This window comes from Sporosarcina sp. BP05 (assembly GCF_014282005.1).
Taxonomy (GTDB): domain Bacteria; phylum Bacillota; class Bacilli; order Bacillales_A; family Planococcaceae; genus Sporosarcina.
The window spans coordinates 1-230,686 of record NZ_JACFTD010000005.1 but is presented as its reverse complement, the minus strand read 5'-3'; the positions used below and the strand labels follow the sequence as shown (position 1 = coordinate 230,686).

The 230,686-nt window shown below is 39.1% G+C and carries 212 protein-coding genes, 6 pseudogenes and 1 riboswitch; of the genes and pseudogenes, 161 read left to right on the top strand and 57 right to left on the bottom strand.

Going from position 1 to position 230,686, the window contains the following annotated elements:
• Positions 1-219 precede the first annotated feature (219 nt).
• Positions 220-1,047: a C40 family peptidase gene (locus H2672_RS08370; protein WP_222439337.1), complete on the bottom strand. Its 828-nt coding sequence runs from the start codon at positions 1,045-1,047 to the stop codon at positions 220-222.
• Between the two features lie 861 nt (positions 1,048-1,908).
• On the opposite strand from H2672_RS08370, the gene H2672_RS08365 reads away from it, so the two are divergent.
• From H2672_RS08365 to H2672_RS08335, 7 genes are all read left to right on the top strand, one after another.
• Positions 1,909-2,997: a metallophosphoesterase gene (locus H2672_RS08365; RefSeq protein WP_186670855.1), complete on the top strand. Its 1,089-nt coding sequence runs from the start codon at positions 1,909-1,911 to the stop codon at positions 2,995-2,997.
• A gap of 433 nt (positions 2,998-3,430) precedes the next feature.
• Complete coding sequence (locus tag H2672_RS08360; protein WP_186670854.1) at positions 3,431-4,618, top strand: branched-chain amino acid ABC transporter substrate-binding protein; 1,188 nt, start codon at positions 3,431-3,433, stop codon at positions 4,616-4,618.
• 196 nt (positions 4,619-4,814) lie between these two features.
• A complete protein-coding gene (locus tag H2672_RS08355) occupies positions 4,815-5,801 on the top strand; it encodes a branched-chain amino acid ABC transporter permease (protein WP_186670853.1) in 987 nt (328 codons plus the stop codon).
• Positions 5,802-5,810: 9 nt separating this feature from the next.
• On the top strand, positions 5,811-7,097 hold the full coding sequence (locus tag H2672_RS08350; RefSeq protein ID WP_186670852.1) for a branched-chain amino acid ABC transporter permease: 1,287 nt from the start codon (positions 5,811-5,813) through the stop codon (positions 7,095-7,097).
• A gap of 18 nt (positions 7,098-7,115) precedes the next feature.
• Positions 7,116-7,892, top strand: coding sequence for an ABC transporter ATP-binding protein (locus tag H2672_RS08345; RefSeq protein WP_186670851.1), 777 nt, complete (start codon positions 7,116-7,118; stop codon positions 7,890-7,892).
• A gap of 11 nt (positions 7,893-7,903) precedes the next feature.
• Complete coding sequence (locus H2672_RS08340) at positions 7,904-8,605, top strand: ABC transporter ATP-binding protein (RefSeq protein WP_186670850.1); 702 nt, start codon at positions 7,904-7,906, stop codon at positions 8,603-8,605.
• Positions 8,606-9,049: 444 nt separating this feature from the next.
• The gene (locus H2672_RS08335) at positions 9,050-10,021 is read left to right on the top strand and encodes an NAD-dependent epimerase/dehydratase family protein (protein WP_186670849.1); all 972 of its coding nucleotides are present in this window, start codon (positions 9,050-9,052) and stop codon (positions 10,019-10,021) included.
• Between the two features lie 263 nt (positions 10,022-10,284).
• Here the strand turns inward: H2672_RS08335 and H2672_RS08330 are convergent, their stop codons facing one another.
• Complete coding sequence (locus H2672_RS08330) at positions 10,285-10,446, bottom strand: hypothetical protein (protein ID WP_186670848.1); 162 nt, start codon at positions 10,444-10,446, stop codon at positions 10,285-10,287.
• A 503-nt stretch (positions 10,447-10,949) separates the two neighbouring features.
• Between H2672_RS08330 and H2672_RS08325 the strand changes: the two genes are divergently transcribed.
• Positions 10,950-11,759 (top strand): alpha/beta hydrolase family protein, encoded by an 810-nt coding sequence (locus tag H2672_RS08325; protein WP_186670847.1) that lies wholly within the window; start codon positions 10,950-10,952, stop codon positions 11,757-11,759.
• Positions 11,760-11,996: 237 nt separating this feature from the next.
• On the opposite strand, the gene H2672_RS08320 is transcribed toward H2672_RS08325, so the two are convergent.
• Entirely contained in the window at positions 11,997-13,223 is a 1,227-nt protein-coding gene (locus H2672_RS08320; protein ID WP_186670846.1) for a dicarboxylate/amino acid:cation symporter, read from the bottom strand.
• Between the two features lie 239 nt (positions 13,224-13,462).
• Entirely contained in the window at positions 13,463-14,296 is an 834-nt protein-coding gene (locus tag H2672_RS08315) for a TetR/AcrR family transcriptional regulator (RefSeq protein WP_186670845.1), read from the bottom strand.
• A 99-nt stretch (positions 14,297-14,395) separates the two neighbouring features.
• Between H2672_RS08315 and H2672_RS08310 the strand changes: the two genes are divergently transcribed.
• Positions 14,396-17,482: an efflux RND transporter permease subunit gene (locus H2672_RS08310; RefSeq protein WP_186670844.1), complete on the top strand. Its 3,087-nt coding sequence runs from the start codon at positions 14,396-14,398 to the stop codon at positions 17,480-17,482.
• A 393-nt stretch (positions 17,483-17,875) separates the two neighbouring features.
• Here H2672_RS08310 and H2672_RS19620 read toward each other — a convergent pair.
• Positions 17,876-18,076 (bottom strand): annotated as a pseudogene (locus tag H2672_RS19620) (squalene--hopene cyclase); the annotation flags it as partial.
• Between the two features lie 107 nt (positions 18,077-18,183).
• On the opposite strand from H2672_RS19620, the gene H2672_RS08305 reads away from it, so the two are divergent.
• From H2672_RS08305 to sspL, 3 genes are all read left to right on the top strand, one after another.
• Positions 18,184-19,638 carry an alanine/glycine:cation symporter family protein gene (locus H2672_RS08305; protein ID WP_186670843.1) on the top strand — a complete coding sequence of 485 codons (1,455 nt, stop codon included), beginning with the start codon at positions 18,184-18,186 and terminating at the stop codon, positions 19,636-19,638.
• 293 nt (positions 19,639-19,931) lie between these two features.
• On the top strand, positions 19,932-20,636 hold the full coding sequence (locus tag H2672_RS08300; protein WP_186670842.1) for a pseudouridine synthase: 705 nt from the start codon (positions 19,932-19,934) through the stop codon (positions 20,634-20,636).
• Between the two features lie 109 nt (positions 20,637-20,745).
• Positions 20,746-20,898, top strand: a complete 153-nt coding sequence (gene sspL / locus H2672_RS08295) for a small, acid-soluble spore protein L (RefSeq protein WP_186670841.1) — start codon at positions 20,746-20,748, stop codon at positions 20,896-20,898.
• 82 nt (positions 20,899-20,980) lie between these two features.
• Here the strand turns inward: sspL and H2672_RS08290 are convergent, their stop codons facing one another.
• Positions 20,981-21,697, bottom strand: coding sequence for a YjjG family noncanonical pyrimidine nucleotidase (locus H2672_RS08290; RefSeq protein WP_186670840.1), 717 nt, complete (start codon positions 21,695-21,697; stop codon positions 20,981-20,983).
• Between the two features lie 141 nt (positions 21,698-21,838).
• Positions 21,839-22,780: an urea transporter gene (locus H2672_RS08285; protein ID WP_186670839.1), complete on the bottom strand. Its 942-nt coding sequence runs from the start codon at positions 22,778-22,780 to the stop codon at positions 21,839-21,841.
• A gap of 187 nt (positions 22,781-22,967) precedes the next feature.
• Between H2672_RS08285 and H2672_RS08280 the strand changes: the two genes are divergently transcribed.
• The 3 genes from H2672_RS08280 (at position 22,968) to H2672_RS08270 (ending at position 28,192) form a co-directional block, all read left to right on the top strand.
• Positions 22,968-23,192: a hypothetical protein gene (locus tag H2672_RS08280; protein ID WP_186670838.1), complete on the top strand. Its 225-nt coding sequence runs from the start codon at positions 22,968-22,970 to the stop codon at positions 23,190-23,192.
• Between the two features lie 361 nt (positions 23,193-23,553).
• Entirely contained in the window at positions 23,554-27,414 is a 3,861-nt protein-coding gene (locus H2672_RS08275; protein WP_186670837.1) for an AAA domain-containing protein, read from the top strand.
• Positions 27,415-27,436: 22 nt separating this feature from the next.
• Positions 27,437-28,192, top strand: a complete 756-nt coding sequence (locus tag H2672_RS08270; RefSeq protein ID WP_186670836.1) for a hypothetical protein — start codon at positions 27,437-27,439, stop codon at positions 28,190-28,192.
• 374 nt (positions 28,193-28,566) lie between these two features.
• Here the strand turns inward: H2672_RS08270 and H2672_RS08265 are convergent, their stop codons facing one another.
• A complete protein-coding gene (locus tag H2672_RS08265; protein WP_186670835.1) occupies positions 28,567-29,220 on the bottom strand; it encodes a TetR/AcrR family transcriptional regulator in 654 nt (217 codons plus the stop codon).
• A 503-nt stretch (positions 29,221-29,723) separates the two neighbouring features.
• On the opposite strand from H2672_RS08265, the gene H2672_RS08260 reads away from it, so the two are divergent.
• The 14 genes from H2672_RS08260 to H2672_RS08195 all read left to right on the top strand — a co-directional run bounded on the left by H2672_RS08260 (position 29,724) and on the right by H2672_RS08195 (position 45,610).
• Positions 29,724-31,226 (top strand): BCCT family transporter, encoded by a 1,503-nt coding sequence (locus H2672_RS08260; RefSeq protein WP_186670834.1) that lies wholly within the window; start codon positions 29,724-29,726, stop codon positions 31,224-31,226.
• A gap of 68 nt (positions 31,227-31,294) precedes the next feature.
• Positions 31,295-33,343, top strand: coding sequence for a CocE/NonD family hydrolase (locus H2672_RS08255; RefSeq protein WP_186670833.1), 2,049 nt, complete (start codon positions 31,295-31,297; stop codon positions 33,341-33,343).
• A 347-nt stretch (positions 33,344-33,690) separates the two neighbouring features.
• On the top strand, positions 33,691-34,215 hold the full coding sequence (locus H2672_RS08250) for a DUF2179 domain-containing protein (protein WP_186670832.1): 525 nt from the start codon (positions 33,691-33,693) through the stop codon (positions 34,213-34,215).
• A gap of 56 nt (positions 34,216-34,271) precedes the next feature.
• A complete protein-coding gene (locus H2672_RS08245; RefSeq protein WP_186670831.1) occupies positions 34,272-35,246 on the top strand; it encodes a proline dehydrogenase family protein in 975 nt (324 codons plus the stop codon).
• Positions 35,247-35,548: 302 nt separating this feature from the next.
• Positions 35,549-36,442, top strand: coding sequence for an ROK family protein (locus H2672_RS08240; RefSeq protein ID WP_186670830.1), 894 nt, complete (start codon positions 35,549-35,551; stop codon positions 36,440-36,442).
• Positions 36,443-36,600: 158 nt separating this feature from the next.
• Entirely contained in the window at positions 36,601-37,299 is a 699-nt protein-coding gene (locus H2672_RS08235) for a YesL family protein (protein WP_186670829.1), read from the top strand.
• Between the two features lie 172 nt (positions 37,300-37,471).
• Positions 37,472-38,773: an ABC transporter substrate-binding protein gene (locus tag H2672_RS08230; protein WP_186670828.1), complete on the top strand. Its 1,302-nt coding sequence runs from the start codon at positions 37,472-37,474 to the stop codon at positions 38,771-38,773.
• Positions 38,774-38,852: 79 nt separating this feature from the next.
• Positions 38,853-39,713 carry a carbohydrate ABC transporter permease gene (locus H2672_RS08225; protein ID WP_186670827.1) on the top strand — a complete coding sequence of 287 codons (861 nt, stop codon included), beginning with the start codon at positions 38,853-38,855 and terminating at the stop codon, positions 39,711-39,713.
• On the top strand, positions 39,713-40,531 hold the full coding sequence (locus H2672_RS08220; protein WP_186670826.1) for a carbohydrate ABC transporter permease: 819 nt from the start codon (positions 39,713-39,715) through the stop codon (positions 40,529-40,531). Before H2672_RS08225 ends, H2672_RS08220 begins: the two co-directional genes overlap by 1 nt.
• A gap of 19 nt (positions 40,532-40,550) precedes the next feature.
• Positions 40,551-41,570, top strand: coding sequence for a LacI family DNA-binding transcriptional regulator (locus tag H2672_RS08215; protein WP_186670825.1), 1,020 nt, complete (start codon positions 40,551-40,553; stop codon positions 41,568-41,570).
• A gap of 84 nt (positions 41,571-41,654) precedes the next feature.
• The gene (locus H2672_RS08210) at positions 41,655-42,380 is read left to right on the top strand and encodes a ThuA domain-containing protein (RefSeq protein ID WP_186670824.1); all 726 of its coding nucleotides are present in this window, start codon (positions 41,655-41,657) and stop codon (positions 42,378-42,380) included.
• A gap of 23 nt (positions 42,381-42,403) precedes the next feature.
• The gene (locus H2672_RS08205; RefSeq protein ID WP_186670823.1) at positions 42,404-43,429 is read left to right on the top strand and encodes a Gfo/Idh/MocA family protein; all 1,026 of its coding nucleotides are present in this window, start codon (positions 42,404-42,406) and stop codon (positions 43,427-43,429) included.
• A 22-nt stretch (positions 43,430-43,451) separates the two neighbouring features.
• Complete coding sequence (locus H2672_RS08200) at positions 43,452-44,420, top strand: sugar phosphate isomerase/epimerase family protein (protein WP_186670822.1); 969 nt, start codon at positions 43,452-43,454, stop codon at positions 44,418-44,420.
• 149 nt (positions 44,421-44,569) lie between these two features.
• On the top strand, positions 44,570-45,610 hold the full coding sequence (locus H2672_RS08195; protein WP_186670821.1) for a Gfo/Idh/MocA family protein: 1,041 nt from the start codon (positions 44,570-44,572) through the stop codon (positions 45,608-45,610).
• Positions 45,611-45,684: 74 nt separating this feature from the next.
• Here the strand turns inward: H2672_RS08195 and H2672_RS08190 are convergent, their stop codons facing one another.
• From H2672_RS08190 to H2672_RS08170, 5 genes are all read right to left on the bottom strand, one after another.
• Positions 45,685-46,626, bottom strand: coding sequence for a Gfo/Idh/MocA family protein (locus H2672_RS08190; RefSeq protein ID WP_186670820.1), 942 nt, complete (start codon positions 46,624-46,626; stop codon positions 45,685-45,687).
• A 213-nt stretch (positions 46,627-46,839) separates the two neighbouring features.
• A complete protein-coding gene (locus H2672_RS08185; protein WP_370569624.1) occupies positions 46,840-47,868 on the bottom strand; it encodes an aldose epimerase family protein in 1,029 nt (342 codons plus the stop codon).
• A gap of 21 nt (positions 47,869-47,889) precedes the next feature.
• Positions 47,890-49,368: a UDP-glucose--hexose-1-phosphate uridylyltransferase gene (galT, locus tag H2672_RS08180; RefSeq protein WP_186670818.1), complete on the bottom strand. Its 1,479-nt coding sequence runs from the start codon at positions 49,366-49,368 to the stop codon at positions 47,890-47,892.
• A complete protein-coding gene (gene galE / locus H2672_RS08175; protein ID WP_186670817.1) occupies positions 49,365-50,369 on the bottom strand; it encodes a UDP-glucose 4-epimerase GalE in 1,005 nt (334 codons plus the stop codon). Before galE ends, galT begins: the two co-directional genes overlap by 4 nt.
• A complete protein-coding gene (locus tag H2672_RS08170; RefSeq protein WP_186670816.1) occupies positions 50,370-51,551 on the bottom strand; it encodes a galactokinase in 1,182 nt (393 codons plus the stop codon).
• A gap of 680 nt (positions 51,552-52,231) precedes the next feature.
• Between H2672_RS08170 and gndA the strand changes: the two genes are divergently transcribed.
• Together gndA and H2672_RS19925 are read left to right on the top strand one after the other, a co-directional pair.
• Complete coding sequence (gene gndA, locus H2672_RS08165; protein ID WP_186670815.1) at positions 52,232-53,641, top strand: NADP-dependent phosphogluconate dehydrogenase; 1,410 nt, start codon at positions 52,232-52,234, stop codon at positions 53,639-53,641.
• A 101-nt stretch (positions 53,642-53,742) separates the two neighbouring features.
• Entirely contained in the window at positions 53,743-54,027 is a 285-nt protein-coding gene (locus H2672_RS19925; protein ID WP_186670814.1) for a hypothetical protein, read from the top strand.
• A 17-nt stretch (positions 54,028-54,044) separates the two neighbouring features.
• Here the strand turns inward: H2672_RS19925 and H2672_RS08155 are convergent, their stop codons facing one another.
• Positions 54,045-54,911 (bottom strand): Cof-type HAD-IIB family hydrolase, encoded by an 867-nt coding sequence (locus tag H2672_RS08155; RefSeq protein ID WP_186670813.1) that lies wholly within the window; start codon positions 54,909-54,911, stop codon positions 54,045-54,047.
• A 175-nt stretch (positions 54,912-55,086) separates the two neighbouring features.
• Here H2672_RS08155 and H2672_RS19920 point away from each other — a divergent pair.
• The 13 genes and pseudogenes from H2672_RS19920 to H2672_RS08085 form a co-directional block, all read left to right on the top strand.
• A pseudogene (locus H2672_RS19920) lies at positions 55,087-55,233 on the top strand (beta-galactosidase small subunit-related protein); the annotation flags it as partial.
• A 457-nt stretch (positions 55,234-55,690) separates the two neighbouring features.
• Positions 55,691-56,851: an ROK family transcriptional regulator gene (locus H2672_RS08145; RefSeq protein ID WP_186670812.1), complete on the top strand. Its 1,161-nt coding sequence runs from the start codon at positions 55,691-55,693 to the stop codon at positions 56,849-56,851.
• 83 nt (positions 56,852-56,934) lie between these two features.
• Complete coding sequence (locus tag H2672_RS08140) at positions 56,935-58,668, top strand: phospho-sugar mutase (protein ID WP_186670811.1); 1,734 nt, start codon at positions 56,935-56,937, stop codon at positions 58,666-58,668.
• A 789-nt stretch (positions 58,669-59,457) separates the two neighbouring features.
• Positions 59,458-60,486 (top strand): LacI family DNA-binding transcriptional regulator, encoded by a 1,029-nt coding sequence (locus tag H2672_RS08135; RefSeq protein ID WP_186670810.1) that lies wholly within the window; start codon positions 59,458-59,460, stop codon positions 60,484-60,486.
• Between the two features lie 31 nt (positions 60,487-60,517).
• Positions 60,518-61,753: an ABC transporter substrate-binding protein gene (locus tag H2672_RS08130; RefSeq protein WP_186670809.1), complete on the top strand. Its 1,236-nt coding sequence runs from the start codon at positions 60,518-60,520 to the stop codon at positions 61,751-61,753.
• A gap of 155 nt (positions 61,754-61,908) precedes the next feature.
• Positions 61,909-62,745, top strand: a complete 837-nt coding sequence (locus tag H2672_RS08125; protein ID WP_255485611.1) for a carbohydrate ABC transporter permease — start codon at positions 61,909-61,911, stop codon at positions 62,743-62,745.
• Positions 62,745-63,563: a carbohydrate ABC transporter permease gene (locus tag H2672_RS08120; RefSeq protein ID WP_186670807.1), complete on the top strand. Its 819-nt coding sequence runs from the start codon at positions 62,745-62,747 to the stop codon at positions 63,561-63,563. Before H2672_RS08125 ends, H2672_RS08120 begins: the two co-directional genes overlap by 1 nt.
• 33 nt (positions 63,564-63,596) lie before the next feature.
• Positions 63,597-65,786: an alpha-galactosidase gene (locus H2672_RS08115; protein WP_186670806.1), complete on the top strand. Its 2,190-nt coding sequence runs from the start codon at positions 63,597-63,599 to the stop codon at positions 65,784-65,786.
• Positions 65,787-65,944: 158 nt separating this feature from the next.
• Positions 65,945-67,444: a glycoside hydrolase family 32 protein gene (locus H2672_RS08110; protein ID WP_370569619.1), complete on the top strand. Its 1,500-nt coding sequence runs from the start codon at positions 65,945-65,947 to the stop codon at positions 67,442-67,444.
• A 298-nt stretch (positions 67,445-67,742) separates the two neighbouring features.
• A pseudogene (locus tag H2672_RS08105) lies at positions 67,743-67,943 on the top strand (sugar phosphate isomerase/epimerase); the annotation flags it as partial.
• Between the two features lie 157 nt (positions 67,944-68,100).
• Positions 68,101-68,985, top strand: a complete 885-nt coding sequence (locus H2672_RS08095; RefSeq protein WP_186670805.1) for a PucR family transcriptional regulator — start codon at positions 68,101-68,103, stop codon at positions 68,983-68,985.
• A 168-nt stretch (positions 68,986-69,153) separates the two neighbouring features.
• Positions 69,154-70,251, top strand: a complete 1,098-nt coding sequence (locus H2672_RS08090; protein ID WP_186670804.1) for an ABC transporter ATP-binding protein — start codon at positions 69,154-69,156, stop codon at positions 70,249-70,251.
• A gap of 134 nt (positions 70,252-70,385) precedes the next feature.
• A complete protein-coding gene (locus H2672_RS08085; protein WP_186670803.1) occupies positions 70,386-70,538 on the top strand; it encodes a YfhE family protein in 153 nt (50 codons plus the stop codon).
• Positions 70,539-70,656: 118 nt separating this feature from the next.
• Here the strand turns inward: H2672_RS08085 and H2672_RS08080 are convergent, their stop codons facing one another.
• On the bottom strand, positions 70,657-71,472 hold the full coding sequence (locus H2672_RS08080; RefSeq protein WP_186670802.1) for a S1C family serine protease: 816 nt from the start codon (positions 71,470-71,472) through the stop codon (positions 70,657-70,659).
• A gap of 205 nt (positions 71,473-71,677) precedes the next feature.
• On the opposite strand from H2672_RS08080, the gene H2672_RS08075 reads away from it, so the two are divergent.
• The 3 genes from H2672_RS08075 (at position 71,678) to H2672_RS08065 (ending at position 74,992) form a co-directional block, all read left to right on the top strand.
• Positions 71,678-72,766 carry a hypothetical protein gene (locus H2672_RS08075; protein WP_186670801.1) on the top strand — a complete coding sequence of 363 codons (1,089 nt, stop codon included), beginning with the start codon at positions 71,678-71,680 and terminating at the stop codon, positions 72,764-72,766.
• Positions 72,767-72,939: 173 nt separating this feature from the next.
• Positions 72,940-74,283 carry an AAA family ATPase gene (locus H2672_RS08070; RefSeq protein ID WP_186670800.1) on the top strand — a complete coding sequence of 448 codons (1,344 nt, stop codon included), beginning with the start codon at positions 72,940-72,942 and terminating at the stop codon, positions 74,281-74,283.
• Positions 74,270-74,992 carry a hypothetical protein gene (locus tag H2672_RS08065; protein WP_186670799.1) on the top strand — a complete coding sequence of 241 codons (723 nt, stop codon included), beginning with the start codon at positions 74,270-74,272 and terminating at the stop codon, positions 74,990-74,992. Before H2672_RS08070 ends, H2672_RS08065 begins: the two co-directional genes overlap by 14 nt.
• Before the next feature lie 152 nt (positions 74,993-75,144).
• Here H2672_RS08065 and H2672_RS08060 read toward each other — a convergent pair whose 3' ends face one another.
• Positions 75,145-76,047: a TIGR01777 family oxidoreductase gene (locus tag H2672_RS08060; protein WP_186670798.1), complete on the bottom strand. Its 903-nt coding sequence runs from the start codon at positions 76,045-76,047 to the stop codon at positions 75,145-75,147.
• A 284-nt stretch (positions 76,048-76,331) separates the two neighbouring features.
• Here H2672_RS08060 and H2672_RS08055 point away from each other — a divergent pair, with 284 nt between their 5' ends.
• From H2672_RS08055 to H2672_RS08025, 7 genes are all read left to right on the top strand, one after another.
• A complete protein-coding gene (locus H2672_RS08055) occupies positions 76,332-76,658 on the top strand; it encodes a hypothetical protein (protein ID WP_186670797.1) in 327 nt (108 codons plus the stop codon).
• A gap of 68 nt (positions 76,659-76,726) precedes the next feature.
• Positions 76,727-76,993: a cysteine-rich CWC family protein gene (locus H2672_RS08050; protein ID WP_370569623.1), complete on the top strand. Its 267-nt coding sequence runs from the start codon at positions 76,727-76,729 to the stop codon at positions 76,991-76,993.
• 21 nt (positions 76,994-77,014) lie between these two features.
• Positions 77,015-77,440, top strand: coding sequence for a DUF1801 domain-containing protein (locus tag H2672_RS08045; protein ID WP_186670795.1), 426 nt, complete (start codon positions 77,015-77,017; stop codon positions 77,438-77,440).
• A gap of 223 nt (positions 77,441-77,663) precedes the next feature.
• Positions 77,664-79,106 carry a PTS mannitol transporter subunit IIBC gene (locus H2672_RS08040; protein WP_186670794.1) on the top strand — a complete coding sequence of 481 codons (1,443 nt, stop codon included), beginning with the start codon at positions 77,664-77,666 and terminating at the stop codon, positions 79,104-79,106.
• Positions 79,107-79,194: 88 nt separating this feature from the next.
• Positions 79,195-81,285: a BglG family transcription antiterminator gene (locus H2672_RS08035; RefSeq protein WP_186670793.1), complete on the top strand. Its 2,091-nt coding sequence runs from the start codon at positions 79,195-79,197 to the stop codon at positions 81,283-81,285.
• 17 nt (positions 81,286-81,302) lie between these two features.
• Positions 81,303-81,740 carry a PTS mannitol transporter subunit IIA gene (locus tag H2672_RS08030; RefSeq protein ID WP_186670792.1) on the top strand — a complete coding sequence of 146 codons (438 nt, stop codon included), beginning with the start codon at positions 81,303-81,305 and terminating at the stop codon, positions 81,738-81,740.
• Position 81,741: 1 nt separating this feature from the next.
• A complete protein-coding gene (locus tag H2672_RS08025) occupies positions 81,742-82,896 on the top strand; it encodes a mannitol-1-phosphate 5-dehydrogenase (protein ID WP_186670791.1) in 1,155 nt (384 codons plus the stop codon).
• A 478-nt stretch (positions 82,897-83,374) separates the two neighbouring features.
• On the opposite strand, the gene fdhD is transcribed toward H2672_RS08025, so the two are convergent.
• Entirely contained in the window at positions 83,375-84,184 is an 810-nt protein-coding gene (gene fdhD, locus H2672_RS08020; protein ID WP_186670790.1) for a formate dehydrogenase accessory sulfurtransferase FdhD, read from the bottom strand.
• Positions 84,185-84,430: 246 nt separating this feature from the next.
• Here fdhD and fdhF point away from each other — a divergent pair, with 246 nt between their 5' ends.
• Both fdhF and H2672_RS08010 read left to right on the top strand, forming a co-directional pair.
• Positions 84,431-87,367, top strand: a complete 2,937-nt coding sequence (gene fdhF / locus H2672_RS08015) for a formate dehydrogenase subunit alpha (protein WP_186670789.1) — start codon at positions 84,431-84,433, stop codon at positions 87,365-87,367.
• Positions 87,368-87,373: 6 nt separating this feature from the next.
• The gene (locus H2672_RS08010) at positions 87,374-87,850 is read left to right on the top strand and encodes a helical membrane plugin domain-containing protein (protein ID WP_186670788.1); all 477 of its coding nucleotides are present in this window, start codon (positions 87,374-87,376) and stop codon (positions 87,848-87,850) included.
• A 119-nt stretch (positions 87,851-87,969) separates the two neighbouring features.
• Here the strand turns inward: H2672_RS08010 and H2672_RS08005 are convergent, their stop codons facing one another.
• Entirely contained in the window at positions 87,970-88,377 is a 408-nt protein-coding gene (locus H2672_RS08005; protein ID WP_186670787.1) for a DUF4395 domain-containing protein, read from the bottom strand.
• 441 nt (positions 88,378-88,818) lie between these two features.
• Complete coding sequence (locus H2672_RS08000; protein ID WP_082786555.1) at positions 88,819-88,974, bottom strand: DUF1540 domain-containing protein; 156 nt, start codon at positions 88,972-88,974, stop codon at positions 88,819-88,821.
• Between the two features lie 188 nt (positions 88,975-89,162).
• Here H2672_RS08000 and purU point away from each other — a divergent pair, with 188 nt between their 5' ends.
• Complete coding sequence (purU, locus tag H2672_RS07995; protein ID WP_255485605.1) at positions 89,163-90,071, top strand: formyltetrahydrofolate deformylase; 909 nt, start codon at positions 89,163-89,165, stop codon at positions 90,069-90,071.
• Positions 90,072-90,249: 178 nt separating this feature from the next.
• On the opposite strand, the gene H2672_RS07990 is transcribed toward purU, so the two are convergent.
• The gene (locus H2672_RS07990; protein WP_186670786.1) at positions 90,250-90,609 is read right to left on the bottom strand and encodes a collagen-like protein; all 360 of its coding nucleotides are present in this window, start codon (positions 90,607-90,609) and stop codon (positions 90,250-90,252) included.
• 124 nt (positions 90,610-90,733) lie between these two features.
• On the opposite strand from H2672_RS07990, the pseudogene H2672_RS19610 reads away from it, so the two are divergent.
• From H2672_RS19610 to H2672_RS19820, 4 genes and pseudogenes are all read left to right on the top strand, one after another.
• Positions 90,734-91,060, top strand: a pseudogene (locus H2672_RS19610) (galactitol-1-phosphate 5-dehydrogenase); the annotation flags it as partial.
• A gap of 46 nt (positions 91,061-91,106) precedes the next feature.
• A complete protein-coding gene (locus H2672_RS07985) occupies positions 91,107-91,373 on the top strand; it encodes a phosphocarrier protein HPr (protein ID WP_186670785.1) in 267 nt (88 codons plus the stop codon).
• Positions 91,373-93,088 carry a phosphoenolpyruvate--protein phosphotransferase gene (gene ptsP / locus H2672_RS07980; protein WP_186670784.1) on the top strand — a complete coding sequence of 572 codons (1,716 nt, stop codon included), beginning with the start codon at positions 91,373-91,375 and terminating at the stop codon, positions 93,086-93,088. Before H2672_RS07985 ends, ptsP begins: the two co-directional genes overlap by 1 nt.
• A 218-nt stretch (positions 93,089-93,306) precedes the next feature.
• Complete coding sequence (locus tag H2672_RS19820; RefSeq protein WP_186670889.1) at positions 93,307-94,074, top strand: 3D domain-containing protein; 768 nt, start codon at positions 93,307-93,309, stop codon at positions 94,072-94,074.
• A gap of 53 nt (positions 94,075-94,127) precedes the next feature.
• Here the strand turns inward: H2672_RS19820 and nspC are convergent, their stop codons facing one another.
• The 7 genes and pseudogenes from nspC to H2672_RS19595 form a co-directional block, all read right to left on the bottom strand.
• On the bottom strand, positions 94,128-95,264 hold the full coding sequence (gene nspC / locus H2672_RS07970) for a carboxynorspermidine decarboxylase (RefSeq protein ID WP_186670783.1): 1,137 nt from the start codon (positions 95,262-95,264) through the stop codon (positions 94,128-94,130).
• A gap of 13 nt (positions 95,265-95,277) precedes the next feature.
• Positions 95,278-96,477 (bottom strand): saccharopine dehydrogenase family protein, encoded by a 1,200-nt coding sequence (locus H2672_RS07965; protein ID WP_186670782.1) that lies wholly within the window; start codon positions 96,475-96,477, stop codon positions 95,278-95,280.
• Positions 96,478-96,691: 214 nt separating this feature from the next.
• Positions 96,692-97,537, bottom strand: coding sequence for an agmatinase (speB, locus tag H2672_RS07960; RefSeq protein WP_186670781.1), 846 nt, complete (start codon positions 97,535-97,537; stop codon positions 96,692-96,694).
• Positions 97,527-98,378 (bottom strand): polyamine aminopropyltransferase, encoded by an 852-nt coding sequence (gene speE / locus H2672_RS07955; protein WP_186670780.1) that lies wholly within the window; start codon positions 98,376-98,378, stop codon positions 97,527-97,529. The genes speB and speE overlap by 11 nt, the downstream gene beginning before the upstream one ends.
• Complete coding sequence (locus H2672_RS07950; RefSeq protein WP_255485610.1) at positions 98,375-99,802, bottom strand: aminotransferase class I/II-fold pyridoxal phosphate-dependent enzyme; 1,428 nt, start codon at positions 99,800-99,802, stop codon at positions 98,375-98,377. The genes speE and H2672_RS07950 overlap by 4 nt, the downstream gene beginning before the upstream one ends.
• A 44-nt stretch (positions 99,803-99,846) precedes the next feature.
• A complete protein-coding gene (gene speD, locus H2672_RS07945) occupies positions 99,847-100,677 on the bottom strand; it encodes an adenosylmethionine decarboxylase (RefSeq protein ID WP_255485604.1) in 831 nt (276 codons plus the stop codon).
• A 295-nt stretch (positions 100,678-100,972) separates the two neighbouring features.
• Positions 100,973-101,164 (bottom strand): annotated as a pseudogene (locus H2672_RS19595) (RNA-guided endonuclease InsQ/TnpB family protein); the annotation flags it as partial.
• Between the two features lie 519 nt (positions 101,165-101,683).
• Here H2672_RS19595 and H2672_RS07940 point away from each other — a divergent pair.
• The 16 genes from H2672_RS07940 to hslO all read left to right on the top strand — a co-directional run bounded on the left by H2672_RS07940 (position 101,684) and on the right by hslO (position 115,554).
• Positions 101,684-101,821: a hypothetical protein gene (locus H2672_RS07940; protein WP_186670778.1), complete on the top strand. Its 138-nt coding sequence runs from the start codon at positions 101,684-101,686 to the stop codon at positions 101,819-101,821.
• 216 nt (positions 101,822-102,037) lie between these two features.
• Positions 102,038-103,027 carry a YecA family protein gene (locus H2672_RS07935; protein ID WP_186670777.1) on the top strand — a complete coding sequence of 330 codons (990 nt, stop codon included), beginning with the start codon at positions 102,038-102,040 and terminating at the stop codon, positions 103,025-103,027.
• A 474-nt stretch (positions 103,028-103,501) separates the two neighbouring features.
• On the top strand, positions 103,502-104,083 hold the full coding sequence (locus H2672_RS07930) for a GNAT family N-acetyltransferase (protein ID WP_370569618.1): 582 nt from the start codon (positions 103,502-103,504) through the stop codon (positions 104,081-104,083).
• 21 nt (positions 104,084-104,104) lie between these two features.
• Positions 104,105-104,800 carry a copper homeostasis protein CutC gene (locus tag H2672_RS07925; RefSeq protein ID WP_186670776.1) on the top strand — a complete coding sequence of 232 codons (696 nt, stop codon included), beginning with the start codon at positions 104,105-104,107 and terminating at the stop codon, positions 104,798-104,800.
• Positions 104,801-104,820: 20 nt separating this feature from the next.
• Entirely contained in the window at positions 104,821-105,321 is a 501-nt protein-coding gene (locus H2672_RS07920; RefSeq protein WP_370569622.1) for a GNAT family N-acetyltransferase, read from the top strand.
• An 82-nt stretch (positions 105,322-105,403) separates the two neighbouring features.
• On the top strand, positions 105,404-105,952 hold the full coding sequence (locus H2672_RS07915) for a TVP38/TMEM64 family protein (RefSeq protein WP_186670775.1): 549 nt from the start codon (positions 105,404-105,406) through the stop codon (positions 105,950-105,952).
• A gap of 563 nt (positions 105,953-106,515) precedes the next feature.
• A complete protein-coding gene (gene glmS, locus H2672_RS07910; protein WP_186670774.1) occupies positions 106,516-108,318 on the top strand; it encodes a glutamine--fructose-6-phosphate transaminase (isomerizing) in 1,803 nt (600 codons plus the stop codon).
• A gap of 312 nt (positions 108,319-108,630) precedes the next feature.
• Positions 108,631-109,263, top strand: coding sequence for an FMN-binding negative transcriptional regulator (locus H2672_RS07905; RefSeq protein ID WP_186670773.1), 633 nt, complete (start codon positions 108,631-108,633; stop codon positions 109,261-109,263).
• A 259-nt stretch (positions 109,264-109,522) separates the two neighbouring features.
• A complete protein-coding gene (locus tag H2672_RS07900; RefSeq protein WP_186670772.1) occupies positions 109,523-109,870 on the top strand; it encodes an ArsR/SmtB family transcription factor in 348 nt (115 codons plus the stop codon).
• Positions 109,871-109,885: 15 nt separating this feature from the next.
• The gene (locus H2672_RS07895; RefSeq protein WP_186670771.1) at positions 109,886-111,184 is read left to right on the top strand and encodes an arsenic transporter; all 1,299 of its coding nucleotides are present in this window, start codon (positions 109,886-109,888) and stop codon (positions 111,182-111,184) included.
• An 18-nt stretch (positions 111,185-111,202) separates the two neighbouring features.
• A complete protein-coding gene (gene arsC / locus H2672_RS07890) occupies positions 111,203-111,622 on the top strand; it encodes an arsenate reductase (thioredoxin) (protein ID WP_186670770.1) in 420 nt (139 codons plus the stop codon).
• Positions 111,623-111,962: 340 nt separating this feature from the next.
• Positions 111,963-112,442, top strand: a complete 480-nt coding sequence (locus H2672_RS07885; protein ID WP_186670769.1) for an RrF2 family transcriptional regulator — start codon at positions 111,963-111,965, stop codon at positions 112,440-112,442.
• 31 nt (positions 112,443-112,473) lie between these two features.
• Positions 112,474-113,421: an LLM class oxidoreductase gene (locus H2672_RS07880; protein WP_186670768.1), complete on the top strand. Its 948-nt coding sequence runs from the start codon at positions 112,474-112,476 to the stop codon at positions 113,419-113,421.
• Between the two features lie 16 nt (positions 113,422-113,437).
• Positions 113,438-113,659 (top strand): DUF896 domain-containing protein, encoded by a 222-nt coding sequence (locus H2672_RS07875; RefSeq protein WP_186670767.1) that lies wholly within the window; start codon positions 113,438-113,440, stop codon positions 113,657-113,659.
• Positions 113,656-114,648, top strand: coding sequence for an MsnO8 family LLM class oxidoreductase (locus tag H2672_RS07870; protein WP_186670766.1), 993 nt, complete (start codon positions 113,656-113,658; stop codon positions 114,646-114,648). Before H2672_RS07875 ends, H2672_RS07870 begins: the two co-directional genes overlap by 4 nt.
• 27 nt (positions 114,649-114,675) lie before the next feature.
• Positions 114,676-115,554, top strand: a complete 879-nt coding sequence (hslO, locus tag H2672_RS07865; protein WP_186670765.1) for an Hsp33 family molecular chaperone HslO — start codon at positions 114,676-114,678, stop codon at positions 115,552-115,554.
• 128 nt (positions 115,555-115,682) lie between these two features.
• On the opposite strand, the gene H2672_RS07860 is transcribed toward hslO, so the two are convergent.
• The 3 genes from H2672_RS07860 to H2672_RS07850 form a co-directional block, all read right to left on the bottom strand.
• On the bottom strand, positions 115,683-116,942 hold the full coding sequence (locus H2672_RS07860; RefSeq protein WP_186670764.1) for a TolB-like translocation protein: 1,260 nt from the start codon (positions 116,940-116,942) through the stop codon (positions 115,683-115,685).
• 111 nt (positions 116,943-117,053) lie between these two features.
• Complete coding sequence (locus tag H2672_RS07855; RefSeq protein ID WP_186670763.1) at positions 117,054-117,326, bottom strand: DUF2277 domain-containing protein; 273 nt, start codon at positions 117,324-117,326, stop codon at positions 117,054-117,056.
• A 317-nt stretch (positions 117,327-117,643) separates the two neighbouring features.
• Complete coding sequence (locus H2672_RS07850; RefSeq protein ID WP_186670762.1) at positions 117,644-118,198, bottom strand: helix-turn-helix domain-containing protein; 555 nt, start codon at positions 118,196-118,198, stop codon at positions 117,644-117,646.
• 114 nt (positions 118,199-118,312) lie between these two features.
• Here H2672_RS07850 and H2672_RS07845 point away from each other — a divergent pair, with 114 nt between their 5' ends.
• Positions 118,313-118,897, top strand: a complete 585-nt coding sequence (locus tag H2672_RS07845) for a LysE family transporter (RefSeq protein WP_186670761.1) — start codon at positions 118,313-118,315, stop codon at positions 118,895-118,897.
• A 256-nt stretch (positions 118,898-119,153) separates the two neighbouring features.
• Here H2672_RS07845 and glnA read toward each other — a convergent pair whose 3' ends face one another.
• A complete protein-coding gene (gene glnA / locus H2672_RS07840; RefSeq protein ID WP_186670760.1) occupies positions 119,154-120,488 on the bottom strand; it encodes a type I glutamate--ammonia ligase in 1,335 nt (444 codons plus the stop codon).
• A 915-nt stretch (positions 120,489-121,403) separates the two neighbouring features.
• On the opposite strand from glnA, the gene H2672_RS07830 reads away from it, so the two are divergent.
• Both H2672_RS07830 and H2672_RS07825 read left to right on the top strand, forming a co-directional pair.
• Complete coding sequence (locus tag H2672_RS07830; RefSeq protein WP_186670759.1) at positions 121,404-121,607, top strand: hypothetical protein; 204 nt, start codon at positions 121,404-121,406, stop codon at positions 121,605-121,607.
• A gap of 287 nt (positions 121,608-121,894) precedes the next feature.
• Positions 121,895-122,998: a nitric oxide synthase oxygenase gene (locus H2672_RS07825; RefSeq protein ID WP_222439333.1), complete on the top strand. Its 1,104-nt coding sequence runs from the start codon at positions 121,895-121,897 to the stop codon at positions 122,996-122,998.
• Positions 122,999-123,187: 189 nt separating this feature from the next.
• On the opposite strand, the gene H2672_RS07820 is transcribed toward H2672_RS07825, so the two are convergent.
• Positions 123,188-123,865 carry an ABC transporter ATP-binding protein gene (locus H2672_RS07820; protein ID WP_186670758.1) on the bottom strand — a complete coding sequence of 226 codons (678 nt, stop codon included), beginning with the start codon at positions 123,863-123,865 and terminating at the stop codon, positions 123,188-123,190.
• A 1-nt stretch (position 123,866) separates the two neighbouring features.
• Entirely contained in the window at positions 123,867-124,901 is a 1,035-nt protein-coding gene (locus tag H2672_RS07815; RefSeq protein ID WP_186670757.1) for an ABC transporter permease, read from the bottom strand.
• A gap of 240 nt (positions 124,902-125,141) precedes the next feature.
• On the opposite strand from H2672_RS07815, the gene H2672_RS07810 reads away from it, so the two are divergent.
• The 26 genes from H2672_RS07810 (at position 125,142) to H2672_RS07685 (ending at position 151,597) form a co-directional block, all read left to right on the top strand.
• Entirely contained in the window at positions 125,142-125,558 is a 417-nt protein-coding gene (locus tag H2672_RS07810) for a HEAT repeat domain-containing protein (protein ID WP_186670883.1), read from the top strand.
• A 129-nt stretch (positions 125,559-125,687) separates the two neighbouring features.
• Entirely contained in the window at positions 125,688-126,344 is a 657-nt protein-coding gene (locus H2672_RS07805) for a GGDEF domain-containing protein (protein ID WP_186670756.1), read from the top strand.
• A gap of 210 nt (positions 126,345-126,554) precedes the next feature.
• Positions 126,555-127,730 carry an acyl-CoA dehydrogenase family protein gene (locus tag H2672_RS07800; protein ID WP_186670755.1) on the top strand — a complete coding sequence of 392 codons (1,176 nt, stop codon included), beginning with the start codon at positions 126,555-126,557 and terminating at the stop codon, positions 127,728-127,730.
• Positions 127,731-127,766: 36 nt separating this feature from the next.
• Positions 127,767-128,621: a transporter substrate-binding domain-containing protein gene (locus tag H2672_RS07795; RefSeq protein WP_186670754.1), complete on the top strand. Its 855-nt coding sequence runs from the start codon at positions 127,767-127,769 to the stop codon at positions 128,619-128,621.
• 94 nt (positions 128,622-128,715) lie between these two features.
• Entirely contained in the window at positions 128,716-129,423 is a 708-nt protein-coding gene (locus tag H2672_RS07790) for an amino acid ABC transporter permease (RefSeq protein ID WP_186670753.1), read from the top strand.
• Positions 129,424-129,435: 12 nt separating this feature from the next.
• Positions 129,436-130,149, top strand: a complete 714-nt coding sequence (locus H2672_RS07785) for an amino acid ABC transporter permease (protein WP_186670752.1) — start codon at positions 129,436-129,438, stop codon at positions 130,147-130,149.
• A 24-nt stretch (positions 130,150-130,173) separates the two neighbouring features.
• Positions 130,174-130,929, top strand: coding sequence for an amino acid ABC transporter ATP-binding protein (locus H2672_RS07780; RefSeq protein ID WP_186670751.1), 756 nt, complete (start codon positions 130,174-130,176; stop codon positions 130,927-130,929).
• 459 nt (positions 130,930-131,388) lie between these two features.
• Positions 131,389-132,414, top strand: coding sequence for a TRAP transporter substrate-binding protein (locus H2672_RS07775; protein WP_370569617.1), 1,026 nt, complete (start codon positions 131,389-131,391; stop codon positions 132,412-132,414).
• 65 nt (positions 132,415-132,479) lie between these two features.
• Positions 132,480-132,956, top strand: a complete 477-nt coding sequence (locus H2672_RS07770; protein WP_186670749.1) for a TRAP transporter small permease — start codon at positions 132,480-132,482, stop codon at positions 132,954-132,956.
• Entirely contained in the window at positions 132,953-134,227 is a 1,275-nt protein-coding gene (locus H2672_RS07765; RefSeq protein WP_186670748.1) for a TRAP transporter large permease, read from the top strand. Before H2672_RS07770 ends, H2672_RS07765 begins: the two co-directional genes overlap by 4 nt.
• A 314-nt stretch (positions 134,228-134,541) precedes the next feature.
• A riboswitch (SAM riboswitch) is annotated at positions 134,542-134,642 on the top strand.
• 226 nt (positions 134,643-134,868) lie between these two features.
• A complete protein-coding gene (cysC, locus tag H2672_RS07760) occupies positions 134,869-135,471 on the top strand; it encodes an adenylyl-sulfate kinase (protein WP_186670747.1) in 603 nt (200 codons plus the stop codon).
• A 351-nt stretch (positions 135,472-135,822) separates the two neighbouring features.
• Entirely contained in the window at positions 135,823-136,548 is a 726-nt protein-coding gene (locus tag H2672_RS07755; RefSeq protein ID WP_186670746.1) for a phosphoadenylyl-sulfate reductase, read from the top strand.
• Positions 136,549-137,697 carry a sulfate adenylyltransferase gene (sat, locus tag H2672_RS07750; RefSeq protein ID WP_186670745.1) on the top strand — a complete coding sequence of 383 codons (1,149 nt, stop codon included), beginning with the start codon at positions 136,549-136,551 and terminating at the stop codon, positions 137,695-137,697.
• Positions 137,698-137,741: 44 nt separating this feature from the next.
• Entirely contained in the window at positions 137,742-138,524 is a 783-nt protein-coding gene (cobA, locus tag H2672_RS07745) for a uroporphyrinogen-III C-methyltransferase (RefSeq protein WP_186670744.1), read from the top strand.
• 20 nt (positions 138,525-138,544) lie between these two features.
• Positions 138,545-139,300, top strand: coding sequence for a sirohydrochlorin chelatase (locus H2672_RS07740; RefSeq protein ID WP_186670743.1), 756 nt, complete (start codon positions 138,545-138,547; stop codon positions 139,298-139,300).
• A 35-nt stretch (positions 139,301-139,335) separates the two neighbouring features.
• Positions 139,336-139,482, top strand: coding sequence for a YezD family protein (locus H2672_RS07735; protein WP_082786557.1), 147 nt, complete (start codon positions 139,336-139,338; stop codon positions 139,480-139,482).
• A 205-nt stretch (positions 139,483-139,687) separates the two neighbouring features.
• Positions 139,688-141,514, top strand: coding sequence for an assimilatory sulfite reductase (NADPH) flavoprotein subunit (locus H2672_RS07730; RefSeq protein ID WP_186670742.1), 1,827 nt, complete (start codon positions 139,688-139,690; stop codon positions 141,512-141,514).
• A 25-nt stretch (positions 141,515-141,539) separates the two neighbouring features.
• A complete protein-coding gene (cysI, locus tag H2672_RS07725) occupies positions 141,540-143,264 on the top strand; it encodes an assimilatory sulfite reductase (NADPH) hemoprotein subunit (protein ID WP_186670741.1) in 1,725 nt (574 codons plus the stop codon).
• Between the two features lie 207 nt (positions 143,265-143,471).
• Positions 143,472-144,095, top strand: coding sequence for an NAD(P)-binding protein (locus H2672_RS07720; protein ID WP_186670740.1), 624 nt, complete (start codon positions 143,472-143,474; stop codon positions 144,093-144,095).
• Between the two features lie 23 nt (positions 144,096-144,118).
• Positions 144,119-145,048, top strand: coding sequence for a cysteine synthase A (cysK, locus tag H2672_RS07715; protein ID WP_186670739.1), 930 nt, complete (start codon positions 144,119-144,121; stop codon positions 145,046-145,048).
• A 98-nt stretch (positions 145,049-145,146) separates the two neighbouring features.
• On the top strand, positions 145,147-145,989 hold the full coding sequence (locus H2672_RS07710) for an ABC transporter ATP-binding protein (protein ID WP_186670738.1): 843 nt from the start codon (positions 145,147-145,149) through the stop codon (positions 145,987-145,989).
• Positions 145,922-146,674, top strand: a complete 753-nt coding sequence (locus H2672_RS07705) for an ABC transporter permease (RefSeq protein ID WP_186670737.1) — start codon at positions 145,922-145,924, stop codon at positions 146,672-146,674. The genes H2672_RS07710 and H2672_RS07705 overlap by 68 nt, the downstream gene beginning before the upstream one ends.
• A gap of 36 nt (positions 146,675-146,710) precedes the next feature.
• Positions 146,711-147,715, top strand: coding sequence for an ABC transporter substrate-binding protein (locus tag H2672_RS07700; RefSeq protein WP_186670736.1), 1,005 nt, complete (start codon positions 146,711-146,713; stop codon positions 147,713-147,715).
• A gap of 112 nt (positions 147,716-147,827) precedes the next feature.
• A complete protein-coding gene (locus tag H2672_RS07695; protein ID WP_186670735.1) occupies positions 147,828-148,832 on the top strand; it encodes an aliphatic sulfonate ABC transporter substrate-binding protein in 1,005 nt (334 codons plus the stop codon).
• Positions 148,833-149,039: 207 nt separating this feature from the next.
• Positions 149,040-149,981: a heme o synthase gene (gene cyoE / locus H2672_RS07690; RefSeq protein WP_255485593.1), complete on the top strand. Its 942-nt coding sequence runs from the start codon at positions 149,040-149,042 to the stop codon at positions 149,979-149,981.
• Positions 149,982-150,187: 206 nt separating this feature from the next.
• Positions 150,188-151,597 (top strand): GGDEF domain-containing protein, encoded by a 1,410-nt coding sequence (locus tag H2672_RS07685; RefSeq protein WP_186670734.1) that lies wholly within the window; start codon positions 150,188-150,190, stop codon positions 151,595-151,597.
• Positions 151,598-151,668: 71 nt separating this feature from the next.
• Here the strand turns inward: H2672_RS07685 and H2672_RS07680 are convergent, their stop codons facing one another.
• From H2672_RS07680 to selD, 4 genes are all read right to left on the bottom strand, one after another.
• Positions 151,669-152,694, bottom strand: a complete 1,026-nt coding sequence (locus H2672_RS07680) for a hypothetical protein (RefSeq protein WP_186670733.1) — start codon at positions 152,692-152,694, stop codon at positions 151,669-151,671.
• Positions 152,695-152,866: 172 nt separating this feature from the next.
• Positions 152,867-154,354 (bottom strand): catalase, encoded by a 1,488-nt coding sequence (locus tag H2672_RS07675; protein WP_186670732.1) that lies wholly within the window; start codon positions 154,352-154,354, stop codon positions 152,867-152,869.
• 407 nt (positions 154,355-154,761) lie between these two features.
• Entirely contained in the window at positions 154,762-155,811 is a 1,050-nt protein-coding gene (mnmH, locus tag H2672_RS07670; protein ID WP_186670731.1) for a tRNA 2-selenouridine(34) synthase MnmH, read from the bottom strand.
• A gap of 33 nt (positions 155,812-155,844) precedes the next feature.
• Positions 155,845-156,894, bottom strand: coding sequence for a selenide, water dikinase SelD (gene selD / locus H2672_RS07665; RefSeq protein ID WP_186670730.1), 1,050 nt, complete (start codon positions 156,892-156,894; stop codon positions 155,845-155,847).
• A 139-nt stretch (positions 156,895-157,033) separates the two neighbouring features.
• Here selD and H2672_RS19590 point away from each other — a divergent pair, with 139 nt between their 5' ends.
• The 3 genes from H2672_RS19590 (at position 157,034) to H2672_RS07655 (ending at position 158,519) form a co-directional block, all read left to right on the top strand.
• The gene (locus tag H2672_RS19590; RefSeq protein WP_255485589.1) at positions 157,034-157,165 is read left to right on the top strand and encodes a hypothetical protein; all 132 of its coding nucleotides are present in this window, start codon (positions 157,034-157,036) and stop codon (positions 157,163-157,165) included.
• Between the two features lie 22 nt (positions 157,166-157,187).
• Positions 157,188-157,460 carry a D-alanyl-D-alanine carboxypeptidase gene (locus H2672_RS07660; RefSeq protein WP_186670729.1) on the top strand — a complete coding sequence of 91 codons (273 nt, stop codon included), beginning with the start codon at positions 157,188-157,190 and terminating at the stop codon, positions 157,458-157,460.
• A 192-nt stretch (positions 157,461-157,652) separates the two neighbouring features.
• Positions 157,653-158,519 (top strand): mechanosensitive ion channel family protein, encoded by an 867-nt coding sequence (locus H2672_RS07655; RefSeq protein ID WP_186670728.1) that lies wholly within the window; start codon positions 157,653-157,655, stop codon positions 158,517-158,519.
• 159 nt (positions 158,520-158,678) lie between these two features.
• Here the strand turns inward: H2672_RS07655 and ilvA are convergent, their stop codons facing one another.
• On the bottom strand, positions 158,679-159,947 hold the full coding sequence (ilvA, locus tag H2672_RS07650; RefSeq protein WP_186670727.1) for a threonine ammonia-lyase IlvA: 1,269 nt from the start codon (positions 159,945-159,947) through the stop codon (positions 158,679-158,681).
• 343 nt (positions 159,948-160,290) lie between these two features.
• Here ilvA and H2672_RS07645 point away from each other — a divergent pair, with 343 nt between their 5' ends.
• Together H2672_RS07645 and H2672_RS07640 are read left to right on the top strand one after the other, a co-directional pair.
• Entirely contained in the window at positions 160,291-161,097 is an 807-nt protein-coding gene (locus H2672_RS07645; protein ID WP_186670726.1) for an SDR family NAD(P)-dependent oxidoreductase, read from the top strand.
• 63 nt (positions 161,098-161,160) lie between these two features.
• On the top strand, positions 161,161-161,916 hold the full coding sequence (locus tag H2672_RS07640; protein ID WP_186670881.1) for an SDR family NAD(P)-dependent oxidoreductase: 756 nt from the start codon (positions 161,161-161,163) through the stop codon (positions 161,914-161,916).
• 54 nt (positions 161,917-161,970) lie between these two features.
• Here the strand turns inward: H2672_RS07640 and H2672_RS07635 are convergent, their stop codons facing one another.
• A complete protein-coding gene (locus tag H2672_RS07635) occupies positions 161,971-162,393 on the bottom strand; it encodes a MarR family winged helix-turn-helix transcriptional regulator (protein ID WP_186670725.1) in 423 nt (140 codons plus the stop codon).
• A 142-nt stretch (positions 162,394-162,535) separates the two neighbouring features.
• On the opposite strand from H2672_RS07635, the gene H2672_RS07630 reads away from it, so the two are divergent.
• The 3 genes from H2672_RS07630 to H2672_RS07620 all read left to right on the top strand — a co-directional run bounded on the left by H2672_RS07630 (position 162,536) and on the right by H2672_RS07620 (position 166,229).
• A complete protein-coding gene (locus tag H2672_RS07630; RefSeq protein WP_186670724.1) occupies positions 162,536-163,306 on the top strand; it encodes a DUF2161 domain-containing phosphodiesterase in 771 nt (256 codons plus the stop codon).
• Between the two features lie 84 nt (positions 163,307-163,390).
• The gene (locus H2672_RS07625; RefSeq protein ID WP_186670723.1) at positions 163,391-164,218 is read left to right on the top strand and encodes a GNAT family N-acetyltransferase; all 828 of its coding nucleotides are present in this window, start codon (positions 163,391-163,393) and stop codon (positions 164,216-164,218) included.
• Between the two features lie 307 nt (positions 164,219-164,525).
• Positions 164,526-166,229 (top strand): methyl-accepting chemotaxis protein, encoded by a 1,704-nt coding sequence (locus tag H2672_RS07620; protein WP_186670722.1) that lies wholly within the window; start codon positions 164,526-164,528, stop codon positions 166,227-166,229.
• Positions 166,230-166,365: 136 nt separating this feature from the next.
• On the opposite strand, the gene H2672_RS07615 is transcribed toward H2672_RS07620, so the two are convergent.
• Complete coding sequence (locus H2672_RS07615; protein WP_255485588.1) at positions 166,366-167,319, bottom strand: urea transporter; 954 nt, start codon at positions 167,317-167,319, stop codon at positions 166,366-166,368.
• A 223-nt stretch (positions 167,320-167,542) separates the two neighbouring features.
• Between H2672_RS07615 and H2672_RS07610 the strand changes: the two genes are divergently transcribed.
• From H2672_RS07610 to H2672_RS07600, 3 genes are all read left to right on the top strand, one after another.
• Positions 167,543-168,403 carry a transporter substrate-binding domain-containing protein gene (locus tag H2672_RS07610; protein WP_186670720.1) on the top strand — a complete coding sequence of 287 codons (861 nt, stop codon included), beginning with the start codon at positions 167,543-167,545 and terminating at the stop codon, positions 168,401-168,403.
• A 21-nt stretch (positions 168,404-168,424) separates the two neighbouring features.
• Positions 168,425-169,099 (top strand): amino acid ABC transporter permease, encoded by a 675-nt coding sequence (locus tag H2672_RS07605; protein ID WP_186670719.1) that lies wholly within the window; start codon positions 168,425-168,427, stop codon positions 169,097-169,099.
• 86 nt (positions 169,100-169,185) lie between these two features.
• Positions 169,186-170,154, top strand: coding sequence for a proline dehydrogenase family protein (locus H2672_RS07600; RefSeq protein ID WP_186670718.1), 969 nt, complete (start codon positions 169,186-169,188; stop codon positions 170,152-170,154).
• A 56-nt stretch (positions 170,155-170,210) separates the two neighbouring features.
• Here H2672_RS07600 and H2672_RS07595 read toward each other — a convergent pair whose 3' ends face one another.
• From H2672_RS07595 to H2672_RS07585, 3 genes are all read right to left on the bottom strand, one after another.
• Positions 170,211-171,227, bottom strand: a complete 1,017-nt coding sequence (locus H2672_RS07595) for a DUF1646 family protein (protein WP_186670717.1) — start codon at positions 171,225-171,227, stop codon at positions 170,211-170,213.
• A gap of 378 nt (positions 171,228-171,605) precedes the next feature.
• Positions 171,606-171,935 (bottom strand): hypothetical protein, encoded by a 330-nt coding sequence (locus tag H2672_RS07590; RefSeq protein WP_186670716.1) that lies wholly within the window; start codon positions 171,933-171,935, stop codon positions 171,606-171,608.
• A gap of 201 nt (positions 171,936-172,136) precedes the next feature.
• Positions 172,137-173,627: a peptide MFS transporter gene (locus H2672_RS07585; protein ID WP_186670715.1), complete on the bottom strand. Its 1,491-nt coding sequence runs from the start codon at positions 173,625-173,627 to the stop codon at positions 172,137-172,139.
• A 268-nt stretch (positions 173,628-173,895) separates the two neighbouring features.
• Here H2672_RS07585 and H2672_RS07580 point away from each other — a divergent pair.
• Both H2672_RS07580 and H2672_RS07575 read left to right on the top strand, forming a co-directional pair.
• Positions 173,896-174,243, top strand: a pseudogene (locus H2672_RS07580) (DUF1259 domain-containing protein).
• A gap of 20 nt (positions 174,244-174,263) precedes the next feature.
• Positions 174,264-174,503 carry a hypothetical protein gene (locus H2672_RS07575; protein WP_186670714.1) on the top strand — a complete coding sequence of 80 codons (240 nt, stop codon included), beginning with the start codon at positions 174,264-174,266 and terminating at the stop codon, positions 174,501-174,503.
• Between the two features lie 65 nt (positions 174,504-174,568).
• On the opposite strand, the gene H2672_RS07570 is transcribed toward H2672_RS07575, so the two are convergent.
• Positions 174,569-175,651 carry a CdaR family transcriptional regulator gene (locus H2672_RS07570; RefSeq protein ID WP_186670713.1) on the bottom strand — a complete coding sequence of 361 codons (1,083 nt, stop codon included), beginning with the start codon at positions 175,649-175,651 and terminating at the stop codon, positions 174,569-174,571.
• A 124-nt stretch (positions 175,652-175,775) separates the two neighbouring features.
• On the opposite strand from H2672_RS07570, the gene H2672_RS07565 reads away from it, so the two are divergent.
• The 3 genes from H2672_RS07565 to H2672_RS07555 all read left to right on the top strand — a co-directional run bounded on the left by H2672_RS07565 (position 175,776) and on the right by H2672_RS07555 (position 180,106).
• Complete coding sequence (locus H2672_RS07565) at positions 175,776-176,921, top strand: glycerate kinase (protein WP_186670712.1); 1,146 nt, start codon at positions 175,776-175,778, stop codon at positions 176,919-176,921.
• A 2-nt stretch (positions 176,922-176,923) separates the two neighbouring features.
• Positions 176,924-178,270, top strand: a complete 1,347-nt coding sequence (locus H2672_RS07560; protein ID WP_186670711.1) for a GntP family permease — start codon at positions 176,924-176,926, stop codon at positions 178,268-178,270.
• Positions 178,271-178,513: 243 nt separating this feature from the next.
• Positions 178,514-180,106 (top strand): long-chain-fatty-acid--CoA ligase, encoded by a 1,593-nt coding sequence (locus H2672_RS07555; protein ID WP_186670710.1) that lies wholly within the window; start codon positions 178,514-178,516, stop codon positions 180,104-180,106.
• 61 nt (positions 180,107-180,167) lie between these two features.
• Here H2672_RS07555 and H2672_RS07550 read toward each other — a convergent pair whose 3' ends face one another.
• Entirely contained in the window at positions 180,168-181,022 is an 855-nt protein-coding gene (locus tag H2672_RS07550) for an ABC transporter permease (protein ID WP_186670709.1), read from the bottom strand.
• Positions 181,006-181,935, bottom strand: a complete 930-nt coding sequence (locus tag H2672_RS07545; RefSeq protein ID WP_186670708.1) for an ABC transporter ATP-binding protein — start codon at positions 181,933-181,935, stop codon at positions 181,006-181,008. The genes H2672_RS07550 and H2672_RS07545 overlap by 17 nt, the downstream gene beginning before the upstream one ends.
• A gap of 343 nt (positions 181,936-182,278) precedes the next feature.
• Here H2672_RS07545 and H2672_RS07540 point away from each other — a divergent pair, with 343 nt between their 5' ends.
• The 13 genes from H2672_RS07540 to H2672_RS07480 all read left to right on the top strand — a co-directional run bounded on the left by H2672_RS07540 (position 182,279) and on the right by H2672_RS07480 (position 193,769).
• Positions 182,279-184,159, top strand: a complete 1,881-nt coding sequence (locus tag H2672_RS07540; RefSeq protein WP_186670707.1) for an ABC-F family ATP-binding cassette domain-containing protein — start codon at positions 182,279-182,281, stop codon at positions 184,157-184,159.
• Positions 184,160-184,177: 18 nt separating this feature from the next.
• Entirely contained in the window at positions 184,178-185,308 is a 1,131-nt protein-coding gene (locus H2672_RS07535; protein WP_186670706.1) for a conserved virulence factor C family protein, read from the top strand.
• A 97-nt stretch (positions 185,309-185,405) separates the two neighbouring features.
• The gene (locus tag H2672_RS07530; RefSeq protein WP_186670705.1) at positions 185,406-185,831 is read left to right on the top strand and encodes a hypothetical protein; all 426 of its coding nucleotides are present in this window, start codon (positions 185,406-185,408) and stop codon (positions 185,829-185,831) included.
• 162 nt (positions 185,832-185,993) lie between these two features.
• Positions 185,994-187,193, top strand: a complete 1,200-nt coding sequence (locus H2672_RS07525) for a Bcr/CflA family multidrug efflux MFS transporter (protein ID WP_186670704.1) — start codon at positions 185,994-185,996, stop codon at positions 187,191-187,193.
• A 127-nt stretch (positions 187,194-187,320) separates the two neighbouring features.
• Positions 187,321-187,761, top strand: a complete 441-nt coding sequence (locus tag H2672_RS07520; protein ID WP_186670703.1) for a hypothetical protein — start codon at positions 187,321-187,323, stop codon at positions 187,759-187,761.
• A 193-nt stretch (positions 187,762-187,954) separates the two neighbouring features.
• Positions 187,955-188,764: an N-acetylmuramoyl-L-alanine amidase family protein gene (locus H2672_RS07515; RefSeq protein WP_186670702.1), complete on the top strand. Its 810-nt coding sequence runs from the start codon at positions 187,955-187,957 to the stop codon at positions 188,762-188,764.
• A gap of 339 nt (positions 188,765-189,103) precedes the next feature.
• Complete coding sequence (locus tag H2672_RS07510) at positions 189,104-189,580, top strand: helix-turn-helix transcriptional regulator (RefSeq protein ID WP_186670701.1); 477 nt, start codon at positions 189,104-189,106, stop codon at positions 189,578-189,580.
• A 19-nt stretch (positions 189,581-189,599) separates the two neighbouring features.
• A complete protein-coding gene (locus H2672_RS07505; protein WP_186670700.1) occupies positions 189,600-189,959 on the top strand; it encodes a hypothetical protein in 360 nt (119 codons plus the stop codon).
• Between the two features lie 281 nt (positions 189,960-190,240).
• Positions 190,241-190,543, top strand: coding sequence for a hypothetical protein (locus tag H2672_RS07500; protein WP_186670699.1), 303 nt, complete (start codon positions 190,241-190,243; stop codon positions 190,541-190,543).
• Between the two features lie 441 nt (positions 190,544-190,984).
• Positions 190,985-191,419 carry a BrxA/BrxB family bacilliredoxin gene (locus tag H2672_RS07495; RefSeq protein ID WP_186670698.1) on the top strand — a complete coding sequence of 145 codons (435 nt, stop codon included), beginning with the start codon at positions 190,985-190,987 and terminating at the stop codon, positions 191,417-191,419.
• Positions 191,419-192,198, top strand: a complete 780-nt coding sequence (locus tag H2672_RS07490; RefSeq protein ID WP_186670697.1) for a class I SAM-dependent methyltransferase — start codon at positions 191,419-191,421, stop codon at positions 192,196-192,198. Before H2672_RS07495 ends, H2672_RS07490 begins: the two co-directional genes overlap by 1 nt.
• A 267-nt stretch (positions 192,199-192,465) precedes the next feature.
• Positions 192,466-193,065: a YpjP family protein gene (locus H2672_RS07485; protein WP_186670696.1), complete on the top strand. Its 600-nt coding sequence runs from the start codon at positions 192,466-192,468 to the stop codon at positions 193,063-193,065.
• A 263-nt stretch (positions 193,066-193,328) separates the two neighbouring features.
• Entirely contained in the window at positions 193,329-193,769 is a 441-nt protein-coding gene (locus H2672_RS07480) for a BrxA/BrxB family bacilliredoxin (RefSeq protein ID WP_186670695.1), read from the top strand.
• A 174-nt stretch (positions 193,770-193,943) separates the two neighbouring features.
• Here H2672_RS07480 and prli42 read toward each other — a convergent pair whose 3' ends face one another.
• Entirely contained in the window at positions 193,944-194,039 is a 96-nt protein-coding gene (gene prli42, locus H2672_RS07475) for a stressosome-associated protein Prli42 (protein WP_186670694.1), read from the bottom strand.
• Between the two features lie 109 nt (positions 194,040-194,148).
• Here prli42 and mce point away from each other — a divergent pair, with 109 nt between their 5' ends.
• From mce to rnz, 6 genes are all read left to right on the top strand, one after another.
• Positions 194,149-194,559, top strand: a complete 411-nt coding sequence (mce, locus tag H2672_RS07470) for a methylmalonyl-CoA epimerase (RefSeq protein WP_186670693.1) — start codon at positions 194,149-194,151, stop codon at positions 194,557-194,559.
• A gap of 4 nt (positions 194,560-194,563) precedes the next feature.
• Positions 194,564-196,111, top strand: coding sequence for an acyl-CoA carboxylase subunit beta (locus H2672_RS07465; RefSeq protein ID WP_186670692.1), 1,548 nt, complete (start codon positions 194,564-194,566; stop codon positions 196,109-196,111).
• Between the two features lie 17 nt (positions 196,112-196,128).
• Positions 196,129-197,250 (top strand): M20/M25/M40 family metallo-hydrolase, encoded by a 1,122-nt coding sequence (locus H2672_RS07460; protein ID WP_186670691.1) that lies wholly within the window; start codon positions 196,129-196,131, stop codon positions 197,248-197,250.
• Positions 197,251-197,265: 15 nt separating this feature from the next.
• Positions 197,266-197,742, top strand: coding sequence for a chemotaxis protein CheW (locus H2672_RS07455; protein WP_186670690.1), 477 nt, complete (start codon positions 197,266-197,268; stop codon positions 197,740-197,742).
• Positions 197,743-197,961: 219 nt separating this feature from the next.
• On the top strand, positions 197,962-199,146 hold the full coding sequence (locus tag H2672_RS07450) for a DNA polymerase IV (protein ID WP_186670689.1): 1,185 nt from the start codon (positions 197,962-197,964) through the stop codon (positions 199,144-199,146).
• A 16-nt stretch (positions 199,147-199,162) separates the two neighbouring features.
• Positions 199,163-200,101: a ribonuclease Z gene (rnz, locus tag H2672_RS07445; protein WP_186670688.1), complete on the top strand. Its 939-nt coding sequence runs from the start codon at positions 199,163-199,165 to the stop codon at positions 200,099-200,101.
• A gap of 139 nt (positions 200,102-200,240) precedes the next feature.
• Here the strand turns inward: rnz and H2672_RS07440 are convergent, their stop codons facing one another.
• Positions 200,241-200,717, bottom strand: a complete 477-nt coding sequence (locus tag H2672_RS07440; protein WP_186670687.1) for a YbaK/EbsC family protein — start codon at positions 200,715-200,717, stop codon at positions 200,241-200,243.
• A gap of 164 nt (positions 200,718-200,881) precedes the next feature.
• On the opposite strand from H2672_RS07440, the gene H2672_RS07435 reads away from it, so the two are divergent.
• Entirely contained in the window at positions 200,882-201,958 is a 1,077-nt protein-coding gene (locus tag H2672_RS07435; RefSeq protein WP_186670686.1) for an alpha/beta fold hydrolase, read from the top strand.
• Positions 201,959-202,138: 180 nt separating this feature from the next.
• On the opposite strand, the gene namA is transcribed toward H2672_RS07435, so the two are convergent.
• Positions 202,139-203,158, bottom strand: a complete 1,020-nt coding sequence (gene namA, locus H2672_RS07430) for an NADPH dehydrogenase NamA (RefSeq protein ID WP_186670685.1) — start codon at positions 203,156-203,158, stop codon at positions 202,139-202,141.
• A 362-nt stretch (positions 203,159-203,520) separates the two neighbouring features.
• Here namA and H2672_RS07425 point away from each other — a divergent pair, with 362 nt between their 5' ends.
• From H2672_RS07425 to H2672_RS07405, 5 genes are all read left to right on the top strand, one after another.
• Positions 203,521-203,967 carry a GatB/YqeY domain-containing protein gene (locus H2672_RS07425; protein ID WP_186670684.1) on the top strand — a complete coding sequence of 149 codons (447 nt, stop codon included), beginning with the start codon at positions 203,521-203,523 and terminating at the stop codon, positions 203,965-203,967.
• A gap of 307 nt (positions 203,968-204,274) precedes the next feature.
• Positions 204,275-204,562 carry a metal-sensitive transcriptional regulator gene (locus H2672_RS07420; protein WP_186670683.1) on the top strand — a complete coding sequence of 96 codons (288 nt, stop codon included), beginning with the start codon at positions 204,275-204,277 and terminating at the stop codon, positions 204,560-204,562.
• 75 nt (positions 204,563-204,637) lie between these two features.
• A complete protein-coding gene (copZ, locus tag H2672_RS07415; protein ID WP_186670682.1) occupies positions 204,638-204,838 on the top strand; it encodes a copper chaperone CopZ in 201 nt (66 codons plus the stop codon).
• Positions 204,839-204,958: 120 nt separating this feature from the next.
• Positions 204,959-207,370 (top strand): heavy metal translocating P-type ATPase, encoded by a 2,412-nt coding sequence (locus tag H2672_RS07410; protein WP_186670681.1) that lies wholly within the window; start codon positions 204,959-204,961, stop codon positions 207,368-207,370.
• A 129-nt stretch (positions 207,371-207,499) separates the two neighbouring features.
• On the top strand, positions 207,500-208,531 hold the full coding sequence (locus H2672_RS07405) for a S66 family peptidase (protein ID WP_186670680.1): 1,032 nt from the start codon (positions 207,500-207,502) through the stop codon (positions 208,529-208,531).
• A gap of 57 nt (positions 208,532-208,588) precedes the next feature.
• Here H2672_RS07405 and H2672_RS07400 read toward each other — a convergent pair whose 3' ends face one another.
• Together H2672_RS07400 and H2672_RS07395 are read right to left on the bottom strand one after the other, a co-directional pair.
• Positions 208,589-209,407 carry an IS3 family transposase gene (locus tag H2672_RS07400; RefSeq protein ID WP_370569616.1) on the bottom strand — a complete coding sequence of 273 codons (819 nt, stop codon included), beginning with the start codon at positions 209,405-209,407 and terminating at the stop codon, positions 208,589-208,591.
• A gap of 47 nt (positions 209,408-209,454) precedes the next feature.
• The gene (locus tag H2672_RS07395; RefSeq protein ID WP_186670678.1) at positions 209,455-209,775 is read right to left on the bottom strand and encodes a transposase; all 321 of its coding nucleotides are present in this window, start codon (positions 209,773-209,775) and stop codon (positions 209,455-209,457) included.
• Between the two features lie 814 nt (positions 209,776-210,589).
• Between H2672_RS07395 and H2672_RS07390 the strand changes: the two genes are divergently transcribed.
• The 5 genes from H2672_RS07390 to H2672_RS07370 all read left to right on the top strand — a co-directional run bounded on the left by H2672_RS07390 (position 210,590) and on the right by H2672_RS07370 (position 214,018).
• Entirely contained in the window at positions 210,590-211,099 is a 510-nt protein-coding gene (locus H2672_RS07390; RefSeq protein ID WP_186670677.1) for a GrpB family protein, read from the top strand.
• A gap of 156 nt (positions 211,100-211,255) precedes the next feature.
• Positions 211,256-211,498 (top strand): hypothetical protein, encoded by a 243-nt coding sequence (locus H2672_RS07385; protein ID WP_186670676.1) that lies wholly within the window; start codon positions 211,256-211,258, stop codon positions 211,496-211,498.
• 251 nt (positions 211,499-211,749) lie between these two features.
• Entirely contained in the window at positions 211,750-212,283 is a 534-nt protein-coding gene (locus H2672_RS07380) for a sigma-70 family RNA polymerase sigma factor (RefSeq protein ID WP_186670675.1), read from the top strand.
• A 3-nt stretch (positions 212,284-212,286) separates the two neighbouring features.
• A complete protein-coding gene (locus H2672_RS07375; protein ID WP_186670674.1) occupies positions 212,287-212,694 on the top strand; it encodes a PadR family transcriptional regulator in 408 nt (135 codons plus the stop codon).
• A 7-nt stretch (positions 212,695-212,701) separates the two neighbouring features.
• Positions 212,702-214,018 carry an FtsW/RodA/SpoVE family cell cycle protein gene (locus tag H2672_RS07370; protein ID WP_186670673.1) on the top strand — a complete coding sequence of 439 codons (1,317 nt, stop codon included), beginning with the start codon at positions 212,702-212,704 and terminating at the stop codon, positions 214,016-214,018.
• 336 nt (positions 214,019-214,354) lie between these two features.
• On the opposite strand, the gene proC is transcribed toward H2672_RS07370, so the two are convergent.
• The 3 genes from proC to H2672_RS07355 form a co-directional block, all read right to left on the bottom strand.
• A complete protein-coding gene (gene proC / locus H2672_RS07365; protein ID WP_186670672.1) occupies positions 214,355-215,164 on the bottom strand; it encodes a pyrroline-5-carboxylate reductase in 810 nt (269 codons plus the stop codon).
• Between the two features lie 366 nt (positions 215,165-215,530).
• Entirely contained in the window at positions 215,531-216,652 is a 1,122-nt protein-coding gene (locus tag H2672_RS07360; protein ID WP_186670671.1) for a Lar family restriction alleviation protein, read from the bottom strand.
• Positions 216,653-216,672: 20 nt separating this feature from the next.
• The gene (locus H2672_RS07355) at positions 216,673-217,821 is read right to left on the bottom strand and encodes an SPFH domain-containing protein (RefSeq protein WP_186670670.1); all 1,149 of its coding nucleotides are present in this window, start codon (positions 217,819-217,821) and stop codon (positions 216,673-216,675) included.
• Positions 217,822-217,994: 173 nt separating this feature from the next.
• Between H2672_RS07355 and H2672_RS07350 the strand changes: the two genes are divergently transcribed.
• The 6 genes from H2672_RS07350 (at position 217,995) to H2672_RS07325 (ending at position 225,231) form a co-directional block, all read left to right on the top strand.
• Complete coding sequence (locus tag H2672_RS07350) at positions 217,995-218,939, top strand: MBL fold metallo-hydrolase (protein ID WP_186670669.1); 945 nt, start codon at positions 217,995-217,997, stop codon at positions 218,937-218,939.
• Positions 218,926-219,678, top strand: coding sequence for an SDR family NAD(P)-dependent oxidoreductase (locus H2672_RS07345; RefSeq protein WP_186670668.1), 753 nt, complete (start codon positions 218,926-218,928; stop codon positions 219,676-219,678). Before H2672_RS07350 ends, H2672_RS07345 begins: the two co-directional genes overlap by 14 nt.
• Positions 219,679-220,031: 353 nt before the next feature.
• On the top strand, positions 220,032-220,763 hold the full coding sequence (locus H2672_RS07340; RefSeq protein WP_186670667.1) for a helix-turn-helix transcriptional regulator: 732 nt from the start codon (positions 220,032-220,034) through the stop codon (positions 220,761-220,763).
• Positions 220,764-220,946: 183 nt separating this feature from the next.
• Positions 220,947-221,273, top strand: a complete 327-nt coding sequence (locus tag H2672_RS07335; RefSeq protein ID WP_186670666.1) for an ArsR/SmtB family transcription factor — start codon at positions 220,947-220,949, stop codon at positions 221,271-221,273.
• Complete coding sequence (locus tag H2672_RS07330; protein ID WP_186670665.1) at positions 221,270-221,686, top strand: SRPBCC family protein; 417 nt, start codon at positions 221,270-221,272, stop codon at positions 221,684-221,686. The genes H2672_RS07335 and H2672_RS07330 overlap by 4 nt, the downstream gene beginning before the upstream one ends.
• 374 nt (positions 221,687-222,060) lie before the next feature.
• On the top strand, positions 222,061-225,231 hold the full coding sequence (locus H2672_RS07325; protein ID WP_186670664.1) for an ATP-binding cassette domain-containing protein: 3,171 nt from the start codon (positions 222,061-222,063) through the stop codon (positions 225,229-225,231).
• A gap of 161 nt (positions 225,232-225,392) precedes the next feature.
• Here the strand turns inward: H2672_RS07325 and H2672_RS07320 are convergent, their stop codons facing one another.
• Complete coding sequence (locus tag H2672_RS07320) at positions 225,393-226,541, bottom strand: tyrosine-type recombinase/integrase (RefSeq protein ID WP_186670663.1); 1,149 nt, start codon at positions 226,539-226,541, stop codon at positions 225,393-225,395.
• A 705-nt stretch (positions 226,542-227,246) separates the two neighbouring features.
• Here H2672_RS07320 and H2672_RS07315 point away from each other — a divergent pair.
• The 3 genes from H2672_RS07315 (at position 227,247) to H2672_RS07305 (ending at position 229,770) form a co-directional block, all read left to right on the top strand.
• A complete protein-coding gene (locus H2672_RS07315) occupies positions 227,247-228,230 on the top strand; it encodes a helix-turn-helix domain-containing protein (protein ID WP_186670662.1) in 984 nt (327 codons plus the stop codon).
• 450 nt (positions 228,231-228,680) lie between these two features.
• Positions 228,681-229,028 carry a GNAT family N-acetyltransferase gene (locus H2672_RS07310; protein ID WP_186670661.1) on the top strand — a complete coding sequence of 116 codons (348 nt, stop codon included), beginning with the start codon at positions 228,681-228,683 and terminating at the stop codon, positions 229,026-229,028.
• Between the two features lie 565 nt (positions 229,029-229,593).
• A complete protein-coding gene (locus H2672_RS07305; protein ID WP_186670660.1) occupies positions 229,594-229,770 on the top strand; it encodes a hypothetical protein in 177 nt (58 codons plus the stop codon).
• A gap of 35 nt (positions 229,771-229,805) precedes the next feature.
• On the opposite strand, the gene H2672_RS07300 is transcribed toward H2672_RS07305, so the two are convergent.
• Both H2672_RS07300 and H2672_RS07295 read right to left on the bottom strand, forming a co-directional pair.
• Positions 229,806-229,991: a hypothetical protein gene (locus H2672_RS07300; RefSeq protein ID WP_186670659.1), complete on the bottom strand. Its 186-nt coding sequence runs from the start codon at positions 229,989-229,991 to the stop codon at positions 229,806-229,808.
• A 67-nt stretch (positions 229,992-230,058) separates the two neighbouring features.
• Positions 230,059-230,686: hypothetical protein (locus H2672_RS07295; RefSeq protein ID WP_186670658.1), on the bottom strand; the 628-nt coding region annotated here is incomplete at its 5' end.

The window sequence follows — 230,686 nt, the reverse complement described above, 5'->3', positions numbered from 1 at the left end:
AGTTAAACAACAGACGTGTTAATAATTATACATATACTAGTGAAAGGTATCTTGCACTAAGGTGACAAGGCACCTTAAATTAGTTTTTAGAACTGCTACAGCCCTTAAAATTGTGGTTTTTTTATTTGTATACAGGTATTCGTTTGCCAGTCGAGTAGACTCTCTTAAATTACCTAAAAAAGAATCCCTTCATTAATTAACTAGATGAAGGGATACTGCTTACAACCGTTTAAAACTATGTAATTTTGATTTCCAATAGCCGTTGTTTAAACTTGTTACTTGTGATTGCTTGCCTCCAGCATGGACGAACTTATTATTGCCAATGTAAATGCCAACGTGCGAAATGCCTTTACGATATGTATTTTGGAAAAAGACTAAATCACCTGGCTTAGGGGAGGTTACTTTCTTCGATTGTGCAAATTGACCAAGCGTGGTGCGCGAAACGTCTTTTCCTGATTGTTTGAAAGCGTATTGAACAAAACCACTACAGTCAAAGCCGTTTTTTGTCGTTCCGCCAAATATGTAGGGTATACTTCTTAGCTTCATCGCCTGATCAACGACGGTTTGAGAAGAAGCGGGTGACTTAGAAGTCGATTCGTTTGTACTTGTCAAAAGAGAACTAAGTATCCAACCCGATGTTTTGTTGACTTTTACATGAAACCATACATCGTTCCCCATCTTTTTTTGCTGTGAAACTGTTAACGTAGCCCCTTTTTTCACCTTAGCAACGATATTATTAGCAGTACCGGCAGCGGAACGCACATTGATATTGGATTTTGCTTTAAAGGAACCCGTCTTTGCCGTTATACTGTTAGACGCTAAATTGCTATTCTTAGCTGACGTTTGTAAGACTTGATTTGGATAGAGTAAGTCTGATTTTAAGTTATTCCATTTTTTAAGATTGGTAATGGACACCTGGTTTAATTTTGAAATGTCCCATAGCGATTCGCCAGTTTGGACTTTATGGGTGCTTGCTTTTACATCACTAGTTGCCATACCAAATGCTAAAGAACCTGCTAAAAGTAGTGAACACGCAATTTTCCTCATTATATATTTCAGCCACCTTTTCTATGAATCATTGAAGTATCAATGACTATATATATATAATAGTAGAGAATTGAGTATGTAAGTACAACAGCAGTTTGATTACAAATTCATTACGTGTTCGTAAATATAACGGGATATCTTGGAGTCTTATACAGTTTCCAGGGGGGGAGTGGGTGATTAGTATTTATAACTTACTAAAGAACAGCAAAACGGTTCATTATATTTCAACGAGAATGAAAGTATCAAAATTCGCTTCGCTACACCAAGGAGATGTATAGAGGGACGACTCTAGTTATAGGAGAACTTATTCTCGTTTTTGAGTGTGTTTATTTTGACAGTGGGATAAAGTATGAAGAAATTGTATTTCAAATTTCGTATTTCTTTAACAAGTGAAATGGACCTTTATTACATATATGTATTCCTTTCATATACCAATGTAGTTGACTCTATTGGGAATGAGCAATTCTTATAGGTTAAGTTGACCAGGTCGCAATAATAAAATGAAGAAAGTAGGTATGGTAGAATGGAAGTATAAAAGGGTTTGGGTTGGTAATTTGAATAGGTATTGTCAAAAATGAGTGTGAAACTCCACTTTTCGAAACGGAGTGAATATTCACTGAACATTGCTTCACTTGATTCTGATAATTATCCTATTCAGTAATCAAAGTTTCGATTGGATAAACAACTACGAACGAATCGTAGTCTTGGAACCACGTTAAAGTACCAAAATTCTCTACATTGATCTGCATGGCTATAAAATAACTGTACAAAGCAGGACGGGGAAATGGAACAAGTTTGACGGTTACCAATCCACTCTATCTTTGTTCGGTAAATAATGTAATAAAGTGAGGGAAACAACAGATGCCATTCACAACTATTTTACTAATATTGCTCGCCTTAGTGATCTATTTACTGTTATGTTTTTATATTGGATACAATGGTTGGGTATGGCTAAAAACGACGCAATTCGCTGCCTACAAGAAAACCTATATCATACTAATGGTCCTACTTAGTTTATCCTTTTTCATCGGACGGTTTTGGTCATGGATACCTATCCAATTCATTGGCGGATTTTGGCTCGTGCTATTTGGTTATAGTTTACTAGTATTACCCTTGATCAATCTCGCCGTCTACCTATTGAAAAAGAAATGGATTTTTCAAATCGGATTAGGGACGATCTTATTCTTCGTTGTTGTGCTTATCTATGGTTCGTACAATGCTTGGAGTCCCGTTGTCACAACGTATGAGGTGGCCATTGAAAAATCAGCTACAGAAGAAGAGTTAAAACTTGTCGTTTTTTCCGATCTTCATCTCGGGGGAATTGTCGGTGAAAAGCACCTTGAACGTTTAGTTGCCGAGGTTGAGGCATTACGCCCCGATCTAATCTTAATTCCTGGTGATATTATCGATGACTACATCGCTCCATACCTGGATAAAGAGATGGGGAAAACATTGGTGAAACTTCATGCACCACTTGGTGTTTACGCTGTACCGGGGAATCATGATTATTATTGCAATGATGTTGATCAATTAGTCGTCGAAATGGAGAAAATCGGCATTAGTGTACTAGCAGACGAAACAGCACTCGTAGCCAATGATTTTTACATAGTTGGTCGAAAAGACCTGGCGGCAAAGAGTAGGAGGACAACAACCGCGTTAGTTGCCGGTTTAGACCAGAACAGACCACTGATTATGATGGACCATCAGCCCGTTGAATTTGACGAGGCAAGTGACAGTGGAATTGATTTGCTGTTATCGGGGCATACGCATAGAGGGCAACTATTCCCCGCTAATCTAATTACTCGATTGATCTTTGAAAATCATTATGGCTATTTAAAAAAAGATCAGCTTCATTCAATCGTAACTTCCGGTTTTGGTACATGGGGACCCCCACTAAGAATCGGTAGCCGTGCTGAAATCGTAGAAATCAATCTTAAATTCCAAAAATGAAACGCAGAATAACAGCAAACCTTGAGACAAAGGGTAGCTAAAATTTGGGGTTCAAATCCAGAAGGAAAAAAGCAAATGTTTTGTCCAAATAGAAATGATAGTTAGAAAAATTGGAACCATTTGTCTATGAAGAAAACCTCGTTAATACTAACCGAATGTCGCACAAGTGCCAGATTATAAAAGCAAAAAACAGCTGAAAGAATAGGAATTCCTTTTCTTTCAGCTGTTTTGCTTATGGTTATTTATTTTCAAAATCACAGACTTACATAGGAATTAATCTGAAACAAAAATTCAAGTGTGAATTACTCACCTGTTTACTTGACTGGAACGAAATTCCCAGAAAATAAAAATGAATAATCTGTCCTAATTCTTGTTTCTGATTAATATATATATACAGAGGCTTGTACTTCAATTAGGGAAAAGGGGGGACAACATGAAGTTTAAAAAATCTTTAGCTTTATTGTTAGCAGGAGGTTTGGTGGCAGGCATGTTAGCGGGCTGCGGTGGTAAGGCCAAAACGGGTGGAGAAAAAGGTTTACCGATTATTAAAATCGCTACTCAGACGCCATTATCAGGAGGTAGTGCTGCAATTGGAGAAGTAATTAAGCTAGGTGCACAGCTTGCATTAGACGACCAAAAGGACAAGTTTAAAGAATTAGGATTTGAGTTACAGCTTGTACCTTATGATGACCAAGCCGATCCCAAAAAAGGAGTGGCCAATGCTCAATTAATAGGTGCAGATAAATCTATATTCGCAGTTGTCGGTCACTTCAACTCTGGCGTTGCTATCCCATCTTCAGAAGTATATGAAAAATACAGTATTGCAATGGTTTCACCAGCCAACTCAGCAACAGAAGTTACGGATAGAGGATTAAAAACAGTAAATCGTATCGTTGCTCGAGATGATTCTCAAGGTCCAGCAGGAGCTAATTATGCGGTTAACACATTAAAAGCAAAGAAAATCTTTATCGTTCAAGATAAAACAGCATACGGTACTGGGCTTGCGAAAGCCTTTGAAAAAGGTGCTGAAGAAGCAGGAGCTGAAATTCTTGGGTTTGAAGGGATCACGCTTGGAGAGAAAGATTTTAATGGAGTTCTAAACCAAATCCTTTCCAAGAAACCAGATCTAGTATACTTCGGGGGAATCTACGCAGAAGGCGGGCTTTTAATAAAACAAGCACGCGAAAAAGGTATTAATATCCCGATAATGGGTGGAGATGGATTAGATTCTTCTACACTTGTTGAAATTGCTGGAGATGCAATTAAAAATACGTACATTACTACTCTAGCAGGAGATCCCGCTGAATCAGAAGCTGGAAAAGAGTTTATGGAAAGGTATAAATCAATAAACAATCGAGATGCAGAAGCATACTCAGTTTACGGCTATGACACAATGGGTGTGGTTTTGAAAGGTATCGAGAACGCAATTACAGCAAATAATAATAAATTGCCGACACGCGAACAAGTAAGAGATGCTGTTCGTAGAATAAAAGATTATCAAGGTGTATTGACAACAGTAAGCTTTGATGACATTGGCGACAATGAGTATGCAAAAGTGTTTATTTTCAACTACAAAGAAGCTAGTTATCCACCGCAATTAGAAGGTGAAGTTGAAAAATAAGTAGGCTGATGGGTATGATTCATTTTGACTGTCTAGCTCCAGGCGCCAGCCGCTCGGGTCATAAGCAATCCAGCTATGTGGCAAAGAGCGCCACGTCTCCGGATCGACTTATGCCTGTCGCGTCTAGCGGGCGCCTTGCGCTTTACTTAGTGAGAGTACCCTTTTCTTCTATACACCTTGGACAAGGAGGTAACTTATGCTGAACGAAGTAATACAAACAATCCCGCAAGTCTTGATTGATGGTCTTGCCTTAGGAACTGTGTATGCTGTAATTGCTTTAGGGTACACAATGGTTTATGGAATACTGGAATTAATTAACTTTGCACACGGTGAGATCTTTATGACAGGTGCTTTTATTGGGACAGCTTTACTAATATTTATGACAGGAACTGGATGGGGGTCGGCGCTTCCTGCCATAGTTATGCTAATTATTGTACTCATAGTAACTGCTTTCCTAACAGGTTTTTTGGGGATGGGTATTGAAAGATTGGCATATAGACCATTACGTAATGCACCTAGATTGATCCCGCTTATTACAGCTATCGGCATTTCATTTTTATTGCAAGATATTGTTAGATTTATCGCAGAATTAACGAAAGGAAACTACATTGTAACGGGACCTAGTCTTTTTACAGAACAAGTTTTGATTAAAACATCATCCATAAGTTCCATTTTTAACGATGCATCAATAAAAACATCATTTATTATTGTGCTGGTTACGGCGGTTGTTATGATGGTTGCTCTAGATATATTTGTGAATAGGACAAGATGGGGAATGGCGATGCGGGCTGTAGCACAAGATAGAGAAACCGCTTCTTTAATGACTGTAAATGTGAATAAAGTTATTTCAATTACCTTTTTTGTAGGATCTGCACTTGGTGGCGCTACGGGGGTATTGTTTGCTGTACAATACGGAACCATTGACCCTTATATTGGGTTTATTCTCGGGTTGAAGGCATTTACCGCGGCAGTATTAGGCGGCATAGGAAATATCCGTGGCGCAATGATTGGCGGTTTACTACTTGGGGTGCTAGAAATGTTTGCCTCCGCAAATTTAACACTTTTAACTGGTGGCGTATTTGGTGCTGAATACAAAGATGTGTTTGCATTTGCGATATTGATCATCGTGTTACTTTTTAAACCGGAGGGCTTATTAGGCAAACCGGTCACTGAGAAAGTGTAGGTGAGAAGATTGAAAACTCTATGGAAAAAATATGAACAAAACAAACTTGCGCATGGAATCTTTCTTCTAATTTACATCGGGGTTACTTCACTAAGTTTATATACGGCACAGAAGTCAGTTACCGCGTTTCTACTTCTATTGACTTCATTATTACTACTATATTTTACAAAGTTTACTAATCTGACAAAGTGGTTGATAGCGGGATTTGTGCTAGTGTTTTTACTTCCGTTCACTGCTAGTAATGGAGATGCTTATCAATCTTATATGGAAGTCTCAACACTTGTGGGCATCTATATTGCTATGGCTTTAGGGTTAAATATTGTAGTTGGAATGGCTGGCCTTCTCGATTTGGGCTTTGTCGCATTTTTCGCAGTTGGAGCATACACATATGGTATTTTTGCTACAGCGCAAGCATCTAATTTTATGCCATTTGGAACTTTCCCTTTATCAGGAGAAAGCTTTTGGCTATTTATAATCATTGGAGGCTTGGTAGCTGCATTGTTTGGAATTCTACTTGGAATACCAGTTCTTCGGGTTAAGGGAGATTATCTAGCTATTGTAACGTTAGGTTTTGGAGAGATTATTAGAATAATATTTAATAATCTAGATCGCCCCATAAATATTACAAACGGTGCAATGGGAATTTCTTCTGTCACGCCACCTAGATTGTTTGGAATCGATTTCCTTTATCCTAGCCAATTTTATTACATTGTACTTGTGCTTTTATTTTTCACGATTTTTACAGTTCGCCGTTTTGAACACTCCAAAATAGGCCGTTCGTGGAAAGCTGTTAGGGAAAATGAAATAGCTGCTCAAGCTATGGGTGTCCCTTTAGTTCGCACAAAACTAATGGCGTTTGCAATTGGTGCTACCTTTTCCGGGATGATGGGGGTCGTCTTTGCTGCTAAACAAGCATTTGTAGATCCTACAAGCTTTACACTACTTGAGTCAATTACGATATTAGTAATGGTAGTTCTCGGGGGTATGGGAAGTGTCCCTGGCGTTATTCTTGGGGCGGCTGTTATGACGATTCTGAATCTCCAGGTATTGACGGAAATGACAAATTGGTTGAACCAACTAAGCTTGTCAGGAATAATCTCGATTCCATACGCATTATCACCAGCTAAAATGCAACGGTTTATATTTGGGGCGCTATTGATCCTGTTTGCTTTATATAGACCAAAAGGACTTTTGCCAGCAAAAAACCGTATATTTATTGAAAAGGACTTACAAGGAGCAAACAGGAAAGCTAAGTTAGTAACCCCGCAGGAACAATCGGAAAATGAGAAGTTGTAGCAGAAGGAGGTACAGTAATTGTCTATTTTGGAAGTTCGAAATTTAACTAAAAAGTTTGGCGGTTTAACAGCAAACCAAGATGTATCAATGACAGTGGAGAAAAATTCAATTACAGCAGTTATTGGACCGAATGGAGCTGGTAAAACAACATTTTTTAATATGATTACCGGTGTGTATCAGCCTACGTCAGGCATAATACTTCTTGAAAATGAAAAGATAAACGGATTACAGCCTCATGACGTATCGAAAAAAGGCATTTCTCGAACATTCCAAAATATCCGCTTGTTTAATGAAATGTCAGTACTTGAAAATGTTCTAGTTGGAATGCATATCAATTTAAAAGCAGGCCTACTGGGGATCTTGTTAAATCTTCCTGCTATTCGTAAGGAAGAGAAGGCTTCAGAGATGAAAGCATACAACTTATTGGAATATGTAGGACTAGCTGATTCTTTAAATGAAAAAGCATGCAATCTAAGCTATGGAGCACAAAGAAGACTGGAAATCGCTAGGGCCCTTGCTGCTAATCCTAAGGTTTTATTATTAGACGAACCTGCGGCAGGCATGAATCCAAAAGAAACAAAAAACCTAACACAGCTCATACAGAGCATGAAACATGAATTCAATCTAACCGTTATCTTAATTGAGCACGATATGAAGCTCGTCATGGAAATCTCTGAACATATCGTTGTATTGGATCACGGCGAAAAAATTGCGGAAGGTAAGCCTGAAAACATCAGAAATAATCCAAAGGTTGTAGAAGCATACCTAGGATCGGGAGCTATTCAAACGGGATAGGGGGACAATATATGCTTCAATTAGTAAATGTTGAATCCTATTATGGTGGAATACACGCCTTAAAGGGTATAGACGTATCAGTGGAAAAGGGAGAAATTGTAACACTTATAGGTAGCAATGGTGCTGGGAAATCAACGACACTAAAGTCCATAAGCGGATTGGTGAAAGTAAAGACTGGAAACATTTTATATAATGGGACTGAAATTTCAAACAAGCCTACCCATGAAACGACTTTACTAGGAATTGCTCATGTTCCCGAAGGTCGAAGGATCTTTTCGAAATTGTCGGTCAAAGAAAATTTACTAATGGGTGCATTCTCAGTAAAGAATAAAAATGTGATTGATGAAAGAATGGAAAAAGTCTTTCACTTTTTTCCTAAATTGAAAGACCGTATCGAGCAAAAGGGTGGGACGATGAGCGGTGGAGAACAACAGATGCTTGCCATCGGGCGAGCACTCATGATGAAACCGGATTTATTAATGCTAGATGAACCTTCAATGGGACTGGCTCCAATCATTGTGGAACAAATTTTTGAAATCATAAAAGAATTAAATCAAGAAGGCATAACCATTTTACTTGTGGAACAAAATGCTTATCAAGCTCTACAAATTGCGCATAGAGGTTATGTTATTCAAACAGGGAAAATTAAACTTCAAGGAAACGGCCATGACTTAATTACGAATGAAGAAGTCCGAGAAGCGTATTTAGCATAGCGGTAAAAATAGGAGTTTTTGGCCAATCTATATATGTTGTAATAAAAAAACATTGAATTAGCTACGGCGCTTCGTGGAGCCCCACCGCGAAAATCCCGGCAGCAAATCACTGCCAGTCTTATCGCGCCGCTACCGGTGTTCAGTTACTGACACGAAATAGCGCCTTCGCTTTATTTATATATGTGTTCATTTGTTCAATTTATTTATTCAACAACGCTTTGATAGTAACTATCCAAGCGTTTTTTTGGAGAGTTGAAACAAATGACATGTAGCATGATTAGTAAATGATCAAGTTTAGGGAAGACAGCTTTTTTGATTGAAGCAATATGATGCTTTGAATTATGAAATTGATGTTTTTTGTCTAATGAAGGAACTATGACCGTAAATAGAGAACAAGTAATTATAAGATGAGAATATTATCAAGAATACATTGGGGGTTATCACATGAAATTATTAGTTATTGGCGGAACATCGTTTGTCGGTCGTCATATCGTAGAGCGGTCACTACAAAACGGACATGAGGTAGTACTATTCAATCGTGGAAAAACAAATCCAGATTTATTTCCGAAATGTCGTCATATTATTGGGGATCGTCGGGCACATATGGATCAGGCGGCTCTAGAACATTGGGACGCTGTCATTGATACGAGCGGCTACACGCCGAATGATGTAAAACCGGTTATTGAAGCATTGAAAGATAAGATCGACCATTATACATTTATTTCAACGATTTCAGTTTATGATGATCACTCAAAAGGCGATGTAAATGAGAATAGCTCGACATTTACACATACTATCACTACAGATGAAGTGACAGGCGAAACGTACGGTCCGTTAAAGGTAATGTGTGAAAAAGAAGTGAATGACGGATTTGGCAGTAAAGCTCTCATTGTTAGACCTTGCATTATCGTAGGTCCGGATGATCCAACAGATAGATTCACATATTGGGCAATGCGTACTGTTGAGGAAGGACCTATTGCCATACCGGGAGGCGACCGGAAAGTACAGTGGATTGATGTGCGTGATTTAGCTAAATGGATTGTAGAAATGATTGAGGAGAAGAAAACAGGGACGTTTAATGCTGCTTCTCAACCAGTTTCATTCGAAACGTTCATCGATGAATTAACTTCTGAACAAGGAACTGAGAAAATCGCCATTCCCGACAATATCGTGGCAAAAGTTGAGATGGATCCAAAGTATCGTTTTCCCTTCTGGATTCCGATTTCTGAACAATATCCACAAGGGTTTTTCATTGTAGATGCATCTAATGCTGCAAAGGCTGGGCTTTCGATTCGTCCTCTACGTGTAACTGCAGATGACACGAGGGAATGGGCGAAGCATCTTGATGTTGAAAAATGCAAAGCTGGTCCAACGAACGAAATCGAGAAATTATTGATTAACAAGGTGATGGCGTAATTAAAAAGCATCAGGTTCCGATTGAATTCCGAATCGATTAGAATCTTATGCCTTTTTTACTCTACTCCCATATTAATTATTTTCCGTAACTACTTAGGTATCTATGTTTATTTGGGAAATTATACCAACAGCGATTGACGCTTGGGGATGCCTCCCATGATAAGGCTGATAGAAATCCACTATCAGTCTTATCACTTCGGCTATCCCAGTTAGGCGCCTTCGCTGGAGAGTAGATAGAATCACTTGTTAAACCTACATAGATCCTATTGCAATGAGAATTCTCCACGGACAACAGAGACGAGCGAGGAAAGAATATCACGATCTTGTTTACGAAGCGTGGAAATAAATCCGCGGATTTGGGCAAATTGTTTAGCCCCTTCATTTGTACGGAAGTGGCCTGATACTATCTGTTTCACTTTCATCATTCGGATGTCCAGTTCTGCCTAACTGCTGTCGAAAGGGACGCTTGTTCCAAATAAACCGCAATAGAACGGTTTTATGGAGCTGTAAGCGTGCAGCTAGATTAGGGGCTTTGCTCTTTTTAATTTTTCCTCGTTTTCAGGGCATCGGGTATAGGGACTGTCGCCCACTCTTTTTCACCGCTCTCAAGAATACGGTCGTAGCGCTTTTCACATTCAAGGGCCTCAGCTTTTACTTGTGGCGACAGGCTTCCTGTAAAAGTCCTTTCATATAGCTTCCTTATGTATTAACTTGCCTTTTTTACTTCAAGGTAAAATTCCGCAGCGGACATAAAAACTTCTGCGTCATTTTTAAATCAAATATTATTAAGGTATTTATAAATGTTACACCCTCAAAAGCTGTACTACTCCACGCCTATTTATTGACTTATACAAATTCAATACGTATAATACCTAGTAAACAGGTAAGGATAGTGTGTGAAAAAAGTATCCTTGGAAGGATGTTTACTATGACAAGTAAAGCGATTTCAATTTATGCAAATCAATTATACCTTTCGGGATCTCTTCATCTCCCAGAAGGAGCGCATCGTAGAAAGGTCCCGCTTATTGTTTTATTGCATGGATTTGTTGGTAGTAAAGTGGGTGAACATCGGTTATTTGTGAAAGCAGCACGGTATTTCACGAAGAAGGGATATGCAGTTTTTCGTTTTGATTTTAGTGGTTGCGGGGAAAGTGACGGGGATTATGCAGATGTTACGGTAACAAAGCAGCTGAGTGAGGTTCAGGCGGTGCTAAATTATGTATCGGTGTTACCTGAAGTAGATGCAAATAATATTATTTTAATTGGACATAGTCTTGGTGGTGCTGTCGCTTCATTAACAGCTGCAAAAGATCGTCGAATACGTAAACTTATTTTATGGTCGCCAGTGGGTAAGCCATATGAAGATATTGCTGAAATTCTAGGCACTAGTGCTATGATAACTGCAGAAACAAATGGGGTAGTTGATTATCATGGGTTTTATGTCAGTCAAATGTTTTTAACAGATTTGAAAAATCATCATCCCCTTGGAGCGATTCGTTCGTATCAAGAGGCGGCGTTGATCATTCATGCAGAACAGGATGAAGATATACCAAAAGAATATGCCGCCCGTTATTTCGCATCATTGCAACAAAGGCCAATTCTTGAACGAGTTAATACGCATTATATTGAAGGGGCAGACCATACGTTTTCAAGCTATGCATTTGAGCATGAATTATTTACGAAATCTGCTGAATGGCTTGGAAAGTGTTATGTGTTTCCCAGGAAAATAGCATTGTAGGGCAAAGATGATTCAAAGAGGTTTATGGGCTTAATAAAAGAGCCTATAAACTTTATTTACTTTCTTTTCAAAAATAGTGTCCCTTATGCATATTCTGCCCTATTAAAGCTTACGTACGAGAACCACCTACCTGAAAAAGGTAAGGGGATATAGATGGAATCCAGCGTGGAAAACAAGGAAAGACCCAGGAATTAGTAGTTCATTCCTGGGCATCACTAAGTTCCAATAGGTAATTTTTTAGGCAGTTTTCTTACGTTCTGTACGATCTACTACGGCGGCACCGACAATGTCTCCTACGACATTGGTCGCAGTTCCACCCATACCGATAATGGCGTCCACCCCAGCAATTAATGCAACAATTTCAAGAGGTAATCCAAACATCGTCAGGACGGCTGATAAAGTGATTAAACCCGCCCCGGGAACACCTGCTGTACCAATTGACAGGAGTGTACCTATTACGATGATCATGAAAAGATCTGAAACGGAAAGATTCAGGTTTGTAATGTTTGCAGCAAAGACAATAGACACACCCATCCGGAGCGCTCCACCGTCAGAGTTGAACACGGCGCCTAAAGGAAGTGCGAAATTTGCTGTCTTGTCTGAAATACCTGCTTTCTTTGCCGCATTGATTGCGATCGGAAGAGAGGCAATACTACTGGATGTAAAAAAGGCGGTCGTGTATGCATCCTTTGTCTGTTTGAAAAAATTGACGATGGGTGTACCGGATAACTTCAAAAAGGCCGTATAGACGAATACCCACAGAATTAGTAGTCCTAAATAGAAAATCGCTGTAAATGTTAGCAGTGCTTTAAAGGTCTCTAAGCCTTGACTGCCGAATGCAGTAGCACTGATGGCGAAAATACCGATGGGTGCATATAACAAGACGCCACTCAAAATTTTGTAAAACATGATGTTAAGTGCAGTAAACATCTTGTCTAGCATCTCTCCATATTCCGTCATTGGTTTATCCGGAGAGAATTTCATCATTGAAATTGCCATCCCGATAATGACTGCTACAAATAAGATGGCCATCAAATCGCCAGTAGTGAAGGCGGCAAAAATATTCTTGGGCACGATTTGTAGTAAAACATCGGAAAAGTGGGGCATTACCGGTTTGTCGACAGTGACATTAGGCAAAGTCATGTTTTTACCAGGAGCAAACCATAACGCCAGTGATAGTCCAATCAAAACAGCAGCAGCTGTAGTTGCTGTATAATAAATGATCAGTTTTCCGCCAATCCGACCCAGCTGTGTAACGTTCATTTGGTTCACAGCTAAGACAACTGTCAGGAAAATGACTGGAAGGGCTACCAAGCTTAATAGATTTAAGAGCAAGGTACCAAATGGACTAAGAAATCCAACGTTTGTTCCGAAAACGATGCCTACAATCGCACCGAGAATAAAACCGGTAGTTATTTTCACGACAAACGGAATTTTTATATATATTTCCCATAATGATTTCATTGTTTCATCACCTTATCTTAAAAGTTTTTTAGCGTACTCTATATGTTAACATACAAAAAGGTACCCGGTACTAACACGATTTGGAATCGTATCAGAACAAGGCACCAAAAGTTAAAAGAGAAATACCTTTTCTCCTCGGAATGCAACCCAGTGTCGACAATCCCACTTCAGTTGGAGGGCTGAGGAAGTGATTATGACGATCCCTTGAATGCTGTACTTGTGAACTTTTTTCCTTACCTCTAAAACCCAAAATAATTACGAAGTAAATAAGCCACCCATTTACAATGAGGGTGAGTTCGAATGTTTTCGAGTAACCCTTTTACAAGAACAGGACTTAAAGTCGGTTCAAGTAGCTGTTGCTTCAGCAGGATTAACGATTCCTTTTCAATAGACTCCGCAATTTCTTCTATACACTGTTCAATGATGTCTAGGATTTGCTCCTTCGTTACTTCCTTCTGCGTTGGTTGTTTAAACAGTTGAACCAACTCAGTTGAAATAAAAGGGATGGTAATATGTTTGGCAAGTAAATTCGTTTTCTCCACTAGCGACTCGGCGAGTAAATTTAAATCTAATGGCAGGTTGTGGAATAAAAATAACTCTGAATAGGTTTTCATGAAACCCTTAATGCAGTAAATTAAATCGTACTTTATCTGTTCAATCTTTTCACCGTATAATCGTTCTACCATCGATAAGATTACTTTTTCCATCAATTGATCATAGGCGAGAATTTTTAAGATGAATTCCTCGTTAAAGGATTGCATTTGTTCTTTAATAAGGATTTTGCCGAAGTCAGAGTGCTTATGAAAAGAATCGAAAATGGTGTAATAAAATTTGTATAACAAATCTCCATCATTTTTTGTGTTTTTGACCTCATAGTCAATGTTGGTGATAAATTGGGTCATGAAATGATCAATCAATGCTAAAATCAATTCGTCCTTTGACTTGAATGATAGGTAGAAGGCGCCTTTAGAAATACCACAATGTGCTGTTATCTGTTGTACAGAGGTAGCTTCGAAGCCCTGTTCCGCAAAAAGTTCTAAGGCCTTATCCATGATTAGTTGTTTTTTTATCATTATGATTTATCGCTCCTAAGGTTTTTCGTTGACAACTGACTAGTTAGTCATTAGTATAAATATTTGAGTTGGTAAAGTCAATTAGGGGATGGTGTAAGAATGAAAGGTTTAGTCAATTTTGTCTTGAAGAATAAATTAGCAGTATGGTTGCTAACTATTATCATTGTTGTATCTGGTATATATTCAAGTACACAAATGAAAACGGAGACGCTGCCAGATATTTCAATTCCTTACTTAATGGTAATGGGCGTCTATCCGGGAGCTACTCCAGAGCAAGTGATGAAAGATGTTTCCATTCCATTAGAGAAAGCGGTAGACAATCTTGAACATGTGAAAGCCGTTTTTTCAAATTCCTATTCTAATATGTCAAGTATTCAAGTGGAATACGAATATGGCATAGACATGGATGAGGCGAAGCGTGCATTAACATCCGCACTAGATACAGTGGCTTTACCAGAAGGAGCACAAGCCCCAACGATTACAGCAATTAGCATGAACATGATGCCGGTTGTCGCACTAAGTGTTAGTAGTCAGACAGAGGATATTGTTGAATTAACGTCAACGGTAGAGGAAATACTACTTCCTAAAATCGAGAAAATCAATGGCATTGCATCTGCAGCGATTACAGGTCAGCATATTGAAGAAGTACAACTGACGTATAACGATAAAAAAATGGCTGAACTGGGCATTACGCCAGATACAGTTAAGCAAATGATCCAAGCAAGTGATCTAGCTGTGTCACTGGGTCTTTACGAGTTTGAAGAAGGCGAGCAAGCTGTTTCAGTAGATGGAAAGTTCATGACAGCTGATGAATTAAAGGGAATGCTTATTCCTGTAACACCATCTGCAACAAACTCAACACCATTTGTGAAGCTTAGCGATATTGCTACAATTGAGTTCGTAGGTAGAGTGCAGTCGGTTTCACGTACAAACGGTGAAAATGCCATTGCCATTCAAATTATTAAAGGTCAACAAGCAAACACGGTTGATGTTGTTAACGCTGTGAAGAAGTTAATTAAAGAAGAACAGAAAACAATTGACGGTCTAGTCATTGATGTATCACTTGACCAAGGTGCGCCAATTGAAGCATCAGTTTCAACGATGATTGAAAAAGCGTTATTTGGTGGTATGATCGCTATATTAATCATTCTTCTCTTCCTGCGTGATTTTAAATCAACAATTATTTCAATCATTTCTATTCCAGTTTCGATTTTCATGGCTTTACTGTTACTGAACTGGATGGGGATTACGTTAAATATCATGACGCTTGGTGCGATTACGGTTGCCATCGGACGTGTAATCGATGACTCGATTGTCGTCGTTGAAAATATTTATCGTCGTCTACATTTAAAAACAGAAAAATTATCAGGTCGGGCGCTTGTACGTGAAGCGACAATTGAAATGTTCAAACCAATCATGTCTTCAACATTAGTGACAGTTGCAGTATTTGCGCCACTTATTTTCGTGGGTGGTATGGTCGGTGAGCTATTCATGCCATTTGCATTAACAATGACGTTTGCGCTTGTTGCTTCGTTACTAGTAGCGATTACAATTGTGCCTGCATTATCTCACTTCTTATTTAAGAAGAAGTTATACAGTGAGAAGACAGAAAGCCGCCATAAAGAGGTTGGTAAATTAGCTTTATGGTACAAAGGTGTTCTGGGCTGGACATTAAACCATAAAGTCATTACTTCACTTATCGCTGTTTTACTATTAGCGGGTAGTGTGGCATTAACGCCATTAATTGGTTTTAGCTTTATGGGTAGTGAAGAAGAAAAAGTAATGTACTTAACGTACACGCCGGAAACAGGCGAGCTATTGGAAGATACGTTAGAAAATATTGAAGTTGTAGAACAAGAGCTATTAAAACATGATGATATTGATATTGTTCAATTATCTGTTACTGAGACCGGGGATGCAATGTCTGCGATGATGGGCGGAGGATCAGGTGGCGCTTTGATGTACCTAATCTTTGACCCGAATATGAAGAACTTTGCGGAAGCTCGCACAGAAATTGAAGACTATGTGTTCAACATTGGTCAAACAGGCGAATGGAAGAGCCAAAACTTCACTTCAATGTCAATGTCTACGGATGGAGTTAGCTACACATTCTACAGTGAAAATCTAGATAAACTAAATGAAGCTGTAAAAATGGTAGAAGGCGTTATGAATGAAAACAATCGCTTAGAAGATGTTTCTTCAAGTGCAAAAGATGCTTACGTTGAATACAAATTCAAGGTAGAGCAAGATGAATTACTGCAGTATGGGTTAACAACGGGGCAAATCGTCATGATGCTAAACCCGATGCGAACAAACGATGTATTAACAACGGTTGAAAAAGATAAAAATACATTAGAAGTGATTGTGCAGCAAGAAGAAGCTGTACAACCAAAATCAATCGAGGATCTTTTAGCAACAGAAGTACCGACAGCACTCGGTACGACAATGAAACTTTCTGAGCTTGTAACAGTTGAGAAGGGGACAACGCTAAATGCACTTGCTCGAAGCCAAGGTGAATATTTCGCAACGGTATCAGGCACAATCATTGATACGGATATTTCAAAAGCAACATCAGAAGTAGATAAAGCAATTGATAAATTAGATTTACCTAAAGGTGTTACGGTGGGCACTGCGGGTGTAGCTGCAGATATGACGGAAACATTTACACAACTAATTGTGGCAATGCTTGCGGCAATCGCAATCGTCTACTTCATCCTGGTTGTAACGTTCCGTGAGGGTGTCGCACCATTTGCGATTCTTGTCTCGTTACCATTTGCAGTCATTGGTTCATTTGTTGGTTTATTAATCGCGGGTGAAACAATCTCTGTGTCTGTTATGATGGGTCTATTAATGTTAATCGGTATCGTTGTCACGAACGCGATTGTACTTGTTGACCGTATTATTCGAATGGAACGCGCAGGTTTGAACATGCGTGAAGCGGTTCTTGAAGCAGGTATAACGCGTTTACGTCCAATCCTCATGACTGCGATTGCTACAATCGGAGCGCTAATTCCATTAGCAATTGGATCAGGCGGCGGTGGCGGTTTGATCTCCAAAGGTCTTGGTATTACCGTAATCGGTGGATTAATCAGTTCAACGTTGTTGACATTGATTGTCGTACCAATCGCTTATGAACTATTATCCAAGCTTTTCAAGAAAAATCGTAAAGAAATAGAAGAAGACTAATTATCTATCTAACAAAAACGACCTCATCGATTTATAGATGAGGTCGTTTTTGTTAATGGATGCAACTCATATTATGCAAAAACAAAATAAGTACAATGAAAGTAAGCTAAGTTTATGAAGTGATCACTGAAAAGTCTATGCCTAATCAAAATGGCACCGGAGTTTCCGTTTACAATCATATATGACTCACTTCATGATATAGGTAGCGATGATCCCAAAGATAATGCCGGTTATAATAGTCGCACCAAATACTAGTACTCGCTTCAATTCTCCATCCCTTCAATTAGTTAGTACTTCAAGTTTATTGATGAGGTATGAAACATATTCAGTGAAAAAATAGACAAGCAACAATTTTTTGAGATGAGGCGGTAATTTGCGCATGCGGTTTTACAGTTATCCTTGATACTTCCTTTTATAATGGGCTAGCGCAAGCAAAGGAAAGATATATTGATAGCTATGGTAATGAATGTAGAAACCGCCACCCATTGCCTGCCCAACCGGATAATACTTGGAAGCGATATCACTTTTATAAGGTTTTCCCCAGCCGCCGTCAGGATTTTGAATTTCAAGTAACCATTTCACGTCTTTTTGGATAATTACTTATTCAAAATCGAATAGAACTCGTCTACAAATTGAAATTCTATCATATAATCAAAAAACGTTATGTGTCTGAAGATTCTAAAAAGATGGAGGCGAGTTTAGTGGAGGCTTTTGTAAATGGTCTAAATGGTATTTTATGGAGTGCGCCAGTCATCTATATTTTACTTGCAGTTGGTTTGTTTTTTTCTATATTGACACGCTTTTTGCAGGTGAGACACATTAAAGAGATGGTCAGATTGATGTTTAAGGGGAAAAGCTCAAAAGCAGGTATTTCTTCTTTCCAGGCGTTATCTATTGCACTTTCCGGACGGGTTGGGACTGGAAATATCGCGGGTGTGGCAACGGCAATTTATTACGGAGGACCAGGTGCTGTATTTTGGATGTGGGCAATTGCTTTTATTGGTGCCTCAAGTGCATTTGTTGAATCAACACTAGCACAAATTTATAAAGTTAAACAAGATGGACAATATCGAGGTGGTCCAGCTTATTTTATTGAGAAAGGGATTGGTTGGAAGTGGTTTGGAACTCTATTTGCAATTGCAGCTCTGATTGCAATGGCGGTCCTCATGCCGGGTGTCCAATCCAATTCGATTGCGGTTGGGATGAATAACGCATTTAGTATTCCTCAATGGGGAACAGGGCTGTTAATTGTAGCTATATTAGGTTTCATCATTTTAGGTGGAGTCAAGCGAATTGCGAACGTTGCACAAATTATCGTTCCGTTCATGGCGATAGGATACATGTTGGTTGCACTCGTAATCATCGCAATGAATATCACCCTCTTACCTGAAGTCTTTACGTTGATTTTTAAAAGTGCATTTGCAATGGATTCGGCTTTTGGCGGTATTATTGGTATGGCGATTATGTGGGGCGTGAAGAGGGGAATATTTTCGAACGAAGCAGGGCAGGGAACTGGAGCTCATGCGGCCGCGGCGGCAGAAGTATCCCATCCTGTCAAACAAGGTTTGGTTCAGTCATTTTCCGTCTACATTGACACATTGTTCGTCTGTTCAGCGACAGCATTTATGATCCTGTTTACGGGGATGTATAACACACAAGCAGAGGATGGAACTTATATCGTCAATAACATCCCTGGTGTAGAACAGGGTCCAGGATTTACACAGGCAGCAGTTGACAGTGCCCTTCCTGGTTTTGGAGCAGGCTTTGTAGCCATAGCACTCTTTTTCTTCGCATTTACAACAATCATGGCTTACTATTATATTGCAGAAACGAACATAGCATATTTAATCCGAAAAAAGAATACGAAAACGGCAATGTTTATTTTGAAAATCGTTATTTTAATAATGACGTTTTATGGAACAATCAGAACCGCGGACTTGGCCTGGGCACTTGGAGATGCAGGGTTGGGTATTATGGTATGGCTGAACGTCATTGCAATCTTACTATTGACCAAACCGGCGCTGCTTGCCTTAAAAGATTATGAAAGTCAGAAGAAATTGGGGCTAGATCCTGTTTTTGATCCCAAGAAGCTCGGCATTAAAAATGCTGATTTTTGGGAAAATGACTTTAAGCAAGATTCAGATGATCGTTTATGATACTAGGCTTAACATCAAAGTCTGTTCTTAGTATATAAAAGTACACAAAAGTGAAGAGTAACTGATTCTAGAAATGTAGTGAAATCAGCCATGTATGTAAATGGCTGATTATTTTTTTATGCATATATACTTTATGGGCGGATTGTTCCTCTTCAAATCTTGCGGGCAGTCTTACTATTTGTGAATTAATTCGGATGAATCGGTTGTGCTAAAATAGGTCAATAGCTAATTTTGTACAATTGCATGTAATCAGGAGGAAACTGATTATTTGCGATATAAATGGAGGGAAAAGCGTGAGGTTGAATCAATTTATTAGTTCATCGGGACTTTGTTCTAGACGGAAGGTCGATGTGTTGATTAAAGAGGGAAAAGTGACTGTGAATGGAAATACTATTTCACTAGGGCATGTGATTGGTGAAGGAGATAGGGTGGAAGTGGATGGGCTTCTTATAGAAGCGAAAGAAAATGAAATATATCTTATGCTCAATAAACCGCCAGGTATAACGTGTACGGCAGCAAGCCATATTGAAGGGAATATTATCGATTTCGTCAATTACCCGGAGCGGATTTTCCCTGTAGGACGGCTTGATAAGCAATCTGAAGGATTAATTCTTTTGACGAATGATGGTAGTATTGTCAATGAGCTTTTACTGGAAGAAAATAATCATGAAAAAGACTATGTTGTAACGGTGGATAAAAAAATCACTGCGGTTTTTATAGAGGAAATGGCTAGTGGCGTGGAAATTTATAACCCTAGAAAAAAGGGGAATGTATTAACAAAGCCGTGTAAAGTTATTCAAATAGATGACAATTGTTTTAAAATTACCTTGTCACAAGGGTTGAACAGGCAAATTAGAAGAATGTGCAGACGGTATCAATTTACGGTAACTTGTTTACAACGGGTTAGGATCAAAGAACTCCCGCTTGGTGCGTTAGCTCTTGGTCAATGGCGACAATTAACAGAAGAAGAAATAGCTGGGTTGAAATTCTATAAATGACTCTGGAGCAGAAAACTTAAATAGTTACGGGAGTGTAACTAATCCTTTTGGACATACTACAATTTGAACTAAAAATTGATGTGATGTCTAAACGGAGGTGAAAGAAATAATGCCGAAAAACAGAGATGCCAATAGTGATAGTAATAACGACAAAGGGAAGAAAGCGACAAGTGTAACGCCTCAAGGTTATGGAGATACGGAATTTGCTGAAGAGCCAAAAAGTAAACTGGAAGAAGCAGCAAAAAAGAAAAACACAAAATAGACTTTAGGTGCTTAACTCATTGGAATAAATAAATAGAAATGCCCTGCCTTGATACAAGAGCCAGGGCATTTTGCATTTTTACTTAAAGGGATTTTTCACCGATTCTGGTCCATCCAGATTCTCCAATGAAATTGAATTCACTCCAGTTCTGAATTTCATATGTAGGAATTGCAGTTGTTGAGTTTATCTCTTGTTGCGGATTGAACCAACAAGTATCGATTCCGAAGTTATTGCCACCTTGAATATCAGATGAAAGTGAATCCCCAATCATTAGAACACGGGACTTGTTTGTTAGTTGCAATTTATTGAAGGTATACTCGAAAATCTCTGCTTGCGGTTTTTGGTAACCTGCTTCTTCAGATGTAATGATAGCTTCAAACGAATTTTTCAACACTGATCCACCAATTCGGGCCAACTGTACATCTTTAAATCCGTTAGTCAATATCGCCAATTTGGAACCCGTAAGGCTACTAAGCATTTCCGTCACACCGCCAATGAGATGGACTTCTTTGCCTAAGTTTTTAAGATAAGTCTGCCCAAATACTTCCGCGTCCATTTCGAGACCGTGTTGCATGAACAATCGCTTAAATCTTTCCGTTTTCAACTCCGTCAATGTAATGCGCCCTTGTTCCAAATCATCCCACAGCACCTTGCTGATTGTCTTGTAACTAGCCCTGTAGTCCTTCAACCCATTCAAAAAGCCATTTGACTCGAATGTATAAGCGAACGCACGTTTTTCCGTTTCACCAAAATCAAACAATGTATCATCTAAATCAAACAAAAACACATCATATTTCACAAACATTTCATCCTTTACAAGCAGTAATTATTTATTGTGATGCCAGTATAACATGATTTACACTTTTAATTCCCACATAGAACTGTTTGTAGACAGTAAAAAGCGCGCCTGCATAAGGAGTACTTCTGCAGACGCACTTTTTTAGATTTTCGGAAAAATCTTTCTTGCAGCTATAAATAGCCAAGTACATACGATGAAAGGGAACGTTAGCGCAGGAAGCCCTAGTGGATTAAGAAGGAACTCTAATCCTGCAGTAACCGGAACTGTCAATGTAGCAGCTAGTATCCCAGTCAGCGGCGTTTTTTCGGGTTTATTATCAAATACGAGACTTACGGCTATAATTGTCAAAACGGCGTTGTAATTATACAATCCTAAATTCAAAGATTGTGCATCGACACCCATAAAATAAGCAGCCAACCAGGATACAAAAGTACCAACAATTGCATAAACCCCGAATCGCCATCCCGCTAAGAAAAGTCCGACAAGAATTAGTGACCCTGTCAAAAGAGAGTCAATGATGAAGACTTCGCCGATTCCTTTTATCAATCCAACTAATAAAGTCGGTGTCCCCTCCGTTTGCAAATTCCAGCGTGCGGGGGAGCTTATAACGAAACCTGGATCCATATGAAGCACATCGGTTCGATAAGTAACGAGTAGCCCAATCCACGTAATAAAAACGAATGGCACCGTTAGTATAGGGATTCCCCATTTAACAATCTTTTTCGTAAGTACAACCATTACTAATGCGGCAATAGCGGCGGCAATCAAGGCAATCAGCCAGCGATTACCCCCAGTTAAAAAAAGAATAACGGCCATTCCACTTAGAACAGAATTGAAGCTATAAATTCCGGCACGAATCAATGAACGATCCCCACCGCAATACTGCGCGGTAATCGTTCCGACTAAAGAAGAAAGAAAAGCCATTAGGCCAAGAAATGGAGAATAAAGTGTAATGCCAGTTAGGATGAGAAATCCTGAAAAAGCATTATCAACTAGAATAACTTGTGAAAATCCCTTTAATGACGACGGAATAAGTAATTTAAACTTATTAAGAAGAGTGGGGTTAGTGTTAATTTTCTGCATTTGGACATCTCCTGTGTATTATTTGCGTTTGTGAGATCAAAACTAATTGTCCAGAGAACGCGAAAATAAGCGAAATAAAGTACCCTATTGATACTATTTAAGTATAGTACCATAAAAAAGGCTTTACTTATACAAAATAAAGTGTAAAATATTATTTTGTAAATAAAAGTTCATTTAGGAGTGACTAATGAAATTATCAGAGAAAAAAGTTCTAATTGCCATAGGGATATTGTTTATAATTGTCGCGGCTATGTTGAACCTTGGGAACATAGAGGTTGCTGAACACCTTGTGAATGAATCTAGTATAGAAATCGTTTCATCATCGTATGATGTCAATGATGGAAAACTGACTTTGGAAATCGGAAAATCGACTAACGAATTACTATTCTTATCGAATAACGACATTCGATAAGAATAGTAATTCGTATAGATAGAAGATATTATATTCAACAAAGGAATTAAAGATTGAATACAAAATTCCTGGAAATAGTGGCATCATGTTTTAAGACAAAAGTTGAACGTATTCAAGAGCTTTTAGGTGCAATATCCATGTTTTCATTATAAGATTGAAAAACCTATGACTGATTGTCTCCGAATATGGAGCAATCAGTTTTTGATTGTCCGAATATAGGGCTTGAAATGCGATCCCTTAAAATTAGGATAATTTTCAACTCTTATTAGTAATTGAACCAATTGATTGTTTGTATACATTTTTCCTGAATATAGTGTCATACTTAAGGATAGACCAAATTTACGGAAGGAAGGCATGCTTAATGGGACATAAATCAACCATAAATGCGGCAATGCGATGTGGGCTTGAAATTACGGCTAACGCACGCAAAGAACTCATGAAATGGTCCAAGGATGAGCACGCCTTTTTTTCGATGCAGGTTGCCTTCGATGTACATATTGAAAAACGTCCAACTAATAAACAAGGAAATATGTCATTTTCGCTTTTCTTCGATAATGGCTCGAATGAAGTCTTAGCTAAACGTTTAAACGACAGAGTAGCCGTAATGGAATGTGTTTATCAAAATGATGGTTTTCTAGCAACTGGGTTTCACGTAAGGGGACGCAGGGAGCCCGTACAGACGAATAGACGTCTTCCTGTACGGTTAAAGTTTCTTGTAGGCCGTAGCACTGGCGTTGCGATGCCTATAGGATTGTACACAAGCATCCGGGAATTGCCGGTTGCACAAGAACGCTCTGAGTATGTGAAGAAGAGAATTGCCAGCTGGGAAGGTTATTTACGTATACAAGAAAGCAATGCGGATGTCGCAGATTTGACTGCGGCTTTTTCAATGGCCAGTTTTAATGAAGATTTCAGTAAACTAAGTATTGTTTGCAGTGGATTAAAAGGAAATGAATGGAATGCTATAAAGGGTTTTAGTGTCAAGATGAAAGGGCTCCAAAATGATATTGGTAGTGTTGTAAATACGAATAGGTCTAAGAACATTGTTGAAATTGAACTGAGTCGGAATTATAAAGAGATGGCAAGGCGGAATGAATGGCAGCCTAAATCTTTTAAGGAAGTCGTGTTCAGTAACTTTGCCGAACTTAGCCAAGTAAAAAGACTAAGGAAAGGTTTTAAGGATCTTCAAGACGGCCTTGCAGCAAATGCGAACTTAGAGAAGGTTCTTTTTGAGGAGCGGCCCGTTGTACGCATTTCGAAAAAACAGCAAGAACTTGTATTTCATAACGAGTTAAATGAGTTCCAACAAGAAGCTGTAACTGGAGCAATGACATCAAATGATCTGTATGTGATTCAGGGGCCACCAGGGACTGGAAAGACGACGGTTATCTCAGAGATATGTCACCAAAATGTCAAGGCAGGGTTGCGTACACTTGTCGCCTCACAAGCAAATCTAGCAGTGGACAATGCACTCGGCAGATTGTTAGCACATCAAGATATTCGGATTTTACGTTATGGTCGAACAGAAAGCATTGAAGAAGAAGGAAAAAAGTTTATTGAAGAGAATGTTGCATTGAACTGGAAAAATGTAACGTTAGATGCCGTGAATACTCAACTTCAGGAAAATTCAGTAAAAGAAGCGCAACTTCATGACGATTTAGCTAGTTGTAAAATACGATTGGAAAAACTTCAACTTGAATTGCTGTCACTAGATGAAAAAGTAAAGCAAAAAGAAGAGGCAGAAGCGCAACATCTTGTCCTTGCTAGTGAAATAATGAAGCTCAGTAAAAAGGCAGTAATTTATAAAAAAGAGCGTGAGGAATTAGTAGAAAAGGAGGCTGCTTTAAATCTATTAGCCGATGCATTAATCGTTGAAATCAATCGACTTGAGCAAATTATACAAGTACAAAACTTAAGTCCAGAGACAATTGATGAAATGGAGAAAATAGGACCTCAATTAGAGAAAATGCGTCATTACATAAGCTTTCGTCAAACCATACAAATGATTGACGAGACAGAAAATGCTATCGCAATTATTGGTAAAGAACTTGAATTAAAAAGTAATAAAATCGATACTATTTATGTGTTTGTGAAACAGCTAGATTCAATAACTAAAATTGATTTATTAAAAAACCGGTTAGAGTTTTTTGGAATTGTGCCGACATTCAATATGAATTGGAAAATGACCGAACTAAATAAGGTAATTGATTCAATTAAATCCGACACATCTAGCGACGAATACAGTGATTGGCAAGAACTACAAAACCGACTTTTAGCTGCTATTGAGATGATAGAACATTTGTTGAAAGAGCATGGATTTCTTCCAAATGCAGTTAAAAGAACTGTGAATCAAAAGTATAGTTCAGTAAAAGATATTCATGGGCTTATTGATCGTGTTGGAAAGTTTTTAATTAATCCTTCGACTAAAAGTAGTCTTGAAACGAGAAATTATTCGGCACAAAAATATGACAATCTTGATAAAATAGCCATTGCTTTGGAAATGTTACGTGAAAGAAAGAATTATGTGCAGACACAGCGTGGAAACTTGGAAAAACAAAATCAAATCAGGTTGGATGCCAAAAAAATGTTTGCTGATATTAAGACAGAAATAATCAATCACACACATCAATTCATAACAGAAATAGAACAGGAAAGAAGCGCAATGCAGCGCAATGCAGAGAGTCACCAAACAACCCTAAATGACCTCCGGCGAACAGCTGAAAAACTTCAAAAAGAGATAGAAACTGTCGATGAAACAGTATCACTCAGTGAAGTGAAAATGAAATTGCAGCAAAAAGAACAGATCTATGCCGATTATATAGATAAGAAGGCGACGCTTAATCAGTATACCTATGAGTGGGATACTAAAAACAGCGATGTAAACGTTAATGCCCAAAAATTGCAGAACATTAGAGCTACGCTTCAAGCAAAAAGTGAAGAACTTGATTTGGTAAATGAAGAGCGTCTTGAATGGGAGAGACTACTAGCGCCCCTGGTGGAATTATTGGACCAGAATCCCGAAGAACAGCGTCTCCAATTGCAAACTTCTATCACGGCTTTATCGGAAAGTATGAAGAAACTTAAAATCGACAAAGAGCGTTTACCTATCAGTCATTCACTCCAACAAGAGTGGAGGACACTGCTCATAGAAGCGAATGATTACGATCTTGACGAAATTCGGAAAATGTATGTGCAGCATGCGAATGTCATCGGGACAACTTGCGTCGCGTCTGCGAGACGAGATTTCATGGAGGAGTATCCGACATTCGATGTGGTCATTATTGATGAGGTTTCTAAAGCAACCCCTCCCGAATTGTTACTGCCAATGTTAAAAGGGAAAAAGATTATTTTAGTTGGGGATCATCATCAGTTACCGCCACTAATGGGGCAAGATACACTAGAAGAATTGCTTGAGGAAAGTGACAATAATGAAGAAAAGAATGAACTAGAAAAACTGTTGAAAGAATCATTATTTGAACGTCTTTTTAGAACATTGCCGAAGCAAAACAAAACGATGCTGGCCATCCAGTATCGTATGCATGAAAGTATTATGGAAACAATTACGCCTTTTTACAAAGAAGGAAATTACGGTCTTCAGTGTGGTTTAACGGACTCTGATTCTGTTCGTGACCACTTGATTGAATCCCGCTATGTGCAAAGAAATGATCATCTTCTTTGGTTTGATATGCCGAATGAACCGAAGTATTTCGAGGAGAAGGTTAAAGGGGGAACAAGTCGCTTTAATCAAGCTGAATTGACGATGATTAAAGACCTTTTGATTGATTTAGATAAGGCAACTGAAAAGGCGAAGAATGCTGGAAGAATGAAGCAGGAAGACAAAAAAAGTGTTGGTATAATAAGCTTTTATGGTGAACAGGTAAAAAGGGTAGACCGGTTGATCCAGCAAGAATTACTGCCACAACATTTGCATTGCAGAACGGGATCAGTGGACAAGTTTCAAGGCATGGAAATGGACGTCATTATTTTAAGTTTCGTTCGGAATCACCAGGATAAGGGTGGTGACATCGGATTCGCGAAGGACTACAGGCGTCTAAATGTTGCTTTGTCACGTGCACGTGAGTTGCTCATAATCGTGGGGAGTTCGGGTATGTTCACGATGAGGACAAAACATCCAAGTTCAAGGGAAATGTACGGACGTCTTTTAGAAAGCGTCAAATTGAAAAATGGATTTAGGAATCTTGAAGGAACTGTTAAAGTATGAGTGATAGGGGGGATTCCTGTGTATGAATGACTTAAAGGGACGGTTAACAAAAGAACTTCAACAGGATTTTAATGTAAAAATAAAGGGCTCTCTGTCATGGAGTTTACCTGTTAATTCTGTCGAGATTGTCTACCAAACCGTTATGCGAACGAAAGTGGATATTCTTATGAAAATGATGTTGATTGCTTTTGGAAAAGCCGATATTGCAACTGCTGAAGAGTTGAGTGACATTCTTCTCGTCGAACAGCTCTTTATCAATGAATTAATCGATAAAATGACTCGAACAGGTGTAATCGAAAAAAGAGAAGGGTTTTACTCTTTGACAGACGTTGGGGTCCGGCAGTTTAAAACAGGTATTTTTGTCCATGAACCAGAAATTGGCTCTAGACAAGCGCTTTACAGTCCATGCCATCAAGCTTTTCTGAATGGAGAAATAAAGAATATGGCGTATGAAGAGAATGAACTTTATCGATTTAAAAGTGAAATTGATGATTGGTCTATAGAAACGCTTGAGGATTCGGTTCTACTAGATGCGCTTATAACGATGGGCGTAGAATCAGGTGAAGGAAACGTTCAGATTGTTGTGTCCGAAATTGTATCGGCTTCAGACATAGAAGTCGATTTGATTCCTTGCATCGAATTTCATCTGTATAACGAGGCAGAGGATTTACTCTATGCAAGGGTGTGGAATACGCTGTCAGAACACTGGGATGAAATGCTAGAAGCACAATTGAATGAAAAAGAACGGAAAAAGTGGCGAGAGATGTATTTGTCATGACCATTTAAGATGCTTTTAGAAATATTGGAGTTAAGAATCCAATTAAATTTGCTACGGTACCTTCGCGTAGTCAATTATATTCATGCATTTCTGCATATAAAAAGAAATCGAAGTTAAAACGGGAGACTCCTTTACATGAGGAGTCTCCCGTTTTTAATTGAGTAAACTATTTGCAGAAGTGTTAGATACGTACTCTGAAATTGTTCATATGTAAGTGGATAGAATTAAAAACTTGGGCTACAGTTATTTTGCAAACAGATCAAAAACTATTTGCGAAAAAAGTTATGTAGGGATGAAGAAAATTAATAATAGAACTGTCCAGTGGCCGAAAAATGGTAGGTTCTTTTTTCTTTGAACGTGAATGATTAGCACAACTACTTACTTGAATTTAGAATAATCTCCGTAATATAGTCCATCGTGATTTCCGAAGCCTTTTCGACATCATGAGTCGTCCGGTTATTTAAAAAGTTAGTGAGCATACCTTGCCAAATTAGAATCGTCATCTCGTTGACCTTATCAATGTTAGCATCATCGATGAAACCCTCATTTGCAGCAATTTCCAAAATGGACCGCCCTCTTTTTGACACACTCCGTTCAAATAAAATGACTTTTAGTTCTTCTGGAAAATTAATCAGATCACTTGGGTAAATCTCGTAGTAATCTGCCAAGAGCTTTTCAGGATGATTACCTAAATCCTTGATAAATACGGCATGAAAGATTTGCGGCTGTTGAAAAGAGTGCTTACAAAAGCATTCCCAAGAGAGTATGTATTTTTCCAATGGATTTTTACCTTTTTCAATAGCGCTACCCACATCATCCGTATACGTTTTCAAGAACTTCATGGAAGCGAAAAATATCAAATGTGAAATCTCCGTAAAATAATTGTAAATCGTTGCACTGTTATAGCCCGCCCGATCGGCTACTTTTCGGATGGTGACATTTTCAATCCCTTCTTCTTCAATTATTTCCGCTGTCGCATCAACAAAGTATTTCCACATCCGGCTTCTTTGAATCTTCTTATTCCCCATCTAATAACACCCCTATAATCTATATACTAGCAAATTTTTGACAAGAGTATGCCTATTATACATTATCTACTAAAAAAAAGGCTGTTATTTAGATTGTTCTATGTTTTTGGATGTGTTAATATAATCAATATAAATAAATAATCATGATTATTTATATGAGTCTGGTTTAAAACTACTCATGGATATAAGTCTATGTTTATCCCGCATGAACAAACAGTTTTATCCACATATCATTAATTGGGGGTGGCAAAGAGATTATGTAGAAATGTGACGACCCTTAAATGCTAGATAGGTTCAACTAACGATCGACGAGGGGGTGGAAACCCGCACTGATTGAAGTTATCTGTAAACAAAGAGGTATGATTTGAGGGATGAGAGAAAGACTAGCAAATGATTACCATTTTAAATACCATTATTTTAAACTGAAAGCGTTACCAATATGAAGAAATAGCTACAAATCAGGGGTTTTGAACAATTCGAATTTTAAAAAGGGGATTGGAAGTATGGGGAAAGTTAGAATTGATCCATTTGTATTCTGGACATCAATCGTCGTTATAGTTGCGGCAACTGTGTTATTAGTGTTAAACAAAGGAACAGCGGAACCGTATTTGAATAAGTTAATGACTTCCATTACCTATCAAATGGACTGGGCATTTCAGTTTTTAACAATCGGATTATTTATATTACTCATTTGGTTAGCATTTAGCCGTTTTGGGAAAATCAAGTTGGGTGAAGGAAAGCCCGAATTCTCCACATTTAGCTGGGGGACAATGTTATTCACTGCAGGCATGGGGACAAGTATTATGTATTGGTCAATGTTGGAACCGATTTATTATTTCATGGGACCACCTTTCGGAATCGAGCCCGAGAGTAATGAAGCGGCAGAGTGGGCATTGACGTATGGCTTATTCCATTGGGGAACATCAGCATGGGCACTTTATGCTTTCCCGACAGTTGTCATTGCTTACTCGTACTTTGTAAAGAAACGTCCTTCGTTAAAAATGAGCACTGCACTTAGTGGGGTTCTCGGCAAATATTCAGATGGCAAGATTGCAAAATTAATTGATGTGTTGGTAATTTGGAGTTTGGTCGGAGGTCTTGGTACATCACTTGGACTGGGTGTTCCAATGGTTTCGGCAGTTGTCGCTAGCATTTTTGGGCTAGATAAATCATTGATGCTCGATACAATTATAGTGATCAGTATTACAATCATCTACTCTGCAAGCGCTTATATGGGACTGCATAAAGGAATTAAACGATTGAGCGACATAAATGTCTTCCTTGCATTGGCTCTTGCGGTTTTCATCTTCATTGCGGGACCGACATTGTTCATCTTGACGTATTTTACCAACAGTTTCGGAATGATGATCCAAAACTTTGCGATAATGAGTTTTTATACAGATCCAATTAGCAAAGGTGGATTCCCACAAGCTTGGACAGTATTCTATTGGGCTTGGTTTGCTGCCACGGCTCCATTCATGGGCTTGTTTGTTGCACGGATTTCCAAAGGACGCACGATTCGCCAACTAATTACACATATGCTGGTATGGGGGTCAGTCGGTGGGTGGACTTACTTTATGGTCTTCGGTGGATACACAATGAATCTACAATTGAATGACCTTCTTCCGGTAAAAGATATTCTAACCAATAGCGGTGGTCCAGCGGCAGTTGTTGAAATCTTGAAGTCATTGCCACTCAGCTACATTGTGTTACCATTCTTTGTGGTGCTGGCGGTTATTTTCCTTTCTACCTCACTTGATTCTGCGACCTATATCCTTGCGGCAATTGCGACGAAGGAAATAAAAAATGGACAAGATCCTGCTAGATGGCATCGTATGGTATGGGGTGCAATCCTTGCAGTCCTTTCGGTAACCTTACTAAATATAGGAGGATTACGTGTCATTCAAACTTCTGCCGTCATTGTATCCGTACCGATATTTGTTATTTATTTATTGTTAATCGTTTCGTTTTTCAAATGGTTAAAGCAGGATTTCCCGAAACAATAAAACAGATTTAAATTAGTAATACTTCACTCGCACGCTAGGTTTTAAAATTATTACTTGGAGGTAATTACATGGTTTTCAATGTACGCGAATCGAACCGGTCAATTAAAACAAAATTTCCGAGAGAGGTTAAGGAAATCGAACATGTTTGGATTCCGTTGTCTGACGGGACACGTCTCTCGGCACGCATCTGGTTACCTGTAGACGCAGAACAACAGCCGGTACCTGCTATTTTAGAATACCTCCCTTATCGTAAAAATGATTTTACGGCGCTAAGGGATTCGATTCGTCACCCGTACTTTGCGGGTCACGGCTATGCGAGCATTCGTGTGGACATGCGTGGATGTGGCGATTCAGATGGGATTTTATATGACGAATATTTAAAGCAGGAGCAGGACGATGGACTTGAAGTACTGTCATGGATTGAGAAGCAGCCATGGTTTACAGGCGGAGTAGGTATGATTGGGAAATCGTGGGGCGGTTTTAACGGCCTGCAGATGGCGGCACGTCGTCATCCCGCGCTGAAAACAATCATTACACTTTGTTCGACAGATGATCGTTACGCTGATGATGTTCACTATAAAGGCGGTGCACTTCTTGCTTCGGACATGCTTTGGTGGGGTTCCACGATGCTTGCCTACAATGCGCGACCTGCGGATCCCGCAGTTGTAGGGGATGCATGGAGAAAAAGTTGGTTGGAACGTTTAGAGAAAACACCGCCATTCGTAGAAGAATGGATGAGACACCAGCGCCGCGATGAGTATTGGAAACATGGTTCCGTCTGTGAAAACTATGATGATATCGACATCCCTGTATATGCGGTAGGAGGATGGGCTGATGGCTATACCAATGCCATCCCTCGTTTACTTGAAGGATTGAAAGGTCCACGCAAAGGGTTGATCGGCCCATGGGCGCATGAATATCCTGAAGTCGCGGTTCCTGGTCCACAAATCGGCTTTTTACAAGAATGCGTACGTTGGTGGGATCATTGGCTAAAAGGCGTTGACACAGGCATCATGGAAGAACCGATGCTACGTGCATGGGTACAAGATAGCGTACCTCCTAAAACGGATTACGCGATTCGACCAGGTCATTGGGTTGCTGAAAATGAGTGGCCACCTAAGGCGCAAGAACAAAAAGCCTATTATTTGAACAAACAACAGCTTTCAGATAAACCGGTTGCGGAGCAAGCAATTACTGTTTCAAGTGTTCAGCATCATGGGCTCTATTCCGGTGTGTTCTGCCCATTCGGACAACCAGGAGATCTTCCTGCAGATCAGCGAATTGAAAATGGCCTATCCGTAGTCTTCACATCTGACCCGGTAAATGAGGCGATTGAAATTCTAGGTTCACCTGAGTTTACAGTCGAAGTAGCATCAGACCAGCCGAATGCATTACTCACCGTTCGCCTGAATGACGTTGCACCAGACGGTTCATCAACACGCGTGACGTGGGGAGTGTTGAACTTGACACACCGAAACAGCCATGAGCACCCTGAGCACCTAGTGCCGGGAAAAAAATATACGGTAACGTTACGTATGAATGCAATCGGACATAATTTACCTGCAGGACATTGTTGGCAATTAGCGGTATCGCCAACATACTGGCCACACGCTTGGCCATCTCCTGAGCCAGTGACATTGACCGTCTTTGCCAATGAAAAGACGTATCTCACGTTGCCAATTAGACAACCTAAAGCAATCGATCAGGAATTACAACCGTTCGAACACCCAGAAACCGCGGCTGTCATGGAGCGTGTGATTCTGCGTGAAGCAAACCGGACCAGAGAAATTCGCCATAATACAATTACAGACGTTTGGACGCTAGATGACTTTTCTGATGAAGGGGCAAGAATGCTTCCTAGTAACGGAATCGAATATGGCAGCACAAATCGCAACGTCTATTCCGTTACAGAAGAGGATCCACAGTCTGCCAAAGTTCAATGTGATTGGACACTGACTGTAGGACGGGGTGAATGGCAAACGAGCCTTAAGAGCACCAGCATCATGACAGCAGATGATAAGCAATTCTATGTCTCGAATGAGCTAATTGCATATGAAGGCGAAACTGAAGTATTTAATAAAACATGGAAAATAGCAGTTCCAAGGGATTTTGTTTAATCAATAGTTCTCCTTGTACAGACAGTCTTTCTTTTATGGGAGACCGTCTGGCACAAGGAGTTTTTAGTGGGCTAACGTTTAAAGTACTATTTTTACACGTATTTCTATGTTCCATTCTATAAGTATGAAACACACTTTTAGTAATCATGATAATTTATTCAAGTATGATAAATTAGGTTAATTTCAATCACGCATTTGTACGGGATTATTCATAGGAGACTGGTCCCGTTATAAACATGTATGGGTGAAAATTGGATTCGTTTTACCTATCAGGTACAGGGCATCTGAAAGCGAGTGAATAGTTACTTCTTTTAAAATGAATAAGGTAAAGACCTGAGGGGGATCTCATGACAGCTATACTATTTATCATCATCGCCATTAATATCGTTTATGTTTCTTTATTCACGTTACGCGTCATTCTTGTTATTAAAGGATACCGTACGGCGGCATCGATTCTTTCGATGGGCGAAGTGTTTGTTTACCTGATGGGTTTAACAATTGTCCTAGACAATTTAGACAACCCAATCAATATTGCAGCGTATTGTGTAGGCTGGGGAATGGGCGTCTTCCTCGGAAGTAAAATTGAAGAGCGCTTGGCACTCGGTTATATTGTCTTTGACGTGGTCGTTGATTCACTTGAAATCGAAATACCAATGAAAATCCGTGAACAAGGGTATGGGGTTACATCTTGGGTGGCAGATGGTAAAGACGGTAAACGACTCGTTATGAAAGTGTTAGCGAAACGAAATTACGAACAGAAATTAAGAAAACTGGTCCTTTCATTAGCGCCTAAAGCATTTATAATCTCCTATGAACCAAACAAGTTTAACGGCGGATTTTTGCTGAAAAACCTTAACTCAGGACGTAATTAATCTCCATAAAATGTTGAATGTGAATACCATTAAAAATAGTGCGAGGGGTATAAAGAATGGCTATATTAAAAGATTTATTTATTGGATTATCTCAAAATCAATTACTAAATACTGCAGCAAAAAAATATGGTTTGAAATTAGGGGCACAACATGTCGTCGCGGGGACGAATGTCGCAGAAACGATTGAAAGTATAAAAGAACTGAATGCGCAAGGGATTTCTTGTACGGTCGATAATTTAGGCGAATTCGTTTGTGAAAAAGAAGAAGCAATCGAAGCAAAAGGACAAATTCTTGATGTAATTGAAGCAATCCATACACATAAAGTGGATGCACATATCTCATTAAAACCTTCTCAACTTGGTCTGGATATTGACTATGATTTCTGTTTGGATAATTTAAAGGAAATTGTGAGTAAAGCGAGCGCTTATGATATTTTCATCAACTTTGACATGGAGGATCACAACCGTCTACAACCATCGTTTGATATATTAGAAACGCTATCTAAGGAGTATTCTAATATAGGAACAGTGATCCAAGCTTATTTCTTCCGAGCTGTAGAAGACATTAAAAAGTATGAAAACTTCCGCTTACGTATCGTGAAAGGTGCGTACAAAGAGTCAGAAGAATACGCGTATCAAGATAAGAAAGAAATTGATGAAAACTATATCAAGCTCATCGAATGGCATTTGTTAAACGGCAAATTCACATCAATTGCGACACATGACCATGTAGTCATTAACCATGTGAAAAAGTTTGTAAAAGTGAACAATATTTCAAATGAAAAGTTCGAATTCCAAATGTTATACGGGTTCAGAGTGGATATGCAGCTTCAACTGGCGAATGAAGGCTATAACTTCTGTACATATGTTCCTTTTGGTAGTGATTGGTATGGCTATTTTATGAGACGTCTTGCTGAAAGGCCGCAGAATTTAAATCTAGTTGTGAAACAGGTGTTTAATAAGAAAACGAATAAGGTCATTGGACTGTCGGCAGGGGCATTTTTGTTAGGTAGAATGACTAGAAAGAAATAGGTTTTTTATAGTACGAATAACAATTCTGGTTCAAATGAAGCTATAGCTATCACTTGAATCAGGATTTTTTGCGTAGATCATGCCAATGAAAACGCTTCGGCTACTACTAAGACACGCCTTAGCTGGGATAGCTCATTTAGAAAGCACATTGGATTATTTTGGATTAAACCTGCAACCTGAAACGCGTATTATAAGTGATCATATGTGGGTGGATAGAATCAAAAACTTGTGCTACAGTTAATTCGCAGACAAATTCAACTAGTTTAATTGCATAAAAAACAAGAAAAGTAGGGATGGAGCATATGAAAATACTAGCAATAGATATTGGTGGAACATCTATTAAGATGTGCATGGCTGATGAAAAAGGAAATGCTTCTGCATTTATAGAATTCGATTCTGAAGCTGAAAAGGGTGGACAATACTTAGTTGATAATATTATTAAGAAAGTTATAGAGACTTATATAGAATTTGATGTCATTGGTATTAGTACAGCAAGTCAAGTAAACAGTGAAGAAGGATCCATCATTTACGCGAATGAAAACTTTCCGGGTTATACAGGTATGAAAATAAAGGCTATTTTTGAAGCTGAATTCGGTGTTCCTGTGAAAGTTGAAAACGATGTGAATGCGGCTGCTTTAGGGGAAAAACATTTTGGAGCTGGTAAAGAAATTAACGATTTCTTATGCTTAACTTACGGAACAGGTATAGGCGGCGCAATTGTAATTGACTCTACTGTTTATAAAGGTCTTAATGGAGGTGCAGGCGAATTTGGTCACCTGATTTTGCATCCTGGAGGCGAGAAGTGTAATTGTGGCTGCGTAGGATGTTATGAGATGTATGGATCGACTACCGCCTTAGTTAAAAAATCATTGGAGATCGATAACAAATATATCAATGGGCGAATGATTTTTGAAGGCCTGGAACAAGGTGATGTATCACTTGAGAGGGTACTTAATGACTGGGTACTTGAAGTTGCATATGGCCTCGTGTCATTAACGCATATCTTTAATCCTCCTGCGATTATTATTGGCGGTGGGATAATGGAGCAAGATAGATTAATAGCAATGGTAACTAGCAAAGCAAAACAATTAATGTTGAAAAGTTTTTCTAATGTGGAAATATTGAAGGCCTCGCTTGGTAATAAAGCAGGATTATTAGGGGCCGCGTCATTGCATTTACCTAGCAAGACTCTTTGAAGTATACACTATACAGACTCTTGAAGACTGAAACTTTGAAAAAAAGCTCCTTTTGTTACTTCTATGACTGAGAGTAATCACATTAAGTGGTTGACTCTCTTTTTAGGAGTTGTACACGGTGAAAATATGCAATATAGAAAGTAAGGGGTGGAACAAGTATGAATAACACAGCAGGTTTTATGGGTGGCTTGTATGCTATTAGCGAATGGATTATGAAGTTTTCTTTGATTAATCTATTTTGGATACTCTTTAATATGCCTATTGTTTATTTACTTTTAAATCTATTATTTATTGAACAGAAAGAAGCATTACCCTTTTTATTGATTCCTATAATACTATTAATGCCAATTTTATTCTTCCCTGCAACGACCGCAATGTTTGGAATGGTGAGAGGGTGGATTAGTAAAGATGAAGGTAGTAGTCATCTATTAAAGTCATATTGGGGGTATTATAAAGAAAATTATAAAAGAAGTGCATTAATTGGGCTTATTTTAACAATAGCTTGGATGATTTGGGCGGCAGATGTCTACTACTTTTTCAATGATAATAATAGTATAATGATGTTTCTTTTTATGATCATGGGTATTATCTTGTATGTCTTTTCAATCAATCTTTTTTCGGTTACTGTTCATTATCATATGAAGTTGTTTACTTCAATTAAAAATGCTTTTCTCCTTACTATAGGAAGCCCAGTTTTATTTATTGCGGTGACCATCAGCAGTGGTGTAGTCCTCTATATTAGTATAAACGTCTTCAGGTACTTCCTACCCTTTTTGACAGGGTCTCTTATTGCGTTTTTATCCTTTTCTGCTTTTTATAGAAATCATCTCAATAATATTGAAAAAACTAAAAAATGAAACAAACTGAATATTGTATTGCTAAATTATGGGGTGCGTGTTAATCTGGAAATGCGCAATGAATGCAACCGGTTTCATAAACATATGGGAGAGGAGGAATCAATACCCGAAGTATACTGAATAGGAAACTGTGCAACCGCTTTCACTGAGGATAACAAAAAGGAGAGATACTATGAGAAGCAAGAATTGTTTTGTCAGCTTAATTTCCGTATTGTTAGTATCTATATTTGCACTAGTGGGGTGCTCAGCTTCCGACGACGAAGGGAAAAAAGTAGCATCTGGGGACCAAGTAACAATTGACATTTTACAATTTAAAGTAGAAATTAAAGAGCAGTTTGAAGCGTTAGTTAAAGTGTATGAAAAAGAACATCCCAATGTAAAAATCAATGTTAAAACGGTTGGTGGAGGAGCTGATTATGGCGGGTTGTTGAAAACATCATTCTCTTCCGGTGAAGCCCCAGACATTTTTAATGTAGGTGGACCGTCTGCTGTTGAAGAATATAGAGAGTATTTAGCGGATGTGTCTGATACAGAGGCTGCTAAAACGGCTAATGAAGGAACTTTAAACACCGTAACAGACGGTGATAAAGTGCTAGGATTACCGATAAATCAAGAGGGGTATGGCTTGATTTATAATAAGAGGATTTTTAAAGAAGCGGGCATCAATCCCGATGAAATTGTAACTTTCAAGGATTTAGAGAGCGCTGCTGAAACGTTAGACAGCCAAAAGGAAAAGCTTGGTATTGACGCTGTATTTGCACTAGCAGCAAAAGAAAAATGGGTAATTGGAAACCATCTAGCAAACATCTTTTTTGCACCAGAATTTAATAATGATATTCTAGAAGCTTTTGATGCAAAGACAATCCCATTTGAAAAAAGCAATGAATTGAAAAGGCATCTAGACCTGGAGAATAAATACTCCGTTCAGCCTGTCCTAAGCTTAGACTATTCTCAACAAGTGGAACAATTATTCTCGTTAGAACGTGTAGCGATGATTCAACAAGGCAACTGGATCTATAATTCAGTTTACGATATGGATCCAGAACTAGCGGAAAATGGGATCGGTATTTTACCAGTTCCTCTAGAAGGATATGAAGGCAAGATTCCAACTGGCGTCCCGTCCTATTGGGCTGTCAATAGTGCGAGTGATCCCGAAAAAGTCCAAGCAAGTAAAGAATTCTTGAATTGGATGTACACATCAGAAACAGGTAAGAATGCTGTACTAGAAGACTTTAAATTCATCCCAGCCTATCAAAACTATGATGCAACAAAAATAGCAGATCCGCTTTCGCAACAAATTTATGACTATGCTTCTAAAGGGAACACAATTGAAGGATGGGTATTTTTAGCATCTCCAACTTCGTGGAGTCAAGAAGTACTTGGCGTTAATATGCAAAAGTATTTAAGCGGTTCCATGGAGTGGGAGGACGTTATTTCTCAATCACGCGCTAAATGGGAAGAAGAACGCAAATAACAGGATTCAACAGAACAATACAGCTAACAAAAGCCTACGTCGTTTTTGTTAGCTGTACTACATATTGGGGGTGCTAGAAGTGCGAAACCGTGATCTATCATTTTGGCTATTTATAATGCCAGTACTAGTGAGTTTATGTCTAGTCATTATTGTTCCATTTATTTATGGGTTCATTTACTCCTTTACAAATTGGAATGGACTAGTGGCTACTGAATTCATAGGGTTTAAAAACTATATTACATTATTTAAAGATGAAGAATTTAGAGCATCCATTTGGTTTACGACTAAATTTGCAGTGACATCTGTCATCCTTCTAAACTTCTTAGGGTTAGGTCTAGCTATGCTTGTGACCCGGAAAATGAAATCGAGTAACTTTATGCGAACGGTTTTCTTCATGCCCAACTTGATAGGCGGGCTTATCCTAGGGTTCATTTGGCAGTTTATTTTTATCAGTGTTTTTGGAAGCTTAGGAGATTTACTAGGGATTGAGGCATTAACGGGTTGGTTGTCCACGACAGCAACTGGTTTTTGGGGATTAGTAATTTTGACATCTTGGCAAATGGCAGGCTACATTATGATCATCTATATTGCATACTTAGAAAACATTCCGAAGGATTTAATTGAAGCAGCGAAAATTGATGGGGCATCTAGTTTCCAACGCTTTCGCAACATCACATTCCCACTCGTAGCACCTGCATTTACCGTTAGTATGTTTTTAACGTTGTCCGGTTCATTTAAAATCTATGACCAAAATTTATCATTGACGAATGGTGGACCTTACAACTCTACCCAAATGGCTGCAATGAATATTGTGAAAACAGCTTTTACTGAAAACAAAATGGCCTATGCGCAATCGCAAGCCGTTATTTTTTTCCTGATAATAGCATTTGTTGCTGTAACGCAAGTTTACTACAATAAAAAGCGGGAGGTGGATCTATAATGAAGAAGAGTAAGCGTAAACTGTATATGATAGAGCTTCTTGGACTCTTGCTTGCTTTATTATGGCTATCACCGTTCTATTTAATGATTGTTAATGCATTTAAAACAAAAAGAGAAATTTTTTCGGGTGTACTTGGTCTACCGAAGGAACTCACGACAGATAACTTTGTTAAAGCGTTTAATGATTTAGATTTTTTTAAATCCCTTTTCAACTCCGTTTTAATTACCGTTGTGGGTGTAGGGGTTATAATTATCTTTTCATCTATGGCAGGATATGCACTTGCCCGAAACAAAAGTAAACTTAGTGGTATAATTTTGTTGGTTTTTGTTGCTGCTATGTTAATTCCGTTTCAATCCGTTATGATTCCACTTGTTTCGCTTTTTGGAAAAGCAGATATGCTGAATCGCCCAGGTCTGATCTTAATGTATTTAGGATTCGGTTCTAGTCTATCCATTTTTTTATACCATGGTGCCATGACTGGAATATCTAATTCTATGGATGAGGCGGCTATTATCGATGGCGCGAATAAATTCCAAGTGTTTTGGAAGATTATTTTCCCATTACTAAAACCTATCTCTGTTACAGTAGGTATATTAAATGTCATTTGGATTTGGAATGATTTCTTACTACCATCACTCATATTAGCAGATTCAAGTGCGACGATTCCTTTGAAAATGTATCTTTTCTTCGGACAGTATACAAAACAATGGCATTTAGCATTAGCAGGATTGACTATTGCAGTTATTCCGGTAATTATCGGATACTTCTTTGCACAGAAACAAATTATTGAAGGGGTATCCGAAGGTGCCGTTAAATAAGCGTAAAAGGATGTTGATTATGTCTGTAACAATTAAAGACGTTGCGGCTAAGGCGAATGTAGCTCCATCCACCGTATCACGTGTCGTTTCGGATAGTCCTCTTATTAGTGAGAAAACGAAGCGACGAGTTCGAGAAGTCATGGAAGAAATGGGCTTTCATCTGAACTATAATGCGCAAATGCTCGCACTACAGTCAACAAAGACAATCGGTATTATTATGAAAAATTCTGCGAAGGAATCTATAATTACTTCCTTTTTTCCAGAAGTTATTCGGGGAATCAGTGCCTTGTGCAGTAAGCATGATTTCAGTATCAGTCTAACTACAGGGGAATCTGAGGAAGAAATCTTTACTGATACGGTAAAAATGGTACGTGGAAAAAGAGTAGATGGCATGATTGTCTTATACTCAAAAAAAGATGATAAAGTGGTTCCTTATTTAATTGAATCTGGTATTCCTTTTGTCGTCATAGGCAAACCTCTAATTGAATCCGGTAAGGTCATGTTTGTAGATAATGACAACGTTCAAGCAGCGAAAGAAGCTACAGATTTTTTACTAAACCTTGGACATGAAAAGATTGCATTTATTGGTGAAGATGAGCAGTTTGAAGTAAGTGAAGCTAGATTAAATGGTTACATTCAAGCGGTAAAAGGAAAGAACTTGGATATTCCAGAGGGGTTCATCAAGAATATACAATTCGATCTTAACCATGGCAAACAAATTGTCGCTGAATTAATGAGCTTAGCTGAGCCACCTACTGCATTAGTTGTCTCAGATGACTTAAATGCGTTAATTGTGTTGACCGCTTTAAGTGAAAAAAATATAAAAGTACCAACCGATATGAGTATGATTGTCTTTAATAATTCAGTCATATCGAAAGTAGCCAATCCGCCCTTAACGACGGTAGATACACAAATATTTCAATTGGGCTATGAATCTGCGCACTGCCTAATCGAACTGGTGAAAGATCCGCAAATGTTTAGAAAAAGTGTCATCATACCAACTGTTATTGTGGAAAGAAATTCGTGTTTACCCCTGTAAGTGGGGACAATTTGTAACTTTTAGCGTAAGTGCAACCGGTTGCTTGAATACATGCAACAGATCTTTTTGAAGGAGGAACTATTCATGAACATAGTCGTATGGAATGAAAATCGTCATGAACAAAAAAATCCTGTTGTCTCAGATATTTATCCAAAAGGAATCCACGGGGCAATTGCAGATTTTTTACAACAGGACTCTAACGATGTAAAAACAGCAACGCTCGACGAGCTAGAACACGGTTTAACGCAAGAGGTTTTGAATGATACTGATGTACTTGTTTGGTGGGGGCATCTTGCGCATGATGAAGTACAAGATGAGATAGTGGAAAGAGTTAAGAAGCGTGTATTGGAAGGCATGGGTTTGATTGTTTTACATTCAGCTCATTTTTCTAAGATATTCAAGACATTGATGGGGACGACTTGTGATCTTAAATGGCGTGAAGCAGATGAGAAAGAGCGATTATGGGTTGTTGATCCGAGCCATCCAATTACAGAAGGCATCGGGGAATATATCGAACTTGAAAAGGAAGAGATGTATGGGGAGCATTTTGATATCCCAGCACCTGATGAGTTAGTATTTGTCAGTTGGTTTGAAGGTGGAGAAATATTTAGAAGCGGGGCCACATTTAAGCGTGGCAAAGGGAAGATATTCTATTTCCGTCCAGGACATGAAACATACCCAACATATTACAATAAAGATGTGCAACAGGTTATTCGTAATGCAGTGAAATGGGCCGACAATTCGAATACACCAGCACCAATCTATGGAAATGCTAAGCCATTGGAGAAAATTGCGAATCATTACGAGTGAAAACAACTGAAGGAGTGAAGGTAATGTCGAAATTACGAGTTGCGGTTATTGGATGCGGTAGCATTGCTAGATATAGACATTTAGGAGAATTTAATAACCATTCAGGAGTAGAAATTGTCGCTGTCTGTGACATTATAGAAGAAAGAGCACAAGAGATTGCGCAACAATATGGTGCAAAAGCTTATACGAGTTATGAAAAGTTATTTGAAATGGAAAAGCCGGATGCAGTGAGTGTTTGTTTACCAAACTATTTACATGCACCCGTTTCAATTGCAGCTTTACAAGCAGGTTGTCATGTATTGTGTGAAAAACCTATGGCAACATCGAGAGCAGAAGCAGAGGAAATGATTGAGGCTGCAAAAAATAATAATAAAAAATTAATGATTGCTCATAATCAACGTTTTGTACCATCGCACGCTAAGGCACGAGACTTAATTGCAAAAGGTGAAGTAGGTAAAATCTATAGTTTCAGAACTGCATTTGGACATGGCGGACCTGAAGGGTGGAGTATTGACGGCAAAGACAGTTGGTTCTTCAATAAAGAGCAAGCTTTTATTGGAGCGATGGGGGATCTTGGCGTACATAAAGCTGATTTACTCCGCTATTTACTTGGAGAAGAATTTGTCGAAGTAGCTGGTTTTATCGAAACAAGTGCAAAAGAGAATACAGATGTTGATGATAATGCTGTTTGTATTTTAAAGTCTGAAAGCGGCGTGATTGGAACGCTTGCAGCTAGTTGGGCTTATACGGCAAAAGAAGATAATTCCACAATTATCTACGGTGAACATGCTACATTACGTTTAGAAGATGATGCAAACTATTCGTTAATTGTGCAATATAAAAATGGAGAAGTCGTTAACTATGAATTGGGTGGAATTCAGTCTAATGCCGAAGGTGGTCAAACAACCACGCATATTATTGATCATTTTGTTGACTCAATTGTGCAAGATACTGAGCCACTCATTAATGGTGAGGAAGGTATGAAATCATTACAGGTAATCTTGGCAGCTTTGGAATCAATGGAAACAAAACAAATCACAAAAATTTAACTAACCATTGGAGGTACGATTCATGAAACTAGGCGTATTTGCTGTTTTATTTGCAGGAAAATCATTTGAAGACATGCTGGATCACGTGAAAAAAGCGGGTGTAGAGGCCGTTGAAATTGGCACAGGCGGCTATCCAGGAGATGCTCATTGTAATGTAGATGAGCTACTTGCAAGTGAGGATAAGCGGAAGGAATATCTGGATAAAATCCAATCACGCGGATTAACGATTAGTGCCTTCAGCTGTCACGGCAACCCAGTTTCCCCAAATAAACAAGTTGCTCAAAATGCGCATAATACATTCGTGAAAACTGTTAAACTAGCACAGTTATTAAATGTACCTGTTGTCAACACATTTTCGGGGACACCGGGATCTCACGAGGGCTCAACACATTCAAACTGGCCGATATCCCCATGGCCAACAGAGTACTCGGATATCTATAACTGGCAATGGGAACAAAAACTCATTCCTTACTGGAAAGAACAAGGGAAATTCGCGGAAGATCACGGTGTGAAAATAGGGATTGAGCTTCATGGTGGGTTTTCAGTACATACACCCTATACCCTGTTGAAATTAAGAGAAGCTACTTCACCCGCTATCGGGGCCAATTTAGATCCAAGTCATCTTTGGTGGCAAGGAATAGATCCGGTCGCAGCTATTAAAATTTTAGGGCAAGAAAATGCCATTCATCATTTCCATGCCAAAGATACATTTATTGACCAGGACAATGTGAATATGCACGGCTTAACAGATATGCAGGCATACGGTGATGTGCAAACACGTGCGTGGACATTTAGATCTGTCGGCTGTGGGCATAGTATCCAAGAATGGTCAGATATGATGAGTGCATTACGCACCTATGGCTATGATTATGTTGTAAGTATCGAACATGAAGATCCGTTAATGTCGGTTGATGAAGGGTTTTCACGTGCAGTGACTAATTTGAAATCTGTAATGATTAAAGATCAGCCTGCAGATATGTGGTGGGTATAATAAATAGAAATGTTGCGTTGTATGAGGTTGATATTCATACAACGCAACTTTTTTAACGGTTAAATTAATGCATGTATTCATATAGTAAACCTGTATCAGGTGATCAACAACAAATTGTAGGTAATCCAAAAATGAAAAGAGTGGTTTGAATGAGTGTATTAAGAGTTGGAATTATTGGTGCTGGAGGAATTGCTAGTGGTGTACATATCCCTAATTATTTGAACAGCGGCTACGAGGTAGAAATAGTCGCAATAGCAGATGTTATAGTGGAACGTGCACAACAAGTTGCAGAACAATTTACAATTCCTTATGTCTTTTCCTCCTATAAAGAAATGCTTGAAAACGTAGAATTAGATGCGGTAAGTGTTTGCATACCTAATAAATTTCATGCGGAAGCTACGATTGCTGCGCTCGGGGCGGGTTGTCATGTGTTGTGCGAAAAACCACCGGCAATGACTATGGAAGAAGCACAATTGATGGCGAAAACAGCTAGCGAGTCTGGAAAAATTTTAACGTATGGCTTTCATTATCGCTATCGACCTGAAGTGGAAATTGCAAAATCATTTATTGATGCGGGAGAAATGGGCGATATTTACGCTGCGCGCGTTCACGCTATTCGTAGAAGAGGTATTCCAGGTTGGGGTGTATTTACGAATAAGGAATTACAAGGCGGAGGCCCATTAATAGATATTGGCGTTCATATGCTAGATACCGCACTCTATCTCATGGGCTACCCAGAACCTGACGTTGTGTTAGGGAAAACACATCAACAAATAGGCCATAAAAAAGGAGTAGGGCTATTTGGTGATTGGGACTATGAAAACTATACAGTAGAAGATATGGCTGTTGGTATGGTGACATTTAAAAATGGAGCCACTTTAACATTGGAAGCTGCTTTTGCTGCAAATGTCGAAAAAGATGAGACGATGCAGGTTTCCCTGATGGGGAATAAAGGGGGAGCTGATATTTTCCCTTTGAAAATTTATCAGGAGAAGTACAACACATTAATTGATAGTACTCCCGCTTATTTACCAGAAGTAAATGGTCATCAACTTGAAATCAATCAATTTGTAGAATGTTGCTTGGAAGGTAAGACCCCATTAAGTACGCCTGAACAGGGGCTGATCATTCAAAAAATCGTGAATGCTATTTATGAATCTGCGGAAACTGGGAGGGCGATACAGTTCTGAAGTACTATTAAAGAGATTTGAACCAAAAAGGTTGTGCAGTATGAATTCAACATTCATACTGCACAACCCTTTTTTTATAAAGTAAGAACTTTAGTCACACTGCGAGAAATTTCATGCGTATTAATTGTAGATTGTATCTGTTTGTTTTTCACGCATTTTATAAACTCTTCGACCTCATAGTACATAGAATCAAATTCATGCTTAACAGAAATATCTTCAGTTTGACCGTCTTTGTATTTGATCATAATTTGTTTCGGATCACTGATTTTATCGATTTCGATGACACCATTCTCACCCTGTATTTCATTTTGGGAATAGGAATCTGAAATTTTGGAGTACATAATAACAGCTTCAAATTCATCGTAATTTAAGATCATACTTCCTTGGCCATCTGCACCAGTGGATAGTAAATAAGTGTTTTTGAGTACAGATTTAGGTTCACCGACTAGATGAATAATAGGTGCGATGCAATAAACGCCTAAGTCCGTTTTTGCACCATTCCCCAGTTCTGGTATAAAAGCATTTTCTATAATACCTGCTTTGTATTTATCGTAACGCGAGGAGTATTGATTATAATGAAATACGAATCGGCGGAGTGGGCCAATCTTAGCTAGGTGCTCTTTCAAGTTGAGAAATGTAGGTGTAACTGTGGATTTCATAGCTTCCATATAGGTTACTTGATGTTCTTCAGATGCTTTAATTACTTGATCCATTTCATTTAAGGAAGTGACTGCTGGTTTTTCGCAAAGTACATGAATGCCGTTTTTCATTGCCAAAATACTTTGTTCTGCATGAAACGCATTGGGCGATGCAATATAAACAGCTTCAATATTACCACTTTGAAACATTTCTATCATATCTGTATACACATGTTCGATATTATGTTTCTCTGCGAACGCTCTCCCTGTATCCTCAGTCCTTGAGTAAACTGCCCCTATGCTAAACTCGGGATGTTCTTTAGCTGCTTTAATAAGTCGATCTGTAATCCAATTTGTTCCGATAATTCCAAATTTCACAGTAATACCCCCTTTTAGTTATATATGTAGAAGTAAAGAATTTCATTGAATTCGCTGCGGCGCTAGGGGATGCCCACCGCCCTAAGTCGAACAGCTTCGCAGCTAGTCTTAGGGCTACGGCTACCCCTTGATAGGCGCCTTCGCTCAGTTACATAGATTTTCATTTGTTCAATATATAGTCAATAATAAGTAGTCCTGCCTTATAAAGTGAAACTAGCCCTCAATGCTAAATGAAAACACTGTCTGCTTTTCATATAATCCATTAGCTCTTAAGATAACTGGTGGTAAGCCCTCGTGATGCAAGGAGGCAGGGGAAGCTTGTGTTTCAAAACAGACACCTAAATAAGGTTTTGATTTTCCTTCTGCTAACTCAAGGTCGTCTTCAAGGGTATTCGATGTGTACATAACGACGCCTGGTTGGGTGGTCTTAATCGTCATAACACGGCCACTCGTTTCTTCTTTTACACAGATGTTTGGTTGGTTAGTTTGCTTGAGAATAAAGTAATGATCATAGCCATGATTAGCAACTCTATTTTGCGCTGACAGGGAATTAATGCCGTCAACAAGCTTCCTTTCAGTTCGGAAATCAAATGGTGTATTCACTACATGGATCTTTTTACCAGTGGGTATTAGGTCCGTATCAAGTTCAACGAATTCATTACTCTCTATTGTAACATGGTGGTTGTGAATCGTAGCGGCTAAATTCCCATTTAAATTAAAATAGGAATGATTTGTCATAGTAAGCGCAGTCGTTTTGTCGGATGTCCCTGAATAATCAAGGATGAGCTCATTGTTATTTGTCAATGTATAGGTAACGGAAACCTCAATAGTACCAGGGTATCCACCTTCACCATCTAAGCTCATATGGGTTAATTTTACGCCTACTTTATCATCTGTGTGAAAGGGGGTAGTTTGCCAGACTACTTGATGGAATCCTCCATCACCTCCATGTAAATGATGGTCACCTTCATTTGCTACCAATGTATATGTTTGATCTTCGATAGTGAATGAAGAATCTTGAATTCTTCCAGCAACGCGACCAATAATTGCGCCAAAGAAGTTCGAGTTTTTTTCATAATCGAGATAATTTTTATAGCCAAGGACCACATTTTCAAGTTGATTATGCCGGTTTGGAACGCTTATATCAGTGATGATACCACCAAAATTCAAAAAGCTTACTTTCATGCCATTATCATTTGTTAGTATATACAACTTCCATTTATTCAGAATATCTTGCGTCACTATTTTCAACTGACTAGCCACCTACTTATTCAAAGTTTTGATAAATCGTTCACACTCACTTTGTACTTTAAAAACACCTGCATCTCCAAGAACTTTGGCGAATTTAATCCCAAGTTCGTTTTCTAAAATGGGTTCAATTTGTTCCTGGTTTAACAATTCTCCATAGTTACCTTTCATTTGCTCTGCCCATTGTTGATGATAGGGGGCTACAGCACTAGTTTGATCTAGTAAAAACTTCTTGATTTCAGCTAATTCATCTTTAAGGCGAGCTGGTAATACTGCGAGGCCCATTACTTCAATAAGTCCAATATTTTCTTTTTTAATATGATGGACATCTGCATGGGGGTGGAAAATCCCTAGTGGATGTTCTTCAGTCGTTCGATTATTGCGTAAGACAAGATCTAGTTCAAACTTGTTAGCGCGCATTCGTGCAATCGGTGTGATTGTATTGTGTGGGCTATCATTACTAAATGCTCTGATATCCGCTTCCTCATCACTATAATGTCTCCATGTGGTTAGGACATGGTCAGCTGCTAGAATCAATGGCTCAATTTCATCACACAGCAAGCGAATGGTTGATAACGGCCATTCCAGGACAGATGCAGTTATGTTTGGAAAGTTTTCTAAGGCAAACGAAAATGCATTTGTTGCTTTTGCCATTGGGAAATCATAACTCCCGGCTTGATAATGATCATGACTCAAAATAGATCCACCGACAATTGGTAAATCGGCATTCGAACCAATAAAATAATGTGGGAATTTCTCTATAAAAGTAAGTAACCGCTTAAAAGTGTCCCTACCAATTTTCATATCACGATGTTCTTCAGCAAGTAAAATACTATGTTCATTGTAATAAACATAAGGTGAATATTGCAGATACCAATTTTCATTTATAAGTGGCACTTGAATGATTCGATGGTTTGCTCTAGCTGGATAACCTGTCCGGCCAGCGTATCCTTCGTTTTCAATACATAATAGACATTTTGGATAATCAACATCATGTTTCAATTCGCTTTCTCTCTTGATTTGTTCGGGGTCTTTCTCGGGTTTCGACATGTTAATGGTAATATCCATTTCACCATAGATTGTTGCAGCTTTAAAATGGATGTTTTTCTTGATGCGGTTCATCTGAATATAATTGCTGTTTTTACTTAATTCAAAAAAATAGTCAGTTGCTTCTTTTGGAGAGTTACTATATTTCTTTTGGAAAACTTCATTGATAACAGATGGCCTGGCCACAAAGCAGTTCATGATTGTAGCAGAAAGTATTTCCTTGTCATCGAAAACATTGTCAATGACATTGTTTTCGGTAGCATAGGCAATGACTTTGTCGAGCAGGTTTGGAATTGAATCATCTGTTGTGTCTTCAGTTTCTGTAGGCATAGATTCGAGATGGAGCAGTGCAAGTACTTGGTTCGTCACATAAATCTGGTCAGCGGTATCGATTAGCCCCACTTCGATACCTTTTTGAATGAGTCCTCTAATATCTGAGTAGATCATTTAGCTGTCACATCCTTCTGGTAACCATTTGGATTATTGACATGCCAGTTCCAAGCATCTTGAATGATTTTTTCAATCGAAGTTCGCGTTGGTTGCCAACCTAATCGGGTGGCAGCTTTATCAGAGCTTGCGATTAGGATACTAGGATCACCTGCTCGTCGTTCACCTGATTTCTCAGGGATTTGTTTACCTGTAACTGCTCGTGCTGTATCAATCATTTCTTTGACTGAAAATCCTTGATTACTGCCAAGATTGAAAATATCGCTTTTCCCGTTATTGTTTAAATAATTAAGTGCTAAAAGATGCGCATTGATAAGGTCCTCTACATGGACATAATCACGAATACATGTGCCATCAGGTGTATCATAATCTTCTCCGAAAACAGTGATATGTGACCGTTGTTCGAGTGCTGCTTCGAGAATGATTGGTACGAGATGTGTTTCGGGATGATGGTCTTCGCCGATTTCTCCAGATTCCCGTGCACCTGCCACATTGAAATAGCGTAATGCAACATAGCGAATGCCATTGGCTTGTTCGCACCATTTCATCATTTTTTCCATCGTCAGTTTTGTTTCCCCATAAGTACTTGTCGGATTGGTTGGCATCTCTTCTGTAATTGGGACAGATTCTGGCTCCCCATAAGTAGCTGCCGTGGATGAAAAGACAATCTTTCTGACAGTAAACTCTGTCATTACTTGCAGTAATACTTGTGTACCATAGACGTTATTATCAAAGTACTCCAGTGGTTTTTCCATAGATTCTCCAACAAGGGAATTAGCTGCAAAATGAACAACTGCATCAATGGATTCATTGGTAAATACGCTACGCATAAACGAGATATCTCGAATATCACCTTCGTAAAATGTTGCATTGGGATGGACAGCTTCTCTGTGCCCAGTTTGTAGATTATCAATCACTACAACGTCCGTCTGTTGATCAATTAACTGATAAACCGCATGTGAACCGATATATCCAGCTCCACCTAGAACTAATACACTCATTTAATACACTCCTTCAGTAAGTTCTCGTGCACCGTCACCAATGGTAGCGGTGTAAAATGATGCCTCATAACCAATTTCTTCACTATAGATTTTATTAACATTGTTCTTAAAGCTATCAACTTTGTCAATTTCAACAATTGCAATCGCACACCCACCAAAACCGGCGCCAGTCATGCGGGCACCCACAATCCCTGGTTGATCCCATGCTGCTTGGACAATCGTATCTAGTTCGATGCCTGTTACTTCATAATCCAGTTGAAGAGATGTATGTGATTCATTCATTAATCGCCCAAATGTCTCTAAATTGCCCTGTTGTAATTGCTGAAGGGCCTCAACTGTCCGCAGATTCTCATAGACAGCATGTTTTGCACGTTTTTGGTTTGTTTCATTAGTAATAAGGTGTTTGTGTTGTTCAAATTGTTCTTCCGTCAAATCGCCAAGACTCTTAATTTGGATAACTGTTTGTATGTTCGCCAAAGCCTGCTCGCATTCCGCACGACGTTCATTGTATTTTGAACCAGCGAGTGTTCGTTGTTTATTGGTATTAATGATTATAATTACATGGTCATTAAGCTCAATTGGTGCATAGTTGTAAGCTAATGTTTGACAGTTTAATAGAATGGCATGCCCTTTTTTACCTTTACCAATTGCGAATTGATCCATAATTCCACTGTTGACGCCGATATAGTCATTTTCTACTTTTTGCCCAAGTTGAATCATCTGTACACGATCAATTTTTAATTCGAAAAGTCCTTCTAATAGGACGCCAGTGACCATTTCGATAGAAGCAGAAGAGGAAAGCCCGGCACCATTAGGAATGTCACCGTAAAATAAAATATCCATTCCAGTCGTTATTTTGAGTCCACTTTCCTTCATACATTGAATCATACCTTTAGGGAAATTCGCCCAATCATGTGCTTCATTATAGTCTAAATCAGCAAGATCACATTCAATGGTACCAATAGAAGGGAAGTTCAACGAGTAAAAACGTAACTTTTGATCATCTCGTTTGTTAGCAAGTGCGTATGTCCCATATGAAATTGAGGCGGGGAACACATGGCCACCATTATAATCCGTATGTTCACCAATTAGATTAATTCGTCCTGGTGCAAAAAATATACGCGGTATTTTGGTAACGTTGAATATTGATTGAAATTCATCTAGTAAATTTGGTTTTGCCAAACTTGCTACCCCCTAAAGTTAATAAGTTAATTTAATTAAGTTGAGTTGAGTGTACTATACATTAAGGCAATATTCAAACTCATATGTCCGAATTTATTAAAATAGTGGGGTTTGAAGAAATGGTTCAATTAGCTGGAGATGAGGTTGTCTAGTAAACAAATATCAAAAGAAGAGTGTAGACTCTTAAAATACTGGAAATTAAACTATAAAATCTTGTAAAGTAAATCATTTACATCTATCATATATAGTAGTTGATTATTCAGATTGTTTTCTGAGCAAGCTAATCTAAACGACTAAAAATATTATAATTAGCGTAAAGAAAAATGAGAGGATGATAAATATATAAACCTTTATTAATGATGACTTTTTATTATTGATTGGAACAGCGAAAGAATTACAGATTAATATAGCCATTTTAAGAAGAAGGAAATTTTACAAGGTGAGAATTTGACAAGATTATCTGTAATATTGCTAGGTGTAGATCACTATAAATAGAGATTCTATTGGTGATATATTCATCGCTAATAAAGGAAGAAAGTAAAGTACCAAAGGATATGGGGTTACTAGAAAAGTAGCTTACAAATATTTACTATGAAAATTCAATAAGTTATTTTACATTTTAAGATACATTAAATTGAATAAAATCGTTAAAAATAGTAGATAAAGAGAGGAAGTATAATATGTCGAAACAACAAATTGGTGTAATTGGTTTAGCTGTAATGGGGAAAAACTTGGCGCTTAATATTGAAAGTAGAGGGTATTCTGTTGCTGTCTACAACCGTACAGCTGCAAAAACAGATGAGTTTTTGGGAAATGAAGCAGTAGGCAAGAACTTTTTCGGTGCCAAGGGTATTGAAGAATTTGTTAACTCATTGGAAGTACCGCGTAAAATTATGCTAATGGTTCAAGCAGGACAAGCAACAGATGCAACAATTGCATCCATACAGCCGTATCTTAAAAAGGGCGATATCCTGATCGATGGAGGAAATACTTTATACGAAGATACGATTCGCCGCAACAAAGAATTAGAGAAAACAGGCATCCATTTCATTGGTACAGGAGTTTCTGGTGGTGAAGAAGGTGCGCTAAAAGGCCCTTCGATTATGCCAGGTGGCCAAAAAGAAGCGTATGATCTAGTTGCCCCTATTTTTGATGCGATTGCTGCACGGGTAGATGGTGAATCTTGTAGTTCATATATTGGCCCTGATGGTGCAGGACATTTTGTGAAAATGGTACACAACGGGATTGAGTATGGCGATATGCAATTAATCGCAGAGGCCTATTTCATATTGAAGCATGTCCTAGATCTGGATGCACAAGAATTACATGAAGTCTTTTCAGAATGGAATAAAGGTGAATTAGATAGTTACCTAATTGACATTACTGCCGAGATTTTTACAAAGAAAGATGAAGAAACAGGTCAACCACTTGTTGATGTTATTTTAGATAAAGCAGGCCAAAAAGGGACAGGAATGTGGACAAGTAAAAATGCCTTAGATTTAGGCGTTCCACTTCCATTAATAACTGAGTCCGTATTTGCACGTTGCATTTCTTCGATGAAAGAAGAACGTGTCAGAGCTAGTAAAGTGTTAGCTGGACCTGAGGTAGGCAGCTATGAAGGGAATAAAGAGGAACTAATTGAAGCCGTTAGAAAAGCATTGTATATGAGTAAAATTTGTTCCTACGCACAAGGTTTTGCACAAATGCGCGCGCAATCTGTAGAAAGTGGCTGGAATCTTCGCTATGGCGATATTGCGATGATTTGGCGTGGTGGTTGCATTATCCGTGCTCAATTCCTGCAAAATATTAAAGATGCCTATGATCAAGACCCTAATCTAGAAAACTTATTGTTAGATGGTTACTTTAAAGAAATTGTAGTAAGTTACCAATCTGCATTACGGGAAGTCGTATCAGTTGCAGTTAAACAGGGTATTCCCGTGCCATCATTCTCAAGTGCAATTGCTTATTATGATAGCTATCGTTCAGAAAATCTGCCTGCAAATCTAATTCAAGCACAGCGTGACTACTTTGGTGCTCATACGTATGAACGTAAGGATAAAGAAGGCTCATTCCATACAAACTGGTTTTAAAAGGAAAAGTACAGAGCCCTATTGCAGGGGAGGTTGATTCCAATTGATTTTTATCGCTATTTTTTTTAGATAGAATTTCGTCGATTATGGGGCATACGCCTTTGAATCGTTTTGGTGATTCGGAAGAATTGAACGAAATTGTCGTTTGCCTTGCATCAAGTTGGGCATTAAGCTTTGTTACAGGTGTACTTGTTCGTATTGATGCTGGATTTGAAAAGAATGAAGAATTAAGTGACGTAATGAATAAAGGAACTTCATATTTAACGCTTAGATTAAGTAGAAAAGCTTTGGAGAAGAATCCAAAGCTTTTCTATATTAACCGATTTTTTCTCTTAAATAAAATTAACAAAGAAAATCCTCCTTCATTTGAGAGGTTGCTCAAATGAAGGAGGTTTATTTTAAGTTAAACCTGAGGTTGCAAGATAGCTTCGATTGCCAATCCAACACCATCATGTTCATTAGTGGTTGTAATTTCAGTGCAAGCAGCTTTAATTTCTGCAGGGGCATTACCCATAGCAACAGAGCGTCCTGCACGTTCCATCATTGATAAATCATTATAGCTATCACCTATTACCATGACATTAGCCATTGCAATTCCCTTACTCTTGGCATATTTTTCAACTGCTATTCCTTTTTGCGCATTGATAGCTGTAATCTCTAGATTTCCCGCCCCTGAAGAACTGATAGCAAGTCCAGGTAATAGTTGAAGTGCTTTTCTAGCCTTATCCAAATTCGCTCTATTAAAAGACGTTCCAAATACTTTATAAATTTCACTTCCGCGTTGGTTAATGAGCTCATCATAAGAATCAACTTGGCGGATATAGCCTTGTTCTACTCTATCCATTACTTCTTGCCGGATTTTATCCACTGCGGGGATTTGATTAGCTGCTTCAGCAAGTTGAATGAAAGTATCGATTTGATCTTCAATACTATTAATATAAATTAGCGTATCAATAAATAATTGATAATCTATTGTGTGAGCATCTAAAATAGATGTTATTTTTGTGATGTTATTTTCGACTATATGGGTTGCAGAAATCAAATTCCCAAATGCATCTCTAATTTCTGCTCCATTAAGACAAATGTATGAAAGATTCAAACCACTATCACTAATAGGACCATAGGCCTCTGAGAAACCTCTTCCAGTAGCGATTACAACCTCAATACCATTGGACTGTGCAGCTAAAATCGCTTGTTTGTTTTTAGTACTGATGGTGTGGTCAGGACTCAATATTGTTCCATCCATATCAATTGCAATTAGGCGTATCATAATTGTCCCCTTTCTTAGTACATAGAGACTGATGATACCAATGAATACGATAAATATCAACTTACCAATTCGGCAGAGTTTTTCCTAACCCTAGCCTAAAAAATATTGAGAATATGAAGATTCTAAGGGAATGATTGAAAATGCTAGTCAGTGAGGAAAATGACCTAACGAGTCCTATAGTGATTCTAAACAGGCAAACTTAACAAGTTTATTTGAAAATTCTGTTGATGAGGTGTTTACAAACGATGTTCGTGCGCAAGAAAATGACAATCGCACAGAGACCACTGCGCGAGCTTGGCTAATCGAAATGGGCTTGGTTTAATACAATAAGCACTAGTTCTACATTCGATTTTTTGACTACCTATTATGAAGTTACTGATTTACAGAAAAGAGATTATACTTCCCTGCATTTGGATGAAATGAAGAATTAATTAGTCTAGAATTTATGCTGGCAAAGTCAATCGGGAAAACTGAGTGTAAATTCGAACTTTTTGTAACATAAACTAAATTATCCGTGTATTCGACTAAAGAGATTAGTGATAGTATAAAAGCTAAAGAGCGTTTCGTATATTTGATAAAATGGCTTTAGGAAGTTTAGCTCTTTAAGTAAAGGCGTAAAGTCATAGTAACTGCAGGGGTTAATATATATCCCCTAGTTAAAGTGGTTTTTCCTAGCTTGAAAAACCGCTTTGGTTGATAGTGAAAATATTTGTACTATCAACAAAGTAGGGATGTCCCTGTTCTGTCACTTTGATTGTTATAATAATAGGGGGGCTAATATGCGGCAAGGCACATTCCAGTGGATGAAATCAGTAAATAAGTCAATTATATTAAATAAAATACGAACTGACTCACCCATCTCTAGGGCGCAAATTGCCAAAGAGACAAAATTAACGCCACCAACAGTCAGTGGTAATGTAAAAGAGTTGATTGATCAAGGGATTGTGATAGAAAGCAAGCTTGGTGAGTCTCAAGGTGGCCGAAAGCCAACGATGCTCTTAATCAATAATCAAGGATTCTATGTTGTTGGAGTAGACGCGGGACCGGAAATAATAGAGTGTGTCCTTACCGATTTATCTGGGGAAATTATAAAGCGAACTTCAAGGAAGTTGACCACACCGATAACAAATGCCAAGTTTCTGACTGTTTTAAAAGATTGTATTCACAGTTGTTTAAAAAGTACATCCTCTACTAGCAAAAAAGTTATTGGTATAGGTGTTGCAATGCATGGTGTTGTTGACGTTGAAACAGGTACTTCTCTGTTTGCTCCAATTTTAGGTTTGACAAATATTCCGATTAAGGAAGAACTTGAAAAGGAATTTGAATTAGAAGTCAAAGTAGAAAATGATGCACGCGCAATGGCACTTGGAGAATCCTGGTTTGGAAATCATGGTGAATTATTAAGTATGTTGGTTATGAATATTGGACGTGGTGTTGGAGCTGGGCTTGTCATTGATGGAAAGTTGTACCACGGGGCACAAGATATTGCTGGAGAAGTGGGGCATATGACAATCGATTTGTACGGAGAAATTTGTGCATGTGGTAATCGTGGATGTTTGCAAACGTTTACAACCGGCCCAGCAATTGCTAGACGAGCAATGAAGGATATGCCCAAAGAAACTTTCACGGCGGAGAAAGTCTATGAATTAGCTATAGGTGGTAATGAAAAATTTGCGACCATACTTAAGGAAACTGGAAGACTGATTGGGATAGGTTTAACAAATTTAATACATATTATTAATCCGCAAAAAATTGTTCTTGGTGGTGGAGTAACAAAGGCCAAAGAACTTATTTTACCAGTCATACTAGAAACGATTGAAGAATGTGCATTGACACCGCGGGCAAAACAGACTGAAGTAACCATTACTAAACTTGGTGTTGATGCAACACTTATTGGTGCTGTGTCTTTACTTTTAGTAGATGTATTTGACCCGAATTGAATTTTCTACTAAACTAGGATAGATAGCTATGCGAAGAGTCCGAATAGATCGATTTATTATCATTATTTTAGGAGGTAATTCATATGACGTGGCAAGTTGAAGCAGAAAAATGGCTTAATCAAGAGTTTCTAGAAGTTAGACTAAAACAGCAACTTATGGTTGAAGAAAAAAATCAAGAATTATTGGAAGACAGTTTTTATAAAAACCTCTCATTCGGCACGGCAGGCCTGCGCGGAGAACTCGGGTTTGGTACGAATCGGGTGAATATCTACACTGTAAGGAAGGCGGCACTTGGGCTTGTTTCTTATATTAATAGCTGTGGGGAGGCTGCGAGAAATAGAGGCGTCGTCATTGCTTATGATTCTAGGCACCAATCTGCGGAATTTGGTCTTGAAGTGGCGAAAGTTCTTGGATTCAATGGTATTCGATCCTATTTGTTTGACGAACTGCAATCTACTCCATTGTTATCTTTTGCAGTACGCGAATTGAATACGTTTTCAGGAATTGTCATTACAGCAAGTCATAATCCGTCAGAATACAACGGACTGAAGGTGTACGGAGAAGACGGTGGACAAGTTACTTTAGAAGCTGCAACTGCGATTACTACACATACGGAGAGTATCGGTGATCTATTTTCGGTAGAGGTAGCGGAAGAAGCTTATCTCTTAGAAGTGGGGCTACTTACTTATTTGGGACATGAAATGAGCGATCGTTATTTATTGCATTTAGATGGAATTCTTTTAGGTGGGAAACTAGATAAGAGTCTCTCGATTGTTTATTCCCCACTTCACGGGGCTGGTGGGAAATTAGTTTGTAAAGGACTAGAGGTAGCGGGCTTCACGAACGTAACCATCGTCAGCGAACAGGCAATTCCAGATCCGAAATTTACGACCGTCAAGTATCCAAACCCTGAAGATCCACAAGCTTTTGAAATGGCACTTACCTATGGACATAAAGTGAAAGCGGATCTACTCATAGCGACGGATCCGGACGCAGACCGAATGGGTGTGGCAGTCCGAGATTTAGATGGCGACTATATTTTTTTAACGGGCAACCAGATTGGTGCATTACTCGTAAATGCATTGTTGGAAGATAAATCAGACCGTAATGCAATGCCGGAAAACGGTGTTGTTTTAAAGACAATTGTCACATCAGAGCTTGGCAAGGCCATTGCAGACAAGTATGGAGTTAAAACGATAGATGTATTGACAGGGTTTAAATTTATCAGTGAAAAAGTGTTAGAATTTGAAGAAACTGCAGAGTCAACTTTCTTATTTGGCTATGAGGAGAGCTATGGCTATTTGATTGGCGATTTCGTACGGGATAAAGACGCCGTTCAAGCTTCTGTATTAATTGCTGAAGTGGCTGCAAGTTATAAAGCAAACGGACAAACATTATTGGAAGGGCTACATGCACTGTATGAAGAGCATGGCTATTACCAAGAAGGTTTGGAATCGATAACGCTAAGAGGGAAGACTGGCATGGTGAAGATTGATGAAATCGTAAATTATTTCCGGTCGACATCATTTGTAAGAGAATTTACTCAACCCCTTTCAATAATTGAAGATTATGCATCCGGTAATTCTGTTGTCGTTGAAACAGGAGATCAGCATCCACTCGATTTACCTATTGCGAATGCGCTTAAATTCAAGTTGTCTAATGATGCATGGTTTGCCATCCGCCCATCTGGAACAGAACCTAAAATCAAGTTCTACTTCGGGGTGAAGGGTGAAACGAAAGTTGAAAGTGATGAGGTTTTAGCAGAATTAAAAGCAGCCGTCATGACGATTGTTGAAAGGTTAACTTCTAGCTTATAATAAGGAAATTTATAAATTAGGAATGTTGAAATGGTATCATCGATTCAACTTGCTTTATCACTTATTACAATAAGCGATGAAATTCTATAATGGCCCGTCTACAGGTGCTGATTTTTCAGGCAGGAGAAATCTATCTAACGAACTACCAGAAAATATCTTAGCGATAGCTGGGAAGTTACTAAAAATGTGGAATTGAAAGGAGTTCAAGATACGCTTTCTCCTTATTTTGGAAAAAGTGAGTCCCTTACACCGATTATGGTGTAAGGGACTTTTTGTATAGAAGGTGATTTTTGTCTTCAACTCTCGGTGTTTTTAAAAAAGTTAGGAGTTAATAATCACCAATTTGATAATCTACTGTGATAGATGAATTAGTATTTCTATATTCTCCAGGGGATTTGCCAAGAGAAGCGCGAACTATTTCCTAGAAATAGTCACCATAGAAAATCCTATTCCCTCAAAAATGTATTTTAGTAAACAGAACCATTTGTTAACTAAACAAATGTATTTTGAATCCCGGAATATTGACTATATAGGTCGTAGTATTAAATTTCATATGTAAACTTAGCATAGGGGCTTAACGGTACACCTGAAGCTGTAACACCGGCGAGAAGCTCGAGAGAGGCATGGCATAGAGCTAAATCGGTGTTCTTTAGAATTAGATAACATATACATTCTAGATAAACTATTAAATACTATGCTTTTTCGAGAAAACGCTTGCAAATAGTTAGATTATTTGATATATTACCTTTAATGCGTTTAGTTAACTTTACTAAAGAAGGAAGTTGAATCATGGCGACGATGAGAGATATAGCAACAAAAGCAGAGGTTTCTACAGCTACTGTGTCTAGAGTTATCAATGGAGACCCTACATTATCAGTAACTGCTGAAACAAGAAGAAGAATAATGGAGGTCGTTGATGAACTCCATTACAAGCTACCAAGAAGAAAAAGTGGCATAGCTTCTGAATCCGTCCAAGTGAAAAATATCGGGCTCGTTATATCAAATGACGAAACAAACGACCCGTATTTCCTTTCTATTCGACTAGGAGTAGAAAGTGTCTGTGAAAAGTATTCAATGAATATTTCATCTGTACTAACGGTCGGTAAAAGTGATTTTACAGCTTTAACACTCAGCCGCTTGGATGGGTTAATCATATTCGGGGACGTGATCATTGAAGATTTACAAGATGTATATTATCACAATGACAATATTGTGATCGTTGACTTTTTACCTGAAGAAAATATCTATGATGTAGTTCTATCTGATTTTGAGACAGCTACCGGTCGAGTAATGGATTATCTGTTCAACCTTGGACATACGGATATTGCATATATTGGCGGACAAGGTGCAATTAGGGGTATTACAACTGAACAAATAATTCCAAAAGAAGACACCCGCAAGCAAATATTCGAAAAGAAAATGAATGAGAAAGGTCTATACAATCCGGAATACATTCTTTTAGGTGACTTTGGTACCAATAGTGGCTATTTGTTAACGAAAGAGTTGATTGAATCTACCGCCAAACCAACAGCAATTGTCGTTGCTAGTGATCCGATGGCGATAGGAGTTATGCGCGCCCTGCATGAAGCAGGAATGAAGGTGCCAGATGAAATCTCGGTTTTCAGTTTTGATGATATTGACTCTGCCGCCTATTTAAATCCATCATTATCGACCGTTAAAATTCATACAGAAGAAATGGGACGGACTGCTGTTAAGCTGTTGTATGATCGCTTACATGGCAATCGGGTATTGCCGCTCAAAGTCGTACTCCCGACTGAATTAGTCGTTAGAGACAGCGTAGGCATAAAAAAAGCGTAGAACAAAAAAAATGTATTGGAGGATTTTAAATATGAAAAAAAAGATTTTGTTACTCGTAGCGGGTGTCCTATCAGTTGTTCTATTTGCCGGTTGCTCTAGTGAAAGTGGCTCTAATTCCAAAAGTGACGAAGTAAAGATTGAGTTTTTTCAATATAAAAGTGAAGCTATTCCTACTTTCGCTAAATTGATTGCGAAGTTCGAGGAGGAAAATCCAACGATTAAGGTCGAACAAGTAAGTCCGCCAGAAGCAGAAGTGGTTTTGAAAACGAGAGTCATGAAAAGTGATATTCCCGATATCATTGGAATTGGCGCCAACAATAACTTTAAAGAACTATCAAAAGCAGGAGTTTACAAAGATATGACAAACGATGAAAACCTAGATAAAGTTCAACCTGCTTACTTGCAAATGTTGAAGGATGTCACAGGATTAGACGAAATTTATGCAGTTCCTTATGTAGCTAATGCGGTAGGTGTTATTTATAACAAAGCGATCTTTAAAGAGTTAGGACTCGAGGTCCCGACAACATGGGATGAATTTATTACGGTTGCAGAAAATGTGAAGAAATCAGGACAAACTCCTTTCTATTTCACATTTAAAGATGCATGGACAACACTCCCAGCCTTTAATGTACTTGCGGCAAATACACAAGGCGATGATTTTTATGATGAATTAAATAAAGGAAAGGTGCTCGTTGGAACAAGATATAAAGAAGCAGCGGAAAAATTTGTGCAGTTGCTCGATTACGGGCATAAAAACCAACAAGGTGTCGCTTACAATGATGGGAACACCGCCTTCGGAAATGGAGAAAGTGCCATGTACTTACAAGGTATTTGGGCAATTCCTGAAATTAAAAAAGCGAATCCTGCTATTGATCTAGGAGTTTTCCCTTATCCACTAACAAATACGCCAGGTGAAAGTAAAGTAGTTTCTGGTATAGATTTACTTCTAAGTATAGGCGCATCATCGAAGCATCCTGAAGAAGCGCAGAAATTTATCGAATTTCTATTAAAAGAAGAAAATATTACAATGTATATTCAAGAACAAAATGCATTCCCAGCGCTAAAAGGAATCACACAAGAGGAACCATCACTTGAAGGCCTGAAAGAAAGCTTTGCAAAAGGGGCACTAGTTGATTTTCCTGACCATTATATACCAGTAGGTGTCACAGCTGATCAGTCTCTACAAATATTAGCTCAAAATAAAAATGTAGCTGCATTTTTAGATACAATGCAAAAAGACTGGGAAAAAGTTGAAGATCGAAAGTAATGCCAAAAGAGAAATTGGTTAATTTCAGTTTCTCTTCCTTTTATAAGGAAGGAGGAATAATAATGGGAAAGTCTAGTCCTACTTTGACTCCCCCTGTGGATTCAAGTAAAAAGAGGAAGCAGAAGTTTACTAAAAGAGATTGGGCTTTTTATGCAATGGTTATACCCGCTGTTTTGCTTTTTGCTACTTTTCATACCTTTCCCGCGTTACAGGGAATCTATTATTCTTTTACGAATTGGAACGGAATCAGTTTAGAGTATGACTTTGTGGGCTTTAAAAATTATATACATTTGTTTAAAGACAAAGTTGTGAAAGATTCGTACATATTCACGTTTTCATTTGCCATTATGGCTACGATTCTTGTTAACGTAATTAGTTTGGCCGTTGCGATTGGCTTGAATGCGAAAATAAAAGGACGTAACTTTTTCAGAGCCATTTACTTCCTCCCTAACGTATTAGGTGTATTAATTGTTGGGTTTATTTTTAACTTCTTTTTCACGAATATTCTTCCTACAATTGGTGAGCGGTTAGATATTGACTTTTTGACAGTTAATATCCTTGGCTCGGAAAAGTATGCATGGGTGGGTATCTTGCTTGTTGTCGTTTGGCAAGCCTGCGCATTTAACATCATTCTTTACCTTGCAGGATTACAAACCGTACCAAGTGATTTATATGAAGCATCAGGTTTAGATGGTGCAAATCACTGGCAGCAGTTTTGGAAAATTACATTCCCAATGATTGCTCCATTCTTTACAATTAATATGGTTTTGTCGATGAAGAACTTCTTGATGGTGTTTGATCAGATTGTCGCCATGACTGGTGGAGGACCAGGTCACTCGACGACATCCATTTCCCTGCTTATTTATAAAGGTGGATTCCAAGGTGGAGAATTTGCATTCCAATCAGCGAACGCCGTTATTTACTTTCTCCTGATTATGTTTGTCTCTATTTTCCAACTTAAAATCCTGCAAAAAAGGGAGGTGGATATGTAATGAAACAGCGAACAAACTGGCCTGTCACAATTCTGATTATTTTGGGCTCGCTAATTATCCTTTTTCCATTATATATGTCCTTCTCAATCGCTCTGAAAAATCCGCAGGAGCTCGCTAAATCTGCACTTGCATTTCCGACTGTATTCCGATGGGAAAACTTTACGAGAGCAATTGAGGCAACGAACTTTTTTAATGCGTTAAAGAACAGTGCGCTTATTACAGGTGCCACACTAATATTAACAATTTTATCCAACTCCCTTGTGGCCTATGCAGTAGCAAGAAATATGCATAAGAAATTCTTTAAAGGCTTATATTTTTACTTTGTCAGTGCGTTATTTATTCCATTTCCAATTATCATGCTACCAATTGTAAAGCAAACATCCGCACTGGGACTTAATAATCCAGGTGGACTCATCTTGCTGTATGTCGTGTACGGTATGGCTATAAATATTTTCATTTATGTCGGGTATATCCGATCAATTCCTGTGGAATTGGAAGAGGCCGCCATTATCGACGGATGCAATACATGGCAAGTATTTTGGAAAGTCATCTTTCCGCTTTTAATGCCGATTAATGCAACAATTGGTATTTTGACATGTTTATGGGCGTGGAATGATTTCTTGTTGCCGTTAATTATATTGAATGATTCTGCTCATGCCACACTACCACTTGTACAATATGTGTTCCAATCAGAATTTGGGACAGATTACAACTTAGCTTTCGCCTCTTATTTAATGGCGTTGGCTCCGATGGTTGTTGTCTATCTAATTGCACAAAAATGGATCATTGGCGGCGTTGTAAAAGGATCGGTCAAGTAAACCAATTATAAAGTTTAGGAGCTGAATATTCATATGGCGATACATTTTGATTCGAAAAAAAACAGATTTCATTTACAAGCAAATGATACGAGCTATGTCATGGAAATTGTACGTGACAGCTATTTACTCCATCTCTATTGGGGGAGAAAAATAAACGACTTTAACTATTCAAATGAAATACAACTTGTAGACCGTGGCTTCTCTGGGAATCCCTACAAGGAAGACCGAACATTTTCGTTGGATACGTTACCACAGGAATACCCACAGTTCGGGAATACGGACTATCGCAAGCCGGCTTATCAGATCCAGATTGAAAACGGATCAACCATTAGTGATTTACGCTATGAGTCACATATAATCCGGAAAGGAAAACCTGTATTACCGGGCCTACCGGCTACTTATGTAGAAGAAAACAATGAAGCCCAGACGTTAGAAATTGTCATGCGTGATGCGGAAACAAATTTAAAAGTTGTACTCTGTTATACCGTCTTCGAACAGTTTAATGTCATTACGCGATCTGTAAAATTCCTAAACGAGGGAACGGCGTCACTCAAACTATTACGTGCTTTAAGTGTCAGTGTTGATTTTCGGGATGCAGATTTTGATTTTATGCATCTTCATGGTGGTCATGCGAAAGAAAATCATATCGAACGCCAGCCACTTAGACATGGTGTTCAATCGATTGAAAGCGCAAGAGGAGCAAGTAGTCACCAACATAATCCTTTCATAGCATTGCTGAGAAAAGGAGCCGGCGAGCATACAGGTGATGTATATGCGTTCAATTTTGTCTATAGTGGAAATTTCCTTGCCCAAGCGGAAGTCGATCAATTTAACAATACAAGAGTAATGATGGGCATCAACCCATTCGACTTTAATTGGAGACTTGAACCAGGAGAATCGTTCCAAACACCTGAAGCAGTGATGGTATTTTCAGCGACTGGGCTTGGAGGTATGTCGAGAACGTTTCATGAGTTATACAGAACTAGGCTAATGAGGGGGATATATAAGGAGAAAGAACGTCCAATTCTCGTAAATAATTGGGAAGCAACTTACTTTGATTTTAATGCTGATAAAATTCTTGATATTGCTAAAACCGGTCAGGAGCTTGGAATTGAGTTAGTTGTTTTGGATGACGGTTGGTTTGAAAAAAGAAATAGTGACCACACATCACTTGGTGATTGGTTTGAAGACACTGAGAAGCTGCCGAACGGACTTGATGATTTGGCTTGTCAAGTGACGGAAATGGGTATGAAGTTTGGTCTGTGGTTTGAGCCGGAAATGATTTCAGTTGACAGTAATCTTTACCGCGAGCATCCCGACTGGTGCCTGCATGTTCCGGGGCGCAACCGATCCGAAAGCCGCAATCAGCTAGTCCTTGATTTTTCAAGGGCGGATGTTTGTAAAGAAATCACAAAGCGCGTCTGTGACATTTTGGCAAGTGTGCCGATTTCTTATGTGAAATGGGATATGAACCGCTCCATGACGGAAATTGGTTCCGCATTACTACCTGCTGACAGGCAAAGAGAGACGGCTCACCGTTACATGCTCGGATTGTACAATGTCATTGAGACCATAACCTCCCGTTTCCCTGAAATTCTATTTGAGAGTTGCTCTGGCGGGGGCGGTCGTTTTGACCCTGGTATGCTTTACTATATGCCGCAAACATGGACAAGCGATAATACAGATGCGATTTCACGCCTGAAAATTCAATACGGTACAAGTATGGTCTATCCGATTATTTCAATGGGTGCGCATGTATCAGCCGTTCCGAACCATCAAGTCGACCGGATTACATCGCTCGCTATGCGTGGCGATGTTGCGATGTCAGGGAATCTTGGGTATGAGCTTGATTTAACGAAACTGACGGAAGCTGAAAAGCTAGCGGTTAAAGCACAGGTAGAAAGATATAAAGAAATTCGCAAGCTTATACAATTCGGTGATTTTTATCGTTTGAAGAGCCCTTTTGAAGGCAATGAGACCGCGTGGCTGTTTGTCAATAAAGATAAAACAGAGGTCATTGTCTACTTGTTCCGCGTGCTTGCGGAGGCGAATACTGCAATTGGAAGCGTACGCTTAGCAGGCATGGATATAACGAAGAATTATGAATTGCTTGGAACGGATAAGGTATATGGCGGCGATGAACTCACTTTCGTAGGTTTAAGCATTCCAATCGATATGAAGGGTGACTTTCAAAGCCATGTCTGGCATTTCAAAGAATTATAAGTAAGGAAAAAACGATGAGTATTCCCTGTTCAATGGAATGGGGAATACCTATCGTTTTCTTTCAATCTAGGTTGAATGTAAAATACCATTGAATTACGCTAGTTTGCATGACGTATTCAATACTTCAACTAATTAATCCATAGAAGTGAGGGATTGTAGTGGTTACAAATCATCAAGAACGAATCATAAAGGCTGAAAAGGCTTTACAAGTGGCAAGTGAAAAAGTGATAGATACGCCATACCGACTAGGCTATCACATCATGGCTCCTGCACACTGGATTAATGATCCGAATGGATTAATTCAATGGAATGGGGACTATCATGTATTCTTTCAGCATCATCCATTTGGTGCGAAGGGAGGGCCAATGCACTGGGGACATGTTAAAAGTAAAGATCTTGTACATTGGGAACATCTCCCCATTGCACTCGCACCAGGAGACGAGTTTGATAAAAGTGGGTGCTTTTCAGGAAGTGCCATTGAACATGATGGGCAATTGCTCCTGTTTTATACAGGGCATAACAATTTGAATGAAGATGGCTCTGATTTTTTTGAAGTGCAATGTATTGCAAAAAGTAATGACGGAATTCATTTTGAAAAGCAGGCTGGTCATCCAATTATTTCAAAACCTCCGATAAATGGTTCGCCACATTTTCGAGACCCCAAAGTTTGGAAACACCAAGATATATGGTATATGGTGTTGGGGAATCAAGTCGGTGAGTTAGGCAATGTACTTTTATATGAATCCAATGATATGTCTACATGGGTCTATCAAGGTGTAATCGCACAGAGTGAAGGGGAAATGGGCTATATGTTTGAATGCCCGGACTTTTTCGAACTTAAAGGAAAGCATGTACTGCTTTTCTCGCCCCAAGGAATTAAACCTGAAGGAGATTTATATCAGAATCTGTATCAGAACGGGACTTATATTGGTGATTTTGATTATAAGACAAAACAGTTTTCGCATGGTCAATTTACTGAGCTCGATAAGGGCTTTGATTTTTATGCAGGACAGACCTTACTCGATGATCGAGGTAGACGAATTTTGTTTGGTTGGATGAGCATGTGGGAAACTATAATGCCAGAACAAAAACATGATTGGGCAGGGGCGTTAACATTACCGAGAGAGTTGAAGTTCAATGATTATGGTGAACTTTCAATGACTCCAATTGAGGAACTGCAAAAATTGAGAACAGTAAAAAATGTGGTTGAACCAACTATGATTAACGATAACGTTCGATTATCAGCTATTAAAGGTAATCAACTTGAAATTATTGCTGAGTTTTCGTTAAAAAATAACACAGCTGAAAAATTCGGTCTTAATATTCGATGCTCAGCAGATGGGAAGCAGAAAACAGAGATTTTTTATTATGTGGCTGAAGGTAAAGTTGGGATTGACCGTAATCTTTCAGGGCATGGAGAAGGTGGAATTAGACAGAGTATCATTCACGGCCGAAACCGTGAAACTCTCAAACTCCATCTGTTTATAGACCAATCTTCTCTTGAATTATTTGTCAACGACGGCGAAACAGTAATGACTGCCCGTATCTATCCAGATCAAACGAGTATCTCTGTTGAATTATTCAGTGATAGCGGAGAAACAAAACTGATAAAGCTCGACGCGTGGGAATTGAAGAATAGTTGGGTGGGTATTTGTTAATTGACGAGTAACCAAGTGTTTCAGCCACATTGAACATACTTTTATTTTAGATAGCAATATATAACTCCAACTTCCGCTATCTTACATTTCATAACGTTATTACTTGGGCTATGATTATCGTAGCAGTCAGTTCGATGGAATGGGATATTGTTTTTTGCGTTGATTAATATTGCTTTTTCAGTTGAAACCACTTCCATATATCGGTACTAAATATAATAACAGGTTTTTTTATGACAAAGCATATATTTTTAGGTGCTGGAAGTTCGGTTTTTGCAAAAAACGTACGTGGTGATTGCATGTCGTAGCGATTAAGATATTAGGAAAAGAAAATGGCATTTATCATATTCATGCGAAAGCTACTTTTATTGACCAAGAAAACGTCAATATGCATGGCTTAACAGATATGCAGTCTTTTGGGGATGTGCAATCACGTGCATGGACATTCCGTTCTGTTGGTTGCGGTCATAGTATTCAAGAGTGGTCGGATATGATGAATGCTTAGCTCACTTATGGCTATGATTATGTTGTGAGCATTGAACATGAAAATCCATTGATTTCTAAGCGCAAGACGCATATAAGAACTAATGTGGTACTATTGTTTTGGACACAATAATCTAAAGTGAAAATACTTTTTGAAAAAAGAAAGAGGTGTTTTGATGATCAATCAATTACGTAAAATTTATTCTTCACTCCTTGTATATTCAGAGGGGCACGATAACTTAGACTCTACATATAAGTGGTTTGTGACAGGTGAAAATGAGATTATTGGTATCGATGAGGAAGAATTAACTTCCAAGGATGTATCATTATTAGCTACTTTTTTATTGCCATATAATATAAATTTACCAGTACCTACTGATGAAGAACGAAAATGGAGAAATGCGATTGATTCGGCTGAATCAAGTGCTAAGTTTGAAATTAAAAATTCCTATCGTTTTATCTACTTTTCTATCAAAAAAAATCAAATTGACCCTATTGTATTTAAAGATGCCATTCATGAGCTTTTTGCTAAACCTGTACCGATCCTATGGGGAAATGGACATGAAGGGATTATTATTGAAGAACAGACAGTCTATGAAGATAGTATCTCATTTGAAGAGATTAAAGATATACTCATGAGCGATTTATATGTGAAAATCAACTTCTATATTGGATCTTATAAGGAAAGTTTGGAAGACATCGCTCAGTATTATCACTTATTAATAAATGCCGCTAAAAAAGTATTTATTTATACGAATAAGACTGTTGTAACGTATATTGACGCTGTACCCTATTTACTCATCAATCAAATAGAACCAGGCCTACGTTCCGATATTGGTAAAACTGTTTTACAAAAATACATAAACGATGAAGAAACACTGAAAACGATTGAAACTTTTCTTCAATGTAATTTAAATATATCGGAGACTGCAAAAGTATTGCATATGCACCGCAACAGTCTCCAATATCGATTGGATCGTTTTTTTGAAAAGACGGGAATAGATATCCGCCAATTTCACCATGCAATGACAGTATACCTGGCGCTTTTAGCAAAAAAGTAACGCCGTTTATCGGTAAAACTAGCTACTATTTTATTGTGAAAACGTTCATAGTAAATATGACTGAAGACTGTCCGGATTTTTGTGCATATTCACCATTACTTAAATAATATAAATATTGTATTCTATTATAAGTAGATGAAAGCACTTACATACACTGGAGGGAATAAAATGGCAGACTTGAAATTAGTAAATATTAGAAAAGTATATGACAAAGATGTAGTTTCTGTAAAAGATTTTAGTTTGGAAATTAGAGATAAAGAATTTTTAGTATTGGTGGGTCCATCAGGCTGTGGAAAATCAACAACACTTAGAATGATTGCTGGTTTGGAAGAAATATCAGGAGGCGATCTTTTCATTGGTGGTAAAAGAGTGAACGATGTCCCACCAAAAGATCGTGACATCGCAATGGTTTTCCAAAACTATGCATTATATCCACATATGGATGTTTACAATAATATGGCATTTGGTTTGAAGCTTCGTAAATTTAAAAAAGATGAAATAAAAAAACGTGTTGATAATGCAGCTAAGATTTTGGGTCTTGAGGACCTGTTAACGCGTAAACCGAAAGCTCTTTCAGGTGGTCAGCGTCAGCGTGTTGCTTTAGGACGTGCTATAGTTCGCGATGCCGAAGTATTCTTAATGGATGAACCATTGTCTAACTTAGATGCTAAGTTACGTGTCCAAATGCGTGCCGAGATTCAAAAACTTCACAGACGCTTGCAAACAACAACCGTTTATGTAACTCACGATCAAACGGAAGCAATGACAATGGCGACGCGTCTTGTTGTCATGAAAGATGGATATATCCAACAAGTAGGGGCTCCTAAAGAAGTTTACGATGAACCTAATAATGTTTTTGTTGGTGGTTTTATCGGTTCTCCTGCAATGAACTTCTTGAATGGTAGATTAGAAGAGAATTATTTTGTTATGGACGATGTGAAAATTCTTGTACCTGAAGGGAAGATGAAATATCTTCGTGAGCAAGGTTATGTCGGTAAAGAGATCATTCTTGGAGTTCGTCCAGAGGATATTCATGATGAACCGCTATTCCTTGATTTCTCTCCTGAAACAAAAATCAAGGCCTCGATTGAAGTTGCTGAATTAATGGGAGCAGAAATTATTCTTTATTCTAAAGTAAATGACCAGGATTTCGTTGCTCGAGTTGATGCACGTTTCAGCGTTGCAGCAGGTGAAACAGTCGACTTAGCGTTCGATCTTAATAAAGCACACTTTTTCGATAAGGAATCAGAACTGCGAATTAAATAGGATTATACAGTAAAGCCGCTAAGGAATTAATTTTCCTTTGGCGGTTTTGTATTTGGATACTTTGATGTTTAAAATCTAAAAGACTTGGACAAACTAAGTAATCAGGATATAAACAGGGAAAGGAGAGGATGCAAATGAATGAGAAAAAGTTTCCACACGAACAATTGACTGATAAAAATAATGGATTGACCTCAGCACAAGAAGTACTGTATCAAGAAGAATTTAAAGAAGCGGATAAAGTCGGCGAAAAAGAAGATAAAGATAGGGATAATAACAAAAAAGGCTGAAGTATGCAAAAAATATAATCCGACAGCCAAGCAAAACTTTTCCGTTACTAATATAATCTTATTCTGGTAAAAACGGTTGCATAATACATGCAACCGTTTTCGATATTGAAAAATAATTTTATTGTTGATTGTAAAACTCATTTATCGGAATAAATAACCCGACTTTTCCATGTGTTTCATGATCTAACGTTGCGAACACAATGCCAATCACCAGCCCCTTACTATTTATTACGGGGCTACCGCTATTTCCCCGATAAACGGGTGCTTTCATCATAACGACAGGTGCATCCCAATCCGGTAGCTCGATATAATCAATAATTATGCCTTCATTTGCAATGCCCTTAAAACTTAAAGGATTGCCAATAAAATGAATGGCTTCATTAGCTGTGAAATTCGTTTTTTTAGCGAGTTTTAAATAGGGAAGTTTTTGTCTATTGACTTTTAGTACAGCGAGATCGACTGAAGGATATGTAAGGACAACGTCTGCCGTAAAACGCCCTTCTTCTGGAAAGTAGACATTTACGGAATCGCTTCCTTCGATAACATGATAGTTCGTTAGAATAGTTCCGTCACCTGAAATGGAGAAACCTGTGCCTTTGCTTTCAGCTGACTGAATAACAACGACAGATTTCTTATAAGTAGCAATGTTTTTTTGTTTCGATAATTTCGAGGAAGTCTTTAAGAATTCAATAGCTGGAATTGAATACACTTCAAAAATAACCGCAAATGTATTGAAAACCATCACAATTGAGATAAGCCAAAATAGCCATTTGGGAAACGGATGTTTCGTTTTGCGATTTGTTTTTTCTTGCGCCTCTCTATAAAGGGCCTCCTGTTGTGCTTCTAATACCAGTTCTTGCAGTTCTTCATCATCAATTTCTTCATTTGAATCAACGTCACCTAAATCAGGCGATTGTTTTTCATTCGACTCCATACACCCACACCCTAACTAGTAAATACATATCGTTATAGTTCATTATAGCAAAGGGAAGAATACAAGGTTTTCTTCTTTTATTTGTATGTCATAATTATTTAGTCAGAGCATATAATGAATAGTTCAATGACATTTAGATGGAAGAATGAATATTTTCCAAGCGTCTTCTTATTACACTATTATTTTTTAAAAAGGGGAATGAACCATGAGTAGGGAAAAGCTGAGAATGTTTGTCGTTTCAATTGCGTTGGCACTTGGGATTGGTGGAGTGATGCCTTCCTATACTTCCGCGGCAGTGGAACAAACTAAATCACAAATTCAAATTGGACAGATTGTCAAAGGGACGGTCGTTGAAAATTGGGGTAATGAAATAATCGTTAAAGGTGATAGCGGCGAACGCTACCATGTTGGATTGCATACTTTTGCTGAGGAGCAAATCCAGGCGATGAATTTCTCAGTTGGGGCTTTGGTGCAAATCGAAGGAGAAGTCTTGGATAGCATTGCCGATTTTTATAACGTTGACTACTTTGTTAAAAATCTACCACTCGGCGTGACAGAAGATGAAATTAATAAGCTTGAACTTCTTTACAATGAGGTAATGACTTTAGAAAAGAATGAGTTATGGGAGGAGGCAGGAGAATTATGGGCACAAATAAATCGAATAACAAATCCGTATTATCTTGCCAATTGGGAGCCTGAACCATTTGATGTTTATATAAGTATGTTTGACTATCCATTTACGAGTGATGACCTGCTGCAAATGGAAGAACTTTATAATCAATGGATTTCACTATCAAAAAGTGGAGCTGAGAAAGAATCTGGCGTAAAGATAGATCGATTTTTTGAGATTGTCAATAACTATTATGTAGAGCCGACATTTGATGAGTATATTATAGACTTAGGTACGACTATTTCAAAAGTGGATTACCCGGTGATTAAGAAATTATATGAGGACGCTCACCAAGCTAGTAGCGACGGAGACGACCAACTCGCGATGGACAAATGGGAGGCATTTGACTTGGTGATGCGCCCGTATTATCGTGCTGCCTATCCAATGCCAACATTTAATGAACAAATGGCTTATTATGATTTCGAGGTATCTAAGGAAGATCTTTCTAAACTACAAAAAGTTTACACGGGCATCATTGATTTAGAGCTGAACGGTAAATATGAGCAAGTAGATAGTCAATGGGAGTCATTTTATAGCATTTTAGAGCCGTATTTTTCAATGAATATAAATATCCCATTTCGAGCCTCGCAAGTCATAATTAATGGGGAGACTTTTCTTAGATAAAGCTTATGTTAGAATGCCTATTATTTTGATAGGCATTTTTGTGTTGTATTAAATGCATCGCTAAACTGAATAATTAAAGGTTGGCAAGCCCATATTGATAAGTACATTTACTTTTTACATGAATTACTGTAAAGGAAGTTGTTATTTTAAGAAGTATTCATAGGGGGACCTTCATGAAGAGTATAGTCAGGGTAACCAAAGTAGAAATAACCAATTTGAAAAACGTGAAAAATGGTGCGTTTCACACAAATTCAGCTTTCAATACGTTGGAGAAAGCTGATATCATAGGGTTTTATGGTCAAAATGGTTCTGGAAAAACTGCGGCAGTGGAAGCATTCAATCTTCTAAAGACTTTATTATCAGCCAATCTTGAAGCACCGCTTCCTAAGGTTTCATCAAACTTGCTGTATTTTAATGAAAAGATTATTTGCATATTGTTTCAATTTATTGTTAAAAATCAATTCGGCGAATTCTTCGTTAACTACTCAGTTTCTTTGTCAGCGGGAAAAGGAAGGTATCAAGTTGTAGAAGAGCAAGTAGACTATCGAGAAAATAAGAAAAATGAGCGATTCAAAATTTTAATTTCAAAAACTGTTAAAGGCTTAACGATAGGAGTTAATGGATCACATGAAATGAATGAATCTGTAAGAGTTTCAGTCATGGTAGCCAACCGAATGGCTGCTAGTAACACAACTTCTTTTGTTTTTAGAGAAGAATTAAAGGAAGTATTTGAGGAGATCTTAGAAGAAAATGAAATTGAAATCATGAAGAATCTTTCAGATGACCTTAATCGAGATTTACATGTCATTGATACGATTCAATATGGTCTATTAGTTGCCAATCTTGTTATGCCTTTTAGTGTTCATTTGGAAAGAAAGCGTGGACATATACCTTATGAGATGCAAGATACAATGGTGTTGCCGTTGGATTTATTTGAAACGATAGACCAAGTGGTTAGTCAGACGAATATTGTCTTGCAGACCATTATCCCAGGTCTTCTAATAAAAATCAGAAAAATCAATAAGCAAAAGTTGAGTGACGGCAGTGAGGGAATTCGCTTTGAGTTTCTATCGAAAAAAAGGAATATCGAACTTCCTTTACGAAGTGAGTCGGAAGGTACGTTAAAAATCATTTCTATTTTAAGTACACTTATTGCAGTATATAATAATCCGAACGCTTGCGTTGTAATTGATGAGCTCGATGCAGGGATTTTTGAATACTTACTTGGCGAAATATTAGAAGTTCTGGACGAAAATGCACAAGGTCAACTTTTTTTCACTTCTCATAACTTGCGGATATTAGAAGTGCTTCCAATTCGAAACTTATGGTTTACTACTCTAAATGAAGAGGACAGATACCATCAATTAAAAGGGGTTGAAAAGCTAAGTAATGCGCGGGATATCTATCTACGTGCTGTACAGCTGGGTGGTCAAGATGAAGAAATCTATGCGGAAACTAATTTATATGATATTAAGACGGCATTCCGAAAAGCAGGGGTCTTACATGACAATTACTAAAAAGAAGGTCGTGTTATTACTTGTCGAGGGAAGCTGCGAAGAGGTATTGCTATACAATCGGTTACGTAGTCTTTTCGAACAGCATAATATACGTTTCCATATTCAGCACGGCGATATTTTATATGACTTGGACAGGCCTGACGAACCTATCAAGTCTGTGATTGGAAATGCAGTAAATGAATTTATGATAAAAAGTAAATTTCGTCCGGAAGATGTATTCTGTGTACTACATATTATTGATATGGATGGCTGTTTCATCCCAGAAGATGCGATTGTTATTGATGATACCCAAAAAGAATTAACACTTTACCATGATGATCGAATAACTGTCCCGCATGAAAAACAAAAGCAACAAATAGCAGCTAGAAATGCGGATAGAAGTACAAATATCAATATAATGAAGGCATTAGATAAGATACTATCTGGTGAGATTGACTACCGTATGTATTATTTTTCAAGAAATTTAGAACATGTACTATTTAAAGAACCCAATCCAGAAAAGGAAGGGAAATTTCCACAGGTAGAACGATTCATAGAACAGTTAGAGATACCCATTGAAGACTTTTTACAGGAATCCATGCCATTGTTAACCGGAGCAGATCCTTATACGGAAAGCTGGGATAGGATTTCAGAAAGCTCAGCTTCCTTACAACAATACAGTAATGTGCCATTGTTGTTTGAATTTGTAAAATTGCAGTCCGGATCTTAGAATTCCTAAAATAGCAGATAGTCAAGGTGTTTGTTTTCGGTTATATAAAAAGCAAAGAAATCACTTTATTAACAAAGTGGTTTCTTTGCTAAGTCTTTTTATTCGTTAATCGGGGTCGCCATTAAAGGCACATATTTAGCATTGGTTTCTCACTATATCTTACTAGAACTCTTCAAAATTTGGTGAAATGCCTTCTCGATTGTATCAAATGTAAAATGAAACCCTTCCTTTTCCAATCTATCAGGAACAACCCAGCGGCTTTTTAAAATCAATTCCGTTTCGGTTTTCATAAAAATAGCCCCCATTTCGAGCATCCATTTCGGTGAAGGTAATCCAAACTTTCGGTCCATTGTTTTCCGCAGTTGTGCCATGAATACTCGATTCGTAATCGGCTGTGGGGCTGAACAATTGAATATCCCATCCAAATCGTTATTCTTTTGAAGAAAAAGGATGATTCGAAATAGGTCTTCCATATGAATCCAGCTAAACATTTGGTTGCCCGATCCTTGAACACCGCCAAGCCCATAGCGTACCAAGTTGAGGTAGGGCTCCATCACTCCACCATCCTCACCGAGTACAATTGCAATTCTTAATGCGACTGTCCTTGTCTGAGGAAGCTGGAAAGCAAATAGGGATTTCTCCCATGCTTGTGCTACCTCAACGGAGAAACCAGTTCCAATCTCGCCACTAGCCTCCGTCATAGGTCGATCTTCCGCATGTCGATAAATCGTAGCCGTACTTGAATTGATCCATAATGACGGCGGATTTTTACAGGCTAACAAAGCGTTTCCGAGTATTTCTGTGGTTTCTGTTCTGGAAACTAGAATTTCTTTTTTATTTTTCTCGTTATAGCGGCAGTTGACGGATTTCCCAGCAAGATTGATGAGCATCTCTGCACCCTCCAAGGCCTCTACAATACCTACGTTATCTGTCCAAAGAAGTTGGTCAGACCTTCTTGAAATAATGATTATTTCATAGCCTAAATTCGTAAACTTCTCTTCAAAGTGTTGACCTACAAAACCCGTTCCGCCAGCTATGACTATCTTTTTTTTCATATCATTCACCCGTTTCCAGTAGTTCTTACTAATTGGACGATTGATTGTATAATTATGTTGCAAAGACAGCTTTTGACTTAAAGAGCCAAGAGCATTTTTATTAGTATGAAATAAGCGATGAATAGTAATGAAACCGATGTTCTTATTGTGATACAATACATGCAAAGCAATTTTGTAGACACTGTAGTATGGTAAATATCTTATCTATATCTGAATCAATTTATTGAAAATTTAACTCGCGATATAGAAATCTATCTTCCCAACTTAAGCTGGAGGCAAATAGAATGATTTATGTAAAAGGAATTGTATCTTTTCTGTCAAATAAAAAATTACCAAAATCAAAAACATATATGAAAAATAAATTTGTAAGTATGAAGATTATTGAAGTAACCAAACGGTTTTCAACTACTGGGGAAGAATATGTAGTGATCACATGCAGTTTTACTGTTTCTATGGACGAAGACTATGCATGCAAATCACTTGAGGATTACAACGGAAAAGTTAAACCTTTTTTACAGAAATATATAAAAAGTTTAATTTACAGAGTAGAAATTCATCACTTGAATTATTTAAGGAACAGTGAAATGAAATCAACTTCTCGAATGACTTAATATTAATTAAACAGAAATTTCTTCTGTTGTGCAAGCAATACAAATCATGTATTCTTTTTACTTTTAAAATGTGTGAAACAGATGTGATTAGCTCTGAAATAACCTGCGTAGATAAGGGAGGGAAAACCATGGTCCAAGCATTCGATACAGCAGAAAGTTACCAATGTCCTATTTGCAAAGACAACAATAATTGCTGTAATTCCATAGGGAAATCTTTAGGTATATGTTGGTGTAGTGGAGAATTCTTTCCGAAAGCTATTCTCGAACTAGTACCTTATGATCAATTGAGAAAATCATGCATATGTAAAAAATGTCTAGACGAGTTCGTAGTATGATGGAAGAGAGGGGAATGGAATATGTACGAACAAAAAACGAAGGAAACAGACAATGACGTTATTGAATTTATTGAGAATGTAGAAAACCCCAAAAAACGTGCGGATGCTTACACGCTACTCGATATATTTAAAGAGGCGACTGGCCTTGAAGCAAAAATGTGGGGGCCAAGCATTATTGGCTTTGGATCGTATCATTATGTATACAAAACGGGTCACGAAGGAGACGCACCGTTGGCAGGCTTCTCTCCGCGCAAAGCAAAAACTAGTTTGTATTTTGCACCCGGAGATAGCGAACGCGATGCATTGCTGGCGACGTTTGGAAAACATACCTCTGGCAAATCATGCGTGTATATTAATAAAGTCGATGATATCGACACGAATGTATTAAAACAGTTAATTACTCAATCGGTTACGTTTTTGCAAACACAATACCAGGATAATCAATAACGCATTACCTAAAGAGATGTTTGCAGTAGTCCATAAATTAGATGGTAGACTGTAAATTCCGATAGTTAAGTAGAGCCATGTGTATACTGAGTTCCATCAAGTATACACATGGCAACAATAGAAGTGACAAAGTAGCGTTTACATTCGATTGCCTTACGAATGTAAACGCTTTATTATTGGGAGTAATCAAACAGTGGTTGCTTTAAAAAAAGGAAGGGAGTGTATGATTGTGGAAAATGAACAGCAAAATAATTCCGGTTTCAAAATGAAAGTGCAACGTTTTGGAAGCTTTTTGAGTGGGATGATCATGCCGAATATTGGTGCTTTCATCGCTTGGGGAATCATCACAGCGCTATTTATTCCAACAGGTTGGATTCCAAACAAAGGTTTTGCAGAACTTGTAGGACCTATGATTACTTACTTACTGCCAATTTTAATTGGATTTACGGGTGGACGTCTTGTCCATGGCATCCGTGGAGGAGTCGTCGGTGCAACGGTCACGATGGGGGTCATTGTCGGGGCAGATATTCCAATGTTCCTTGGTGCCATGATTGTAGGACCCTTAGGCGGATGGGCAATTAAGCAGTTCGATAAATTAATTGAAGGGAAAGTTAAGGCAGGCTTTGAAATGCTAGTCAATAACTTTTCATCAGGTATTATTGGGTTCATACTAGCACTGTTTGCCTTTAAAGGAATTGGTCCGGTAGTAGAGGCGTTGAATAAATCCCTTGGAGCTGGTGTTCAAGCGATTGTTGATGCTAATCTATTGCCAATTGCAAGTATATTGATTGAGCCAGCAAAAGTATTGTTTTTAAATAATGCCATTAACCACGGTGTTTTAGGTCCAATTGGAATTGAACAAGCTACACAAACAGGAAAATCAATACTCTTCCTATTGGAGGCCAATCCAGGACCTGGTTTTGGGATATTACTAGCGTATATGATTTTTGGCAAAGGTATGGCGAAACAAACAGCATCAGGTGCAGGAATCATCCATTTCCTTGGAGGGATTCATGAAATTTATTTCCCTTATATTTTAATGAGACCATTGCTATTGGTCGCTGCGATTGCGGGAGGCGCAACGGGCGTGTTTACACTTCAACTACTTGGTGGAGGTTTAGTCGCGGCGGCATCACCTGGTAGTATTTTTGCCATCCTTGCGATGACACCAAAAGGAAGTTATGTAGCTGTCATTGCAGGTGTCTTCTTTGCAACACTCGTATCATTCATTATTGCATCCATTATATTGAAAACAGGAAAACAAACGGATGAAGACGATTTATTGAAGGCAACGGAAAAAACGTCCGCGTTAAAAGGAAAAGAGAGCCGTGCAGCAGACTTCATGCAACAATCGATTGCTAAAGAAGCTGTTCAAGAAGTGTCATTTGCAGATGTCAAAAGTATTATTTTTGCATGTGATGCAGGTATGGGTTCCAGCGCAATGGGCGCCTCAATTTTGAGGAATAAGGTGAAAAAAGCTGATATCGATGTTGCTGTTTCGAATATGGCTATCAGTAATTTACCGTCCGATGCGGAAGTGGTAATCACTCATAAAGATCTAACAGAACGTGCGAAAGCAAAATCACCAAACGCATATCATATTTCAGTTGAAAACTTTTTAAATAGTCCGAGATACGATGAACTTCTTGAAAAACTGAAAAAGTAATGAGTGTACACTTAAACTCAGCCTAATTCGAAAGAAATTAGGCTGGGTTTTACCAATGATTACAAAGTATTTCAATGGGGTGTTTAACATGGATATTTCAGCTCGGGAAAAAGTTATCTTGGATGAATTGATCGACAGAAATGAAGAAGTAACAATTAAAGAATTATCGGAGAAAATAGCTGTCAGCCCCCGGACCATTCACCGCGATTTGAATACGATAGAAAAGTTATTGCGTGCGTACAACCTTAAACTTGTACGGAAAACTGGGGTTGGTATTAAGATTGTAGGGGGAGAAACAAATAAGGCAGCCTTAAAACAAAAGTTAAACACTTTCACATCTCGAGAGTATACGCTGGACGAAAGGCAAACCTTGATTTTGTGCACATTGTATGAATCATCAGAGCCTGTGAAGCTTTTTGCACTTGCCAATGAACTAGGAGTGGCAATTGCGACAATCAGTTCAGATTTACTTAAACTAGAGGAACAATTAAAATCCTTTAAGCTATTAATCGTGAAAAAAAGAGGGTATGGAATTGAAATAAGCGGATCAGAAAAAGCAAAACGAAGAGCAATGAGTTACGTGATTGCCAAGACATTAAAAGAAGACGAGCTGTTTTCGTTTACCACAGAACGTATTCAGAAGAAGTCTGGGAATCGAGAGAATCCTATATCCAAACGGTTATTGCATCTTGTTGATCGGGAAAAAATACTTATTATTGAAGATGTCATGCAACAATTAAATCGAGTACTCCCATTTCCAATTACGGATAATGCTTATGTCGGACTCATAGTTCATCTAACCCTGGCAATTGAACGTATTATCTTAGGTGAAAATATTCAGATGGATTTGGTGTATTTGGAGCAGTTAACAAAGGAACCTGAATACAACATCGCACATGAAATTATCGCCAAATTATCGGCTCGTTTCCAGATTGAAATACCTAAAGCTGAAATTGGCTATATTACGATGCATCTTCAAGGTGCCAAGCTTCGTCATAATGAAGGACAATTATTTGAAGCCTCCAATTTGGAAACATTCATGCAAGCGAAGAAACTGGTTCAGTGCATGGAAGATGCGACGGGTGAGGAATTAATGGATAACGCGCCCCTGTTAGAAGGTCTTGTTACGCATTTGAAGCCTGCAATTTATCGTATTCGACAGGATATGGGTATCACCAATCCTTTGTTGAAAAGTATTCGTAAAGATTATGAAGAGTTGTTTCAGATTGTCAAGGATGCCGTTGGACAAGTTTTTCCGGAGCTACGAATACCTGATGAAGAGATAGGTTACTTAGTAATGCATTTCGGATCTGTCCTACTTGGTTTGAAGGGTGAAAAGGATTTAAAAGCCTATATTGTTTGTTCCAGCGGCATTGGAACATCGAAAATGCTTGTATCGCGACTTCAACGCGAAATACCGGAAATTGCAGAAATAACGAATGTATCTCTTTTTGAATTAAGTGAACTTCAAATCACTGATAGAGACTTAGTTATTTCTACTATTTACTTACAAGATTTCAGCAAGGAATATTTGATCGTCAGTCCATTTATGACACAAGAAGAAATTAAACAAGTACAGCTGTATGCTAGAAGACAGATGCTTATTAAAAAACGGGTTACCTTGTTAAACCATGGTAATTCCACTATTGAAGAAATAACTAACGGAATGAAAAATATTCATTTATACACGGGAACTGTAGCCGAGTTATTATCGGGTTTTCAGCATTCATCACAAAAAGAACATATGTCAGTAGAAAAATGTATACGAGCAGCGTGTAACCAATTAGAAAAGAAAGAAATTATCAAAAATGCAGAAATTGTAGCAGATGCTCTATTTGCAAGAGAAGCTATCGGAGGAATAGGAATTCCTGAAACAAAGCTAGCTTTATTCCACACCCGTCACGAACAAGTTCTTAAGCCTTCGTTTACGATTCAAACACTTGTGGATCCAATCGTAATGGCAGCGATGGACGGAACGGATAGCGAAGTCAGTCATTTATTACTTTTGTTAGCCCCTCATTCATACCATGAACAGGGTTTAGAAGTACTAAGTTTCATTAGTTCACTCATTATCGAAAACGAAAAAAGTATTGAATTATTTGAATCAAATCAGGGGGCACTAATCCATTCCTATTTGGCACAGAATTTTAAGCAGTTCATAGATGAAAAAATAAAATGACTAGAGGAGTTTTTACAATGACATTACCTATTTTATCAATTGAAAACATTGTGTTGAATCAAGTACTGGCAACAAAAGAAGAAGCAATCCGCTTAACAGGGAAAATCCTTTTTGACAGAGGTTATGTTGAGTCAAGTTATATAGAGAAAATGCTTGAACGCGAAGAAATGACAACTACGTATATGGGGAATTTTGTAGCCATTCCACATGGTACAGACGATGCAAAACAAGAAGTAAAGGAGTCAGGAATTGCGATTATTCAAGTGCCACAGGGTGTAGATTTCGGAGATGGGAATATCGTTAAATTGATCTTTGGGATTGCTGGAAGAGGGGACGAGCATTTAGAAATCCTGTCGAATATTGCAATTGTAGTTTCTGAGGAAGAAAATGTAGAGGCAATTGTGAATGCATCGTCTAAAGATGAAGTTTTATCCTTCTTTGAAGGAGTGAACTAACATGATCGCTGTTCATTTTGGCGCTGGAAATATAGGTAGAGGCTTCATTGGAAACTTATTGTATCAATCCGGATTTGAAACATGCTTTGTAGATGTGAACAGCGAGCTTGTTAAATTGATAAACGAAAAAAAACAATACCGTGTTGAACTTGCCAATGCAGCTCACGATGGACTGCTTGTGAAAAATGTTCGAGCCATTAATAGTGCGTCAGATCCGGAATTAGTAATCGAAACGATTGCCAAAGCCGATCTTGTTACAGCGGCGGTTGGGCCTAATATACTGCCCTTTATTGCGGGTTTACTTGCTGAAGGGCTTAAAGAGCGTCTCATTCGAACGGGACATCCGTTAACAATCATCGCTTGTGAAAATATGATTGGCGGAAGTGCTTTTCTTAAAGAAAAAGTATATGAAAAATTAACTGAAGACGAAAAGTTACGATTTGATGACTGTTTTAGCTTTCCGAATGCAGCGGTTGATCGGATCGTCCCGAATCAAGTAAATGAAGATAAGACAGCGGTTCAAGTGGAGCCGTTTTACGAATGGGTAGTTGACGAATCGGAGATCATTGGCGAAAATCCACCTGTTAAAGGGATTACGTTCGTTAAAGATTTGGAACCATATATTGAAAGGAAATTGTATACGGTGAACACAGGTCACGCAGCCGTTGCCTACTTTGGTTATTTGGCAGGTATCAGTAGAATGGACGATGCACTTGCAAGTGAAGAAATTAAGACGATGACTGAGAATGTCTTGCAAGAAACCGGCAAATTACTCATTGCTAAATATCAATTTAATGAGCAAGAGCATGGCGATTATATTCAAAAAATTATGGGGCGATTTGCAAATCCATTTATTACTGATGATGTAACTCGTGTCGGTCGCTCACCTGTGCGTAAACTCAAATTCAATGATCGGCTTGTTGGACCAGCAACACAATACCTAGAGTTATTTGGTGAGACACCGACTTATTTGGCGATGGGAATTGCAGCAGCATTACGTTATGATTATCTGGAAGATTCAGAAGCAAAGCTCATTCAGGAGACGATTCAACGGTTAGGTATCGGCCATGCAATTGAAACATTTACAGGGTTAAAAACTGGAACAGCTCTGTTTACAGCTGTTGAAGAGGAATATCGAAAACTTAAGGAAAATTGACTTGTAGTAATGACGGTCGCAAGTTTAAGTGTTTTCATCTTAAGAACAATAGCGCGGGCGCCTGTTCAGGAGCGGCAGGCATAAGCCGGGTAAAGGATAGGCAGTCTAAGTTCGCGACGTCGTGTCGCAACGACTGCATGACCTGCATCCTGCAGGCCCAAGCGGTGTTCTTTGCTGCACAGCAGGACTGGCAAATTAGGGAACACGGCCAAAGTACGCCGCGTCCTGCGGCAATGTCTGCGTGACCTACATCCTGTGTGCCTCAGAGCATCTGGGGGCTAGAGTCAGGCCGTGAAATCACTATGCTGCAACTTATCCACAGTCCGTAATTTTTAGTTACTTAAGCTTCTTAAAAGGCCTACCTAACTGCAATTCGCATATAGGTAGGCCTTTTAAGTGTGAATTTGAATACGCCGATTACGGTGCTTAGTAATTTTTATACAGAATAAATATATCGGTCCAGTTTTCATCATTTGCCCTATTTATTATCAATGATTTCTTCGCTAATGATTCGCTGTGGATGAGTGTACAGATTAAAGGAACTTTTCCGTATAAATCCAACAGTGGTAATGCCAAGTTCTTCTGCAAGTGACAGTGCCAATTCCGTAGGGGCTGATTTTGATAGGACAATTTCACAGCCGATTTTCGCCACTTTCAATAAGATTTCCGATGAAATACGGCCACTGAACACGATTACTTTGTCTCTGACTGGAATCGAATGTTTCAAACAATGACCATAGATTTTATCCAAGGCATTATGCCTACCGATATCCATCCTAGACAGAATAATGTTTGTAGGCGTGCAGAGAGCTGCATTATGGACGCCGCCAGTTTGACGGAACATGTCTGCTGATTGTTCCATCTGCTCCATTAGGAAAAAGCATTCGTTCGGAGTAAGTGAGACATGAGTTTTCGTCATTTTTTTTGCCGTCAATGCATCGTTAGCGAACACAAATCCTTGTCGACTCATACCACAACAAGAGGTAATATAGCGTTTGTTTAGCAACTTTTCGTAAAAAGGATACTTTTTGTCCGTTTTGATATGGACAATCCCCAATTCTTCCTGTACGGAAATAGCTTTGATATCTTCATAGTTCGGAATGACGCCTTCAGATGCAAGAAAACCGACGGCCATATCTTCGATGTATTCGGGTGAACAAACGATTGTTGCAAATTCTTGGTTGTTGATTTTGATAGTGACAGGATGTTCGACGACAATTTGGTCCTCTTTTATCGTGAAATTTCCATTTGAATAACGAAAAATAGTCCGTTTCTTATCTTGTTCCATCCATTATTCCTCCTTTGTTAGTAAAAGAAATACCTTTATATTAATTGTTTATTTATACAAGTTAGAATATAATAATATCTAGTAGCGTTAGTGCATAAATTGCTGTGGAGTTATCAAACTTTAACTGGAAATATAGATTGGTAATTTAACATGTTCTGTTAGAAGACTATTTCACTATGAAAGTGCACTTGTCAAGTCGGTGTATTAATTCATGGTGGTTTTTTATATATAAAAGGAGGCTCTTACATGCCAATCAAAATTGACGGTTCCAATTATTACTTCGTCGAAGGCAAGACAATTCTTGAGGTGATCAATGACCGTGAAATTACTCATCCGCAAATTTGTTACTTACCGGAAGTGGACCCAATTGAGACATGTGATACGTGTATCTTGGAAGTGGATGGTCGTCTAATGCGTGCCTGTTCCACAAAAGCTGTCTCTGGAATGAACATAGCTCTTTCTTCGACGCGTGCCAAAGAAGCTCAGACGGAAGCGATGGATCGCATTCTCGAAAATCATTTGCTGTATTGTACAGTATGTGACAACAACAATGGCAACTGTAAAATACATAATACCGTGGATATGATGGAAATTGAACATCAGAAATATCCGTATGAACCAAAATGTACACAAGAAAGTGTGGATTTTACACACCCATTTTACCGTTACGACCCAAATCAATGCATTGCTTGCGGTCAGTGTGTAGAGGTATGCCAAAATTTACAGGTAAATGAAACCTTGTCAATTGATTGGGAGAGGGATCGTCCAATTGTCCTGTGGGATGGGGGCGCGAAAATCAATGACTCTTCATGTGTAGGCTGTGGCCACTGTGTTACCGTATGTCCATGTAATGCACTAATGGAAAAATCAATGCTTGGCGAAGCGGGATTCATGACCGGGCTAAAAGAGGAAATCCTGTCACCGATGATTGAACTTGTCAAAGACGTTGAGCCGGGATATAGCGGAATCATGGCTATTTCAGATGTTGAATCGGCAATGCGCGATACGAGGACGAAGAAAACGAAAACAGTCTGTACATTTTGCGGAGTAGGCTGTTCGTTTGAAGTTTGGACGAAAGAGCGGAAAATTTTAAAGATCCAGCCCGTTTCGGATGCACCAGTCAATGCGATTTCAACGTGTATTAAAGGGAAATTCGGTTGGGATTTCGTCAACAGCGAAGAACGAATTACGAAACCACTTATACGAAAAGACGATTCTTTTGTTGAAGCTACATGGGAAGAAGCGCTTGACCTTGTTGCTCTGAAACTCGGTACAATCAAGAAAGAGCATGGTAAAGAAGCTGTCGGCTTCATTTCATCTTCGAAAATCACAAATGAAGAGAACTATGTTATTCAAAAGTTAGCACGCCAAGTATTTGAAACAAATAACGTTGATAACTGTTCCCGCTATTGTCAGTCTCCAGCGACAGATGGGTTATTCCGTACAGTTGGAATGGGTGGAGACGCTGGAACAATTAAAGATATTGCTAAAGCAGGTCTAGTTATTATAGTCGGAGCTAATCCAGCGGAAGGACATCCAGTTCTCGCAACTCGCGTGAAACGTGCGCATAAACTGCACGGGCAGAAATTAATTGTCGCCGACTTGCGGAAAAATGAAATGGCTGAACGATCCGATATCTTTATAAGTCCGAAGCAAGGAACTGATCAAGTCTGGCTCATGGCAGTGACAAAATACATGATTGATAAAGGATGGCATGATCAGTCGTTTATTGATAATAATGTCCATTACTTGGATGAGTTCAAAGAAGTTCTTGAGAAATATACACTTGATTATGCTGAAAAAACATGTGGTGTAGCGAAGGAGATGCTAATTAAGACAGCGGAAATGATTCGTGATGCAGACGGTACTTGTATTCTGTGGGGAATGGGTGTGACACAAAATACCGGTGGCTCAGACACTTCTGCCGCGATATCCAATTTGTTGCTTGCAACGGGTAATTATCGTCGCCCTGGTGCAGGGGCCTATCCGCTACGTGGGCATAATAACGTACAGGGTGCGTGTGATATGGGGTCTCTACCTGGATGGCTTCCTGGCTATCAACATGTTACTGATGACAAGGCACGTCAGAAATTCGAAAAAGCATACGGTGTGAAAATCGCTAGTAAGCCCGGGCTTGATAATATTCAGATGTTGCATTCAATCGATGATGGGAAAATGAAAGCCATGTATATCGTCGGTGAGGATATGGCGCTCGTCGATTCAAATGCGAACTATGTACATGATGTCTTGTCAAAACTTGATTTTCTTGTTGTGCAGGATATCTTCTTCTCAAGAACGGCACAATATGCAGATGTCATTTTACCAGCGGTTCCATCGCTTGAAAAAGACGGTACATTTACAAATACAGAAAGACGTGTACAGCGTTTATACAAAGCACTTCCAGAATTGGGCGATGCACGCGCGGATTGGTGGATTGTTCAGAAAATTGCTAACCGACTTGGTGCGGATTGGAACTATAGCCATCCAAGCGAGATTTTTTCAGAAATGGCGAGCCTTTCACCTTTGTTTAGTCAAGCGGACTATAGCGTAATGGAAGATTGGGACAGCTTTTTATGGGGCAGTTTGGATGGCGCAAGCACGCCGCTACTGTATGTGGACGGATTTAATTTCCCAGATAAAAAGGCACGTTTCGCTCTGTCTGACTGGGTGGAACCTGTAGAGTTTCCAGTAGAATATGATCTTCACATTAATAACGGGCGCTTGCTAGAACATTTCCACGAAGGCAATATGACGAATAAATCGGATGGGATTCAGGAGAAAGTTCCGGAGGTTTTCGTTGAAGTTTCGCCGGAACTTGCGAAAGAGCGAGGTGTGTTAAGTGGTTCTCTTGTACGCCTGATTTCGCCATACGGCGCATTAAAGCTGCCGGCACTTGTAACGGGCCGTGTGAAGAAAAATGAATTATTCTTACCGATGAATTCGGTTGAAAAAGATTCAGCTATTAATTTTCTAACCGGTCCTGCTGTCGATAAGCGCACGAATACACCTGCGTATAAACAGACGATGGTACGAATGGAAGTACTTCGAAAAGAAGGCGAAAACCCGTTACCGAAATCGAACCATCGCAATAAAGAGCGTCATCCGCAAAATGGTGTGGAAGTAGAGCGGAAATGGGCGCGTCCAGGATACCTGCAATTAGCAGAAGATAAGAAAGAAAGGTGATCTACGATGGCGGTACCCATTACTTCTATTAAAAAGAAAGTACTGACTCCAGAAGAAATCAAACAGAATAAACTGGAGGAGTTGCAGTCGTTAATTGCCGAACAAGATCAGGCTCTCAATAAAATATTAGAAATCACTGGAGAGTTGGATGGTGCAGGAGTCTTAGATGCGCTGAAGGCAATGGTGAAAGCAAAGGATGATATTGCAAAAATTGCGGTTGACCAAGCATCGCGTGACCCAGTGACCAATATCATCAACCACGTGCTAAATGCAACCAGTGTGATTTCATCTATAGACCCTGATGTAACAGCAAAACTTGCAGCGAGTGTTAAAACTGGCCTCCATGAAGCGCAACTTTATAGTGGTAATGGGCAAAAAGTAAGTGTTTTTCAATTGATAACCGCGCTAAATGACCCTGATACGAACCGTGCTGTAAAATTCGGGTTGAATTTTCTGAAAGGGATGGGGAAAGGGCTAGAATGAGCTAGCATGTAGTAAAAGGTTTAAAAAAATACTAGTGAAAAGTCTTTATTACACACAAATAAAATAAAAATCAGCCATGCATGTTTAATGGCTGATTTATATTTTGTGTTCCATAGTATTTAATTACGTCGATAACTCCATTGTTGGTATCGAAAGCGTACAAAGCAACCTATGCAAAAACCTAGAATCGCGATGAGTGCAGCTATGCCAACCATCAACGTAGCGATATTAAATAATAAAGTCCAATTCAATAAAAAGCTTAGGCTTGCAACGAATAAAAATCCAACAGCTAACCATTGGTTAAATCTTAACTGCGCGTAGTCTTCTTGAATATATTGATTTGCCGGTTTAGCCAAAAGTCGTTTAACAAGTACTAAAATTGGATGGAATTCCGTCAATAAACTTAAGAGATTTGCGATTAATGGAATGAATAGAATCCAAGCTGACTGTGTTAGAAGTGCAATAATTACAGCCAAAACAATCGTCCATTGATTCGCCATTACTAAAGGTTTTGGAATTGTTTTCATATTAAAACCTACTATTCTAATTGGATTTAATATTATTATATGTTATGGCGACCGGAATGTACATGAGTAAGAAGAAAAAAATAGTGTAGAGGGGACTTCCACAACTTCTTAATAAAAAAATAGGGCCTATTTTCAGTATTTATCTATAGATGGACATAGGCGGAAATTGTTAGCAGGAAAGGATTAATGTATCAAAATAAAAGCTTTTTAATCGCATCTAGCGTGTTCGTCGTTTATTTGACCTGGTCTGGGGCTACATTTCGGTTACCAAGAAAAAAGGGTATTCTTAATATAGGTATACTAGGATTAATTAACGTCATAAAAGTTGCCAGATTCCAAAACAGCTCAAAGTTGTTTTAGAATCTGGCGTTTTCATTGTGTCTGATACTAAACCTTAACAAAGTAATGAATAATCGAAACTGATTCGAAATACACCGTTATTTAATCTCTAGGCACAAATGTTTTACAATCCGTTTCTTCGCTACTTGTTGCCTTTTTACCCTTTTGACTGACTACGTAGATAGAATTCGCTTTACATTTGTTGCCCGGACCCCAAAACTTACAGTTACTCACTTCACAAAGAATTTCTTGAGCCATAGTATCACACCTCCTTTTTGTTATGATGAACAGAAACAATAGGATTGATACTTTAATTCTTTAACAAGCACCTATTTATAGAACTATCCTGATTTTTAAAAAGTAAGTTGAAGTTGCAAACATTGCGTAGTCGTGTAGTATGACGGATACTATTAACGAGCACGATTAATAGTAGGAGATGTTTAGAAATGTCTATAAAAAAAGAAGTTGAAATGAAATTGAAACAACATGGAAATAAAAGAGTAAACCGGGGGCGACTGTTAGTGAAATGTCCGGATAAACCGGGAATTGTATCAATGTTGTCGGCGTTTTTGCTTAATCACGATTCCAATATTATTGAATCCAGTCAGTATTCAAATGATCCGGAAAAGGGTAACTTTTTTATTCGAATAGAGTTTTACTGTGAAAACTTGAAAGAAAAGTCAGCACAATTGGAAAGTGATTTTGAGGAAATCGCTACCAGGCATTCTATGGATTACCACTTTGCCTATGAAAACGAGCGGAAGCGGACAGCCATTTTTGTTTCAAAAGAAACGCATTGTTTAATGGAACTTTTGTGGGAATGGCAAAATGGCGATTTAGACACAGATATTGTCGTCGTTGTTAGTAATCATGAGGACGCTCGTGGGGTGGTCGAATCTTTAGGAATTCCTTTTCATTATATACCGGCCAATAAGGATATCCGGAAACAAGTTGAAGAAGAACAGATTCGCCTAATGGAGGAATATGGTGTTGATTTACTAATACTTGCTCGTTATATGCAAATTCTTACGTCTGATTTTGTCGATCATTTTCAGCACCGGATCATCAATATTCACCACTCTTTCTTGCCGGCGTTTATCGGAGCCCGCCCATATGAACGTGCATATGAACGTGGTGTGAAGCTGATAGGGGCTACATCCCACTATGTAACGAATGATCTTGACGAAGGTCCAATAATTGAACAGGATATCGAGCGGGTGGATCATCGTGATGACGTAATTGATTTGAAAAAAATCGGTAGTCGAATCGAGCGGCGCGTTCTTGTAAAGGCTGTAAAGTGGCATCTTGAAAATCGGATTATTGTTGAAGGTAACAAAACGATTGTGTTTCATTAATAAGAGTTTAACTTTTTACGCAGTTTTGAATAGTAAGAAACCGGATTTCTTAGCACTCGAATCCGTATTTAAGTAAATGGAAAGACAAAATTAATAAGGCCAATTTCTCAATTAAACACGAATGATTACAACATCGTGTTTAATAGAAATTGGGCCTTTTTTGTTTTTTCGGTGATTACTATGTGCACTGAAAAGATACGATTCTATCCAAGTCTATTCTCCATGGAATCCACGCATTGCCATCCCATTTAAAACCAGTTGTTGTAATATAATCGATGTATGTTGGATGAAACCAAAAAGACGTCCGGTTTACGAGCCGTAGGTAAGTATCTCGATATAAGCAACCACGTAAAGCGCCTGGATCTATAGAAAGTGGTCCCGTTTGTTGTTTTGGAATAATAGATGGCGGTGCATTAGTCGGTGCAGCACCTTGTTTCGTAAATTGAACTGGTTCTTGATTTTTTGGAAAATGTGGCTGTCCAAAGGGTAACTCCGAGTTATTGGGATTGTGCGGGACTGGAAATTGATCATCAGACATAATTGAACACCTCCTTTTTCGATAGATACCTAGTAATATATGTGGGAATTGTATATTAGGAACCAGTAAGAATAGTGGTCAAGGTGTTGATGTAGCAATTAGATTGGCAGGTTGATCTAATCGTTCTACACAAGTACTTGCTTTACCTAAAAAGGCTGTGGAAGTCGTCTTTATGGGTATTCCATATTAAGATGTTCTAATTGAATGCTTATAATGCGAAAAAATAGTTAGAAATGAATTGACTGTATTGGGTTCATAGAATGCGATTTCTGCCCCATTCCCAGGTAATGAGTGGAGTACGTCCGTTCATTATATCAGTACAGGGCAAATAAACGTGAAACCGATGATAACACATCGATTACAATTAAATGAAGGGCCAGAAATATTTAATAAAATTGTCAAAAGATACGGTTTTTTTGGAAAGGTCCTTTTCTATCCCGACTCAAAATGATAAGCTGAGTAGGTAAGTATTAATTTAGTGAAGGAGTTTGATGAAAATGGTTGAAAAACAATTTATAGTTACGGATGAACAGGGAATTCATGCACGACCTGCATCAATATTAGTAAGTACAGCAACTAAATTCAAATCCGAAATAAACTTGATTTACAATGACAAAAATGTCAATTTAAAATCAATTCTGGGCGTAATGTCTTTAGGGATTGGTCTGGGGGCGGAATTTATAATTAGCGCCACTGGAATCGATGAACAGGATGCACTGAACGAACTTGAAGATGCATTGAAAAACGGAGGACTGACTAACTAATGAGCCTACTTCATGGAATTTCAGCATCAAATGGAATTGCAATAGCAAAAGCATACCGTTTTGTTGAGCCAGATCTATCTTTCAGAAAAAAAACTGTTGAAGATATTCCGGAAGAACTTGCACGCTTTCAGTCAGCTGTCTCTATTTCAAAAAGTGAGTTAGAGTCGATTCGTGATACCGCTGCAAAAGGACTTGGCGCAGATGAAGCTGCTATCTTTGACGCACATATATTAGTTTTACTTGATCCGGAGCTACTGACTTCGATTGAAGATAAAATTAAAACGGATCATGTAAATGCTGAACACGCACTTAAAGAAACATCAGATATGTTTATTACAATGTTTGAGCAAATGGATAATGAATATATGAGAGAACGGGCTGCGGATATTCGTGATGTTGCGAAGCGTTTGCTGTCCCATTTGCTAAATGTTGAAATTGTGAATCCGAGCATGATTACTGAAAAGGTAATTATTATCGCAGAAGATTTAACTCCATCAGACACGGCCCAGTTAAATCGTGAATTTGTAAAAGGCTTTACAACTAATATTGGTGGGAAGACTTCCCATTCTGCGATTATGGCGCGCACATTGGAAATCCCTGCTGTTGTAGGCACGAAGGAAGCGACAAAGCTGATTCAGGACGGTGACATCATCATTGTTGATGGGTTTAAAGGAGAGGTCCATATTAATCCTACTCCGGATGTCATTGCTACATACGAAAATGAACAATTGAAATATGAGCAACAAAAGACAGAATGGACAAAGCTAGTGGATGAGAAAACAACCACTGCTGATGGACATCTAGTTGAGTTAGCTGCAAATATTGGCACCCCGGAAGACTTAGAGGGGGTCATTAATAATGGTGGAGAAGGAATCGGATTATACAGAACTGAATTTTTGTATATGGGTAGAAACCAACTCCCAACTGAAGAAGAGCAGTTTGTGGCTTATAAGAAGGTTTTACAGGGAATGGAAGGTAAGCCGGTCGTTGTACGGACCCTTGATATTGGTGGGGATAAAGAACTCCCTTATTTAAACCTCCCTAAAGAAATGAATCCATTTCTAGGGCTTCGTGCCATTCGTTTGTGTTTGGAAGAGCAGGATATTTTCCGTACGCAATTAAGGGCACTATTAAGAGCAAGTTCATATGGGAATCTGAAAATCATGTTCCCGATGATTGCAACTCTTGATGAATTCCGCCAGGCGAAAACCATCTTGGAGGAAGAGAAACAACAACTGATAGCTAACAATATTAATGTTGCTACTACTATTGAGGTTGGTATCATGGTAGAAATCCCTTCCACTGCAATTCTGGCAGATCAGTTTGCGAAAGAAGTTGATTTCTTTAGTATTGGAACAAACGATTTAATCCAATATACGATGGCTGCTGATCGCATGAATGAACGTGTTGCATATTTATATCAACCTTATAATCCAGCAATTCTACGATTAGTCAAGATGGTTATTGATGCCTCACATAATGAAGGGAAATGGACTGGAATGTGTGGGGAAATGGCGGGGGATGAAATCGCTATTCCTTTACTTTTAGGCCTTGGTCTTGATGAATTCTCCATGAGTGCCACTTCGATTTTAAAGGCCCGTACTCAAATTCTGAAATTGAACAAGGGCGAAATGGAAGAACTTGCGAATGAAGCCCTGCAGATGTCAACAGCTGAGGATGTAATTCAAGCGGTTACAACTCGCTGCAAATTGTAACTCAAAAGAATAAATGAAAACAGTCATTCATATATGAATGGCTGTTTTTTTGTTTTTAATAGAGTATCTTGAACATTGTGAAGGTGGGTCGGGTCTCTTTATTTAATTAGAATGTTTGTTTTTCAGAGATTCGGGGCAATACTTGTGGAAACAAACTATCGATTGCTGTTTAGGATAAGCTATCGTATTTGATATGAAGGAGGAGACTTTTGTTGAAAATGAAGATTTTTCTGTTAGCCGTACTTTTTGCGTTTTCCACTTATTCAATAACTGATGCAGCGATTCTTTCAGATGCCCAAGTGAGTGATGAAGAACTGACCTATTTACAAACCCTTTCAAATGAAGTTGACATGATTTTGGCTGAACCAGAAGAAAGTAATATACCAGATCAGAAAATAGTAGACCAGAAAATAATAGATCAGAAAAAAGTAGATAAGAAATTAGTTGCGCCAGTGGAATCAGCACAGAAGAGGCAAAGCTATACGGTGGCCGCAGGCGATAATTTATATCGAATTGCACTTAATCATAACATTTCTTTAGATTCTCTCGCGAGTTTGAACGACCTGACAGGAGAGCTGATCCACCCTGGTGATGTATTAATCGTCAGTGGACATGCAGCTGACTCAGGAACTGTCAAGTCTGAGAAAGATACAATTGCAGCTGCATTTGTTCCAACTCCACCACCTGCAAGCGATGGGAAAGAGATGCTAGTTACAGCGACAGCCTACACAGCGTACTGTACGGGCTGTTCAGGAACTACCGCTTACGGCATTGACTTACGTGCTAATCCAAATCAGAAAGTGATTGCAGTGGATCCGAAATTGATTCCGCTTGGTACAAAAGTTTGGGTGGAAGGTTATGGAGAAGCGATTGCCGGAGATATAGGAGGAGCCATTAAAGGAAATAAAATCGATGTCTTCATTCCTTCTTATAATAATGCCATGGAGTGGGGAGTCAAAAAAGTTAAACTTAAAGTACTCAACTAATAAAGAAAGCCCGTACAAAAAACAGTGTTTTTTGCACGGGCTCTTCATTCAGATTAAGATAAACGGCTTCTAAAATCGTCATAGCCAAATTGTTTAATCACTTTAACACCATCATTAACAGTATTCAAAACGATAGAAGGTAAGTTAACGCCATTAAATGTATTGTTTTTCACCATCGAGTAGTGCCCCATATCACAAAAGACAAGTTTATCGCCAGGCTTTAATGGCTCATCAAACGAATAATCGCCAATTACGTCGCCGGCTAGACAAGTCGGTCCACCAAATCGATAGGTGTAAGCCTTTTCGTTCGGCATTCCTGCGCCAATGATTTCAGGTCGATAAGGCATCTCTAGTACATCAGGCATATGACATGCTGCTGAGGTGTCTAAAATAGCAATCGGCATACCGTTGTGGAGGGTGTCCAAAACAGTCGCAACAAGATAGCCAGTATTCAATGCGACAGCCTCACCAGGCTCTAAATACACTTGAACACCGTATTTATTCTTCATAAACATGATCGAACGAATAAGTGTCTCGATATCATAGTCAGGTCTTGTGATATGATGCCCACCACCGAAGTTAATCCACTTCATATTTTTGATGTATTCCCCGAACTTTTCATCGACAACTTGCACGGTACGCTCCAGCGTATCAGAGTTTTGTTCGCACATTGTGTGGAAGTGTAAGCCATCTATACCTTCAAGCTGGTCCGCTTCAAAATTCTCAAGCGTAACACCAAACCTTGAATGTGAAAAACAAGGATTGTACATATCGACTTCGATTTCAGAGTACTCAGGATTAATGCGAAGTCCAACTTCTATTTGCTTTGGATTGCTTTTAATTTTTTCTTTGAATTGATTATATTGTTGAAACGAATTAAAGACGATATGGTCTGAATAAGAAAGAATCTCATCAAACTCAGTTTCAGAAAAGGCGGGGGCATAGGTATGAACCTCCTTGCCCATTTCTTCATAGCCCAGTCTCGCTTCGTGTACGGAACTGGACGTTACGCCATTCAAGTATTCACCGATTAACGGATAAACAGAGAACATCGAAAATCCTTTTTGAGCAAGGAGAATCTTGCAGCCCGTCCGCTCAATAACAGACTTCATTTTCTCCAAGTTTTTAATAAGCAATCCTTCGTCCACTACATAACAGGGAGAGGGGAGTGCATTTAAGTCAATATTCAATTTCAAGCCCTCCTCAGTCAATTAATTCAGGATTGAAGCTTTCCTGCCATGGTAGACCGTATTTGTTGAGTGCTTCCATGAACGGATCTGGATTGAACTCTTCGATATTGTGTACGCCAGGATTCTTCCATTTACCAGTCATTACAAGCATAGCACCGATCATTGCAGGTACACCCGTTGTATAAGAAATTGCTTGTGAACCAACTTCTTTGTAACATTCTTGATGGTCACAAATATTGTAAATATAATACGTTTTCTCTTCGCCGTCTTTGATACCTTGGAAAATACAGCCGATATTCGTTTTCCCTATTGTTCTTGGTCCTAGTGAAGCTGGATCTGGTAGAACTGCTTTTAAAAATTGTAGGGGGGCGATTTCTTTTCCTTCGAATAGTATTGGTTCGATAGAAGTCATGCCAACGTTTTCAAGCACTTTTAAGTGGTTCAAATAGTTCTCCGAGAATGTCATCCAGAAGCGAATCTTTTTGATTCCTGTAATATTGAGTGCAAGTGATTCCAATTCCTCATGGTGTAATAAGTAAACGTCTTTTGGACCGATTTCAGGAAGATTATAGACACGTTTAATTGATAATGGTTCAGTTTCGATGAACTCACCATTTTCAAAGTAGCTTCCATTAGCCGTGATTTCGCGGATGTTTATTTCAGGATTAAAGTTAGTAGCGAACGGATAGCCATGATCGCCAGCGTTTGCATCCACAATGTCAATCGTATGAATTTCATCAAAATGATGTTTTAGTGCATGCGCAGAGAAGACACCGGTAACGCCCGGATCAAAGCCGCTTCCTAGTAGGGCAGTGATGCCTGCTTTTTCAAAACGTTCTCTGTAGGCCCATTGCCAGCTGTATTCAAACTTAGCTTCGTCAAGGGGTTCGTAGTTTGCTGTATCGACATAGTCAACGCCAGTAGCAAGACATGCATCCATAATCGTTAAATCTTGGTATGGCAATGCGACGTTTATAACGATATCCGGTTGGAATTTGTTAATTAGTTCAACCAGTTCTTCCACATTATCAGCATCTACTTGAGCCGTTTGGATTTTAGTGCGACCTCCGTCTAATTTTTCTTTTAAAGCATCACATTTTGATACAGTACGGCTCGCGATACAAATTTCTTCGAAGACGTCAGGAACCTGACAACATTTATGAACAACTACTCCTGCAACTCCACCAGCACCAATAATTAAAGCTTTTCCCATAATGAACACCCGCCTATAATATAGTTTTTTTAGTAATATAAGTTGAAATCAAGAATTCCATTGAATCCGCTATGGCGCTTGGGGATGCCTCCCGCCATAAGCCGGACAGCTTCGCCGTCAGTCTTATGGCTTCGGCTACCCCTATAAGGCGCCTTCGCTTAGTTTGTACCAGAATCGAAACACCACACCTAGGTGCCAGATACTGACACCGAATTCAAATGGCTAATAACAATTCGCGTAGTACTTTACATGCTACAGCTGTAGAAACACCGCTTTGATCATAAATAGGAGACAACTCATTTACGTCACAAGCTACAATGTTGAGGCCACTAACTGCTAACATGGCATTCAGTAATTCCATAAAGCTGACCCCGCCGGCTTCAGGTGTACCTGTTCCAGGAAATACAGAAGGGTCTAGTACATCCAAATCAATGGTTAAATAAACTGGTTTACCTTTAAGTTTTTCAACGATTTCTTCTAATCCGTCGAAGTTAAACTTGTTCGTAAACACACGGTCTTTACCCCATTGGAATTCACTGCGGTCTCCAGAGCGAATACCAAACTGGAAGATCTTGTCGTCTCCGAGCAAGTCCCATACTCTGTGAATAACAGTGGCATGAGAAAGGGTTTCCCCAAGATAGTCCTCACGTAAATCTGCATGTGCGTCAAATTGTATGACGTGGAGATCTGGATGTTTTTTGGCAACAGCACGCATTGCGCCGAGTGTCACCAGATGTTCCCCTCCAATCATGCAGGGGATCTTGCCGTCTTCCAAAATTTGAGTTGTAAAATCTTCAATCTGTCCTAATGCTCTTGCCGTGTTCCCAAAACTTAATTCTAAATCGCCACCATCAAATACAGCGATATCCTCCAAGTCTTTATCCTGATAGGGGCTATACGTCTCAATTCCAAACGATTCACCGCGCATTGCTTTGCTAGCGAAGCGTGTACCAGGACGAAAAGAAGTTGTAGAGTCAAAGGGAGCACCAAAAATAACGATTTTCGATTCTTCGTACTCATTGTCACAACCAATAAACGTTTCAATATTTCTATTCAACATCTTTTAATTGCTCCTTTACATAGTTTGGAAGTGCAAATGAACCAACATGAATGTCTGTATTGTAATACCTTGTTTTCAACTCAAGGTCATTCCATGCTGCTGCATCCAAATCTTGAATAGGGTCAAATTTCTTCGACGCAAAACCAAACAACCAGTGACCGGATGGGTAAGTGGGCATATGAAATTGATAAACTTTACAAACCGGGAAGAAGCCTACAATTTTTTGATGTGCTTTCCTCATACCAAGCGCATCTTCAGCGTAAAAGGGACTTTCATGTTGATTCACAAGAATTCCATCTTCTTTCAGCGCTTTATAGCAGTTGCCGTAAAATTCTTTTGTGAAAAGCCCTTCACCTGGACCGAATGGATCTGTCGAGTCCACAATGATCAAATCATAGTCATTTTCGATTCTACGAACAAATTTCAGCCCGTCTTCAAAGTACAGATTAACCCTGGGATCATCTAGTTTTGAAGCTGTCTGGGGTAAATATTCCCTGCAGACATCGACAACCATTTTGTCAATTTCAACCATGTCGATTTGTTCTATAGTTGGATAAGCAGTCAATTCACGGATTGTTCCACCATCACCAGCCCCAATAACTAACACTTTTTTTATGTTTGGATTGGTAGCCATTGCTACATGCGTAATCATCTCGTGATAAATAAATTCATCTTTCTCAGTGCACATTACAAGTCCATCAAGAGTAAGAACACGACCAAATTCCGACGTTTGTAAAATATCGATTTTTTGAAAATCACTTTTACCCGTGTAAAGATGTTCTTCCACTTCCAATGAAAAACGAACATTAGGCGAATGATTTTCTGTATACCATAAATTCATTCCACCAACTCCTTCAGCACATTAATATTTGCAATATCGCTGTCCTCAGTACCTGTTAAGAAACAGCCCTTATCCTTGGAGTATTGAATGAAATCCAAGATTTCCTTCGTAATTCGTTCACCAGGTGCAAGAATTGGGATGCCTGGGGGGTAACACATAACGAATTCGCTGGAAATATAACCTGCGCTCTCCGAAATGGGCAACTTTTGCTTAGGTGCATAAAAGGCTTCTTGCGGCGTGAAAGCAACTTGCGGACGAATGTATTCATGGATGAAAACGCTATTTTTATCCTTAGAGTAGCGTCGTTTGATTTCGGCAAGTGCTGCAACTAATCGTTCCAGATCTAGATGTCTGTCACCGACAGAAATGTAGGCCAAGATATTACCGATATCACCAAATTCAATTTGAATATCATACTCATCTCGAAGAATGTCATAGACTTCAATTCCAGCTAAGCCAACATCACGGGTATCTACCGAAAGTTTTGTGACATCAAAGTCAAAAATCGTATCTCCATTAATCAATTCTTTCGAATAGGCGTAATAGCCGCCAATTTTATTGATTTCAGTTCTTGTATAATGTGCCATTTCGGCGACTTTTTTAAAAATATCCTTACCATTTAGTGCTAAACTTCTTCTCGATATATCTAAAGAGGAAAGCAGTAAATAGGAGCCACTTGTCGTTTGAGTCAAATTAATAATTTGCCTCGTATAACCTTCGCTGACATCATTGTTTATCAACAAAAATGAGCTTTGTGTCAATGAACCGCCGGATTTATGCATACTAACGGATGCCATATCAGCACCAACTGACATAGCAGAAGTGGGAAGATTATCACCAAAGTAAAAATGTGTACCATGTGCTTCGTCGACAAGGACGAGCATATCGTGTTGATGCGCAAGATCGGTAAGAGCCTGCAGGTTTGAACAAATCCCATAATAGGTAGGATTGTTGATGAGAATGGCTTTAGCATCCGTATTTTCCAAAATGGCTTGTTCTACATCCTTTACAGCCATCCCTAAAGCAATACCAAGTTCACTGTGCACGCCTGGATTTACATAGACGGGAACAGCACCGCTTAAAATGAGAGCGTTAATCGCACTTCGATGTACATTGCGAGGCATAATGATTTTATCCCCAGCTTTGCACGCTGTCATGATCATTGCCTGTACCGCAGATGTGGTCCCATTGACCATGAAAAAGGCGTGCTTGGCATTAAATGCTTGAGCCGCTAATTCTTCAGCCTCTTTTATAACCGAAACAGGGTGGCAGAGATTATCAAGCGGTTTCATGGAATTGACATCCATGGAAAGGCATTGTTCACCTAAAAATGCGGCTAATTCAGGATTTCCTCTTCCACGTTTATGGCCTGGGACGTCAAAAGGGACGACGCGCATTGATTTGTATTGATTTAGCGCCTCCATTATGGGGGCTTTCTGTTGCAAAAGATGTGTCACGTAATCACCCCTCATTCATCTATATTAGAACCATTAAAAATTTCAGTCATCTCTTTGCGCAACATGGTTGTGATTTCGAGCCTTTCATTAAGAGGCAGCTCGGAGACCTCCGTATTGAACAAATAGTTCTGCAGGTTTATGTCTTTAATCAGAAGTTTTGTATGAAAAATATTGGATTGGTGTACATTGATATCTTTCCAATCGTATTTCAGCAATGTATCACTGTTGATATAATCACGAATGGACTCAATCGAATGATCTATATAAAGTTTTTCACCTTCCATATTGCGTGTAAATCCACGTACTCGATAATCAGTCGTGATAATGTCTGAATCGAAACTTCCAATCAAATAATCAAGTGCATTCAACGGGGAAATTGTGCCACACGTTGAAACATCAATATCGACTCGAAAAGTAGCGATAGAATTATCAGGATGATATTCCGGATATGTGTGGACGGTAACGTGACTTTTATCCAAGTGTCCTACGACCGTTTTACGAGTTCCCAAAATAGTACGTTCACCTTGATTACACGATTCATCAATCAAAGCGACAGGAAAGGCTTCCTCCGAAATAAGAATCGTAACACTTGCACCCTGTGGATCGTAATCCTGTTTACTGACATTCAAGACGTGTGCCCCGATAATTTCTGTCACTTCATACAGAATACTGGTTAATCTATCAGAATTATATTGCTCATCGATATAAGCAATATATTCACTTTGCTCCCGCTCACTTTTCGCATAGCAAACATCATAGATGTTGAAGCTAAGGGTCTTTGTGAGGTTGTTAAAGCCATAAAGCTTCAGCTTATTTTCCAACCCTTCCATCACGCCTTTCATGTAAAACAAATCTTATTATAAAGTATAACATTCCTTAGTCAATGAATGCCCCCCCACCTAAAAGGCTAACGCATTTTTGAGGATGGGGTATCTGTCGTGTCGATGAATTCTCTTAATATCTAAGCGAACCTGAACGATTAAACAGCAGTGGGGCTGTCACATTGGCGGTCTACTAACGCCCAGACCCTCTATCCCATTGGTCTTGCCGTTGGGACTTCTTTTACATAACAATTGATTTTGGGTTCCAAACATTCACTGTTTTAATATTGAGATCAGTTTCTTTTGTTAACCTATACAATGCTTTCTTCAAAATATTTGCTGCACCATTCACATCAGCGTTGATTAACAAATTTCCACCTGAGCAATACAGACCTCTTTTAATACGCTTACCAGAGAACGGTTTCTTCGTATCATTTTCGCCATAAGTGTGAATATCGTCGCCATCAAGAAAACTAGCTTTGGAGGTGTAGGATTCCTCGGTTAATATAGGTATTCATTTCTTCAACATATGCAGATAAGTTAATCAGTAGATATTCACTAGAATTGCATTAGTGTTGCAGTAAGAAATAGTGGAGCTGCTTTAAGAATTGATTAATTACTCGCAAAAAAATGCCCTAATTAGTAGCAAGGAAACGACGACTAAATCAGTTACCTATACTAGTAAAAGGAGCTTCATGAAAAGTGTAAACTAAAGTTTAATCTTTCGTCAATAGTTTTTATATTAAGTGTTAGTGTGCAGTGAAAAGCACAGGGGAGAAAATTAGTCGAAGTAGTGTTGATAAAAACGAAAGGTTACTATTTTTATGTCGTAAATTCATTGTTAAACTATTACTTATTGATCAAATCATTTTCAGGGTAAAATAGGTTGGATCCAAAACGAACACGAATTATTTCCTGGGAAACTAATGCGGGAGTATTCAGAAAAGTACAACATGCCGATACGGCGTATCCATTCCGTTTTTAGTACATACGCTATTGAGTGAGTAGGAAACGGAGGGAATAGTTCATGATAGATGTTGTGAATTTACAGGCGATTGTTGAGGATCATCGAAGACAAATAAAGCCTAAAAGAATGACAAGCGGTGAGAAGCGAGTTCTTTCACTGCAAAGAGAGGACAGACGACTTAACGGGCAAAAGCCCTGACGGTCGTTTTTTTCATTATTTTAAAATGGCGGATGTAGTATAGATGTGTATGTTCAGAACTGGGTATAATCAGGGAATGATTTCTGAAATAGTACCGTAAATACTCACGTTGTTGACGAGTGAACCAAACTAGCAAACTAGAAATGGGCACTTATTATTTTTGCATAGGCATGTTAGACTTAAATGTATTCTTAATTAATAAAAGGACGTGTTAATGTGGTTGGACGTAATGATCCATGTCTCTGTGGCAGTGGAAAAAAGTATAAAAAATGTTGTGAATCGAAAGCGACATTTTCAATAGAAGAAGTGCAATCGGAAGAACTAGAAAGAATTTTGCAAGCTTTTTACGAAGAGTACCCTGAAAAATGTGACCTAAATGAATTCTTGGGCTTGGTAAAAAAATGGAGTGAGCCCCTTAAGAAGTATTTAGTCGAGGAAATGATTGAAGCGATTGTCATGGATGAATTCTTTTTCCATCACAAACCGGACATTTGGAAGAACTATATGAAGAAGCAGCAAAAGAAAATCATCCGTCCATCTGTAGTGAATGTGTTAGAAACATGGTCTGATCCACGTGTTTTCATTGGAGAAGTAGTAGCTGTTGACGAGACTTATATGTCGGTTAAAAATATCTTGAAAGATGAAACGATACATTTACGACGCGAAAGTGAAAAGCCTGTTCCAGTAGGCGTCCATGTGTATTGCTTCATTTTACCGGACGGCTCATCGAAAGATAATCACTATTTAGCGGTTTCAAGCTTGATTTTCTTCCCAACCGACCATACAAAAGCATTCGTGAAATTCGTGAGGCAATTTGAATCACAAGAAGAACATTCTGTTTCCATATTTTTGAAAGAAAATGGAATTGCATTTTGGAAGTTGCTTGGTGAGGATGGCTATGACGGCGGAGAATTTACCAACTTTGAAGCGGGTGTCCTCCAAAAAGCAATCGAGTTTTTAGAGGAAAATGACCGAGAATCTGATCAGCTAATAGAAATTATAGAAGATTATTTGGTGGAACAGCAGCCGAATGCACGAAAAGAAGTAGCGATTGCGGCTGGAGCGATTCGATTTGGCCAGGAAAATGCCTTATTTGAACCACTAACGATAACTGTAAAAGAGATTGCCGAATGGTTTGAAATCTCTACCTCTTCATTGAATAAATATTATAATGATTTAAATGCGTATTATAGTAGCAAGGACTGATCCGTGACTTTAGTAAAGAACATCTCACTCATTGGAAAAAAATGGGGTGGGGTGTTTTTTATTTGTTATAGTTCATAAGTTTAGCGATAACTCCGATAATTGCTGATATAATAAAATAAACACTTTGGAATAATCATTGTAGGGTGCTTGCATAATGCATAAACAAGGTTTTATTTAATTGAACGACAGAATCTATTTAATAGATGGATGTGATTTGGTTATATTTAAACAGATTCGAACCTACGTTCGGTTGGGGGGCGGAGGCTGTTGTTGCTGAACAAAAAGGTCATGAAGTACTTGCGTAACGACTTCTGGTCGAGTAAGGGGATACCTGATGGAGATTGAAGTTCCTGATGATAATGAGGTGTACGGTTTAATTGAACTAGATATGCAAATCAGTTCAATGGGAATGCTTGATTATTATTCGAAATGAATACATAGAACCATCTAAATATAATGGGCAAATGACTATAAGTGGAAATTCAGCGAAGGCTCCTAACAGGGGTAGCCGAAGCGGAATTGAAGGGAATCTTTATCATAACTTATTATCAAATAAAATTAACACTGTTTTGGAAAGGGATAGAATATATGAAACTCCATTTTTATAATCATCAATTTGATAAGCTTATTGAAAACTACATATTAACCGACGAACAGCTACGATTTACGGGGACGCCCAAAGACGCTATTGACCTTTCGAATGCAGAACCAAATCGATATTCGATTTTAGCAGTAGAAAACGAGCAATTGGTAACGTTCTTTAGCTTACATAAAGGAGAAGGTGTCAAGCCTTTTTCCCCTAATGACAATGCTATATTAATTAGAAGTTTTTCTACCGATTTTCATCAGCAAGGTAAAGGCTATGGGAAGAATGCATTGATGCTTACACCGGAATTTGTTAGAAGTCATTTTAGTGGCATTGATGAAATCGTACTTGCTGTAAATGTTAAAAATGAGATAGCCCAAGCTTTGTATAAAAACTGTGGCTATATTGATAAAGGCGTTCGAGAGTTGGGGAGGAGTGGCGAACTCATTGTGATGTGTTACCAACTGTAGGCATAGGAGGAGTTAATCATAATGATGTTAGAAATAATAGCTACAAGTTTGGCAGATGCAATTGCTGCAGAACGAAGTGGTGCCAATCGATTGGAACTTTGTGCAGCTTTGTCTGAAGGTGGGCTAACGCCAAGTATGGGATTGGTGGAAGCAGTAATTGAGGGAGTAAATATTCCTGTTCATGTAATCGTTCGGCCCCATAGTCGAACTTTTCACTATGATGACAATGACTTAGCTGTAATGATAGCCGATATTCGCCATATTAAACGTGCAGGAGCTTCGGGAGTCGTTATTGGAGTACTAACTGAGGAGCGCAAAGTAAATAAGAAAGCTCTATCACGTTTATTGGAGGAAGCTGGGGAGATGAAAGTTACTTTCCACCGTGCATTTGATGAGATTGAAGATCAGGTGGAAGCGTTAGAAGTCATTGCTAGTTTCCCACAGATTCAGCGGATTTTGACTTCGGGAGGCCAAGCACCGGCACCAGAAGCTGCCGAACAGCTTAAAAAATTGGTGGACAAGTCTAAAAATACATCTGTTCGAATTTTAGCAGGCAATGGTATGAACCCTGAAACACTGTCTTCATTAGTTTCTGCAACTGGACTAGAAGAAGTTCATTTTGGGTCGGCTGTTCGTGTTAATCGAAGTTTCAGGTATCCGATTGATCCAACGGAATTTAGGGCGATAAAAAGCGAACTTAAGAAATTGAGCGAATAGAGGGGGAAATATTTATTGAAATAAGATTGCTCAAACCATCAGATGCAAAAAGGTACTGGGAATTAAGGTTGGAGGCGTTAAAGCTTAATCCAGAGGCTTTTGCAACAAACTATGAAGAAGCTGTAAGAAGAGAAAACCCAGTAGAAAGCGTTGCAAAGAATTTATCGAGTAAAGGAAACTTTACATATGGGGCATTTAACAATGGAGAACTTATGGGAGTAGTTACATTACTTCAAGAAACACAGTTAAATCTTAGACACAAGGCAAATATATTGGCAATGTACGTAAATCCTGACATACGTGGTTTAGGTGTAGGGAAAGAACTACTTACTGAAGCAATTAACAAAGCAGAAACAATTGAAACGATAGAAAAACTTAATTTAACTGTAGTTACTACTAATGAAAAAGCAAAAAAACTATATACAAAATTAGGATTTAAAGTCCTTGGGCTGGAAGAGAAAGCACTTAAAATTAGTGATAAATATTATAACGACGAATATTTATCACTAATGATAAAATAAGTTAAGTTCTTACTGAAGAAACGAGTTTAGTTGGATGTGTAAAATAAACGGTTATTACAACTTATGAAACTCGGTGGTGCATATGGTAGAAGAGGTTTTGCAATGGTTTGAAAATAGCGGTCTACTCGCTGTTTTGATAAGTATCATTTTAAATATTAGTATTAGTGTCTTGGGTTTTATACCAAGCGTATTTGTAACGGCAGCAAATATTAGTTTCTTTGGATTTTGGAATGGGTTAATTCTTTCTATTATAGGAGAGGCTTTGGGAGCAATGGTTAGCTTTAACCTATATCGAAAAGGTATAAACAAAGTCAGGAATAAGGTCACTATTAACAATGAGTATTTAATTAGATTAAATAGAACAAAGGGAATAGAAGCTTTTTTACTAATTTTAGCATCCAGGGTATTCCCGTTTATGCCGTCAGGTTTAGTTACTTTGGCGAGTGCGAGTAGCAATGTTGGTATGATGAATTTTTCGATAGCCAGTACACTTGGGAAAATACCTGCACTTGTTATTGAAGCATACTCTACTTTGCAAGTTCTTAACTGGAGTGGGCAAGGCAAAGTGATCTTAGGAATTTCATCCCTTATCATTATTGGCGTATTAGTAAGAAGGAGTTCCTTAAAATAAAGAACGGGTTCTCTTCACTAAAAGTAATCAGCCGTTTCGTACAACGGGCTGATTTTTTTGTTTTTTGAAAAAACATCACAGTTTAACTAGCAATCCGCATACTTTAGTTAGTAGGATTAGATTTTAAATCATATCGATACTACCAGAGAATCAATTACCAATCTAGTCTTACACTCGTTATTTATTGACAAGAAAACAGCAACTTCTGTAAGATAATAAAGTTGATTCATAGCCACTTCTAAATAGAGAGGCTATTGGTCACCGCGTGTAAAAGGAGTGAAAACCACACGTTAAACATAAATCGGAAAACAGTTTAAGCGCCAGTGCTGAAGAAATCGGACGTCACTAATTTTCAGCAGACGAGGTGGAGGAGTATCGAATTTTCGGCGGAAGCCTCCCGATCGCAATTGCCCGGTTGTAATTTTGCTAGTAAATCATTTGAGCAATCGAATGGACAAAGGAGCAAAAAGGCAAATACTTCAAGTGATATGCAAGTACACTTCTCTAATACAGCTGTGGTGTAGTTAAATGTTGCTTATTTTGCAAACATCGGAGGAATAAATATGTGTGGAATAGTAGGTTATATTGGTGAGTTAGATGCTAAAGAAATTCTGGTAAAGGGACTTGAAAAGTTAGAATATCGAGGCTATGATTCAGCAGGAATCGCACTTGCTAATGAAGTAGGGCTTACTGTTGTGAAAGAAAAAGGCCGTGTTGCGGACCTGCGTTCAGCAGTAGATTGGACTATCCACTCTTCTACTGGAATTGGCCATACGCGCTGGGCGACACATGGAGTTCCGAACCAAACGAATGCACACCCTCATCAGAGTGTATCCAATCGTTTTTCACTTGTGCATAATGGCGTAATAGAGAACTATTTACAACTACAAAAAGAACATTTACATGATGTTCAGATGAGTTCTGACACGGATACAGAAGTTATCGTGCAGCTTGTTGAAAAGTTCGTAAAAGGCGGCATGAAAACTGAAATTGCTTTCCGTCATACTTTATCTCTTCTTCAAGGATCTTATGCGATTGCTATGTTAGATGCAGATGAAACAGACACAATCTTCATCGCAAAAAATAAAAGTCCACTTCTTGTAGGAATTGGCGAACACTTCAATGTCGTTGCTTCTGATGCTATGGCAATGTTGCAAGTCACAGATCAATATGTAGAACTGCATGATAAAGAAGTTGTCATTCTCCGCAAGGAAGCGATTGAGATTAGTACATTGGATGGCGTAATTATTGAACGTACCCCCTATAGGGCTGAGTTAGATATGAGCGATATCGAGAAGGGCACATATCCTCACTTTATGTTGAAAGAAATTGAGGAACAACCAAGTGTTGTTCGTAAGATTATTCAAAAGTATGAAAATAGGCATGGTGAGCTAACGATAGACGGTGATGTCTTAACTGCAATAAATGAAGCAGACCGGCTTTACATTATTGCGGCAGGAACAAGTTATCACGCCGGTCTTATCGGCAAGCATTATTTTGAGAACATCGCAGGTATTCCAGTAGAAGTTCATATCTCAAGCGAATTCGGCTATAACATGCCACTTTTATCAGATAAACCATTATTCATTTTCATTACACAATCAGGTGAAACTGCTGACAGCCGTCAAGTACTGGTGAAAATAAAAGCGTTAGGGCATACTGCTATTGCAATTACCAATGTTCCCGGCTCAACTATGTCTCGGGAGGCAGATTACACATTACCGTTATACGCTGGGCCAGAAATTGCAGTAGCCTCAACGAAAGCCTATACGGCACAAATAGCGGTTCTTGCCATCTCAGCCTATGTTACAGCTAAAGAACGTGGCATACTCGTAGATTTTGATTTAAAGAAAGAACTTGCCATTGCTGCAAATGCAATCCAAATACTTGTGGATTCAAAAGTAGTGACGGAAAAAGTCGCACTAGACTTCTTGGGAAACTCACGTAATGCATTCTTCATCGGGCGCAATGTGGACTACTTCGTCAGTTTAGAAGGAGCACTAAAGTTAAAGGAAATCTCTTATATTCAAGCAGAAGGCTTCGCCGCTGGGGAATTAAAACACGGTACTATAGCGTTGATTGAAGAATTAACGCCTGTCTTTGCACTTGTTACACAAAAAGCTGTAAGCCTAAATATTCGTGGAAATGTAAAAGAAGTCGTCGCGAGAGGAGCTAATTCTTGCATTATTTCAATGGAAGGATTAGAAGAGGAGGGTGATTGTTTAGTCTTGCCGAAAGTGCATGCATTACTCACCCCACTTGCAGCTGTGATTCCAATGCAGTTAATCAGCTATTATGCCGCTCTTTACAGAGGCTGTGACGTTGATAAACCAAGAAATTTAGCGAAATCGGTTACGGTGGAATAACGGAATTAAATAATGAACACAATTTTGTGAAGAGACATTAAATATGTATATCAAAATGGATTCACCTTTTTTACCGTAAAAAGTATATTTTCCAACAAATTTTATTTCAAAGCTACAGTTTGTCTGGTTTAAAATGAAAGTAGAATGTTAAAAAAAGATGCAACTATTTACCCCTTTAGATATAATTGTCTAAAGGGCTTTTTCGTATTTAAGAGAGAAATATCATCTAACCTAGAAAAATACAACAATGAATTTTAGCCTTAATTAATCGTACAATATCTACTAATTTAGTAATCAAAAAGGAGCTAAATCATGTATATTCCCAAGTATTTTAAAGTCACAGACGTAGATGAAATTAAAGAATTTGTTCAAGAGAATTCATTTGGAACTATTGTTACAACAAAACATAGTAAACCAATTGCTAGTCATTTACCTTTGGCGTTAAATAAAAAGGGAGATGATTATTATATTACTGGACACATGGCTTATGGGAATCCACAATGGAGAACATTCGAAAGTTGTGATGATGTACTAGTTATGTTCCAGGGACCACATGCTTATATTTCTTCTTCTTGGTACGGTCATGAAAATGTTCCAACATGGAATTATCAAGCAGTGCATGTATATGGCACAGCTAGCATTCTAGATAAGGAGGAGTTAAAACAAGACCTTATCATGATGCTACAAAAATACGAGAAACATCGTAAGAATTCGGTTTTATGGGACAAGCTTTCTCCTCAGTTAGTGGATAGAGAACTAAAAGGGATTGTTGGATTTAAGATTAAAGTACAAGAAATTCAAGCTGCCTATAAATTAAGTCAGAATCGTAATGAGGAAGATTACCTTAACATCGTTGACAAACTGTATGAGGAAGAAGATCCAAGTTCCCAACAAATGGCGAATGTCATGAAGAAGAGAGTGAAGAATGACGGGGATTCTGATTAATGTGTCGAGAACTACGATAATGGTGTGAAAATGTTCTTTTACTAAGCGTTGAATAATGCCACTTGAAAAACAGAATGGCATTATTCAACGCTTATCTAGCAAGTTCTGCAAAATACAAACAACAAACCGGAATAATATCTTTTGGTGATGTCCTCACTAATTATTTTCAAAGTATAGCCCAATTTAATTAAGTAAAGGAGAATAATCCACTTGCGTATATAAGCATATTCTTATATGATGATTTCGGGAGGGATAGTAGATGATAGAAACAGTAACTATTGATATTCAGCGAGCATCACAACTCTTAAAATTACTCGGAGATCCAACTCGTTTGACTATGATGCGGCTACTTAAGACGCATGAATGCTGTGTGTGTGAATTTGTTGAGATTTTTAATATGAGTCAACCGGCGATTAGCCAGCACTTACGTAAACTTAAGGATATAAAGGTAGTGAAAGAAGAACGTAGAGGACAATGGATTTTTTTCTCGATTAACAAAAGTCATGAAGACTATCCGTTTATTCAAAGCATTCTTGAACAGCTTCCCGAACAAAATGAGTCTATAGCCAGACTGGAAGCGCAAGGGCTTAGAGTTTGCTGCAAGTAGGAAGGGGAAAGAGCGTTGGTTTCAGTAATAACGGCATCATTGATATTCATAATTACACTTATTTTTGTTATTTGGCAGCCTAGAAATTTATCAATTGGATGGTCCGCCTGTATTGGGGCAATAATTGCTTTGTTAGTAGGAGTAGTTACTTTTCAAGACGTTATTGATGTAACTGGGATTGTCTGGAATGCTACATTGGCTTTCATTGCTATCATAATCATTTCATTAATCTTAGATGAGATTGGATTCTTTGAGTGGTCGGCTCTACATATGGCTAGATTAGCCAAAGGCAGCGGGATTCGCATGTTTGTTTATGTCAGTCTACTAGGTGCGGTCGTTGCTGCTTTGTTCGCAAACGATGGGGCGGCTCTTATACTAACGCCAATTGTGCTGGCTATGGTACGAAATTTAAATTTCAATGAAAAAATGATTTTTCCATTCATCATTGCCAGTGGTTTTATTGCAGATACCACTTCGTTACCATTAGTCGTGAGTAACTTAGTCAATATTGTTTCGGCAGATTTTTTCGGTATTGGCTTTGTCGAATATGCATCCCAAATGATTGTACCCAATTTATTTGCGTTAGTGGCTAGTATTTTAGTATTGATGCTATTCTTCCGTAAAAGTATCCCTAAAAATTATAAAGTAGCAGATCTAAAACAACCGAAGGATGCTATCAAAGATAAAAAGATGTTTCGACTGGCTTGGGTGATATTAAGCATATTACTCATCGGGTATTTTTCTAGTGGATTTACAGGACTTCCTGTTTCGATTATTGCTGGAATTACGGCGATATTCTTTATTGTCATGGCACAAAGAAGTCCCGCTGTTCACACGAAACAAGTACTGAAAGGCGCACCTTGGGCGATCGTGTTCTTTTCAGTTGGGATGTACGTCGTTGTCTACGGATTGCGTAACGTCGGTCTGACTGGTGTATTGGCCGATGTCATTCAAATGGCTGCCAACCAAGGACTATTTGTAGCGACGATTTCGATGGGCTTTATTGCTGCGATTTTATCATCTATTATGAATAATATGCCTACCGTCATGATTAACGCATTAGCCATATCAGAAACGACGACAACAGAGTCGATTCGCGAGGCTTTGATATATGCGAATATAATCGGGTCAGATCTAGGTCCAAAAATCACACCAATCGGTTCTTTGGCTACTTTATTGTGGTTGCATGTACTGTCTCAAAAAGGTGTGAAAATCTCTTGGGGTAGCTATTTTAAAATCGGTATACTCCTAACTGTTCCTACACTCCTAATAACATTAATCGGACTGTATCTATGGCTGTCGTTCATCCAGTAAAAAAAGGAGGTTTTCGATATGTCGAAAAAAACACTTTACTTCCTATGTACGGGTAATTCATGCCGTAGCCAAATGGCTGAAGGTTGGGGAAAAAAAGTTCTTGGAGAAGAATGGCAAGTTCTTAGTGCTGGAATTGAAGCCCATGGAGTAAACCAAAATGCTGTGAAAGCCATGAATGAGGTTGGAATCGATATTTCAAATCAAACCTCGGATATCATTGATCCGCAGATCTTACATAATGCAGATTTTGTCGTCACTCTTTGTGGGGATGCTGCTGACAAGTGTCCAATGATACCATCTCATGTAAAGCGAGATCATTGGGGATTTGATGATCCTGCTAAAGCAGAAGGAACTGATGAAGAAAAATGGGTATTCTTCCAGCGTGTTCGTGATGAAATTGGTATTCGTATTCAGCATTTTGCTGAAACTGGGGAATAACAAACAAATCAAAGTCGATAGTATCTTTCCTTCGACTTTGATCCTATATATGTTGAACAAATGATTGACCTATATAAACTGAGCGAAGGCGCCTTACAAGGGAAAATAGTCAAAGACAGGAATTTCACTATGGTCATGAAGAACAATCATCTTGTTTTTCAATGATTCATGTGTCCACTCACTATCATAAATCACCAAAACTCATGTAATTTATTACATGAGTTTTATTATTTGACCTTCATCTAGCAGTAGTTTAATATTTCCAATATGGATAATGCTTATCTGCATTAGTCTCGTTGATGAACGTTCAAAAAATACAAAAGATACAGAGGTGATTTTCATGCAAATGAAAACAGGGGTTGAGCAATCTGTATACGCCATTCTTTTACTGAATATGTTACCGGATAAAGCGGTATTGCCTGGAGAAGCCATCAGTCAACAATTAGGGACTTCACCGACTTATTTTCAAAAGTTGTTAAGAAAGTTAGTTAGTGCAGACCTGATTACTTCCGTTGCAGGGGTGAAGGGTGGCTTTAAATTAAAGAAAAAACCGGAAGAGATTCGGATATACGATGTTTATCTTGCAGTAGAAGGCCAACAATCACTTTATTCACCGAGTGGTATTCTCGATGACATGCTTGAATTGGAAAAAGAAGATAGATGCTGCTTGTTAACGGATTTAATGGATGAGGCTGAATCAACTTGGAGAACGATATTGAAGCGAGAAACAATTGCATCTTTAGATGAAGAAACAGCTAATCGTTTTCCTGGAAAAGTAGAAGATTTAAAAGAATGGATAAACGGAAAAATGGTCTTATAAGAGAATACATGTAAGTAGGTGAACAACTATTATGAATAATTTCCAATCTCATCAAGGCTTTGCACGAACATTTAAAGAGAATAAATTAACGCTGGGACTAACATTTCCTTTGGAATCGTATGCAGGAAGTTTTCCAACGATGGATTTAGATGAGCAAATGATACTGGCGAAAAAGGCGGAAGGTCTAGGATTTGCCTCTTTATTTGTCAGAGATTCTCCCCTTTACGATTCGAATTTTGGTGATGTTGGAGCTCTATACGATCCGTGGGTGTTTCTTTCTTACGTAGCAGCACATACGGATCGAATTGCTCTTGGTACTTCAAGCATTGTGACGACATTGCGCCACCCACTTCACGTAGCAAAATCAGCTGCCTCGCTAGATAAAATATCGAATCAGCGGCTGTTATTGGGTGTTGCCACTGGTGATAGGCCCATTGAATTCCTCGTATTTAAAGTGGATGTTAACGAAAAAGCAGCGTTATTTAGAGAATCTATAGTGGTAATGAAAAAAGTCTGGAAAGAAGCATTCCCGCAAATACAGACAGAGCGAGTTGACATGCTTCAAGGTGATATCGTTCCCAAACCAATTTTATCTGCTATTCCAATTTTGGGAACGGGGTATTCTGGCCAGACAATTGAGTGGCTAGCGGAGCATACAGATGGTTGGTTATTTTATTCTCAAGGTGTCAATGAACAGCGCGAACTTGTTAAAAAATGGCGGCAAGCAGCTGGCGGATTCAAACCATTTGCTCAAGCTTTGGCAATTGATTTATCAGAGAATCCAAATGAAGCACCCAAACCAATAAAGGGTGGGTTTAGATCGGGTTATCGATTTTTAATTGATTATTTACATGCTTACGAGGATGCCGGAGTTAATCATGTAATGTTTGGGCTGAAGAATGGAACACGCCCTGCAGCAGAAGTGATTCAAGAATTTGGCGAATATGTGCTTCCTCATTTTCCTGCAAATAAATTATGAAAGAAGTGGAATATAGATGATTAAAGGTCTAAATCGAATTAATGAATTAGCAAAAAAGCAAAGGGAAGAGGGGTTGACCAATGCCGAAATGGTAGAACAAACCGTCTTGCAACAAGATTACTTACGCGAAATTCGCGGGCAGGTTCTTAATACCGTCTCTGGAATAACCGTTCTGGATCCACTTGGCAATGATGTGACACCTGACAAAGTACAAGAGGAAAGGAAGTTAACTAAATGAGGTTAAGTGTACTGGATCAAGCACCCGTTACGAAAGGAAATAGTGCGCCTGATGCTTTGAAAAAAGCAGAAGAACTGGCCGTTTTGGCAGATGAATTGGGCTACCATCGCATGTGGATGGCTGAGCATCATGGAACAAACGTTTTTGCAAGCTCGGCTCCTGAAGTGACAGCGGCTCATTTAGCGGCTAAAACGCAACAAATTCGTATTGGTACTGGCGGCACAATGATGATGCATTATTCTCCGCTAAAACTAGCTGAAGTATTTAAAACACTGAGCGCATTCTCACCAGGTCGAATTGATTTTGGTGTGGGTCGAGCTCCGGGAGGGGATAATGATTCCATCTATGCTTTATCCGAAGGACGCCCTCCGATGGTGAACAATATGTATGAAAAATTTGATCTAGCACTGCAATTGATCAACGATCAAGTACCGGAAGATAGCCTATACAATAAAACGATAGCCACGCCATCGCATATTGTTTTGCCCGAAGCTTGGTTACTGGGTTCGAGTGGCAATAGTGCCATTCAAGCAGGGCGTATGGGAGTTGGCTATTCTTTTGCACAGTTTTTTAATGGTCAGCTATCCAAATCGACTTTAGATACGTATAAGAAGAATTTTCAACCGTCAGCGTTTATGGAGAAACCGGAAATCAATGTTTCCTATATGGTGACAACAGCCGAAACTGCAGAAGAAGCTGAGTTTGAGGCAATGCCTCAAGATATTTGGCGTTTACAGTTTATGAAAGGCAGGGTCGGGCAAGTTTTGACGCCTGAAGAAGCCCGTGATTATCCACTGACGGAAATGGATCGCATGATGATTAAAGAAAGTCGTAAAATCCACTTAGTGGGATCTTCGAATGAAATTGCAGCGCGATTACAAGAAGAGCAAGAACGATATGGATTTGATGAAGCAATGATTTGTAGTATTCCTCATTCGCAAGGGAAACGTTTGAATGGTTATCGCTTATTGGCAAAGGAGATTTTTTAACTGTGATAGAAGAAAGGAAGGTATGAAGTGAAGGATTATTTAGTAAAGGCAACTGCTTACAATAACCAAGTACGTGCTTATGCGGTGAGAACTACACAAAGCGTTGGCGAAGCTCAACGTCGCCATAAGACATGGCCAACTGCTTCTGCTGCACTTGGGCGTTCTATGACAGCCAGCGTGATACTCGGTGCAATGCTCAAAGGAGAGGAGAAAATAACGGTCAAAATAAATGGTGGTGGTCCACTTGGAACCATTCTGGTAGATGCAAATACCAAAGGGGAAGTCAGGGGCTACGTCACAAATCCTCAAACTCATTTTGAGTTAAATGAACAAGGTAAATTAGATGTGAAAAGAGCAGTTGGAACGGATGGAATGCTAACTGTATCAAAAGATATCGGATTACAGCAGCCCTTTGTTGGGCATGTCCCCCTTGTATCGGGTGAGCTAGATGAAGACTTTACGTCCTATATTGTTCTTTCAGAGCAAGTAGCTTCCTCAGTAGGAGTGGGTGTTTTAGTAAATCCTGATCATACAATCCAAGCAGCAGGTGGATTCATAATTCAACTTATGCCTGGTACAGATGAGGAGACAGTCAATGCGATAGAAGTACGTTTGAAAGGAATGACTCCTATATCTTCTATGGTTGAGCAAGGTATGACGCCAGAACAGATACTAGAACACCTACTGGGTACTGGAAATGTGAAATTTTTAGAGGAAATTCCTGTTCATTTCCAGTGTCAATGCTCCGTGGAGAGAATTTCCAATGCCATCTTCAGTTTAGGAAGTGACGAGATACAAGATATGATTCAGACGGACGGGCAAGCTGAAGCACACTGCCATCTTTGTAATGAAAACTACCATTTCTCTAAAGAGGATTTACTATTATTATTGGAAGCTGCGGTTTAAAGAGCTTCTTGAAACAAATTACTAGAGCTACTACATTTCACTTTTCCAGATAAGTTGTTGCATACACAAATAAGCCACTCCACTAAAGAGATGGCTTATTTATATTTTCTTTCACATACTACGCTCAATCACCGTGATGGAAAAAAGTCATACGACTCTAGCCCTATATCATGGACCCACACTTTTGCATGGTCACCATTTGGATCAGCCACCCATAAATCACCTTTTAAAGTTACTAAATCACTTTGTCTTGTCCAAGTGATTTTATTTATGGAGGGTAAAAAAATGGGTGTAAAATCCCCTTGGCCTTTTGGAGGCTTCGTTATTTGTATTTGTTTTGGATCGGTTAGTGATAATAGATACAATACCGGTTTAGGGCGCTTGTTAGCCTCATCGGACCATTCGGTTTCCGGTACTCTGGAAACGATTAATGAAGCATTATCTACCCATGAAAAACCCATTTCAGCATAGTTTTTTGGTGTAAGCGTTACTGTTTGATCGGCAGGGAGTTCGGTTACTTTTAGATCCTTATTTTTAAAACCAAAGACAATCCTTCCGCCCCCGGCAATATAACCGAGCAAGTTTTTGGTGTAAGCCCATTTCGGCTTGGATTCCTGGTTGAGCTCATCAATCACTTCAAAGTTTTTGCCGTCTACAGAAATCACGCAAAGCATATCGCTGTCCATCGACCATGAAGCAGTAGGGGATACGACAAATGCTATCCACTGTTTGTTTGGTGAATACGTAAACGAACCCGCGCCGATCGAGAGGATTTTCACGTCATCTTTTCCTAGCTCTTTTGGTATTATAAAAAATTTTTTGGCACTTTTTGTTAATGAATTTCTGTTTTGATAACCCTCAATCGAAATGGTGTAAAGAATTGGATGGGTCCAGCCATCTGGGCGGGGAATAGCACTTGATGACGCGATAAAACCTTTCCCATCTGGCTGCCACGCATAATCGTCTACACCTAAAGCAATATTATAGAAGTGTTCCAAATCAGCTATATTCAATACACCTACAGCACTAAAGGCAACAATGTTCTCTGTTGGAGACCATTTCGGATTAGAGCCGTCACGAAAGATTCTGCGATGCTTTTTTGTTGCGACGTCATAAATCCATAATTCATTTGAAGTGCCTTTCGTATCGATTATATTGCCAGCCACTTCTTTTTGATAAAGAATCATTTTTCCATCGAAAGACCATTGAGGAGAATAATTGTACGTCGCTTTTTCTTTCGTCAGTTTCTCTTCTTTGTCATCGACCTTGAGCCATAAATAGCCGTCGCGAATAAAAGCAATTTTCACATCGGATGTGTTCGTTTGCGCATGGATAAGGGACGGAGCCATTAAACATAAGACCATCAGGAGTTGTACGATCTTTTTCATAACTTCACCTCATGTCTTGTATGTTGTCCTGGAAACGTAAACTTAATCATTTCTAATTTTCACAGTTATTAATGAGCTATTCCGGCCATAAATCTTAACCTTTCATGAAATCTATTCAATTTCAAATCTCTTTACAGTTCTAGCACGAGCACGTTCTGCTTCAATTTCTCTATCACGAGGCTCGGCATTCGTTACTAGTGTGTTTAGTAGGTTTTGCGTAGAGATAGCCACGTCCTCAATAGCCCGATTAATAGCATCCTCGTTTGCTTTCGATGGTTTGGTGAAACCGGAGACCTTTCGAACATATTGAAGCGAAGCTGCATAAATTTCATCGTCGGTAGCTGGAGGGGCAAAGTTAAATAGTGTTTTAATGTTTCGGCACATATCGTTCACCTCTTTTGTTTGTCTAATTTTCTTGATTGTATCATATTCCTCTGAAACCTCTTTTAGACTCTATAGATTCGAAGGAGAAAGCTGGAGAGAAAGTGATTTTAAGTTAATTCTAAGCCATCGAGACAATCTCGATGGCTTGTTTTTAGATGACTATATTTCGAATGAAAACGTATTTTTGAATAATTACAAGTAGGGTAGTGGGTGAAGGAGAGGTATTTGAAAAAAATCTTGCCATATGAACTTCCCCTTCTCTTGGAAATAATAAAGACGGTTTGTTGAATCCTTTACTACCTAAGAACGGATTTTTTTTAAGTAGGGTAATATAAAACCATACTTAAGCGAGTTAATGTTTCCCCCGAATTATGATAGGTATGAGGTCTGTCAGCTTTGAATCGGATGGAATCACCACTTTTCACCGTGTGTTCATCATTATTTACACGTACAGTCAGTTCCCCATCAAAAATAGTTAATAGCTCTTCAGTGCCCTCAATGTGCGAATCAGCACTTAGAAACCCTCCTTTTTCTATCTCAACTGAATACACTTCAAAGCGTTTGTCATCTTCGAAGGGAAAATGGGGATAGACCCGATATTTTCCGTTGTCTTCAGATAATGGTTGAATGTCACTTCTCAACACGATATTTGTGTCTGGCTGCGGATTATTGATAAGGGCAGTAAAGGAAATCTTTAAGCCATTAGCTATTTTCCAGATTGTTGTAATGGTTGGGGCCGATTCACCTCGTTCAATTTGGCCGACCATCGTTTTGCTGACGCCTGTCAATTCTGCTACCTTTTCCAAACTTAATTTCTTAGTTTCCCGTAAAGCTTTTAGATTTTTTGCAATGATAAGATGAATTTCTTGCATACAGACACCCCAATTTTTTCTGTACAATATAACGTCTGAACTGTACAGTAAAAAGAAAACGTTATACCGTCTGTTTTAGACATTATAACACACTCACTAAGGGAGAGGTCTAATATGTCAGTAGTATCGTTTTTGTTATATGTTTTTATCACAAGTTTTACGCCAGGCCCTAATAATATTATGGCTATGTTATTTGCGAATAAGTATGGGTTTAAGAAGACACTGCGGTTTTGTTTCGGAGTTGGTGCAGGCTTCTTTGTTATTATGTTATTAGCTAGTTATTTTAATCTATTGCTTCATAACTTCATTCCGAAAATTGAACTTCCCATGATGATCCTGGGAGCGGGCTATATGTTGTATCTAGCTGTAAAAATAGTAACCAGTAAAAATAGTGAGAACGACGATGATACAGGCAAGTATAATAGTTTTTTGGCGGGCATGCTTTTGCAATTTGTAAATCCAAAAGGTGTTCTATATGGAATAACGGTAATGGGAACGTTCATCCTGCCGTACCATACATCCAATGTTAGCTTACTATTTTTTTCATTATTTTTGGCTGTTGTTGGTTTTATGGGTACTAGCAGTTGGAGTCTGTTTGGTTCAATATTTCAAACATTTTTATCGAAATATAGAAATCAGTTTAATGTAGTGATGGCTTTACTATTAGTATATAGTGCAGTTTCGATTTTTATGGGGTGAACTATTCACGGAGAAAATCGCTCCTTAACATCTGGGAGTAGCAGAGGGAAAAATAAAAGCTACTGAAAAATATTCAAGAGTCCAATAACTAAATAGAACCCTTGGAACCGCCTTATGGGGGTTCCAAGGGACCAAAAGTCTATTATTACGTTACGAAACCTTGTGTCATCCATTTGAATTGAACCGACGTATACCGTAGTGTACGTAAGGCGGAGTCGGAGATTGGGAGTTAATTATTCCCTTTTACTCGATTATATCAGTACCTCTTCATATACTGTTCAACTTCCCAAGGGTGAACGTTAATTCGGTAATTCTCCCATTCCAATTTTTTCTCTGCCATAAAGTTCGTGAAAATGTGCTTGCCGAGAGCTTCTTGGATAATTTCATCTTTATCAAGTGAAATGAGGGCGTGGTCAAGGTCCGTAGGTAAAGTACCGATACCTAATTCCTTAAGATCTGAAGGATTCATTTCGTAAATATTACGGTCAACTGGCATTGGTGGTTCGAGTTCACGTTTAATGCCGTCTAAACCTGCTTTTAATATTACAGCCATTGCGAGATAGGGATTTGCGGCCGAGTCAACTGAACGAACTTCGATTCGAGTACTTATGCCCCGAGATGCTGGGATTCGGATAAGTGGGCTGCGGTTTTGGGCAGACCAGGCAATGTAGCATGGCGCTTCGTAGCCAGGAACAAGTCGTTTATAGGAGTTAACTGTAGGATTTGTCACTGCTGTAAAACCAGGTACATGTTCAAGAACGCCAGCCATGAACTGATAAGCTGTTGTGCTTAATTGTAATTTACCATTTTCATCAACGAAAGCATTTTCGCCATCTTTGAATAGGGAAACATTGCAATGCATACCTGACCCGCTGACACCGAAAAGAGGTTTTGGCATGAAGGTTGCATGCAGGCCGTGTTTACGTGCGATTGTTTTAACCACAAGTTTGAATGTTTGGATGTTGTCACAGGCGGTGAGTACATCCGCATATTTAAAGTCGATTTCGTGTTGTCCTGGTGCGCACTCATGGTGGGATGCTTCAACTTCGAATCCCATTTCCTCTAGTTCCAAGACGATATCACGTCGACAGTTTTCTCCAAGGTCCATTGGGGCGAGGTCGAAATAGCCGCCGTTGTCGTTTAATTCCATTGTAGGTTGCATGTTGTCATCGAGCTTGAATAAGAAGAATTCTGGTTCTGGTCCAAGATTGAAGTCTGTAAATCCAAGTTCCTTCATTTCTGTCAATACACGTTTTAAATTGCCTCGAGGATCACCTGTAAACGGCGAACCATTGGCAAGTGAAATGTCACAGATAAGCCTAGCAACTCTTCCTTTTCCTGATGGCCATGGGAATACCATCCATGTGTTTAGATCGGGTATGAGGTACATATCGGATTCCTCAATACGTACAAATCCTTCGATTGAAGATCCGTCAAACATCATTTTATTGTCTAGTGCTTTTTCGAGCTGGCTGATGGGAATTTCCACGTTCTTGATCATTCCTAAAATATCGGTGAACTGAAGTCGAACGAAATTCACATTTTCTTCTGTTACAAATTTGCGTATGTCTTCTTTTGTATAATTCCTCATCATGCCACTCTCCTTAAGTATCGTTAATTACGGATTACTCCATAACATTTTTCTATAATAAAGCAAAAAGTTACCATTAACAAGATTTTTTTAACTAACTCTTCATTTGTTCTAATTTAAAAATCTGAGTACTGAATAAGTATTTTGCGATTATAAGCTGATTTTGAGTAATTTCACCTTGGGTTTAGTGACGTAAGAACTCCAAAACTGCTTCTTCATCCAAAGGTCTGCAATAACGATATCCTTGAATACAATCGACATTCATTTGAAGATGGATCTCATGCTGCGCTTCTTTTTCAACGCCTTTAGCGACGATAGTAAAGCCAAGCCTAAGTAAACATAAAATAGGTGGTCGCTATTTTACGCTTACTTCCGAATGTATGACACAAGATAAGCTCATTACGACAACTCATATAAATGAGATATATTAAACCTTATCATTAGCTTCAAATCTGGCACTAAATCCTTCTGATATCCACTTACAAAACGCATCGTTATCAGTGGTATTTAAAGAAGATGACGCCGGTAGAATACCGGGGTCATCTCCTAGTAAGGTTAACTATATTTGTTGAACGTATTTTCCAGTTCGGAGAGGCATCCCCAAGCGTCGAGCATTGTAAGTGAGGCCCTTTCGTTCAATTTATATAATGGTTCTTCTTATAAGTGTCCGTATTACAGTGGGCAGTTCAGTAGGGATGATTTATGTGTTTTAATCATTCTAATTGAAAGCTTTATGGTCTAGTGGAAGATCCTACCCTGATAGCAGGGAAATTCGGCATATGGATTGACTGATAAACTAGAAAGAGGATAGGTTTTTTAAAAATTAATTTCAGAAATCCCCCAGTAGTCGCCGAATTTCGGTTATACTAAAGAGAAGCAAAATTAATCATTATTCGTTAGTAAGGAGGATTTTAAATGACTGAAAACAATGAAAAAAATGAACAAGAAACGGCAAAGAAAAAGATAAGCTTAAAAGAAGTGATACAAAAACAGTTAGAAGCAAAGAAAAACCAAACTTCTGATAACAACGCAAAAGGCAATCCAGCACAATCTGCTAAAAAAATGCAAAGCCAACAAGCAAAACAAGTTAGCAGTGCTCGTAGAAAAATGGGTTCATAATGAAAAGGCGCAAACCAATTATCCTATTGGTTTGTGTTTTTTTTTTTTTTTTTTTTACGGAGAACTAGGATTCTATATGAGGGATATGTTTATATTTGGGCAAACAAAGGCTTATTTGGGTATCCATCTAGTACTGTTTGAAAAAGAGGATTTATAGTTAATGCAGGGGATAATCCATTGTTTTATCTGTTCTATCAATTAGAACTCTAAGTTCAAAAGTTGGCTAAATTGAAGTAGAAACAAGCCCATTTTGAATGATATACTAGCAATATTGGAGATGATGGGCTTTGTGTAATCAGACTGAAAAAGATATATTACTTTTAGAAGCGGAGCAATTCATACATAGATGTTATGCAGAACTTGGGATGACAACAGAGCAACAAATGAAGCGAATAGAGGAAGTACGAATAGCAGTAAATGAAACTGGAACGTATAGCCATACTTCGCTAGAACTTGAACATGGGGCCCGAATGGCTTGGCGTAATAATAATCGTTGTATAGGACGTTTATTTTGGGACAGGCTTCATGTTTTTGACCGGAGGGCAATAGTAACCGCTGAAGATGTATGCGACGCATTATTGAATCATATTGAATATGCGACAAATGACGGTAAAATTCGTTCATCGATTACGATTTTCCCGCCACGACGAGGTGGAATTGATCCGATACGAATATGGAATCATCAGCTTATACGTTATGCAGGATATGAAGAGACGGAACAAATTATTGGAGATTCCACATCAGTTGAATTAACGAGGATGTGCGAAAAGTTAGGCTGGAAAGGGGAGAGGACTCCGTATGATGTTCTTCCACTTGTCATTCAATTAGAAGGAGATTCGCCTCGAATCTTTGAAATACCAAAAAAGCTAGTGAAAGAAGTGAAGATTACCCATCCGCAACTAAAGTGTTTTGACGAACTGGATGTAAAATGGTATGCGGTTCCAATTATTTCGGATATGCGCTTGGAGATTGGTGGGATTCACTATCCGACGGCTCCGTTTAATGGATGGTATATGGGAACTGAAATCGGTGCGAGAAATTTGGCGGATGAAGAGCGTTATAATCTACTTCCGAAAGTTGCAGAACTTATGGGGCTGGATACAAGGTCAAACCGTTCACTATGGAAGGATAAAGCGCTAGTAGAACTAAATATTGCGGTGTTGAATTCATATCAAAATGCGGGAGTTACGTTAGTCGACCATCATACTGCAGCCAAACAATTTAAAAGTTTTGAAAAAAACGAGTGTGCAGTAGGAAGAGGTATTACAGGAAATTGGACATGGCTTATTCCGCCGCTTTCACCTGCAACGACTCATGTCTTTCATAAACCTTATAGCAACGACGTCGTTAACCCTAATTATTTTCATCAGAAAAATCCGGGTGAAAGCTAATAGTGAATTGTTCTTTAGTGAAAATAGGAGATGAAAATAAAAAAACAGCCATTTTAAGGAATGGCTGTTTCGGGTTAAAGTTATTCAGCTAAAGCAATACAAACTATTTGTTCATGAAAATACACATCGTAGAAGATACTAAAAGTGATTCAATATCTATTACTTTACCAATGCTACAATGGGCTATACTCAAGTTAAAACCAATCCATCTTTCATTGTAATGATATGATCTGCATAGGTAAGCATGTCTTCATCGTGAGTTACCATTAACGTTGTAATATTCAACGTTTTTGTCAATTCACGAATCAATGTCATGACGTCTTTTGATCTCTTTGAGTCAAGGCTTGCTGTCGGCTCATCTGCGAACAACATTTTCGGTTTGTGGATGATTGCGCGAGCAATTGCCACACGTTGCTTTTCTCCTCCTGATAAAGAAGCAGGGTAGGCATCTTTCCGATGATCCATATCCACCAATTTGAGAATCTTTTCAACTTCCACTTGTTGTTCTCGTTTTTTTAACTTGGTTTCAGAAACGTCAAGCATCAGCAATAATTGTTCTTCTACTGTCAGAAAAGGGACAAGATGCGAGGATTGAAAGACAAAACCGAACTCACTTGCTCTGATTTTTCTGATCTGATCCTGATTCATGTCGGTCATGTTTTTTCCTTCAAATAGCACTTTTCCGTCCGTTGCACGTTGAAGTCCTGCTGCTATCGTAAGAATCGTACTTTTACCAGAACCTGAAGCGCCTACTAACGCTGTTATTTCACCTTCTCGGAGTGAAATGTTAATCCCTTTTAATACTTGTTCATCCACTTCACCATTCGTAAATGTTTTTGTAACTTCATCAATTGTGAAAATCGTCATATTAAACCTCTCCTTGTTGGATAGCTTGCAATGGTTCAACTTTTTTAATTTGCAGTCCGGACAGTGTCGCTCCTATAAATCCAATAATTAGGAATACGATCGATAATTGAACAGTTGTATCAAGTGTTAAACTAAATGGCATTCCTTTAGGTGCAATCAATGCAAAGCCATGGCTCAAAGCTACTGATAGTCCAAGCGCAATCACAGTGATGAAAATCATCTGGTACCACATCATGCCGAACAATCTACTTGTTTTAACTCCTAGTGCTTTTAAGATCCCATATAATCCAATCTTTTGAACGTTCATCATATAGAAGAATATTGCGAACAACATTCCGCTAATGGCAACCAAAAACCAAATGATCATATTGAGTGACATCTGTTCAGCACTGTAACTTGGTATCGTATTGAGGAATTCTTTATTTGAAAACGATTGTAAACTCGTTACTACTTGTGCTTTTTCTGTACCTGGTACAAAAATCAATTGCATTTCATTGACACGGTAAATTTCTTTATAGTTTTCCATGTTAATAAATGCGACAGGCGCATGGCTGTATTTCTTTTGATCGACAAAACCTTTCACTTTAAATTCGCCACTGAATTGATTATTTGTTAATATATCACCAACCTTAATCCCTTCTTCTTCCAATGAACGATCTAAAATTACTTCTCCTTTACCGACAGACTCAAACGACTTTGAATCTGTTGAAGTAACGAAAGCGATACTATGCTGCTTGTCTTCCATATCGTTTACAAACCCCATCTGAATGGAAAGTGCAGCTGCGTCCTTTTGTTCATTTAATACAGTGGTTTGTACACTTTCATCTATTCTTGAAAGATTGTACGTTTCGTTTGCATCTACATTCATGTAAAATTGACCATCTGGTAAATCTTTAATTAATGCTGCATTATCTTGAGATAAACCGTTCGCTAACCCAGAGATGATAAATGTTAAAAAGCTGACGAGAAAAATGATTGATCCTAAAATGATAAACTTCGCTTTATTCTTCTTAATTTCTTTCCATGCAATATTCATCTTTGCGCCTCCCGTATTTCTTAATAACTTAACTATAATCTGGCAAGGTGAACGGAATATGAACAGATGATTATATTTAAAAAAGTGGCGGATTATATGAAAAAAGGTATGTAGTTCAGCAGATAATGGTACAATACATATTGAAGGGTATTGTATGTAACATGTAGAGTTACCCTTAACTAAACAGGATATTGAAATAGAAGGAGATTGGATCACTTGACTAATGAAATTAAAAATGAAATGCCGCCAAATTACGATGAATTACGGAAGGCAGTTAACCGGGCATCGAATTGGAGACTACGTTTAGATACGATTGATGAATTAGGACAATGGAAACATAAACGGACTATCGATATACTTTTACACAGAATGAACAACGATGCCGTATATAAAGTAGTAGAAGCCGCTCACCGCAATCTTGTGAAATTTGGTGAGGATGTAGAATTACCACCAAGAAATCGATTTGAATTGATTAAAGATGCCAACAAAGTTTTCCTCAGAATTAAGAAAAGCTTGCCGAGAGACCACACGTTCGAAGAATATAAAGAAAAGTTGAAGAACATGAGACTTGATTTGTACGACACGTATGAAGGTGACAAAGGCGATGAGTTTGAAGCATGGCTTGAAAACGTATGGGAAACGGCAAATAAAAAGTAAAACGCTACAAAGTTCTTGTGTTATTTAAATAGGATAAAAAACGATTGCAGTTAGTTTGCAATCGTTTTTTTACGAATAAACCTATGGTAGTGTATTATGCCCATAAGAATAGGGAAATGAGTGAATTTCATGGAGTATAATGGCAGGATTGTTGCGATTGGTATAGTCGGATTGTTTAACCTTCTACGGTATTTTTACTATCATCAGTATTTGGAGCTTCCATTTAGGGCAAACTTTTTTATTTTAACAACAATTTTTTTAGCGATTGCTTATTGGTGCGGAAAACAATTTGATAACGTAAAATATTATTCTGAAAAAGACTATTTGACAGATACCTACAATCGACGAACGGTAGAACAGTCGTTTCAAAAAATCACACAAATGTATAGAAGAGAAAATCTCAAGTTAGGTGTCATCATGATGGACCTTAACAGATTTAAAGAAATCAATGATACATATGGACATCATAAAGGTGACAAATTGTTAATCCATCTTGCTGTGATCATAAAAAAATTCGTTAAGAAAAATGATATCGTAGCACGATGGGGTGGGGATGAGTTTTTGATTCTAGTACCTGATTGTAAAAATAATTTCGAACGAGTTTATATACAGGGTCTTCAAAAGGTATTAGCGAATGAAAGATTTGACGAATTCCCTTCCGTAGGAGCTTCCGTTGGTTTTGCAATTTATCCTGATGACGGGCAAAACTTTCAAGAGTTAATACAAATAGCTGATGGAGCGATGTATAGGGAGAAAAAATTTAGATCAAGAACTTCGATGTCTTAAATATGGAGTAATTTATAACCGTAAGAACGTGTTCCACTAAACGTTCTTACGGATTTTTCTGTTATTTATATGAAGGGTATCTTGACATTTAATTAATATGGCTTATTATTAATTGAATCCCGATGAAACCTATCGGAGTTGTTAGCATAAGATAATCTATTAATGAAAAACAGCTAAAATTCTAGTAAAAGTATAGTTGGAGGGGAACTTGTGATTAACCTATTTGTAAAAACGGAACGTCAAAAGAAATGGCTTGAAAAGGTAAATGAGGTAGAAACAAAATTTAAAAATACATCTGCTCAAACTGATGAAGAGGCAATTTTTCCGGCAGAAAATATTCAAGATTTAATTGAAATGGGTTATACGAGCAGTACACTCCCACATGAGTACGGAGGAGAAGGGCTAAAAGTCTACGATATGGTACTCCTTCAAGAAACACTAGCTAGTTTTGACGGCAATACAGCTCTTTCTATCGGATGGAATCTTGGGGTTGTCGGAGAACTTTTTGACAAAAGGTTATGGAATGATCAAAATCTCGATTTCTTTGCCAAAGAAGTTCTGAACGGCGCCTTAGTGAATCGATCTGTGAGTGAAGCACAAACAGGTAGCCCAACTAGGGGAGGGCGCCCAGGAACAAATGCGGAGAAACAAGATGGTTCATGGGTATTGTCGGGGCGCAAAACCTTTACAACGGCTTCTCCAGTATTAACTTATTTTCTAACATCTGCCTGGATCGAAGAACAACAACAAGTAGGATTCTTCCTGCTGCACAAAGATTTAGAAGGTCTGACGATTGATCAGACATGGGACGTCATTTCAATGAGGGGAACTGGAAGCCATGATCTAGTTCTCAATCAAGTAAAAGTCGAAGAGTCAAAACTTGTTGAACTACCTGACAAACCAAGTGGTGCACCGTTTAGTGGCTGGCTTCTTCATATTCCTGCATGTTATCTCGGAATTGCACAAGCTGCGCGTGATTATGCTGTTCATTTTGCAACTACTTATTCTCCTAACAGTCTGAATGGGCCGATTAGTCAATTGCCGAATGTTCAACAATTGCTAGGAGAAATTGATTTGGAATTAATCCAGGCGAGGCATCTGATTTACAGTGTGGCGGAGGCTTATGATGATGAATCACGAAGGGGCTATCTGACAAATGAGGTTGCAGTTGTCAAGCATACCATTACGAATTCAGCCATTACGATTGTCGATAAAGCGATGAGAATCGTAGGTGCAAAAAGTCTTCAACGCACGAATCCATTACAGCGCTATTATCGGGATGTCAGGGCAGGTTTACACAATCCCCCTATGGACGATATGACAATTAAAAAATTGGCATTAACTGCAATTGATGGAATTAAAACTAAAAACGCTATCCATAGTTAAAATACATGGATTGAGGCGATCAAAGGGGATTTCATGATGAGAAGAAGAAGCATATTTCAACTTGCGGCGATTGGTTTAGCATTAACTACTATTTTAGCAGGATGTAACTCAAGTAAAGCGGCTGATGAGAATAAGTCAGACATACGAAAAGTAAAAGTCGCCTATGATCAGGCTTCAAAACCAATGTCCTGGTTGGATGAGAAAGGAAATGCAACTGGATATGATGTTGAAGTGATGAAATTGGTTGATGAATTACTTCCACAATACGAATTCGTGTACGTCGGAACGACAAGCGATGACCTATTGGTAGGTGTCGAACAAGGGAAATACCAGGTAGGGGTTAAAAATGCATTTTGGACACAGGAAAGAACAGAAAAATTTATCTTCCCGAAAGAATTTATCGGCTTAAGCAGTGCGGGTCTTGTACTTAAAAAAGAAAATGAACATATCAAGTCCCTGTCAGACTTCGCTTCTGCTGGCTTTTCGTTAGCACCAATTGCAGCTAATAACGCTCAATATACTGTAATTGATGAATACAATAAAGAAAATCCGGATAATAAAGTGCAGTTGAAAGCTGGAGATGCTTTCACAGTAGACGTCGTCCAGTGGGTGAATGAAGGACGCGTAGATGGAGGCGTTATCATAGAAGGGCCATTTGAAAAGCAAGTGACGGCTGAAGATGGTCCTTATCATAATCTGGTAGACGAGGTTGTTTACAATGAATTCGCGGTCATAAAAACATGGCCTTTGTTCAATAAAAAAGAACAGGAATTTGCGAATGCCTATGATCAAGTAGTTAAAAAATTGAAAGAAGAAAAGAAGACAAGTGAATTGAGCTCACAGTTTTACGGCAGAGATTTGTTTGAGGTGTTGGATGCTGTAGAAAGATAACGCTTAGGATATCGAGGCTGTTGGGTGTGCGATATGCTCAACAGCCTTTATCAATCAAATCGTTTCAAATGGAATATGAAAGTGGGGTGAGTACATGGAAAAATATTTTGACGCATCATATATATGGGAGTCCATCCCACTACTAATTCCTTTTTTAAAAATGACATTTATGGTTGCAGGTCTTTCCGTACTATTCGGCACGCTCTTGGGTTTTATCCTAACGGTGGCGAAAACAGGGAAAAGTAAGTTTGCAAGAAAACTAGCGACTGGTTATACAACAATAATAAGGTGTACACCTTCTATCGTACTCCTATTTTTAGTCTATTATGGACTTCCTGCAATCGGTGATCGTTTCGGTCTGAATTTAAACAATATAGACACAGCCGTATTTGTCATAATCACTTTTACCCTTCAATTTGCGGCAGCTATGTCCGAGGTCATGCGTTCAGCTTTTCAATCAATTGACAATGGACAATTTGAGGCCGCAGTTAGTGTTGGGCTAAGCAATTCACAAGCTTATAGAAGGATTGTATTTCCGCAAGCTTTTGTAGTCGCATTGCCGAACTTCGGGAACAGCCTGCTGGCTGTACTACAAGAAGGATCGTTAGCCTATACAATCGGCTTAATAGATGTTGTTGGAAAAGCAAATCTAATTATTGCTGGTAACTACAATGCACATGCTTTGGAAATATTTCTTGCATTAGCGATTATATACTGGATACTTTCAATAGCAATTGAACAGTTTTTCTTGAAATTAGAGCAAGTATTTAGTAAAGGGAAACAAGGATTAAAAACTGCGTAAAGAGGTGAGAAGATGTCTGAAGGATTAAATTACAAGTTTTTAGTAGATACATTTTTTATCGCGTTATCAGGAGTACCTATAACGCTATTCATTACAGTTGTAGCTTTACTCTTTGCGTTGCCGTTAGGTTTTTTGCTGGCATTAACAAGAATCAATCGAATTCCAGTGTTACACCGTTTTGCACAAGTATATGTTTCTTTTGTCAGAGGGACCCCAATTATCATTCAGATTTTCATCGTCTACAGCAGTGTCCCCTTATTACTAAGTTCGCTATTTACTAAGTTTAATATAGGAATGAATGTGTATGATGTGAATCCAATTTGGTACGCATTCATTGTTTTTTCATTTAACACAACAGCAGTTCTGATTGAAGTTTTTCGTTCTGCACTAAGCACAGTGAACAGGGGGCAATTGGAAGCTGCCCAGTCAGTGGGGCTAACTGATGTGCAAGCATATAGAAGAATTATAATTCCACAGGCTTTGGTCGTTGCAATGCCAAATATTTGTACAGCGACAGTCAACCTGATCAAAGCAACATCTCTCGGGTATGCCATGTCATTACAGGAAATTACGCTAAAAGCAAAAGTGGCGGCGAACGTGGGCTATAATTACGTTGAGGCCTATATCGATATCTTTCTTGTCTATTTACTGTTATGCAGTGCAGTCGAATATGCATTTAAACTGTACGAAAAACGTTTGAGTAAATATAAACCGTCAGTTGTTTAAGCATGAAAAGGAGGGACACACAGCATGTTAGAAATTAAAGATGTCTATAAGTCATTCGGTAAAACTGAAATATTAAAAGGTGTTGACGTCACAATAGATAAAGGGGATGTTGTTGTTATACTGGGGCCAAGTGGATCCGGTAAGACGACATTACTCAGATGCATCAATTTTTTAGAAAAAGCTGATCAAGGTCGTGCTGTTTTTGGGGATATAGATGTAAATTTGGGAACCGCGACAAAAAAACAAATTCATCAAATTAGACAGAAAATCGCTTTTGTATTTCAAAGCAATAATCTATTCAATAATAAAACAGCTTTAGAAAACGTAACAGAAGGGCTTGTTATCGGGAGAAAAGTCCCGAAAGAAGAAGCGGTTAAGATAGGGAAAAAAGCGTTGGATAAAGTGGGTTTAACAGATAAATACGATGCCTATCCCAGTGAATTATCAGGTGGACAGCAACAAAGGGTAGGCATTGCAAGAGCCGTTGCTTTGAATCCAGACATTATTTTATTTGACGAACCAACTTCTGCACTGGATCCGGAATTAGTAGGAGAAGTGTTAACTGTTATGAAGAATATTGCAAGGGAAGGAACAACCATGTTAGTTGTCACGCATGAAATGGATTTTGCGAAGGATGTAGCAAACAAAGTAATTTTTATGGATGGCGGAGTCATAGTGGAGGAAGGAACACCCCATGAAATTTTTGTGAATCCAAAAGAAGAACGAACACAGAAGTTTTTAAAAAGGGTCTTGCCGGAAGATTTTACTTATCATATTTAATAGAGGGTATCAAATATAAGATTGCCTGCCTCTCACTTTAGGAAGTAATGCAGCAGACATTAGAATGCTAAAAACTAGTGCTAACTCGTCTATCTATATGGCGGGTTTTACTCTAGTTACAGTGGAATATAGCGGGGCAAGAGTAAAATGGAATTCAATTGAGGGGCCATCGGAATCTATCTTTGTTTGCTGAATTTTAAGGAAACAGGCATGAGTGTAGAAAGAAAACATTGAACTATTAAATTATTATCGTATAATTAGACATGGATAGGCGTTAATATTCATATTTGAAAATTTATCTATGTCAACTTAATCTTTAGAAGTGGAGTTTGCTAGTCAGGTTCACTTCGATCATTTTAAAAACATAGGTTTAACGTCGTACTATCTGCGAGGTAAAGAAACTCGAGTTTAATAGACTGAGTATTCACCTTAGTTGAAATGGGTAAAGGGGGAAAAGTAGTGAAGAAACAAAAGTTTGGGTTACTATTTATTTTGGCTTTGCTGTTAGTAATCGTTGCAGCGTGTTCGGATTCAGGAAAGACAAGTGAAGGTGATAGCTCTAAAGGAGATTCTAAATCGGACGAAAAGTTCACGCTTCAAGCGGGACACTCTTTACCAGAGGACCATCCTTACAATATCACTTTCCTTGAAATGGCGGAAAATGTGAAAGAGCGTACGGATGGTCGTGTAACAATTGAAGTTTTTGCGAACTCGGAAATTGGTGCCGAAAGGGAATTGACGGAAGGGCTGACTTTGGGAACAGTGGATTTAGTTGTATCTTCAACTGCTCCTGTAACAAACTTTGTCCCAGAATTAAGCGTACTTGACGTTCCGTTTATCTTTAAAAATCGTGAAACGGCAGTGGGGATTTTAGAAGGTGAGATTGGTGATGAGTTGTTTAGGCAAATGGGGGAACATGGAATCATCGGACTTTCATGGGGAGAAAATGGTTATCGTCACATTACGAACGGTAAACATCCAGTCAATAATCCAGAAGATTTAAAGGGCCTTAAGATTAGAACACAAGAAAATGAAATTCATATTGCAGCATTTAAAGCACTAGGTGCACAACCAACACCTATGGCATGGACGGAAGCATTGACAGGATTACAACAAGGAGTTGTAGATGCACAAGAAAACCCTGCAATTGTTGCGGACCAATTCAAGTTGTACGAATCAAAACAAAAATATATGACATTAACAGGTCACGTATATTCCGTAGCAATGTTTATGATGAGTCAAAAGTCGTATGATAAACTACCAGAAGACTTACGAGCAATCGTTCTTGAAGAAGGTCAAAAAGCAGGTGCAAAACAACGTGATTTAATCGTTGAAATGGAAAAAGAATCAATCCAGAAACTAAAAGATAATGGCGTTGAAATTATTGAGGATGTAGATTTGGTACCTTTCCAAGAAGCTGTCAAGCCTGTCTATGCAACAATTGAATACCAGGAGCTATTGAATAAAATTATTGATGCACAGTAGCATTTAATAATAGAAGGAAAAAGGGAGAGCTTTGTTCTCCCTTCTTTACATTAAGGAGGGATAATTTGGACAAATCCATTGGCTACTTAAACTTATTTATGAAACATTTTTTAAATCTTATTATGGCTGTATTAACTGGTTCAGTATTTATGCAAGTCGTATTTCGATTCGTAATTAATAAGCCATTGGCCTGGTCTGAGGAATTGGCGATCTATTGTTTGGTCTGGCTTACATTTTTAGGGGCAGCCTATGCGATGTCTTTGAAAGCCCATATTGGTGTTGATTTTTTCACTGAACTATTTCCTATTTCTGTACGTAAAGTCTTCTTTACGATGACAACTATTGCAAGTATTGCTTTTTACATAATTATGATTGTTCAAGGCTACGATTTGGCAAGGCAGTCGATGGCACAATTATCTCCTGTATTAAGGCTTCCGATGGGCCTAGTATATTCTGTCATACCAATTAGTGGATTGTTTTTAATCATTAATCTTGTCCACCTGTTTACTAAGGGAATAAAGACAGGGGGTAAAATGGTATGACTATTCTTTTATTCGTATTACTCGCATTGTTATTTTTGATTGGAGTACCTATTGCAGTTGCCTTAGGAATGGCCTCTTCCCTCGTATTCCTGGTAGATGGACAAGTTTCTTTAATCGTTCTGATGCAGCGTATGTTTAATTCCGTCGCATCTTTTCCTCTACTGGCAATACCATTTTTCATTTTAGCTGGTAAATTGATGGAGAATGGCGGAATATCCAGGAGATTGATTCACCTGGCAAACGTTTTGTTCGGGCGTGTAACAGGTGGACTTGCGATTGTATCAATTATTGCTTGTGCATTTTTTGCCGCAATTTCTGGGTCAGCTGCAGCCACAACTGCCGCGGTCGGATCACTGTTAATTCCGGCTATGGTTAAAAAAGGATACGATAAAAGCTTTTCTACTGCGGTACAAGCTGCTGGTGGAACAATTGGTGTAATGATACCGCCCAGTGTGCCACTCGTTCTATATGGTGTGACTGCTGGTGTATCAATTAGTTCTTTATTCATCGCAGGAATTTTACCTGGGATTTTGGTGGTTGTTTCGCTTTTGATTCTTGTCTATGTTATCTCACTAAAAAAGGGATATGGTGGCGGAGAGCGGTTTACAGTAATCGATTTTTTCAAAGCATTCGCTGATGCGATTTTAGCGATTTTGATGCCGGTGATTATTTTAGGCGGGATTTATGGCGGGATTTTTACGCCAACTGAAGCAGCAGTTGTTGCTGTAGTTTATGGTTTGATTGTCGGTATATTCATTTACAAAGAAATTAAATTTAGAGATTTAATAGAAATATTCTCATCATCTGTTGTTGTTTCTGCGGTGATCATGTTTATTATTGCCGGAGCATCAATATTTGGTTATTACTTAACAAGAGCACGTGTACCGAGAGAAATAACCGAGGTTATGCTTGGTGTCACAGATAATTGGATTATCGCATTGTTAATTATTAATGTTCTATTACTCTTTGTAGGAACTTTCCTGGAAACATCTGCAGCAATCATTATTTTGACACCGATTCTTGTGCCGATTGTCAGCGCTCTAGGAATCGATCTCGTCCACTTTGGAATCATTATGATCTTTAACTTGGCAATTGGTTTTATAACACCTCCAGTCGGAATAAACCTATTTGTTGCTGCTAACATCGCTGGAACGAAATTTGAAAGCCTTGTAAAGGCGATTATTCCGTTCATCATTGTGATGATTCTTGATATCATTATCATTTCATTCATTCCGCAGATCAGTCTCTTTTTAGGAACATTTATGAAATGATAAGTATTTAGTATCGGATTTACAAATAAAGGGATGCGACTCTAACTAGAGTCGTGTTTCTTTTCGATTTGCTTGGAACAAGTTGCTCAAGATAATAGAAGAATTGTAAGTTGATAGACAGGATTAGAAAGGGATATAAAACAGTTTTGTGGAAAATAAATGAATCGATCCTTAGTGTCAATCTTCAACCATGTTTCTAGGACGTGCATTGTCTTTTAAACCAAACTAAACTTATTGGATTAAAAATAAATTCTGACAAGTCATTGACTTTAAGTATTTGATAATGTAATATTGGTCTCAACTTAATAGTTTATATCTTATCCAGAGAGGTTGAGGGACTGGCCCGATGAAACCTCGGCAACAGACTGTCTAGTACTGTGCCAATTCCAGTAAACGAAAGTTTAGCAGATAAGAGGAGTAATATATGTTCGATGCTATTAACCTCTTCTTATTCTACTAGAAGCGGGTTTTTTATTTTTCCTGTAAATGTTGTAAGACATTCAACATTTCACATAACTTCATATATGCTAATTAGACAACTAAAGGCATCTTTCTACTCGGTTATTTAGATCGTATAAAAAGGTGTCTTTTTTGTATATAACAATTAAACAGCGAAACAAATGATTTTAGGGGGGCAAACAATGACGGAGTCTACAAATATCGTTTGGCATGAATCAGAGGTAACAAAAGAAAATCGTCAAGAAGTAAAGGGCCATAAAAGTGCTATTCTTTGGTTCACGGGCCTATCAGGTTCAGGGAAGTCAACAGTTTCAGTAGCGCTAGAAACTGCGTTACATTCTGAGGGCATTCACACATATCGATTGGATGGGGATAATGTCCGGCATGGTCTAAATAAGAATCTAGGGTTTAGCCCAGATGATCGGACGGAAAATATTCGCAGAATCGGTGAAGTGTCCAAACTTATGGTCGATGCAGGTTTGTTGACATTAACGGCATTCATTTCCCCTTATCTGGAAGATCGAGATCAAGTACGCGAAATTGTCGAAGCTGATGAATTTATCGAAATATACGTCAAAGCAAGTTTAGCAACATGCGAAGAACGAGATCCAAAGGGATTTTATAAAAAAGCAAGATTGGGTGAAATTAAAGGCTTTACAGGAATCGATGCTCCTTATGAAGAACCTATTAATCCAGAAATAATCATTGATACTAATCAGTTAAGCATTGAAGAATCCGTTGAACGCATCGTTTCTTATTTAAAAGAAAATAACTATATCTGTTGAATATATGAATATCTACCTAATTGAGCAGAGTCTACGCTATGCGTAGCAACGGATTTGAAGTGACATTGTCTAACAATTTATTAATACTTTTAAAAAACTACTAAACACGTAACATATTAGTTGTTTAGGAATATAATGTCTTTAAACCTACTTGACACATAGGAATAATAAAGTTAGTATAACGCTAATCACTAGCTGACTGGAAACCCAGAAGCTACTAGAAAATCGAGCACAAATGAAATATTCGCTGACTAAAAAGTAGAGGCGACTTTAATCACTAATCGATTAAAGTCGTCTTTTTAAAAAGGAAAGAGTAATAGAATCATTATGTTTAGGGGGGAGAGAATTAGCATGGCGAAGTTGACGTACAAATCTTGGTCTGAGACTAGTGAAGTTTTTACGATTGATGACGAGTCAAAAGGTGCGTTAAACGTATTGCGATGGGCTTACAAGGAATACGATGATCTTGTATATGCGTGTAGTTTTGGAGTTGAAGGTATCGTAATGATAGATTTAATCTCGCAAATAAAACCAACAGCTAAAGTAGTCTTTCTCGAAACTGAATTTCATTTTCAAGAAACGCATACGCTAATCGATGAAGTAAAGAAACGTTATCCAAAGCTGGAAATTGAAATGAAAAAGCCTAGCTTAACGGCTGAGGAACAAGCTGACAAGTATGGCGATCGCCTATGGGAAAGACAGCCGGATCGTTGTTGTCATATGAGGAAAGTAATTCCGCTCCGAGAAGCGATGAGCGATACGACCGCTTGGTTATCCGGACTTAGGCGCGAACAATCACCATCAAGGAGTCAGACAAACTTTGTGAACAAGGATGAAACCTTTCAATCGATAAAAATTTGCCCGCTGATTTATTGGATGTGGACAGATATTTGGGATTATGTAAAAAAACATAACTTGCCCTATAATCCACTCCACGACCAAGGCTATCCAAGTATCGGTTGCACACACTGCACATTCAAAGGGGATACAACGACGGGGTCGAGGTCAGGGCGCTGGGCAAATCAAACAAAGACAGAATGTGGCTTGCATCAACCTAAAGAAAATGGGGGAATTTAAATGAGTTTAAGTCAACCGCATGGCGGTACATTAATTAATCGCTGGAATCCTAATTTTCAGTTCGAAGGGCTAACTAAAATAGTTGAATTAGACGAAATTGCTAGCAGCGACTTGGATTTAATTGGTACGGGTGCATATAGTCCGTTAACTGGATTTTTGACAGAAGTAGATTACAATTCTGTTGTTGCAACAATGAGATTATCTACTGGAGTACCTTGGACAATTCCGATTACATTGCCAACAACAGAGGTGAATGCACAAGGTATCGCTGTTGGGAACTTTGTGAAATTGGAGAGAGATGGAGTTGTCTATGGTGTTCTCGAAGTATCGGATATTTTCACACCAGATAAGGAAAAAGAAGCTGAACTGGTTTATCAAACGACAGACCGTGAGCATCCTGGCGTGAAGAAGTTGTTTGAACGTCCTAATGTCTATCTTGGCGGACCAATCACGCTGATTCAGAGAAGACCCCTGAATGAGTTTTCGGAGTACCTATATGACCCAATTGCAACAAGGCAAAAGTTCCAAGAGCTCGGTTGGAAAACAGTCGTTGGTTTCCAAACAAGAAACCCGGTTCATAGAGCACATGAGTATATTCAAAAGACTGCATTGGAAATTGTAGATGGATTATTTTTGAATCCACTTGTGGGTGAAACGAAATCGGATGATATTCCAGCAGTTGTACGCATGGAAAGCTATGAAGTATTACTAGCAAACTATTATGCGAAAGAGCATGTGTTTTTAGGTGTATTTACAGCGGCAATGCGTTATGCGGGACCAAGAGAAGCTGTTTTTCATGCGATGGTCAGAAAGAATTTTGGTTGTACACACTTTATCGTTGGTCGTGATCATGCGGGTGTTGGTAATTATTACGGGACGTATGATGCTCAGAAAATCTTTAGCAACTTTACGCATGGAGAACTTGGGATTACGTTATTATTTTTCGAGCATAGCTTTTACTGTAATAAATGCGGCAACATGGCTACACCTAAAACGTGTCCGCATGATGTCAGCTACCATGTAATCTTGTCGGGTACAAAGGTGAGAGAAATGCTTCGTAACGGAGAACAACTGCCATCGACATTTAGTCGACCCGAAGTGATCGACGTATTAATTGCAGGAATGCAAAAAGAAGAGATCCATTCATAACGATGAATCTATTATAGAAATGCACGGTGAGAGGAGAGATGAAAATGGGGAAAGTATTTATAGTTGGAGCTGGACCTGGAGATGTTGATTTAATCACCGTTAAAGGGATGAAATGTATTCAACAAGCGGATGTCATCTTGTATGATCGTTTAATAAATAAAGAGCTGCTAACTTATGCAAAACCCGGAGCGGACTTGATATATTGCGGAAAACTCCCAAACTATCACGCAATGATTCAAGAGACGATTAACCACTTTTTAGTGAAATACGCGAAGCAAGGAAAAATCGTCACACGCTTAAAAGGTGGAGATCCATTCGTTTTTGGAAGAGGTGCTGAAGAGGCAGAAGTTCTTGCAGACAATGGAATCCCATTTGAGGTGGTTCCAGGAATTACTGCTGGGATTGCAGCTCCTGCTTATGCGGGTATCCCAGTCACTCATCGTGATCTCAGTTCGAGTTTTGCGATTGTAACGGGCCATATGCGTGCTGGTAAAAGCGATTCCATCCATTGGGAGAGCCTTGCGGTCGGGATTGATACCTTAGCAATTTATATGGGTGTCGGAAACTTACCTTATATTTGTGAGCAACTGACGAAGCACGGCCGACCTGAGAGCACGCCAGTAGCACTGGTTCATTGGGGAACGACAGAAGCGCAGTATACAATTACAGGTACACTTTCTACAATTGTAGAGATTGCGAGAGAATCCGAAATTAAAAACCCAAGTATGATCATTGTCGGTGAAGTTGTGAAGTTGCGGGAGAAGATTCAGTGGTTCGAACAAACGGGATTGAACCAAAATAGCATTAAAGAAGTATCTGCATACTAGCAGCTAAAGGGGGAATCAGCGTGCAGGCTGTCTTATATGTGGGTCACGGTAGTCGGATTAAAGCAGGTGTCGAAGAAGCCATTCAGTTTATTAAGAGCAGTCAATCAATGATTGATGTTCCGATTCAAGAGATTTGTTTTTTAGAACTGGCGGCACCAAGCGTGGATGAAGGGATTACGAAGTGTGTGGAACGCGGAGCTACTAAGATTGCCGTTGTTCCTATACTTTTATTAACTGCGGCGCATGCAAATGAAGATATTCCATTAGAAATCGAAGTGGGAAAAATCATGTATCCCGATATCGAATTTACATACGGAAAAGCATTTGGCATTCATCCAAAAATTGTTGATAGTTTATATGAGCGGGTTGTTGAACGACAAGTAGCGATTGCAGAAGATGCTCAAGTGTTAATCGTAGGTAGGGGGAGTAGTGATCCCGCAGTCAAGCATGATTTAAATGAAATTGCACTGCTTCTTGCTGAAAAGTATTCCTTCAACAAAGTAACTGTTTGTTTTCTTTACGGAGCGGAGCCTCATTTCGATGAAGCATTACTGCAACTACAGCAAGCACCTCAAAAGCAAGTTTTCATTATACCGTACTTATTATTTACAGGTATTTTAATGAATGGTATTGAGAAAAAAATTATGAAACAATCTACTACTGGTCAGCAGCTTATTCTTTGTGAAAATCTTGGTTATCACAAATATGTCCAGGATGTACTTGTTGAACGGGTGAATGAGTTACTTGAAAAAGAACAAAACAGTCTGCCTTTTTAATGAAGAGACTTTGTCTGAAAGGATGAAAAGGGATTATGGAAAAACGTGAACAAAATCTTGAACTTACCATTGAAAATGTTAAAAAGATGCTGAGTACGATGAATTATGGCTCTATCACATTGGTTATTCAAGACAATGTTGTAGTTCAAATAGAGAGAAACGAGAAAATTAGATTAAAATAAACGTTTACTCTTTTGATAAAGTTAATCTTCAATCAGTGGGGATTTACTTCATCCCTACTGATTGTTAGTTTAACCATTCGGGCTTTTACGGGCAGTTGATCCCCCACTGATTCTAATCTTGTCCCCGAAAACTTGAAGTGGGGGTCTTACTGCCCGTTAATGCGGGATAACTGTGTAAAATACTATTTTTGTGGGGTGGAAAACTTTGGCGCTTCAAGTGATAAACAGTCCTTTTAATCAGCAACAGGTAGAACTCCTTAATCAACTTTTGCCGATACTGACAGAGACGCAACAAATCTGGTTGGGCGGCTACCTGAGTGCAAGTCAATTAGTTACGCAATCAAATGCGTCAGGCAGTGTGGTCGTTCTGGAAGAACCAGCAGCGCAAGTAGAGGTCAGCTCAAAAGAGGTGACAATTCTTTACGGATCTCAGACTGGCAATGGGCAAGCTTTGGCGGAAAAACTGACGAAGAATTTAAAAGCAGTAGAGTATCGAGTAAGTCTTGCTTCTATGAATGAATTCAAACCGAATGCACTCAAGAAAATCGAGAATTTACTACTTATTGTAAGTACACATGGCGAAGGTGATCCACCGGATAATGCATTGCCATTCCATGAATTTCTTCATAGTAAAAGAGCGCCAAGATTGGAGAATCTGCAATTTTCGGTCCTGTCATTGGGAGATAGTTCTTATGAATTTTTCTGCCAGACAGGTAAACAATTTGATGAACGATTACTGGAGTTAGGTGCAAAACAGCTTAGTCCACGAGTCGATTGCGACTTGGATTATGATGAATCTGCAGCGGAGTGGTTTACGAATGTTTTAGCTACATTAAATGAACAACAAGAAAGCAGTTCTACAACTGTCCAACAAACGGTCAACAAGGTAATTGAGGGACAACTGGAGTATTCTCGAACAAATCCATTTAAAGCTGAGATTCTAGAAAATTTTAATTTAAATGGTCGTGGATCAAATAAAGAAACGCGTCATCTTGAGTTATCACTTGAAGGATCGAACCTTGAGTTTGAACCAGGAGACAGTTTGGGCATTTATCCAGAAAATGATTTTGGATTAGTAGATACCTTGATTGAGGAGATGGGCTGGAATGCTAGCGAAGTAGTTAAGGTCAATAAACAGGGTGAGCTTAAGCCTTTGCGCGAGGCTTTGATTTCTAATTTTGAAATCACTGTATTGACGAAACCATTGCTACAAAAAGCAGCACAATTTACCGCTAACAATGAATTAAAGGAGCTCTTGGAACCAGAAAGAGAGCAAGAATGCAGGGATTATCTCTATGGTCGAGATCTATTGGATCTAGTGCGTGATTTTGCACCATGGGAAGTCTCTCTAAGTGGTTTTGTCGCAATATTACGTAAAATACCGGCGCGACTATATTCAATCGCTAGTAGTTCAAAAGCGAATCCAGATGAGGTACATCTCACGATTGGAACTGTTCGTTATGAGGCACATGGTCGTGATCGGGTAGGTGTCTGTTCAGATGTATGTGCTGTACGTGCGATACCAGGAGATCATTTACCTGTATATGTTCAGCGTAACTCGAACTTTAAATTACCAGCAGATCCTAACACGCCTTTGATCATGATTGGACCTGGTACTGGAATAGCACCGTTCAGGTCTTTCTTGGAAGAACGCGAGGAGATTGGCGCTGAAGGGAAAACATGGTTGTTCTTTGGTGATCAACACTTCGTTACGGACTTCCTGTATCAGGTTGAATGGCAGCAATGGCTCAAAGAGGGCGTATTGACGCGAATGGATGTTGCATTTTCCCGTGATACGAAAGATAAAGTCTATGTTCAACACCGAATGATAGAGAACAGTCAAGCTATTTTTAATTGGTTGGAAGAGGGTGCAGTACTCTACATTTGTGGTGATGAAAAGCATATGGCAACTGACGTCCATGCTACTCTGGAAAAAATCATTGAAGAAGAGGGTGCCATGAGTTCGAAGGAAGCATCTGACTATTTAGCAGACATGCAACAGCAGAAACGTTATCAACGTGATGTCTATTGAAACAACTGTGAGAGGAGCTAGTTAAATGACGAAAAAAATAATTCTACCGCCACAATCAGGAACACCAAGTGATGTTGAGAGGATTAAGAGTGAGAGTAATTATTTACGAGGATCGCTTGTGGAGACGCTTGAATATCCAATCAGTTCGGGGATACCCGACGACGATAATCGATTGATGAAATTCCATGGCAGCTATTTGCAAGATGATCGGGATTTACGTAATGAACGACAACGCCAAAAATTAGAACCGGCATACCAGTTCATGGTTCGAGTTCGTGCTCCGGGCGGCGTTGCAACTTCAGCACAATGGCTGATGATGGACCATGTTGCTAATAAATTTGGCAATGGAACGTTGAAATTGACAACCCGCCAGTCATTCCAAATGCATGGGATTTTAAAGTGGAATATGAAGGAAAATATTCAGGAAATTAACGCGGCGTTGATGGATACACTAGCGGCTTGTGGTGATGTGAACCGGAATGTGATGTGTAACCCAAACCCTTACCAATCGGATATTCATGCTGAGGTTTATGGCTGGGCTCAGAAACTCAGTGATTATCTTTCACCTCGGACCAATGCGTACCATGAAATCTGGCTCGATGGTGAAAAAGTAATCGACAGTCAAGAAACAGAGGAAGAAATCGAACCATTGTATGGCGCACTCTATTTACCAAGGAAATTTAAAATTGGTGTGGCAGTTCCTCCTAATAATGATGTTGACGTCTTTTCGCAGGATCTTGGTCTAATTGCCATTTTAGAAGAAGGTAAATTAGTAGGATTCAACATTGCAGTCGGGGGCGGCATGGGGATGACACATGGGGATACAGACACCTATCCTCAGTTGGCACGAGTGATTGGATTCTGTACATCAGATCAGATTATCGAAGTAGCCGAAAAAATCATTACGATTCAACGTGATTACGGAAATCGTTCTGTTCGAAAGTATGCACGTTTTAAATACACAATTGATGCTCGTGGACTTGATTGGGTCACCAAAGAACTCAATGAGCGATTAGGCTGGGAACTTGGAACCGCGCGTGATTACTTTTTTGAACATAATGGTGATCGTTATGGTTGGGTAGAAGGAAGCGATGGCAATTGGCATTTCACGCTCTTTATCCAAAACGGTCGAATCCAAGACTTGGATGATTATCCAATGATGACAGGGTTGCGCGAAATTGCCAAGATTCACACAGGAGATTTCCGCCTTAGCCCAAACCAAAACCTAATTATCAGCAATGTTACGAGTCAAAATAAGAACCAAATTGTCGAACTGATAGAACAGCATGGATTGACTGATGGGCAGCATCATTCCGCATTGCGTCGGAGTTCAATGGCTTGTGTTGCTTTTCCAACTTGCGGGCTAGCAATGGCTGAAGCTGAACGTTATCTGCCCTCCCTACTAGATAAGATGGAACTGATTTTGGATGAAGCGGGATTGCGTGAAAAAGAGATTATCATACGTATTTCAGGTTGCCCGAATGGTTGCTCTCGTCCATCTTTGGGGGAAATTGCCTTTATCGGTAAAGCCCCCGGAAAATACAATATGTATCTAGGTGCTGGCTTTGTCGGAGATCGGCTGAACAAATTGTACCGAGAAAACATTGGAGAAGAAGAAATTCTAGACCTGCTTAAACCACTATTTTTCCAATATGCAAAGGAAAGACATGAAGGTGAGCATTTCGGTGATTTTGTTATCCGTGCAGGACATGTAAAAGCTGTTCAATCTGGATTGGACTTTCACGATTAATAAGAAAAGCGCTGGAGGGCCTTAAAGTTAAAGGCGCTCTTTGCCTTTACCTTAAGGACTGAAGCGACTCGAGGGGCTAGGCGCTGGAGTCTAGACACTGCTCCAAGTGAAAAACTTATACTTTCTTATCTTTTAAAAAAGCTAAGAAGGACCGCTAATTTTATGGTCTTTTTCAGAATAACTAAACAGCGGCAGGTGAATAAAACAATGAAATCATACCCAATTATGTTGAACGTCGAAGACAAAGCTGTAGTAGTAGTTGGTGGTGGTCTGATCGCCTACAGAAAAATTGGCGGCTTGCTACAGGCAGGTGCTTATGTAACTGTGATTAGTCCAGTGATTCATTCGAAAATAGAACAACTCTTTATCGAGAATAAGATTGATTGGAAAGCTAAATTGTTCGAACCGAATGATCTTGATTCCGCATTGGTTATTATTGCAGCAACAAATAATGAGATGGTGAATACATTCGTTGCATCATCTGCTGGCAAGGATCAACTGGTCAATATCGTTGATAATCCGGAGTTAAGCACTTTTCATGTCCCTGCAAAGTTGACCAGAGGGGACTTAACGATAAGTATTGCAACTGGAGGAGCGAGCCCGACACTAGCTACAAGCATACGTGATGAACTTTCCGAAATTTACGACGATTCTTATGGTGATTATCTTGAATTTCTAACACTGTCGAGAGAAAAAGTGAAACACTCTATGTTAGATCAAACAATAAAAACCAAATTACTTAAAACAATCACCAGTGACACGTACAGGCAATCTATCAACATGCAACATGCTTTTTTAGAATTGATTGGCGGATACCAAGACAAATCCTGACTGCAATTGGGGGGATGACAGATATGCGAGTCGTAAGTAATATAGCTGAATTGATTGGAAATACGCCGCTTGTAAGATTAAATAGACTGCCAGATCCACAAGGGGCAGCTGTCTATGTGAAACTTGAATATTTTAATCCAAGCGGGAGCGTAAAAGACCGAGCGGCTTACAATATGATTGTAGAAGCAGAAAAAAGTGGGGAATTGGTGGCGGGGGCAACGATTATTGAACCTACATCAGGTAATACTGGCATTGGTTTGGCAATGAATGCCGCAGCAAGAGGTTATAGTTCAATTTTCGTCATGCCGGATAACGCAACGATTGAACGCATTAATTTAATGAAAGCATACGGTGCTAAAGTCGTTCTGACACCAAGTGAAGAAAGAATGCCAGGTGCGATTGCAAAAGCGAATGAATTAGCAGCACAAATTGTAGGCAGTTTTATCCCCATGCAATTTGAAAACGCCGCAAATCCTGATATTCATCGGACAACAACGGCTGTTGAAATTAGCGAAGCGATGAAGTCAATTGGAAGAACGCTTAATGCATTCGTTTGTACGTCAGGAACGGGAGGGACGGTAACGGGTACCGGGGATGCACTTAAAGAACTTAATGATAGAATCTCAGTTCATGTTGTTGAGCCCGCCGGATCACCTGTGCTATCGGGAGGAAAGCCAGGAAAGCATAAGCTTGTCGGAACGAGTCCAGGTTTTATTCCTTCCGTTTTGAATACGAACGTCTACGATGAAATCTTTATGATACAAGATGATGAAGCTTACGAGACAGTACGTGCTGTAGCGGCGAATGAAGGGATTCTCCTTGGCCCTTCAGGAGGCGCAGCCATATATGCCGCGTTAGCCGTTGCTAGGCGATTGACTCCGAATGATACGGTCGTCTGTATTGCACCTGATTCTGGTGAACGCTATTTATCAAGCGATTTGTTCGAATTTTAATAACTCTATAAACTTAGCGCAGCAGCGAATTCAGTGGAGTTCTTTATCTCAACCTTTATAGAATTACTTGTGGAAAATTTCAGGAGAGGGGTATTTGAATGTATTTAACAATAGATGGCATTGCCAAAAGTTTTCCACATAAAGAAAAAGGGCATGTCAAAGTGCTGGATAATATCTCGTTAGACGTGGAAAAAGGACAGTTTGTTTCGATTGTCGGTCCTTCCGGTTGCGGGAAGTCGACATTGCTCTATCTGATTGCTGGTCTTGAGAAGGCTGATCAAGGGGAAATTCGGATTGCTGGTAAAGTAGTGACGGATCCTGGACCAGATCGTGTCGTCGTTTTCCAGCAGGATGGATTGTTTCCGTGGTTAACGGTTCTTGATAATGTCACATATGGCTTACGTTTAAAGGGTTTGCCCAAAAAACAGGCAGAGGACAAAGCGAGAGAAATGTTGAAAATGGTTCATTTAAGCAACTTTATTGACTCCTATCCGCATCAGCTGTCCGGAGGTATGAAACAACGTGTTGCTATCGCACGCGCACTTGTTATGGAACCCGCAATTTTACTCATGGATGAGCCGTTTGCGGCACTGGATGAGCAAACCAGAATGGTGTTACATAATGAGCTGCTTGAAATATGGCAAAAAACTAAGGTGACAATCTTTTTCGTTACGCATAACATTCGGGAAGCAGTCCTTTTATCCGAAAAGATTGTCGTTTTTGAAACACGCCCTGGAAGAATCAAAGAGATTCATTCTTCAACGACAATGAAAGATGGTATTATGCCAAACGATGTAACGTTTCATTTGGAAAAACAGATATTGGCATCACTGCAAGGTGAAATTGAGAAAGTGTTAAAGGAGGAAATGGGGGATGACTACATTTTTAAGACGAACCCTCTTCATCGGGATTCTAGCGGCGATATGGGAAGTCACATCTAGATTATCAAGCTTGCCCGATTTCATGTTTCCAAGTCTCAGCCAAGTATTGCATACACTTTACACAGGTATTGTAAGTGGGCAAATAATGACTGCAATCCTAACGAGCATGAGTCGTCTATTAATAGGGTTTACAATTGCGACAGTCCTCGGTCTCTTTTTAGGCTATCTTATATGGCGTTCTAAGTTAGTGGAAGACACACTTGGATTTCTTGTCACAGCATTGCAATCGATTCCGAGTATTGTCTGGTTCCCACTTGCAATCATATGGTTCGGTTTGAACGATTTTTCCATTCTATTTATTGTCACAATCGGCGCCACATGGACAATGACAATCAATGCGACGAGTGGTTTTAAAACTGTGCCAAGGCTTTATCAACAAGTTGCTAAAACATTAGGGTCTAGCGGTTTTCACTTTTTACGAACAGTTATAATGCCAGCATCTGTCCCACAGCTCATAGCCGGATTACGTATCGCCTGGGCATTTTCCTGGCGCGCGTTAATGGCAGGGGAACTTCTTGGTGGCGGTGGTGGGCTTGGATATCTCTTGGAAATGGGCAGATCACTTGGACAAATGGATTTGGTTATCTCGGTAATGATCATCATTGGTGTTATCGGTACAATTATGGATAATCTGGTCTTTTTACGACTGGAGCGCAGTGTGCAGAAAAAATGGGGAATCAGTTAAGTAATGATAAATAATGACAGATGGGGAGAGAACGGAATGAAACGTAATTTGTTCTTACTTGGGCTAATTTCTTTAGCTGTATTGGCAATTGTTGCTGGCTGTGGAAATACAGAAAAAGGAGCACAAGACAGTAAAGAAGTGAACATTGGTTATTTCCCGAATTTAACACATATCGCTACAATCGTTGCGCTAGAGAAAGGTTATTTCACTGAAGCGTTTGGAGAAGATATAAAAATCAACACAAAAACCGTCAGTAACGGTGGCTTGTTTATGGAGGCAATGGTGACTAAATCAATTGATGTGGGAACAGTAGGGCCTGGTCCATTACTGAACTTCTACGTAAAAGATCCCAGCTACCATATAATTTCAGGTGCTGTAAACGGGGGAGCAGTACTGGTTGCAAGTGAACATAGTAATATTAAAGAACTTGCAGATTTAGACGGGAAGAAAGTTGCGATTCCTGTAATCGGAAGTACCCAAGACGTCATGTTGCGTAAGGCACTGAAAGATGTTGGTCTGAAGCCGACGTCAAATGGCGGCACAGTCGAAATGTTTGCCGCAGCACCAGCTGATACAGCAACGCTCTTTGTCCAAAAATCAGTGGATGCTGCAGCAACACAAGAACCATGGGGTTATATTTTGGAAACACAGGCGAACGGTCAATTGTTGTTAGACTGGGAATCATTCGCTTGGGGGAAAGAATCGACGAATACAGTGGTTGCAGCAAGTAAGAAGTTTTTGGAAGATGAAGAACTTGTAAATGCTTATCTAACAGCCCATGTAAAAGCAGTAGCGTTTATTGAACAGAATCCTGAAGAAAGTCAAAATCTTGTTAGTAAGCATATCAAAGAACTAACAGGAAAAGAGATTGACAAAACTGAACTCGAAGCCGCGTTTAAGCGTCTGAAAGTAACAACATCCGTCAATGAAGAAGTGATTCAGGAGATGGCTGATATCAGTAAGGAAGCAGGGTATGTCACTAGTAATGATATTGATGGCTTAATTCAATTGGAACAGTTGAAGTCAATAGAAGCAAAATAATAAAACGTAAAGCGCTACTGATTTAGTAGGTTTAGAAACATCATTTTGATGTTTCTAATTTCATGGCGTGCGTTAAGTGGTTATTTATAGATACAGATGGGGAGAGAAAAGGATGAAACGTAAATTTTTCGTACTTGCGATTATTTCCTTAGTTGTATTGAGTACTTGTTCTGCATGCGCTATAGCAGAAAAAGAAGAAAAAGGCGGTAAAGTGGTGAACATTGGTTATTTCCCAAACTTAACACATATCGCTACAATCGTTGCGCTGGAGAAAGGTTATTTCACTGAAGCGTTTGAAAAAGATATTAAAATCAACAAAAAGGCCCTCAGTAACGGGGGCCTGTTCATGGAAGCGATGGCCACTAAATCCATTGATGTGGGAACAGTTGGCCCAGGTCCTGTACTGAATTTTTACGTAAAAGAACCAAACTACCATATAATATCAGGTGCTGTAAATGGCGGAGCAGTCCTAGTTGCAAGTGAGCATAGTGCCATTAAGCAGCTTGCTGATTTGGACGGGAAGAAAGTTGCGATACCGGGAATTGGGGGTACTCAAGACATTATGTTGCGTAAAGCGCTAAAAGATGTTGGTCTTAAACCTGCAGCAAATGGAGGGACAGTAGAAATGTTTGTCGTGGCACCAGCTGATACAGCAACGCTATTTATTCAAAAGTCCCTAGATGCTGCAGCAATACCGGAACCGTGGGGCTATATTCTGGAAACACAGACGAATGGTAAGTTGTTATTGGACTGGGAATCATTCGCATGGGGGAAGGAATCGACCAATACCGTAGTCGCAGCAAGTAAGATGTTTATGGAAGATGAAAAATTGGTGAATGCCTACTTAACAGGTCATGTAAAAGCAGTTGAGTTTATTGTGCAAAATCCTGAAGAAAGTCAAATTCTTTTTATTAAACACATCAAAGAATTAACTGGAAAAGAGATTGACAAAGATGAACTCCAGGTCGCATTTAAGCGTCTAAAAGTAACTACTTCTGTCAATGAAGAAGTTATTCAGGAAATGGCTGATATTAGTAAGGAAGCAGGATATATCCCTAGCAGCGACATTGAAGGCTTAATTCAATTGGATCAGTTGAAGTCAATAGCAGGAAAATAATGAAATGCTTCATAATTTAGGAGGATTGGAAACATCAGTATGATGTTTCCAATCCTTTTTTCTTGCAGTTTTGAAAATGTCACAAAGCTTTCCTTTGTCTTACTTGAAGACTAAGAGTAAAATGGAGTTAAGTATGCCAGTAACTGAACGAAATGCGAATCCACCAAATTGGAAAAGCACCTGGCTTTTTTGAGGAGAGACGAATTTATGACTAAAGTAATGGATCCTTCTTGGGAGAAGGTTGATGAAAAAACGGTTTCGAAAGAACAAAATATCACCACACTATTCGCTGATCTTAAATCTCTATTTAAGGCGATAGTCTTAATCTCTAATGTGCTACCCGTCCTAACAGGATTTTGGTTAGCGCTCTATTTTACGAATGGAACTTTTTTAGCAAACTGGGATGTGTTTTTATTAACGATTTCAGGCAGTACACTCGTTATGGCTGGGGCACTTATTCTGAATAATTGGTACGACGTCGATATCGATACAGTAATGGAGCGTACCAAAAACCGTCCTACAGTTACTGGGAACTTTTCTCTTAAATTTGTCTTTAGATTAGGAATCGCATTATCTCTAGGAGGTTTAGTACTTCTAGCTTTTACAACAATTGAAGCGGCTATCTACGCATTTATTGGATGGTTTACGTATGTTATATTGTACACAATGTGGTCAAAACGTCGCTATACGTTGAACACAGTCATTGGCAGTGTGTCAGGTGCTGTAACTCCTTTAATCGGATGGGCTGCAATTGCACCAGGTTATCATATCGTCCCAATCGTATTGACACTTATCCTCTTCATTTGGCAAATGCCGCATACGTTCGCTATTGCCATGAAGAAAGTGGAAGAATATAGTTTGGCAAAAGTGGCGATGCTTCCAGTCGTTCACGGATTTAATTTTACAAAGCGGCAAATGGTTATCTATGTTGCATGCTTACTACCATTACCATTCTTTTTAGGGTCGCTTGGTACAGTATTTGTAGTTATCGCCACTTTGATGAACCTTGGCTGGTTGACTGCAACTATTGCCGGATTTTTCACTAAAAATGATATGAAATGGGCACATCTGATGTTCATGTGTTCCGTGAATTATGTGGCTATCTTGTTTACACTGATGATTCTTGTTACTTTGCCCGTTTTTAGTTAAACTTACGAATTGATGCAGCAACTTGTTTCAATTCAATAAGGGAGAGTCCTACCAGTAGATCATTAACTGATAGGACTCTCCTTTTTGAGTATGTACTTAAAATTCATTACCCTAAATAATTATTAGTTCAACTTTCTGTGCTTTATGTATACTTATCAGTAGGATTAAATGGGTATTTCACCCGTTTACGGAATAGGAGCGAGCTTATGGATAAAGATGATTTGTTATTGTTACAGAAAAAAGTAACTGCATTACGAGCTGAAGGTAAATACATAGAAACCATTGAAGCCTGCTTTCATCTTCTTGACTGCGGATTGAAAGTGAATGATTTTAAATCCATCTTGACTGCGCATATTAATAGCGCAGCTTCATATTACTGTATTGGCGAAATCGAAGAGGCTTTTATAAGTATTGACAAATACGAAGAGATTTGTATGATAAATGGCGATGAAACGGACAAACTAAACTCCTACAATATTTTGTTTTTACTATATGATTATACTAAAGAATTTAAAAAGGCAAAAAAAACTCTTGAGAAAAGCATTGATTTGGGAAGGGAATTAAAACGTTATAACATAGTCAGCAATGGGTATAGCAATTATAGTCATATAAGCTTGATTGAGAATGATTATGCGAAAGCATTAGAAATGGCTAAATTGGGCCTTGAAATGGCAGGGTTACATGTACCTGAAAGTCCTATTTTGAAACTAAGAGTAAAATTGAATATTGCTAGTGCGTATATTGGGCTCGGTGATTTTGTAACTTCGGGATCTTTAATAAATGAAATGATTCATAATCCTATTTTAGAGTTATTTGGTAGGGAAAAATCACAGTGTTATGTTTTACAAGGCCGATGGTATGCTAAGCAGAATCTCACTAGAAATGCATTTGAATCATTGTCTATAGCTAAGGAATTGGTGGAAAGCTATAATGATGTCTATCTATTAAAGGAAATTCAAGAAGAAAGATGTGAATTATGTGAGTTAATGAACGATGTATCGTTAGGCTATGTAGTTCAAAAGGAATATATAACATTGCTTAATGAAATTAGCGAACGAGAAATAGCAATGTTAGCCCAAAGGCTTGAGGTCAAACATAATATTGCGACTATTGAAAGGAAATCGAATACAGATTATTTAACGGGCCTATATAATCGCAGTTTTATAGAGGAAACTACAAATGAGTGGTTAAAACAAGCATCTATAAAGAATGAAAGTATAGTATGTATAGCATTTGACATTGATAATTTTAAATCGATTAATGATGAATATGGCCATCTTTTTGGCGATGAAGTCATAAAACAGGTGAGTAGTGCTTGTTTGTCGTCAATTAGGAAAATTGATTTGATAGGGCGTTTTGGCGGAGATGAGTTTGTCATCCTATTAAAGGATTTCTCACTTGAGGATGGAAAATTAAAAGCAGAACAATTATTGGAAATCATAAGAGATATCAAGTTATTTAAGGATGGCAACACTATTTCTGTAACGGCAAGTATCGGGGTGTCGACTAATGCGGATTGCACGATTATGCATTTTAATGAGTTGTTTAATTTTGCAGATATAAAACTGTACGAAGCAAAACAAAACGGTAAGAATCGAATTTGTGTACTTAATTAAGGGATATTTTACATCTAGAAATCCTCTCGTGTCTGCATAGACACGAGAGGGTTTTATAAGTTTTACTCCTATTATTTGCTGAAATACACAGCAACTTCTTTTGTTATTTCTTCAGGTACTTTCAAACATAGCGGTTCTCCATGCAAGAAATTGAAAACGTTCATATCACTTGTTTGGAGTGCTCCCATCGTTAGGCGAGGAACAATTCGCACGTGAACGCGTTCAGATGAATTCTTGCTTACAGGAATAAACAGGCCGAGGTTAAAGCTTGCGATGCCGATTGATTCGAAGTAACGGAAAAAGTGTGTAAGACTTTCTGCGAGATCCTGCCAATTGTTGTCGTTTAATTCATCCAACGAAGAAACATCTAAAACCCCGATAAAATCGGTATGGCTTTTCGGTGCAAAAGCATGAACCCAGTCGATGGAACCCACCGACGCGATAAAGCGCTCATCGGTTTTACGCTCAGTTTCTATTAATGAATCATAATAATTACTTTCTGTTTCTGTGTGAAACTGTTCGCTGCTTGCCAATGCTATTAATTGATAGTTGGTTGGTATTTCAGAAGCTAATACATGAATATGTGGGTGCAAAATACTACCGCCTGAAGGGGGTAAGTAATTCCAGTTAATGGATGCGTATGCGGTTTCTGGATCCTGGGTAATAACTTTAGTCAAATAGTTATGCGCTGCAGAAAAGGAATTGGCAATCATGGGTGCTGTAAATTCATCTAATTTGACGTAATGTTGATCACACATGCGGACCACAGCATTATGCTTGCTGTAAGGAAAGAGGTTTGGAAAAACGACAGCTTCGCCTTGAATGATTCTGCCATCTTCGATTAAATCATTCGGGAATTTAGGTGTGAAAGTGTGCACGTTTTCGGGGCAGAATGGACATTTAGTGCCCTCTGTTTGTTTTGCCTGCTCGGAATAGTCTGTTGATGTAAATGGTGCACCTGGATCGAAAATAATCCTGGATGTTTCGCCTGTTAGCGGATCCATTCGAATTTCAGTTTTGCGGTCAATCAATTTACCATCTTGCATTGGATCATGAAACGTGAAAAACTCTTCTTTTGCTATAAAAGTAATCGACATTTATAGTTCCCCCTACTGTATATTCTAAATACACTTTCTATTCTACCTTTGATTCACATAAAAGTCAGTAGTATCATAGTGAATGTCTAAAAAGGGTCAGGGGAAGGGATTGTCTAAAAAAGGAATGTCCTTCGCATTATTATGCGAGGAACATTCCTTTTTGTTTCACTAATTAATCTTCTGATCCAACTGCTGCTTCCACTTCGTTCCAAGAAACACCTAGTGCGTCTGCTACACCTTGACCATAAGCAGGGTCTGCTTTGTAACAGTGAACAATATGACGAAGCTGAATATGTTTGTCAACGCCGTTCATATTGCGCCCTGTATTTTCGAATAAAACTTGTTGTTGTTCTTTGCTCATTAAGTTGAAGAGTTTACCTGGTTGTTCAAAGTAATTATCGTCATCTTCTCTAAAATTCCATTGGTCAGCGGCACCAAAAATATCAAGAGCTGGTTCTTTAAACTTCGGTTGTTCTTGCCATTCGCCATAGCTGTTTGGCTCATAATGAACCGTGCTACCCATGTTGCCATCAGTTCTCATTGCGCCGTCACGGTGGAAACTGTGAACTGGGCATTTCGGTTGGTTGACCGGAATTTGGTGATGGTTCACGCCTAAACGATAGCGTTGTGCATCTCCATATGAGAAGAGGCGACCTTGTAACATTTTGTCTGGAGAGAAACTGATACCTGGTACAACGTTTGCAGGTGTAAAAGCAGCTTGCTCTACTTCTGCAAAATAGTTATCAGGATTTCGGTTTAATTCCCATTCACCTACTTCAATAAGAGGGAAGTCTTTTTTATACCATACTTTTGTCAAATCAAACGGGTTGTAAGGCATATTGTTCGCTTGTTCTTCTGTCATTACTTGTATGAACATTTTCCATTTCGGGAAGTTGCCATTTTCGATATTGTCATAGAGATCACGTTGATGGCTTTCGCGGTCTTTCCCTACAACTGCCTCGGCTTCTTGGTCAGTCAAGTTGTCAATCCCTTGCTGTGAATGCATGTGGAATTTCACCCAAACGCGTTCGTTTTCAGCATTGATCATACTAAAAGTATGGCTTCCGAAACCATGCATACTTCTGTATGAACTTGGAAGTCCACGATCACTCATAACGATAGTCACTTGGTGAAGTGCTTCAGGAAGTGATGTCCAGAAGTCCCAGTTGTTATTTGCGCTCCGCATGTTTGTACGTGGATCGCGTTTAACGGCATGGTTCAAATCTGGGAATTGCATTGGGTCCCTAAAGAAGAACACAGGTGTGTTATTTCCGACAAGGTCCCAGTTTCCCTCTTCTGTATAATATCTCATTGAAAATCCGCGGATATCACGTTCGGCGTCAGCTCCGCCACGTTCACCGGCAACTGTTGAGAAACGAACGAACATATCTGTTTTCTTCCCAATTTCAGAGAAGACTTTTGCTTTTGTATATTTTGAAATATCATGTGTTACAGTAAATGAACCATACGCAGCAGAACCTTTTGCATGCATACGACGTTCAGGAATAACCTCGCGATCAAAATGCGCGAGCTTCTCCAAAAGCCAAACATCTTGTAATAGTATTGGCCCTCTAGGCCCTGCAGTCATTGAGTTTTGGTTATCCACAACTGGAGCACCAGCGGCAGTTGTTAATTTTTTATTAGTGTCATTTTTTGTCATAGATTCTCACTCCCTAGATTGTTTTAATTCCTACATGATAATCATACTAAAAAAGAAGCGATATATCTACTAATAACATCTACTAAAATTTAATCATGTAAAAGGCTGTAGATTATTAAGTTATAAGTAGCATTCGTTTGCACTTTTTATAAACGAAGAGGTAAGAGTCATATCTATGCATTCTCAATTAGAAAGAATATGAATTTCTTAATAATGAGGCTCATGCCATTTAAAAAATACCATTCTCCTTCTATATTAACTTCTAATAACGGAAAAGTCAGTAAAATGGTGTTGGTATTTTATAAATCAAGTAAACTTTAATGGGGATTCTTTAATACCAAGTCCATCTGCAGCAAAAAACTGTCCAAACAATCGACAGACGAGTCGATTGTTTGGACAGTTGGTTTTCATGATAAAGAGGGCGTTTTCATTCGCTCAATCGTTTGAAGAACTTGTTGGTATGCGTCTTCTACATTTATTGCTTCGATGTCTACTTTCTGTAATTCAGTATTTTGATCACCAGAATGTCTATATCTTGGATCGTAATAGTGTTCAAGTAGCAACTCGACTGCCAATCCAAACTCACCATTTTTCAAATACGTTTCGATCAATTTGGCAATGGGGGTATGTAATCGTTTTTCAATTAATTGAAAGGCCTCTATAAAACGTTCCGGGTTGTTCCACGGTTCATAGTCAGTTAAAACAATTTTGACCCGTTCGGCAATGGGAAGATGTATGACGATTTGCATCCCACACTCTTTTTTCTCATAAATAAATTGTGGTAAACTTACTTTTCCAATCCGTCTACTTTCGCCTTCTATGAAAACATGCGGCTCCGTTTTCAATCGTTCTAATTCATGGATGAGTAATGAGTCAAATTTCTTTTGATTGCTTGGCTCAAGTCCAATTTGTCCGAAAATAGAGCCTCGATGACCTGCAATGTTCTCGAAATCAATGACAGGATAGCCATTGTCCGATAGACGCTTCAAAATTCCAGTTTTTCCTGTTCCTGTATAGCCATTCAATACAATGAAGTTTGGAGAAAAGTCCTCTTTTTCCAATTCATGAACGACCCATTGCCGATAAGAACGGACTCCGCCGTTTAATCGAGTAGTATGAATGCCCATCAAATCGAGGACGGTCGCCGCGGTCTTACTTCGCATGCCGCCACGCCAGCAGAATACCGTCATGGGGGTTTCAATATTTTTGAATGCGCGAATAAATTCCGGCAACTTCTTCGCAAAGATTGCAAGTCCTCTTTCTTTAGCAACTTCTTGTCCAACTTGTTTATAAAGTGTTCCAATTTCCGCTCGTTCCTCATCATCGAAAACAGGGATGTTAATACTTCCTGGAATCGTCGCTTCTTGAAACTCTTTAGGCGATCGGACATCAATGAATGTATGTGGCCCTTTTTCTTGCAATGCAAATATATCTTCCAACATTAAATCTCGGAACATCCAATTCACCTTCTACCCAAAATTCACACCCGATTACTCGACAGTGATACGTCCACTATTTTCTTCTGTTACTTCGCCGATTATCCTAGCGTCAACGCCTTTTTGTTGAAGTTCATCCAACAGTCTATCCGCCTGATCTTCAGGTAATGCGATGAGCAGGCCACCTGATGTCACGGCATCACATAGAATCCAACGATCGGATTGGTCCATAGTTTCAGGATACGAGACTACATCTGCTACGTGAGCAAAATTATTTTTTGTTCCACCTGGTACTTTTCCAGCATCTGCAAGTTCCTTTGTGCGGGGGAGTGTTGGTACTTGGTGGGCAATGATGCGAATGCCCACTCGGCTTGCTTTTGCTATTTCAGAGGCGTGTCCGAGCAGCCCAAATCCAGTGACATCCGTTGCAGCATGGACATCGTATAAAGCCATTGTTTCTGCTGCTGTTTTATTAAGTGTTGTCATAACTTTCGTAACGTAGACAATTTCATCATCAGATAATAAACCATTTTTCAGTGATGTTGTGTAAATACCGACTCCAATTGGTTTTGTTAAAATGATTTTATCGCCTGGATGTGCACCGGCATTTGTTCGAACCTTATCAGGATGGACGGTTCCCGTAACGGCAAGACCAAATTTTGGTTCTTGATCATCTATTGAATGTCCGCCGACAAGTGTAACCCCTGCTTCTTTTAATTTATCGCCAGAACCTCGAAGGATTTCTGTGAGGATTTTTTTATCTAGCGTAGCGATTGGAAATGCGACTATATTTAGCGCTGTAATCGGAGTTCCACCCATTGCGTAGATGTCACTGATTGCATTTGTTGCAGCGATTTGGCCGAAATCGTAAGGGTCGTCAACAATCGGTGTGAAAAAGTCGAGTGTCTGCACCATTGCTATTTCATCAGTCAGTTTATAGACACCCGCGTCATCGCTCGTATCGAGACCAACTAGCAAATTAGGATTGGGATTGGCAAGTGGCAGGCTGCGTAATACCTCCGCCAAATCTGCAGGGCCGATTTTACAGCCACAGCCGCCTTTTGTTGTAAGGGAAGTCAATTTTACTGGTTCAGTTTTCTCCATTATAGTTCCGCCTTTCGATTGCAAGTCTGTTTATAATCTTAACACATAGGTGAAATAGAATTGGCATAGCAAGTCCTCATAATCTATTCCTTAGGGTAGAATATTTATAGTCTATCCAATTTTAAATGGGGGAATAGGTTTGATACATAAAAAAATTGCATTTTCATTATTGTCGATTGTAGTGTTTGTTGGGATGCTTTTAACAATGGTTCCTGAACAGTCAACTGCGTTAGCAGCTGCTTCATACGAGAGCTTGGAGAAATACCATTAATAAAATTATGGCTGATAGTAGAATGCAAGCAGCTTCTAGCAGCGTAACCGTACGCAAAGCTTCAACTGGGGAAGTGGTCTATCAAAAACAGGGCCATAAAGGGATTACACCTGCATCCACGTTGAAAATACTCAAAGCAGCGGCAGCACTGAAGACGCTTGGCGAAAATTATCATTTCAAGACAGATGTATTAACAAACGGGAAAGTAACAGATTCCTGTTCTAGACCGTATTGCAACTGCTATAACAAATTCAACAACAAAATAAAAATGGAAAAAAGGATCAGATTTATCTAGATGTTTGTTTTTTGCACTAAAAGTCGTGTTGGCTGAGGCGAGTTTGCAAGTGTCAAATTGAATTTGATGAATCTACATGTTGAATCGCTCTGTGAGGTATGTTCTGAAATAATGAAGATTATAGTGATTGTATTGTATAATAAACAGAGAGAGTGAAAAATCTAGTAGGTGAGGAAAAGGAACTTGATTATTATGAATGTATTTTTAGATTCAATACAACATTTTATTGACATTGATTTTTCTGGTGTTCGAACGTATTTTGTTTCATTGACAGTAACTATCATTGTTACCTATTTACTTATAGTCGTATTCAGGAAAATCATGCAACAACTATTCAAGCGGACAACTCTATTAGAAGAAAAGAAGAAAGAAACAATTGAAAGTGTTGTAAAAAACACATCCAGGTACATATTCGCTATCATTATACTAATCGCAGCGATAAAGCCATTCGTGGGTGATCTGAAAGAAGTCATTGTAGCTGGAGGTATCATCGCGGCTGTTATTGGGTTCGGTGCCCAAAAACTGATTAATGATCTAATAAGCGGTGTTTTTATTATTTTTGAAGGAACCATTAAACGAGGAGATTTTATAAATGTCAACGGAGAACTGGAAGGCGGAACGGTTGAGGAATTAGGGTTTAGGATAATTAAGATACGTTTGATAAACGGGAAATTATTGACCATTTCCAATGGGGAAATCAGAAAAATGGTTAACGGTTCTGTTGAAAAAAGACGGATTTTTGAGAGCCTAATCGTTTCATTCAATCAAGATCCTGGAATCGTTCGCGTGTTGCTGCAAGAAGTGTGCGACGAGCTAAACACAAAACAATTAGCTTTATTGCAAGTAGATAAGTTGACCGGAGATTACGTTGAAAAGTATGAAATATATGGCTTACATTCCCTTGATACAAGTCCATTCGGGTATAAGTTCTCCATCGTCGCCACCGTTAATGATACGGATTATTTAGTAGCCTCATTGGAAGCAAAAAAAGTATTGGCTCAAAAACTTTATGATAATAAGGTCAAAATGGCGGAGCAATTGATTAATAAGGGGTATTAATGGAAATGAAAAAATCTTACTTAGGGCTTAATCGCCATGAGTAAGATTTTTTCAATGTATAGGATAAAATAAAGTATCTTATTGAACTCGCTACCCTTTATAAGTCGCCTTAGCTAAGTTGTATATAGGTATCCATTTGTTCAACATAAATAGTGGACATTAGATAAGTAAGTCAAATAACGTACTATCATTGTTAACTTCTTTAAAGGAGAAACCGCATTGATGCATGCGTTGTATAAGTCCATCGTAATTTGACTTTTTCTTTATTTCAATGCCAACAAGTCCAGGACCGCTTTCCTTGTTGTTCTTCTTTGTATACTCAAATGTAGTGATATCGTCGTCTGGTCCAAGTACTTCATCCAGAAATTGACGTAAAGCACCAGAACGCTGCGGGAAGTTAATAATGAAATAATAAAGAAGTCCTTCATAAATCAATGATTTTTCTTTGATTTCCTGCATTCGACCGATATCATTATTCCCACCACTGATGACACACACGACGGACTTACCTCTGATTTCTTCTTTATAAAAATCCAAGGCGGCGATAGATAATACCCCGGCGGGTTCTACGATAATTGCATGTTGGTTATATAATTCCAAGATAGACGTACACACTTTTCCTTCTGGAACAAGTACAATATCTTCAAGGTACTTACGACAAATTTCAAATGTAAGTTGGCCGGCACTTTGCACGGCTGCTCCATCAACAAATTTATCGATTGTATCCAAGGTGGTCACTTCATTATTCTCCAATGCTGCTTTCATACTAGCTGCACCTGCCGGCTCAACACCGATCATACGCGTATGTGGTGACAGATTTTTAATGTAAGTGCTTAAACCAGACATCAGACCGCCACCGCCAATACTGGCAAAGACAAAATCAACGGGTTCATCAATATCATTCATGATTTCAACCGCGACTGTTCCTTGTCCGGCAATGACATCATAATCGTCAAAAGGATGGATGAAAATTCTGTCTTCAGCAGTCGCGCATTTGACTGCTGAAGCAGAAGAATCATCAAATGTATCGCCCACTAAAATAATTTCTACATAGTTCCGTCCAAACATTTTGACTTGATTAATCTTTTGCCTCGGAGTTGTCTGGGGCATGAATATTTTTGCGTCAATACCTAGATGCGCACAGGCAAAAGCGACTCCTTGCGCGTGATTGCCTGCACTTGCGCAGACGACACCTTTTTCAAGTGCAGCTGCTTCTATGGTTTTAATTTTATAAAAGGCACCCCGTAATTTAAAGGAACGGACATGTTGTAAATCTTCCCTTTTTACATAGACTCGACAGTCATATTTTTCCGACAGTCGTTCATTTTTTTGCAGAGGAGTATGTGCGACTACATCTTTTAGTAATTGATTGGCAATCAATATATCCTCGACTTGAATTCCAGTTGGTTCCGTCTTTATTAGATTCATAGTAATCTCAGCACCCTCCATATAAGTAGTTTATTTTTCTATACTAACATGATAGCAGGAGAATAAACACATGAATGTTTGTAATTATGAGTTTATTTAATAGGGAATGATGCTGAACAGACTTATGTAGTCAAAATAAAATTCAATGCCTTTCATGAATTGCGACATGGAGTTGACATCATAACTTTCTATTTTTGCTCCTTTTATCGCAGCAAATTTATATCTGAGATTTGTCTTCTCTGTATCTAACGGCTTACGGAGTAAATACTTCCACTCAATATACTTTAATGTTAAAGTATATTGAGTAGCGAAATAAAAATTGGAAATTGAGAGGGGTAATTTCGTGGGAAGAGTACAGGATAAAGTTGCCTTAGTAACTGGTGGGGCATCAGGTATCGGATTGTCTACCGCTATACTTCTTGCAAAAGAGGGCGCAAAAGTTGTTGTTGCAGACTTTAATCTGGAAGGTGCGAAACAAGTTGCCAAAAACATCTTAAACGACGGCGGCGAAGCGGTTGCCGTGTTTTTAGATGCTGGGAGTGAACAATCCATTAAAGATGCGATTGATTTCACGGTTGAACAGTTTGGTACCATTACAATCCTCTATAACAATGTAGGGACGACAAATCTACAAAAAGATTTAGATATCGTGAATATTGATTTAGATGAGTGGGACCGTTTAATGAATGTGAATGCAAAAAGTGTTTTACTGGGAAGCCGATATGCAATTCCACATATGCAAAAAGCGGGTGGCGGCTCGATTATCAATACTACATCCATGGCTGCCTTTGCGGGGGACTCTGTCCGTTCGGCCTATGGCGCATCGAAGGCAGCAGTCGTTAATTTAACGAAATATATCGCAACACAATATGGAAAAGACAATATACGTTGTAATGCAGTCGCTCCTGGATTGATTTTAACACCTGCAGCGAAACAGAATATGTCCCAAGAACTACTTGACATTTTCGGGAAATACAACGCATTACCTTACCACGGAGAGGCGGATGATATAGGAAATACCGTATTGTTTTTAGCTTCTGATGAATCCAAGTTTATCACAGGTCAAACGATTCAAGTTGAGGGTGGTCACTACTTAAGTAACCCGACTATCGCTGACTTCCAAGAGTTAATGTCGCAAGCAAAATCATAAGAATTTAGTAGGTAACCCGAGTGAATTAGTGGGAAATAGACGCAGTAAGAAAGGAAATGATCAATTATGAAGCTTCAAGACAAAGTTGCAATTATTACTGGAGGAGCCGGAGGTATTGGCAAAGGGATGGCAACTTCATTCGTAAAAGAGGGTGCTAAAGTTGTCATTGTCGATTTGAATGGGGAATTAGGGGAACAGGCAATTAAGGAATTGCAAGTTTATCAACCAGAATCGATTTTCATCCAAGCAAATTTAGCTGAGCATGATAAATTGTCGGAAATAGTGAAACAAACCGTCGAGAAATTCGGTAAGTTGGATATTTTAGTGAATAATGCACACGCATCGACAAATAAACCATTTGAAGAGATTACGCAAGAAGATCTTGACTTATCGTTTAACACAGGATTTTATCCGACATTCTATCTTATGCAGGCTGCACTGCCATATTTGAAGGAAACGAAAGGTAAAATCATTAACTTCGCTTCTGGAGCAGGTATAAATGGAGACGCTAACCAGGCTTCATATGCTGCGGCAAAAGAAGCAATCCGAGCGATTACACGTGTTACTGCAAATGAATTTGGTCAATTCGGTATTAATGTAAACTTAATTGCACCACTTGCGGACTCTCCTGGGATTCGGAATTGGGCGAAAGAACAACCTGAAGCTTTCGAAACAATGGTTTCGAAAATTCCGTTAAGACGACTTGGTGACCTGGAAAATGATATTGGTCGAGCAGCTGTATTCTTGGCGAGTGCTGATTCTGATTACATTACTGGACAAACACTAATGGTAGATGGTGGAATTACCAAACTTAGGTAAACCAATTAAATGAACATATCAAAAGAGCATCTTATTGAGAAGATGCTCTTTTTTTCATATTAACGACGTATTCAATTTTGTGTAAATGGATAGTAAAGATTGTTGTTCCGCTTCTGTTAAATGTGAAAACACTTTCATGCGGAGATTTTGACCGTCCTTTTGTGCTTCAGCAAGTAAGTCTTCGCCTTTTTTCGTGATTTTCCAATAGATTATTCGGCGGTCAGTTTCGTCCTGCCGGCGCGTGATCAGTTCTTTGTTTGATAGTTTAGTGGAAAGATGCGTGAGCGATGCAGGGGTAAAGTTGAGTAGACGCGCAAGTTCGGAAGGCCGACTTTCCCCGTTCATCTGTAATTCATGCAAGGCAACGATGTGTGATACTCCAAGATCATAATCTACTTGCTGCCGCCACCTCACGTGCATTTTATGTGTCACTTGTTCAATTGTATGTAGTAGTTCAAAAATTGTCTGAGTAGCCATGATTTACCCACCCTTTTCTCATAATACGTCCCGAAAAACTTTTTAGCTTTTCGCACATTACTAGTGTACCATTATTAAGCGGGATTTTGGTGTGGTAGTTTCGGTCGATTATGTATACCATAATAATGAGGTGAAAATTGACATGCAAGACAAAGAATCCAAGCGATATGAAGTCGATTTGTATAAACCGGTAAAAGAATATTTTACTCAACAAGGTTATGATGTCCATGGTGAAGTAAATGAGTGTGACGTTGCGGCTGTAAAAGAGCAAGAACTGGTCCTCATTGAATTGAAACTATCGCTATCAATTGATCTATTAATCCAGGCGACAAAAAGACAGCGACTGACAAATGAGGTCTATGTCGCAATTCCTAAACCGAAACTTAATTTTCGTTCGAAAAAGTGGAAAGATAGTTGTCATTTGGTTAGAAGGTTGGAGTTAGGTCTTATCCTCGTTTCATTCATAGAAGACGACGCGCGGGCAGAAATAGTGTTTCATCCCGCGTCATTTGACCGGAAAAAAAGCATGCAACGCAGCAAGAAAAAAAGGAATGCTATGCTTACTGAAGTAGAAGGCAGGCTAGGGGATTATAATGTCGGCGGTAGCAGACAGACCCAAATAATGACAGCTTATAAAGAAAACTGCATTCATATAGCCTGTTGCCTTTTGCAATTGGGACCTTTATCGCCAAAGTCTTTACGTAAGATGGGGACTGGGGAAAAAACGTTAACAATTTTAAATAAAAACTATTATGGATGGTTTGATAGAATTCGAAGAGGGACATATATGATTAGTGACGCAGGAAAAGGTGAGCTACACGCATTTTCGGATCTCTTTAGCCATTATAGTGAGGTAGTAAGAGAAACTGCCAGCGCTTACTTGGATGTTGATGATGCTGGGGATAATAGTTAAAGGAGTGGTCTTGCAATACATGTTAATATTGAACTAGGCAAATACATAACAAAAGCAAGAAGACTTTGAATTGGAGGATTTTATATGTTGGAAGAAAGTCAATTAATTGCGATTAAACTTCTTCAAAAAGAATGTGAAAAAGCGGATGGTATCCAATTGAAGTTAAATTGGGAGATGCTCCGTGAAAGAGAAGGACGTCAAATGGATTTCTTTTATGAAGAGAATGGGGAACTTATCGCCTATTTAGCTTTATTTGGTTTTGGATCTACCGTTGAAGTATGTGGAATGGTTAGACCTAGGGATAGAAGGAAAGGGTATTTCACCAAACTTTGGCAACAAGCGCAGGTGCTAATCGAACAGTATGGATTTCAAATAATTTTGTTGAATACACCATCTTTATCCGTTACTGCGAAGGAATGGTTAGATAGTCAGCCCTATTCCTATGCGTTTTCTGAATATCAGATGCGCTGGTCGGAACAGCCAATTGAAGCAAGTGATGAGGTCCTGATTCGCTTAGCTAAAAAAAGTGATGCGAAACTTGAAGTGAAGCTTGACGTATTGGCATTCGGAATGGACGAAGAAGATGCACGTTCCCATCTTGAACGCATAAAAGAAAGAACGGATGAGCAATTTTTGATGATTGAGGCGGATAACGAAGCGGTCGGTAAGGTTCGCATCAACCGGATGGATGGCGAAGCATGGATTTACGGATTCGCCATTTTACCTGAATACCAAGGGAGAGGGTACGGCAGAAAAGTGCTCCGGAATATTGTGAAAAGCGAGCATGATGCTGGCAATCAAATCTGGCTTGAAGTGGAAGCTAAAAATAGTCGAGCACTTGGCCTATATGAATCAGTTGGTTTCAAAAAAATACAAGGCCAGGATTATTATAAAAAGAATAGGTACAACTAAAAAAGTTAACCGGAATGGCTGGAAGCATTGATTCCGGTTAACTTTTTTTGTGCACGTCATTTTTAAAACATGAATACCAAAAAATCTTCCAAGAAGTGTGCTTTCTATATTTTAACATATTTTCTAATTAAGCTTTCCAACTGTAAGAAATACATAAAACGAATCCTCTTACAAAACAAAAAACGTCACAAATAGTAGAAATTTATCTAATTCGACATAAAGTTGACGAATAACCTGTGTCTTTTGGACTTTGTTTTCACTAAAATATAGAGTATTATAGACTAGTAGAATGGTAGGGGGAAAAATAATGAAAAATACACTAACAGTACAATTGGGAACAATTATTGTTGGTATCATGGTTGCAATGTTAGCGATTACGTCCTTCGCGACATATAAAACAGCCTATGATAAATTATATGATGCAGCTGGTGTTGAAGCGTATGGTTGCGCAAGTATTACGACAGGTTTAATTCGACCGGAAGACGTGGAAAAAATGCTCGAAGGTGACCGTGAAACAATGGATGAGGTTGGTCAACAGCTTAACTGGACACTCAATCATAAAGCTATTTTCGAGACTCAATATATCATTGATTTAGATGGTAAAATTCTGGCACTTGATGACCATTTAAGTGCAAAAGGATTTGAACCGGGAGATTCGGTACCAGTCGACGAAAAAGCGATCGAAATGCTCTTGAATATGAAGCATTCGGCTTACACAGACCTCTATGAATTTGCAGGTCTGAAACGTCTATCAGGCTATGCGCCGATATTTGAAAATCACGATCCAAATGGAGAAATCATTGCAATCAGCGTTATTGATTTTGACGGGACAATTGTGGCGGACAGAACATGGGATGTCGTTCGGAATGGGATTTTAATCAGCCTAATTCCGATGATTATCGCATCAATCTTTACAATTATGCTAATCAGACGTAAAACTAAGTCGATTTCCGCTTTAATCGCACATGCGAAGGAAATTGCAGATGGCAATCTAGGTATTAAAGATATAGTTGTAACAAGTAAAGATGAAGTCGGTGATCTAGGACATACGTTGAACATGATGACAGCGAACTTGCGTAATACGATTGGTACAGTCAAAACAACATCTGTTCAATTAACGCAAAACTCGCTTGATACAGCTGCTTCATTAAATGAAATGCAAATGGCCATTCAACAAGTAGCACACAATATGAGTGAAACGGCAGCCTCTATCTCCGATGGGACAATCAATGCAGAACATGCATCAAAAATCTTGTCATCACTGGCGAATGATCTTCAGGATTCAAAAGAGAAAGCTGAACTAAGTGTGGGGAACTCGGAGCGGACAATGAAAATTGCAGAAGAAGGTCAGCATAGCGTAAATGACATTAGTAATGATATGGAGAAAATCAGGATTTCCTCAAATGAAGCAGGCGGTACGATTCGAAATCTGATTGAATCTACAACAAAAATTCAAAATATCACCAGTTCAATTGCAGGTATTGCTGCCCAAACGAATTTACTTGCGCTAAATGCATCGATTGAAGCTGCACGTGCAGGTGAGCATGGTAAAGGATTTGCGGTTGTTGCCGAGGAAGTGCGGAAACTTGCGGAACAGTCCAATAAAGAAGTGCTTGAAGTAGAAAAGCTTGTGCAAGATATTACTGAAAGTATCGGCCGAGTTGTTACGTCTACAACAGAGAGCACAAAACTTATCGAATCCGGAACGGAAACGGTTCGTTTGACTGCGACTTCCTTAAGTAACATTTCAAGTGCCGTGTCAGAGACTGTTAAGGAAATTAATTTAATTTCAGAATTAACGACAGCTGAAGCGGAAAGTTCCAATCGTGTAGTAGAACTCATCAATCACTTGACGCAATCGATTCATTCAATTGAAGATATGACAAACAATATTTCGGCAGCAACAGAACAGACATCAGCTTCAATTGAAGAAGTGGCTACACGATCCAACGAAATGAGTTATATGGCGCAAGATCTCGAAAAAATTGTTGGGCAGTTCAAATTGGAATAACTTTTAAAAATGCAGAAGCGCCTCTGGACGCCGAATAACTCCTTTCGAAGGTTATCCTAGTCCGAAAATATAATAATTAACTTAAAACAAAACCCGCAAAAGCTACTTGCGGGTTTTGTTTTAATTATGAATGCACTTACTGCTTATCTATAATTTGTGACTCAAACCTGGGTATCGTTTTCCTCATCGCTAAAAACAGCCATGTACTAATGATAAAAGGAGATGTTAATACAGGAAGTCCATTCGGATTTAGTATTAAATCCATACCTGCAGCTATCGGGACCGTCATTGCCGCGGCAAATATACCCATAAGGGGGAAGTAATTATTTTTTTCATCGAACATTAGACCCACAGCAATCATTGTTAGGACGGCATTGTAATTATAGAGACCTAGATCTAGCAATTCTACATCTACTCCTAGCGAGTATGCTGTTAGCCAAGACACGAATGTCCCGATGATCGCATAGACACCAAATCTCCAACCAGCTACGAAGAGAGCAATTAGAATAAGCGATCCCGCCCATAAAGAGTCAATGATGAATACTTCACCGACACCTTTTATTAAACCGAGTAAGAAATTTGGTTTACCTTCAACGGGCAGATTCCAGTTAGCGGGAGATGATGTGACAAATGACGGGTTTATATGCAAAGCGTCAAACCGGTATGCCGCAAAAAGGCTAATCCACGTGACAAAAATAAATGGAAAAGTTAGCAAGAGAATATTCCGTTTGGCTAAAAATTCCGATAAGAAAACCATGAGCAATGCAGCCGCTACTGCGGCAAATAGTGCAATGAGCCAGTTCCAATCATTTTGTAAAAATAACATTACTGCAATACCGGAAAGAATGGAGTTAAATCCGTAGATTCCTTGGCTAACTGCGATTTTGTCACCACCACAATATTTTCCTGTCAACGTACCGACCATAGAAGACAGAAGCGCCATTAAACCAAGAAAGGGAGAGTGTAATATTATCCCTAGTAGGATGAGCCCCCCTGAGATTGCATTGTTCATCAACATTACCTGAGAAAACCCTTTGAGTGAATTACGGATCAGATTTTTAGTACTATCAAACTTTAAAAAGCCCCGCAATTGGGAACATCTCCTTTCACTCTATGAATATGAATGTAATTGTTTATAAATATACCACAATCCCACAACTATTTTTTCATTATTTCCACTAAATAAACGACCAATTCTAAACTATCTGCGTACAAAAATCGGAACCATAAGGCTTACATCTTTTCTTGGAATGTATTATAATTTTCAGTGGACAATTAGTTGTAAAAATACTATTTTCAAAAGGAGAATTTCAATGACAAAAGAAAAACATCTTAGTAAAATCATCCTGTCTTTATTACTACTTTCAATGATGGTCGTTCTAGCTGCTTGTGGTGCTGATAGCAACACAAAAAAAGACGACGGATCTAAAACTTCCACTTGGGAGAGCATTCAAGAAAAAGGTGAAATCGTTGTTGCAACATCAGGAACTCTTTATCCAGCATCTTTCCATGACAGTGACAGCAAAGAACTGACGGGTTATGAAGTTGAAATTATGAACGAGCTAGGAAAGCGTCTGAACCTAGAAATCAAATACGTTGAAATGGGTTTAGACGGAATGCTTACTTCTTTGAACAGTGGGCAAGCTGATCTAGCAGTGAATGATATTGAAATTACAGAGGAACGGGAAGAGAAGTTCACTTTTTCTGAGCCTTATAAATATTCATTTGGGACAGCTATCGTTCGGAAGTCGGATCATTCAGGTATTGAATCTCTTGAAGATTTGAAAGGGAAAAAAGCGGCTGGGGCTGCAACTTCCGTTTATATGCAAGTTGGGCGCGACCATGGTGCAGAAGAGGTGATATATGATAATGTCACAAATGACGTGTATTTGCGTGACGTTTCAATAGGTCGTACGGACGTCATCTTGAATGATTACTACTTACAAAAACTAGCGCTTGCTGCATTTCCAGAATTCGAAATCATGATTCATCCGGATATCAAGTATCATCCGAATGTCCAAGCTATCATTATGAAAAAGGACAATGACGAACTACTAAAGCAAGTGAACACTGTACTTGCCGACATGCATGCTGATGGAACAATTTCCGAATTGTCGAAGAAGTTCTTTGGTGGGGAAGATGTATCAGTAGAACAAGACTATGATTTCGAATAAAACGAAAAGGCGGCTTGTACTGTGAGTGGAATTGAATGGCAACACATTTTCGATTTACAGCTCGCCATCGAATCATTTCCGTACATTTTGCAAGGGATTGGTTACACCATACTCATTTCTTTTGGCGGTATGCTGTTCGGGCTGATACTAGGCTTCTTCCTGGCATTAGGTAGAACGTCTAAATTAGTACTATTCAGGTGGCCGACACGTATCTTCATATCCTATATGCGGGGTACGCCGATGCTTGTATTCCTATTTTTACTTTATTTTGGCTTACCCAACATCGGAATTCAATTCTCAGCCGTCACAGCTGCTTTAATAGGCTTCAGCCTTCACTCTTCGGCTTATATGGCCGAGATTATCCGGTCGTCGCTTAACTCAATCGATAAGGGGCAATGGGAAGCTGCCACTGCTTTAGGGATGTCCTATTGGCAGTCATTGTTTTTTGTGATTTTACCTCAAGCAACACGAATTGCTATTCCACCGTTGTCGAACGTTTTGCTAGACCTGATCAAAGCCTCTTCATTGGCTGCGATGATTACCGTGCCCGATTTGTTTCAACGCGCAAAAATCGTTGGGGGCAGGGAGTTCGACTATATGACTGTTTATATTTTGGTGGGCCTAATCTATTGGGGCATTTGTCTACTTGTAGAAGTATGGCAAAATCATTTGGAAAAACGTACTACGTACAACTAATAATTCTGTATCCAGCTATCATTTCTGCAATGCATAGCCATGTGATATAATTAAAAAATAAAAAACAATATTGAGGAGCAACTAACATGTTAAAAGACTTCTTTATCGGATTATCCCAAAACCAGCTATTAAATAGCGCGGCAAAAAAATACGGTTTGAAAATGGGTGCCCAAAACGTTGTAGCAGGAACTAATGTAGCTGAAACAATCCAAAGTATCAAAGAACTTAATGCCCATGGGATCTCTTGTACAGTAGATAATCTTGGAGAGTTTGTCTTTGAAAAAGAGGAAGCATTAGCGGCAAAAAAACAAATTCTTGAAGTAATCGAAGCCATTCATGAACATGGAGTGGATGCTCACATTTCATTAAAACCATCTCAATTGGGTTTAGATATAGATATTGATTTCTGTTTGGAAAACCTAAAAGAAATCGTTGCTAAAGCGAAGAGTTACGAAATTTTCATCAATTTCGATATGGAAGACCATGCTCGTTTGCAACCATCATTTGATCTTCTTGATGAGTTATCTGTGGACTATGACAATATTGGAACGGTTATTCAAGCTTATTTCTTCCGCGCTGTAGAAGATATTCAAAAATATAAAAATTTCCGTTTGCGTATTGTAAAAGGTGCTTATAAAGAGACTGAAGCATACGCTTATCAAGATAAAAAAGAAATCGATGAAAACTATATTCAATTGATTGAATGGCATTTATTAAATGGTAAATTCACATCAATCGCAACACATGATCATCATGTCATTAACCATGTAAAGCAATTTGTTAAAGACAATGACATTCCGAATGATAAATTCGAGTTCCAAATGCTATACGGTTTCAGAAAGGATATGCAATTGCAATTGGCTAGCGAAGGGTATAATTTCTGTACATACGTTCCTTTCGGAAATGACTGGTACGGCTATTTCATGCGTCGCCTTGCTGAAAGACCACAAAACTTGAATCTTGTTGTTAAACAAGTGTTCAATAAAAAAACAAATACAATTCTTGGATTGGCTGTCGGAGCTTTCGCTCTTGGAAGAGTTACCAAGAAGAAATAAATAAATTCGAAAAGGATGTAAAATGGGGAATTCCTCATTTTACATCCTTTTTCAATTTACCCGACAGTTACGATCACTACGAAGTAAATAACCATTGCAATCAAGCCAATCGGAACACCAAAACGAGCCCATTCACTGCTTTTAATATGTAGTTTTCCAGCAGCGATGATATTTGGGATATTTCCCGGTATTAACATGCCGCCACTAATTAATAGTCCAAGTAAAAGAGCTTTAATTGTTGAATCATTCATAACGGGGCTGATTTCTGCCGCAGCTAATGTAGCGTTATCGAGCACTGCTGAAATCATATTAATCCAATATAATACAAGAGGGTTTAAATCTAAGAGGTATCTTTCGATAAATGGTTCGAAACCTGCACCAAGCAGCGTCAGTGCCATTACGAACAAATACACTTTAATCCCACGAATAATGATATCCATATACGATTCAGTTCCTCGATTAACTTTCAAGCTGCTTAACTTATTTGAAGGCTTAATAATAATTGCCGCCAGTATGCCAAAAGCAATGACGCCCGGAATGATATCAGGGCCGATTAAACGTAACAAATAAAAAAAGTCAGCATCCAATTTACTTGTTGCGATTGTTGACAGGGGTTCCCCGATTGGTGTAAGAACAGCACCAAGACCAATTGAATAACAAGCAATGATGACAAGACGGATTTCCGATTTACGGTCAAGGCGCAAAACGCCTACAATTGCGACCAGTACAATTGCGGCAATAATTGCTGTAATAACACTTGAAAGGATTCCTAAAACGATAACGATAAGTGCTAAGAATAAGCGGAATGGAATTGTTTTGCTCATGCCTCGTATACTTTTTTCAAATGGTTTTTGAAGCCAACGGAATAATAATCCGGCGAAAATAACGGCTAGGGTTATATGTAACGGATCCTTGATCGCTTTAACGATCAAAGCCGAGTCAAGTACTTGACTGACAAGTACCGCGAAAATCCCCATAATGAATAAAAAAACTTCCAAGTTCCGTTCAACTATTTTTACTGTGAACGGCAAAAATAATACCAGTAGTAAAATAATTGATAAGCCAAGTAACATAATTAGCCTCCTTTTCATTCTAATCTAAAAGTAGAGTCAAGTTCATCTTATCATTGAAACGGAAATAGAAAAACAATTTATCTGTTAAACAAATCAGAAGGATTAGTAGTGTCGTCTACTCTGAAATCAAAAAGCATGATCGGTATGAGGTAACGGATTCTCTATTCTGATGAGCAAGTGAAAAATAGTAGAAATCAGACTTTTTCAGATGTTTAATACACAAAAAAACCGCTTGGGTTATCTAAGCGGTTTGGTTTCTTACTACACTCAATTGAATAAAAATTTCAACTCCAAAACTTCGTGTATTGCGCAATTAGCTCCGCTTTTTTCATTAGCAATTAGAATAGTGAAAATAATGACCCACTCAATTTAGCTCGTTTATTTATATTTTGCATCGTCCTCCTTTTCTAACTGTTTAACAATTCTTTCCAATAACTTATTGAGTGTCTCTGCATCAGTATTCTGCGAGTTATTCTGTAGTTGTTCTTTTTTTAAGTCGTCAATTTGACTCTGTAATTTATCAAGTTCTTGTTGCTGCTGAATGTCAGAAATCCTACTTTCTTCTATTGAAATAGCGCCACCAAGGGTTTGGAGGGCATCCCCAAATGTAGAGATTGCTGAACCCCATAATGCAATTTTAGCACCAGTATCCGATGAACTATCATTTTTTTGTGATCCGCCATTGAATAATGAGTCGTATCTACTCAAAATCATCGCCCCTCAACCATATTAACTAACGAATATTTTCATTCTATTAGATAGTTTATGTTCATACTATTGAACAGGGAACTTACTGCTAAATAGCCATTGTTTAGTTGACCGCATGTTGTTGTTTTCTAGATTAAAAACTTATGATGAAAAAAACAGCCCCGTATACTCACGGGACTGCTTGTTATATTTCAAGCGTGTTTAGCGTACGCCTTTCATAAACCGCTGGATAACCGGTGACACTGCAAATAAGAGGATACTTATGATAATCGCAGTCCCACCAATGATTCCGAAATACATCATTTCGGATTCTGGTGTGTATAATTTTACAAGCTGTGCGTTAAGCGCTTGCGCAGCTGCGTTCGACAGGAACCATAGACTCATCGTCTGTGCAGAGAACGCTGCAGGCGCGAGTTTCGTCGTTGCAGACAGTCCGACTGGTGATAAACACAGTTCGCCTAAGACGACCATAAAGATACTTAGAATCAGCCACATCGGGTTCACTAGTGTATCTGTCCCGCCAAAGTAACCGGGAAGTAAGATGACAATGAATGATAAACCGGCAAACAGGAGACCTAGGGAGAACTTCTGAGGAATATTCGGTTGCCGATCACCAAGTTTCATCCATAGCCATGCAAAAACCGGTGCCATTGTAATGATGAACAATGGGTTAAATGATTGGAAAAAGGCCGGTGAAATTTGATAGCCTAAAATATTAAGATTTGTTCGTGTATCTGCATAGACTGCAAGAATTGTTGAGCCTTGCTCAGCAATTGCCCAGAATACGACAGCTGCCAGGAAGAGCGGAATGAACGCAATAATTCGTGACCGTTCCACATCATTCGTTTTTGGACTTCTATACATAACAACAAAATAAACCGTTGGAATAAGGAAGCCGAGGATCCCGACAATTACAATGAATGATTCAAAAGTCAACCAGCCACGAGGGATGGCAATCGCAACTAGAATCCCAATTGTTACAGCGGCAATTGTGAAAATTGAGAATACTCTTTTCTTCTCTGTCGGTTGCAATGGATTTTGAACTTGTGTACCTGCAAGACCAAGATTTTTCTTTTTTGTTAAAACGAAAACTAATAATCCGAAAAACATCCCGACTGCAGCAACTCCGAATCCTAAATGGAAACTTGTTTTCATTAAACTGCCGACGATTAGTGGAGAGATGAATGCACCCAAGTTAATACCCATATAGAAGATGCTGAATCCTGCATCACGACGGTTGTCGTTTTCAGGGTAAATGTCACCAACGACACTTGAAACGTTTGGTTTAAGTAATCCTGTCCCAATTACGATTAGAATCATCGAAACAAAGAACAGTGAGATGTTACCGGGAATCGCAAGTGCAATATGACCAAGCATAATGAATATTCCACCATAAAAGATTGCTTTCGATGTACCGAAAACTCGGTCAGCCAACCAACCGCCAATAATTCCCGACATGTAGACCAAGGATCCGTAAATTGACACGATGGACAAAGCGACTGTTTTATCTAATCCAAGTCCACCATTTGATACCTCGTAGTACATATAGTACACAAGGATTGCTCTCATACCGTAATACGAGAAACGTTCCCAGAATTCTGTGAAGAATAATGTGAACAAACCTTTAGGGTGCCCGAAGAATCCTTTTTGCGGGACACTCTCCACGATCTGTTTCTTAGTTATCTGTGACATCATGCTACCTCCTTCATATTTTACTATAATACAATCAATCGTTTTCAATTGTCAAAAATAATTATTGGAAACGCTTTTATTTCTAATAACGCCTTTATTTAGATGTTTCTATATACCGGAAACCTTCTAATAATAACAAATAGATATTTTATAATAACGAATTAATTATTTAATGAAAGTTTAAAATTTTAGCACACATGTATAACTGTTGTTTTTCATAGAGTGAAGGGATGATAGAAACTAAATCCGAAGGGAAGTCTGTAATTAAGTGGAGAAAGGAGTTTGTTCGGTAACCTTTCGTAGAAATATAATGGTGACTGTTTAAGGGCGTCCAAGTAAACCAGTCGTCCTAGCGAGCGTCTTGTTTGAATCACCGGATGAAAAGGGTTTCGCATTAAATATGGCTGCAATTGCAATTTTGGAAAGTGAGATTCCAGTATTCCTGCACTCCATTACTCAGCAAGGGATGATTGTCAGTGTATTACATAACCAGTGGCTTAATATACAACCAACAATCATGTACATTGATATCCAATCCGTTGAACCCACACTAGATTTCGCAAGGAAATTAGCGTATTCCTTTACTTTGTTGAGCAGTTATCCGAGTGGAGACTAACTATTCGAGGAGGAGAAACGTTGGAAATCTATGATGTCGTTTTAATTCCGCTTATCATTGGAATCGTATCTTTGTTGAAGATGTACGGAATGCCAAGGAAGTTATTGCCGGTCATGGCTCTTATCTTCGGTGTTGTAGGGGGCGTAATATACATTTATCCTGAAGATATTAAAGCGGGTATACTCGTCGGTTTGATGATGGGCTTATCTGCAAGCGGATTGTATTCTGGAGGGAGAACGGTGATTGAGAAAACGGAATAGAGATAACGTGAAAATCCCCTTAGTAAATGGAAACCTTAAGGGGTTTTTTGCATATGAATATATAGTTATTTTTCATCTAGTAAAAGAGCCATTTTCAATAAAACTGCATCGTGAAAAATTGAAGGGTTATAGCCACTTATTTCTTCTATCTTCCGTAGCCGGTACGTCAATGTATGACGGTGAATTTCTAAGGTTGAGGCCGCTATCGTGTTGTTCTGATTGCAAGAAAAGTAGATGGATAGTGAATGCTTCAATTGTTCGTTCAACCCATTCAAAACCCTATTGGAAAACTGGGTTGTTTCAGTAGATGAGGTGTTCCTTTTCAGCAGAGCCAACAATTCGACGTCTTCAAAGTAGATAAGATGTTGTGTTGGTTTTGCAAATTGAAGTGCATTTTTTGCGGTGGTATAGGAATAGCGAATTTGATCTAAAGAATTGACGGTATAGCCAACGCCGATTCTCACAAAGGAGTCTTTCTGCAAAGTAGGTAGTAATGCAGAAAGCTTCCTCTTCAGATTAGTTTCCGTCATTCCGCTTATTAAAATGAATACTTCATTTAACTGTGAATGCCCAATGAGGACTGTGTTTTTTTCAAATTGATTTTCCAACTTTTCAATGATTCTTTGTGAGGAAGGTAGGAAATTTTCAAATTCAATTAATAGCGTTGAGAACGGGCTTATTGTGCTAAATTCCAAAAGGGAAAGCCTCTCCTTAACAATCAGTGATAGTGGTTCACCACTCACTAATTCTTCGAAAATAAGCTCCTTCAGCTTTCGTTTCCATTCTGCGCGTGAAGTGATGAGTGATTGGTGAACCATCATTTCAGTGGTTAACTGTACAAGTGTTGCAATCTCTCGGAGTTCTTCGGTATTACCGGTTATCCCAATGACACCAACCAATTGTTGCTGGAAATGAATCGGCATGTTAACACCCGGTTTTGTGCCATGCCATTCCGCTATGTTATCATCCGTTATCCACAAAACTTCCTCCGTTTTTGCTACATATGCTGCGCCCTCATGTATTTTATTGATTCTTATTTCTTCTCCCGAAGCTAAAATCATTCCATTTGTATCCATGACATTCAAGTTATGGTTTAATCGAATCATGGTTTGCTCAACAATTTCATCAGCAAGTTGTTTTGTTAACATATTCTATCCCCCGTGTATAAAATTTACGAAAGTATTATGAATGAATCTATACACTTAGTATAATGTATTTTCAGAATTTTACCACTATACTCTTTGTAAGCGCTTTAGTTAAGGAGAGATAATTATGATAGTTGTCGTAGCACCAGATTCATTTAAAGGTAGTTTGACTGCCGTTCAAGCGGCGCAGGCGATGGCGGCAGGTATTCGTGATGCTGACCCCTCTATCGAGACAGTAATGCTTCCTGCGGCTGATGGCGGGGAGGGGACAATGGACAGCTTGGTTGGAGCTACTGGTGGGAAGACAGTAGCTGTCATTGTGCAAGATCCGCTTGGTCGAAAAGTTGAGGCGTGTTATGGCATCTTAGGCGATGAAGAAGTATGTGTTATTGAAATCGCGGAAGCTTCTGGGTTAATGCTTTTGCAGGAAAATGAACGAAATCCACTAGTTACATCGACGTATGGCACCGGTGAGTTAATTGTTCATGCGCTTGACGCGGGCTTACGTAAATTTATTATAGGGCTTGGTGGTAGCGCAACGAACGACGGTGGTGTTGGCATGTTGCAGGCGTTCGGAATGAGCTTTGTTGATGCTGATGGAATGGAATTGGCGAGGGGTGGGGGCTCACTTGGCGACCTCCATACAATCGACATGCTTCACTTTGATAAACGAATTTCAGAAAGCAACTTCCTCATAGCTTGTGATGTAGAAAATCCAATTGTCGGGATTGATGGCGCTTCCGCTGTTTTTGGTCCTCAAAAAGGAGCTTCCCCGGCAGTAGTAGATATCCTCGATAGAAATTTAACAAAGTTAGCCAATGTAGTAGAACAACTAACTGGTATTTCTCTCCACGGAAAAAAAGGATCTGGTGCGGCTGGAGGTGCAGGGGGTGCTTTTCAAGCTTTCTTTCCTGGGGAAATGAAACAAGGTATTCAAGTCGTGTTAGATGCAATTTCGTTTGATGAATATGTAATGGATGCCGACCTAGTTATTACAGGTGAAGGCAAAACGGATAGTCAGACATTATCGGGTAAAACACCATTTGGAGTTGCTAAAGTAGCGCAGAAGAAAGGGAAGCCTGTCATTCTTATTTCAGGTGCATTGGATGAAGAAAGCAGAGATCTATTGACGTCGATGTATAGCGAACTTCATGCAATTGCGGATGGGACGGTTTCATCAAAAGAGTCTATTGAACATGCAAGTCATTATTTAAGAGCAAAAACGAAGAAGGTAATGGAAGATTACTTGACTAAAAAAATAAAAGGGGTGTAGGGATGTTATTTGCGGTTATTACTCTTGGTGTTATCCTAATTGTTTTATTGACGGCTGTTTTCAAAGTTCATCCATTTTTGTCTTTGTTACTTGGCGCATTCTTTGTTGGAATCGCTTCTGGCATGCCGTTATTAACAGTCGTTGAAAGCGTTAATGACGGGTTTGGCGGATTGATGAAGTCGATTGGAATTGTCATTGTTGCCGGAACAATCATTGGTGTTATTTTAGAGAAATCTGGTGCGGCGTATCGCATGGCGGAAGTCGTTTTACGGTTGATTGGTGAAAAGCGCCCTCAACTGGCTATGTCACTTATTGGGTTTATTGTATCAATTCCAGTATTTTGTGATTCAGGATTCATTATATTATCAAGTTTGAAAAAAGCACTTGCGAAACGGGCGAAAGTTGGGATTGCATCAATGTCAGTTGCACTTGCAACCGGTTTGTATGCAACACATACATTAGTGCCTCCAACACCGGGACCAATTGCTGCAGCGGGTAATATCGGTGCTGCAAATTATTTAGGGACCATTATTCTAATCGGGCTTTTAGTTGCAATTCCAGCGGTTTTCGTTGGTTATTTATGGGCAGTTAAAGTCGCCTCTAAAATCGAAGTGCCAGAAGATACAGAGGAAGGCGGGCTGAATTACGAAGAGATTGTGAAGTCATTCGGAGAAATGCCTTCAACTTTTAAGTCGTTTCTTCCGATTGTCCTGCCTATTATTTTGATCGGAACCGGATCAATAGCAGCTCTTACTGGTGAAGACACAGGTATGATCAACTTTCTACGATTTTTAGGAGCACCATCTGTTGCGCTGTTATTCGGGGTATTAGTAGCATTTCTTTTACTCCCTAAATTTAATGAAGAAACGTTATCAGGCTGGATTGGTGAAGCACTGAAACAAGCAGCTCCTATTCTACTCATTACGGGAGCGGGAGGAGCATTCGGGAAAGTTATTTCAAATTCAGGTGTTGCAGATCTAATCGCAAATATGAATATGGACGCGTTAGCTGGTGGTGCATTGTTCCTGCTTATTCCTTTTATCATCGCAGCGGCATTGAAAACAGCCCAAGGTTCTTCAACTGCTTCACTTGTCATCACGTCAACATTAATTGCACCACTGTTGCCTTCATTAGGCATTGAAGGAGCTATTCCACTGGCGCTTGTTGTAATGGCGATAGGGGCCGGAGCGATGACTGTCAGCCATGTGAACGACAGTTTCTTCTGGGTTGTCACCGAATTCAGTGGTATGACAGTGACGGATGCGTATAAGGCGCAAACGATGGCGACACTGTTACAGGGCGTAACAACAATTATAGTTACGATGTTGCTATGGATCGTTCTTGTATAACTATATAGGTTGAATTTTTGAATTTCGTATGTGAACTCAGGTAAGCATCCCCTAAGCGCTTTTCAATGGAATCATTATCTAGTAGGGTGAAAAGTCTGTTTTGATAGCCTACATCAGGCAATCAAGCCAGACTTTTTTGCGTGTTTCATTACACAAAAACTTATTATTCATAAAAGTGTATACTTTGTGGTGACAGAAGATTCCGGACGGTATATACTATATTAAAATGAGGAGGTGATTTGGATGAATACACCATTGGTATTGCCGCAATTCCTCGATCGGGCGGTTGCTTTATATGGGGGGAAAGATGCTGTACATTGTGAAGGTCGTGTTTTTACATACGCTCAACTAAATGAAAGAGTCAATCAGCTGTCTCGTGGTCTGCGTGATTTAGGCATTCAAAAAGAAGATCATGTTGCCTATTTAGCAGGGAATTCGCTAGAAATGCTGGAAGGATTCTATGGTGTTTTTCAAGTAGGCGCCGTCATGGTACCGCTAAATATTCGATTGAAACCTGAAGACTATGTATTTATCCTGAATCATAGTGAATCTAAGGTACTTTTTGTAGATCAAGATCTTTATGCATTAATTAAACCTGTGATAGATCAATTTAAAACAGTTAAACATATTATTGTTCATTATAAAGATCCTGAAACACTAGAAACGGGCTATGACGACTGGCTGGCTAGTTATTCGTCTGCTTCATTTGATCGCGCTGAACTGGATGAAAATGATGTGTGCAGCTTGCTTTATACGAGTGGAACAACGGGAGATCCAAAAGGGGTCATGTTGACGCATCGTAATAATTATCTACATGCGCTAAGTACGATGCATCATTTGAGGGTCACTGACTCGGATGTCTATTTGCATGTGCTCCCAATGTTCCATGTCAATGGCTGGGGCTCTCCTTTTTACTACACTGCAAATGGTGCTACACATATTTGCTCAAGAAAATCGACACCTGAATCCATTTTTAAAGCATTACAAGAACATAAAGTATCCATTTTGCATATGGCACCAACCGTATTAAATGCATTGCTAATTTATCATGATCAGCATCATCCGGTCATCAATCAAGACATTCGCGTGGTGATTGCAGGATCTGCGCCGCCTCCTGCTTTCATCACACGCGTCGAAGAAGAGTTAGGCTGGGAATTCATCCAAGTATATGGCATGACGGAATCAGCACCACTTAGCCTAATTTCGACGATTCGCTCGCATTTGACTGACTTGTCAAAACAACAACAGACCGAATTGAAAGCGAAGGCAGGTTACTCGATGATTGGGAGCGATGTTCGAATCCTCGGTGAATTTGGAGAAGAAGTAGCGCATGATGGGGTACAAGTCGGGGAAGTGGCAGTGCGTAGTCATGGTGTTATGAAAGGCTACTGGAAGAATGACCGAGCCACGGAGCAAGCGTTGCAAAACGGCTGGCTTCTGACAGGAGACATGGGGACCATTGATGAAAATGGCTACATCAATATTGTTGACCGCAAGAAAGATGTAATAATTAGTGGCGGAGAGAATATATCATCGATTGAAGTAGAAGGTGTATTATATGGACATCCTGCGGTACTGGAAGCTGCTGTCATTGCGGTTCCACATGAGAAGTGGGGGGAGACACCGCACGCATATATTGTATTACGCGAACATAAAACCGCAACAGAACAGGAAATCATTACATTCTGCAAAGAAAAGTTAGCCCACTTCAAAGCCGTGACAGGCATCACTTTTGTCGATGAACTACCAAAAACAGCATCCGGTAAAATTCAAAAAGTCCAAATCCGAGATGCTTACTGGGAAGCAAAAGGAATAACGGGGCGCTTGGTGAATTAATGAATGACACAAAAGCTTGCGCGTGCACAAGAGGAATCCCCCTCTTTATGCACGCGCAAGCTTATTTACTTTTCCTTCTCATAACAAGCAGGGATAATCCGAAAAACAGCAACGTTGTACCAATTAGGTACATAAAACTAAATAACTGAGTAGTTTTTTTACCGTTGATGTCGTATAACATGCCCATATCGATTTCGAATGCTTGTTTCATAGCGACTGGAGCTGTAGAAAAGGCCTCTAGAAGGGGCGCCTCCATTATTAATTGCCGAAACAGGGCAGCTGAATGGGAAACAGGGAAAAGCTTGACAACTGCTTGGATGTAATCAGGCAGGCCTCCAATCGGAATATAGATGCCAGCTAAAAAACCAAGAAGTGTTCCAATGACCGTGCTTGCTGCGGCAAATGCATTTGACGTTTTGAAAAAGGAAACCAAAAGAAGCACCATCGATCCGCTTGCCAATACGGATAAGATAATTACTCCGCCTGCCGCTATCAATTTACCGAACGACAGTACCACATCTCCAGAAACGAAGAGGAACACATTTGAAGCAATGAGTGTGATCATACACATGATGAATCCTACAACCAAGGCACTGATTATATAGCCACCCACCAACCTCGGTCTTGAAATAGGAGAAGAGTAAAAATCCATGTATGTTTTATTTGCGCGATCTTCAACCAGGATGCCAAATGAGCCAAGTGTGGTCGTCATTGAGGTTACCGCTAGGATTCCAGCGATGAACCACGTAGTGAGGACTGCCTTTTTTGCGGGGAAGTCCGGAAGTCCTTTGGCAGTCATATCACCTAAGAATAAAACGTACAGTGCGATTAGAATAATGACGGCTAGAAGCGAGAAGAAGACAGTGGCTTTATCCCGAAAGTACAATAAGATATTTCGTTTAGCAAATGCTATCATCCTGATTCACAACCTTTCCATTGATAGCGATAAAGACATCATCCAAACTGGATTTCTTCACTTCAAAAGCTGAGATAAAAGAAGTGAATTTCGCTAAAATTGGTATAGCATCTGTAGTATGGCTAAGGCGGATGTGAAAAAGCGACCTTTCTTCATTGAATTCCAAACCATTTAACATTAGCAAGCTACGCAGTTCATCTGCCCGCTCCGTAGAAATCGTCAGTAAATCCGTTGAATAGTCATTTTTCAACTGTTCGGGCGTGCCTTTTGCAACGATGCTGCCTTCCTTCATAACAACGACATAATCCGAGTTCGCTGCTTCTTCAATGTAATGTGTCGTTAGAAAAACAGTCATGCCTGTTTCTTTTTGAAGTTGCAGTATGGTTGCCCATATGTTTTTTCGACTTTGCGGATCGAGTCCGGTTGTTGGTTCATCCAAAATTAAGATGTTAGGTTTATGAATGAGGGCGCGCGCAATATCCACTCGCCGTCGTTGTCCACCCGACAAATGCCCATAAGGTCTATTAGAAATAGATTGTATATCCACGACATCCATAACCCGAGTAATCGCAACCTTACGCTCTTTCCGCGTCATCCCATAAAAAGATCCCCTAATCGCTAAATTCTCTTTGACAGTCAATAAAGGATCAAGTAAGTTCTCTTGAAATACAACACCGATTTCTTGTCGAATGGCTTGGTCCTGTTTTCCAACAGTGTAGCCATTAATAACCACACCCCCTTGGTCTTGCTTTAGGAGTGTCAATAAAATTGAAATGGTCGTTGACTTACCAGCACCATTGGTTCCTAAAAAAGAGAATAACGCTCCTTCGTCTACGTAAAAACTAATATCGTTTACAGCCTTGACTTTACCAAAAGATTTCGATAATCGCTCTACTTCAATGATCCTTTTCATTGGATACCCCCCACTTTTAGCACTTAATGATAATTGAATTATATCATTTGTCTGTCAGTTTAGTGACGCTATATTTGTTGAATTCTTGAATACTGTATATAAACTAGCGTAGGCGCCTTACAGGGGTAGCCGAAGCGGTAAGACTGGCGTAAGGAAGGCAGTGTAAGTTCGCGCGGCGTGTCGCAATGACTGCATGACCTGCATCCCGCAGGCCCAAGCGTTATGGAGTGGAATCATTCCTTCAACTCCCTCTATAAATGTATGAGCAGTGCTTAGTCATTTATTAATCCACTAAAATCGGCTATGATAGGACAAGGTACATATTAGAAATGGAAGTGTTGTCATGAGTCAATTAATTATAGAAAACCTTACGAAGACCGTTGGGGAGAAAACATTGTTTAAAGATATAGCGTTTACGGTCATAAGCGGAGAAAAAGTCGGTCTGCTCGGTATCAATGGAACAGGCAAATCGACGTTACTGTCGATTATTGCAGGAGTCGAACAAGCCGATTCGATTTCGGCGGAACACCCGAATAGATACCGCATTGTTTATTTACCACAAGAGCCAGAAATTGACCCGGAACTTACAGTGATGGAAACGGTGTTCAAGAGTGATGCTCCAATTATCAAGGTCAACTTGGAGTATGAGTATGCACTTCAAGCACTTTCGGCAGATCCGGAATCTACACTAAACCAGGAACAATATTCAAAGTTCCAAATCGAGATGGACGATCTATCTGGTTGGGATATAAACTCAAAAGCACGTACGATTTTATCGAAACTTGGCATTGAAACGTTCGATAAGAAGATGGGCGAGCTTTCCGGCGGACAGAAAAAACGGGTTACACTTGCAAAAGTACTAATTGAACCAGCCGATCTCTTGCTGCTAGATGAACCGACAAACCATCTCGACGTCGATTCAATTATGTGGCTGTCAGATTACTTGAAAAATGAACAAGGAGCTGTCATCTTTGTAACCCATGACCGCTACTTTTTGGACGAATTATCCACTAATATCTATGAACTTGCAGATAAAACGTTATATGCACATACAGGTAACTATGGGAATTATCTTGAATCGAAAGCGATTCGTGCGGAGATGGCTGCATCGACGGACGATAAACTACGAAATCGCTACCGTTCAGAACTGAAATGGATTAGACGAGGTGCGAAAGCTAGATCGACGAAGCAAAAAGCACGGATTGACCGCTTCGATGACCTATCGGAGAAAGTCAAAAAAGAAGACAATGGTGGAGAAATGGAAGTCGCGCTTAAGTCGACACGTCTTGGTAAAAAAGTGATTGAAGCGGTGGGCATCTCGAAGTCGTTCGGCGGAAGAAAAATCATTGATAATTTCTCAAGTATCCTACAATCAGGTGATCGTATCGCGGTTGTCGGGCCTAACGGGGCAGGGAAAACGACATTATTAAATATGTTTTCTGGAGAAAGTGAACCGGACAGCGGAATCATTGACAAAGGAACGACAGTAAAAATTGCTCATTTCCAACAACACACGCCAATAATGGATGAGAAAAAACGAATTATCGAATATATTCGTGATACGTCGAATGATATCGAAGGTGCTGATGGGGCACGAATTTCAGCCTCACAGATGTTAGAGCGGTTTTTATTTCCTACAAAAGCACACGGCACGCCTATCGGTAAATTATCAGGTGGCGAGCGAAAACGACTTTATTTATTGAAACTGCTGATGGAACAACCAAACGTCATGCTGTTGGATGAGCCGACAAATGACCTCGACCTTGAGACGCTTTCTGTTCTGGAAACGTTCATCGATACATTCCCTGGCGTTGTCATTACAATTTCGCATGACCGGTTCTTCCTAGATCGAACGTCAACAAAACTATGGGTTATGGATGGGTCAGGGGATATCGACACATGGTTTGGTATTTACTCTGATTTCCTTGAAACCTATGTGCCTAAAGAAAAAGTGGTACACGAGCCAATCGTTGAGGTAGAAAAGCCGGCTCAACAGGAACAAAAAAAGAAAATGTCGTACGCCGAAAAGAAAGAGTACGAAACAATTGAATCGGATATCGAAAATGTCGAGAAGTTGATTGAATCGACAGAGGCAGAAATGGCATCCACCGGCTCCGATTACGATAAACTCAGAGAACTGACAGCAACACTTGATGAACTGAACGGCAAATACGACACACTCATTGAACGTTGGTCTTTTTTGCAAGAATTGAATAAATCCTAACGAAAGGAGCAAATACACTTGAAAATTGTAACGATTGAACCAACGCCAAGTCCCAACTCCATGAAAATCGTGCTCGACACGGAGTTACCAAAAGGGACGAGTCATAATTATAAAAAAAGTGATGCAGAAACAGCATCATTTCCAGCTTCAGCATTATTGAATATTAATGGTGTAAAAGGAATCTATCACGTCATGGACTTCATGGCGGTCGAACGAATTAGTAATGTCGCATGGGAATCGATTCTTGCAGACGTTGAAGCCGTTTTCAATGAGGAACAAAGTGAGCAGACAGAAGCAACAGTAGAGATTGACGACAGCTACGGCGAAGTATACGTACACGTTCAGACCTACAAAGATATCCCTCTTCAAGTGAAAGTGTTCGATAGTGAATCCGAAGAACGTTTTGGACTAAGTGAACGCTTTGTACAAGCGATGGAAAAGGTTCGTGGACGTGAAGTGGAAAACTATATTTTGCTGCGTAAATGGGCAGATTATGGAATCCGTTACGGAGAAAAAGCCGAAATCGGTGAAACCGTCAGCCAGGAAATAGAGGCGGCGTATTCAGAAGAACGCTTGCTAGTTATTATCCAGCAGGCAAATGAAGGACATAGCGAAGGCATTCAACGTGGACGGAAAATTTCATTGGAGGAGTTCTCGGTCGACCAATGGGAAACTAGATTCCAGCTACTTGATCAAATTCCTGACCCCGACATGTCGGATGCACCACTTCTTGAACGGGCACTGGACGATGAAAAAATGTCAATTAGACGTCTTGCAACTGTCTATCTTGGTATGATTGAAGACGACGCGGTCATTCCGTATGTTGAAAAAGCACTTAAAGATAAAAGTTGGGCAGTGCGTCGGACGGCGGGAGACTGCATGAGCGACCTTGGTTTCGAAGGGTTCGAACAGGCAGCAATCGAAACATTGAATGATAAAAATAAACTGGTTCGCTGGCGTGCGGCTATGTTTTTATACGAAACAGGAACTGACAAGGCTTTGCCGGCTTTGAAAGAGGCTGAAAACGATCCAGAGTTTGAAGTTAAACTCCAAATCCGTATGGCAATTGCACGAATTGCTGAAGGCGAAGATGCCAAAGGTTCTGTTTGGAAACAAATGACAGAGGCGCGTACGGCTTCAAAAGAGTAATGTGACGACTACATTTATCAATATGTTAAACGTTAGTGGATGTGAAAACTTGCATTCTGCTAACGTTTTTTCTAAAGGAAAGATAGGAGGAAGTCGTATGAAGCTGTTGAAAATCCTTCTCCTCATTGTATTAATTATTGGTGGAGCTGGGTATGGAATCTATTATGTGGGAACCAATATCGCATCCGACAAAATAATGAACGTCGTAACTGATGAAATAGAAAATAGCGGACAGATAAATGAAATTAAGAAAATGGTAGCCAATGACCCTGAATTAATGCGTTACATTGAAGAAGGTGCCAATATTGAAGAAAGTAATCTTCCCTTCACGACAAAAGAGCAGGCAACCAGATTATTAATCAAAAGAATCGGGTTCAGTGAACTCCAAGCGATTCAATCTAACGCCCAAAAGGGTATGACGAATGACGAAATACAGGAGCTTTTAAAAGATATTGAAGGAAAACTCACAGAGGAAGAGGTTCTAGCATTAAAGGTTATTGCTTATAAAGAATTCCTTAAATGATGCTGATTCCATTCATTAAGTAGTGGGGATGATTTGAAGCCAAATCACCCTTCTTTTATGTATGCCATTTTGGTGATATAGTAGACTACTTGTGATTCTTTTTTAGGGATTTCATCACATACATATGCACTATTTTCAATCAGAGAAAGGTCGTTAGTGAACATGGGACCACTTAAAGGAAATAAACGAATACGGTTTGCTTTACTTCTTGGAACATTAGCAGCGATGGGTCCGTTAACAATTGATATGTATTTACCTTCATTCCCTACAATCGTAAGTGCTTTTGGCACTACGGCTACCTATGTACAGGTCAGTTTAACTGCCTGCCTACTAGGTATCGGGTTAGGTCAACTTATTCTCGGCCCAATGAGTGATGTCCATGGACGGAAAAAGCCGTTGCTTATTGCACTTATTGCCTATTTCGTCGCATCAATTTTATGTGTATTTTCCCCGAATATCGGGTTCTTCATTGCAGCACGTTTCTTGCAAGGCTTTGCCGCGGCTGCGGGTATCGTTATTTCAAGGGCTGTCGTCCGAGATTTATATAGCGGACGAGAATTGACCAAGTTTTTCGCTTTACTCATGCTGATTAATAACTTGGCGCCAATCCTCGCACCAGTTCTTGGAGGAGGCATCCTCGCGTTTACTGAGTGGACTGGTGTATTTGCTGTTTTAAGCGCAATCGGCTTTTTGCTATTTGTCATTGTCCTATGGAGAATGGATGAAACATTGCCCGAACAAATGCGCGTTCCAAGTAACCTTTCTCATACATTAAAAAACTTTCTGTCACTGCTGAAAAATAAACAGTTTATGGGGTATGCACTTGCACAAGGTTTCATCATGGCCGGCATTTTTGCTTATGTTGCCGGGACACCCTTCGTTTATCAAAATATATATGGAGTCTCACCACAGAAATTCAGCTTATTATTCGGGATGAATGGATTTGGACTAATTATCGGCACCCAGGTAGTAGGACGCTTAACAGGAGTTGTCTCAGAAAAACGATTTTTGGAATCAGGTTTGTTCATCTCTATCACTTCAGGTACATTGCTACTGATTGCCGTGTTACTGAATGGACCACTTATTACAATCGTTGTACCTATTTTCTTTTTTGTCGCTTCGATTGGTATCATTTCGACATCCTCCTTTTCACTCGCGATGGAAAAGCAAGGGCATATTGCGGGTAGTGCATCGGCATTACTTGGATTACTGCCATTCATTTTAGGCGCAATCACGGCACCACTTGTCGGAATAGCGGGGGAAGAAACCGCAATTCCGATGGGAGCTATTATCTTCGCTTCAAGTTTAATTGCAGTCCTCGCGTATTTTGGACTTTCAAGAGTCAAAGTCGAACAAAACTAACAGACAGCCGCCAGCTCAAATGAGAGTAGGCGGCTGTTTTCTATTATCCGGTGATTGTACACACTGTCACGCATTGCCTGAATATAATGGCAATACCGGTCGAATAGAGGCGTTAGGAGAGAGGGCAGTGAAAGAAATCATCATCGCGTTAGTCAGTTCTTCAATTACAATCATTATCACAAGTTTTTTTAATTATCATTTTCAGCTAATGAAAGAGATTCGAAACGAAGCGGTTAAATATAAAACAGAAATCCTGAAAAATGTTTATACCCCAGTATTAAAATTACTCGTAGCGGCTACTGTGCCAGGTGACGGATATGACGGGATTACAAAAGAGTCTTTTTTTGAAATTGAAGACGTAATTAAAAGGAACTATGAGCTAGTTGATCCTGATTTAGATTCGATTATTTGGGCCATTAAAAAGGACATCAGGTGGGAACACTACGAAGATAGTTTAAAGTTATTTGATAAAAATAAGCGATTATTAAGACACGTCGAACGAAATTTCAATTTTTATAGGAAACAATTAGGTTTGCCGTTTAACAAAAACAAACTCAAAAAGTCTTGATAATTAACTAAATCGGACATATTGAAACGTTAAGTTTTGACATGTCCTCTACATATTTATTCTAAAACGGACAAGTGCCGCCATCACAAAACACATAGTGAATAATATAGATAGAAAGGTATTTTTAGGTTGCCGTGGCAATATAAAAAAGACAAATACTTTTTAATAGGACACAAAAAGGAGGTGTCACAAAATGGTTAAAATCGTAATCGATGCTGGGCACGGATTCAATACACCTGGTAAACGTTCTCCGGATGACGAGCGGGAGTGGTCGTTTAACAATAAAGTAGCCAAATACGCTATTGCTAAACTAAAGACATACAAAAACGTGGAAATTCTACGTGTGGATGACCCAACAGGTAAGACGGATGTTCCACTTACTACACGCACAACTCTAGCGAACGAGTGGCAAGCCGATGTATATGCTTCTATCCATCATAATACCCTAGCGGATAAATGGGGCAGCCATAGCGGTATTGAAACATATACAATGGACAACCCAACGGCGAACCAAAAATCAATTGAAATTGCTGGCGCTATTCATCCGAGGATTGTAATGGCTATGGGGATAAGTGATCGAGGGATGAAGCGTGCCAACTTCCACGTTCTTCGGGAATCCGCTATGCCGGCATTCTTAAGCGAGGGAGGATTTATGGATTCAACAGTTGACATTCTAAAGTTACGGGATAATCACTATTTGCAAGCCCAAGGTGAGGCAATCGCAGAAGGATTGGCTATCTACTTTAAATTGCAGCTGCTAACTTCTTCGGTAGGCAGTCCGATACTATCACCAAAGGAAGGGGCGAATAAATTGTATAAACCATCGTCGCAATCACTTATCAATTCGACAAGCGCCTTTTTAAAACGACTTGAAAAGATGCCAGATGGCCCGTTATCTCCAACTTGGCATGACAAGCTATTGAAGGGAACATTGACGGATTCGGATGCAATTGGGCTCTTGTATGTAGCGATTGAACGTGGCCTTTTGGTAGATGGGAAGTAAGTGCTTGTCATTTGTTCGTAAGAAGGTGAAATGAAAAAGATTAGCTGCAACTAGAACCATGGAGAAAACGAAACAAGCCATCTTTTCTTGATTGAGAAGATGGCTTGTTTTAATTAAAACCTGATTACTGCGATGGGAAAAATGTTTAGGATTCAAGATAGAATACTAATTGAATTGGCGAATGTACAAAGAGCCCATTTAGTGGCTCTTTTTATAAATTCTATGTAGTAGTCCGACAAATCCATAAATAATGGAAAAGTAAATCTTGATACCTACTCCCTATCGGTGTAATATTACACTAATAGGTGTTGTAAGTAACCTCGGGAAAGGAATTAACATATGAATAAAGAGCAAGTGATTGAACTTATTTCCAGTAAAATTAGACTTATTCGGTTAGAAAAAAATTATTCGCAAGAAAAAATGGCAGACATTATGGGCATGTCCAAAAAAACACTTATCCAAATTGAAAAAGGAAGAACGTTATCGGGCTGGACAAATGTAATTGCGGTCTGTGCGTTATTCAGAGATAGCGAAATTTTGCGGTCTGCTTTAGGTGATGAACCCTTAGAAATCGTTGAAACTATTGCACACAATGGAATAGATAGACCAAGAGATAGGTCAATGGGGGGAAGAGTTTGGTGGCAAGAAATTGATAATCAAGGGAGTTTTCGATTGCAACAAAATGTCATTAGCCAACATTATCGAATTTTAGACGACAAAAATTATCGATGGTATAGCTCGTTTGAAGAGCAAGAAGCCTTAACTCGTTTAAGTGAGTTATTTAAAGGGGAGTCATCTGACGAAGGCGAAAAGTAAATTTGTTTGGGAGGATCTTATGAAAGTACAATGGTTGATTGTGTCTTTGATTCCAGCTCCGTTCCTTTTCCATTACTATGAATATGGACAGCATATGAAAAATGAAGAAGCTACTTTTCTACTCGCAAGCTCTATATTGTACGTGGTAGTATCAGGTCTTTTATCAGGAGCAGTAAAACTGCGATACATTTTTTGTGTGAATATAATAACTGGTATATTATCAGTGTTTTTGGCTTCTAATTTTATTGTGGATGAGGGTGGCTGGTTTAAACCTGTTGGCAGGGATGGTGCAGTTGTATTCGCAGCATTCGTTTTTTTTACAGGACAATTATTGGTAAGGTTGTTTTTGAGGGCATTTTTCGTGAAAAATAATGCTTGAAATATACCTATATATCAACAAATGACGTAACATAAGCACAATTGTTTACGTAGCTTGAATTAAAAATGTGGTTTTCTTTATGAAAAGAATAGTTGAAATAACTATTTAATTATTTGTGTTCTTATCTTTTCAGCTTATATAGCTTACGACAAGAATCATACTGTTGGAAAAATAGAAAACTATTTGGAGCAAAAGGGATATATTGGTAAAATTATAGAAAAGGAAGTTCGTTACGATTTTAAAATAGGAGAATAATGATTTCAAAAGAGGGGATTGAGGATATGAAGGTGATGATTTATAGTTCTTTTGTAATCATAGGTCTTATATTGGCAACCATTTTAGGCACGCTTGGTCAAGATACATCTTATAATTTAAATGAACGTTTCCCTGCAATTGAGTTAACAACAGCTATAACTATCGTAACTTTCATTAGTATTGGATTATATATAATTATCCCTATTTCATTATTTATTTTCCATAAAACTGAGAAAATACTCCTTATTGTGAGTGTTACTGCATGTGTCTTAATAGGGCTCCCGATTTCTATATGGTCATTTTTTGTTTGGGGGATGTGGATGGGTTAATTTAATAAAATCTTTTGCATTAACGGTCACGATTGTTGAAGATCATTAGCCTAATTCCTCGTTCAAGATACGGAGGAGTTAGGCTTTTATATCTTTCAAAATCCTTATTGAACACCTTATCGAAAAGGACTAAGCCACAGATAGCGGGCAAGGGTCTGATAATCTAGTTTTAGCAATAACAACGCAAGGTATGGACTATATAAAAAACAAATAACTGCATGTATCAAGCAATTAATAGAAGAACGTCCGCCCGGGTGTTTTTTTGTTCACTTAAAAATAAGCAACGATTGAATGGAATAACTAAAATAAACCATAACAACTAACACAAAACTAACATTTAAAGTGAAGAACCGTGAAAAGATATGAAAGACAAGGTAGAATGGAACTCGTGGAACTTAATTTACTAAGCGATTTTGAACACATATGAAAAGGGGCGAAAACATGAATGCTTACGACGAGTACATGAAGGGCATTGTGAAACCGATGCGTGAAGAGCTTGCACAAAATGGATTTACGGAACTAACGACGGCTGAGGACGTTGAAGCAACAATGAAATCACTTGAGGGGACAGCGCTTGTCGTTATCAACTCGGTTTGTGGATGTGCCGCGGGTCTTGCACGTCCAGCAGTTAGAGAAGCATTACAGGAAGCTGAACATAAACCAAATCACTTGTTCACAGTATTTGCAGGACAAGATAAAGAAGCGACAGCTATGATGCGGGATTATTTCCCGGAAGTTCCGCCTAGCTCACCTTCTATCGCACTTTGGAAAGATGGGGCACTCGCGTACTTTATCCCAAGAGAACAAATCGAGAATTTTGAGATGGGGCAAATTAAAGACCATCTATCGGAAGTACTCGATCAAGTTTGTAAATAATGAGTACAGTCATCACGACCGCTGGCAGGCCTGATGATCAATCGCTACAACTTGCGTTAGAAGCGTCTGAAATTCTAGGCTATCCGATTGTCGAACGCAAAAAACAAGCGGTTTCCCGAATACAAAACACAAACGGTTCGGATGTTATTGTTGCGGGGAAAAATCGATATGATTTATATCGTATCGGAATGGAAGAACCGTTTTTCTTTCATCCTAATTCTGCAGCATTCAGATTGAAACGGTTATTGAAGGGTGAAACAGATCCGCTAATCGAAATAACTCAATTGAAAAAAGATGATTCGTTTCTCGATTGTACACTTGGGCTTGGCTCTGACAGTATCATCGCTTCTTTCGTAACAGGTGAAGGCGGCAAAGTGTTGGGCGTAGAAGCAGATCCCGCTGTCGCGTTCATAACTGGACGGGGTCTGCGCTCGTTTCCAACTGAGTCAGAGCAACTTGTTCAGGCTATGACTCGGATCGAAGTCATCCAGTCTGAAGCAGTTGAGTTTTTGAGCCAACAAGCGGATTCATCGTGGGATATTGTCTATATCGATCCGATGTTTCATGCACCTATTTCGGAATCGACCAATTTCACGCCACTGCGTCAAGCTGGCGTGCATAGTACGCTGACAGATGAATGGATAGAACAAGCCCAACGTGTATGTAAGCGGCGGGTTGTTGTGAAAGATCGGTTTGATTCACCAGTATTCGAGCAATTTGATATGGAACGAATAATTAGACCGAACACGAAGTTCCATTTTGCTTTTATCGGAAAATGAAAAACGCCGTCCTCCTCAAATTGAGGGCGACGGCGTTTATTGATATTAGTGGGTGAAATTCAATGAGCTAAGATACACGAGCAATGCCAGCATTCCGATACCGATAAACAGATTCACATCCATCAGTGATACCCTCCTTCAAAAAAACATACAATTACCTTCATTTTTATTGTACAATGAAAATAAGAAAGAAGAAACCTTTTCAATACTTTTTCGTCAAATAAACTACTCATGAACAAAAATAATAACAATTGCGGGTGAAGTGTAGTGAAAAAATGGTTACAGAAAACGCTTATTGTTGCCGTAGCACTCTTGACATTCGGTGCCATTTCACCGAATCATGAAATTTGGACAAACTTACAAGACAAAGATGTCTCGAAACATTCCGCAAGTCCTTCGCAAAGTGACAATTATCCAATTGAATTAGCAGATGCGTTCTATGATGATAGTTTAGAAGATAATTCGGACTCCATAGAAGATTTATTTATCACGTCTGCGAAAAAGCTTTCGTACATGAAATTCGGAACAAAAGTCGGTCCGGTAATCGCTGATGAATTTGACAGCGTTATTTTCCCAAAAATTGAGGAAGCCATTCAAATGACGCTTGCAAGTTCTGATGATGTACATAAGCGTCGTCTTGCTATCAGTGAAAAGCCTGCCGGGGATTATTCAGAGAAAATTTTCAATGTATATGATCTTGAAGACAGAAAAGACCTTATCCGTTTCCATGTTCGTACTGAAAAAAGGCCGAAAGACGGCTACTACTATAACTTTCATTATCATATTGCCGCAGATGAGTTTACGGCTCATCATTCAATCGGTGATATCTATTGGGCAAAAGACACACCTCCTAAGTGGTTATCTTAACCATGCTGGGGGTGTTTTTTTAATAATATTACCATATTGAACTGGAATCATAACAAGACAGTAAATCAGCAAAAACAAAGCGATAACCCAGAACCCTATCGCTTTATTGTCCATCAGTTCGGATAATTAGTTGTTAGTCGTTTTACGGAGGAAATTGGAAAAAGTTTAGTTTTGGCTTATTATGTATTTCTAAATCGATTTTTTGCAGTAAACTCGCTGTCCTGCTATGATAAAGAAGTAAATAGAGAGGGGTTTGATTATACATGAATATGAATTTTGATCTTTATATGAATGATATCCTTAAAACAGCACGTGCGGAGATGGAAGCTGGTGGATATGAGCAGCTGACAACGCCTGAGCTTGTGGAAGATGCTTTTAAACGCCCGGGCACGACACTTGTTATGGTGAATTCAGTTTGTGGTTGTGCAGGCGGTATCGCACGTCCAGCGGCTGCACATGCAGTACATTATGACAAACGTCCGGATCACTTAGTAACTGTATTCGCAGGACAAGACAAAGAGGCAACTGCACAAGCACGTATGCTATTCGGAGAAGATCACTTGCCTTCTTCACCATCATTCGTACTGATGAAAGATGGCAAGATGGTAGCTGAAGTTGGACGTTATGAAATCGAAGGACATGATCCAATGTCCGTTGTAACAAACCTACAAAGCCAGTTCGAGGACTATTGCGAAGAACTGTAAGAAAAGTGTAGTGCGCCTGCAAGTGGACACAGCCTAAGTTCTCCACGTCGAGTGGCAACGGCTGCGTAACTCACATCCTGTGAGTGTCCAAGTGTCTGGCGCACGGAAGCTAGACTTAATAAGTGAAAAACAGTCCGTACGTGCTAGTTGCACATACGGACTGTTTTTTGTTTTTTACATAATCATACTAAGGCCAAACATAACACTTGAAGCAAGCATTGCGCCAACCATTACTAAAACGATGATTTTTTGTACTTTAGGGTTGCTCATTAGTCAAAACTCCTTAAGCTTAATAGTTCTATTTTAACAGAATTTATGAATATCACAACATCTTGTCGTTTTAATAAGGTAAAATGTACATTAGGGGAGGGGAATTGGTATGCAAAAAGTAGACCACGTTGGAATTGCTGTGAAGAGTATCGATGTATCACTAGACTATTACATAAATACGCTCGGGCTTACGCTTTTGGCAGTTGAAGAAGTCGCCAGTCAGAAAGTGCGCGTCGCATTCATTGACGCCGGGAATATTAAGCTTGAATTATTGGAACCACTGGGGGAAGATGGGCCAATTGCGAAATTTATCAAAAAACGCGGCGAAGGTGTTCATCATATCGCATTTGGTGTGACGGATATTCGTTCAAGAATGGCTGAACTGCGAGAAAAAGGCGTACAATTACTTCAAGAAGAACCAAAACCGGGTGCTGGCGGAGCCGAAGTTGCGTTCCTTCACCCTAAATCATCATTCGGTGTTTTGTATGAGCTATGTGATAAAAGCGGTAAAGGGGACTGACAAAATGGATATCTATGATAAAATTAATGAATTGTATGATAAAAAAAGAGTGATTGAACTTGGTGGCGGAGACGAGCGAATTGCTAAACAGCATGAAAAAGGGAAATTGACAGCAAGAGAACGAATCGACCTGCTACTAGATCCGAATTCATTTGTTGAATTAAATCCGTTCGTTGTCCACCGTACGCGTGATTTCGGTATGGACAAGCAAGTAGGTCCTGGGGACGGCGTGGTGACAGGCTACGGAAAAGTTAACGGCAGGCCGATTTATTTATTCTCACAAGATTTCACTGTTTTCGGAGGAGCGCTTGGGGAAATGCATGCGATGAAGATCGCCAATGTCATGGATCTAGCTGCTAAAAATGGCGCACCATTCATCGGACTGAATGATTCGGGCGGAGCACGGATTCAAGAAGGTGTCGTTTCACTTGACGGCTATGGTGAGATTTTCTATCGTAACGCTATTTACTCCGGTGTTATTCCGCAAATATCGGTCATTCTTGGGCCTTGTGCAGGCGGCGCAGTTTATTCGCCAGCCATCACAGATTTTGTATTTATGACGGATGAAACGAGCCAGATGTTCATCACAGGACCGAAAGTAATTGAGACGGTTACTGGAGAGAAGATATCGTCAGAAGATCTCGGCGGTTCGAAAGTTCATAACTCGATCAGCGGGAATGCCCATTTCAGAGGTAAAGATGAGAAGACAGTTCTTGAAAATGTTAGAAAATTACTTGCTTACTTACCGCAAAACAATACGGAAAAACCGCCAGTCGCGGCTTATAATGAAGCAGATGATTACCGCGGAAACTTGGCAGATGTCGTGCCGTATGAAACAATTCGCCCATATGACATTCGGCGTGTCATCGAACAAGTCGTCGACACGGACTCCTTCATGGAGGTTCAAGCTGAATTTGCAAGAAATGCTGTCGTCGGATTGGCCCGTATGAAAGGGGAACCGGTCGGCCTCGTTTGTAACCAGCCGAAAGTTATGGCAGGGGGGCTCGATATTGATTCATCCGATAAAATTGCACGTTTCATCCGATTCTGTGACTCTTTCAATATTCCAATCATTACGTTTGAAGATGTGACTGGGTTCTTCCCGGGCATTAAACAAGAGCATGGTGGTATAATTCGCCACGGTGCAAAAATTTTGTATGCTTATTCGGAAGCAACTGTGCCAAAAATAACGGTTATCCTTCGAAAGGCATTTGGCGGTGCTTATGTTGCACTGAACTCCAAATCAATCGGAGCGGATATTGTCTATGCTTGGCCAAATGCTGAAATTGCAGTTATGGGTGCGCAAGGCGCTGCAAATATCATCTTTGCCAGAGAAATTGCCAATAGCGATGATCCGGAAGCAATGCGTGCAGAAAAGATCGAGGAATACCGAGAGAAATTCTCAAATCCTTACGTTGCGGCATCACACGGCATGGTCGATGACGTTATTGATCCGCGTGAAACACGTATTAAACTATTGCAAGCACTTGACATGATGCGCAACAAGCAAGAAACTAGACCGAAGAAGAAACACGGTAATATGCCGTTATAATTAAGGGGATGCTTTAAATGAATAAACAAAGACTGCTTGAAGAATTTTTTGAACTTGTACAAATTGATTCTGAAACGAAAAACGAACGCGCGATTGCAGATGTTTTAACACTAAAAATGGAAGCTCTCGGTTTTGACGTTGAGGAAGATGATTCTGACGATCGGACTGGACATGGTGCAGGTAACTTAATTGCGACGCTCAAAGGGACTGCTGAAGGCATCGACGCAATCTATTTCACGTGTCATATGGACACTGTTGTTCCAGGTCAAAGTATTAAACCTGAATTGCGTGAAGACGGTTATGTCTATTCTGATGGTACGACAATTCTTGGCGCAGATGATAAAGCAGGAATCGCGGCCCTATTTGAAATGGTACGTACGTTGAAAGAAAGCGGTAAGCCACATGGCGACATTCAGTTCATTATTACAGCTGGCGAAGAAAGTGGCCTAGTCGGCGCGAAAGAGATGGATGCGTCATTGATTACAGCGAAATACGGCTATGCTGTCGACAGTGATCAAAAAGTAGGCGGCATTGTAACTTCTGCACCGTTCCAAGCGAAATTATGGACGACAATCCATGGCAAAACAGCACATGCTGGCGTTGCACCTGAAAAAGGAGTTTCTGCCATCAATATCGCGGCGAAATCGATTGCTGCAATGTCACTGGGTCGCATTGACTCAGAAACAACTGCTAATATCGGACGCTTTGAAGGTGGACAAGCAACGAATATTGTCTGTGATGAAGTGCGTATTTTAGCGGAAGCAAGATCTATCAATCAAGAAAAGCTCAATGAACAAACCGAACATATGATTCGTACATTTGAGCGGACTGCTGAACTAATGGGCGGAACAGCTGAAACAGAAGTTCAGCTTATGTATCCCGGATTTAGTTTTGAAGAAGATGCAGAAGTCGTGCAAACGGCGATGACAGCCATCAACAATATCGGACTGACGCCAGAGCTAATGACGAGCGGCGGTGGAAGCGACGGTAATGTATTTAACGGCGCAGGTATCCCAACAGTTACATTAGCTGTCGGTTACGAAGAAATTCACACGAAAAATGAACGGATGCCGGTTGAAGAGTTGAACAAGCTGACAGAACTTTTGCTTGAAATCGTCCATGTAACAGCGAATAAGTAAAAGGAGGGGGATAGAATGAATGATTTAAAAGCAGTTATTGTCCAGTGTGGTAACGAGGAATACGCGATTGCTGTCGATGCTGTCGTTTCAATCGAGCGTCTCGAACAAGTAAATCCGATTCCACATCTACCTGACTATATGCTCGGACTTATGCGGATTCGTGGAGAACTTGTTCCGATTCTAGATTTTGAACAGATTCTTTATGGTAAAACTGCAAAAGGATTCGAAGATGCACGGGTTGTGGTAGTTCAGACTGGAAGCTTGTTCATGGGACTCCTTGTACTGGATGCGAAAGAAATTCTTGATATACCAGAAAGTGCATTAACTTCTTCAGGACTTATGGCGTACTCAAGAACACCGTATTTCACAACAATCGCAAATTTGGAAAACAGAATGATTACATTTGTCGACCCTGAGATTTTATCCGAAACGCTTGCTGGGATGGATAAAATCGGCGAGTACGTAGAAGCACAACTAGCACAAGAAAAGTAATGCGTAGGCCGGGCAGTGTCATCTGTCCGGTTTTTGCATGTTATAATTGGTATATAACTAAACTAAGCGAAGGCGCCTCCCAAGGGGGAGTCGAAGCCCTAAGACTAGCGGCGAAGCTCCTTGGCTTAGGATGTGAGACATCCCCTAGCGCCGTAGCGAATTCAATGGCATTCTTTATTTCTACGTAAGCAGTATAAAACTGAAGGAGGGGAATGTGTCGTGACAACGGTTGGTGAATCGCAAGCAAAGGTCATTCTTCATCTTGATATGAATAGTTTTTTCGCATCCGTTGAACAAGCCCATGACCCTTCCTTGAAAGGTATCCCAATGGCGGTTGCTGGTAATCCAAAAGCACGGAAAGGCATCCTTGTGACGTGTTCCTACGAAGCGAGAGCGCTTGGCATTTACACGACGATGACCGTCGGCGAGGCGAAGCGACTATGTCCCGGTCTTGTAATTGTCCCGCCCGACTTCGAAAAGTATCGGATTGCTTCGTCTGCGGTTTTCGATTTGTTACGAACCTTTACAGACCTTGTGGAACCGGTGTCAATTGATGAGGCGTATATCGATATTACGGCAATTGGCGGATTGACCAATGCTGTGAATATTGCATCCGCTATGCAACAACGCCTTTTACAGGAGCTCGACCTACCTTGTTCAATTGGTATTGCGCCGAATAAGTTTCTTGCAAAGACTGCCTCCGATATGAAAAAGCCGATGGGTATCACGATTTTACGGAAGCGGGAAATCGAGTCAATCTTGTGGCCGCTTCCAGTTATTGAAATGCATGGAATTGGGAAGAGTACAGAGAAAAAGATGAATGAGTTAGGCCTTTACACAATCGGGGATTTGGCAACAACAGATGAAATTACCATTAAATCTTCTTTTGGAAAACACGGCATTAGTCTACACCAACGTGCAAATGGTATTGACTACCGTCTTGTAGACCCTGAAGCCGCTGATGAACGAAAAAGTTTCGGCAGCTCAACTACATTAACTGTAGATGAAACTGATCTGGATGAATGCCTGAGGGTTTTCAAATGGCTGGCGTCCAAAGTAGCTAACCGTCTTGATAATAGACAATTAGCCGGTACAGTCGTTATGATCCAGATACGTACAGCCGACTGGCGTAATCATTCGCGTAGCCGAACAGTCCTCAATCCTCTTTATAAAGAACAAGATATTTACAAAGAAGCTGCAGATTTGTTTACAAGGCATTGGGATGGCGAACCAATTCGACTTCTTGGTATTACTGTTTCAAATGTGGTTATGATGGATGAACTACATGAACAGCTATCCATTTATAATTTTGAAAAACATGCGAAAGAAGAGACAATGGATACTTTGCTTTCGCAGTTAGAACAAAAATTCGGTCCCGGAACAGTGAAGCGGGGCATGAAATGAAAGGTGGATATCCGTTATGGAACTACAATTTTTAGGGACAGGTGCGGGTATGCCGTCCAAAATGCGTAATACTTCAGCCGTCATTTTGAATTTGTCGGCCGAAGGGGAAGGGTACTGGTTATTCGATTGTGGAGAAGCGACGCAACACCAGCTATTACATACATCGCTAAAACCACGAAAAATCGGCAAGATATTTATCACACATCTGCACGGCGATCATATTTTCGGATTGCCCGGATTAATAGGCTCGCGTTCATTCCTTGGTGGTGAGGAACGACTTGACATTTACGGGCCTTCCGGATTGGATGAATGGTTGAAGACAACGTTACGCGTGACCAACACACATTTAAACTATGAACTAATTGTTCATGAAATCGGGGAAGGCGTTGTTTTCGAAGATGCCAATTATCGTGTAACCGCTAAAAGATTACAACATATAATTCCGTGTTTAGGTTATCGGATTGAGCAAAAGCCGCTTCCGGGAAAATTACTCATCGCTAAGGTGAAAGAAGCGGGTGTACCAAATGGTCCACTACTAAAACAGCTGAAGAGTGGAGAAGACGTTATTTTGGAGGACGGGCGCGTTGTTGTCAGTTCAGACGTCACCGGAGAACCGCAGGCAGGATTTAAGGTTGCAATTCTTGGTGATACCAATTATTGTGCCGCGGCCGTTGAACTGGCACGAGACACGGATATTCTCGTTCACGAAGCGACATTCGATATAGATACAGGAAATCTGGCGAAAGAATATGGCCATTCAACAATCGGTGATGCAGCACTGGTAGCGCAGGAAGCCGGAGCGAAAACGCTTATTGCCAATCATATTAGTGCGCGTTTCATGCCCAGCGACGTGGCGCAATTGCAGAAACAAGGGGAAGCCATTTTCCCTGCACTCCATATCGCGGATGACTTCTCACGTTTCGAATGGAAAAACGGCGAAGTTATTCGAGACTAAATGGACAATTGGAGTTATTAAGGTTGTTTCCGTCCGTTATAACTACTTGAATAGCGCAATGCTTTCGTCAAAAATAAGTTAGTAATAACCCGATTTTACCCACTGCTGGGAGAATCGGGTTTAGTTTATTTATCAAACATTAGTTCACAGAAACAACTTGTCCTTTTGTCATTCTCTCCAATTCATCTGGTGTTAATTGAAACACGGCTTTTGGGTGTCCAGCAGCAGCCCAGATAGTGTCATACTGGAAAAGGTCTTCGTCAATTAAGGTTAGTATGCGTTTTTTATGCCCTAATGGAGGAACACCGCCAATAACAAATCCAGTGGATTCACGGACAAAATCAGCATCGGCTTTACCTAGTTTGTCATTTAGTATTTGAGCAACTAGTTTCTCATCAATACGATTGACCCCACTTGCAACGACCAATAGCGGCTGGTTTGTGTTTTTTAGTTTGAAAATAATTGATTTAGCAATCTGCGCGACCCCACACCCCAAGGCATCCGCCGCTTCTTGAGCAGTCCTAGCGCTGTCCGTCAATTTGACCACCTCGTTTGGATGTCCTAATTCCAGTAGTTTCTCCTGGACTTGCTGAACACTTGTCGTTACGTTCTGCATAGATTCCAACCCTTTCAAGCATTTTTGTTTAATAGGCAATATTCTACAAGGTTATAGCCTTTTCCTTCATATTTATTGGATTCATTAATAAAGAACGTTTATGCGCTATACTAAAAGTGTATAGTTAGAGTACTGCAATTAATGGAAAGAGTGATTGTCTCATCATGAAAATTATTAAACGCAAACGTTTCCGATACGTATTGTTTTTCTTATGCCTACCCATCCTTGCGTTTATTTTTCCGTCTTGGACTCCTCGAATTAGAGATGAAAGCAGAGCACTGCTGCCAAATAGTGTCTCTACGCTTGAACAAATTGAACTCGGCGGTATTAGACAGTCGGTCCTTATTCGCGGAAATGATCAGCGTAATCCTATTTTATTATTCCTTCATGGCGGACCAGGCTACTCTCAAATCGCTTATGCACGACAATATCAAAGGGATTTGGAAAAGGATTTCATCGTCGTCAATTGGGATCAACGGGGTTCTGGAAAGTCTTATCATTGGAATCTAACTCATGAAGATTTACAAATCGACAATCTAGTTGAAGACACACTCGAACTAACAAAGTACCTGGAACATAAATTTAACCAACCCAAAATTTTTATAGTCGGGCATTCTTGGGGGAGTATGTTAGCAACATTGACAGTTCAACAATTTCCTGAGCATTTCTATGCTTATATAGGTATAGGACAAGTTGCAGATGCTCCGTTCGGTGATCATTTGTCGTATCAATTTGCACTTGATGAAGCAATAAAACGAAACAATGCTGAAGCGATAAAAGAGCTTGAAAGCATTGGACCACCCCCTTATAAGCATTATAGTAAAGTTACAAGGCTAGAACAGAAGTGGATTACTGATTTTGGAGGAGCCGAACGCAACAGTCATACACAGAAAGAACTGATTAAAGGGATATTACTGGCACCTGAATATACCTGGACAGATGGAATACGCATGGCATTCGGTAGCCGGTTGTCGAAAAATGCAATACTGCCTCAAATTCAGTATTCTAATTTTTTTAAAACCGTCCCCGCTTTAAGCGTTCCTGTTTACCTATGCATGGGAAGATATGATTATATTACGCCATCTGAAGATGCTTACAACTACTATAAAAAGTTGAGCGCGCCTGACAAACAGTTTATATGGTTCGAGGAATCTGCTCACTTCCCACATTTCGAAGAGATAGATAAATTCCATACGCTAATGATCGCCATTAAAGAGAAGGCTCTAGTAGCGTCACACTAAAAAACGCAGTAGTGCTACTCCCTATAAGGGGTAGCGCTACTGCGTTTTTTGTTGTCTAAGAAATTATAAAATCTCATACTGTGGATAAGTTGTAACGTAGTGATTTTTCGTCTAGACTCCAGCGCCTAGCCACTCGAGTCGCTTCTGTCGGGGCTGAACAGGCGCTTGCGCTTTTGTTCTTTAAAACATCCAGCCTCGCTCATACTGTTTCGGTGACTGAATCTCAACACGAAGGTCTTTTGCCGCTGTATAGGCCCAGTACGGGTCACGCAATAGTTCGCGAGCCAGCAAAATCATATCGGCACGGCCATTTTTCAAGATTTCTTCTGCTTGGATACCAGTAGTGATCAAGCCAACGGCAGCTGTTGCTATATCGGCGCCTTCTTTAATTGTTTCCGAAAACTTCACTTGATAGCCAGGGAATGCATCAATTGCGGCTGGAACGACCGCTCCAGAACTAACATCAATTAGATCGATGCCTTGCTCTTTCATCCACTTCGCCATTTCGACGTATGCAATGGACGTCATGCCCCCGTCAGTGTAATCATGCGCGGATATTCGGACGAAAAGGGGACCCTCCCAAACGGTGCGTACTGCGTCGATAATTTCATGTAACATGCGATAGCGGTTTTCTGCAGTACCACCGTAATCATCCGTCCGTTTATTTGATAATGGAGACAGGAATTCATTAATAAGATAGCCATGTGCACCATGGAGTTCAATTACGTCGAACCCGGCTTTCTTCGCTCGAATTGCACCTTCTTTGAATGCTTGGACAGTCGTTTTTATATCGTCTATAGTCATTTCAACAGGTGATTTATACTTGTCATTAAATGCAATTGCTGAAGGTGCATAGATATCGCCGTCAACTGTCGCTTTTCGTCCGGCATGTGCGAGCTGGATACCCGCTTTCGCACCATGCTGTTGCATAAGACGGACCACTTCTGTTAAGCCTTCAATATGTTCATCGCTCCAGATGCCAAGATCTTGTGCAGAAATACGCCCCGCAGGTTGTACGGCTGTCGCCTCAACGATAATCAAGCCAACTTGACCGACTGCACGTGTGGCGTAATGAGTCTTATGCCAATCCTCAATCATTCCGTCTTCGTTATGGCTCGAATACATACACATCGGCGACATAACGATACGGTTTTTAAATTCAACATCGCGTATTGTAAATGGTTCAAATAACATTGCCATGTTCTTAACCCCCTTAATGTTTAACACGATTAGTATATCAAAGGCGGGAGTATAAGGCAGGGGTCCCGACTTGGGAGGGTGCCTGGCATTAACACAGTTTGGAATTGTATTGGTACCATTCTACTTGAAATTAAATGGTATTGGTAAAATTGAAAAGCTATTGATGTATCATTTTAATTATATGATTCATCTGACACATTAGAGAAATTCAAGTATGGAAAATGAGGCGATCAAGAATTATGAATCACTTGTCTTTTGAACAAATACAGGTACACTTCGTTATTTTTTCAAATGTAATGAATGTAGGATATAATTATAAATAGGAATAGGTAGAAAATGAATTAGAAGAGGGAGTTTTTTAAATGACGCTTAAACAACAACTAAAGGATTCAATGAAAGAAGCCATGAAAGCGAAAAACAAAGAAGAATTAACAAGTATTCGTTTAGTTTTAAGTACGATTCAAAAAAAAGAAATTGATAAAAATGATGGTAAAGAGCTTAGCGATGAGGAAATTATGCAGATCGTTCAAACGGAAATTAAGCAAACTCAGGAGTCTCTGATGTATGCGAAACAATCTAATAAGGATGAGATGATAATTAATCTTGAAAATCGAATTCAGTTTCTTACATTATATCTACCTACGCAGCTTAGCGAAGATGAAGTTAAAACAATTATAAATAATATTATCGAATCGAATGGTTTTTCCGGTAAGCAAGATATGGGCAAAGTGATGGGACTTGCGATGTCTGAACTAAAAGGCAAAGCTGAAGGCGGTTTAATCAGCAAAGTTGTAAAAATGTTGTTGTAGTATAAATAATCAGGTAGCACTGTGCGAAACACTAGTTGGACAATAGACCACAATTGTATAAAGTTAATAGAAAGGCGACCATATCAATATTTGGTGCCTTTCATTTAACTTTAATAGTCTGAATACTGGATCATCATAATTCAACCTTTATCCTTTATTAACGACGGAAAATTGAGTTACGGTGCGTATTTTAAATTCGTGCATCGTTTTGGTGTTACAACCTAAAAATTGAACTCGTTGACCCACTCCAAGTAAAATGCTAGCATAGGGGTACGGGGTATATGTACCTGCTTAAGGAGGCGAAATCATGGAGGAAATAACGAAAACAACAGTCCAGCCCAATAAGCAACAACTTCTTAATCGATTAAAACGTGTCGAAGGACAAGTAAGAGGCGTTCATCAAATGGTCGAGAATGATCGCTATTGTGTCGATATTTTGCATCAGATTAGCGCGATTCAATCGGCCATGAACAAGGTTTCTTTAGCCCTGTTAGAAGATCATACACATCACTGTGTAGTGAATGCCATTAAAGGTCAGAATGGTGATGCGGCTATTAAAGAATTGATGGACGTTATGAAAACAATGACGAAGTAAAAAATAAACCTCACTTGACATACCTATCGGGGGTATAGTAAGTTTAGGGGAATAACTAAAACAGGAGGTTTTAATATGAAAGAAACTTTAAAAGTAGAAGGCATGTCATGTAATCATTGTGTTAATTCAATCGAAACGAGCGTCGGGGATCTTACTGGTGTTTCAACAGTCAAAGTAGATCTTGGCAATAAAGAAGTTTCGGTAGAATTTGACAATGCAACCACATTTGCGCAAATCAAAGAAACGATTGAAGAGCAAGGCTACGACCTAGCTTAACGAATAGACTTTCTGCTTACACCACGTGGGGGTATATAGCAGTAGAAACGATTATACTTTTAGGTATGATCCTTCTTTTTGAAAAATTTATACCCCTGCCGAGTATCGGAGGAGAGACAAATGGCTACAGCAGAAAAAACGTTACGAATTACTGGCATGACTTGTGCAGCATGTGCAAATCGCATTGAAAAAGGGCTCTCAAAAATAGAGGGTGTTGAGAAAGTCAATGTTAACTTTGCTTTGGAACGCTCAACAATCGTCTTCAACACAGCTAAAACGAATGTCAATGAATTTAGGGAAAGAGTCGAAAAACTCGGTTACAGTGTCGTTCAAGAAAAAGTAGCTTTTGACATTTCAGGTATGACCTGTGCGGCATGTGCGACGAGAATTGAAAAACGAATTGGTAAGATGGATGGTGTTTCCAACGCTAGTGTTAACTTTGCGCTAGAAACAATTGCAGTCGAATATGATAGTAAACAAGTTGAAACAACTGAGATGATTACGGCCGTTAAGAAAATGGGCTATGAATTAATTCCAAAACAAGATAGCAAAGACAAAATGGATCACAAGGAACAGGAAATCAAAAAGCAAGAGAAAAAGTTCATCCTTTCACTGATTTTGACGATTCCATTACTATGGACAATGGTGGCGCATTTTGAGTTTTTATCATTTATTTATATGCCCCATATTCTAATGAATCCGTGGCTTCAGCTTGCATTTGCGACGCCTGTTCAATTTATTATTGGCGCTCAGTTTTATAAAGGTGCGTATAATTCACTTCGTAATAAAAGTGCGAACATGGACGTATTGGTTGCACTGGGTACAAGCGCGGCATACTTCTATAGCCTTTATTTATCGATTGAATGGATGAATACTGGGAAAGTTGGAAGCCCCGAGCTGTATTTTGAAGCGTCAGCTGTCATCATTACATTAATCGTCCTTGGTAAGTTATTTGAAGTTCGTGCAAAAGGGAAAACGAGTCAGGCGATTCAAAAGTTGCTAGGTTTACAAGCGAAAACTGCGAGAGTTCTAAGAGACGGCGTTGAAATTGAACTGCCGATTGAAGAAGTTATTGCGGGCGATAGAATTCTTGTGAAGCCAGGTGAAAAGATTCCCGTGGATGGGGTAATTATTGAAGGACGTTCGGCCATCGACGAATCGATGATTACAGGAGAAAGTATTCCAGTTGATAAAGTTGCGGGTGATAATGTCATTGGCGCAACTATCAATAAGAACGGTTCATTGCAAATCAAAGCGACAAAAGTTGGGAAAGATACAGCATTAGCACAAATTGTAAAAGTGGTGGAGGAAGCACAAGGTTCAAAAGCTGAAATCCAACGTTTAGCTGACAGAATTTCAGGTATCTTTGTACCGGTTGTTGTCGTTATTGCGGTTGCAACGTTCCTAATTTGGTTTTTCATTGTAACACCAGGCGATTTCCGTTCGGCATTGATTCCAACGATTTCTATTCTTGTTATTGCTTGTCCATGTGCGCTAGGTCTGGCAACACCGACATCGATTATGGCGGGAACAGGAAGAGCAGCTGAATTGGGCTTACTTTTTAAAGGCGGAGAACATTTGGAAAATACCCGCTCAATTGACACAGTGGTGTTGGATAAAACAGGAACAGTGACAAAAGGTCAACCTGCGTTAACAGACATTACAGTAACAGCGGGCTTTACAGAAGATGAAGTGCTGCAACTAGTTGCAACAGCTGAAAATCAATCCGAACATCCTTTGGCGCAAGCCATTGTCTTGGGCGTCAAAGAAAAAGGGTTATCATTACTTGACGTGACTGATTTTGAAGCACTGCCAGGCTATGGAATACGGGCTATTGTTAGTGGTAAAGAAGTGTTAGTCGGTACTAGAAAATTGATGAACGATTATAAGGTTACTATTTTGGGTTCGAATGCTACTATGGAAAGGCTTGAAAGTGAAGGGAAAACAGCGATGCTGATTGCAGTGGATCATAAACTTGCAGGTGTCGTGGCAGTCGCGGATACAGTGAAGGATACGTCAAAAGATGCTATTGCCAGATTGAAGGCATTGGGCCTGGAAGTGATCATGCTAACAGGCGATAACCAACGAACTGCGGAAGCAATTGCTCGTCAAGTTGAGCTCTACTATGTCATTGCAGAAGTATTACCCGAACAGAAAAGTGCAGAGATTAAAAAATTGCAAGACCAAGGTAGAAAGGTAGCAATGGTTGGGGATGGTATCAATGATGCACCGGCACTTGCGATGGCAAATATTGGAATGGCTGTCGGAACGGGTACAGACATTGCGATTGAGGCAGCAGATATTGCACTGATGCGTGGAGACCTAAATAGTGTAGCTGATGCGATTATTATGAGTCACAAAACGATGCGCAATATTAAGCAAAACCTATTCTTCGCATTCTTCTACAACACAATCGGAATTCCAATTGCGGCAATTGGTTTATTAGCACCTTGGGTTGCGGGTGCAGCGATGGCTTTCAGTTCGGTGTCTGTTGTATTGAATGCATTGCGTTTGCAAAAAGTTAAATTGTAAAAGGAAGGAAGCCATGCGGGAATTCTGCATGGCTTTCGTTTTAATAGTAGGGAAAATTTCATTGATTGAAGCTGACATTGATCGAAATTTCGCATAGACTGATAACAACAGGGGAAGGTGGGGATTAGTTTGCTAATAAAACCAAAGAAATTGCAACCAGGGGATAAAGTTGCCACAGTAAGTCCTTCTTATGGAGGAGCAGGTGATCCGGGACTTAGATGGCGCTATGACCAAGGAGTAAAAAGACTAGAAAATATTTTTGGCCTTGAGGTCATTCCGATGCCGAATAGTTTGAAAGGATCAGAGTACCTTTATAAGCATCCACAGGCTCGTGCAGAGGATCTGATGACGGCATTTAAGGATAAGAGCGTTAAAGGAATATTCGCGAATCTTGGCGGGGAAGATAGTATTCGTTTACTGCCTTATATTGATTTTGACGTAATACGTAAAAATCCGAAAATATTCATGGGCTATTCCGATGTGACGATTACTCATTTGTTTTGCCACAAAGCTGGGCTCTCTTCTTTTTATGGTCCAGCAATTTTAACCGATTTCGCTGAAAACGTCGAGATGGATTCCTATACAGTCGATATGTTGAAGCGGATACTTTTTTCTGATGAAGTTATTGGTAAAATTAAGCCTGCTAAAAAATGGACAAGTGAACGTTTAGAGTGGCATGAAAGGAATAAGAATAGACGGCGTACAATGCAGAAAAACGCTGGATATGAAGTGCTTCAAGGCTCAGGTGTTGTACAAGGAAGATTAATTGGTGGGTGTATCGAAGTACTAGAGTTTGCGAAAGGTACAGAGATTTGGCCAGAACAGAAGCATTGGAAGGACTCCATTCTTTTCTTCGAAACATCGGAGGAAAAGCCGGAACCTAGTTTTATAAAATATTGGCTACGTAATTATGCTGCGCAAGGTATTCTGCAAATGGCAAATGGGATCATTTTTGGAAAACCACAGGACGAGAAATATTATGAATCCTATAAAGAAGTCATTCAACAGGTCATGAGTGAGTATGGCTTGGAGGATTTACCGATTCTATATAATTTGAATTTCGGCCACACAGAACCAAAGTTTGTCTTGCCCTATGGAGTGATGGCAAGGATAAATTGTGATAAGGGGACTTTCGCAATTTTAGAGAGTGGGGTGGAGTGAGGTAAGTGTGGTCAAGCCCCTTAATAACGGACAGTGTATAATTGTTCGTTAAATCACTTAAATAGCCGCGTTCATAAATGAAGTCGGCGTCAAATAACCAAGTCGTTTTTGGCTACGGTCGTTGTTAAAGTACTTGATAAAATTCGGTAAATCCTCCATCACCTGTTCTGCTGAATTGACCGGGAACTGATGTGGGAATTCTGTTTTGAGATGGGAGAAGAAGCTCTCTATGACGGCGTTGTCCCAGCAGTTTGCCTTCCGTGACATACTTGGTATAAAGCCTAGTTTTTTGGATAATTGGTGATGATTAAAAGAACGATAGACACTTCCTTGATCGGAATGGATAAGAATGTTTTTTAAATCTGTTAAGCTTCTTGTCTCCATAGCCGCATAAAGTGTATCTTCAATCAGCTTAAGATTCGGGCTATCACTGATAACGAAGGCAATGATCTCACGGTTGTATAGATCCATAATAGCCGAGAAATAGAACTTTACTTTATTAACAACGAGCTCTGACATATCTGTCACCCATTTACGGTTCGGTAGCGTAGCGTCAAAATGGCGTTCAAGAAGGTTGGGAGGAACGAAACCCGCGCTCTTTATTTTCTCTTCTTTTTTGGATTTCTTAACTCGAATTTTAGATTTAATATTCATTTCCTTCATCAGGTTTGAGACACGCTTATGGTTAACAATGTGATTTTTAGTACGCAATTCTCCAGCTATACGCTTTGCACCATAAGTACCGAAATGCGCGTCGTAGAGGTGTTGAATCGCCTTCACGTCTTTGATATCACGGTCGGAAATAGTTTTTATAGGACGCTTTAAGTAGTCATAATAGCCACTTCTGACTATGCCTAGCGCCTTGCATAAAATCACAACTGTATATTCCCCTCTCAAGGCGGATATGGCTTCATATCGTTTACTTATTCGTTCTCCTTGAGAAAGGCAAGGAACTTTTTTAGAATTTCAATCTCCAATTGTTGGTCTTTGTACTGCTTTTCGATATCCCGTAAACGTTTCAGTTCGTTTTTTAGTTCAGGTGTATCCCCAACAATCAGGGGTTGTAACGGTTTTATTTCTGGTGATTCATATTGTTTAATCCAATTGATAATCGTACCCAAGGAAACGCCTAATTCAGCAGCTACCTCTTTTTTATGCCTATTATTTTCTAGAACTTCTTTCACTGCATAGAGTTTATGTTTAGGATGACTTTGGCGATGTGTTTTTTTGTTTTCAAGATTCATAAAAAGTCTCCCCTTCAGACAGGCTAGTTAGATAATTATATCACTTGTCTATTATAGGGGGGGCGAGCAGTGGTACTCGTAAAACTCGACCTTTGTTTGATGAAGCATAGGCAAAGCTAGAAAAGCTTCACAAATTCATTAGGACAGAGTATTTAAGGGCAATGGAAAGCGGTGGGTAAATAGCAGATGGAGTTTTTATATTGGGAAAAAGAGTTGCTGATCAGTTTATTTGGTCGGTAGCTCTTTTTTCATTAAAGGGGATTGGAGTGTTTGATTAATTCCAGTATTTAATTTAATTAGGTTACAATGGTAAATAAGGGGTGGAATGTACGAGGGGGATTCAGTTTTTCAATGAACATAATATACCATACCTTTCTACGGATAGAGTGATAGAATCACAAATAGAAAAACTTTTTGAATTTTTCAGGGACCATGATAAAGTGATGCTATTTGATCGACTAAGGGGATGGCAGGCTTGAAAAAAATAAAAAAAAGAGTTAGTAAACTTTTAGAGTTATTTTTTTTACTATCAGTGGAGTATATTTACTAGTAGCAGGGATAGGATTAATCATCATGATATTGTTTACTATTCCTTATTTTTCGCAATAAGGGAGTGATTTCGGCCATTGGTTTAATGCTTTTTTGGGAGAAAGAAGGAAATAACCAACTTACGCTAACTGGAACTATAATTAAATATAGGAACAAACTAGCCCCATTTATTTTAAATCTTAAACTGTTCATCAAAATAAACCTCATCGTTTAAAATAGCCAAAAGAAAAAAATGATTTATTAAACTACGGAAAGTGGGATTTAAATGAGAAAAGTTGAAGTTAAGCCTTATGATGAACAATGGGTTTCAAACTTTGAAGAAGAGTCCCATAAATTGCATGAGATCTTCGGTTCTGAAATTATCGAAGTTCACCATATCGGCAGCACGGCTGTAATTGGACTGCTGTCAAAGCCCGTCATAGATATAATGCCGGTAGTGAGTGACATTAATCGAATTGATGAATTTTACAAGGCAATGGTTGCCATTGGCTATGATCCAAAGGGGGAAAATGGTATACACGAACGTCGATACTTCCAAAAAGGAGGAGATAATCGAACTCATCATGTCCATATTTATGGATTAGGTAATCCTGAAATTGAGCGTCATCTCGCTTTCCGGGATTATTTACGGGTGCACTCAGATGTTGCACAAGAATATGGTAGTTTAAAAGAGCAGTTGTCTCATTGTTTTCCCTATGATATTGAGTCATACATCAAAGGAAAGGAACAGTTAGTATTAGAGATTGATCGGGCAGCAGTAGGTTGGTATAGTTGATTATTTCACTTTGATATTAATGTCGCAGCATAAAGGATGGTTGTCTACATAATGGATCCCTTCGTAAAAAGTAAGCTCAGATAGATTTTAGACTTCATCCTATTTATTATCATAGCGGGTTGTCTGTCGTATTTTGCTGTTTACAAGGTGTCATTTTTGCCGAATGGTTATGATATTGTTTCACAGCAAAAAGATAGTGTAACCATAAAATCATTCAATATTATTGGAGAAGAAAAGGATACAATTACCTTGTTATTTTCTGTAAATGTTTTATGGGAGATTGAAGAATTGAACTATGGAGTAAAGCAGCAGAAAGATCTTTTTGGTTTTTTGTTTACTGCAAGTAGTATTTCGATTCTCATGCTTATTTTGAAATTGCATAAGGGGGAGAAATTTTGATATGCATTCTGGGGGAGTCGTATTTTTTTACTATGCTGTTTCCGTTAGTTATTCTCATGAACTCTTTGAATGGAATTCAGGATTTGATTTTCTGATGGATTAATTCAGTACGTTAATCCAAAAATGCTCACCCTATCTTTTGAAAAAATGGTATGGCAACTGCCTGCCGTTTTTTCTGTGGGATTATTCAATGCTTTTTAAAAACCTTCTACTAGGGCATCTCGTCTAATAATAAGGGAGGAGGGGTAAATTTGGAAGAATTGTTCGTCGGAGCGTTTGAAATAGAAGACAAGGAAGTACTAATGGATGAGATTATGAATCGGCACGGACAAGACATCTTACGACTTGTTTATACTTATGTCCGTAATAAAGAGGTGGCAGAGGACCTAACACAGGATATCTTTGTGAAATGTTATAAAGCACTTCATACATACAGTGGCAAATCAACGTTAAGAACATGGTTGTGGCGAATCGCTATTAACCATTGCAAGGACTTCCTGAAAAGCTGGTATAACAAGAATGTCATCATTACCGAAGATGAACCAACACATAACAGTACTAGAAAAGAAATGATTGAAGAAGTCGTGATCCAACAAGAAGAGGATGACCATTTGATCGCTGCAATCATGACGCTGCCCATTAAATACCGAGAAGTAATTTATCTTTTTTATTACGAGGAATTGTTGATCAAAGAAATCGCAGTGGTCACTGAAGTGGGCGGAAATACAGTGAAAACTAGACTGAGACGTGCCAAGGAGTTGCTTAAAGAACGATTGGAGGAGTAAGGGATGGATGATCGTTTAAAAGGGCTAAAAAATTCAATGAATAACACTACATTTAGCCAACTCAATTTTTCAGAGCAACATCGCAAGGGAATTCGAGAAAAAATAAGCAAAAGTGATAGCAGTAAAGAAGAAATCTTATTAGCCGTTATGCAGCTTCTGGTCCAAGAAAAAACGGGCTATGAATTGGTGAATTTCTTACGCGGACGGGGAATTCGGAAATTTGAGGACAATGAAGGAAGCTTATATGTCTTGTTGCATCAGCTAGAACAGGACGATTGCTTGCAAATCGGCTGGAATGAGTTGACTGTTAAATATTATCAATTAAACAATAAAGGTAAGAAGTTATTACGAAAAACAGAGCAACAGGCTACAACTAAACGGTTTACCTGGAAGGGATTAGTGGAGGGGTGACAGACAAGTGGAAAAAAGAAGACTATCATTTTTAAACGAAGTTAGGGATCAAATTAAATCAACAGAGGCAAAGGAATTTGTGGCGGCTGAATTAGATTATCACATAAAAGAGGCGAAGAATCATTTGCTGGCAAAAGGCGTAGATGAAGCACAGGCAGAAGAAAAAGCTGTCGGGCAAATGGGGAGTCCGGTAATGCTTGGTCAACAGCTGAACAAGCTCCATCGGCCGAAGGTGGATTGGCTGACAGTGATTTTGTTAGTAATTACGTTAGGGTTAGGGTTTATACCAATCTTATTCGTAGATCCAGACTATTCCTCTCAAATTGGCGTGGATGCTAGCTATTTTTCAAAGAACAAGGGAATCTTTTCCTTGCTAGGTGGGGCGGTAGCTGTGGGGATGATGCTAATGGATTACCGAAAACTAGCGAAGTTCGGCTGGTTATTTTACGGGATTGGAATGCTTATTCTTGTGGTGTTACAAACTTTTCCATCCTCATCCCATGGTGTTCCTGTTATAGATATAGGACCATACAGGGTTATGGGCTTGACGGCTATACCATTTTTTCTATTAGCATGGGCTTGCTTTTTTAATCATAAAAAGTTGATGCTTTGGCAAATTAGTTTATTATTTATACTTTCTTGTTATTTATTCTTCATGACCTCTACTATTCCGACAACTTACATCTACGCTGTTATGGTATTTGTGATGCTTTGGTGGAGCCAGTTTAGTCGGAAAACGATTCTTATCACTACAAGTGTGATGGCTAGTTTTCTTTTTTTGGTAGGTTTAGGTGTTTGGCAATTTGGTGTCGGTGTTTATTCTCTGAAAAATCGATTTCTAGCATTTATTAATCCAGAGAGGTATTCAGAAGGTCCAGGCTACCTTATATTGCTTATCAAAGAGCGGATGTCAGAAGCTGGTTGGTTGAGTAATGCTTCGAATCATCAAGTAATACCAGATGTTCACACTGATTTGGTATTCGTTGGTTTTACGTATTACTACGGCTGGCTAGCTGCCCTTGCTCTCGTCTGCATTCTTCTCCTTTTTGTAGCAAGAATCATGATGGTTACGCGTAAGATACATGATCCATTTGGCAAGCTTCTTCTTTTCGGTGCTGTTGCTCTTTATACGGTCCAGTTAGTTAGCAATATCGCAATGACACTTGGTCTCTTCCCAATCATGTCTATCTCATTACCATTTATCAGTTATGGATTAATGCCAATCCTGTTTAATGCCTTTTTAATTGGGATTGTATTAAGCGTCTATCGGAGGAAAGATTTGACGTCGAGTGGTTTTAGTCATCTAGAAAGAGGACAAATTTAGTTATATGTAAACTAGTTCGATAAGATAAAACGCATGTTTCTAAAACTTGAACGATAGCTCGAATAGTAGACGCTTTTTATAAAAGTGGCTACTATATTTTCGCACTACTTATTTAGAATTAACTAAATGGTATACCTCACCAGTATAACGAACAAATCTAGCGAAGGAGCGACAAGTGTGAGCCGAAGCAATAAGACTGACAGTTTTCTTCTGACAGGCTTATTGCGTAAGGCCATCACCAAGCGACAAAGCGATGTAGGAAGAACATTCTATTTGTTAAGTCCCAATTATATATTCGAGTTTTGCGTCCCACTGTTTATTGCAAAATGAGTAGCTTTAAGACTGCGCTCCTAGCTCACGTGACCGCGCCTCCGCTTTTTCAATACAATCCGCAATCGTTTCTTTGAACTTTCCGTTCTCTAGCGCTTCCAATCCCGCTTGCGTCGTACCACCTGGACTCGTCACGTTGTTCCGCAGTTCCGCTGGCTCAGTACCTGTTTCTTTCAACATTGCCGCTGCCCCTTCAAGCGTTTGGATGATAAGCGCGCGTGCTATGTCTTTTGAAAGTCCTTTGCCGATCGCTGCTTCCTCAAGTGCTTCTGCTAAATAATAGACATATGCTGGACCGCTGCCTGAAAGAGCAGTTACTGCATGCAAGTCATCTTCTTCCACTTCTTTCACCATGCCAATTGATTCTAGTAGACCGAGGATATGTTTTTTTAGCACTTCGCTAATCGATTGATTCCACGCGATACCACTGGCAGATTTGCCGATTGTAGCGGAGGTATTTGGCATGGAGCGTGCGATAGGTCTTGCACCAAGGCCATTTTCGATTGTCTGAATGGAAACGCCTGCAATAACCGACAAAACTGCTGTTTTATCGCCCAAATAGGGTAGTGTATCCGCCATTGCCTGATGGATATCTTTCGGTTTCGTCGCAAGAACGACAAGATCCGCATTTTTCAGCGCCTCTTTCTCCTTGCTTACAATTGATACACCATATTTATTGTGTAAAGAAAGTAGTCTTTCATCATCTGATCTATTCATAACAAAAACATTTTTGGGTACAACTGCACCTTGTTCCACAATTCCTGCAATAACAGCTTCTGCCATAGAACCGGCGCCTATAAATACAATCGTTTTCATTCAAATTACCCCTTTCATTTCATTAATAAAAGCAAAATCTTCTGAACCAGACGCAAAAAAATGCGCTCTCGTCCCTACTAAATAAGGACGAAAACGCATGTTTCCGCGGTACCACCTAAATTTACCGGCACAAAACCGGTACATCTCGTTCTTTCTTAACGCGAAAGGCACGCCTGTGTTTCCACAGCAGCTCAGAAGGAGGTTCGAAGCGGGAGAGGGGATATGGCTTTCAGCCGGTGACCACATTTTCTGTTCTCCATTGCCACAACTACTTGTCTTCGTCAACGCCAGTATGTACTTGATTTAGACCGATTATTGCACGTTGTCTAAAAAAAGTCAACTATCTAATTTATTAGCGATTCATTGTCAGGTCATTTCCAAGATAAAGTAAATCGCAATCATAATCGCAATAACTATCCCTACTGCAATTGATACTTTCACGGCACTCACAGGGGAATTCCCACTTACTTTTCCAGTTTGTCCATTGACGAGAAAGCGATAGACCTTATTGTTGAATTGGAATGATGAAATCCATAAAGGCAATAGAATATGTTTGTAGGTAATGTTGTCATAATCCGTGGAGACACTGACAATATTAACAACATCCCCATGAACTTTTCCGTGTATACCACTTGTAATGCCATCGTCTATAACAACTTTTGCATCATTCCATCCTTCCTTCAATGGAATAGAATACTTCTCTGCCAAAAATCCAGATAAATAGTCCGTTTTATAATCAACAAGTCCATTTAGATGAAAAGGTTCAACTTTATCAATTAATCCACTGGCCACATTACGTGAAGCTTTCATCAATACATCATCAAATAATTTGCTGTAACTACCATGTTCTGTACGCCACCTGATTTTTCTTACTTGTTCTGTTACTTGTTTGGGTTTGCCATCTTCAATTACAGTCCGTGTTTTTGTAACATAATAATACGTACCAATTTGTACGACGTAGGATGAATTTGTCTGAGAGTCGAATGTCCAGTAAGGAATATAAGCACCAGCCAAATGGTCTAATTTATACGATTTGATCAGGTTGGAAGGTGCAAAGTATTTCTTTTTCATCCACACCTTGAATTTTTCGACCGCCTCGTCTTTCGTAATTTGAAAGGGGAGGACCAAAGCCGGCTTGATGCCTGCGTGGTTATCCGTTACCGCAATATGCGACGATCCGCAAAACGAGCAAAAATCTGCTACTTTGTCTTGATCTAAAAGGGTTTCGGCACCACAGTTTTCACATTTGAACACACGTTTTTCATCATCCCAACTGTGGTCTTCTGTTTCTAACGCCCGTAAGAAATCATGTTCAATCGTGTTTACCCGTGATGTCGTGATTTCCTTTTCACTTCCGCAAAATGGGCACTTAAGCGTTCCGCTTGAAGGATCAAAAACTGTATTACCGCCGCAGGAAGAGCATTTATTCACTTCCGTTTGTTCAACTAGTATCATTTCTGTATGCTCATTATTTTCTAAACCGTTCACCTAAAACACCTCTTTACCCATCACTGTTGCAAATTGTCGCCACAGTCCCCACAAAACTTCGTTTTAGGGGCGTTTACCTTGCCACATTTCGCACATGTTTTTTCGGTCACTTGTTGTGCGCCACATTCCCCGCAGAATTTTGCATCTCCATTTATTGCCGCCTGACAGCTGATACATGGCACTTTTTGCTGTTGTACAGATTTCCCACAATCCCCGCAAAACTTGGCATTCGTATTAATGAGTGCCTGACAATGCGGACAAGCCATTTTTTCTGATTGAGGGGCTAAAGGCGAATTTGTTGGTTGCTGGTTGCCTTGAAAGGCATTTGCCATGACACTACCAATTGCAGCCCCTGCCCCAATTCCTGCACCTGCACCCGCCAATCCACCACCTTCATTTCTAGCAGCTTCTCGAATTGCCTCAGCAGCTTGGTATTGCTGATACTGGTTCATGTCTCCAATAACACCCATCGATGTTCTTTTATCTATCACTTTTTCCACTTCTTCAGGAAGAGATAAGTTTTCAATATATAGGGAAGTGATGTCAAATCCGAACGAACTGAATCGCTTTTTCATCTTTTCTTTCCCTAGTTCACTGAGTTCATCATAGTGCATCGCCAAATCCAAAGCCGGAATTTTCGACTCGGCAAAAAGATCTGTCAGTCCTGATAGCACCATTTTTTTCAACTGTTCCTCAATATTACTCGTATCATAGGATGCATTAGTTCCGAACAGCTGCTTTAAGAAAACAGTTGGCTCGGACACACGGTATGAATAAATGCCATAACCACGTAAACGGATCATACCAAACTCTGGATCCCGCATCATGATTGGATTTGAAGTGCCCCATTTTTGATTGACGAACTGTTTCGTATTCACAAAATAGACTTCCGCTTTAAAAGGTGATTCAAATCCGTGCTTCCATGACTTCAACTTCGTCAAAATCGGCATGTTTTGTGTGTATAATAGATGACGCCCTGGACCAAAGATGTCCGCAATTTCACCTTCATTTACAAAAATTGCTACTTGTGATTCTCGAACCGTTAATTCTGCACCCATTTTGATTTCATTGTTTTGAACGGGAAATCGATAGACCATCGTATTCGTACCACTATCAGTCCATTCAATGACCTCGATAAATTGACTTTTGAAAAATCCAAATAACCCCATACTTAAGCCCTCCTAGTAGTTCTATATCATGCTAATTAAATTTGAGAATAGATACTACCATTATACCATTTTTAAACTTCATGGTAGCGAATTCATTCAAAAGATGACGCTTTCCAATAAAAAAGGTACAATGTACTGAATACTCATTCATATTTATAAAGGGGATTTTTCATTTGATACAGAAGATTGTTATTCCAACACCATTCGCAGTCGGCGATGTAAATGCATTTCTGATAAAAGGAGATACACTGTCACTCGTCGATGCGGGGCCGAAAACCCCTGAAGCGTATGAAGCATTGAAACAAGGCATCAAGAGCGCCGGTTATACATTTAACGAGATCGAACAAGTCATTTTGACGCACCATCATCCCGATCACGCTGGCTGGATTGACGCGTTTGATAACGCTAAAATTCTTGGGCATAAGTATAACGATTTATGGCTCAAGCGGGATGTAGAATTTTTCAACTACCATGACGCGTTTTATCTCGATTGTCTGATAGAAGAAGGAGTTCCTGAAAAATACCTTGGTTGGGTTAAGAAGATGAAACGATCTGTCGCTTTTATGGGTGAACGTCCATTGGATGGGATTCTTACAGAGGGTGATGCGCTTCCCGGGCACCCTGGCTGGACTGTTATGGAAACACCTGGTCATGCGCAAAGTCACATCGTGCTATGGGACGAAGAGAATAGAACGATGATTGGCGGAGACTTAGTACTTGAAAAAGTGTCTTCAAACCCACTTATTGAACCGCCACTTGATCCTGCGCAGGGACGCCCGCGTTCTTTGCTGCAGTACAACAAATCGTTGAAACGTATTCTGACATTGCCGGTAGACATTATTTATACCGGGCATGGCAATGAAGTACGCAATGCTCACGAACTTATTGAAAGCAGGCTGGTAAAACAGCGCGAACGAGCAATGAAGGTACGTGCAATGATGGACGATGGCTCTCGGACCATTTTCCAATTGACACGTGAACTGTTCCCGGCTGTCTATGAAAAAGAGCTTGGACTTACGCTTTCAGAAACGATTGGGCAAACAGATTACCTTGTCGACGAAGGATTGGTCCGTGAAACGCGGGATGAAGGCGGCATCTTGCATTATGAACAAGCCTAAATCGATTCTCATAACAGGCGCAACTAGCGGGGTTGGGTATGCACTGACGAAACGGCTGTTTGCAGAAGGACACGAGGTGTGGGCAACCGGCAGGGCACTTACTGTTCTAGAGGAGCTGCAACGTGAAGGCGCCCATACGATACCTGCGGATTTATCGGAAAGTGAAGACATTAAGCAGTTGATGGCGAAGATTGGCACACCCGATGTCGTCATTTTTTCAGCTGGCGTAGGCTCGTTCGATTTCGCGCACGAAACATCTGATGAAGCGATACATGGCATGATGGGTGTAAACGTCATCGCACCCATGCGGCTCACAAAACTCCTCTTGCCGAACATGATGAAACGGCGAAGCGGTCATTTGATTTTCCTCGGTTCCCAAGCAGGGAAGGTGGCAACACCCAAGGCTTCTATTTATGCTGCCTCAAAGCATGCGATTATTGGCTATACGAATGCGCTTCGAATGGAAGTAGCTCCATTCGATATTCATGTGACGACGATTAACCCTGGTCCGATTGACACGCCCTTTCTGGATCTCGCGGATGAAACAGGAACTTATCGTACATCGCTTGGCAGGCACTTATTGACCGTGGAAACTGTGGTCGATGCAGTGGTTAAAACAGTGGGGAAACCAGTTCGTGATGTGAATTTACCTTGGTACATGGGCATCACGAGTAGAATGCACGCAGTCGCACCTACGCTTGTTGAACGGGTAGGGCGCAAGTATTTCATGAAAAAATAAGAGGATTCATATTTTGTTAAGACCGGTGTAGATTAACCGGTTTTTTGCCTTGAGAAGGAAGTGCAATACGGAATAATAGAAACTTATGATTATTCCGAGGAGTGTATATACATTTGATATATGAAACCTCGCTAGTGCATATACAACTACATTGCTCGCTATTTGTATATGATTCTGCAGGTGATACATGCCCGTACGAGGAATTATTTAGCATCATTTAAGTACGGATGTTAAATTGATTGCTTAATGAAGGGATAGTCTTGAAAGAAGGTAAAACATCGCGACCGATAATTGTATTGATATATGCACTAACGAGGTGTATGATTATTTAAAATATTAGGAGTTGTGTAATTATGAAGTTACCTTCGTTTCAACAAGCTGTTGGATTTAGTGTTGGTGATGCTCTATCCTTGTTCTTATTAAGGTCTATTCTGGAACAAGAAAATTATTCAAGAGCACTCTATGAACACTTCAATTTAGATTTCCCAGGACGTTCCGTTTCCTATGAGTATGTCGCACGAACTGCTAACACATTAGAAAATAACGGTTTTCTACTTTCTCGAACAGAAGGCCGCAAAAAGTTCTTTCACATTACTGAAAAGGGCAAAGCTCGTCTTCAGGAATACGAAACTATTTACGCACTTCGATTTAGCGAAGTTTCAGCTGTCATAGATCGGTTCTATTATTATTTAACTAAAAATGGATCGCTACCACAAGTTGAGATTGAGCCGCTACACGAAGACTTTAGATCGTTTATATCGAAGTTGTTATCTGTTAAAGATGTTGTACGGTTTATGGCACTGCGACTTAGCTTAAATCGTAAATCTTTTCATATGGCCGAGGTTCAGGAACAATTGAAAAGTTTGTTTGGTTGGTCTCCATCTAATGGCTATTTGTACGATATAGCGCGTGAAATGGAAGAAACAAATGTATTGGTTGGTTTCTGGCCGGATGAAAGAAGGACTGTGCGTAAATTATACAAAACGGATGGGAGTGAACAATTCTATATAATCGTATCAGCTTCATTGACTGAACGGATTACCCAAGTTCGCAGATACTTGCACTACGTTTTAAAAATGGTATGAATTACTCCAGTTCTGCTGAGTATTCATTTAGTTACAATGATTACTTGTGATGGAGTAAGGAACTTGACACGTCACCATTTGGTGTCCTATAATCAATAAGACAACAAATGGTGTCCTATTAGGTTATCATGAAGTTTAATCGGTGACCTTACAGGTAATATTATTGAAAAGGCGGGGGTGATTTTGAACGAAAAAAGTCAAGTAAGGGATGTTTATGACGCTGTTGCCGATCCAACAAGGCGAAAATTACTTCGAATGTTGGCAGATGTTGAAGAATTGCCCCTGCATGAGCTAACGGTTCATTTTCAAATGGGTCGTACAGCAGTTTCTAAACATTTGGCTATTCTTAAAGATGCTGATCTAGTAATCGCTCGAAAGGTCGGTCGGGAAACAAGATATCGCCTAAATTCCACTCCGTTGAAAGAAATTCAAGATTGGGTATCGTTTTACGAAGGTTTTTGGAAAGAAAGAATTGCTAAATTACATCTTATATTGGAGGAAAAAAAATGAAATCAGATGTATCATTAGATTATCAATTTACAAGTTCAATCGAGCAGGTGTGGAGCGCTTTAACAGATTCGGATACGCTTGCGAAATGGATATGGAATAACGATTTTAAACCAGTCGTTGGACATAAATTTCAGTTTCGTGCAGAGCCTAACGAATGGTGGGATGGCATTGTAGACAGCGAGGTGCTCGAAGTCGACGAGCCTCATAAATTATCTTACACTTGGGTGAGTGCCGGAGAAAGCACAACTGTTACATGGACTTTGAAAAAAGGTTCAGAGGGAACTGTCCAACTACATTTCGATCAAACTGGATTTAGTGAAGAAACAAAAGCTCGTGTGGGTGCTATCGAGGGAGCTAAATATGCTTGGACGCAAATGGGTGAACAGCTCGAAAAAGTGTTAGCAGAACTGTGAAATTGATTTCTTCATCCTCGATAATGCCTGCTTTTCTGGCCAAACCTTTTGACTGGATACTTGAATAGATCAATCAAACAGAAATTGATAATTATTACTATATATTCGGCACTTAACAAATAGGGTTTTTTCCAATACCGCTTTGTTCGTTATTATGGTTAGGTATACCACCTAGTTATTTATAAATAAGTAGTGTCGAATATGTAGTAATCATTTTATGCAAATAAACCATTCTTCAACAATAGGGCGCTTTTCCGGAACATGGAAAGCGTCATTTTTAATGGAAGATAGAATAAGTTACCTACAAGTTTTGTAATTATTATAATTTAGCAAACGTGGCAATACTAAATTTAGAGAATGGAGAGGGTAACGATATGGAGATAAATCAATTAATTGCGAACAATATTAACAAATTAGATGCAGTACTACCAGTGGATAAATCGTTAGGAATTGCCGGTTTGTCTGGATCAGGTAAAACAACTTTTTGTCAAACAATTGGTGAAGAATCCAAGAAGCGTCTTGTTTCCTTATTGCCGAAGGCTGAATATCAGTATTTATTTCCCGGTATTATGGAGACCAATTTCAGTGCCATCAAGATGGAAGAAATGCCTTTAGTCCTTTTTCTCGGAAAGTCAGCAATTTCTTCCAATCCACGTTCTACAATAGGCACACATACAGGTGTGTTTAAAGATATTCGTGTTACTCTTGCTGAAAAATTCAATCTGTCTCCAGAAGTTTTTTCATTTAATAATGAGTTAGGCTGGTGTCTAGGCTGTAAAGGTCGTGGAACTACTAAAAATGTAGAATGTAAAAAGTGTGAGGGCAGGCGCTATAATCCAGAAGTGGAGCAATATAAGATAAACTTATTGGATCAACCACATAGTATTTCTGATATCAACAACTTAAGCATTGAATCGCTTCTTTCCCTTGGAGAAGAATTACATATTAGTGAAGCAAAACAACATATCCTTAAAAATATTATCAATATGAATATTGGTTACTTAACTATAAATCGCATTATGGGTACATTGTCAGGCGGAGAATTAACACGACTATACTTGGCCGAATTCATGGCAACAAGTGAAAATACCGTTATTATTATTGATGAAATCTCGGTGGGTCTCGATCACCAAACACTAGTGAAAATTTTAGAACAGATTAAACAATTGGGCTATAGGAATCAAATTTGGCTCATTGATCATTCTGACACGGTGCTCGACACAACGGATGAGCAATTGTTCTTTGGGCCTGGTAGTGGTAAATACGGCGGGAAAATTGTTGAAGAATCCCCACGTCCAAAACCAATCACTTCGGAACGAAATCTGGCAATGCCAACAGAATACTATCAGTTTCATGATCTTTACTGTCGAAATATTCAAATGGTTGAAATTCAGATTCCCCAAAATAGACTTGTAACCTTTACGGGTGAGTCTGGATGTGGTAAATCTACACTTGTCAATGAGTGTATAGCCAAGGATTTTCTGAAGCGATATCCTAAAGATAAACTGGTAATGGTGGGGCAAAATCGAAACCAATCAATTACCAGTCGGTCAACAGTTGCGACTTTTCTTGATATTAAAAGGAAACTCACAAAGTATAGTGAAGAAATTGAGGATATTTTTCAGCGCTCGATTGAAGATATTATTGATGAACTGCCGAATGATGACATCGCTTATAAACGCTTGAGCTTATTGATCAAACTTGGACTTGGTTATTTGACATTGGAAAGAAAAACACAGTCCTTATCGAATGGTGAATTTCAATGTGTCCATTTAGTTTCCGAGCTGTTTGCCAACTCAAGAAACCCACATACGCTTTTTATTTTTGACGAGCCTTCAAAAGGTTTATCGCAAAACATTTTAAATCAATTCATTGATAGTATTAGGGTCATTCTGCAGGATGAATCTGTCTCAATAATCATGATTGAACATAATTCTTATATGATGGAAAGCTCTGATTTTATCGTCGACTTTGGTAAAAGGCAGCATGCACCTGTTCAACACCTTGATGTTGTCAGTCATGATGATTATTATCGAGAGCAAAACAGTACGGATAGAGTTGCTCCGTTGCAAATTTCTTCAACTATTCATCAACAAAATGGAATTAACTATTTAAAAGAAAATCAGATTGCCTATTTTAAAAAAGCAGAAAACGTCTATAAGGGCGGCATCCTAAAAAGCCTATCATCAATGGCACGTTTGATTTATGGTGAATACGAATCCGAAAAAATTGCACCCGTAATAGCCATTGATCTAGAACGTCACTTGTATAGTCAATATAGTTTTCTTTATGAAATGGGTGGTTTGATCAACCATATTGTAGCAGCCCATCCGATGAATAAAAATACGCATAGCTTCGATTTCTATAATCAAGACAATCATTGTCCTAGCTGCTCAGGCCGCCGTGTGATTGAAAAGTTTGATATAGATGTTGTGATGCAAGACAAAAATGCTCCATTTTGGGATGGCTTATTGCATCCAGATGTGATGGAGGTATTAAAACATTATCAATATTCAAGATTGGAATTCATTTTTGATGAAATTAAGAATGAGCTCGGCCATGATATGAGTAAAAGTTATAATGAGATGACAGAAGAAGAAAAGCATACCTTTTTATACGGGTATTTAGAAAAGTCATTTTATGATAAAGCGGCCAAGACGCAGAGAACATGGCAAGGCTTTAATAGCATAATTGGGATGTATATGTCTATTTCAAAATCGATTATTAAAGAGCATATGAAAGCATCTAAAGAGATGATTACATGTCCAATTTGCGAAGGGGCTGTGTTAAACCATCATAAACAGCTGAAGTTTGGCGATACGGATATTCGTGAGATTATAAACCAACCGCTTGATCAAGCATTGCAAACAGTTGGAGCGTTACCGGAACTGGTAAAATTGAAATCTATTGTCGGCGGAGATATGATGTTGACGGAAGATGTCTCATTACTGCCTAGGGAAACACAAGTCGCGCTGAAAGTATTTGAATTAGAAATGGCAAGCTTTGCTGGTTACGAAGTTGTATTACAAAATGCCTTACCATTCTGGGATAGAATTAGCAGCAATATTGAATCCATCAGCACGAACAACCAGGTTACAATCTGTGACTTTGATAAGATCAATGAGACGAGAGAAACGATCATTGATAAGTATTTCACCAATGGAAAATACAAAAAGCTTACCTATGTCTATGAAGGATTTGGATATAAAAAAATTGTCACCCAAATTAATAAGATCAAAAAAAGTCATCCATGTCCATTCTGTAAAGGAAAGAAAGTCATTACAGAAGATAATCTCCATGATGGTGTATATAAATTAACGATCCCATGTGTAAGTTGTAATGAAAGTGGCATCACTGATGAAGGACTTCAGGAAGTTGTCGAGGGCATAGCGGTGGAAACATGGCTCACTGGAAAAGTAAGTGATGTTGTTGAGAAAAACCTATATACTTTGGCTGTTGCTGATATTCCAATCTTCAATCGTATTCGTGAGTTAAATAAAAGAGATTTGATGGCGATTTATCAATGCATTGAGCAAAATAATTAGATTCGATTTATTGAAATAAGGGATATTTAAGTAAAGAGCTAGCTTTCATTTAGTGAATAAAACTCATTTGCAATAATAGCTTTACAGCAAATATAACTAGCCACAAGTATAGCCCCTTAAGTCGGAATTTCAACGACTTAAGGGGCTATACTTGTTCACATTCAAATATAATCCCCAAACCCCTCCGATTTCCACGAATGAATGGCATGGCGTTCCTTCTCGAAGACCTTCTCCAAGTAAATCATCGTCGTTTCAATCTTTTCGTGCCCGAGTGACCGCATAATATCATAAATATCTACACCATTTAGCTTTGAGATAATCGCAAAAGCATGGCGGAATACGTGAGGTGTGATTTTCAGTGTTTGATCCGATAACTGTAGCTGTTCTAGGCTGATAATTTCCTTTTTCACGTATTGCGATAAATATGAGGGGGAATACGCTCGACCTGTATTCGTTGTAAAGAGCGGATCTTCTAATTGTGCTTGCTCGATTGGTAGTAGACCCCTTGCCTGGCGAAAACTGCGAATGCTGTGTACCACTTTCTCTTTCAACGGTACATGCCGCCTCTTATTGCCTTTCCCTAACACATCCAAATAATAGCCGCCTTGAATCGCATCCAACTTCAAATCTTTCACCTGCAAGATGCAAAACTCTTCATTCCGAATCCCTGTAGTTGTGAGGACATGGATAATGGTAAACATGACCTGCTGCTGCATGTCCCGAAATGTATCTAGTAGTGTAACGACATCAACTGGCCCCAAATCACGGTTAGGACGGTCGTCTTTTCGAACAGACGCAATGCGTAGTCCCTGGTGAATAGGTTCTTGGATATAGCCCACCTTATGAAGAAATGCAAAAAAAGCTTTAAGTATCGTTGTTTTCCGTTCCAGTGTGGCGGGGGAGTATGAACCCTTACTTAACACATAAGGACTTTCAGTTGCTAACCACTCCTGATACCTCCTTAAATGACGCGATTGAAGTGATTTAAACAGAGAACCTTCTATTATATAGGCAACATCTACATCTATTTCTGCGCTATACGTAAAAAGCTGTTCGATGAAGAGTAGGAGCTCGCGCTCATACTCGCGGACCGTCCTCTGTGTGCGGTCGTTTTTTTGGTTCAAGTGGCGCCGTTCGTAAAGAAACCATTTCATCATCTCTGGATCCGTAAAATCATGAAAAGCCGTTTGTCCCTGTTTTTCAGCTTCATCTAACTGGTTTTGAAGCGAAGGTAAAGTTGTTAAATCCTGTAATTCTTTTTTTAATATAGTCATTTGTAACTGTTTTGTTTCACTCAATGAAAATATCATATACAGCTCTCCTTTTTTCAATCCACAAAACACGCATTATGCACTATTGAAATACAATCCATACTTTTAACCCTATACTAGACGGCGATAGACGAACTAGTTCAAATAGAGAGGTAATCCAATCTATTTCGCAATTCCAATCTTTAAAATTATATTTACATCTGTTTATTTTTCAAAACAATATTTAGTGTTTTCTAGAATGATTTATCCAAATCCATATACTATGTATAATCTTCATTGCAAATACAATCACTTTTAGGGCAAACAAGTTCTATATCTATTAGTAAATCCATTTTACCACAAATTCAATATAATATAAAAAAAGAGTCCCTTTGTTTAGGTTATATATTATTGATATTATTGATGAATGTATTCTGATGTAATATAATGTTGCTATTGTTATTTACACACGTTATACTAATAATATTAGACATATATATAATGTAAATTACTCTATTATTTACTTATGCGTTTTAATCATACATACTTAACAAATTTTACAATAGTTAGAGGATAAGAGACTTATTGAAATTGAATCACAATCCATTTAAATTCAACTTATTGTGTAAAAAACGTCATTTCATTAGGCTTATTCATTCAAAAAAGCACTATTTATTTATATTTTTATTCAGAAAAAATTACTAAAAAACGTATGAAATACCCAGGATTTATGCGTTATCCATTCGACAGACAGGGGAAATTGACTTGAAAAATTGGTACACCAGACAAGAGGTAGCGGACATACTTGGCATTTCGAAGGCTACTGTCTATCACTACGCAAAACAAAAAAAAATCATCAAAATAGCAAATCCACACCGTCTAATACGTGAAGTTAGGTACAAACAAGAAGAGGTAGACGCACTTGCGATCGAACGCCAACGCCACCAGCCGCTTGGTTTAAGGCCATCTACACTCGCTAAGCAATTAGGGGTCACACCGCAACGTATTTACGCCTTAATTCGGGAGACTACTTTACCTGTGGATGAATTGCCTGTTGGAGATGAGCGCACCATCTACTCCATTCCGGATGAAACTGCCGACTGGATCCGACAAGAAATCGAACGTACTGCATCTGCACGCGGGACACGGGTTGAGTATTATGATGCTAAATTCGACATCGTACTTTACCAGCTGTTTCGTACACAACAGGGGCAAGAGATGCGTGTATTACGCAACGACGACCAGGAGTGGGGCTTCTATTTGCAATCACGGGCATGGATTCCTTTTACGAACGGCATCTATGCCTATCAGTATGAAGCAGCTTATCCAATACATCAGCCGAATAGGAGAGTAAGGGGCTATACAGACTTCTTACTACCGAAAGATATGCAAGAGTCCTTTGATTTCCTTGATTTCGTTTACCAAGTGTGGGGGATTGAAAACATCCGCATTCGTGAGCACGACACACACATCGATCTGTCGATAAAAAGCGGTGAAATCGCGGTACCTATACCGGTTCCAGACATCCTTACAGAGAGTATTATCAAGCAATTTCTAGTATTAGGTGATGTTGTGATCGAAGAAGCTGAATGGACGCTAATTAGTGGATACCGACGCACTACATTTGATTTGCCATCAAATTTACTGGATGAATTACAGGGGATTTCTAAAGAAAAAGACCTGTCAATGAGTGAATACGTGGAAGATGCACTGCGAGAGAAGATTGCAAGAGAAAAGATAATGGAATAATGAATGCCTGATCAACCCAAAACAGAGCTGTATGTCAGCTCTGTTTTGGGTTGATTTTGATTATACAAAGGCACACAATTATAAATTCCTCTTTGTTTAACATCCATAATATAATTATGTAAACCATTACCTGCTTTATTGATTATTACTCCCTTATCTCCAGCCTATTTTAAAACAGTAGTACTGATAAGAAGGATATATCTAGCAAACTCTCGAAAGAGAATGTATAAAAATATAGTGAATAAGTAGGCCGTTGTTTCTTCGGACAGCATTTGAGTATGGCACACTTGTGGCATGAATCATGATCGAGATGAAAATCGAATACTCCAATACTATAATTAAGGAGATATTAGAATGCTTACTTAATTAAAGATGCTACATCTACACGATGCGGAACCGTTATTTAGGTTAATCAATCAAGAGCAAGTTTGAGAGGGGGGTTGCCCATCATTGATCATACGTAGTCTCCGACAGATACAAGTGCATTTATACAAGCAACAATCTTATCTTAGCGGTGTAATGGAGTTCATCAACGAAAAAGTAAGCAGCGAGGAGTCGGTTAATTTTATGGTCTTCGATGACGGTGATGCGAATGGTTTTGTTCAACTTTATCCGTCGTTTTCATCCGTTAGTATGAAGCGGGCATGGGTGTTGAGTGACCTGTATGTGAAAATAAATGGCCGTGGCAAAGGATTTGGCGAGGAATTATTACGAGCAGCTATTGCTTTTGTGGTGGAAACCGATGCAAGAGAGAGCCATATCTTATCGATCCTGATAATGCGGCTTGGATTCCTCTAATCTTTGATTTTGCGTTAGAATTTCTTCTTTTTCATAACGAATTAACAACTGCACAGGATATACCATTTATGCCTGTACAAAGGCAACTATTCCTGCAAGGCTAAAAAAAGTCGGTGGGGTTGATTGAGGTAGTGCATGAATATTGGCAACAAGCATTCGAACATGTCATTTTAGATGAAGTGATGTGGCTCATGGCCGTTGTAGAAGAAGACTGAAAGAATCCATCACTGCGCGTTCTTTTTGACGGTTTAATCAATTTTTTGTTTGATTCTTCAAGCTACAGGCTAGGTATACTGATTCTATCGAAGTAACTAAATAAACGTGAATTCCATAATATTATTATGTAAACTAAATGTTACTTTTTGATTATATTTAGCCTGTTTTTTGTAGCTCCTTGCAGGGGATTTGAAGTAGACAACAAAAAAAGTGGTTGATTTCAACGGCAATTCCATTGAAACCAACCACTTTTTTTGTCTATATGAATAACAAACAACAAACAGATGGTATTGAATATACTACAATACACACATACTGATTAGATGGCTCAGAAAGTGAGGTAATGTATATGAAAATCGTCGAGATATATGAACGGTATCTAAAGGGGGAGAAATTTAAAAGCATAAGTGAAATAAATCTTGGGTATTTACCGGTTAAACAACCCGCTGATTTAGTAGGACAGTCGCCGATTATGCAAAAATTAGCTGAAAAACATTCAAAAAATTTAAGGCTATATAAAAAATAAACCCCGCTATAAACAAAAGCGGGGTAGTTCATATTTCATTTATTTAATATTTTTCTTACCAATGGGTCAGTTTTACTTACGTGAATGGGTTTTACCATTTGTCCAGTAATAATCAGAGGATTGACCCTTTCAGTACTTTCTTTTGCACTGAATTGATTTAATTTTTTTGCGGCACGTTCTTTAACATCTTTAGAATTGATTGGAGTTTTGACTTTCACCATTCATACCACTCCTTTCTATCATAATACATGAAGTACATTTGATTGGTCAAGATAGACTCACGTTTCATTAATTATCTGTATGTGTCAAGACCACCATATACTCGATATTCTCAATATTTTTACTCACAATTTTATGCAAAAGTTCGAAAAGGTATTTATCGAAAATATCAAAAGGATAGGTATAGCTGTTTATTACAGTGACATATTCATCGCCGTTGTAACAATAATAGAAAACAAGGTAGTTTTTCTTGAATAAATTACCCTCATTGATTTTATTGTAAATAACGGATTCACCTGTTTCCTTAGATTCTTCGATAAAATCATTTAGTACTTCAGGAGGAGATTGACTAAACACTTCATATGAAAATGTGGCATTCAGCGGGCTTTTTTTGTATCCTATTTGAATTTCTGAAAGGAAATACTCTAGTACTTCTTTATAATCTATAGCCGATTCATGTAAAAATTCTAACGTTCTTCCAGAAGCATCATCGCCAGTTAGATAAGCCATCAGTTGGGCTTTAGTCCCGCTGATTTCTATCGTTTCAATTGCAGCTTTTTCAATATCATCGTAAGCGTCAAATAACGCCCACCTGTCTTTCAGGGGGCGATTATTATATGCTCTATTTAGTTTTAATTGGAACGTGACAGTCTGGTGGAAGGGTCTTCGACCATGGAAGTAGCTTATCCAGTGCTTC

Excerpts from the sequence above, each read along its gene's own strand:
- H2672_RS08370 (WP_222439337.1), bottom strand. The coding sequence starts at position 1,047 with ATGAGGAAAATTGCGTGTTCACTACTTTTAGCAGGTTCTTTAGCATTT.
- H2672_RS08365 (WP_186670855.1), top strand. The coding sequence starts at position 1,909 with ATGCCATTCACAACTATTTTACTAATATTGCTCGCCTTAGTGATCTAT.
- H2672_RS08360 (WP_186670854.1), top strand. The coding sequence starts at position 3,431 with ATGAAGTTTAAAAAATCTTTAGCTTTATTGTTAGCAGGAGGTTTGGTG.
- H2672_RS08355 (WP_186670853.1), top strand. The coding sequence starts at position 4,815 with ATGCTGAACGAAGTAATACAAACAATCCCGCAAGTCTTGATTGATGGT.
- H2672_RS08340 (WP_186670850.1), top strand. The coding sequence starts at position 7,904 with ATGCTTCAATTAGTAAATGTTGAATCCTATTATGGTGGAATACACGCC.
- H2672_RS08335 (WP_186670849.1), top strand. The coding sequence starts at position 9,050 with ATGAAATTATTAGTTATTGGCGGAACATCGTTTGTCGGTCGTCATATC.
- H2672_RS08330 (WP_186670848.1), bottom strand. The coding sequence starts at position 10,446 with ATGATGAAAGTGAAACAGATAGTATCAGGCCACTTCCGTACAAATGAA.
- H2672_RS08325 (WP_186670847.1), top strand. The coding sequence starts at position 10,950 with ATGACAAGTAAAGCGATTTCAATTTATGCAAATCAATTATACCTTTCG.
- H2672_RS08320 (WP_186670846.1), bottom strand. The coding sequence starts at position 13,223 with ATGAAATCATTATGGGAAATATATATAAAAATTCCGTTTGTCGTGAAA.
- H2672_RS08315 (WP_186670845.1), bottom strand. The coding sequence starts at position 14,296 with ATGATAAAAAAACAACTAATCATGGATAAGGCCTTAGAACTTTTTGCG.
- H2672_RS08310 (WP_186670844.1), top strand. The coding sequence starts at position 14,396 with ATGAAAGGTTTAGTCAATTTTGTCTTGAAGAATAAATTAGCAGTATGG.
- sspL (WP_186670841.1), top strand. The coding sequence starts at position 20,746 with ATGCCGAAAAACAGAGATGCCAATAGTGATAGTAATAACGACAAAGGG.
- H2672_RS08285 (WP_186670839.1), bottom strand. The coding sequence starts at position 22,780 with ATGCAGAAAATTAACACTAACCCCACTCTTCTTAATAAGTTTAAATTA.
- H2672_RS08280 (WP_186670838.1), top strand. The coding sequence starts at position 22,968 with ATGAAATTATCAGAGAAAAAAGTTCTAATTGCCATAGGGATATTGTTT.
- H2672_RS08275 (WP_186670837.1), top strand. The coding sequence starts at position 23,554 with ATGGGACATAAATCAACCATAAATGCGGCAATGCGATGTGGGCTTGAA.
- H2672_RS08270 (WP_186670836.1), top strand. The coding sequence starts at position 27,437 with ATGAATGACTTAAAGGGACGGTTAACAAAAGAACTTCAACAGGATTTT.
- H2672_RS08265 (WP_186670835.1), bottom strand. The coding sequence starts at position 29,220 with ATGGGGAATAAGAAGATTCAAAGAAGCCGGATGTGGAAATACTTTGTT.
- H2672_RS08260 (WP_186670834.1), top strand. The coding sequence starts at position 29,724 with ATGGGGAAAGTTAGAATTGATCCATTTGTATTCTGGACATCAATCGTC.
- H2672_RS08255 (WP_186670833.1), top strand. The coding sequence starts at position 31,295 with ATGGTTTTCAATGTACGCGAATCGAACCGGTCAATTAAAACAAAATTT.
- H2672_RS08250 (WP_186670832.1), top strand. The coding sequence starts at position 33,691 with ATGACAGCTATACTATTTATCATCATCGCCATTAATATCGTTTATGTT.
- H2672_RS08245 (WP_186670831.1), top strand. The coding sequence starts at position 34,272 with ATGGCTATATTAAAAGATTTATTTATTGGATTATCTCAAAATCAATTA.
- H2672_RS08240 (WP_186670830.1), top strand. The coding sequence starts at position 35,549 with ATGAAAATACTAGCAATAGATATTGGTGGAACATCTATTAAGATGTGC.
- H2672_RS08235 (WP_186670829.1), top strand. The coding sequence starts at position 36,601 with ATGAATAACACAGCAGGTTTTATGGGTGGCTTGTATGCTATTAGCGAA.
- H2672_RS08230 (WP_186670828.1), top strand. The coding sequence starts at position 37,472 with ATGAGAAGCAAGAATTGTTTTGTCAGCTTAATTTCCGTATTGTTAGTA.
- H2672_RS08220 (WP_186670826.1), top strand. The coding sequence starts at position 39,713 with ATGAAGAAGAGTAAGCGTAAACTGTATATGATAGAGCTTCTTGGACTC.
- H2672_RS08215 (WP_186670825.1), top strand. The coding sequence starts at position 40,551 with ATGTCTGTAACAATTAAAGACGTTGCGGCTAAGGCGAATGTAGCTCCA.
- H2672_RS08210 (WP_186670824.1), top strand. The coding sequence starts at position 41,655 with ATGAACATAGTCGTATGGAATGAAAATCGTCATGAACAAAAAAATCCT.
- H2672_RS08205 (WP_186670823.1), top strand. The coding sequence starts at position 42,404 with ATGTCGAAATTACGAGTTGCGGTTATTGGATGCGGTAGCATTGCTAGA.
- H2672_RS08200 (WP_186670822.1), top strand. The coding sequence starts at position 43,452 with ATGAAACTAGGCGTATTTGCTGTTTTATTTGCAGGAAAATCATTTGAA.
- H2672_RS08195 (WP_186670821.1), top strand. The coding sequence starts at position 44,570 with ATGAGTGTATTAAGAGTTGGAATTATTGGTGCTGGAGGAATTGCTAGT.
- galT (WP_186670818.1), bottom strand. The coding sequence starts at position 49,368 with ATGATCTACTCAGATATTAGAGGACTCATTCAAAAAGGTATCGAAGTG.
- galE (WP_186670817.1), bottom strand. The coding sequence starts at position 50,369 with ATGAGTGTATTAGTTCTAGGTGGAGCTGGATATATCGGTTCACATGCG.
- gndA (WP_186670815.1), top strand. The coding sequence starts at position 52,232 with ATGTCGAAACAACAAATTGGTGTAATTGGTTTAGCTGTAATGGGGAAA.
- H2672_RS08155 (WP_186670813.1), bottom strand. The coding sequence starts at position 54,911 with ATGATACGCCTAATTGCAATTGATATGGATGGAACAATATTGAGTCCT.
- H2672_RS08145 (WP_186670812.1), top strand. The coding sequence starts at position 55,691 with ATGCGGCAAGGCACATTCCAGTGGATGAAATCAGTAAATAAGTCAATT.
- H2672_RS08140 (WP_186670811.1), top strand. The coding sequence starts at position 56,935 with ATGACGTGGCAAGTTGAAGCAGAAAAATGGCTTAATCAAGAGTTTCTA.
- H2672_RS08135 (WP_186670810.1), top strand. The coding sequence starts at position 59,458 with ATGGCGACGATGAGAGATATAGCAACAAAAGCAGAGGTTTCTACAGCT.
- H2672_RS08130 (WP_186670809.1), top strand. The coding sequence starts at position 60,518 with ATGAAAAAAAAGATTTTGTTACTCGTAGCGGGTGTCCTATCAGTTGTT.
- H2672_RS08125 (WP_255485611.1), top strand. The coding sequence starts at position 61,909 with ATGGTTATACCCGCTGTTTTGCTTTTTGCTACTTTTCATACCTTTCCC.
- H2672_RS08120 (WP_186670807.1), top strand. The coding sequence starts at position 62,745 with ATGAAACAGCGAACAAACTGGCCTGTCACAATTCTGATTATTTTGGGC.
- H2672_RS08115 (WP_186670806.1), top strand. The coding sequence starts at position 63,597 with ATGGCGATACATTTTGATTCGAAAAAAAACAGATTTCATTTACAAGCA.
- H2672_RS08095 (WP_186670805.1), top strand. The coding sequence starts at position 68,101 with ATGATCAATCAATTACGTAAAATTTATTCTTCACTCCTTGTATATTCA.
- H2672_RS08090 (WP_186670804.1), top strand. The coding sequence starts at position 69,154 with ATGGCAGACTTGAAATTAGTAAATATTAGAAAAGTATATGACAAAGAT.
- H2672_RS08085 (WP_186670803.1), top strand. The coding sequence starts at position 70,386 with ATGAATGAGAAAAAGTTTCCACACGAACAATTGACTGATAAAAATAAT.
- H2672_RS08080 (WP_186670802.1), bottom strand. The coding sequence starts at position 71,472 with ATGGAGTCGAATGAAAAACAATCGCCTGATTTAGGTGACGTTGATTCA.
- H2672_RS08075 (WP_186670801.1), top strand. The coding sequence starts at position 71,678 with ATGAGTAGGGAAAAGCTGAGAATGTTTGTCGTTTCAATTGCGTTGGCA.
- H2672_RS08070 (WP_186670800.1), top strand. The coding sequence starts at position 72,940 with ATGAAGAGTATAGTCAGGGTAACCAAAGTAGAAATAACCAATTTGAAA.
- H2672_RS08065 (WP_186670799.1), top strand. The coding sequence starts at position 74,270 with ATGACAATTACTAAAAAGAAGGTCGTGTTATTACTTGTCGAGGGAAGC.
- H2672_RS08060 (WP_186670798.1), bottom strand. The coding sequence starts at position 76,047 with ATGAAAAAAAAGATAGTCATAGCTGGCGGAACGGGTTTTGTAGGTCAA.
- H2672_RS08055 (WP_186670797.1), top strand. The coding sequence starts at position 76,332 with ATGATTTATGTAAAAGGAATTGTATCTTTTCTGTCAAATAAAAAATTA.
- H2672_RS08050 (WP_370569623.1), top strand. The coding sequence starts at position 76,727 with ATGTGTGAAACAGATGTGATTAGCTCTGAAATAACCTGCGTAGATAAG.
- H2672_RS08045 (WP_186670795.1), top strand. The coding sequence starts at position 77,015 with ATGTACGAACAAAAAACGAAGGAAACAGACAATGACGTTATTGAATTT.
- H2672_RS08040 (WP_186670794.1), top strand. The coding sequence starts at position 77,664 with ATGATTGTGGAAAATGAACAGCAAAATAATTCCGGTTTCAAAATGAAA.
- H2672_RS08035 (WP_186670793.1), top strand. The coding sequence starts at position 79,195 with ATGGATATTTCAGCTCGGGAAAAAGTTATCTTGGATGAATTGATCGAC.
- H2672_RS08030 (WP_186670792.1), top strand. The coding sequence starts at position 81,303 with ATGACATTACCTATTTTATCAATTGAAAACATTGTGTTGAATCAAGTA.
- H2672_RS08025 (WP_186670791.1), top strand. The coding sequence starts at position 81,742 with ATGATCGCTGTTCATTTTGGCGCTGGAAATATAGGTAGAGGCTTCATT.
- fdhD (WP_186670790.1), bottom strand. The coding sequence starts at position 84,184 with ATGGAACAAGATAAGAAACGGACTATTTTTCGTTATTCAAATGGAAAT.
- fdhF (WP_186670789.1), top strand. The coding sequence starts at position 84,431 with ATGCCAATCAAAATTGACGGTTCCAATTATTACTTCGTCGAAGGCAAG.
- H2672_RS08010 (WP_186670788.1), top strand. The coding sequence starts at position 87,374 with ATGGCGGTACCCATTACTTCTATTAAAAAGAAAGTACTGACTCCAGAA.
- H2672_RS08005 (WP_186670787.1), bottom strand. The coding sequence starts at position 88,377 with ATGAAAACAATTCCAAAACCTTTAGTAATGGCGAATCAATGGACGATT.
- H2672_RS08000 (WP_082786555.1), bottom strand. The coding sequence starts at position 88,974 with ATGGCTCAAGAAATTCTTTGTGAAGTGAGTAACTGTAAGTTTTGGGGT.
- purU (WP_255485605.1), top strand. The coding sequence starts at position 89,163 with ATGTCTATAAAAAAAGAAGTTGAAATGAAATTGAAACAACATGGAAAT.
- H2672_RS07990 (WP_186670786.1), bottom strand. The coding sequence starts at position 90,609 with ATGTCTGATGATCAATTTCCAGTCCCGCACAATCCCAATAACTCGGAG.
- H2672_RS07985 (WP_186670785.1), top strand. The coding sequence starts at position 91,107 with ATGGTTGAAAAACAATTTATAGTTACGGATGAACAGGGAATTCATGCA.
- ptsP (WP_186670784.1), top strand. The coding sequence starts at position 91,373 with ATGAGCCTACTTCATGGAATTTCAGCATCAAATGGAATTGCAATAGCA.
- H2672_RS19820 (WP_186670889.1), top strand. The coding sequence starts at position 93,307 with ATGAAGATTTTTCTGTTAGCCGTACTTTTTGCGTTTTCCACTTATTCA.
- H2672_RS07965 (WP_186670782.1), bottom strand. The coding sequence starts at position 96,477 with ATGGGAAAAGCTTTAATTATTGGTGCTGGTGGAGTTGCAGGAGTAGTT.
- speB (WP_186670781.1), bottom strand. The coding sequence starts at position 97,537 with ATGTTGAATAGAAATATTGAAACGTTTATTGGTTGTGACAATGAGTAC.
- speE (WP_186670780.1), bottom strand. The coding sequence starts at position 98,378 with ATGAATTTATGGTATACAGAAAATCATTCGCCTAATGTTCGTTTTTCA.
- H2672_RS07950 (WP_255485610.1), bottom strand. The coding sequence starts at position 99,802 with ATGGAGGCGCTAAATCAATACAAATCAATGCGCGTCGTCCCTTTTGAC.
- speD (WP_255485604.1), bottom strand. The coding sequence starts at position 100,677 with ATGAAAGGCGTGATGGAAGGGTTGGAAAATAAGCTGAAGCTTTATGGC.
- H2672_RS07940 (WP_186670778.1), top strand. The coding sequence starts at position 101,684 with ATGATAGATGTTGTGAATTTACAGGCGATTGTTGAGGATCATCGAAGA.
- H2672_RS07925 (WP_186670776.1), top strand. The coding sequence starts at position 104,105 with ATGATGTTAGAAATAATAGCTACAAGTTTGGCAGATGCAATTGCTGCA.
- H2672_RS07915 (WP_186670775.1), top strand. The coding sequence starts at position 105,404 with ATGGTAGAAGAGGTTTTGCAATGGTTTGAAAATAGCGGTCTACTCGCT.
- glmS (WP_186670774.1), top strand. The coding sequence starts at position 106,516 with ATGTGTGGAATAGTAGGTTATATTGGTGAGTTAGATGCTAAAGAAATT.
- H2672_RS07905 (WP_186670773.1), top strand. The coding sequence starts at position 108,631 with ATGTATATTCCCAAGTATTTTAAAGTCACAGACGTAGATGAAATTAAA.
- H2672_RS07900 (WP_186670772.1), top strand. The coding sequence starts at position 109,523 with ATGATAGAAACAGTAACTATTGATATTCAGCGAGCATCACAACTCTTA.
- arsC (WP_186670770.1), top strand. The coding sequence starts at position 111,203 with ATGTCGAAAAAAACACTTTACTTCCTATGTACGGGTAATTCATGCCGT.
- H2672_RS07885 (WP_186670769.1), top strand. The coding sequence starts at position 111,963 with ATGCAAATGAAAACAGGGGTTGAGCAATCTGTATACGCCATTCTTTTA.
- H2672_RS07880 (WP_186670768.1), top strand. The coding sequence starts at position 112,474 with ATGAATAATTTCCAATCTCATCAAGGCTTTGCACGAACATTTAAAGAG.
- H2672_RS07875 (WP_186670767.1), top strand. The coding sequence starts at position 113,438 with ATGATTAAAGGTCTAAATCGAATTAATGAATTAGCAAAAAAGCAAAGG.
- H2672_RS07870 (WP_186670766.1), top strand. The coding sequence starts at position 113,656 with ATGAGGTTAAGTGTACTGGATCAAGCACCCGTTACGAAAGGAAATAGT.
- H2672_RS07860 (WP_186670764.1), bottom strand. The coding sequence starts at position 116,942 with ATGAAAAAGATCGTACAACTCCTGATGGTCTTATGTTTAATGGCTCCG.
- H2672_RS07855 (WP_186670763.1), bottom strand. The coding sequence starts at position 117,326 with ATGTGCCGAAACATTAAAACACTATTTAACTTTGCCCCTCCAGCTACC.
- H2672_RS07850 (WP_186670762.1), bottom strand. The coding sequence starts at position 118,198 with ATGCAAGAAATTCATCTTATCATTGCAAAAAATCTAAAAGCTTTACGG.
- H2672_RS07845 (WP_186670761.1), top strand. The coding sequence starts at position 118,313 with ATGTCAGTAGTATCGTTTTTGTTATATGTTTTTATCACAAGTTTTACG.
- glnA (WP_186670760.1), bottom strand. The coding sequence starts at position 120,488 with ATGAGGAATTATACAAAAGAAGACATACGCAAATTTGTAACAGAAGAA.
- H2672_RS07830 (WP_186670759.1), top strand. The coding sequence starts at position 121,404 with ATGACTGAAAACAATGAAAAAAATGAACAAGAAACGGCAAAGAAAAAG.
- H2672_RS07820 (WP_186670758.1), bottom strand. The coding sequence starts at position 123,865 with ATGACGATTTTCACAATTGATGAAGTTACAAAAACATTTACGAATGGT.
- H2672_RS07815 (WP_186670757.1), bottom strand. The coding sequence starts at position 124,901 with ATGAATATTGCATGGAAAGAAATTAAGAAGAATAAAGCGAAGTTTATC.
- H2672_RS07810 (WP_186670883.1), top strand. The coding sequence starts at position 125,142 with ATGCCGCCAAATTACGATGAATTACGGAAGGCAGTTAACCGGGCATCG.
- H2672_RS07805 (WP_186670756.1), top strand. The coding sequence starts at position 125,688 with ATGGAGTATAATGGCAGGATTGTTGCGATTGGTATAGTCGGATTGTTT.
- H2672_RS07795 (WP_186670754.1), top strand. The coding sequence starts at position 127,767 with ATGAGAAGAAGAAGCATATTTCAACTTGCGGCGATTGGTTTAGCATTA.
- H2672_RS07790 (WP_186670753.1), top strand. The coding sequence starts at position 128,716 with ATGGAAAAATATTTTGACGCATCATATATATGGGAGTCCATCCCACTA.
- H2672_RS07785 (WP_186670752.1), top strand. The coding sequence starts at position 129,436 with ATGTCTGAAGGATTAAATTACAAGTTTTTAGTAGATACATTTTTTATC.
- H2672_RS07780 (WP_186670751.1), top strand. The coding sequence starts at position 130,174 with ATGTTAGAAATTAAAGATGTCTATAAGTCATTCGGTAAAACTGAAATA.
- H2672_RS07765 (WP_186670748.1), top strand. The coding sequence starts at position 132,953 with ATGACTATTCTTTTATTCGTATTACTCGCATTGTTATTTTTGATTGGA.
- cysC (WP_186670747.1), top strand. The coding sequence starts at position 134,869 with ATGACGGAGTCTACAAATATCGTTTGGCATGAATCAGAGGTAACAAAA.
- H2672_RS07755 (WP_186670746.1), top strand. The coding sequence starts at position 135,823 with ATGGCGAAGTTGACGTACAAATCTTGGTCTGAGACTAGTGAAGTTTTT.
- sat (WP_186670745.1), top strand. The coding sequence starts at position 136,549 with ATGAGTTTAAGTCAACCGCATGGCGGTACATTAATTAATCGCTGGAAT.
- cobA (WP_186670744.1), top strand. The coding sequence starts at position 137,742 with ATGGGGAAAGTATTTATAGTTGGAGCTGGACCTGGAGATGTTGATTTA.
- H2672_RS07735 (WP_082786557.1), top strand. The coding sequence starts at position 139,336 with ATGGAAAAACGTGAACAAAATCTTGAACTTACCATTGAAAATGTTAAA.
- cysI (WP_186670741.1), top strand. The coding sequence starts at position 141,540 with ATGACGAAAAAAATAATTCTACCGCCACAATCAGGAACACCAAGTGAT.
- H2672_RS07720 (WP_186670740.1), top strand. The coding sequence starts at position 143,472 with ATGAAATCATACCCAATTATGTTGAACGTCGAAGACAAAGCTGTAGTA.
- cysK (WP_186670739.1), top strand. The coding sequence starts at position 144,119 with ATGCGAGTCGTAAGTAATATAGCTGAATTGATTGGAAATACGCCGCTT.
- H2672_RS07710 (WP_186670738.1), top strand. The coding sequence starts at position 145,147 with ATGTATTTAACAATAGATGGCATTGCCAAAAGTTTTCCACATAAAGAA.
- H2672_RS07705 (WP_186670737.1), top strand. The coding sequence starts at position 145,922 with ATGACTACATTTTTAAGACGAACCCTCTTCATCGGGATTCTAGCGGCG.
- H2672_RS07700 (WP_186670736.1), top strand. The coding sequence starts at position 146,711 with ATGAAACGTAATTTGTTCTTACTTGGGCTAATTTCTTTAGCTGTATTG.
- H2672_RS07695 (WP_186670735.1), top strand. The coding sequence starts at position 147,828 with ATGAAACGTAAATTTTTCGTACTTGCGATTATTTCCTTAGTTGTATTG.
- cyoE (WP_255485593.1), top strand. The coding sequence starts at position 149,040 with ATGACTAAAGTAATGGATCCTTCTTGGGAGAAGGTTGATGAAAAAACG.
- H2672_RS07685 (WP_186670734.1), top strand. The coding sequence starts at position 150,188 with ATGGATAAAGATGATTTGTTATTGTTACAGAAAAAAGTAACTGCATTA.
- H2672_RS07680 (WP_186670733.1), bottom strand. The coding sequence starts at position 152,694 with ATGTCGATTACTTTTATAGCAAAAGAAGAGTTTTTCACGTTTCATGAT.
- H2672_RS07675 (WP_186670732.1), bottom strand. The coding sequence starts at position 154,354 with ATGACAAAAAATGACACTAATAAAAAATTAACAACTGCCGCTGGTGCT.
- mnmH (WP_186670731.1), bottom strand. The coding sequence starts at position 155,811 with ATGTTCCGAGATTTAATGTTGGAAGATATATTTGCATTGCAAGAAAAA.
- selD (WP_186670730.1), bottom strand. The coding sequence starts at position 156,894 with ATGGAGAAAACTGAACCAGTAAAATTGACTTCCCTTACAACAAAAGGC.
- H2672_RS07660 (WP_186670729.1), top strand. The coding sequence starts at position 157,188 with ATGCAAGCAGCTTCTAGCAGCGTAACCGTACGCAAAGCTTCAACTGGG.
- H2672_RS07655 (WP_186670728.1), top strand. The coding sequence starts at position 157,653 with ATGAATGTATTTTTAGATTCAATACAACATTTTATTGACATTGATTTT.
- ilvA (WP_186670727.1), bottom strand. The coding sequence starts at position 159,947 with ATGAATCTAATAAAGACGGAACCAACTGGAATTCAAGTCGAGGATATA.
- H2672_RS07635 (WP_186670725.1), bottom strand. The coding sequence starts at position 162,393 with ATGGCTACTCAGACAATTTTTGAACTACTACATACAATTGAACAAGTG.
- H2672_RS07630 (WP_186670724.1), top strand. The coding sequence starts at position 162,536 with ATGCAAGACAAAGAATCCAAGCGATATGAAGTCGATTTGTATAAACCG.
- H2672_RS07625 (WP_186670723.1), top strand. The coding sequence starts at position 163,391 with ATGTTGGAAGAAAGTCAATTAATTGCGATTAAACTTCTTCAAAAAGAA.
- H2672_RS07620 (WP_186670722.1), top strand. The coding sequence starts at position 164,526 with ATGAAAAATACACTAACAGTACAATTGGGAACAATTATTGTTGGTATC.
- H2672_RS07610 (WP_186670720.1), top strand. The coding sequence starts at position 167,543 with ATGACAAAAGAAAAACATCTTAGTAAAATCATCCTGTCTTTATTACTA.
- H2672_RS07600 (WP_186670718.1), top strand. The coding sequence starts at position 169,186 with ATGTTAAAAGACTTCTTTATCGGATTATCCCAAAACCAGCTATTAAAT.
- H2672_RS07595 (WP_186670717.1), bottom strand. The coding sequence starts at position 171,227 with ATGTTACTTGGCTTATCAATTATTTTACTACTGGTATTATTTTTGCCG.
- H2672_RS07585 (WP_186670715.1), bottom strand. The coding sequence starts at position 173,627 with ATGTCACAGATAACTAAGAAACAGATCGTGGAGAGTGTCCCGCAAAAA.
- H2672_RS07570 (WP_186670713.1), bottom strand. The coding sequence starts at position 175,651 with ATGTTAACAAAACAACTTGCTGATGAAATTGTTGAGCAAACCATGATT.
- H2672_RS07565 (WP_186670712.1), top strand. The coding sequence starts at position 175,776 with ATGATAGTTGTCGTAGCACCAGATTCATTTAAAGGTAGTTTGACTGCC.
- H2672_RS07560 (WP_186670711.1), top strand. The coding sequence starts at position 176,924 with ATGTTATTTGCGGTTATTACTCTTGGTGTTATCCTAATTGTTTTATTG.
- H2672_RS07555 (WP_186670710.1), top strand. The coding sequence starts at position 178,514 with ATGAATACACCATTGGTATTGCCGCAATTCCTCGATCGGGCGGTTGCT.
- H2672_RS07550 (WP_186670709.1), bottom strand. The coding sequence starts at position 181,022 with ATGATAGCATTTGCTAAACGAAATATCTTATTGTACTTTCGGGATAAA.
- H2672_RS07545 (WP_186670708.1), bottom strand. The coding sequence starts at position 181,935 with ATGAAAAGGATCATTGAAGTAGAGCGATTATCGAAATCTTTTGGTAAA.
- H2672_RS07540 (WP_186670707.1), top strand. The coding sequence starts at position 182,279 with ATGAGTCAATTAATTATAGAAAACCTTACGAAGACCGTTGGGGAGAAA.
- H2672_RS07530 (WP_186670705.1), top strand. The coding sequence starts at position 185,406 with ATGAAGCTGTTGAAAATCCTTCTCCTCATTGTATTAATTATTGGTGGA.
- H2672_RS07525 (WP_186670704.1), top strand. The coding sequence starts at position 185,994 with ATGGGACCACTTAAAGGAAATAAACGAATACGGTTTGCTTTACTTCTT.
- H2672_RS07515 (WP_186670702.1), top strand. The coding sequence starts at position 187,955 with ATGGTTAAAATCGTAATCGATGCTGGGCACGGATTCAATACACCTGGT.
- H2672_RS07510 (WP_186670701.1), top strand. The coding sequence starts at position 189,104 with ATGAATAAAGAGCAAGTGATTGAACTTATTTCCAGTAAAATTAGACTT.
- H2672_RS07505 (WP_186670700.1), top strand. The coding sequence starts at position 189,600 with ATGAAAGTACAATGGTTGATTGTGTCTTTGATTCCAGCTCCGTTCCTT.
- H2672_RS07500 (WP_186670699.1), top strand. The coding sequence starts at position 190,241 with ATGAAGGTGATGATTTATAGTTCTTTTGTAATCATAGGTCTTATATTG.
- H2672_RS07495 (WP_186670698.1), top strand. The coding sequence starts at position 190,985 with ATGAATGCTTACGACGAGTACATGAAGGGCATTGTGAAACCGATGCGT.
- H2672_RS07490 (WP_186670697.1), top strand. The coding sequence starts at position 191,419 with ATGAGTACAGTCATCACGACCGCTGGCAGGCCTGATGATCAATCGCTA.
- H2672_RS07480 (WP_186670695.1), top strand. The coding sequence starts at position 193,329 with ATGAATATGAATTTTGATCTTTATATGAATGATATCCTTAAAACAGCA.
- prli42 (WP_186670694.1), bottom strand. The coding sequence starts at position 194,039 with ATGAGCAACCCTAAAGTACAAAAAATCATCGTTTTAGTAATGGTTGGC.
- mce (WP_186670693.1), top strand. The coding sequence starts at position 194,149 with ATGCAAAAAGTAGACCACGTTGGAATTGCTGTGAAGAGTATCGATGTA.
- H2672_RS07465 (WP_186670692.1), top strand. The coding sequence starts at position 194,564 with ATGGATATCTATGATAAAATTAATGAATTGTATGATAAAAAAAGAGTG.
- H2672_RS07460 (WP_186670691.1), top strand. The coding sequence starts at position 196,129 with ATGAATAAACAAAGACTGCTTGAAGAATTTTTTGAACTTGTACAAATT.
- H2672_RS07455 (WP_186670690.1), top strand. The coding sequence starts at position 197,266 with ATGAATGATTTAAAAGCAGTTATTGTCCAGTGTGGTAACGAGGAATAC.
- rnz (WP_186670688.1), top strand. The coding sequence starts at position 199,163 with ATGGAACTACAATTTTTAGGGACAGGTGCGGGTATGCCGTCCAAAATG.
- H2672_RS07440 (WP_186670687.1), bottom strand. The coding sequence starts at position 200,717 with ATGCAGAACGTAACGACAAGTGTTCAGCAAGTCCAGGAGAAACTACTG.
- H2672_RS07435 (WP_186670686.1), top strand. The coding sequence starts at position 200,882 with ATGAAAATTATTAAACGCAAACGTTTCCGATACGTATTGTTTTTCTTA.
- namA (WP_186670685.1), bottom strand. The coding sequence starts at position 203,158 with ATGGCAATGTTATTTGAACCATTTACAATACGCGATGTTGAATTTAAA.
- H2672_RS07425 (WP_186670684.1), top strand. The coding sequence starts at position 203,521 with ATGACGCTTAAACAACAACTAAAGGATTCAATGAAAGAAGCCATGAAA.
- H2672_RS07420 (WP_186670683.1), top strand. The coding sequence starts at position 204,275 with ATGGAGGAAATAACGAAAACAACAGTCCAGCCCAATAAGCAACAACTT.
- copZ (WP_186670682.1), top strand. The coding sequence starts at position 204,638 with ATGAAAGAAACTTTAAAAGTAGAAGGCATGTCATGTAATCATTGTGTT.
- H2672_RS07410 (WP_186670681.1), top strand. The coding sequence starts at position 204,959 with ATGGCTACAGCAGAAAAAACGTTACGAATTACTGGCATGACTTGTGCA.
- H2672_RS07395 (WP_186670678.1), bottom strand. The coding sequence starts at position 209,775 with ATGAATCTTGAAAACAAAAAAACACATCGCCAAAGTCATCCTAAACAT.
- H2672_RS07390 (WP_186670677.1), top strand. The coding sequence starts at position 210,590 with ATGAGAAAAGTTGAAGTTAAGCCTTATGATGAACAATGGGTTTCAAAC.
- H2672_RS07375 (WP_186670674.1), top strand. The coding sequence starts at position 212,287 with ATGGATGATCGTTTAAAAGGGCTAAAAAATTCAATGAATAACACTACA.
- proC (WP_186670672.1), bottom strand. The coding sequence starts at position 215,164 with ATGAAAACGATTGTATTTATAGGCGCCGGTTCTATGGCAGAAGCTGTT.
- H2672_RS07355 (WP_186670670.1), bottom strand. The coding sequence starts at position 217,821 with ATGGGGTTATTTGGATTTTTCAAAAGTCAATTTATCGAGGTCATTGAA.
- H2672_RS07345 (WP_186670668.1), top strand. The coding sequence starts at position 218,926 with ATGAACAAGCCTAAATCGATTCTCATAACAGGCGCAACTAGCGGGGTT.
- H2672_RS07340 (WP_186670667.1), top strand. The coding sequence starts at position 220,032 with ATGAAGTTACCTTCGTTTCAACAAGCTGTTGGATTTAGTGTTGGTGAT.
- H2672_RS07330 (WP_186670665.1), top strand. The coding sequence starts at position 221,270 with ATGAAATCAGATGTATCATTAGATTATCAATTTACAAGTTCAATCGAG.
- H2672_RS07325 (WP_186670664.1), top strand. The coding sequence starts at position 222,061 with ATGGAGATAAATCAATTAATTGCGAACAATATTAACAAATTAGATGCA.
- H2672_RS07320 (WP_186670663.1), bottom strand. The coding sequence starts at position 226,541 with ATGATATTTTCATTGAGTGAAACAAAACAGTTACAAATGACTATATTA.
- H2672_RS07305 (WP_186670660.1), top strand. The coding sequence starts at position 229,594 with ATGAAAATCGTCGAGATATATGAACGGTATCTAAAGGGGGAGAAATTT.
- H2672_RS07300 (WP_186670659.1), bottom strand. The coding sequence starts at position 229,991 with ATGGTGAAAGTCAAAACTCCAATCAATTCTAAAGATGTTAAAGAACGT.